Origin of the sequence: Mesorhizobium sp. B2-8-9 (genome assembly GCF_006439475.1) — a bacterium.
GTDB lineage: Bacteria > Pseudomonadota > Alphaproteobacteria > Rhizobiales > Rhizobiaceae > Mesorhizobium.
Genome location: NZ_VFTQ01000012.1, coordinates 1 through 179,221 on the forward strand (window position 1 = coordinate 1; position 179,221 = coordinate 179,221).

Genomic DNA, 179,221 nt, shown 5'->3' on the forward strand with positions numbered 1-179,221 from the left:
CCCAGCAGCAGCCGAGAATCCGGCGCCGGTCCCGCGCGCCGATGGCGCCCTGATGAGCAATATTATCGGCGAGTCCGTCTATAACGGCACGGGAGACGATGCACAGAATATCGGCAAGGTTGACGATGTCGTCTTCGATGCCAGCGGCAATGCCAAGTCGGCCATTATCGGGGTCGGCGGGTTCCTTGGCGTCGGCAAGAAGGACGTCGCTTTCGACTACGGTAAGCTGGAATGGGCAGAGAAGAACGGCGATCGCTGGCTGGTCGCCAAGTCGACCAAAGAGGAGCTGAGCGCTTTGCCGGCATTCGACCGCAAGCCGTATGATCCGGCGCCGACGCAGTCGACCGGCGCTACGCAGCCCGCCAATAACACGACGACAGCCCAGGCTCCCGCGGCCGCACCGGCCGAGCCGGTGAAGAAGGCGGAGGGCAACATCGCCACCAACATCATGGGCGAGTCGGTTTATAACGGCACTGCGGACGATGCTCAGAAGATCGGCGACGTGAAGGACATCGTGCTTGCCAAGGACGGTAAGGCCGAGTCGCTGGTGATCGGCGTCGGCGGCTTCCTCGGCATCGGCACGAAGAACGTCACTTTCGACTTCGACAAGGCGAAATGGGCGGAGAAGAACGGCGACCGCTGGCTGGTGGCCGAGACGACGAAGGAGCAGCTGCAGGCCCAGCCGGAGTTCGACCGCAAGCCCTATGATCCGGCGCCTGGCACGACGACGGCCGCGAACAACGCGCCGGCAACGACCACGCCTGCGGTGGTCGCTTCGGGCACGACGTCCGATAAGGGAGCCAAGCCGGCAGAGCCCGCCAAGCCGACGGCCGAGAACAAGCCTGCGACGCCGCCGGCCCAGAGCACGGCTGAGAACAAGCCTGCCGATAATAGCGGCGCTGCCACCGACCAGACCAAGACCGCTTCCATCGACAAGTCGACACTGACCGAGATGCCGATGGGCAACATGCGCGTCGACGATCTCAAGGGCACGACGGTCTATGGCGCCAACGACGAGAAGATCGGTTCAATCGGCGACGTCGTGCTGACGCCCGACAACAAGCCGGACGCGGTCATCGTCGATGTCGGCGGCTTCCTCGGCATCGGCGCCAAGGAAGTAGCGATCGGCATGGATAAGCTCAAATTCATGACCGACAAGAACGGCAAGAAGTATCTCTACACCAACTTCACCAAGGAGCAGCTGCAGGCGCAAACGGCCTATGACAAGAGCAGTTATGCCGCCAACCGCGACCAGCAGCGGATGATTCTGAAATAAGGGAATAGGAAGTAAGGGAATAGGCAGTAAGGAAATAGGCAGTAGGCGAAAGAAGGGTTGGCATACCACCCAGCGACACGAATGTTCTACTGCCTACTGCCTACTGCCTACTGCCTACTGCCTACTGCCTACTCACGTACCCCACCACTCCATCTTCCGTCAGTTCCGCCAAGGCAAGGGACCGATCGAGGTGAGCGGCACGCCAGGCAAGCATCTTCTCGGCGAACTCGAGCCGTACCGGGAGATAGGCCGGGTCGTTCGCTACATTGTTCAGCTCGCCTGGGTCCTTCGATAGGTCGAACAGAAGCGCCGGCAGACCGCCGCCGAAATGGACATATTTGAAGTCCGCCGCGCGGATGACGGCGAGGTTGCAGGCGTTCGATCCGACACCGAAATGGCGTTCGGCTTCCCCTTGGGCGACCGTGCGGAAATCAAACTCCCAATGCGCAGCGTCGCGCCAGGCTTCCGGTTCCGTTCCGTCCAGCCAAGGCGCGAGCGAGCGGCCATCGAGGTGGCGCTGCGGCGCGGCGCCGACCAGGTCGAGCATGGTCGGGAAGATATCGACGGCTTCAGTGAAGCGATCCACGGACGAACCGGCCGTGGCTTCCCGGCGCGGATCGCGGATGATCAACGGAATGTGGTAGCTGGCGTCGAAGAAGCCGCCTTTGCCGAGCATGAAATGATCGCCCATCATCTCGGCATGGTCGGAGGTGAGCACGACCAGGGTGTCGTCCCAGGCGCCCGCGGATTTGATGGCCTGCCAGATGCGGCCGAGCTGCGCGTCGACCTCGGAGATCATGCCGTAATAGATCGCGCGGATGCGGCGGAAGTTCTCCTCGCTCCAGTCCGCCACCTTGCCCTCGATGCCGGGGATGAATTTTGTCCGCTTCTGCCCGGCCAGATCGTAGGTGATATAGGGATGGCTGCCGGCCTCGGCCTGCCAACTTGCAGCGCGTTTGAACGCGGGACCTTCAGCCGGATCATACATGGTATTGTAGGGTTCGGGCACGATGAAGGGCGGGTGCGGGCTGATGAAGGAGATATGCGCGAACCACGGCGCGCGCTTCTCCTGCTCGCCAAGCCAGCGGATGAATTCGCCGGCCAGGAACGCGGTTGGCGTCTGGTCTTTCGAATAGACCGGCGGTGCGTTGGTCACGTCGCGTTCCGCCTGGCGCCGGGCCGGACGGTGGATGTCGGGGCTGCCTGCGCTGGTGTCGATGCCTTGCGCGCGCAGCCACGACAGCCATTGCTTCTGATGCTCGGGCAGGGCCTGGCGTACGGTGAAGCCCGGCAGCACGCCCTCATAGCTGCGCAGCCGCGGATCCCCGGCCGCCAGCTGGCGCGGATCGAGCGAGACATCGGTGTAGCCGAACAGGGTTGGATCATAGCCCGCCGCGCGCGCCGAAAGCGCGATGTTGCCATGGCGCGCGTCAAGCGGCGTGCCATTGCGGCAGACGCGATTGTTCATCTGGTAGAGGCCGGTGTAGAGGCACGCGCGGGCAGGCGAGCAGGGTGCCGCCCCGCCATAATGGCGGCGGAAAAGCACGCCTTCCGCGGCGAGAGCATCGACGTTCGGCGTCTTCACCACCGGATGGCCGGCCGCCGACAGGCAATCGCCACGCCACTGGTCGCAGGTGATGAGCAGGACGTTCGGGCGGTGCGTGCGATTGTCCAAGATCGTCTCCTTGTGGAAGCGTTCAGATGGAACGGAAATCACCCGCGTTGCAAGCCAAGCTTGGTGACAGATTGGTGAACATGTTTCGAGCAGTCGTTCACTTTCATGATACAGTCCATTCTATGTTTGCCCGCTTTGCCGCCGGCCCGCTCATCCTCATATTGGCGTGGACAGCGGCAAGGGCCGCACAAGGACAAAAGGAAGGAGCAGGATCATGCTCAAGCAGATACAGGGGCTGCATCACGTCACCTCGATGGCGAGCGATGCACGCCGCAACAATGAGTTCTTTACGAAAAAGCTTGGCCTGCGCCGGGTGAAGAAGACCGTCAATTTCGACGCGCCGGATGTCTACCATCTCTATTATGCCGACGAGGTCGGCACGCCGGGTTCGGTGATGACCTATTTCCCGTTCCCCGATATCGCCAAGGGCCGGCACGGCGTCGGCGAGGTGGGCACAACGGTATTCTCGGTGCCGAAAGGCGCGCTGGCCTATTGGGAAAAGCGCTTCGCCGATGAAGGCGTGGGCAACGTCGCCCGCACGGAAGCTTTTGGCGAGAAGCGGCTTACCTTCACCGGTCCCGACGGCGACAGTTTCGCGCTTGTCGAGGACAAGGCCGACAAACGCGCGCCGTGGGTCAAAGGCGGCGTTCCCGGCGACGAGGCGATCCGCGGCTTTCACTCGGTCTCGCTGCGGCTGAAGGACGGAGGCGCCACCGAGGAGCTTTTGAAATTCATGGGCTATGAGGAGGTCGACAAGTCCGGCAATATCCGCCGGCTGGCGATCAAGAACGGCAACGGCGCCGACGTCGTCGACATCGAATCGCTGCCGGGTGCCGGCTTTGCCAATCTCGGCGCCGGCTCGGTGCACCATGTCGCCTTCGCGGTCGAGGATCGCGCAAGACAGCTGGAAGTGCGCAAGGCGCTGGTCGACACGGGCTATGGCGTGACGCCGGTCATCGATCGCGACTATTTCTGGGCGATCTATTTCCGCACGCCGGGCGGCGTGCTGTTCGAGGTTTCGACCAACGAGCCGGGCTTCAACCGCGACGAGGACACCGCGCATCTGGGCGAGGCGCTGAGGCTGCCGGCGCAGCACCAGCATCTGCGGCCCTATCTCGAACAGCATCTGCATAAGCTGGAAGACTGAAGCCATGAGCAAGGACGCTTACATCCATAAGGTGCTGCCCGGTACGCCGGGCAGTCCGCTGCTCTTCGTCCTCCACGGCACGGGCGCCGACGAGAACCAGCTTCTCGGCTTCGGCCGCGAGCTTATGCCTTCGGCGACGATCGTCTCGCCGCGCGGCGATGTGTCGGAGCACGGTGCTCCCCGGTTCTTTCGCCGCACCGGCGAGGGCGTCTACGACATGGACGACCTGGCGCGCGCGACCTCGAAGATGGCGAGCTTCGTCAAGGCGCATGTCGGGACCGCAAAACCCTCGGCGGTGTTCGGCCTCGGCTACTCCAACGGCGCCAACATCCTGGCCTCGATGGTGTTCGCCGAGCCGGGCCTGTTCGATGGCGCGACGCTGATGCATCCGCTGATCCCGTTCGAGCCCCGCGTCCAGGGCAGCCTTGCCGGCCGCCGCATCCTGATCACGGCCGGCAGGCGCGACCCGATCTGTCCGCCCAATTTGACGTCGCGGCTCGAGGCCTATTTGCGCGCCGACGGCGCCGATGTCACAGTGGAATGGCACGACGGCGGGCATGAGGTTCGGCCGAATGAAATCGAAGCGGCGCGGCGGTTTTTCGCGCCGGCGCCGGTTGCCGAAGGAGGCAAGTAACATGGCCGACCAACTGCCCGAGATCGAGCTTGAAGACCGCGGCTCCAAGGGGCGTTACGTGCTGCGCGGCCCGGGCGGCGCCGAGGCCGAGATGACGTTCACCAAGATCGGCGAGCACCAGCTCATCATTGACCACACCGAGGTGCCGGACGTCTTTCGTGGCCAGGGCGCCGGGCTTCGGCTCGTCACCCGCGCGGTCGAGGATGCGCGTGCCGCCGGCAAGAAGATCATCCCGCTCTGCCCCTTCGCTAACGCCCAGTTCCGTCGCCACCCGGAATGGGCGGATGTGCTGAAGCGGTAGCACCGTCTTTCCCTTCTCCCCCTGTGGGAGAAGGTGGCCGCGCAGCGGCCGGATGAGGGGTGCTCCAGAGAAAGCCGGCGTCTCACTCCACTGGAACATCCCTCATCCGTCTCGGCGCTGTCGCGCCGATCCACCGCCCGGGGCGAGCCACGCGTCTCGCCCGTCCTTCGGACCCCACAAGGGGAGAAGGGGAAGCTCTTGGCATTTGCACCGTCCGGTCATCTTGCCTAAGTTGACGGTTCGCTCGGACGAAACCCGTCGTCCCGCCCGTCCCCGATTTGAATGGCTTCCCTGATGACCGATACCGACCTGATCCCCGTTTTCGACGGACATAACGACACGCTGCTTCGGCTCTACCAGTCGAAGGAAGCCGACGTCGAAAAGCTGTTCATCGAGGGGACGCCGGGCGGGCATATCGACCTGCCGCGCGCCAGGAAGGGCGGCTTTGCCGGCGGCATGTTCGCGATCTTTCCGCCTCCGGTCGAAAAGTCGAAACGCAGCGCCGTGCCGCCGGCACCGAGCGACAATGAACCGCTGCCGCCGGAACTGCCGCAGGCCGAGGCGATCACCTCGACCATCGGCATGGCTTCGATCCTGTTCCGGCTGGAGCGCGCCGGCGCATTGATCGTCTGCCGCAGCGCCGGCGATGTGCGGGACGCGATGGCCAAGGGCTCGATCGCGGCGGTGTTCCACATCGAAGGCGTCGAGGCGATCGATCCCGGGCTTGCCATGCTCGATGTGCTTTACGCCGCAGGGCTGCGCTCGCTGGGCATCGTCTGGAGCCGCCCCAACGCCTTCGGCAACGGCGTGCCGTTCCGCTTTCCGTCCTCGCCCGACACCGGGCCAGGTCTCACCGATGCCGGCAAGGCGCTGGTCAAGGCGTGCAACCAGCTCAGGATCATGATCGACCTCTCGCATCTCAACGAGAAGGGTTTTCGCGACGTGGCCGAGCTTAGCGATGCGCCGTTGGTCGCGACCCATTCCAATGTGCATGCCATCTGCGGCCATTCGCGCAACCTGACCGACTGGCAGCTCGGCGCGATCCGCGAATCCGGCGGCATGGTGGGCCTGAACTTCGCCACCGGCTTCCTGCGCGAGGACGGCCGCATGAACGCCGACACCAGCATTGATATCATGGTGCGCCACATCGATTCGCTGTTGCAGGCGCTGGGTGAAGACGGGGTCGGGCTGGGCTCGGATTTCGACGGCGCCATGATCCCGGCCCCCATCGGCGACGTCGCCGGTCTGCCGAAGCTCATCGACGCGCTCGCCGCGCGCGGTTTCGGGCGCGCGCTGATCGAGAAGATCGCTTACCGGAATTGGTTGAGCGTGCTTGAGCGCACCATAGGCTAAGGCGGGTCTATCCGTCGTAGCCGATACGCTTCAGCCATTCCTTGCCGACGCCACGGTCGCGGATGATCGCCAAGGGGTTTTCCGCGTCGAGCCGGGCGCAAATGCGGTAGACCTCGAGCGTCTCGGCGTTCATTTCGCCGCGCTTGAAGAAATACATCGCCGCCGCGTAGCGAGTGCGGCCGGACCACATCTCGCCGAGTGGCGTGTTGACCAGTTGCCACTGCTCGGCGGCTTCGGCCTCCAGGTCGTCCGCTTCGCTTGCCATAGTCAAAAGTCCGCGGGCGGGTTGGCGGTGCGGCGGTCGAGCTTGATGAAGGGCCGCGGCACCACCTTCGCCTTCTTCATCAGCTTCTGGTACTGCAGCTCGCGCATGGCGTAGATCTCGACCCAAAGGTCGTCTACGATGGTGTCGCCATAAGGCCGCTGCAGCGAAGCGATGGCGATGTTGCGCTTGGCCATGGGCGACCACATCGCCGCGCTGACTAGGCCGACCTCCTGGCTTTTCTTGTAGTAGACGATCGCATGCTCGGCCGGGATGTTGCCTTCGATCTCCAGGCCGACCAGCACATGGCGCAGCTTCTTCTTCGTCCGGGCTTCGAGGATAGCGCGGCGACCGTTGAAATGGCCTTTGTCCGGATCGACCATGAAGCCGAGGCCGATCTCGTCCGGCATGCGCAGGCGGTCGGCGCGGATGGCGTGCTCGGCAGCTGTGAAATCGGCATTGGCGACGATCAGCCCGGCTTCCAGCCGGGCCCGGTTCAGCGCCGTATAGCCGATGGCGCGGATGCCGCGCAGCTCGCCCGCCGCCATCAGCCGGTCCCAGAGGCTCAGCGCCTTGTCGGCCGGCACGAACAATTCGTAGCCGAGATCGCCGGTGAAGCCGGTGCGCGAGATGGTCACGGCAGCGCCGTCATGCGCGAACTCGGCGAGGTCGAAGATTTTCAACCGCTCGACGCCGGCAAAGCCCGCCTCGCGCAGGATGGCGAAGGAAGTCGGGCCCTGCAGCGCAAGTCCGGTGACCGCTTCGGTCTCTTCCTCGACACTGATCTCATAGCCGATCGCGCTGTCGAGCAGCCAGGGCAGATGGCGCTCTTGCGAGCAGAGACGGAAGCGTGTCGGCGAGAGCCGGAACAAAGTGCCATCATCAAGGACAAAGCCATCGTCGTCGCACCAGGCGGTGTAGTGGACGCGGTCGGGTTTCAGTTTGGCCACGTCTCGCAGCGTGACGCGGTCGAGATAGGCTTCGGCGTCCGGGCCCTCGATGCGGTACTTGGTCATCGGCGAGATGTCGAAGAGCGCCGCCTGGCTGCGGATGGCGAAATATTCGAGCTCCTCGTCCCACAGCGAATGCGGCGCGCGGTAGCCGGCCCAGTTGTACCAGTCGTTCGTCAGCGCCAGCGCGTCGATGCGCGGCTGGAAGGGGGTGCCGAGCCGCAGCGTGCGGAAGTGGGATTGGGCGAGGGTGCGGGCGGCGTCGGTTTTCACATGACGATTCATGACGGCGTTCCTTCGCGCCCCCCTCTGTCCTGCCGGACATCTCCCCCACAAGGGGGGAGATTGGACGTCACGCTGACTTTCGCCAATCTCCAACGTCGCAAGAAAAGCGCCGACAGATCGAGCTGCTGATCTCCCCCCTCGTGGGGGAGATGGCCGGCAGGCCAGAGGGGGGCGCCATGGAGCGCGACTTCAGCGATTTGCAAAAACATATTCACCCCTTCATCGCGATGATGCGGCGCGCGGCGTTGAGGCCGGGCGCGCCGGAGATGCCGCCGCCCGGATGCGAGCCGGCGCCGGCGAGGAACAGGCCTTCGAGCGGCGTGTCGTAGCCCGACCAGCCGGAGACCGGCCGCGACATCAGCATCTGGTCGGCCTGCAACTCGCCATGGTGCCAGTGGCCGCCAGGCATGCGGTAGCGCGCCTCGATGTCGGCGGGCGTCAAAAGCTCGGCGTGGCGGACCGTTGTGCCGATGCCGGGCGCATAAGTCTCGAGCTGCGGCATGATCGCCTTGAGGAAGCGCGGCTTGCCGGCGGCCCAGCCCTCTCTCAATGCATAGGGTGCATATTGCACCACGGCCGACAGCACGCAGGCGCCGGAAGGGGCGAGCGATGGATCGGCGAGACTGGGGAGCGTGATCTCCATCACGGGCTCAGGCGAGAACGCGCCATATTTCGATGGGTTGAAGGCGCGCTCGACATGGTCGGGCGAAGGCGCGATGACGAGGCGGCCCTTGTGGCCGGCGGCGTCGACGCCTGCAAATTGCGGCGGCCGGTCGAGCGCCAGATGGAGCTTGGCTGCATCGCCCTTCATGCGGATGTTCTTCATCTTGCGCACGAAGCCGGTGTCGACCTCGCGCGGGCCGACGAGATCGAGGATCGTCGTCGCCGGGTTGATGGCGGAGACCACGATTCTGGCCCGCAGCGTCGCGTCGCCCTGCGTGACGACGCCGACGGCGCGGCCCTTCTCGACGATCACCTTGGCGACCGGCGAAGCGTGGCGGATGGAAACGCCGGCTTTTTCCGCCGCCGCGCAGATGGCGGCGACGACGGCGCCCATGCCGCCTTTCGGCTGGATCTGCGCGCCGGCAAGGCCGCCAATTTCGCCGGCCAGCCTGTAGTAGAGGCCGAGCAGCGAAGTCGGCGAGCGCGGCCCAAGATGCGACCCCAGCGTCGCGTCGAAAGCAAGCAGGCCCTTCAACCGGTCGTCCGACAGCTGCTCGTCGAGCAGATCGTAGACATTCATCAGAAGCACGCGCAGGAAATCGCGCATGTCTTTCTTGCCGAGTCGCTTCAGCGCCAGCGCGGTCTGGCCGAGCCCGGTCACATCGGCGAGCGACATGCCGCCAAGATCAGGCGGTCGGCGCGACAGGAAAGGCTTCAGCACGCCGGCATAGCGCAGCAGTTGCGCGCGCAAATCTTTCCAGGCGGACTGTTCCGAAGCGCTGGCGCCCGTCAGCACCTCGCCATAGGCGCCGTGGAGCACCAGCGGGCCGTCCTTCGACAGCGCAACCGACAGCACGAAGTCGCCGCGCTCTACCGTCAGCCCGTGGCGTTCCAGCTCCAGCGTCTTCACGACATCGGGATGCAGGCGATTGAGCAGATGCGCGACCGTGGAGACGCGAAAGCCCGGCGCGAATTCCTCGGTGCGCGCGGCGCCGCCGACCTCGTTGCCGGCCTCGAGCAGCAGCACCTTGCGGCCCGACTTGGCCAGCGTGGCGGCGGCGACGAGGCCATTGTGACCGCCGCCGATGACGATAACGTCCCAGTTCAAATCAGATGACGTCATGGGCCGGGCTCATATGCAGGGTTGGCTTGGCCAGATCACGCAGGATTTCGGCGGCGGCATTGCGTCCGGGCGCGCCCATGACGCCGCCGCCCGGATGGGTGGAAGAGCCGCACATATAGAGCCCACTGAGCGGCGAGCGGTATTGTGCGTAGCCCGGCACCGGGCGGTTGAAGAGCAGCTGGTCGAAGGTGAGCTCGCCCTGAAAAATATTGCCTTCGGTGAGGCCGACCTCGGCCTCGATCTCGCGCGGCGTGCGCACCTCCATGTGGACGATGCGGTCGCGGAAGGCGGGCGAATATTCAGCGATCTGCGCAATCACGCTTTCGGCGAAGCCGTCGCGGTCGGCGTCGGTCCAGTCCGCCCCTTTTATCTTCGGCGGTGTGTATTGCACGAAGCAGCTCATGAAATGCTTGCCCGGCGGCGCCATGGTCGGATCGAGCGTGGTCGGGATCATCATGTCGAGGAAGGGATCGGCCGACCAGCGTCCGGCCTTCCAGTCGTCATAGGCGCGCTCCATGCGCTCGATGGAATCGATGAAATGCATGTCGGCGCGGTAGACCGGCGAGTCCTTGGGCAAAGCCGGGAATTCGGGCAGGGAATCGAGCGCGATGTTGACCTTGCCCGACGAGCCGCGGATCTTGAAGTTCCTGACGCGGCGCAGGAAGATGTCGGGCAGCTCCTTCTCCTCGACCAGCTTCAGGAAGGTGCGCTTGACGTCGGCATTGGAGATGACGAGCTTGCCGTCGATCTCCTCGCCGCCGGCAAGCACCACGCCCTTGGCCTTGCCGTTCCTGATCAGCACCTGGTCGACCTCGGCGCCGGTGCGGATGGTGCCGCCACTGGCCTTGAAGGAGGCGGCCAGCGCCCTGGTGACGGCGCCCATGCCGCCGCGCGCGTAGCCCCAGGCGCCGACCGAGCCGTCGACCTCGCCCATATAATGATGAAGCAGCACATAAGCCGTGCCGGGCGACATCGGGCCCAGCGCCGTGCCGATGATGCCGGACAGCGCGAAGTTCGCCTTGATGACGTCGGTCTCGAAATACTCGTCGAGGAAGTCCGAGATCGACATCGTCCAGAAGCGCAAGGTCAGCGCCATCTCCTCGGCCGAGAGGCCGGCGAATTTCTTGCCGAGATAAAGCAGCTCGCCCAGGTCGCGCGGCCTGAAGCTCGTCGGGTCGGGCGCGGTGCGCATCAAGAGCGGCTGGATGAAGCGGCACTGCCTCGTGACGTCGCGCGAATAGCGGTCATAGGCCTCGGCGTCGCGCTTCGAAAAGCGGGCGAACTCACGGCGATGCGCGTCATGATCGCGGTAGTTGGCGAGGTAGTCGCCGTCGCGCGTGAACACCGCGCCGCCTTCATAGGAGATCACCTGCAGGCCGAAGCGCGGCAGCTCCAGGTCGCGCATGATCTCGGGCCGAAACAGCGAGCAGACATAGGAACAGTTGGAATAGAGGAAGCCCGGCGTCAGCTCGCGGCTGGTGGCCGCGCCGCCGACCCAATCGTTCTTCTCGACCACCAGCACGTCCAGCCCGGCGCGCTGCAGATAGCAGGCGGTGACCAGCCCGTTATGGCCGCCGCCGATGACGATCGCGTCCCATGCCTTCATGCGCGCCGAACCTCCAGCCGGTTGCCCTTCTTTTCGGTGCGTCTTGTTCCCGATTGCCCGAATTTGGCACGGACCACAGTTTTTTGTCCAGCCATATTGAATGAATGTTCAACAAATGGTGTTGCGTTTTCCCATTGATGCGCTAGGCTTTGCCTTGATCTCTGGATTGATACGCATCGGCATTTGAGGTTGAGGATCCGATGATCGAGACGGCCGACGCCGAGCCGGAATACGACGAAACCGCCATCCGCTTCCTCGAAGTGCTGTGGGGCGAAGGTTACTTGTCGCCGGGCGGTCCGGACGAGGTCGACCGCGTCGTCGAAGGCCTCTCCCTCAAGGGCAAAACGATCCTCGATATCGGTTGCGGCGCCGGCGGCATCACGCTGCATCTGGCGGCAACGCACGGCACCGCTCGAGCCACCGGCTTCGACGTCGAAAAGCCGGTGATCGAGACGGCGAGGCGAGGCGCGATCAGTCAGGGCCTCGAAGACTGTGTCAGCTTCGTCCAGGCGCCGCCGGGGCCGCTGCCTTTCACGGACGCTTCCTTCGACGTCGTCTTCTCCAAGGATGCGCTTTTGCATGTGCCGGACAAGTACGCGCTGTTCGCCGAGATCTTTCGCGTGCTGAAGCCCGGCGGGGTGTTTGCGGCGTCGAACTGGATGATTTCGCATGACGGCGAGCCGTCGCCTCAGATGAAGGCCTATATCGCAGCCGAAGGGCTCTCCTTCGCCATGGCCTCACCGGCGCGCTATGCCGAGGCGATGCGGCGCGCCGGCTTTACCGACATTACGGTCCGCGACCGCAATCCATGGTACCGCGAGGTCGCGCGCGAAGAGCTTTCGCGGCTCAAGGGACCGCTCTACGCGCGGGCCGCGGCAGCGGTCGGCGCGGCCTATGTCGACAAGAACATCAAGACCTGGGAGGCGATGCAGAAGGTGCTTGACAGTGGCGAGCACCGCCCCACTCATCTGCGCGGTTGGAAGCCGGTCGGATAGCCGGCAATGCTGGAGACCGTCACACCCATGAAGACTGCAGAGGCGAGCGATGCTCTCCCCGAAACGGCGCGGAAAGGCGATGCCGAAAAGCGTGGCCGCAAGGCCTCGAAAGAGGTCCGGCGGCTGCAGCTGATCGAGGCGACGATCGATTCCCTGGCCAAGCGCGGCTATGCCGAAACGACGATGGCGGACGTGGCCGACGGCGCGGGCCTGTCGCGCGGCATCGTCAACTTCCATTTCGAGAGCAAGGAAAAGCTGCTGATCGCCACGCTGCAGCACATGTATGACGAATATTCGGCGCATTGGCGCACTTCCCTGCAGAAGGCGGGCGACGATCCGGCGAGACAGCTGCAGCATCTGGTATGGGCCGATTTCGACCGCTCGATCTGCAACAAGCGCAAGCTTGCCGCATGGCTCGCCTTCTGGGGCGAAGCCAAGTCGCGGCCGACCTACCAGGCGCTGAGCAGTTCGCGCGACGCCTATTACCAGCAGGTCTTCATCGACCTCTGCACGACGCTAAAAGCGAGCGGCAACTACACCTATGACCCCCAGGTCATCGCGCTGGCGCTCAGCGCCATGCTCGAGGGCTTGTGGCTGCGGCTGATGATGGGGACTGAGGACACCACGCGAGAGACCGCATTGCAGGCGGCGAATGCGTTTTTGGCCGCCGCCTTCCCGAAACACTTTGGCTAGCGAGAACTGGAGCTAGCGAAAGCCGGGTTAGCAACAGCCGGCCAACAAGACCGGCAAAAGAGGATGGAACAGCATGAAGAAACTCAGCCGACGCCTGACATTGACCCTGGCGCTTGGGAGCGTGCTCGCCGCTTCGGCGGCGGCGTTCGCGGTCGCCGCCGACAAGGATCTGATCGTCTTCGACTGGTCAGGCTATGAGGATCCGAGCTTCCACGGCAAGTATGTCGAGAAGAACGGCGATTCGCCGACCTTCGCCTTCTTCGGCGACGAGGACGAGGCCTTCGAAAAAATCCGCTCCGGCTTCAAGTCCGATCTCGGCCATCCCTGCTCGCAGAGCGTGGTGAAATGGCGCGAAGCGGGGCTGCTGCAGCCGCTCGACACGTCCAAGATCGCAGGCTGGAAGGATCTCAACCCCGGCATCATGGCGATGAAGGACCTTGCCACGACGTCCGACGGCAAGGCCTGGTTCATGCCGTGGGACTGGGGCAATACCCAGCTCACCTACAACTCCGACAAGATCGCCGAAAAGGACGTGCAGTCGCTGAAGGCGTTCGCCGATCCGAAATACAAGGGCAGGGTTTCGATCGGCGACAATGTCGACGACGCCTACGCGTTGGCCAGCCTCGCCATCGGGCTCAAGGACTGGACCAAGATGACGGACGACCAGTTCAAGCAGGCGTCGGACTTTCTGCGCCAGGTGCACAAGAATGTGCGCTCCTACTGGGCCGACACCACCGACATCGTGCAACTGCTTTCCGGCGGCGAGGTCGATCTCGCCTGGGCCTGGAACGACGCGACCGTGCAGTCGGTCAAGGCCGGCGTGCCGATCAAATCCAAGAAGGACACCAACGAAGGCATCTCGACCTGGGTCTGCGGCTACGTGCTGTTCAAGGACGCGCCCGGCAACATCGACAAAGCCTATGACTACCTCAACGCCGTCAACGATCCGGAAGTCGCCAAGGTGCTGGTCAAGGATTGGGGCTACGGCCAGGCCAATGCCAAGGGCATGGCCGGCGTCGATCCGGCGGTCCTGAAGGAGAAGGGCTACGACAACGTCGAAAAATGGGTCGACAAGACGCTGTTCCAGCAGCCGCTGCCCTCGGAGCTCAAGCTCAAGATGATCGCCGAATTCGAGAAGATCAAGGCCGGCTATTGAGTTTGGCCCAAGGGCCGCCTGCTTCCCTTCGAACCGAAGCAGGCGGGCTCGCCAAAGCTTTTGAATTCTCCTAACTTCCCCCAAACGCATCCGCGATGGGGGAGTTTCGCGCCATGACATCCATGCTTCGCCGTCTTGCCCTTGCCGCCGTCGTCGCTGTCGGCGCGGGCACCGCCTATGCGTTTGCCGAAGGCGGCGGCGACCTCGTCATCAAGGCCGGCTATTGAAGAGCAGCATCGAAAGGACCGACGTCCTCATCATCGGCGCCGGCTTCACCGGCCTGTCCGCCGCGCTCGAATTGAAGCGCGCCGGCATCGATTTTCTTGTGCTCGAGGCGCGCGACCGCGTCGGCGGCAGGGTAGAGGCTGTGCGCAATGGGCTCGGCGAATTGGTCGACAGCGGCGGCCAGTTCTTGTGCGTGGACATGCCCGAAGTGATGGCGTTGGCGAGGGCCTACGGCAAGAGCTTCGTCGAGACCTATGTCGAGGGCGAATTCATCACCTACCCGTCGATGACGCCGGCGCGGGCGGAGCGGACCTATCATGTCGCGATGGCAATCCGCGAGCGCATGAACGGGATCGAGCCGGACGATCCGTCGATCGCCGGGTTGACCGTGGCGACATGGCTCGAGCACCAGGCCGACACGGCCGACGCCAAGGCAGCCTTCCGTTCGATGATCGAGGGCCTGTGGTGCCTGCCGCTGGACAAGGTGCCGTTGTGGTACCTGATCGACAATGATCGCCGCATCACCAACGAAGTGTTCGAGCTGCAGTATTTTCTGGGCAACACCATGCAATCGCTGGCCGAGGATCTCGCCGCCGAGCTCGGCGACCGGCTGCGCCTGAACCAAGCAGTGGCCCGTGTCGAGCGCGCCCCGCAAGGCGTTCGCATCAGCACCGGCGCGGCCACGATCGAAGCGCGCGAGGTCCTGATCGCGCTGCCGCCGGCGACGGCCGCGAAGCTCGATTTCACGCCGGCTTTGCCGGCGGAGCTCGCAAGCGCGCTCGGCGTCTGGGAAAGCGGCGCGGTGATCAAGATCCTGGTGCGTTACGCAAAGCCTTTTTGGCGCGAGCGCGATCTGTGCGGCATGGTCATGTGGCGCGACCAGCCGGGGCTGTTTGCCTGCGACGCCAGCACGGATGCCGACCATGCCGCGCTTGTCGTCTTCGTGGGCGGGCCGCTGGCGCTGCGCTGGCACCCGCTCGGCGAGGCGGCGTTGCGTGCGGAAATCACCGCGAGGCTTGTCCAGGCGCTCGGCCCGAGGGCCGCCGACATCGTCGATTTCAGCTCGCGCGACTGGACGCATGACCGCTGGAGCGGCGGCGCCTATAGCGACCTCATCGTCGACGTCACCGCGCGGCATGCCGAGCGCGTCATCCTTGCCGGCGCGCCGCCCATCTATTTCGCCGCCTCGGAAGTGTCGCCGTCTTTCCCGGGCTATGTCGAAGGCGCGATCGTGGCGGGGCGCGTCGCGGCCGGCAAGATTCAGTCCGCCATCGCCACCAGCGCCTCGGGGTCGTAGGCGAGACGGATCGGCGCGCCGACCGGAATGTCATCGGCGCCGAAATCGTTGGTCTCGGTCACCGAAAGCGGCTTTTCCAGTCCGGGGATCTCGACGATCAGATGCGTGATCTCACCGAAATAGTGGCGCTCGACGACCTTGCCGGCGACCTCGAATTTTGCTGACGCGTTGTCCCACAAAACACGCAGGCGTTCGGGCCGGATGCCAAGCGTCGCCGCGCCGCCATTGCGCACGAAAGCCCTTGGCTTGTCGGTCCTGACGCGGCCGAAGCCCAGCGTGTCGAGCACCAGCGAAGCGCCGTTTTCCTCGACGATCTCTGCCTTGACGAAATTCATGCCGCCGAGGAAGTCGGCGACCTGGCGGTTGACCGGGCGCTGGTAGATTTCCTTCGGCGAAGCGACCTGCGCGATCTTGCCGCCGAACATCACGGCGATGCGGTCGGACATTGCCAGGGCCTCGTACTGGTCGTGCGTGACCAGCACGAAAGTGATGCCGACCGCCTGCTGCAAGCGGCGCAGTTCGACCTGCATCTGCTCGCGCAGCTTCTTGTCCAACGCCGAGAGCGGCTCGTCGAGCAGCAGCACCTTGGGCCGCATGACCAGTGCGCGGGCCAAAGCGACGCGCTGGCGCTGGCCGCCGGAAAGCTCGGTGGCGCGGCGCTTGCCGAGACCGGTAAGCGAGACCTGCGCCAGCGCTTCCTCGACGCGGCGCCTCTCCGCGCCGGCGTCGAGCTTCAGCCGCTTCAGGCCGTAGGCGACATTCTGCTCGACATTGAGATGCGGGAAAATCGCATAGCTCTGGAAGACCATATTGGTCGGCCGGCGGTTGGCGGGAATGCCGTCCATCGGATGGCCGTCGACGGCGATGGAGCCGCTGGTCGGCGTGTCGAAGCCGGCGATCATGCGCAACAGCGTGGTCTTGCCGCAGCCGGAAGGCCCGAGCAGCGAGAAGAACTCGCCCTCCCTGATCGCCAGCGAGGCGTTGTCCAGCGCCTTGAACGATCCGTAGCTGCGGGTAACGTCGCGGATCTCGATCATGGTGCGATCGGTTTGGGTGCGCTCGGACTGGACCCGCTCAAGCATAGAGGCCTCCCTCGTTCTGGGTGCGTCTCGCCGCGCGGCGGCGCAGGATTTCGGCAATCGTCATCAACAGGAAGGACGCGAAGAGCAGCAAGGTGCCGAGCGCCAGCACGCCGGGAAGCTTGGCCGCAAACCGCAACTGGCCCCAGATGTAGATCGGCAGCGTCGCCTCGGTGCCGGTGAGGAAGAAGGCGATGATGAATTCGTCGAGCGAGATGGTGAAGCAGACGAGCAGGCTGGAGATGATCGCCGGCGCGACCATCGGCAACGTCACGCGCCGGAAGGTGCCGAACGCGCTCTCGCCGAGATCGGCCGAGGCCTCCTCGAGGCTGCGATCGAAACCCTCGAAACCGGAGGTCAGCACGGTCATCGAATAGGGAATGCAGACCAGCACATGGCCAAGCACCACCGTGAACAGCGACAGGCTCAAGCCCAACTGCAGCATGACCAGCAGCATCGAGATGGCGACGATCACCTCCGGCAGCACCAGCGGCGCCATGATCAGCCCGTTGATGGCGCGGCGGCCCGGGTAACGGTAGCGGGTGATCGAGCGGGCGGCGAGGATGCCCAGCACCGTCGACAGGATCGAGGCGGAGATGCCGACGATGAGGCTGTTCCAGGTGGCGTCGATCAGCGCCGGCGTGCGCGGCAGGTCTTCGTACCAGTGCAGCGTGACGCCCGAGAGCGGGAATTTGGGCGTCGCCGCCGCGTTGACCGAGAAGATCGGCAGGAACACCACCGGCAGGTAAAGGAACAGCAGATAGAGGACGGCATAGCTCGACAGCCAGCCGGGCAGGTAACGTCTGATCGCCGTCATCGTGCCAGCCTCTGCAGGGCGCGGAAGACCAGCACAGTGGCGCCGGCCATCAGCGAGACGATAATCATCGTGGTGACGGAAAGTGCTGCACCCAGCGGCCAGTTCGACGCCTTGCCGAATTGCGCCTGGATGGCGTTGGCGATCATGACGCCGTCCTTGCCGCCGACGAGCTTCGGCGTGACGTAGTCGCCGACGGTCGGGATCATGACGATCAGCCCCGCCGAGATGATGCCGGGCGCCGACAGCGGCAGGGTGACGCGCAGGAAGGAGCGCAGCGGCCCGTCGCCGAGGTCGGTCGCCGCTTCGACCAGGGTTCGGTCGACCTTCTCCAGCGAAACGAAGATCGGCAGGATCGCGAAGGTTGCCCAGGCATGGGTCAGCGTGATGATGACGGCGGTGGAATTATAGAGCAGCGCCGTCGACGGCTCGTCGATGATGCCGAGGCCCATCAGGCCGGAGTTGAGCACGCCGTTATAGCCGAGGATCACCTTCCACGACATCACGCGCAGCAGGTAGCTGGTCCAGAACGGGATGGTGATGAGGAACAGCCACAGGCTCTTGTGGCGGCCGCCATGGAAGGAAATGAAATAGGCGATCGGATAGGCCAGAGCCACGGTCAACAGGCTGACGGTCAGCGAGATGTAGAGCGAGCGCCAGAGCAGGTCGCGGTAGATCGGCTCGGTCAGCGCGATCCGGTAGTTCTCCAGCCTGAATGTGTGATCGATGGTGAGATAGTTCTGCGTCCAGAAGGAATGGGCGATGACGACCAGGATCGGCAGGACGAGGAGAATGAGAGCGTAGACGAAGGTGGGACTGATCAGGCCAAAGCCCTGGACGGCTTCCGATTGCAGAAAGGGACTTCGTCTCGATCCCGCCATGCGCAACGGGGGCGACCCTTCCGCGGCAACCGTCATTGCAGCGCTCCGGGCGTGATTTCGGTAGCTGGCTCGGACTGTCCCGCCATGCGCCTTCCCATTCGTGGCGCCGGCTGCCTGTCCCCGAATTATGCTTGGAGCGCGATCGCTCCCTGGCTTGCCGGCTTTCTTTCATCATGAGCGCATCCGCCGATTGAAATCAAGCGCTATTTCTGAGATATTGATTGAACGGATATTCAAAATGAAGTGATGAAAAGCCGAATTTCCGTGGTTTTTCGCGCAATTTGATATCCGGTGGAAATTCAAAAACCTGACAATGCGAGGCGAAAATGGCGGCTCAAAGCAAGATCAAGGCAAGCGAACTCATCGAGCCCGGCGATGACGACGCGGTCGAGCTCGCCAAGCGCCATCTCTTGCAGCCCTGGCCCTATGCCGGCTCGGTCGGCAACGAGGCGCGCGCGCTGATCGGCGAGGGCCACAGCATCTACATCACCGACGCTTCCGGCAAGCGCCTCATTGACGGCCCGGCGGGCATGTGGTGCATCAATGTCGGCCATCGCCGCGAGGAGCTGGCCAAGGTCATGTACGACCAGGCGATGGCGCTCTCCTACAACACGCCTTGGTATACGATGAATGCGCCCTCGGCCGAGCTTGCCCGGCGCATCGCCGATGCGGCACCTGGCGATCTCAGCCACACCTTCTTCACCACCGGTGGCTCTTCGGCGGTGGAGACGGCGCTGCGCTTCATGCAGTTCTATAACAATGTGCGCGGACGGCCGGAGAAGAAGCTGATCCTCAGCCGCGGCGGCGCCTATCACGGCTCGACCTATCTGTCGGCCTCGCTCAACGGCCGGCCGCGTGACCGCGACTGGATGGACGGCGCCGACGATCTGGTGGTCAAATTGTCCTCGCCCGACCCGTTCCGGCGGCCGAAGGAGATGAGCATCGCCGCCTTCATCGATTTCCTGGTCGACCAGTTCCGCGACACCGTCGCGCGCGTCGGCGCGGAGCGCATCGGCGCCTTTGTCGGCGAACCGGTGCAGGCTTCCGGAGGCGTCATCGTGCCGCCGGACGGGTACCTGAAGCGTATCCGCGAGATCTGCCGCGAGAACGACATCCTCTATGTCTCGGACGAGGTGGTGACCGGCTTCGGACGGCTCGGCCATATCTTTGCCTCAGGCGACGTGTTCGGCATCGATCCGGACATGATCACGTTCGCCAAGGGCGTCACGTCGGGCTATTTCCCGCTCGGCGGCGTCATCATCTCGGAGCGGCTGCTCGAAGAGCTGCGCCGTTCCAACCACCCGGATGCGCTGTTCGGCCATGGGCTCACCTACACCAGCCATCCGATCGGCTGCGCCGTCGCGCTGAAGAATCTCGATCTTCTGGAAGAGGGCGTGCTCGCCCACACGCGCGAGATCGCGCCCTATTTCCAGGCGCGACTGAAGACGCTGGAAGAGCTGCCGCTGGTCGGCGAGGTGCGTGGCGTCGGGCTGATGGCTTGCGTCGAATGCGTCGCCGACCGCGACAGCAAGGATCCGCTGCAGCTCGACAAGAATGTGGGCAAACGCATCGATGCGCATTGCCACGAGCTAGGGCTTCTGGTGCGGCCGCTGATCAACATGTGCGTGATGTCGCCGCCGCTGATCATCAGCCGCGAGCAGGTCGACGACATGGTGGCGATCCTGCGCGAAGGCATTTCACGCACCATGGATGATTTAAGGAAGGAAGGGGTCTGGCGGGGATGATTGGCTCTTCCTTCTCCCCGTGGAACGGGGAGAAGGAGAGAGCTCATCCCCTCGACCTCAGCGCCTCGTTCAGCCCCCACATGTCCTTCTCCTCGGGCGCCGTCTCCAGGTTCAGAACCGGGATCTGCCTGCGTAGGTGGTCGTGGTGGGTGCGCACGCCGTATTCGAGGTCGGAGAGGTAAAAGCCCTCGAAGGCTTCCGACAGCATGGATTCGTTCGACCACACCGAGAGCTGCACGTCTTCGTTCATGGTGTCGCGGTCGATGCGATAGGCGAGGTAGCGTGCCGCCGCCTGTTCGCGCGTCTCGTCCTTGTAGCGGTAGATGGCGCCGCGCAGCAGCGTCTCGCCGGTCGACAGCGGGAACTCCTGATAGAACTGGACGGATTCCGGCATGATCGACAGCGCGTTGTTGGGGAAGATGCCGTAATAGATCCAGGCCTTGCGGAGATGTTCCGGCAGATGCGTGGCCTCGGGCGCGAGCTTGATGTACTCGCGCACGCTCCAGCGCCGGCCGGCATGCGGATTGTAGGTGGCGAAGGAGCGCGACAGGCCGTTGACGAAAGGCTCGTCGAAATAGGTGGCGCCATAGAGGTCCTGCAGCGCCGGATGCGCCATGGCGACGTGATAGCCCTCATTGTCGACGTCGCGTACCGACTTCCAGTTGACCGGCGATTTCTGTGTCCAGATGCCCCAGGACGGCACCATTTCGCCGACATTGTAATGCGCCATCTCGGCCTCGATCGGCTTCAGCAGCTCGGCCACCGAAGGCTGCGGGCCGCCCTTGCGGAAGCGGGTGAAAATAAAGCCCATCCAGATTTCGAGGTCGAGCGGCATCAGGCCGAACTCGGTCTTGTCGAGCTCGGGGAACGAGCCCGGACGGGCAGCGCCGCGCAGCGTGCCATCGAGATTGTAGACCCAGCCATGGAACGGGCACACCAGCGCGTTCTTGCAGGTGCCCTGGCTGTCGGCGACGACGCGGCTGCCGCGGTGGCGGCACATGTTGTTGAAGGCGCGCACGATGCCGTCCTTGCCGCGCACGATCAGGGCGCGCTCGCCGATGACATCCATGGTCAGATAGTCGCCCGGATTCGGCACGTCGGAAACGTGGCCGGCGATCTGCCAGTGGTTGCGGAAGACGTATTCCTTCTCGAGCTCGAGAAGGGCGTTGGAATGGTAGCTCCACCCCGGCAAACCCCGCCGGTCCCAATCGTTGGGGATCGCCACGTCACGAAGGTGCGGGTTCATGGATATATTCTGCTTTTTTGTTGAATACTCATTCAATATAAGCATATTTCGCGTTGAAATGCAATAGTTTGTGGAAATGTGAAAATTCCCTGGCGGCAAATCAGGCCCCGCCCGGGCTGGAAAAATCCCGGAAAATCCGGGTCTTAATTGAGGAAGCGGAACGGCAATTCAGAAGGCGGAGACCCCGTCTCAGAGAAGGCATGTTTCGACGGTCACGGGCGTGCGTAGACAGCGGCGGAGCGCTCGATTCAGGCGTTGCTGTGTGAGGCTGTTTACAGTCGGGCCGGCACGGCAGGCGCATATCTGCGCCGACCATTTCGATGGCCGCTCGAATGGCTGCCTCGGATTGGGAAGGCTGGCGCGTCCGGCATCTGTTTCAATCCTGTTACACAGGCAATCATCGCCGACCATCCGGCAGTTACCTGGTGCGATTATGTTCGTTTCATAACCAAAAAGAAAGATAACGAAGGGAACAACCCGATGTTTGCGAAAGTTCGCACCACCGATGCCAATCGCCGCCTGCATGGACCGCAACGCAATGACCGCCGGCCGAAGCTTGCGCTGCGGCAGCGCGCCAGCGACCATCCGATGGCGATGTTCATGCTGATCGGCGCCTGCGCCTTTGTCGCCATGCTGGCCGCGCCTGCCTCAGGGCCGGCTTTCGCCTCGATCGATCCGCCGGCCAATGTCGTCGAGGGCGCGCAGACCACGCTCAAGACCGCCCGCCTGCCGGAATCCACGATCGACTTTGCCTGCAAGGGTCAGAACTGGGGCGCCGAGAGCCTTGAGTGCCTGCGCGCCATCGCCGAGCAATCCGGCCAGCACAGGGAGCGCGCGGTGCGCATGATCGCCAACGCCGCGCCGCTCACGAACACGCCGAACGTTTTTTAAGACCTCCCCTGAGCGCGCCCTCCTGCGCTCCAGTCAGGCTCCCGCCGTGGAAATCGGTCGGGAGCCTCTTTTTTTGGTGCCGGTCGATATTCAGGTGAGGCCGGCCTGCGAAGGGCAGCTTCCTGCGCTTCCGGTGCTCACGTACTGAAAGTACGCTCCGCTCCGGTTCTCGGAATCCACCCTTCTCGGCTCGGCCTGACCTGAATCTCAACAGACCCCGCGGCGGCGCTCATGAGAGCTCGGCCGCGTAGTCGGCCCGCTTTAGATGTGGGCGCCGTTGTCGGCGGCGGCTTCGTCGGCAATGGTCGAGAGGATGCCGCGGACGTCGAGCGTCGAGAATGGCTTTTCCAGGATGTGCGGGCGCTGCTGCGGCGGCAGCGCTTCGATTTCCGCCTTGGCGCCGATCAGATCGCCGGTGACCAGCACGAAGCGCTGCGCCAGCGCGGGCCGCTGAGCAAGCAGTTCGCGGTAGATCGCAATGCCGCTGATGCCCGGCATGCGCAGATCGGAAAAAACGATGTCTGGCGGCATGTAGCCGTTCAACACGTCCGCCGCCGATGTCCAGCTTGCCACGACGCGCGACTTCACGCCCATCAATTCGAGTATGTCGGACAACGAGCCGGCGACGTCCGGCTCGTCGTCGATCACCAGCGCGTGGCGCAGCCCGCTCGAACGCGCCGGACCTTCGCCGGGCGCGGCGCTGCCGCCCGCGATCGCCGGCAACTGCACGACGAAGCGCGCACCTTGCGGCTCGACCTCCTCGAACCAGATGTTGCCCTTGTGGCGCTCGACGATCGATTTCGAGATCGACAGGCCGATGCCGGTGCCGACGCCGACCGGCTTGGTGGTGAAATAGGATTCGAAGATGCGCGAGCGGATCGCCGCGGGGATGCCCGGGCCGTTGTCCTCGACGGAGAAGCCCGGATTGCCGTGCTCGTTGCGGAACGTCCGCACCTTGACGCGCCGCTCGCCGGTGACGCCGGCCAGCGCATGCTGGCTGTTGATGAGGAAGTTGGCCGCCACTTGGGTGATATGGTCGGCATCGGCCATGGCAAGCAGCGGCCCGTTGGCAAAGTCGGTGTCGATGATGATGCCGCTGGAGCGCGCCCCATAGGCGGTGACTTCGAGCGCCGAGCGCATCACCTGGTTGAGATCCGTCTCGGCCTGCTCGGTCGGGTGCAGGCGCACCATCGACAGGAAGCTCTTGACGATGCGGCCGCATCGCTCGGCGGCGGCGCGCACCTTCTCGGCCCGCACCTTGGTTTGCGGGTCGCCGGCGAATTCATGCAGCAGCGTCGACTGCGCCACCACCACCGCCAGCGGATTGTTGAGCTCGTGCGAGACGCCGGCGAGCAGCGAGCCCATCGCCGCCATCTTCTCGTTCTGGTGCAGCTTCTCGCGTTGGCGGTTGATCTCCTCCTCGGCCTGCAGCTTTTCGCGCAGGTCGCGGATCGAGCCGAAGATCAGGCGGCGGTCGGCAACACGCATCTCGGTTGCGGTCAGCTCGATCGGGAAAATCTCGCCCGCGGCGTTCTGCGTGACGGTCTCCAGCCGCTGGCCGACCATCGGCGCGCCGCGGCCGGCCATGTATTCGGCGCCAGAGGCATAGCCTTTGCGGTAGTATACCGGAACGATGGTATCGAGCAGGTCCTTGCCGAGGATTGCGCTGCGCTGGAAGCCGAACATCTTCTCGGCAGCCGGATTGAATTCGATGATCGAACCCGTCTCGTCGATGACGATGATGGCGTCCAGTGAGGCCTGCAGCATGGTGCGGCGGATCACTTCACTGGCATGCGCTTCCGATGGCGAGCGCTCGATGGCGTCGCCGATGGCCAAAGCGATGATGTGCAGCGTCGCTTCTTCCTCATCCGTCCATTCGCGCTCAGCGATGCAGTCATTGATGGCCAGCGTGCCCCAAAGGTGGCCATGCGCGAACACGGAGACGGACAGGAACGACTTGATGTTCTGCTTCTCGAAATCGGCCCGCAGGAAACCCTCGAGGTCGCGCGTGTGGCCGGAGAAAATCTTGCCTTGCCGCTCGTCCTCCTGCAACTGCTCAAGCAGCGAGTCCGAGTTGATGATCGACTGCATGATCACCGTGGGCGAGGCCAGCTCGCCGCCGAAGTCAGGGTCGATCCAATAAGCGGCGACGGACTGGGCGAAGCCTTCGCCCGGCAATTCACGCAGGCGGAAAAGGATGCCGCGCTGGCAATCCATCTTGCGGCACATCGTCGCCAATATGTCGTCCATCTCGCGCTGCCAGTCGCCTGCCTCGCGCAGGCGGCGCACGACATGGACAGCCGCCATGGCGGCGCCGCCCGGACGCGAGCCATTCGTATCGGTGCGTGCTGCATCAGCAGTCATGGTCATCCAAGGCCCGGACGTCGGTCGTTCAGAGCGTCCCTCCGTTCCACGGAAACGGCGAACCGCTCTACCGCTTTGTTTTGACGCAATTCCGGACGGAAGGCTACGGCCAAGGCGCCGAGCCTAGCCGTTTCATGCCATTCCCGGAATGCTCTAGTTGGCGTCGCCGCTCGGCAGCGAGAAGATATAGCCTTCGCCGCGCACCGTGCGCAGGAATTTCGGATTGGCGGGGTCGGCCTCGATCTTCTTTCGCAACCGCATGATGCGGATGTCGACCGCGCGCGAGGATTCCGGATCCTCGACGAAGCCGATCGCTTCCGAAATCGCCGCTCGCGTCAGAAGCCGGTTGGCGCGGGTGAGAAAAACCTCGAGCACGTCGAACTCGCTTTTGGCCATCTCGATCACCGCGCCATTGGCGCCGATGACCAGACGGCCGTCGAAATCGGCCTGGAAGCCGCCGAAATTCACGAAACGGCGATTTGCGGTTTCGGCCTTCCCCGGCTGCGGCTCGGCCGGCTGCGGCACGCGGCGCAGCACGCTGCGCACCCGCGCCAGCACCTCGCGCAATTCGTACGGCTTGACGATATAATCGTCGGCGCCGAGCTCCAGTCCGACGATGCGGTCGAGCGCGGTGCCGGCGGCCGTGGCGTAGATGACGCCGATCTGCGTTTTCGAGCGCAGCCAGCGGCCGAGCGACAGCCCGTCCTCGCCGGGCATGGCGATGTCGAGAATGGCGAGGTGGAAGGACTGCGCCTCGAACAGCGAGCGCGCGGCGGCAGCATTCTCGGCCATGACGACGTCATAGCCGCTGGCGCCGAGATATTCGGCCACAGCCTCCCTCAGATCCGGTTCGTCCTCGACGACGATGATGCGTGCCTTCACGACGAGCTCGCTCCCGCTTTCAGCAGAAAGTAGATTGGGTATAAACATGATGTCCAGCACTCATCTCGAGTTGTCTGTGGCGGGGTGAAGAAAATGGCCGCACGATCCGTCATTGCGCTTGTGTCCGTCGCCGAGGTGGTGGCCAAAAATCTCGCCGACCATCTCGAACGGCGCGGGCACGATGTGCGCCAGGCGCGCCAGCCTTGGGAGGCGGAGACGCTGCTTTCGGCCGGCGGCATCGATGTCGTGGTCGTCGGCGACGACGTCACCCAGGCCGAGGGCCGCGAACTGCTCAGGCGTTACAGCAGCCAGGGCGGGGGTGGAGAGGGCGGTCCCGACTTCATCCTGATCTGCCGGCCGCGCGACCTTGTCGACAAGGTGCTGGCGCTCGAGCTGGGTGCCGCCGACGTCATCGAAAGCCCGCTCAACGTGCGCGAGCTTGCCGCGCGCATCGGCGGCCTGCTGATGAGACGCGGCAGGGCCGGCGGCGAGCTGATCGTGCTGGAAAACGCCACCGTCGACCTGCGGTCGGCCATGGTGATGCATCGCTCGGGCGCGGAGGAGCAGCTTTCCCCGGGCCAGGTGGCGCTGCTCAAGCTGTTCCTGGCCAGCCCGCGCAAGGTGCTGACGCGCGACGATATCATTGCCGCGGCGCCGGCGGAGAATGCCGACGCTTTCGACCGATCGATCGATTCGCGCATCGTGCGGCTGCGCCGCAAGCTCGACACCGAGACTATCACCACCATCAGGGGCGCCGGCTATCGTTTCGATCCGCCGGTTCCACGCAACGAGTAAGCTTTGATCAGTGAGGCTTTTGAGCATCGGATTCCCCAAAGCGGTGATCATTTGGGTCCGACAACGCCTGGCGTTCAGCGCACGACGATGACCGAGGGTCCAGTTGGAACGTTCGCGCTGACGGTTATCCCGGCCTGGGCGCGATCCTTTAGCAATACCGTCGCAAGAGCGGCAAAGCCCAGCAAACCCTGCGCGTAAAGCAGCGCGGAAAGCACCGAGGCGGCAAGTTTCGTCTTCATCTCTTCAAATCCTCGATCTCGAAATCGGGCTTCAGGAAACTCCCGAAGCGCCCGCGCCGCTGACGGAGCCCCCCGCTGCGGCGCGGGCCTTCGGTCCTCTCGGCAGCAAGTAGCCGGAGGGGCCGCGCGTCCTCATCAACCGGAGGCCGACCCGCCAGAAGGCCTTCAGCCGGTGGACGCGCAGGCTGGACAAAATCCAGACCGTGGCGATGAACAGAGCCATGTGCAGCGTCGAAACCTCGCCGGAAGTCATCGCCGCCAGCGTCGTCGCCGGCTTGCCGGCTACCGAGCCGGCGCCGCCGAGCACGATCGCCGCGACGCTGATCCTGAGAAACCAGGAGCGGAGTTTCGATTTCCTGCCCATTTTCGTTTGTGGATGTCTGTTCCCGTTGCGTCAAATTTGATGCCGGCCTGTATCCAAATCATGCCGCCGCAGATGCATTTTGTTGCAGATCGGTTTCGAAAGTGGGTCCTAGTCTTTCATATACATATAAAATGAACTTTCGTTTCTGGCCGAAGCCGATTGTGCGACGCCTGACCGCCACCTCTCGCAAAGGTCCGCGGTACTGCTCAACCGGCCTCGCTGTTAATTTGCAGAAACGAATTCGAAACAGAAACGAGTATTAAGCGAAATAGGTCTGAAACGGACGAGCACGATAAGGCCCCATCGAAATTGAAGCCGGACACAACGGCAAAAAACAGAGGGATCGTCATGCGCACCGCCATTTCGGCCAAGCTTATCCATATCACCGCCGCCGCGCTCACCGGCGCGGCGCTTCTGTTCGGCGCCGGCAATGCCGCCCACGCCAACCAGCTCGTCGCCAAGGTTTCGCTGTCGCAGCAGATCATGGAAGTCACGGTCGATGGCCGCCCGACCTACATCTGGAAGGTCTCGACCGGCAGCAGAGGGCACATCACGCCGACTGGCTCGTTCAAGCCGACCCGCTTGCACGAGATGTGGTATTCGAAAAAATACGACAACGCGCCGATGCCGCATTCGGTCTTCTTCAGAGGCGGCTATGCCGTCCACGCCACCTATGCCATCAGCCATCTCGGCCGTCCCGCTTCCCATGGCTGCGTGCGGCTGCATCCCGATGCGGCGGCCGATTTCTATCAATTCGTCGAGGCCTTCGGCCCCGGCAACACCAGCATCGTCATTGTCAAGTAACGCCCTGGCCAAGCAACCGGCTAGGTAAGAGTAGCAGGCAGGTTGCCGCCTTCCACCCATCGAGAAGCCGTGAGGCAGCCGCCAAAAAAAGAGGCCGGAATTTTCCGGCCTCTTTGTTTTTCGCTTCGGTTGCCGTCTCAGCTCGGCAGCGCCGGCATCAGCTTCGGATCGGGCTTCTCGGCGAGATGCGGCAGGTCCTTGCTGGCGATGAAAGTGTAGAACATCGGCACGACGAAGAGCGTGAACATCGTGCCGACCAGGATGCCGGTGAAGATGACCAGGCCCATCGAATAGCGCGCGGCAGCACCGGCGCCGCTGGAGACGATCAGCGGCACGACGCCGAGCGCCATGGCCGCCGTGGTCATCAGGATCGGCCGCAGGCGCACCTTGGCCGAAGCGATGATGGCGTCGCGGCGCCGCATGCCATGGATTTCACGCTGCTGATTGGCAAATTCCACCAGCAGAATGCCGTGCTTGGTGATCAGGCCGATGAGCGTGATCAGGCCGACCTGGGTGTAGATGTTGAGCGTCCCCAGGCCGATGTTGAGCGGCACGATCGCGCCGAAGATCGACAGCGGCACCGCCATCATGATGATAAGCGGATCGCGGAAGCTCTCGAACTGGGCCGCCAGCACCAGGTAGATGACGATCACCGCCGCCGCGAAGGCGATCAGGATGGTGTTGCCCTGCTCCTTCTCCTGCCGCGACTGGCCGGAATAGTCGACGAAGAAGGTGTCGGGCAGGGTCTCCTTAGCGAGGTCCTCCAGCACCTTCAGCCCGTCGCCGGTGGTCACGCCAGGCAGAGGCAAGGCCGAGATCGTTGAGGAGTTCAGCTGGTTGAACTGCTCGATGGCCGCCGGCGAGGCATTGGTCGAGATCTTCACGACCGCCGACAACGGCACCATCTTGCCGTCGACACTGCGCACGAAATACTCGCCGAGCTTGTCGGGATTGTCGCGGAATTCCTGCGGCACCTGCGGGATGATGTCGTAGCTGTTGGAGTCGCGGTCGAACTGCGCCACTTCGGAGCCGCCCACAAGCAGCGTCAGCGTATTGCCGATATCGGCGATCGGCAGGTTCAATGCTGCCGCGCGCTCACGGTCGATGGTCACGGTCACCTGCGGCGCGTCGTAAGACATCGAGTTCTGCACGACGATGAAGCGGCCGGAAGCCTGCGCCTTGCTCTTGATCTTCTCCGCCTGCTCGAAGACCTCAGAGGGAGCTCCGGTGGAGCGTACCACCATGGAAATCGGCAGGCCGCCGCCGGAGCCGGGCAGCGTCGGCGGCGCGAAGACGAAGGCTTCGACGCCGGCGACCTTGGCGAGGCGGCCTTGAATGTCGGCCTGGAGCTCCTTCGAACTGCGCTTGCGCTCTGCCCAGTCCTTGAAGGCGAAGCCGACGAAGGCGCCGTTGGTCGCGCCGCCGAAGGCGACGGCGGAGAATTGCGCCCTGGTCTCGGGAATGTCTTTCACCAGGCCAAGCATCTGATTGACGTAGGCCTCGGTGTAATCCGATGTCGCATAGCGCGGCGCGGTGACGATCGAGAGCAGGAAACCCTGATCTTCTTCCGGCGCCAGCTCAGTCGAAGTCTTGGTGAACATGAAGCCGGTCAGCGCCACGAGGGCGACGACGATGATCAGCGTCACCGGGCGGTTCCTGAGCGAAGCGGTGACCGCCCGTTCGTAGACGCGCTCGACGCGGCTGAAGGTTCCGTCGACGATCCGCTGGAAGCGGCCGTGCTGGCCCGGCTTCAGCAGGCGAGCGGACATCATCGGCGTGATTGTCATGGCGATCACGCCCGACAACACCACCGAGCCGGCCAGCGTCACCGCGAATTCGCGGAACAGCGCGCCGGTCAGGCCGCCGGTGAAGGCAAGCGGGGCGAACACGGCGGCCAGCGTGATGGTCATCGCCACGATGGCCGTCGCGATCTCGCGCATGCCGTTGAAGGCCGCCTGCATCGGCGACATGCCGTCTTCCTCCATGTGGCGGTGGATGTTCTCCACCACCACGATGGCGTCGTCCACGACAAGGCCGATCGCCAGCACCATGGCCAGCAGCGACAGAAGGTTGATCGAATAACCGACCGCAAACAGGATGAAGCAGACGCCGATCAGCGATAGCGGGATCGTCACGATCGGCATCATCACCGAGCGGAACGAGCCCAGGAACAGGAGGATGACCACGATGACGATGGCGACGGCTTCGCCGATGGTCTTGAACACTTCCTCGATCGAGGCGCTGATCTGGCCAGTGGCGTCGTAGACGACCTCGATCGTCATGCCTTTCGGCAGCGTCTCCTGGATCTGCGGCACGAGCCGGGTGACCGCGGCGGCGGTCGTCAGCGGGTTGGCCGCAGGCGTCGGGAAGATGGCCAGGAAGGTTCCCGGCTTGCCGTTGAAGCTCACCCTGGTGTCGGTGTTTTTCGCGCCGAGCTCGACATGCGCGACGTCGCGCAGGCGCACTACCTGGCCATCCGTCGAGCGTATCGGGAGCTGGGCGAAGGCCTCAGGCGTCTGCAGGGTCGAATGCACGGTGATCGAGGAGACCACATATTCGTTCTCGGTGTTGCCGGGCGCCGACAGGAAGTTCGAGTTGTTGATCGCGGTCAGCACGTCCACGGCGGTGGCGCCGCGGGCGGCAAGCCTGATCGGGTCGATCCAGACGCGCATGGAATATTCCTGGGCGCCGAAGATCTGGACGTCGGCGACACCTTCCACGGTCGAGATGCGAGGCCGGATGACGCGCTCGATATATTCGGTGAGCTGCTCCTTCGTCATGTTCGGGTTCTGCATCGAGATGTACATCATCGCGAACTGCTGGCCGGTGCCCTTGACGATGACCGGATCCTTGGAGGCGTCCGGCAAGGTGCCGCGCACGCCCTGGACCTTGGACAGCACCTCTGCCAGCGCGACGTCCGGATTGGAGCCGAGCTTCATCTGCACCGTGACCGTGCTCGAGGACGGACGGCTGGACGAGGTGACGTAATCGATGTTTTCGGTCGAGGCGACGGCGCGCGCGATCGGGGCCGATATGAAGCCCTGGATCAGGTCGGCACTGGCGCCGGGATAGGCCGTGGTGATGGTGATCGCCGTCTCGTCAACCTTAGGATATTGGCGGATCGACAGGCCGAAGATGCCCTGGAAACCGAGCAGCAGGATCAGGCAGGCCAGCACCGTCGACAGCACGGGCCGGCGGATGAAAAGGTCGGAAAAGGTCATTGCTGAACCTGTTTGTTCGCCGATTTGCTGGGATCGATGGTGTTGTCGACGGCAACCGACATGCCGTTGAAGAGCCGGTTCTGGCCGGCCGTGACGACCTGGTCGCCGTCCTTGAGGCCCTCGACGATCTCAACCATGCCGTTGTTGCGGCGGCCGAGCTTGACGAAGACCTGCGAGATGGTGAGCGCAGGCTGCTGCGCGGCCTCGGCCGGCTTGGCGGCGTCGCCGGCCGCTTTGTCGGCCGGCTTCGCGTCCGCCGGGTTTGCGGCGTTGTCGGCTGGCTTGGTGGCGTCCGCCTGCGGCTTGGCGGCATCGCCGGCCGCCTTATCGGCGCTAACCTTCTGCTCATCCGGCTTCGCCGGCGCGGCAGCGGCTGCGGGCTTCGCCGGCTCGACCACGAAGACATAATCGCCATAGAGGCTGGTCGTCACCGCCGTCTGCGGCACGGAAATGACATTGTTTTCCTGCGGCAGCTCGACACGGATCTGGACGAACTGGCCAGGCGTCAGCTTGCCTTCCGGATTGGCGACCTCGCCGCGAATCGAGACCAGCCGGCTGGCGGGATCGATCTTGGGGTCGATGCCGCGAATGGAGCCGGCAAATGACATATCGGCGAGATTGGTGCCGAGCTTGATGGTCTGGCCGATCTTGAGCAGCGGCAGCTGCTGTTCGGGTACCGTGAAGTCGACCCGCATCGTGCCCAGGTCCTGGATCGTCACCACCGCATTGCCTGGCGCCAGATACTGGCCGATGTCGATCTTCGGGATACCGACCGTGCCGCCGAAGGGTGCGGATAATTGCTTCTGATCGAGCACCGCCTGCAGCTTGTTGACCTGCGCGGCCGAGGCGTCAGCCGCGGCACGCGCAGCGTCAAGCGTCGCGTCGGTGCCGACGCCGCGCCGCTGTAATTCGATCGCGCGGGTCAGCGCCGCCTGGTCCGAGGCGGCCTGCGCCTTCTGCGCCACCAGATCGGCTTTCTCGACGGCATCGTCGAGCTGCACCAACACCGCGTCGGCGGCAACCTTCTGGTTGGCGTGGAAAAGGATGTCCCTAACGATGCCGCTCGTCTCGAGGGTGAGATCGACGCCGCGCACGGCGTTGACGGTGCCGATGGCCTCGATGCCGGGGGTCCATACCGAAGGCTTGACCGTCACTGTCGACACCGTCGCGGCCGGCGGCTTCATGGTGGCGAAATACTGCTTGATGCCGGCGTCGCGCATGAAGTTGAAACCAACGATGCCGACGCACACCAAGGCAAGCAGCAGCAAAAATCCGGCGATGATGAAAAAGCGCTTCACGGTGGTCCCCTGGGCCGGCAACCGGCAAATCAATCGATGCCGGGGCACATATCGACGATAAGTCCCGATTTCAAATCGGCGCGCTTTACTGTACCGGCTGGACGGTCTTGTCAATTCTGCCTAAGCTAATGTACGGGGAGGCGCGATGAGAGTACCCAGGGCGAACTCGCGCGAAAAGATACTTGCCGCCGCTGCCGACGTGGCGCGCGAGGCTGGTCCGGGAAGCCTGTCGCTCGAGGCGGTCGCAAGCCGCGCCGGCGTGTCGAAGGGCGGCCTGCTCTATAATTTTCCGACCAAAGCCAAGCTGATGCAGGGGCTCGTCGAAAGCTATCTCAACGACTTCCAGAAGGCGCTGGAAACACGCGCCACCGAGGCCGGCCACGAGAGCGTCCTCTCAGCCTATATCAAGCTGTCTGCCGACGACTGCGAGCGGCCGAAACCATCGGCGTCGTGGATGTTCTCGGCGATTGCGGAGGATCCCGATTTTCTGACACCGATCAAGGCCTTCAAGCGCCAGCTGTTCGAAAGGCTGAAGGGGGAGACGGACGACCTCGGCTCGCTGCTGGTCTGCTTTCTCGCCATCGAAGGGATGCGCAGCATGAATCTGTTCGATTCAGACGTGCTCTCAGAAGACGAGCGCAAGCTTCTGGTGTCCTCGCTCCTGAAGATAGCCGGATAGGTCACCAACGGTTTGGTGGTGACCAAACGGCTTGGTAGTGGTGGTGACCAAACGGTTAAGAGCGTCACACCAGCTTCATCCTAGGGACATAGCGTCCTCCCCGGTTCTTTGCTGCAATGCAAAAGGAGTGGGACAATGGTGGACGTAGTTTCGAGTGAAGCGGGGATCCCGAGACCGGATCATCCCCTGGAACAATCGGGCGGTGCCAAATGGTTCCTGCCGACTTTCGGCGTGCTGGTGCTCGTCGGCATCGTCTATGTCGGCTATGCGCTCAGCCAGGATCTGGCCATCGCCAAGACGGTGCCCTGGATCCTGCTTGGGATCGCGCTTCTGATCGCGCTGGGCTTCGAATTCGTCAACGGCTTCCACGATACCGCCAACGCGGTCGCCACCGTCATCTACACGCGCTCGCTGCCGGCCGAATTCGCCGTCATGTGGTCGGGCGTCTTCAATTTCCTCGGGGTGCTGACCTCGAGCGGCGCGGTGGCCTTCGGCATCCTGTCGCTGCTGCCGGTCGAGCTCATCCTGCAGGTCGGCTCGTCATCCGGCTTCGCCATGGTGTTCGCCCTTCTGGTCGCCGCCATCCTGTGGAACCTCGGCACCTGGTTCCTCGGCCTGCCGGCCTCGAGCTCGCATACGATGGTCGGCTCGATCATCGGCGTCGGCCTCGCCAACCAGTTCATGGCACCGGCCGGAAGCGCCACCAGCGGCGTCGACTGGGGGCAGGCGACCAATGTCGGCATCACCTTGCTGGTCTCGCCGATCGTCGGCTTCTTCGCCGCCGCCATCCTGCTCTATGCCATGAAGCTCCTGGTGCGCAATCCGGCGCTCTATGAAGCGCCGAAGGGCAATGCGCCGCCGCCATGGTGGATCCGCGCGCTGCTGATCTTCACCTGCACCGGCGTCAGCTTCGCGCACGGCTCCAATGACGGCCAGAAGGGCATGGGGCTGATCATGCTTATCCTGATCGGCGTGGTGCCGACAGCTTACGCGCTCAACCGCACGCCCGACATCAACTATCTCGACGCCTACAAGGCGGCCTCGGTGTCTGTCGAGCAGGCTCTGGGCAAGTACCTCAAGCCTGGCGTTGCTGTCGCCGATGCCAATGCTGCCAAGGCTGCCGTGCAGGAGGCCGTGCGCAGCAAGAGCTGGAACGATCAGACCACGATCGCGCTGCAGACCTATATCCACAACACCACCGCCGGGCTGCAGCCTTACGCCTCGGTCAATAACGTGCCGACCGACCTTGTCAGCAACGCGCGCAACGACATCTACCTGATCGGCGAAGCGCTGAAGCTGATCGACAAGAAGAAGCTGCTGCCGATGCAGGACGCCGATCTCAAGGCGGTGACCGACTACCACAAGGCGGTCGACAACGCGACGAAGTTCATTCCGCTCTGGGTGAAGATCGCCGTGGCGCTGGCGCTCGGCCTCGGCACCATGGTCGGCTGGAAGCGCATCGTCGTCACCGTCGGCGAGAAGATCGGCAAGAGCCACCTGACTTATGGTCAGGGCGCCGCCGCCGAGCTGGTCGCGATGATCACCATCGGCATGGCCGACCGTTTCGGCCTGCCGGTGTCGACGACGCACGTGCTGTCGTCCGGCGTCGCCGGCACCATGGCAGCCAACGGTTCCGGCCTGCAATGGTCGACCGTGCGCAACCTGCTGCTGGCCTGGGTGCTCACGCTGCCCTGCTCGATCGCGCTGGCCTTTGTGCTGTTCGTGATCCTCCGCCACGTGTTCTGAGCAGGAAGGTCCTCAAGGAAACGGCGCGGCTGGCGGCGCCGTTTCTTTCCACCGCCGCGCAACTTCTGCCCTGCGAGCTAGAGCGGTTCACCGTTTCACGGAAACGGCGAACCGCTCTATCTCTTTGTTTTGCGCAATTCCGGACGAAAAACCGCTCACACTTTTCCTGGAATTGCTCTAAGGCGGCGCAGCTGGCGCAGCGACAAAACATGCAGCAGGATTGAGCTTGGCACCACGAAAGCAGGGGTCAGCACACCCGGATAATCGCCAGCGCCGATGCTCAGCACATCCGGAACGATCAACTGCCACGGGCCGGGCGAGGTGATTATGCCCATGGTGATCGCGACAGCGAAATCGGCAAGGCCGAGGATATTCCAGAGAATTGCTGCCCTCCGGCCCCCGGCTGTGCCGGTAGCCACCGCGATCGCCGCAGGCAATGCGAACAGCCCTGTCAGCACGTCGCCGACGCCTGCCGGCACCGCGAATACGCCGGGCAGCGCACCATGCAGCCACGCCGCGAGCGCCCAACTGCCGAATACGCGGTAGAGCTGAACCGCGACGAGCCAGCTCGCCGGCATTGCATCGAGCACCTGCCCGACCCGCCTGGAGAACAGCAACAGCGGCGCACCGATGATCACCGGCAGGAAGATGGCCGATGGCAACGCCGGTAAAGCCGTGGCGTCCGGATGGAAGATGCCATTGATCGCGGCGCTCCAAGCGACGGCGAACCACAGCGTATCCGGGATCATGATTGCCAGCCAAGTCGCGCAACGTTGACCCGGTGTCAGGCTCGTATGTTCGAGGCCGAGCCACAATCCCAGGGCGATGAGCCCGTGGGCCGCGAGCTGGTGGAACGTGGTCGGAACGCCGCTCTCCGGGATCGCCGGCCAACGATAGATCAAGAGTAGCCACAGCGTTGTGAGCGGCACAAACCACAGCAAGCCTCGCCAGGCGTCACGCAATGGAACGACGGCAGGGGAAACAGCTTCGGCGGTCATCGGCGGTACTCCATTGAGCCCAGCGCATTTTGCTGACGCCCAGATGTAAGCCCGCTCTCCGCGAGGCGGCTATCCGCGACAATGTTGATGGCCTGTGAAGCAGAGCTTCACAGTTTGCGGGCTCCCAGGCGAGCGGCCGCTGTGACTTTTTCCCGAGATTGCTCCGCTTGTGGCGGATGCAAATATCAGGTCGGATCTTCGCGATGCAGGTCGTGGATGGTCACGCCGTCGGCGTTGTCGGGCAGCATCAGCCACTTCTTGTGACGCAGCGTGCGCTCGGTGTCTTCCAGGCCCATTTCCCAGTGCTCGCGCATCGAGGTGCCGGAGAACTCGTAGTCCTTCGCGTGGCCTTCATAGCCTTTGTGCTGATAGATCAGGTGGACGATGTTGACCACGCCTGCGTCGGAATAGTCGGCTATCAATTCCTTCTCGCCATCCTTGAGCTGGTCCGGCGGCACGCGCTTCAGCGCGTCGAGCAGCTTCATCTTGAGCGCATGGATGCGCTGGAAGTTGTCGGTGTTCTGGCGCGTGCGGCTGGAATACATGATGTCCTTATGGCGCGACAAGACGTCGGCCAAGCCGCGCGGCAACACGCCGCGGGCGCTGAACAGATCGACCTGGAACACCAGCGAGGAGCGGTCCTCCTCCTGGTCGAGCAGGTATTGCAGCGGCGTGTTGGAGACGATGCCGCCGTCCCAGTAATACTCGCCTTCGATGCGGATCGAGGGGAAGGCCGGCGGCAGCGCGCCGCTCGCCATGATGTGCTCCGGCCCGATGCGCACCTTGTCGGTGTCGAAATAGACGAAGTTGCCGGTCCTGACATTGACCGCGCCGACGCTCAAGCGCTTCTTGCCGTCGTTCAGCACGTCGAAGTCGATCAGGCTTTCCAGCGTGTCCTTGAGCTCGGCGGTGTCGTAGAAGCTGGTGGCGCCTTCGGCTCCCGCCAGCTGGAACCAGGGGTTCGGGCTGCGCGGCTTGAAGAAGCCCGGCTGGCCCATCGTCATGGTCATCAATGACGAGGTCTGGTTGCGGATATCGCGATAGATGTCGCCCTCGGGCGTATAGGCCCATATCTTGCGGCCCGAGATCGTCTGCCAGAACTGCTCCAGCCGCTGCAGGCGGCGGCTAGGCTCGTTGCCGGCGATGATCGAGGCGTTGATGGCGCCAATCGAGACGCCGGACAGCCAGGTCGGCTCGCAGCCGGCGTCGGCAAGCGCCTGATAGACCCCTGCCTGATAGGCGCCGAGCGCGCCGCCGCCCTGGAAGACCAGAGCGATGCGGTCATATTGCGCCGTGATTTCCTGGATGGTGGCGGCGGCCGCCTTGTTGCGGGTACGCTCAAGCACCGGCTTTCTCCAGTTCCTTCGCGCCGGCAGCCGATCGGCCGCGGTCCGCGAGATAATCATGCACGACTTCGCCGAGACCCAGCGTCAGATCGGCGGTGAAGTGAACGGCCGAGACGATGTCGAGCACAGGCAGCTTGGCGACATCGGCCATGACATGCGGCCGAAGGTCGAGCGCGGCGGGCGCCGTCCAGGCTTCCTTCAGTGTGATGTCGGTGAGGTAGTAGCGGACCAGCTCGCAGATGCGTGGGCTGCCGTCGACGTGCGGGATGATCTTGATAAGGAAGTTGGGCGCGGCGAGCGAGGCGAGCACCTGGTCGTGGTCGGCTTCGCGGTGCTTGTAGCCCATGGTGCCGGTGGCGCAGAGCACGCTGCCATAATGCAATGTGCCGACCACCACCTCGCCCTCATGCACGATCTTGGGGTTGGCGAGCTTTTTCGGGAAACCCCAGAGCTCGCGGCCGCCGGCGATCGGCGCGTCGTCGTCGAGATACATGGAATGCACGTAGCCGCCGTGCTGGCCCTTGTAGCGCACCGGGATGACCTGGCCGGTCTCGGTGTAGTCGCCGAAACCGGTCGAGTCCGGCATGCGGATGAATTCGTATTTGACCAGCGGCTCGTCGATCTCGAGCGGCGCCGGCACGACGGCTTCCAGCGCCTCGCGCGTCGTGCGGTAGGTGATGATGATGTATTCGCGGTCGAAGAAACGATAAGGGCCGGGCGGGAAGGACGGGTTGGTGAGCGGCATGGCATAGGCGCGCTTCACAACATCGGCGATTTCCATGGCTGGTGCCCCAGTAAGGTTTGAAATGACCCGCGCGAATGCGCTGGCAAATATGTTGCATGGCAGCATGACAGTGCCGTGTCAGCCCGGCGACACGCCGCCACGGAGCCGGCAAAATGGCGCTGCCGCGCTGTAATCGAGCCGACACATGGCCGTGCCATTGTCGTGCTGCATTGCACCAACTATCTGCTCTCCTGACTCGTTGCGTTGATAAGTCCCTCCCACCTCTTGCGAGATCTCCCATGGGTTCCCTGTCTTCGAAGAATGCGCTCGTCACCGGCTCGACCAGCGGCATCGGCCTTGCAATCGCGCGTGCCTTCGCCGCGGAGGGCGCAAACATCACCATCAACGGCTTGGGCGACGCGGCGGCGATCGAGCAGGAGCGGGCCGGCATCGAAAAGGATTTCGGCGTCAAGTGCCGCTATTCGGGCGCCAACATGATGGACGGCGCCGCCGTCACCGCCATGATCCACGAGGCCGAGGCGGCGTTCGGCAGCCTCGACATCCTGGTCAACAATGCCGGCATCCAGCATGTCGCGCCGATCGAGGAATTTCCCGACGACAAATGGGAAGCCATCATCCGCATCAATCTCCTGGCCGCCTTCTACGCCATCAAGGCGGCGGTGCCCGGCATGAAGAGCCGCAAATGGGGCCGCATCATCAACACGGCTTCGGCGCATGCGCTGGTCGCCTCGCCGTTCAAATCGGCCTATGTCTCGGCCAAGCACGGCATCGCCGGCCTGACCAAGACGGTGGCGCTGGAAGTGGCGCAGGACGGCATCACCGTGAACGCGATCGCGCCCGGCTATGTCTGGACGCCTTTGGTCGAAAAGCAGATTCCCGACACGATGAAGGCGCGCGGCATGACCGAGGAGCAGGTCAAGCACGACGTGCTGCTCGCGGCGCAGCCGACCAAGGAGTTCGTCACCGTCGAGGAGCTTGCCGCGCTGACGCTCTTCCTGTGCTCGGATGCCGCCAAGCAGATGACCGGCACGACCCTGCCGATGGATGGCGGCTGGACGGCGCAGTAAGCGCAACGGCGATCGCAAAACGAAGGCGGTCGGAGGCAACGCCTTCCTTGACAATCGGCGGTGATCGTTCCAGCATTCCGGCAAGGGGTTCCCCGCGACGACCCCGTGAGGCGTCAGCCCAACGATCGCGTCCAAACTCTCTTTGCTCAGGAGGTGGACGCTATGCCGTCAACAACCGCAATCACCGTTCCGCAGCTTTCCCGTCTCGTCGGCTTGCCCGATGCGCCTTGCCTGGTCGATGTGCGCATCGACGAGGACTATGAAGCCGATCCGCGCCTGTTGCCGACGTCATGCCGGCGCGATTTCAGGACTGTCTCAAGCTGGGCGTCGGAATTTTCGGGACGCAAAGTCGTCGTGATCTGCCAGAGGGGGCAGAAACTCTCGCAAGGCGTTGCCGCGTGGCTGCGCCACGAAGATATTCCGGCGGAATCGCTGGAAGGCGGCTTCGAGGCCTGGGTCGCCGCCAGGGCGCCGTTGGTCAGCGCCGGTGCGATCCCGCTCCGTGACGAGAAGGGCCGCACCGTATGGGTCACGCGTTCGCGGCCGAAGGTCGACCGCATCGCTTGTCCCTGGCTGATCCGCCGCTTCGTCGATCCCGAGGCGGTTTTCCTGTTCGTCGATCCAGCCGAGGTGCCTCTTGTGGCCGATCGCTTCGCAGCGGTTCCCTTCGACATAGAGGGCGTGTTCTGGAGCCATCGTGGGGATCGCTGCACTTTCGATACGATGATCGGGGAATTCGGCCTGCGCGTCGAAGCGCTCGATCGCCTGGCGCTGATCGTGCGCGGCGCCGATACGGCGCGCCTCGACCTCGTGCCGCAGGCGGCCGGGTTCCTCGCCGCCTCGCTCGGCCTCTCGCGCATGTTCCGCGACGACCTCGAGCAGCTCGAAGCCGGCATGCTCCTCTATGACGCCTTCTTTCGCTGGTGCCGCGATGCCGCGGACGAGACGCACAACTGGCCGGCAGGAGGCAAGGCGTAATGACCGTACTCGCCAAGAACGACGCCGCGCCGCTGGTCGATGTCCCGACCGTGCCGAGTTTTCGCGAGGCGACGCGGCTGTGGGCAAAGATCGGCCTGCTGTCCTTCGGCGGGCCGGCCGGGCAGATCGCGCTGATGCACAAGGAACTGGTCGAGGAGCGCCGCTGGATCGGCGAGGAGCGGTTCCTGCACGCGCTCAACTACTGCATGCTCCTGCCCGGGCCCGAGGCGCAGCAGCTTGCCGTCTATATCGGCTGGCTGCTGCATCGGACGGCAGGCGGCCTCGTCGCCGGCAGCCTGTTCGTGCTGCCGGGCGCGCTGGTCATGCTGGGCTTGAGCAGCTTCTACATGATCTACAACGATGCACCGGTCGTCGAGGCGCTGTTCTTCGGCGTCAAGGCGGCGGTGCTTGCCGTCGTCGTCGAAGCCGTGATCCGCATCGGCAAGCGGGCGCTGAAGAACCGGGCCATGATCGTGATCGCGGTGGCGGCCTTCCTCGCCATCTATGTCGCCAGAGTGCCGTTCCCGCTGATCGTGCTCGCGGCAGGCCTCATCGGCTGGATCGGCAATCGGTTTGCGCCACGGCTGTTTTCCGGCTCGGCACACGGCAAGGGCAGCGTCGCCGACATCAAAGGCGTGGTCGACCTGATGTTCGAGCGCGGTGAGCTCGGCCACACCGTGCCGACCAGATGGCATGCGGCCCGCACCATCGCCATCTGGCTGCCGCTCTGGCTGGGGCCTGTAGCATTGGTCGCCTTGCTGGCGGGGCCGGGTAGCGTGTGGACGCAGATCGGCGGCTTCTTCAGCCTGATGGCCGTGGTCACATTCGGTGGCGCCTATGCAGTTCTCGCCTATGTGGCACAGGCGGCGGTGACCTCGTTCGGCTGGCTTTCGCCTGGACAGATGGTCGACGGGCTGGGGCTTGCCGAAACGACGCCCGGGCCGCTGATCCTGGTGCTGCAATTCGTCGGCTTCGCCGCCGCCTATCGCCATGCCGGTGCAATCAATCCTTTGCTTGCCGGATCGCTCGGGTCGGCGCTGACGCTCTGGGCCACTTTCGTCCCGTGCTTCTTCTGGATATTTTTGGGCGCGCCCTACATCGAGCAGCTCAGGCAGAACAAGGCGCTGGCAGCGGCGCTGGGCGCGATCACAGCGGCAGTCGTCGGCGTGATCATGAACCTTGCATTGTGGTTCGCGCTGCATGTCGTCTTCGGCAAGGTCGCAAGCGTCGGCTGGGGTGTGGAGGTGCCGGTCCTGTCCTCGCTCGACTGGCGCGCCGCGCTGCTGTCGGCGGCGGCGATGGTCGCCATGTTCAGGCTGAAACTCGGCATGCTGCCGACGCTGGCGGGATCGGCGCTGGCGGGGCTTGCGCTGCAGGCGCTGTAGGCCCGCACGCCGTTCGATCAAGTTGGCGTTAACGAAAAAGCCGACCGGCCGGGAATAAACCGCGCGGTCTGCGGGTCTCCAGAGCATGCGCCATTTGTGCGCAACAGCAGGAGACCATCATGAAGCGGCGAGAAGACCAATACGCACGGGCTGAAGAGGGCGAAGGCGTCAGCCGCCGGCGTCCCCTGGAGCGGATGAGCCGGGCGCATCCGGTCCGGGCGATACCGCCCCGACGCCGGCCGTGATCCCTGCCGATCGCAACCATCGAGATCCACGACCATGACGGCGACCGCCCCGTTGCAGCCAGCGATGCGCCGTCCTCTTCCGAGGCACGCCTTGCTTCCGAGACACTTGACTCCGGTGACACCAATGCCTTCTCCTCCCTCGAAGCAGGCGCCATCGCCTGCGGTCGCGATCTTCACCCACACGAGCAGGGACAGATCGTCGCCTCCCGCTGAGGGCGGCAAACCCATGGCGGGAGCGCCCGACGGCGGAACGGTGTTGAGCGAAAAGATGCTGGCAGCGCGTTTTGCCGAAGTGGTGCTGCCGCATCTTAGCGATGCGCTGTCGCTTGCCCGCTGGCTGACCGGCAATCAAGCCGACGCCGAGGATGTGGTGCAGGAGGCCTGCCTCAAGGCGCATGCGGGCATTGCCGGGTTCGCTGGGGGAAACCCCCGCGCATGGCTGCTCACCATCGTGCGCAACGCTTCCTACACATGGATGGCGCGCAACCGCCCGCGCAGCGTGGTCGCCGTCGGCGACCTCGCCGATCTCGACGACGTGTCGCCGCCGCCCGACACTGACACCGACAGCCCGGAGGCGGCGCTGATCGCCAAGGCCAATTCGGCGGCGGTGGAAGCGGCGATCGCCAGGCTGCCGCAAGCCTTCCGCGAAACACTTGTGCTGCGCGACATCAACGGTCTCAGCTACCGCGAGATCGCCGCCATGCTGGGCGTGCCGCAGGGCACGGTGATGTCGCGGCTGGCGAGAGCCCGCGGCCTCTTGATGACGGAACTTGGAGGGCGCCACCATGAGCCCGCATGAAAATCGCCCGCGTGAGGACGGATTGCCGCAAGACCCGCAGGACATGAAGCTGATGATCCACGCCCTTGTCGATGGCGAGCTCGATGCCGCAGCCGCTTTGGCGGTCGAGCGGCGGATGGCCGCCGATCCGGAGCTTGCCGCCGAACATGCGCGCCTGGTGGCGCTGCGCGGCGCTGTCGCCAATGTGCCGCGTCCGACCGTCAGCGACGATTTCCTGGCCCGCATTGCGGCCATCGCCGAGGTGAGGGGGGCCGGCGAAGTCGTCCAATCCACGGCCGTGAAGGCGCAGTCACAGCCGCAACAGCAGCAAGGCAATGTCGTCGAGTTGCGGCCGCGCGCGGCACGCTGGTTCGACTCCTTCGACTGGCGCCAGATGGCGGCCTCGATCGTGCTGACGGCGTTTCTGGCCAGCGGCGCGACGCAGTGGCTGGCGACGGCGGACAATGGGTCCGACAGCTTTGCCGTGGCCGTCGCCAACGGCCATCGCCGCAGCCTGCTCGCGGCGACCCCGGTCGACATCGTCTCGTCCGACCGCCACACGGTGAAGCCATGGCTCGACGGCCGCATCGGCGTCTCGCCGGCGGCGCCCGACATGGCCAAGGATGGTTACGCCCTGCTTGGCGGACGCGTCGAGGTGATCGGCGACAGGCCGATGCCGGCTCTGGTCTATCGTCACCACGAGCATCTGATCACGCTGGTGGCCGAACCCCGGCAGAACGACGCCAAATCCGTGCCGGTGGCGGACGATCTGTCGGCAGGTGGCTTCCTGCTGGTCCACTGGACCGACGATGCCTTCTCCTACTGGGCGATCTCGGATGCCGAACGCCCGGCGCTGGACGATTTCGTCGCCCGCTTCCGGGCGGCGATCATCGCCAATCCGGCGGCCGGTAGCCCGGGTTAGTGAACAAAACTTCTTTCGCCGCTATTTTTTTGAGGCCGATAACCCGTTTGGCGGGATGAGCGAAGGCAGATGCCTGTCCGTGCGAGATAATCGCGCCAAAGCACTTGCCCAGTTGCGCCGGCCCTTTGGCGCGCACGTAGATAAATCAAAGTCGACTTTGGTATGTTATACACGCTGCATTCTCGGGCGGATACGAGTCGATGGATCAGGAAAGACTTTTAGCCGCGGTCCTCTTGGCTGATGTCGTGGGCAGCACGCCGCTCTATGAGCGCATCGGCGACGATGCCGCTTTGCGGCAGGTCTCGGATTGCCTCGACGCGATACGCGAGATCGTCGCCCAACACGGCGGCGACTTCATTTACTCGAAGGGTGATGATGTGCTCAGCCTGTTCGAGAGCTCGGAGGCGGCGCTGATGGCGGTCTGCCAAATCAGCCATCAACTGTCGAAAAAGCCCTTGATCGCCCGGATCGGATTGCATTTCGGGGCGGTCATTCGCGCGCGGGACGCGGTATTCGGCGACGTTGTCAATGTCACCGCAAGGTTGTCCGCCACGGCCAACCCCGGGGAGGTCCTGATCAGCCAGAACTTCTTCGAAGCCCTTTCCGCGGGCAGCCGCAGTACCTTGCGGCTCCTCGACAAGATGGCCTTCAAGGGCAAGCAAGAACTCTTCGATGTCTATACGCTGCGAAGCGACAATGAGGCCCTCAGCACGCACATCGCCAACCGAGGTACCTTTGTCGATAGGCGCTCTGCCCCGCCGCCGCAGGTCAATCTGATCATCCATTATGGAGATCAGTCGCGATCCTGCCGAAACAACGAACTGGTGACGATCGGCCGATCTCCGGAATGCGATATCGTCGTCCAGCGGCCCTGGGTTTCAAGGCACCACGCGACCTTCACCATTTCGAATGGTAAAGCGCGCCTTCTCGAGCGAAGCTCGTCGGGCACATTTGTGTCGATGGGACCCGGCCATGAAGTGTTCATACGCCGCGAAGATATTCTTCTCTTCGGCTCCGGCGTCATCTCGCCCGGACGCAGATCGTCCCTCGGCGACGCCCAGATCCTTCACTACGAAATTATCTCAGGCTGACCCGGCCGGGCATTTGGCCACGATCAGTCCGATCCATAGAAAATTGTTCGGGGAGGAGCCCTCGAAAGGCGGATCGTTCCTTCTAAGACAAGCCAGAATCTATAAAAATTATAGAAATTAGATCCGGCGCCGGCTTCCGAGGAACGCGCATGCCCGATCCAACCGTTGTCGGTTTCTCCGGAACATATGGTTGACGCCGACCAGGCCGGCGTCGTGCGCGAGCCTGTTCTTCTGCGCCTGCGCCATTTCGCGGGTTCTCACCTTTCAGAGCCGACAAGTTTTAACTTCCTTACGGCGATCTCTCGCTTGCGACCCGGATATGCCGTTTCGCGCGATCCATCGGATCACGGATTGGAGTAACTGGAGACAGCTGCAGGGAAACGACGCTCCATGACATCAGCCAATATTCTGATCTGCGATTTTGTCGGGCTGCGCTTTGGCGCGGATGGCAATCCCGACCACAGCGAGGTCAAGGCCTATATCGAAGCCAAGGGTGGCGTGTTCCACCAGACAGGCATCGCCAAGGCCGGCGCCCTTGACCGCGGCAAGCTGCATTTCTTCTACCAACCTCAATTGAGCACGCGCGACGAATTGTTGGCCGAAGCGGGCGACGGCCGCTACGACGCCGTCATCGCCGCCGCGACGTTCATCCCAGCGGAGACCAGGTTCCGCCTCGGCGGCGTGCGCATCGGCGCCGGCACCGGCAATATGGGCTCGGCATCATGGGGCGGAGGCAGCGGGGAAGGGGGCGAAGCGCCGTTGATGAACGCGCCCGGCATCAACAGCCGCGCCACCGCGCAAATGGCCATGAAGGCGCTGCTGAAAGTCAGGCCGGATCTTCCCGTGGACAGGCTCAACACCCTGGTCGCCGGCGGGCAGTTCGATACCGGAAAAGATCTGCGGCATTATCCGACCGAGAAGCTCGAAGGCAAAAGGCTGGCGGTGATCGGCTACGGCAATATCGGCCGGGAATTCGCCAGGCTCGGCCAGGCCTTCGGCATGCGGGTCGCCATCCATGCGCGGCCCCGTCACCAAAAATGGATCGAGGCGGAAGGCTTCGACTATGCCGAGACCATGGAAGACGCCGCGCGCGGCGCCGACGCGCTTTCGGTCCACCTAGGCCTCGGTCCCTTCGATGCCGGCCAGCAGCGATACGCCAATGCCGGACTGATCGGAGATGAAGTCCTCTCCCTCCTCAACCACGGCGCGGTGCTCATCAACTACGATCGCGGCGAGCTGGTCGATGTGGCAGCACTGGAGCGCGCGCTGGCGTCAGGGCGCGTTTCCCATGCGGCGATCGATGCGGACCTGTTCAAGGACGGCAGCACGCTTTCGGGACCAATGCTGCCCTATCTCAGACTGGTCGAGGCCTATGGCCAGCGTCTGGAACTCCTCCCTCACGCCGCGGCCGACACCGACCACCCCTCCCGTGTCGCCGGCGCCAAGCAGGCTGTCGACCAGATCTACGCCGCCATCGTCGAGCATCGCGTCCACAATCTGAAAGGATCGCTGCCTCCGGGCTTTCTCGACATGGGAGCGAAAGTGCCGCCCGGCATCGGCGGCATTACATCTCGGCATTTGGCGGCGCTGGCCGCCGATCAGGCCGTGGCCGCCGATCTCGCCCGGTCGAGCGCCGTCGTCGCCGCGTTCTGGGAACGCGTCCTGGCTGCGCCCGAACAGGAAAGACCGGCGCTGATCGCTTCCGGAGGCGAGACATTCGCCGAGGCCGCGAACCGTCTCTCCACACTTATGCGCAGGCACCATCTTTCGGGGCCGTTCACTTCGCTCTGATGCCCACCGTCGTATACGGCCGGCACGCTTGCCTTCGGCAATTCCTGGTGGCGGAGCGATCCGGGCCACGCCGTGGTGGAAACCGGCGCGTCGGATCAAATGGCCCCCCGAAAGCTCTCGACCAGCCCGCAGGCTTGGCCGATTTCAGGTCGCGTGCGCTCATGCCTTAGGGCGCTGGATCAGAAGCCCTACCACCAGTGAGCCGATCCAGCCAACGAACAGCGACACGTAGAGCGAGAATCCGCCGCCACCCCAATAGATCAGCAGCGCAATAGCTGCGGCCATCATGGTTGGGACGATTAACCCGATCACTCGTTCTCGAACCGAAACAGGTCGCGTGCGCTTGGCGAGCCACTTATCCAAGTACGCAGCCTCTACGGATGTCAGTCCTTCGGCTTCGCCAGCCGTCGGTTTTCTATGTCGCATAAGTTGCCACCAACATGGCGCGACATGAAATTGCGCCGATCTGATATCCCAACCCCTTGATTTCGTTGGTGATCCCGACAGGAATCGAACCTGTGACCTACAGATTAGGAATTTGTCAGACGGCCTTTCCTGTTGTTTGCCAATGCCGGTCGTTCTACGATTGCTCGGCCGCTAACGTATTAAAGTTGTTGTAATTTTCGCACTGCGCGGCTATGGTAGCGTAGACAGACCAGCAGATACATCCAGATGCAACACGACGCAATTGCCGTACTAATCCCGTACTAATTTCATGACAGACCTTCGAATCGCCCTTACAGACCGCGCCGTCGCAAGTCTCCAGCCGGCGTCTTCGGGCCAATATTTTGCTCGGGACACCGACCTTCCGGGCTTCATGGTGCTCGTGGGCAAACGGAAAAAAACGTTCGTCGTCCAGGGTGATCGAATGAAGGCGGGCAAGCGTCTTTCCGTCCGGATGAAGGTTGCCGAAGTTGGAGACCTCACAACGCGCGCGGCGCGGGCGAAGGCCAAGGACATTCTCGGGAAGATCGCCAACGGTGTTGACCCCCGCGCGTCGACGCGCAAGCGGGATGGCGATGCTGAAGCGGTTGATCTGCCATCGATTGCAAACCCTACGCTGCGCATCGCCTGGGAACGCTATCGCGACGGGCATATGAAGAACAAAGGTCGCGGTGATGGAACGATCAACAACTATCGCGATCACATCGAGCGGCTGTTGGCCGATTGGCTTGACGAGCCGCTTTCCAAGTTGGGCAACGATCCTTCGCTTGTGACCGTGCGGCATGAGAAACTCACCAAGGAAAACGGCGCCTATATCGCCAATGGGTGCATGCGAACGCTGCGCGCCGTCTACAACCATGCTCGCAAGGCCGCCCGCACGCTGCCTGCGGACAACCCAGTCTCAGCCGTAGACTGGAATGCCGAGCATCGGCGCAATTCCGCGCTGGGCCTTTCGGATTTAGAGGAGTGGTTCACTCAACTCACGGCGTTGAAGAACCCTGTTCGGCGCGAATTGCATTTGTTCATGCTGCTCTCAGGCCATCGCCCTGAAGCGATCAGGAAGGCGCGGGTCGAGCATGTCGATTTTCATGTCCGTGTCTTGCACATTCCCCGGCCGAAGGGTGGTGAGGTCAAAGCCTTCGACATCCCTCTTTCGAACGCCATGATCCGCTGTCTCGTTCGAGTGCTGCGCATCGGTCGGGCTCTCTATGGCGAGCAATCGCGTGAATGGCTTTTCCCGGCTGATAGCGAAAGCGGTCACATCATCGAACACAAAGAGAAACGCAGCGATCTGTCGAAATGGGGGAATGACCTGCGGCAGACTTTCCGCACGATCGCCCAGGCCGCCTGCGTCGCGGAACTCGACGTTCACCTTTTGATGAACCACTCGATCCCGGGCGTTAACGCAGGCTACATCACACGCAACAAGCTGATGAGCGACCATCTGCGTCAGCAGCAGGAAGCCATCTCACGTCAGATACTCGGAGCTGGTCGGTCGCGAGGGAAGCACATGAACCCCCTCGTTTGCTGCTGGCCCGCACTTCCAAGTAGGCGCCTACTTTCTGATCTAATAAGCGGCAACGATTAGGCCAAGCTGCGGTTTCAGTATTTCCGCATTTCACTTCACTAGGCAGTGACGACGGACGTAAGACCGAGCCGCCCTGCCACCGTTACCCCCCCCTCGGGTGGCGCCGGCGATGATCCCGCCGACCGCTCAGCCGCGGAATTTCTCATTTGGTCCTCCTTTGCTGGCGATCGACGTGACCACCGAGACCGGTCGACCCCCACCTGTTCAGGAGTTCACCTTACATGGTACCCGCAGGACGCCGAGCCACATTCGAGCGCCTGGCGATCCCACTTCGCTGTCTCCACCACCGCCTCTTAGGTCAATTGCATAAACGCCATGAGGTGGCCCTCGGGCCCTACGGTGGTCCGCAGGACCTCGTATGGGAGCAGAAGCTCGCCCAGGGATCGCTCGAAGCGGACCGTGCTCGGCGCGACGGGCCGGTCGGAGAATCCGTGCGGTACCGAATAGGCGTAGGAATAGAACATCGGCTCGCCGCGCTGGCTCCCCGAGCCAGAACCTAGCCAAGGATACCTCGTGGCTATACGCCTCCTGCTTGCCGCATCGCTTGCAACGGGTCCGCCATGAACCTTCGCATTGCCTGACCGATACTTCCGTTTGATGGTCGAGCAGGCCACGGCGGCGCAATCTCCTCTGCAGACGCCGGATGGCCGTCCATGGAGGCACGTGCCAATCCACGGGAAGCCAGCGTCGGAGGCGGCCGATACGGCCGTGGGAAAGACGATCAACAGGAGACAAACATGAGCCTGCAGGACATTTCACACTCCGGTCGACCGGGAACCGACGAACTCGTTCCGTCGCGCTACGCGCTGAAGGTCGGCGAGATTGACGTGCTGGTTGTCAGCGATGGGATCCTACCAATTCCATCCCCGACTATCGCATACAACGTTGACCCGGCGGTCCGGGCAGCCTGGCTGGAGGACGAGTTCCTGTCGCCGGAGATGCTCGAGTGGCCGCTGAACGTGGTCGTGGTGCGCAGCGGCGGTCAGACCATACTCGTCGACGCTGGGCTAGGGGCGGACCCGGAATTGCACTTGCCGCGGGCCGGGCAGTTGATCCATCGACTGGAGGCCGCCGGCATCGATCTCGCATCAGTGACCGACGTGGTGCTGACCCACATGCACATGGACCACATTGGCGGGCTGCTCATCGACGGAGTGAAGGACCAGCTGAGTCCGGACCTGCGGATTCACGTGGCAGCAGCTGAGCTCAAGTTTTGGGAGTCGCCAGATTTCTCCCGGGTCTCGATGCCGCAGGGGTTCCCGGACGCGCTTCGGCGGGCAGCCAAGCAGTTCGTGAACGAGTACCGCAGCCAGCTGCGTCCGTTCGAGGAGGAGCACGAAGTGGCGCCGGGGGTAGTCGCCCGTCGCACCGGCGGCCACACCCCCGGGCACAGCGTGGTCCGCCTAGCGTCCGGCGGCGACCGGTTGACGTTCGCCGGGGACCTCGTGTTCCAGGTCGGGTTCGACCATCCCGACTGGCACAACGGCTTCGAACACGACCCCGAGGAGGCGGCCCGCGTCCGTGTCAGTCTTATGCGGGAGCTCGCGGCGAACCGCGAGCCGCTGGTAGCCACTCACCTGCCGTTCCCGTCCGTCTGCCATGTGGCGATCGACGGCGATGCCTTTCGCTGCGTACCGGCCGTCTGGGACTACTGACCGCCCGCCGGGTGAGGTCCGAACCAGCCTAAATAAGGTCGCCGTCGAGAACCATCGCGCTATGATCATCTGTTCATGCAATGTGTTGAGCGATCAGGATGTCCGCTCCGCCGTCGACGCGAAGCGGACGCGCTCGATCAGTCAGGTCTATGGCTGTCTCGGCTGCAGGCCCAAGTGCGGCCATTGCGCGCGCGCCATCCGCCGCCTCATGGACGAGGCGCTCGGCAGCGCGTGTGCATCCTGTAACGGCTGCGCGCGGTCCTCCGAATCCTGACGCGGCCGCCGCCACCCGGCCTTCTGGGAATAACGCTGCCGAAATGGAGCAACCATGACAGACTCCGCCCCCGCATCGACTTCGCCAACCTGCCCGCGCCAGCCGAGGGCATTCTGGTGACGTTGTTCATCACCGTGCGCAGGGTCGCCCGGTCCCGGGACTTCTACTCGCGCGTCCTAGGGGGCACCGTCGTCCTGGACGAGAACCCGTGCATGGTCAAGCTGTCCAATTCGTGGATCATCATGAACCCCGGCGGGCCGCCTACCGGCGACAAGCCGGGCATCTCAGTGGTCGACTACCAGCCCGGTAACAACACCTCGATCTTCCTGAACTTGCGGGTCGCTGACATCCAAGCCTGCTATGAGGAATGGAAGGCAAAGGGGGCGGAGTTTGTCACGCCCCCCATCGATCGTGGAGCAGAGATCCGCTGCTACATGCGTGACCCGGACGGCTACCTCATCGAGGTCGGCCAGTCCACCGGACTGCCGCACGGCAAGCTCGCCGTGAAGCGCCCGGAGGACCTATCTGGCTGAACGCTGTCACCGGCCGGCAACTCCGGTCGGCAACCCACCATCCGCCAACCTGGCGCGCTTACGGGTTCGATCAGTCAGGTCTATGGCTGTCTCAGCTGCAGGCCCAAGTGTGGCCGTTGCGTGCGCACCATCCGCCGCCTCATGGACGAGGCGATCGACAGCGCGTGTGCGGCATCCTGCAGCGGCCGCGCGCGGTCCTCCAATCCTGACTCGGCCGCCGCCGGGCGGCTTTCTGGAAGTACGGAGCGCTTGTCAGGTCAGGGCCGAACAAGAACGACGACATAAGTTTGAACAACTGGTCGAGCGGCAGGGGTTCGCGGAATTGACGAAATGCACCACGGCGCTGTCGCACTGCAAAGTGCGCGGGGGTTCGATTCGATTGAGCGCCACCGTCTTCCCCGCACTCGTGAACCCTGCGATGTTTTCTATAGTGTTGGGCGTGATGACCTGTTTCGGTGCGGCAAAGCGCTGTGGGAACGGGAAAGTCTGACCCGAAGCGGACGCACGTATTCCACGACGCGAAAGGCAGCTTTGCGCCGCATCTTGGTGAGGAGTTCAATTTTGGCGTTGGCCGAAGCGGCCCTCTCTGCCGAACTCGCTGCTGAATGCGGCCTTCTAACCGCTCCCTGACGGCTTGTCGGTTGGCTAGCATGAGACACCGTCCCTTTGCTGACAAGTGTCCCCAATCTACGGGTGAATCTATCCTAGACCTTCGCATCAGATAACAGATGCTTCCGTTCGATAGTCTGGACCTGTAGCTCCGATGCATTGTCTGGAGCGAAGACAACTGAAGCGATGGGCCTTTGGCCGCTCGATCAGACAATCCTGAAACACGAACGAGGAGGTTCATTATGAAGATCGTGGTTATAGGTGGCACCGGGCTGATCGGCTCGAAAGCAGTCGAGAGGCTGCGTAGGAAGGGTCATGAAGTATTCGCAGCGTCACCGAACGGCGGCGTCAATACGATTACCGGCGAAGGCCTCGCCGAAGTGCTCACCGGAGCGCAGACCGTCATCGACCTGGCGAATTCGCCTTCCTTCGAGGACAAGGCCGTTCTGGAGTTCTTCGAGACCTCCGGCCGGAACTTGCTCGCGGCAGAAAAGGTGGCAGGCGTGAAGCACCACATCGCGCTTTCGATCGTGGGCGCCGAGCGTCTGCCTGACAGCGGCTATATGCGCGCCAAGATGGCTCAGGAAAAGCTCATCCGAGGTTCCGGCATTCCCTACACCATTGTCCACTCCACGCAGTTTTTCGAGTTTCTGGGCGGCATCGCCCAGTCAGGAACGGTCGGGGACACCACAACAATTTCGAGTGCCTATTTTCAGCCAATCGCATCCGACGACGTCGCGGACATCATGACCGATGTTGCGCTCTCGCCGCCGGTCAACGGCGTCATCGAGATCGCGGGCCCGGAGCCGGTCCGCATGAGCGATCTGGTCGCACGGTTCCTGAAGGCTGCGAACGATCCGCGCAAGGTAACCGCGGATCCCCACGCGCGATATTTTGGCACAGAGCTGGACGACCGCTCACTTGTGCCAAGCAGCAACCATCCGCGGCTCGGTACAACGCGCTTCGAAGACTGGTTCAGCCACTCTCGTCCCAGCGGGCATTGATACTCGGCCTGGGCGCCGCGCGGGCCAGGATCGAACGAGAGTGAACGGAAGACTAAGATGAACCGCTTTCTGTTCAGTTACGCAGGCCGGCGTGTGAGAAGTGTAGGAAAATGAAATGGTATACCATGTAAAAGAGCAAGCTGACAGCAACGGCTACTCTGGATTTTACGTCTACAATGACGAGAAATACGTAGCGGGCCCGTGGATCGAAGATTGGGAGGCTGAACGTTACATCGAAACGCTGACTATTGGCCGCTATATGGGAATGGCTGACAGAACAGCCGTCATGCGAGGTCGCAGAAGCAATGGCAAACTCGTTTTGCGCGATGAGCGCAAGCATCCCCGTGATGCCGGCGACGCCGAACACCGTGTGGATCATCGCGCATCGCACCGCGATGTCTCATTTAGTGCCGCAGTGGTTGTAGCCGGTCTAGTCCGAAGCACACCCGCAGGGCCGAAGCACCAAAACCTTCCAAGCAAAGGAGCAACAGGCATGGGCATGCTCACAACCACCGACGGCACGGGAATTTACTACAAGGATTGGGGTCCCAAGGATGCCCAACCGATCGTATTCCACCACGGGTGGCCTCTGAGCGCCGACGATTGGGATGCGCAGATGCTCTATTTTCTCGACAAGGGCTACCGTGTCATCGCCCATGATCGACGCGGCCACGGCCGCTCGGCGCAGGTGAGCGATGGTCACGACATGGATCACTATGCCGCCGATGCTGACGCCGTGGTCAAGCATCTCGACTTGAGCGAGGCGGTCCACATCGGTCACTCCACCGGCGGCGGCGAAGCTACCCACTATGTCGCGCGGCATGGTCAGCGTCGGGGCCGCGTCGCGAAGCTCGTGCTTATCAGCGCCGTGCCTCCGATCGTGGTGAAGACGCCTGCCAATCCAGGCGGCCTGCCCATCGAAGTTTTCGACGGCTTGCGCGAGGCGCTCTCCGGCAATCGCGCGGACTTCTATCTCGATTTCGCAAGCGGTCCTTTCTACGGGTTCAATCGGCCGGGCGCGAAGCCAATTCCTGGTGTCATCGAAAACTGGTGGCGGCAGGCGATGATGGGCGGCGCCAAGGCGCAGTATGACGGTATCAAGGCCTTTTCGGAGACCGACTTCACCGAAGATCTCAGGGCCATCGATGTGCCGACGCTCGTGATGCACGGCGATGACGATCAGATCGTTCCGATCGGAGACTCGGCACTGTTGTCCGCGAAGCTCCTGAAGAGCGGGACACTCAAGGTCTACGAGAAATTCCCGCACGGGATGTGCACGACCCATGCCGACACCGTGAATCCCGACCTGCTCGCTTTCATCAGGTCGTAGGCTCGCGCCGCGTCCCCCAGCGAGAGCCTGATCGCCGGCCGGCCCTCCCATCGGCCGGCGATCCCCCTTCACAAACAGGAGCCAAGACAATGATCAGAACGACCCTCTTCATCGCTGCCGTCGCAGCCATCTCCGCCACCGGCGCCCTGGCCGACGATTCGCACGGCCCCAAGGCCACGCTGGTCTACGACCAGCCTCTGCCCAACGTGCCAGGCAAGAGCATCAAGGGCGTGCTCGTCGAATATGGGCCTGGCGGAAGTTCCCAGGCGCATACTCACGCAAAATCGGCTTTCATCTATGCCACGGTCCTCGAGGGAACAATCAATACTCAGGTCAACTACGGTCCGGTGAAGACATATCGCGCCGGCGAAAATTTTTCTGAGTTTCCGGGTGATCACCACACCTTCGAGGAGAATGCCAGCAAGACGGAACCCGCGCGCATGCTTGCCGTATTCGTTGTCGATACGAACGACACCAACCTGACCACAGTCGAAAAGTGAGCTCGACATAAGCAAGGCGATCTTTCGGAGGACTTTGATGCAAATCGAACAACTCAACGCGATGACGAGGGCTCGCCTGATGGTGATCGACGGCAACGCGGCGGTGCAAGCCGCCGCCTTGCCGCTTTCGCAGCCCGGTATTGGCCTTGTCGTTGTGTGCGACGACAATGGAGCGGCGGCAGGCGTTCTAAGCAAATCTGACCTCATCCGCCATCTCACCAGCCCGGGATCGCCGGCGCCTCTGGCCTCGGCCCTCATGACCAGCCCAATCCTGTCATGCGGTCCGCAGGATGATCTCCACACCGTCTACCAGACGATGGCTTCGCGAAGCCTGCAAAACCTCCCCGTGCTCGACGCCGGTGCAAAGCCTCTCGGCATATTGGACATACGCGATGCGATGAGAGCTCTTTTCCGTGAAGAAGAGGTGGAGGAGCAAATGCTCTTCAATTACGTCACGGGTGTTGGATATCGCTAGCTGAGCTCCGTAACGGGAACTGCCGGCCACTGAAATATAGTCCATCACTTGCAGCTTTGCCGATCATCTCGCGCTGCTCAGGGCAGTGGTATCGTTCAGACCCGACAGTGTCGACCTGGAGAGGAAGCGAACGGCATCGTGAGCCGAAGCCAGAGTGAGATATCGCTATTCTCCGGGTCGGCCTTAGCGCAACATCCCTTGAAATGAACCCTCTCGCCGTATCAGGGGTTGCACGGCCGACCGGTTCGCCGCGCGGGGCGCGGTGCAACAAGGTGGCGGAGGCGTGAACTTTGACGCTCTCGGCCCAGAACGGCATCACGAACACATAAAAATCTGCCAGACTCGGTGCCGCGCCAGGGAAAAAACCCCTTCGGTGCAGCACGCAGATGCCCGGCCTGTCGCCTGTCATGACTGGCTGCTCAGGGGGCCATCTGCGTGCGATGCACAGAAGCGTCGACGGTCCGAGAATCTTGGCAGGCAGCGCCAGTCCTACGGCAGCTGTCGCTCCGTCGCTGCCTCGCCGCCGGCGAACTGTTCGCCATGCAGTACCGCTGCGCCGCGTCGTGGCCGCGACCTGCCGGGCTCGGCCTGGCGCGCGTGATGAACTCGTCCAAGTTCGCGATGTCAGAGCCCTTCTTTAGGATTGCGCTCCGCCGAGCTTCAAATTCACCGGCTCCTCCGACCGCCGCTCCGGCAATCATGTGTTCGTCCGGCACGTTATAGCGATCCGCACGAACGGTGGAATCAGGCGCCGCCAAGGCTGCGGTACTGGACCTGTCGCGACTCGATTCCAAGCTCAGGGGCGCATGCATCCTGCACCTTTGCATCGGGTCACAGATACTCTCGTAGAATAGGTTCGCAGGACGGGTCGGCGCATTCTGCTCTGTACTGGCTACACAGCCTTGATGGAGGAAAGCTATGCGTAGTCTCATTGGAATGCCGTCGCACCGCGCCTACCTTGCCGCGCCAGCCTTCATTGTCCGGACCGCCCTTGCGATGTCTGCATTCATGCAGCTGGCGTCTGCGGTCCGCGAATTCATTTCACCGCTCTACAGGCCCGAGCTTAACTACATGCGGGGCGCAGGACCGGCCTGTGCTCGCCGCGCCATCATGGTCGAATCGAAGCAGGTGCTACCAGTGCCCAGGGGCGAATGTAGGGCAGTCGGGCGCTGCTGCCGAGTATCGCCGGTCCAACGGCAGCCCTCGCGGAAAGCGCCATGAACGACAGGACGGATGAGATGTCAGAAATGCCCGCAACCACGAGCTTCGGCAACGTAACCGAGACAGCCGTGCCGGAGCAGCAGCCGGCGGCTTTCGTCGAACAACCGGCGCGGCCTTCGGCGAAACAGCCAGGCCCCTTGGCAGTTCACGTGGCGACTGCTGCCGATGGCATCACCGCGCCGGTATCCAGGCGCAGCCGCTTCAAGCGCATGGCGCTCGCGCTCGCGCTTCTGGCCGGCACAGCTGCGGGCGGTTATTGGGGGCACGGTTACTGGACCACGGGCCAGTACCTGGAGTCGACCGACGACGCCTATTTGAAGGCCGACTACACGACGGTAGCGCCGAAAATCTCGGGCTATATCGCCGCTGTGCTGGTGCATGACAACCAGACAGTCGAGACTGGGCAGGTTCTCGCCCGTATCGACGATCGCGACTTCCGTGCCGCACTTGCTCAGGCAGATGCCGAGGTCAAGGCCGCCGAGGCAGCCGTCCGTAACCTCGATGCGCAGATTGCGCTCCAGCATTCGCTGATCGAGCAGGCAAAGGCCACGGTCGCCGCAACGCAGGCCTCGCTGACGTTCGCCAGCGCCGACGCCGACCGCTATACGACGCTGGCAAAGAGCGGCACTGGCACTGCCCAGAAGGCCGAAGCAAGCCGCGCCCAAGCCGACCAGCTCGTCGCCGGGCTGCAACGCGATAAGGCTTCCGTGGCTGCCGCACAGGCCAAGATCGACGTGCTCGCCACCGAGCGCGACAGTGCCGTGGCCCAAAAGGACCGTGCCGAGGCAGCCGCTGAGCAGGCCCGGCTGAACCTTTCCTACGCTACGATCACGGCACCGGTCGACGGCACGGTCGGCGCGCGCACGCTTAGGGCAGGGCAGTATGTGGGATCAGGCACGCAGCTGATGGCTGTGGTGCCGATGGATGCCGTCTACGTCGTCGCCAACTTCAAAGAGACGCAGCTCGCTCATGTGCGCGACGGTCAGCCGGTGCGCATTACCGTCGACGGCTTCCCGGGCGTCGAACTGAAGGGGCACGTCGACAGCCTGTCGCCGGCGAGCGGGCTGGAATTCGCGCTGCTGCCGCCCGACAACGCAACCGGCAACTTCACCAAGATCGTGCAGCGTATCCCAGTGAGGATCGCAATCGACGATCACGAATTCATCGGGCTGCTCAGGTCCGGCATGTCCGTCGAGCCGACCATCGACACCAAGGCAACCGTGCTGGCTGAAGCAGTCAAGTTCGCCCAGACCAATACATTCGCCCGGAACTCGGAGGCTGCCGCGGACGACACCCGGTAGAAAAGCGCCGAGCTTCAGGTCAAGCCGAGCTTACCAGAAACGACAATCCGACGGTGCGTAATGACAGCCTTTCCACCGTGTACGCGATGATCGACACGGGCTGTCAGGCCCATTCTTCCCTGCGCTCGAGGAGCCGAAGCCATGACCACCGTCGTCTCCTCGCTGCCAACTTCGGCCCAGGCCCAGAACGCCGCCAGGACAGATGGTACCGCCAATTCGCCGCGGGTCTGGGTGGCGGTGGTCGGCTCTGCCCTCGGCGCATTCATGGCCGTGCTCAACATCCAGATCGTCAATGCCTCGCTTGCCGACATCCAGGGGGCGATTGGGGCCGGCATCGACGACGGCGGCTGGATCTCGACGTCCTACCTCATTGCGGAGATTGTGGTGATCCCGCTCACCGGCTGGCTGTCCCAGGTCTTCTCGCTGCGCACCTATCTGATCACCAATGCGGTATTGTTCCTCGCCTTCTCGGTCGCCTGCGCATTCGCCGCCAACTTAGGTCAGATGATCGTTCTAAGAGCGATCCAGGGTTTCACCGGCGGCGTGCTCATCCCGCTCGCCTTCACCATTGTCATAACACAGCTGCCGAAAGCCAAGCAGCCGATCGGCCTGGCGCTGTTCGCACTATCGGCCACGTTCGCGCCGGCAATAGGTCCGACCATCGGTGGCTATCTCACCGAGAACTGGGGCTGGCAGTACATTTTCTACGTCAACCTTGTGCCCGGCGCACTGATGGTCGGCATGCTGTGGTTCTCGCTCGACCGCCAGCCGATGCGGCTTGACCTGCTTAGTAAGGGCGATTGGTCGGGCATCGCCACCATGGCCCTCGGGCTCGCCGCGCTGCAGACCGTGCTCGAGGAAGGCAACAAGGACGACTGGTTCGGCTCGTCTTTTATCACGCGGCTGGCGATCGTCGCGGCCGCGTCGCTGACGCTGTTCGTCTGGATCGAGCTCACCTCGAGCCATCCGCTGCTGAATCTTAGGTTGCTGGTCCGCCGCAACTTCGGCTTCGGCGTCCTCGCCAATTTCCTGCTTGGCGTCGCGCTCTACGGCTCGGTCTTCATCGTACCCGTCTATCTCGCCCGTATTCAGGGCTACAATGCCGAGCAGATCGGCTTGGTGCTCGCCTGGACCGGCCTGCCGCAGCTCGTACTGATTCCGCTGGTGCCGGGCCTCATGCAGCGCTTCGACATCCGTCTCGTGATCGCGATCGGCTTTGCCCTGTTTGCCGCCTCCAATTTCATGAACATTCACATGACTGGAGCGTCTGCCAGCGACCAGCTGTTCTGGCCGAACATCGTGCGCGCCATCGGCCAGGCCCTTATATTGGCACCGCTCTCGGCGATCGCCACATCAGGCATCGAAACGGAGAATGCCGGCTCGGCCTCGGCCCTGTTCAACATGACCCGCAACCTCGGCGGCGCCGTCGGCATCGCGCTGCTGCAGACCTTCCTCACCAAGCGCGAGCAGTACCATTCGAACGTGCTGGTACAGTCGGTGTCGCTGTTCGAGGAAGCAACCCGCGCCCGCATCGAGCGGCTCACCGCCTACTTCCTTTCGCATGGCGCCAATGACCACGCGCTCGCGGCACATAAAGCGATTATCGCCATCGCGCTGAGGGTCCGCCAACAGGCCAGCATCATGGCCTTCAACGACACCTTCTTCCTGCTCGGCGTTAGCTTGACGATCGCGTTAGCGGCCGTGCTGCTGCTGAAGAAACCCGGCCACGTTACGGCCGGCGGCGCCCACTAAGTCGCTCCGATCGACGAGATGGAATGTAGCCGGAGGCCACCGAACGGAGAGGGAAAGTGTCTGGTCGCATCTTTTGGCAAGTTCTCCGATTATCGCGAGATGAGTATGGGAATTCGCGTTCCTGACAGCAGGAAGCGAGTGACGCCATCAAACAGCAATTCGCTGGTTCGTGCCCCCAGGGCCAGTAGCGCGCCATTCAGCCGCCGGCTCAACTGACTGCGTCGACATGCAATGCATGGTTTTCCATAAGATGCGGCTTTGGCATGGTGGCACTAGGATACGGTGTGAATTCGCCAGCCCAGATATTGAGGACAGGTGCTACACCAAGCGCTGACGGTCCTTACGCCGTCTTTGTCCGACAGGAGAAGCCGATGATGCGCGTCTGGTCGCACCGTCCCCAATTCTTGCACCTGGGGCTTTTTATCGCGGCCTATGTCTTGGGCTGCGGATTCGCCCAGTCGCTCGCAATCGTACCTGGAACAGGTATTTCCATTTGGCCGCCGAGCGGGCTTTTCATTGCTACGCTTGTCCTCACCTCCAGGTACAGTTGGCCGTGGTGGGTGCTGGGGGGCTGTCTGGCCGAACTGTTCAGCAATTTCTTGTGGTTCGACAGTCCGCTACCTGCGGCCTTCCTGATTTATACCGGCAACGCTCTTGAAGCGGCCACCGGCGCATGGCTCGTGAACCGGACTTGCAGGCGGCCGGTTCGGCTGGAAACCTTGCAGGAAGTTCTCGCATTCGTCGCACTGGCCGCTGGCATTGCGCCAGTCGTAAGCGCGACGGTGGGAAGTGCGACACTTCAGTGGTTTGGGATGCAATCGCAAACCTTTGTGGCGGCTTGGCCCCTATGGTGGATCGGAGACGCCACCGGGGTCCTGATCGTAGCGCCACTGGCGCTGGTCGTGTTCCAGAACTGGCGCGGCGAGGCCCAGCTCTCTGCCGCGCGATGGCTGGAAGCTTGCGTCCTTGGGTTGATCTTTCTTAGTGTCGCCGCGCTTTCCTTGAGCGGTTATCTGCCCTTTACATACATCATCATGCCACCTCTTCTTTGGGCCGCTGTGCGCTTTGAGTTCAAAGGCGCCGCCGTCGCCTTGACCCTCCTCGCCCTGATCACGGCGGTGTTCACAATTTCCGGCGCCAGCCAATTTGCCGGCGATCCTGAGGTCCAGAAGCACAATCAGTTCATGCTGCAGCTTTTTCTGGCCATTTCGGCATTTTCGGCGCTCATCGTGGCCGCCATATCCAGGCAGCACCAACTGGCGGTGCTCACATTGCGCCAAAGCGTGGAGGCATTGCGTGACCGAGAGCGAGAACTCTCGCAGCTCGTGGACATGATTCCTAGCCACGTTTGGCGCCTGACACCCGACGGCGCGCCGACTTTCTTTAACAAGCGCATGGTCGATTTCCTTGGCCTGGACGTAGCGGATACCGAAAAACCGGGCATGAGCCGGCTGGAGGGGGTCATCGAGACCGTCCATCCGGACGATGCAGCAGCGTTCGGCGACGCGCTCCGTCACTGCCTCGCCACCGGCGGGAGCTTTGCGATGCGACACCGCTTGCGTCGCGCCGACGGCGTCTATCGCTGGATGCTGAGCCGGGCGGACCCGATGCGGGATCAGGGCGGACGCATCGTCCAGTGGTACGGTCTCAGTCACGACATAGACGATCAGATGCACGCCGAAGAGGCGCTGCGACGGAGCGAGCGGCGGCTCCAAGAGATGATCGATGCCGTACCGGTCCGCATCTGGAGCGCAATGCCCACCGGCGGGCCAGTCTACTTCAACAAGCGATACCAGGACCATTTCCGCTCGGTTATCGCGAACTTCGAAGCTCTCGAGGCGCCGCGCATCGAAGAATTGCTGCAAGAGCTGGTCCACCCCGGGGATGCTCCCGAGGTGCAACGTACGTTGCGGAATTGTTTCGACACTGGCGGCGGCTCCGCGATGCGGTTTCGTTGGCGTGAAAAGGATGGCGCCTATCGCTGGGCGGAGTGCAGGGTGGAGCCTCGGCGTGATGAAAACGGAGCGATTGTGCAATGGTATGGAGTTTCTCTCGACATTGACGACGAGGTGCGCGCGCAAGAGGCGTTGCGCGATCGGGAGCGCGAACTCTCGCAGCTCGTCGACATGGTCCCGGTCCAGATCAGGCGTATGACACCCGACGGCGAGCCGATATTCTTTAACAAGCGCTTGCTGGACTTTTTCGGCCTGGACGACATAGCGGCTTTGGACAAGACGGGCATGAGCCGGCTGGCCGCAATCATAGGGACCCTCGTCCATCCCGATGATGCAGGTACTCTGCTGGAGACGGCCCGCCACTCCTTCGCCACGGGCGAGCCCTTCTCCGTGAAATATCGCATGCGCCGCGCCGACGGTGTGTATCGCTGGGTTGATGGCCGCGGGGAACCGCTGCGAGATCAAAGCGAAGCGATCGTGCAATGGTACGTAGTTTCCATCGACATCGATGATGAGATGCGTGCACAGGAAGCGCTGCGCGAGCGAGAGCGGGAACTCTCGCAACTCGTGGATATGGTTCCGAGCCTGCTCTGGCGGTTGAGTCCGGAGGGGGAGCCGACGTTCTTCAACAAGCGCCTGATAAATTTTCTCGGCCTGGACACAGCAGATGCAGACAAGCCGGGCATGAGCCGGCTAGCGGCCTTCATGGAAGCTGCGGTCCATCCCGATGATGCAGCCAGCCTTGAGGAAGCGCTCAACCATTCCTTCGTCACCGGGGAACGCTTCACCAAGAAGTATCGCCTGCGGCGTGCGGATGGCGTCTACCGCTGGGTCGAAGGAACGGCAGAGCCGTTGCGGGATGAGGGTGGGCGCATCGTCCAGTGGTACGGCCTCTCGCATGACATTGACGATCAGTTGCGCGTCGAGGAAGCGCTGCACGAGAGAGAACGCTCTCTCTGGCAGCTCGTTGAAACGCTACCGGCGATGATCGATTGCGCCGCGCCGGATGGCGAGCCGAGATATCGCAGCCAGCAGCTCCGTGAATTCCTCGGATACCATCTTGAAGAATTGGACGGAACTGGAAAGTCCCGGTTAGCCGGCACACTCGATGCGGGCGTTCATCCCGACGACCTGGCGGGTGTCAAAGACAGATATGCCCATTCGTTGTCCACCGGCGAGCCGTATGCGCGCAAGCACCGCCTGAGGCGTTTCGACGGCGAATATCGTTGGGTCGAGACGCGTGCCGCACCGATGCGCAACGCCGAAGGTGCTATTGTACAGTGGAACGTGATCTGCCTGGACATCGATAGCGAGGTTCGGGCGCAGGAAGAGTTGCGTCTGGCGCGAGAGAGCCTCGCCCGTGCGAGCCAGGCGGCGAGCCTCGCCGAGCTCTCGGCTTCGATCGCGCATGAGGTCAATCAACCCTTGGCGGCTGTGGTGGCCAACTCGCACGCGTGCCAGCGTTGGCTCATGGCGGAACCGCCAAACATCGAGCGGGCGCAGAAAACGGTCGAGCGCATCATCCGCGACGCAAATGCCGCCGCCGACGTCGTTAGCCGCATCCGAGCCCTGTTCAAGTCATCCGCAGAGACGAGGAGCTCCATGGCGCTCAACGGTGTGATAGCCGAAGCGCTGGATCTTATGGCCGAGGAGGCGGCGCGGCATCGTGTCCGCATCGATACGGATATCGAAAGGGATCTTCCGCTCGTGGCGCTCGATCGTATCCAGATTCAGCAGGTGCTGATCAATCTGATGCGCAACGGCACCGAAGCAATGGATTCCACTGGGCACGCCAGGGTTCTCGGCGTGCGCGTGCGCCGGATGGGGGATGCGATCCAAACCGAGATCAGCGATCGCGGGTGGGGCATCGAGTTCCCGGACAAGATCTTCGAGCCGTTTTTTACGACGAAACAACATGGGATGGGTATGGGCTTGGCGATCTGCAGATCGATCGTCGAGTCGCACGGCGGGCGCCTGTGGGTCGAGAAGAACGAGCCGCACGGCGCGAAATTCATCTTCACCTTGCCGGTTGAAGTGAAAGTGGCGGCATGACGACGGATGACCAAATCGTGTTCATCGTGGACGACGATGCGCGCATTCGGGAAGCTCTCGTAGAGTTGCTGGCTTCACACGGCATGCGCGCCGTCGCGTTCGGATCAGCCAGCGACTATGTGATCGCGGACAAGCCGAACGTCCCAGCCTGCCTCATCCTTGATGTCGAGTTGCCGGATATCAACGGCCTCGATCTGCAGGGGCAGATCGCGGAAGGAGATCATCCACCGATCGTTTTCATAACTGGACATGGTGACATCCCGTCCTCGGTGCGTGCGATCAAGCACGGCGCCGTGGACTTCCTGACGAAGCCTTTCAGTGATGCGGACCTGATGGCTGCAATCCATACGGCGATCACCCTCGATCGCAGAAAGAGATCAGAGCGCGCCGAATTCGGCCTGCTGAGGCAACGCTATCTCGACCTAACGCCGCGCGAACGCGAGGTGTTGCCGCTCGTGGTGAGCGGTCTTCTTAACAAGCAGGCAGCAGCTGAGCTGGGAATCAGCGAGGTCACACTACAAATCCACAGAAGGAATGTGATGCAGAAAATGGTGGCGGCGTCGCTGGCCGATCTCGTGCGTATCGCGGAGCGATTGGAAATACCAATCACTCACTCGCGCCGAGCGGGAGGGAGCTGAGTGTGAACAAGTGTAGACCTGTCGTGGCGATAGTCGATGACGATCCAAGGCTGCTTGAGTCGCTTGAGGATCTCCTGGAGTCCGCGGGCTATGTGGCCCGCAGCTTCTCGTCGGCAACGTCGCTGCTCATCACCGGGCTTTCGGGCCTAGATCTGCTTATTACGGACATCGGGATGCCTGGCACGGACGGCTTTGAACTACGTGACTTGGCTAAGAAGGCGCGCCCAGAACTACCAGTGTTCCTGATCACCGGCCGCCACGAGATAGCGGATCAGATTCGCGCCAAGGGCATCAACGAGTTTTTCCGCAAGCCTTTTGACGGCCAGGCCCTGCTTGCGGCCGTCGGCGACGCATTACGCAACAAAAAAACGGAGGATAGACATGAGAGTTGACCAGCCGTTCTTACGTAAATCGGTACCGCAGCAGCAGAGAAATGAAGGCGAGCAGCCGCTCGTCATGATTGTCGATGACGACGCGGCCGTTCGAGAGGCGCTATACGAATTGGTCCTGTCCGCGGGTCTTCTGCCGGTCTGTTTTACCTCGACCCGCGAATTGCTCGACGCCGACATATTGGACAGCCCCGGCTGCCTGATCCTCGACGTGCGTATGCCGGGGACGAGCGGTCTCGATCTGCAGCGTCATCTGGCGAAAAGCGGAAATCCTAAGCCCATCGTTTTTCTGACCGGGCATGGCGACATTCCAATGACTGTCCAAGCAATGAAGGCCGGCGCCGTGGACTTTCTCACCAAGCCGGTGCGCGACCAAACATTACTTGACGCTGTGATCGCAGGCATCGCGATGGATGCTGCGCGGCGGGCGCAAGCGGTGGTCGTCAAGCGCAACGTCGAGCACGTCGAGACTCTGACGCCACGCGAGCGCGAGGTATTGCGTGAAGTCGCGCGCGGGCGGCTCAATAAGCAGATCGCTTTCGACCTCGGCATCAGTGAAGTGACGGTCAAGCTGCATCGCGGCAATGTCATGCGCAAAATGGAGGCCGCGTCCATCGGCGAGTTGATCCGGGTATGGGAAACACTGCCCGCGCCGATGCGCGAAGATAGCGCCACCTAGACCCTGGCATTGGCCTACCCATGCCTCGGTCCAATAGGATTGCCCTGCGCTGCGGACCATTCTTCGTGAAAGAGCTTCGGGCATCGCCAGTTCAGCGATGCGTCGGCTCACGGTCTTCGCCAGGTCCCCAAAGTTTCAGAACGCAGCATACGATGATTACGTTGAGCCGAGCATGGGATCCCCTCTAGCGGCCCAACACCTGTCTCGCCCCAAGGCTGGGAAATCGGGCAATGGACTTCGATCCTGCATTCCTGTCGCGACTGGAATTCGCCTGGGTCATCGGCTGGCGCGTCCCGCTGCCGGCCATTACCGTGGGACTGGCCGCGTTCATCGCGATGCTGGAAGATCCCCGCTCAATCTGCTCCATGGTACGGCTATCGGGCTTGGTCCGCACGAACGGCAGGTTGTCCGATACCGAGTACTATAGGCCTAGTCTACTCACCGCGAAGGCCTTCGGACATCTTGGCATGCCTGTCCTGCACCTTGGCATTGCACGAGAGATGCTTCCGTAGAATAGGTTCGCGGCCCGGATCGGCGCATCCTCCTCGCAAGCCATCACGACTGTCGAGTTTCGATCGCTCCTTCGCCCGTCCTCCCGAATGCGACCGCGCAGGTCGATTCGACAGTCGTGATGGTGAGCCGGATGTTCAAGGCCACATCATGGATGGATACGATGAACAAGGATGGACTCTTCTCCGTTGGCGCATCCCGCCGCGATGTAATGCCGTCTAGTTGCGGCGAGGACGACCAGATCGTCCTGGTCAAGGACTCGCGAGTAAAGTTGGCGAGGCTGATCAAGGACGCCGCATGGCATCACAACCACGCACTGGGATCAGGTGAACGCAGACCCGCCGCCCACCTTAGTCTCAAATCAGGATCGCGTGTCGTCAGCAATTTCTGCGAACTCGCAATGACTATCCTTGGCGACCTTTCGCGTACATTGAATCGCATGTCGGGCGGACCGCGAGGCCAAACGTTGTGCGCTCGCATCGCTGAACGACAGCCCGATTGCTGGTTCTGTCGGCTTATGTCTCGGATTGTAGAACCTAACCACTGCGCCATCGAACTAGCGAGCTGGGTCAGGCGCGGGACGCCGACTGAGGCGGAATGGCGGATGGACGATCAATGGAGCCACGACCGCTAAGGCATCAAATTCCTGCCGAATGGCGGCCTGTGCATACGCGCAACCCGTCCGCGAACTAGCAGCCAATCCTCATTTGTGGGGCCACGGCGGCCCGGCGACGTGCCAGCATCCTATGCCTAGGCATAGGATGACCAGTGCCCAGGACTCTATAGACCCCGACCGACCGGCAGGAGTACCGTCTGAGCGGTACACCGCTTGGTTACACCGCGAGGATTGAGAAACCATTATGAGATCGGAGCCCTCCGGGTCCGCAATAACCCAGAGATGCCTCGTTGGCCCCTGCATTGATCGCGGTGGCCTTGCTGCCGTCGCTAAGAGACCGAGCCAACGGGAATGCTCATGCAGATGTACGCTTACCTAACCAAACGACCCGGCGAGCGCAGCTTCTGTCTGCGGATGCTGCTGCTCGCGTTTGGTTTGCTGCTTTCGGTAGCGCCAGTCTACGCCAACGGGGTGCTCCGCATCCCCTACGTGGCCGACATAGGCACGTTCGATCCGGACAACGGGTTTGAGACTGGCGCGATGAGCGCAATTGACAACGTCTACGAAGGTCTCGTCGAGTACGAGCCGGGTTCGATCAAGATCGTTGGGCTGCTCGCCAAGAGTTGGGAGATCTCGGATGACGGGCTGACATACACCTTCCACCTGGTCGACGGTGTCAAGTTCCATGACGGCACTCCCTTCAATGCGGCGGCAGTCATAAAGTCGTTCGAACGCCGTCGCGATCGTGGACTGATCCTGAGCTACTTTCTGTCCAATGTGAGGGACATGAGGGCGCCCGACGCTTCGACGGTGGTGCTTACTCTGGGCCATCCTCAGCCTTCGTTCCTCGATTCTCTTTCCAGTCCGTGGGGGCCAAAGGTTATCAGTCCGGCAGCGCTCGCCGATCATGGCAACGGCAACTTTGCGACGACCTGGCTCAACGAGCACGCAATGGGCACCGGCCCGTTCAAGCTGGCTGAATTCAAACGCGGTCAGCGCTATGTGCTCGAACGCAACGACGACTATTGGGGCGACAAACCGTTCTTCCAGCAGATCCAGATTTCGGTGGTGCCCGATATCAGCCAGCAGATACTTCAACTGCAGGCGGGTACGATCGATGCCGTACCGCTCAACTACCCATTCGCGCAACTCACCAGCCTGCCGGGTGGGCTGGAGGTGACCACCGCCCCGAGCATGATACCGTACTATCTCTTCGTTAAGCCGAAGTCGCCACTCGACGACGCGGACGTCCGCAAGGCCGTTTTGACAGCGATCAATCCGGCGCTGTGGATCAAGGACGCCTTTGGGCAGTTCGCGAGCCTGTCGAAGTCGGTTTATCCGAACGTGATGCTCGACCCAGTTAATCCGATTCGGTTTCCGACGGACTTAGAGGCAGCCAAAGCCGTAATCGCCAAACGTGGCGCGGTCAATTTGGTCATTGGTCTCCACAGCGCGGCCCCTAGTTACAGCCGCATCGCTGACCTCATGATAGCGCAACTGGCGTCGATCGGCGTGAAAGCGACGGCTTACGTGCTGCCTTCCGGTGCTGCCTACACCTTGAAGGATGACCCGAACCCTCCCGATTTGCTGCTCACAATTGCAGGCCCGGACGCCGCCCATCCGGAAAATCAGGCCAAGGTGTTCTTCGCAAAAGGCGGTGTTCTGAACTATTTTGGCCGGGTCGTGCCGGAAGCCGACGCCATCGTGGACCAGGCCGGACAGTTGACCGACGTCAAAGAACGCGACGCACTCTACGAGAGAGCGGGGCACATGTATTTCGATGCCGGCATCGTCATCCCGCTCGTCGACGTCAACGACGTTGTTGTCCACGCCAAGGGCCTGACGGACCTTGGACTCCGTCCCGTATACCCACCCGGCAACATCGACTTCGGCACCGTTCGCTGGAGCCCCTGAAGACCGGCCATCCGGTTCATTCCGAAGCAGGTAGGTCAGGCTCGCACCGCAGATGATCAAGCTCTCGCGCAGAATGTCCGATCCCGTCACCGGGTCCGTCCTCGCCGTCAAAGACCTCTCAGTCATTCTCAGCCGCGAAGGCCGTCCTTCACGCGTCCTGGATGGCATCGGTTTCGAGATTTTTCCTGGCGAGATCATCGCGCTGGTTGGCGAAAGCGGTTCCGGCAAGACAAGCATCGGGCTGACGCTTCAGGGGCTCCTGCCGTGCGAATACCGGCCGCGGGTTGCAGGCTCGATCCGGCTTGCGGGGACAGAGCTTGTCGGCGCGGGAAGGCGCACCTGGCAGTCGGCCCGTCGCCACCTCGTTCGTGCCATCTCGCAAGATCCGATGGGCGCGCTAAACCCCACCATGACGATCCGCCATCAGATGCGGGAATCCAATAGCGGGGCCGAAGGATCGGCCGAAGACTGGCTCAGCCGAACCGGCCTGCCTGACCCGGACCGCATCGCCGATGCGCTTCCGCATCGCCTGTCGGGAGGGCAGCGTCAGCGAGTGCTTATTGCCATGGCGATGATGGCAAGACCGAAGCTGCTTATCGCCGATGAACCAACCACCGCGCTCGACGTCACCGTGCAGGCGCAGATCCTCGACCTGTTGCGCGATCTCGCCCGCGAGCAGCAGACGGCAATTCTGTTCGTGACGCACGATCTGAGTGTGGCGGCCTCACTGGCTGACCGCGTGCTTGTTCTCTACGCTGGACGCATCGTTGAAATCGGCCGCATGCGGGACGTTGCCCGCAACGCCGCACACCCCTATTCCGCCGGTTTGCTCGCCGCTCGATACGATCTGGACTCTGATCGACGCCGCCCGCTTCCCACGCTCCCGTCAGAGCGCACGCCTTCCATAAACGTCGATAGAGCCTGTGCCTACGCGACGCGTTGCCCGATCGCCCAGCCAGACTGCATGGCGATCCGCCCGCCGCTGGAGCCTGCTTCGGTGCACGGTGGCGAAGTCGCCTGCTTTCACCACGAACAAACGCCATTTCTCTCAGCGCAGCGCGCTGGTGCGACACCATGGCCGGCCCATGCGATCCAGGAAACCGCCGCCTTGAGGCTGTCCAATATCCGAAAAACATTCCCAACAGGCGCCAGATCGTTTTGGGGGCGGCGCCAACCGCAGCCCGTTCTCAGGTCGGTCAGCCTCTCGATCAAGCTTGGCGAGTGCGTCGCCCTTGTCGGCGAAAGTGGCGCCGGCAAATCCACCCTTCTGAGGATTGCTGCCGGGCTTGTGGAACCCGAGAGCGGCACTGTTGCCCGCTTCGACAAGTTTCCTCCGCAAATCGTGTTTCAAGACCCCGTGGCGGCGCTGACGCCGTGGCTCACGATTGGCGAGCAGATCGGCGAGCGTCTGCGGGCTATTTCACCGGACAGTGACTATGGGCGCCGCCGCATCGGAGAGGCAATAAAGCTCGTCGGCCTCGATCCGGTCCTGATGGACGCGCTACCAGCCGAGATGTCGGTCGGACAGTGCCAGCGCGCCGTTTTGGCTCGCGCCGTAATCGTCCCTCCAAGACTTCTGCTTTGCGATGAGCCGATCAGTGCCATGGACGTGTCGCTGGCGGCCACCACCTTGAACCTTCTTGGTGACCTTCGGCGGCGACTGGACATGGCGATGCTGTTCGTGACCCACGATCTGGCGGCCGCCAGGATCATCGCCGACCGCGTCGCGGTGCTGAAGGACGGCGAGTTGGTCGAGGTTGCCGATCCAGATGCCATCATTGCCGCACCACAGGCCGCCTACACGCAGTCTCTCATTGCTGCGATGCCAAACCTTCAGGCGGGAGACGAAGGATGACTATACGACCGGACACGCTGCCTTTGAGGCCTCGGTTCAACTGGCGCGAGTTCCTCAGGCGTGCCGGTTGGCTTGAAAGCGTCGGGGTTGTCGGCATTCCTGTCGTTACCATTGTCGCCCTGCTGGCGCCCTGGATCACGCCGTTCGACCCACAATTGCGCGTCGCCGCAGCCTACCTGCCGCCATCGGCCCGACATTGGTTCGGCACCGACGAGATCGGCCGCGACCTGTTCTCACGCGTCATCCTCGGCATTCAATACACGTGGCTGCCAGGGCTTGCCGTCATCAGTTTCAGTCTTGTTGTGGGCTCCCTGGCCGGGCTGATTTCGGGCCTGATGGGCGACACGGTCGACCTAGTCATCGACCGCATCATCGACCTGTTCCTGGTCCTTCCGTCAACAATCATCGCGCTCGCCGTCGTGGCTTCGCTTGGCCCGGGGCTCGTCAACACGATGATCGCGATCGCCATTATCTGGTGGCCCTGGTATGCGCGCATATCGCGTGATGAAATTCGCCGCCTCAAGGCGCGTCCTCATGTCGAAGCGGCGCGGATAGCGGGGGTCCGCGGCCCGCGCCTGCTGTTGCGCTACCTGTTGCCGGGAGTGATCCCAGCCTTGCTCATCGGGGCGTCACTGGACGTCGCCAACATCATCATGACGATGTCGCTGATGTCTTTCCTCGGCCTTGGACTGCCTGCACCGGCGCCTGAACTAGGCGCGATGACATCGCGCACCCTCGACAGTCTCACCGTCCATTGGTGGCTGCCGATCTTGCCGGCCGCGATCATCTTTCTGCTTTGTCTCCTCGCCAACCTCGCGGGCGACGGCATTCGCGCCGCGCTGAGGGGGGCGTAGATGCTGGTTTACCTCGCCAAGAGCATCGTCGGCGCGGTAGTCGTTCTCTTGCTGATGAGCTTCATCGTTTTCGGTCTCCAGAGCGTTATCCCCGCCGATCCTGCGCGGGCCATCGCCGGGCCGAGCGCTCCGCCAGAAACTGTCGAAGCGATGCGCAAGCAGCTCGGGCTGGACGACCCGGCGGTCGTTCAATACGGGCGCTTTCTATTGCGCCTCGCGCATGCGGATCTGGGAACGTCGGTAAGAACACGGCAGCCGGTGTTCGACGACATACAGCAATATCTTCCCGCTACGCTTGAACTTGCGCTAGCATCGATCGTTTTGGGAGTGGCGCTAGCCGGCGTCATGGCCGCGCTTCAGTTCCTGATTCCAGGATCGGCCGGTATAAGGCTCGCTTTGATCGGGATTGGTTCAACACCGATCTTTCTGTCAGCCCTGCTTCTCGCCTATTTTTTCTGGTTCCGAATGGACTGGCTTCCCGGAGCGGGTCGACTCGGACCTGCCTACCGCGACTTCGCGGGTCCCACGGGATTTAATGTCATCGACGGAATACTGGTGGGCCAGCCCGAAATCAGCGTCGACGCGCTGCGGCATCTGATCTTGCCAGCGCTCGCACTGGCTTTGCCGGTAGGCATAGCGGTTGGGCGAAGCCTGAACGGAGCGCTGCACAATGTCATGGGCCAGGCATATGTGCGGACCGCACGCGGCAAGGGACTGAGCGAGACAAAGGTGCTGTTGCGCCACGGCTTGCGCAATGCCGCTACTGCCCCTTTGTCAATGCTCGGTCTCCAGGTCCGCCTTCTCCTTGGCAATCTGCTTGTTGTCGAGCGCGTTTTCGGGTGGCCAGGCCTGGGTCTTTACACGGTCCAAGCCTTTGCCAGCGCCGATCTCCCGGCAGTGCTGGGTGTCGCCATCGTGTTCGGGATCTTTTACATTCTGGTCAATACACTCATCGAAATCGGGCAGTCGATGGCCGATTCCCGGATAAACCTTTGAGAGCACCCAGTCAGGCGCTTGCTGTTGCGCTGGTGGGTGCCTTGGCTGTGTCGCCAGCGCGGATGGGGAGGCTGATGGTTATGGATGCCCCCCCCGCCTCGAGATTTTCCGCCCAAAGCCGTCCGTAGTGTGCCTCGACAATCGAGCGGCAGATTGCAAGGCCCATTCCCATTCCATCTGGCTTGGTTGTATAGAACGCCTCGAAAATCCGCTCCAGATCGGTAAGCCCACGGCCGCGGTCGCGAACTTCGATCTCAACTGTTCCGTCATTCTGACGCCGCGACACGATCCGCAGGTTTCGTTCGCTGATGCTGACGTCCTGCATCGCTTCTATGCTGTTGCGAACGAGGTTCAGGACGACCTGCTCCATCTGCACGTGATCGGCAGCCGTCTCGGGAAGGCGGGGGTCGAGGTGGAGGTCCAGCTTGACGCTATTCGATGTGAGCCTCTCACCAAGGAGATCACACACTTCGCGGATCACCGCGTTCAGATCGATCGCGCGCGGTTCGCCTTCGGTCTTGCTGAACAGCGCCCGGATGCGACTGATCACCTGCGCGGCCGCGTCAGCATTTCTGATGATTTTCTGGGCGACCCGGCTGGCGTGATCGAAGTTCGGCGGATCGGCGTCCAGCCATCTTTGAAACGCGCCGGCGTTGGCGACGACCGCCTGCAGGGGCTGGTTGAGTTCGTGCGCAATGGACACCGACAGTTCTGACAGGCTGGCGGCGCGCAAGGCGCGCGCGAGCCGTTCGTCAGCCAGGCGCAGGGACTCCTGGGCGCGGGCCTCGTCGTCGATGTCGAAGTTGACGCCGTACCATCGAAGGATAGTTCCGTCTTCGTCGCGTAGCGGTTCGAAGCGCGAATCGATCCAGCGATATTCGCCATCCTTCCGGCACAGCCGACCTTTGTGTTGGAGGGGCTCTCCACGCGCAAAGGACTTCTGGAACACGGCCTTGACGGCCGCCCGGTCGTCGGGATGGAACAACTCCACATGCGAGGCGAATTGCCGCGTGCCTCGCGGTTCCTCCTTGGCCGAGTCTATGCCTGCCCAGTCGACGAACCGTTTGTTGAAATAATATGGCAGTCCCGCCGGCGTCATCAGCCAGATCATGGTGGGAACCGTATCGACCAGCACCCTGAGCTCCCTTTCGCTCTGGTGCAGCGCAGCTTCCGCCTTGCGCCGGTCGTCGATGTCCTCGATATGGCCGTACCAGCCGACAATTCGCCCCCGCTCATCGCGCGAGGCAATACCCGTGTCGCGAAACCATCGATAGGTGCCATCGAACCGGCGCAAACGCTTCTCCACGATCATCGGCTCGCCCGTCTTTAGACTGTGGCGCCATTGCGCCATGCTTGGCTCAACATCGTCGGCATGAACAAATCTCCGCCACCAAGAAAAGTCGTCGGCATTCATGATCTCACGTATTTCTTCGGCCGTGACGCCAACGTACTCAAGAGCTGCGGGATTGAGGAACCGAAGGCGTCCGTCCGGATAGGCAGACCAACCGAGGCCCGGAATGTCGGTGAAATTCGGCCCGGGATCCTGGTATACCCGATCATAGAAGCTGATGGTCCTGAAGATTTTGACCACCAGCCATAGCCCAAACGCTCCGGCAACAAATGCCGTGAGTTGGACGGGACCGTTTTCTGCCCCATATGCCGGTGACAGCAGGATAACAGCTGCAAGCAAGCTGGCCGCTGCAACCGAGACCAATCCAGCCTTCCAGCCGACGCAGATGCACACGGCTGTGACCGCGACCAGCAAGCCGGAAGGCTCGCGTGCGAACCAAGCAAGCAAGACGCTCGCCGCTCCTATCGCCGCAGCCACGACGCGGCGCTGATGCGATGACGTCAGTTGCATTTGAGATCTCTCGAGACCGCCGCTCCGTTCGGCTCGCCGTCGCGGCCCCGTTAATGAGTTAAATGCGCCTCTGCCCCCGATTGTAAGACGGCCTTCCCTCCGGTGGAAGGAATCTTCAACTGGTACAGTATGTCGGGTGGAAGCGATTGACAGACGTTGAATAGATGAGAGACGGACCGCGCATCCATCTTCTTCATCATATTGCTGCGATGAAGCTTCACCGTGATTTCGCTAATACCAAGATCGAACGCGATCTGCTTGTTCATCGCACCGGAGATCACAAACCTCAGAACCTCCCGCTCGCGGGGTGTAAGTGTCTGGTACAGGGCCGAGTTCTTTTTAGCCACGGCTGACGCCGCCCTTCGAGCGACGTCGGTAGCGATGGCCGTCGACACGGCGTCTAGGAACGTCTGGTCACGTACCGGCTTGGTCAGGAAATCCACTGCACCCGCCTTCATAGCCTCGACGCTCATGGCAATGTCACCATGACCCGTCAAGAATACGATCGGAGTCAATATCTCTTTAGTCACAAGGAGCTGCTGGAGATCCATTCCGCTCATACCGGGCATTCGAACATCGAGAACAATGCAGCCAGGACGGTCTGGGAGCTTTGAGCCGAGCACTTCCTGAGCCGAGGAAAACGATATCGAATCGATGCCAACCGAACTTAGCAACTCCTCCAAGGAGTCGCGGACCTCCGCATCATCGTCGACCAGAATTGCTAAGGGACAGTCTGCGGTTTGCGAATTTGCTAAGCCCATGATCCTTACCTCGGGGCGATCTCTGCTGGACACGAATTGACCGCGTTCGCGCGGCTATTATCAACCCCGCGTCCTTTACACGTCAACCAAACTGCACTTGCTTCTGTCGTCGAAAAACTCGCGTGCGACCGATAGCCAGGAGATAGCGTGCTGATATTGCAACTTTCCCTCAGAGCCTTGACGTAGCGGAATGATGGAGATCCGCGCAACAGGACAAAGGGCGATCGGTGCCTGAAGATTTGATTGGCTAATCTAGACTTAGGTATAGGGGGTCTGCGGCGGTTCGGCCCGAGTGCGTTCGCCACACCAGGGATCTTCCTACGGAACGACACTCAACCAGATGCCATAATGCCGTCGCCGCAAGCCAATATGGACGATCAGCCTCACAGCGTTTGATGCAGAATAAGCGGGGGGCGGTCGGGGGCCCGATCACAGGATTCATCTCGGCCGCCGAGGAGCGTGGTTGAGTTGCGGCGGGAATACAATCAAGCCACGTCGATCAAAGCGAGCCCGGCGATCGAGCCTAAGGCGGCGTGTCCCCGGCGCCGGCACTGGAAGAGGCGCCGAGGTACAGGAGCAAGCCGATGACTTCCTCTTGTTGAACTGCACCACGGCGCCCCTGTATTCGAAGTTAATTGGTGCTCGAAGGCGCCTGCATCCTGCGACTTGCCGCAAGTTGCAAGGCAGCTAACGTTGCTACGCAAATCCCGATCAAGACATGCGTCCACATCGGACCCTGTGCCGATCCGAAGCCGAGCAGGAACGGAGCTACCACCGCCCAGCACCCTAAGGTGAGGTTGGACCATTCCGCCCAATCCCCATAGCGGTAGAGGGCCACGGCAGAGCTGCACACAATCAGCGTGCCCACCACTCCGGCGTTCCACACCGCAGCAGGCAGCCCGACGAACATGATTGCAGCGCAGGCCAAGCCTGCGCCGAGAATAAGGTTGGTCCATTCCAACCCCTTGCTTGGCACATCACTTCTCATCTTCATCTCCTTCTTCAGCCGTACCACGGAGGTGGCCGGTACGCAGAGAATGGGACAGTCGGGTGCACCAGCCTATTCTACGCAGGCACTTGTCGGTCGATGCTAAAGTCCAGGGCGGCCATGCGCGCTGATTGTAGAAGATATCGAAGCGCTCGGGTCACCGCCCGTCAGGACAGGGCAATGCCCGGGTCTACTTGCCATGTGGCAGTCCGCCGCTCCGAGGAGCAAAGACGTTGTCCGCCCAACAGGGTGCAGCCAGCTCGCCAGATCGTGTAAGTTGGCGGCTGTCTATGGCTTTCAAACCGCAATGCATTGGAGGGGCGGTGGATCAACCTCGTCACGAGCACCGAAGGACACGCTGCGGCCCTTTTTATTCGGGATAGCCGGCCTCAAGTTTCTCGAAGGTCAGGCTGCCATCGGCATTGTCGGCGAACTCGACGCGCTTTTCTTCGTCGATCTGCACATGGGCTTTATTCAACGCGATGCGAAAATCGGCAACACGCATCAGCGTGGCGCGCCAGTCGGCGATGCTGCCGATGTTGTTGATGAACCAGCGCAGCGACGAATGAACCTGATTGAACGCGCCCACCGCCATCATCATTCCGCCGAAGCTGATGTCGCCAGAGAAATAGACCGGCGAAGCCACCAGAATAGGCGCTACGACGGTGATCCAGCCATAGGTTTCGGTGACCCAGGATAGGTTGATCTGGGCGGAATAGATGCGCCGCATGGCGCCCAGCACCGTACCGAGGTCGAGTTCTAGCTGCCGAAGCGCATCGGCTTCGCCATGGTGGAGTGCAATGGCATCGACATTCTCGTTGACACGCACCATCGAGGAACGCAGTTCCGCTTCGCGTGTGTAGCGATCGCTGTCGAGGTTGATGAGCGGGCGCCCTGCCAGCCAGCTTAGCCACGATGCGATGCCGGCATAGATGAGTGCCGCCCATACCATGTAACCTGATATCGCCAGGGGATAACCGCCAAGGTGGAAAACGAAGCCGGAAGAAAGCTGCCAGAGCACGCTGACAAAGGATGCAAGCAGGATGAACGACTGCAGCAAGCCGACGCCGAGATCCGTCGACAGGTCCGACAGATGCGCGGCATCCTGCTGCATGCGCTGGTCCGGATTGATGCCGATGGCGCCGGCATTGGCCAGCCGAAGAGCGCGCGCCGGACGCATCCATTGATCGATCAGATCCAGCGTCAGCGCCTCGCGCAACCTCAAACGTATCATCTGGTTCAGCCAGGTCTGGCCAATATTGAGCACCAGAAGGCCGCTGGCGATGGCCGCAAAGACAAGGAGTTGGTGCAGGAAGTCCGCCATGTTACGCCGCGCCAGCGCATCGTAGAAAGGCTGGTTCCATCGGTTGAGCAGAACCTGTCCGATCGAGGTCGCAATGATAACCGCGACGATACCGATCGAGACCCAGCCAAGCTTCCGGCGGACCGGCGAGGACTTCAGCCCCTGCTTGATCGTCGCCAGTTGGTCGGCGAGGCTGCTTGCCTCGACCAAAACAGCGGCCTTCTCGGCACCCGACATGTCGTCCACTTGGTCAGCCATGCATGAAATCCATGCGTGCGAAGCGGTCGCATCAACGACGGAACTGCGATGCGAAACACTCAGCATTGCGAGCGCGTCAGCGTCTAGATTGGCGGTACGTCGTGGCTATCGTGCTGACAGTTGGGAACGACCTTCGCCGGTTGAGACGTCGGAAGGACCGGGGGTCTCCCGCCCCGGCCCTCGAAAATTTCTGCCATCAGGATTAGCGGCCCCAGATGCCCTGGCCATATTCCTCGTTAGGAACAATCGGCCTGCGAACGGTTTGCGGCACGCCGGCATGGTTGTCTGCCTTTTTGATCGATCCGGTATGCACGGTGTCGGTGCTGGCCGCGGGCAACTGCGGATCAGCGCCGGACCCATAATGGTCACTTCCGGCAATGGCGCCTGCCACTGAAGCGAGGAGGGCGGCGGTAACTAGGATCATTTTCATCTTGGTGACTCCGTGTTGATTTTGATGGCATTCACCGCCGCAAACATACGGGCGGAGCACCTGCCATACGATCAGACCAGCAGCCCAGATGACCCATACGAAGGCATTGTGCCGCGCAGGCCGAAAGCCAGGGGATGCTGGCTACATCGAGAGGCTTTGGGTGCTTGTGTGTCGGCTCCTTGCCTGGGAACCGAAGGCCATCGCCGCCAGCGCAAACCGAAATGCAAGAACACGGCCGCGTCGCTTGCGATCTTGAGTGTCCAGCCAACCGATCCTGCACTTTGGCATCGTATGGCAGACCCTTTCGCACAATAGCCTGGCGGGCCGGTTGGGCGCACTCTGCTCCGCACTGCCGACAGAGCAAACGGGGGAATGGAATGTCACGCTTGCAACCGAAAGAGGATGTCTTCGACCCTCCGGCTAGCCGCCCTTCAGGGGGCTGTGCCAGACAGATTTCGACCGCCGGCATCATCCATGACCTCGGCAATCTTATTCAAGTCGCGTCATCCGCTTTGAACCATTTGGCCCGTGACCCCAACGTATCGGCGGCTCCCGCTCTTGGGCCTGTTCTTGCCGGCGCCAAAACGGCTTTGGAACGAGCTGGCGGCCTTGTCAGGCAGACCATCGGCGCAGCCGGAGGGATCCCCTCGGAGATCCATCAGGCGAACCCAGGCGAATGCCTTACGGAAATCGAGGTCCTCCTTCGAAGCGCCTGGGGTGCCAGTATCCGTCTTGAGGTGAGAGCCGGGTCCAACCTGCCTTTGATAAGGTGCGATCGGGTTGGTTTGCAAAATGCGGTTCTGAACCTTCTGTTCAATGCGCGCGATGCGATGCCCGATGGCGGTCTGATCTCGGTTGACGTCAACTCGGTGTCTGAAAGATCCACAGCCAGTCAGGTCGACATACGTGTCGCGGACAACGGAATTGGAATGAACAGCGAGACCATGGTCCGCGCATTCGATCCCTTCTTCACCACAAAAGGCGAAGGCCTCGGCGGCGTCGGCTTGCCGATGGTGAAGCGCTTCGCCGAGGAGTGGGGCGGAAGCGTCGCTATGCAGAGCACGCTTGGGGTTGGCACAACAGTGACATTGCGACTGCCTGCGACGCGATAGGCAACGACGCCTCAGGCGATATCCCAATTCGGATGAGCCCGGCACACAAATCGAGAACCAGAAGATGCATACAAAGGTCGTGGAAAACATCCGGCTGCAACGTTTCGATCGGCCGATCACCGCCGATATAACTGGCCGTCTCGAGACGATGTTGGATGTCTGGTTCGACGGTTTGCTCGACGAGGACTCGATGAATGAACTCAATTTGTTCTAGTAGAGGCCGCGCCGGGTTCGCGGTTCCTTAGTCCTGGGGAAGCTGCCTAGCAGGCTGTTGAAAAAGTCGGGCTCAAGGGCCGATTTTCCCACTTTTTGGGTTCTCAGGCCCATTCGCTTCGATTGTTCTCGCTGAAAACATTGAGTTTTCTGGAACGCGCGAGAGCAATCTCGGTAGTCTTGGGAGGGACAAAAACCTATTTCAACAGCCTGCTAGGGCAAAATCTGCTGGTCCGTTGGGCTGTCAAATATGGTGCGTCTCGGCGAGCGGCTCGCCACCAATGAGCATCAGTCGCGCTGCGTGGAAGACAGGCGCCTGAAGCACAACCTCGACGCCTGGCGTCAGCACAATCAGTTCGGCCTCTCCGAATGTCCCAGACTGGCCGGCAACCCCAACCTCACCGGCGACCACATAGATCGCACGATCATGATGTTCGGGCTTCACCTGGTATTGCGCGCCGCCTGTGAGCACAATTTCCGCATAGATCATTTCGGAAAAGATTCTGACCGGGGAGATCAGCCCGTCGGAGGCGCCGGCGATCAAGGTGAACTCAACACCATCGTCGCAAATCCTGGGTATTTCGGCAGCGCCATAGTGCGCAAAGTCAGCTGCAATGTCTTTGTGCCGGGAGGGCAGGGCGACCCAAGCCTGAATGCCGAGAAGATTGCTTCCCGACGCTCGGAATTCCGGCGGCGTGTGCTCAGAATGGACGATGCCGGACCCAGCCGTCATCCAGTTGACCTTACCCGGACGGATGGTCCGCACTTCACCGAGTTTGTCCCGATGGATGATCTCTCCATCGATCAGATAGGTCACGGTCGCGAGTCCAACATGGGGGTGTGGCCGGATGTCGAACCCATGGTCTGCATCGAGCTCTTCGGGACCAAAATGGTCGAACAGGATGAAGGGTCCGATCATACGGCGATTCGAGTCAGGCAATGCGCGCCGTACTTTGAATCCATCCGCCGGGTCACGGACCACTGGAAGGATGACGGTGTCGATGCCAGCGATGTCGCCTTGCCGGTTAGTCATGATTGCCATCCCTTCACGGGTCATATTGACGAGCTGCTCGAACGCGTTGGACAGTGCGAAATGAACGTCTGAATGACCTGGAGCAGTGCAAAGCCTGGAACTCGCGTGCTACGGACCTGGCATGCTGCTCTCGCCAAAGGGCGACAGCACCTCAGTCATGATCAGGCCCAGATCGACCAGGGCTGCAATCCCTACTTTTCTGCCTTGGAGCGGGCCGCATTCTTTTCGAGGACCGCTTCGGTGATCGAGTGCGGCAAAGGGCGCGGCGTCTCGATCAGCCCGACCACGGGCATGACGACGATGAAGAATGCGAAATAGTAAAGCGTCGCCAACTGGGACATCGTGACGTAGGCGCCTTCCGCCGGCTGTGAGCCAAGCCAGCCGAGAAAGAGGGCGTCGGCTACGAATAGCCAGAAGAACGGCTTGTAAAAGGGCCGGTAAACCGCCGAGCGCACCTTCGACATGTCGAGCCACGGCACCAGGAATAGCACGGCGATTGAGCTGAACATCGCGATCACGCCGCCGAGTTTGGAATCGATCGGTCCGACATTGAAGGTGATGGCGCGTAGGATCGCGTAAAACGGGAGGAAGTACCATTCCGGCACGATATGCGCAGGCGTCTTCAGCGGGTTGGCGACTGTGTAGTTATCCGGATGGCCGAGAAAATTCGGCAGATAGAAAACGAAATAGGCAAAGATGAACAGGAACACGATCATGCCGAACGCGTCCTTGACGGTGGCGTAGGGCGTGAAATCGACGACATCGGCGCTCGATTTTACCTCGATGCCGGTTGGGTTGTTCTGGCCGACCACGTGAAGCGCCCAGATGTGCAGGGTCACCACTCCGACAAGCAAGAATGGCAGCAGGTAGTGCAGCGCAAAGAAGCGGTTCAGCGTCGGACTGTCGACGGCGAAGCCGCCGAGCAGCAAGTGCTGGATCCAGTCGCCGACCAGTGGAATGGCGCTGAAGAAGCTGGTGATGACAGTGGCGCCCCAGAAGCTCATCTGCCCCCAGGGTAAGACGTAGCCGATGAAGGCTGTCGCCATCATCAACAACAAGTTGGTGCAGCCAAGCACCCACAAAAGTTCTCGCGGTGACTTGTACGAACCGTAGTAAAGCCCGCGGCAGATGTGGATGTAGGCTGCGATGAAGAAGAATGAAGCGCCGTTCGAATGCAAGGAGCGCAGCAGCCAGCCCGAATTCACGTCGCGCATGATCTTCTCGACCGAATTGAAGGCCAGCCCCGTATCGGGTGCGTAGTGCATTGCCAGCACGACACCCGTTATGATCTGCGATGCCAGCATGAGCGTGAGAATGCCGCCGAACGTATATGCGTAGTTCAGGTTGCGAGGGACGGGATAGACGATGAAGGAATCATGCACCAGCCGCGGCAGCGGCAGGCGAGCGTCGAGCCAGCGCTCGACACCGGTCTTGGGCCTGTAGGTCGAATGTCCCTCATTCATCGAAATGTCTCCTGCCTCAGCCGATACGGATCTTGGTGTCGGAAATGAACTGGAACGCCGGCACCACCATGTTCTCTGACGCCGGACCTTTGCGGATGCGTCCTGCGGTGTCGTATTGCGAGCCGTGGCACGGGCAGAGCCAGCCGCCGAATTCGCCTTCCTGGCCAAGCGGGATGGAGCCAAGATGCGTGCAGACCTGAACCATCACCAGCCAGGCCTTCTTCCCCGGTATGGTGCGGTTGGCATCCGTGGCGGGCGCGTCGGCGGGCAGATTGGCGTTGCCGGCGATCGGATACTTGAGGACGGCAAGATTGACGGCCTCGCACTCCTTCATCTCCTGCCTTGTGCGGTGGCGCACGACGACCGGCTTACCGCGCCATTGCACAACCAGCGACATTCCTGGCGTCAGCGAGGATAAGTCGACGTCGACCGAGGCCAGCGCCTCGGCGGTGGGTGTGTGCTCAGCGGCGCCTGTTTCGAGTTCGGAAAGGTCGGCCATGGCGACGACTCCTATTGCCCGGAAAGTGCTCCGTCGCGTCGGTGGCAATCGAACAAGGCCGGGACCGATCGCTTGTTGAGTTTCCTCATGTCGGTCGAAATATGAAGGCCGTGAGAGATCCGAACCATCGTGCCAAGGGCACGTGCGTCCAATACGTTCGTTTATGATTTGCTGGACGAAGGACTGTCCCTGATCATTGAGGATGGCATGCATGGCGGCAGGGGGCTGGGTTCTTCCAGCCGCCATTCCTCATGTCCGGTATGGCGCTCGGCAATCGCAGGACATTGGCTCGGCTCGATCATACCTCGGCATAGGCACGCCTAGCTGTCGGCGTCGTAGCCGTTTTCCCTGCCAAGTGCGAGTTTTCTGGAGCGCCAGCAAGGATGGCCGGCGCGTGTTGGTGGGCGGGTTTCCGCCCCACGACAACCAATTTCCGGAACTTCAGCTCCGGTAGGAAAAGAGAAAACCGTGAAACTCTACTATAGTCCTTTCGCCTGCAGCCTGGCTGACCACATCGCGCTGGAGGAGGCGGGCGTTCCCTTCGAGCGCGAGGCGGTTGATCTCAAGACGAAACGAACGGCTTCGGGGAATGATTTCGCGGCCGTCACGGCAAAGGGCTACGTTCCAGCCCTGGTGCTGGATAGCGGCGAAACACTGACTGAGAACGTCGCCGTCCTTGATTGGATCGCATCGCAGCACCCGGAGCTAAGTGTGGCAGGGCCACTGGGACGCACTCGCGTCTTGGAGGTGCTGAGCTACATTTCGAGCGAGATTCACCGAAGCTTCAAGCCCATGTGGCACCCTGGCCATGATGCCGAGAAAGTCAAAGCCAGAGCGGCGCTAGCGGCACAATTCGGGCTCGTCGCTGACGGGCTGAAGACAGACTATCTGTTCGGTGATCGACCCAGCGTTGCCGACTGCTATTTGTTCGTAATGCTGCTTTGGGCGGCGCGCTTCCATGTTCCCGTTTCCGCCTCCTTGGAGGCTTTTCGCAACCGAATGGGTGCTCGGCCGGCCGTGCGCATCGCCATGACCGATGAGGGTCTCGTTAACATCGCGAGCGAGCCGGGAATCGAACAAGGAGGTTAGGCCATGATGGCATTCTTGCAGGCACTCCACCCTATCGCTGCCAAGCGCGGCGATGGATTGCGCCACGAATTTCTGCGGAGACAAATTGAGGACGTGCTCAACCTGAATTTGCCGGACAATCAACCGGCGCTGGCCGGCCTGGCCGAGGAGGAAGGCATAACAACCATGAAGGCGATGATTCCGAGATCGAATAGGCGGAGGTGACACATCGTCAATGACGGATGTTAACTCGGCGCACACCACGAAAGTGACCGTCACCGCTGCAATGTTGGCGCTGCGGCGATAGCACTCATCGAGGCCGGTTTGAATCGGCCTGCGATGGCAGCACCTCGGTGCCGGATTCTATCGGGGTTGAGCCGCTCGTCCTGTGCTCGGGAAAGGCCATGTTGTTCCCGACTGCCGGCCATCGATAGCGCATCGTCGTTCAACGATTCTCAGACTTAAATGGTCACAAGGAGACTCCATATGAAAATTGTAGTCATTGGTGGCACCGATTACATCAGAGCGAGCACCGTGAAGAAGTTGCAACGGAAGGGTCACGAAGTTGAAGCGGCGTCGACGCGTGCTCGTGTCGATGCCTTCAATACGGACTATCGTGATGCTGGGTACGCTGGACAACATCTGAGGCGTCGCCTCCTGCATTTGGCCTCCTTGATACATGAACTGTGGCGCCGAAGCCGCACGTGGCGTAGCAAACTGCGATTCTAACGGTCGCGGAAGGCAAGTCCGACCGCGGTCAGGCGAAAGAAAGTCAGCCGGTCCCAAAGCAGCCTGCCCAGGCGGCACGAGGGTCACGAAGCCGCCCGACAGCATCATAGCGCCACATCGTGAAATGAAGCGGCATCCCGCCCGAAGTCTGAAGGTCTACGATATTCGCCGTACTTATTTCGCGAAAATTTCGCAAAAAAGTACGGCGATCTAATCGCTAAACCATTGAAAACATTGGTGATCCCGACAGGAATCGAACCTGTGACCTACAGATTAGGAATTTGTCAGACGATCTTTCCCGTTGTTTCCCAATGCCGGTCATTATACGATTGTGCTGCCGCTAACATACTAAAGCTGTTGTGGTTTTCGTGCTGCGCGGCTATGATAGCGTAGACAAACCAACAGATCGAGTCAGATCGAATACCGCGCAAGTGCCGTACTAATCCCGTACTAATTTCTTGACAGACCTTCGCCTCGCCCTCACTGACCGTGTCATTGAAAATCTCCAGCCGGCGTCTTCCGGGCAATATTTTGCTCGAGACACGGATCTGCCGGGCTTCATGGTGCTGGTGGGCAAACGCAGGAAGACCTTCGTTGTCCAGGGTGAGCGAAGGAAGGCGGGCAAGCGCCTTTCCGTCCGAATGAAAGTTGCCGAGGTTGGAGAACTGACAACGCGCGCGGCGCGGGCGAAAGCCAAGGATATTCTGGGCAAGATTGCCAGTGGTGTTGATCCTCGCCCATCGCGTAAGCCGGACGGCGATGCTGTGGCGCCTGATTTGCCGTCGATTGCGAATCCGACGCTGCGCATTGCCTGGGAACGGTACCGTGACGGCCATATGAAGAACAAAGGCCGAAGCGATGGGACGATCAACAACTATCGTGACCATATCGAGCGGCTGTTGGCCGACTGGCTTGACGAGCCGCTTTCCAAGCTGGGCAATGATCCTTCCCTAGTGACCGTGCGGCACGAGAAGCTCACCAAGGAGAACGGCGCCTATATCGCCAACGGGTGCATGCGAACGCTGCGCGCTGTTTACAACCATGCTCGCAAAGCTGCCCGCACACTCCCGGCGGATAACCCGGTCTCAGCCATAGACTGGAATGCCGAACATCGGCGCAACTCCGCGCTCGGGCTTTCGGATATCGAGGAGTGGTTCACTCAACTCGCGGCATTGAAAAACCCTGTGCGTCGGGAGCTCCACCTGTTCATGCTGCTGTCAGGCCATCGCCCTGAAGCAATCAGGAAGGCGCGGGTCGAGCATGTCGATTTTCATGCCCGTGTCTTGCACATTCCCCGGCCGAAGGGTGGTGAGGTAAAAGCCTTCGACATTCCGCTTTCGAACGCCATGATCCGCTGCCTGGTTCGGGTGATGCGTATCGGTCGGGCTCTCTATGGAGGGCAATCACGTGAATGGCTGTTCCCGGCCGACAGCGAAAGCGGCCACATCATGGAACACAAAGAGAAGCGCAGCGATCTGTCGAAATGGGGTAATGACCTGCGGCAGACTTTCCGCACAATCGCCCAAGCCGCGGGGGTTGCGGAGCTTGATGTTCACCTTCTGATGAACCACTCGGTCCCGGGCGTTAACGCGGGCTACATCACACGTAATAAACTGCTGAGCGATCACCTGCGTCAGCAGCAGGAGGCCATCTCACGTCGGATACTCGAAGGCGATCGGTCGCGACAGAAAGAGGCGAAGCGTCAAACCCGTATTTGGCCCGAACTTCCAAGCAGGCGCGTGCTTTCTGTTCTAATCACGGGCATGGACTAGCTGCTTCATGATGGGGCCGCGTGTTGCCCTTCGAAGGCAGAGGTCACAGGCTCGAATCCTGCCGTCTGCTCAAACTTATTCATTAATATGAAATAGTTAGTTGAAGATGACTTTGGCGAGTGTCCTCGTGCTATTGCGCGGCCACGCCGGCTAGCTGCAGGACCGTCGCGGGCTATCATCCTGACATGAACGCGCGACCCGTTGTGTTACGGTCCGGGTCATGTTCACGGCATCCGATTTGGCTTGCCCGTGAAGTGAAGAGGAGGATTCACCACGTCCAGGATCAACCGCCGCGCCTTGCTCTTCCGCTCCGGCAGCGCATTCGTCGCCTCTACGGTTGCGGCAAATGCTCTCGGCACAGAGCCGCTGGGCCGGGACCGGGAGCCATCCAACGACCTGCGAGCGCTGATTGAGGCGAACAAGACAGCGTACGCAGCGTTCGGCAAGGCCGTCCACGAAAGGGCCAGCAGCAGCGACCAAGGAGGAGAGGGCGCTACTTGCCGTCTGCGCCTATCCCCCCGTCAACGCAGGTGATCGCTTGGCCAAGTCACGATATCTCTTGGAGATCGAGGCGCGGGGCGAGCTCGATCTCCCAGAGTACATTCAGGCTCTTCTCCGCTCAACGATGGGGAATGGATGAGACCTTCAGGCACGTAGACGGTCAGACCCTGAATGTCTGTAATGCGCCCCACGTTGGCCATTCCAACGATCCGGTCCGTGCACCAAAGCGGACACAGCTGGTGCCGGGGAACTGGCAACTTTTCATGCGAGGGGTTCTTGAGCGCCTGCAGTTCCGCCAGCGCGACCCTCCAGCTCGGCGACCCTCGTCGATCTTGGCGGAACGGAAGCGAGTCTTGCATCTTTCGAGAGGCCTTCAAAAAAAAGGGGCCACCCGAAGGCGACCCTGTGAGGGTGATGGTTAGGCTGAGCATTGCAAGCGGAGCCCATCTCCAGTGGGCATCCATTGGTCATGGCGCACGGCTTTCCGTTCTGCTCGAACATGTTCGGCCGCAGAACGCCGCGGTCATCGTCAGGGTTCTCCTGGACCACGCTAGTCGACGACGAGCGTCTGCCGAATGCGGTGAGGCGTGGCTGCGCTTCCCGGGACTGGTTCATGGGCGGCAGTGAGAGCGGCAGACAGCGCGACCACGCTCGCGCGTTCTCGGCGCTGGTCTCAGACCTTGCAGGCCCGAAACTCGTGACTGCGGGGTATGCAACTTTCCCTGTATCACAGACGTTGGCATGACGGTCTGCGAGGTCTGCCGATGCCCGACCGATATCAGAAGCGGCAGGATGCTGACGGTCTGTGGGAAGTTGTTGATGTCGTCACCGGCGAGATTGCGACGCTAGGCGGCATTCTGCTTGCGCGTCTCGATCATGAAGTTGCGAGTGGGGCGCTCGATATGCTTCTGCACGAGATTCTCAAAGCAAATGGCGGCAAGCCTCCTGACTCCACCCCCCAACCCCTGAATCAGTCCCCGCCGGCCGGTTTCTGATGCACCACACGCTCAATCGCTGGCAGGAACGTCCCACTCGCGATCGCGCTCTTCCTTTTCCTTAGACGCGTGCCATGCATCCTGGAGGACCGACGCCATCGCGGCATCGGTGATAGGCGCTTTCTTCGCGTCCAAGAAATACGAATCGTTCTCCCAAAGATTCCGGTCCGCCTATGTCGCCGAATGTCTGCCATATTTGGGGTAAAGGCTACGGCATTCGGGAGAAATCCAATGCCGGCACTCACCCTGGCGGTCGAGATTGCAGACACGGTAGCAGCGGCAAAGAAGCGGCAGCAATCTTCGTTTGACGTGAAATCCAAGGCACGGGAACTGGCGATGGCTCACCCCAATGCCGGGGCCAGTGTCGGTGATGTCACAGATATTCTCGAACAGGAGAGCTTGGCCGCTGGCATTGTTCTGATAGCAGAGTCGGACCCTTAAACCACCGCTTACGCCCAAGCCTAAGCCACCGCAACGGCACGGACCCGCGGGGGTCACGGTTTTGACGGTTGGGGCGGCCCGGACGCCATCGAGCCTCGCTTTACCTCATCGGAGCCACTTCCTTTTTTGCGGCCATTCCAACAGGTTCTCAGCGGCCACTTGCACGTTATTTATTTCATGCCGGACGCCCGGCTGGTGGGTATTCACCGAGAACGGCGGCGAGAACCAAACGAGCCGTGCGTGCGTGTCACTCATGCAGATCGAAGGCGACGAACCGGCCAAGGAAGATAGCTTCGAACATGACGCGTTCGGTGAGCTCGCAATCCGTTTCGGTGAGATCGGGACCGAGTTGACGCACTGCCGCGATGGTTGCTTTGATCGAGACCGTTTCGCCAAACGGCGCGCTTAGGAGAGGCGGGCGCGTGGCCCGCAGCATTAGAGATGCCGCCAAGTATCGCGATTGCACTCCCCCCGAATACTGGCGGCCGCGTGGCCATCCTTAGCGCGATGGACCAGGAGCGGGTCGGGATCCGCATTGACCGCGCGCTCCGAGAAATTTCCGAATCCCGGAGGCACAACGTCAGGCTTGCAGAGAACGGCTGCGGAGGGATGCGTTTGAGCGGATGCTCGGAGGGAGCGGTGGCCTTTGGACCCGCGCGGATATTGAGCGTAGGATCACCGAGCTAGACGTGACGCGGAGGGGTGAAAATGCCATCGACGTTCTCTCTACCAAGACTGCAGCAGGAGGGGCCCGGGCAAGACGAATTGTATACGTTCAACCGATCGGCGCTCTCGGAACTCGGGTTTTATGCACCCGGTGGCGTTGCTACGGTGAACGACCCGGTCTGGACCGGAACAAAATATCCGTTCGCAGTCGCCGTCCACGAACTAGCGCATCAGTATTTAATGATAAACACCACATATGGTGTTTTGACGCAATTGGTGTCGGGCCAAGCAGATAAGGGACTCATTAGCCGTTACGCCATGACTACTTGCTACCAGGCTCAATGGGCGGTCCAAGAACTGACTGCTCTATACGCCGAGTTTGCTGCTCTCGCCGACGACGCGCCCGACCAGTTCGAAGTCTTCATCGCGGACCTTCCGTCAGCGCGGCTCGGTCAACCTCCCTACCGCGAAATTTTCGACAGAATCAACTCATGGCTGCCACTTCAGTTGGACGGCGGCAAGGAATCCAACAATGCAAGGAAGTGGCTTGTCGTTTTGATCGCGTTTGCAGCCATGAACTCAGATTGCATTCGTCGAGCTTGCGAGCACACTGCTAGTGAGTCAGCTTTCATGGCCGCGATTAGCGACACTCCCAATGATCGATTCGAGAGACTTGTGCGTGCCATAGATGATGCTAAGGCCTTACCTGCATTGGTAGAAGAAGCCCGTCGGCTGTTTGCAGAAATGCCTAAGAAACGAGCCCCAGGAATGATCTTTCAGAGATTGCGCCAGTCATTTCCAGACACCATTGCTTGGGAAGACGAAAATATCGCCCCCCTTGTCCAGCGCCTTGTCGAGGCTTGGCCTGAGTGGTTCGAGGCACCTCCAATAATGGCTGATCATGCTGGTCATGATCCCTTGCCTGGAATTGCATTCGGAAATCAGCGGTCGGCACAGGGTCGGGAGGAGCATCCTCCCAAGCCGCTGGCGGATGGCCTGATCAATGATCGGTTTAGGAGCGCGGCATTGCAGAAGCATGGAGTTCTATTGGAGATTGCAGTGCCTGATGTGGGTCTCGTCTATGCAAGAATAGGGGCCTATCTTCCCGAGCGAGGCGATGAACCGTGGCCGTCAGCTGATTTCACGGACGCGGAGGCGGCGACCCTTCCACCGGATATAGGCGGATTAGTCTCTGCCCCGGCGCTAATGGAGCAACTGCGGGGCTTCCCGACGGTTCCCCGCATCATATCATTTGTGGAACGAGTGAGCTTTCAGCGTTTCTGCGAGATACCGAGGGCGCGCGAAGCGATTGAAAACGCTTTCCTCATCTGCCATCTCACCAATCTGTCAAAAGAAGCAGTCGAGCATGCCATAAAATTTGAAGGTCTGCCTGCGACTCATTTCTTTATCGTTCGATTAAACGAGAGCGTTAATTTAGGCTGTATCGTCAATCCAGACAACAACTATACTTCTGTTATGATTAGGGTTGAAAGCGACTTTGGAACTAAGCTATTCAGTAGCATTTGCGACGAACTTGGCCTTCAGTGCCATCCTTCTGGTTTCGAACGCCAAGCATCACTTCTTAAGATGATGGATGGACTGGTGTGGCACGCTGTCGACAACTAGGTACGAAGCGGGTCTCTTGGCGAGCCAAGGCCCGCACTGTGCCGCGGGTGCCGCCGTCAATCGATCTTGCAGAATGAATTGTAGTGGCGCGCCTTAACTTCTACGACGTGAGCCCGCTATGGATGGCACGGGCGATCCGCTCGTCCGCGAGATAGTCGATGATCATGTGCGCATCCTCTTTCCGATTGTGGATGTCCGTGATGTTCTCGATGCCGTCGCAAAATGTATAGGAATCAAGATTTGCGTACAGCGCCACAAAGTCGCGTTCGTCGACGCCGTTCAGCCAATGCCCAACCCGGATTGGAAGCGCGAGCTTGGGCGGGCGAATGCAATCCTTGACAGCATTGATGCCCAGAGGAGAACCCAGCGTCACAAACAGCGGTACATCAGAAGCGTTTAAATTTCGGAGCAAACAGTAGGAGACGATTGTACCCAACGAGTGGCTAACGATCACTGCTGGTCCAGGTTCAAAATGCGGGGCGACGATTTCATCGACGGCTTGCCTGATGTGCGGTCTGTTTAGATAGGCATCGACCTGAACGACTAGCGGAAGTCCGATCTCTCGAAATAGGGGAACGCGCTGCTCGAGAACTCTCCCAATGGCCTGAACCCACTCCCAATTTGCCGGCCCCCTCGCAACGACCTCGGTGCCAAGCTCGGCTCGTATGTCTACATCACGAATTCCATAAGCATCGGCGAACTCACGAATCATGGCCTCCTCGAGTTGCGATAGGGCGGCGCCTGCATCGCCGCGCCCGACCACCTGTCCCGGGGTGCGTAGGTCGCGTGTCAACCGATCGAGGGTGTCGCCGTAGAATGGCATTTCGGGCTTGATGTCCGGCCTTGCCAACCCCAGCTGCCTCCAACTCGAATAGAGCGAGTCCCGCCATGCGGCAAGCAATTCTGCGGCGGGTTTGCCCTCTTGGCGCATGCCGTGGACGAAGACGAGACGCTTTTTCAAATCACCCCCCGTTTGACCATGTCTGCGAATTGTCTTCCGACCTCGGCGTTGAATGTCGTCCAGACACTTCCTGTCAACCCGGCCCGCAGACGAACAAGCTCGGGCTTAGCCCCGCTATCGGGATCGAGCATTGCCCAACCCTGCGTGAGCATGGGGAAACCACCGGCGACAACGATCTCGGCGGGCGTGGGGCCTTGCTCATGGATCAGGGATTTTGCGTCGCCATAGGCAGTAAGCAGGGAAATAATGTCGAAAGGGATAAAGCCATTGTCCTTCATGAAGTGCCAGCCGACGTTGGCAATCTGATCAATTAGGCCACTACGCTCATAGGCATAAGCCGCCAGCACCCCCAAAGCCGGATTGATCCTTTTTGTTTGGCGTGTTTCGTCGGCAAATGCTTCCCAATCCCGGGGGGCAGCTCGGCGGCCTATACCAAGGAGCGCGTTCCATTCGGCCACAATTTTCTCGCCTCGGAGGCTCCAATTTCTCTCTTCGTGATAACTTCGCGGCGGTGCGTAATTTAGACTTTCGGTACCCTCATTGCCAACTACCAAAGTGCCGACGAAGTCGGGTAGCAAGGTGCCCGCGATCCAGAGGCCACTTTCGCAATGGAGCGCAACGGAGTGCGGGGTTCCATAGCCCCGCACGTGCCAGAGCCCAGCCTCTTCGAAAAGATCAATCCGCAGGCCAGGAGCAGCCGCTACATCGGTGACGCGGCTTCCGACAACGGTGAGTCCCTGGTGCGTCTCAAAACTCTCCCGACCGCGCGATGCTAAGAACGCTTGAGTGCGTTCCATCACCTGATTTTTCCGCTCAACCTCCGCTTGCGCCACGCGCGCTACGGCAGCTGATTCTATTTGCTGAACTTCAGGTGCGCCTTTGCGCGAGTATCGACGGAATATTTCCGTGAAGACTGGCCTGTTGCCAAAAAAGCCGGTTTGGAGTTCGGCATATTCATCATCCGGCTCACGCCAACTTGGCGTAATCGCCGGATATTGAACGACGCCGCCCGGAATCTTCCCGCTCTGGAGCGGCACGATCTTCTCAAGCCACTCTGCCAATCCAACGGAAGAGATAACCTTCCTGTCGGCGCGATCCTTTACCGCATCCGGTTCCAAGCCACGTAAGGCGGACAACAAGCACTGAGAAAAGATACCGTAGGATTTAGCCGGGTCCTCGCCCGGAATTTCTTGCGATTCGTCGCCGATGTCGGTCGACAAAAACTCGTCGTAGGGCGCGGTCGTTCGCGCGCTGCGCGAGGGCATCGGGAATATCACTCGACCACTAACAGACGCGCCCGTCCTCAGAGAAGAGCGACAGGCGTCACTAAAGACGGCAATCTGGCCAATTCCCAGACGCCTAGCGTTGCGCATTGATTGGAACAAATTGACCGCTTCGTCACTATCGCGATCATAGTCGGAAAGCAGCCAGTAATCGCCCGCCTGACTGCAAAATCCGTGCCCAGAGTAGAAAATAAGCAGCCGATCAACATCGTCACTAATTATCCCTTTTATTTCATTCTTCAACCTATCGACAGTAACCGGAGCATTTTCGTCTGTCACTAGCTTGACGCTATAGTTTTTTGAGGGTGCTGACGCCCATTCAGCGAATGCATGCGCGTCAGCTATTGCTCCGTCCAACAATGGAAGCCGGCCGCTCTTTCGCACGCCGATTACCAGCGCATAATTGTTTCCCATCGCTGTCCCCTACCGGCAGAACACTGTTTCCGCCACCCGAAGGATAACACATGGTCGCGCTCCCGAATTCGGGGCGGCGCAACATTGGCGCACTCCTACGCAAAATGCGCCGATGATTGCATCGCAGCGCTGAAGAAGTACCCTTTAAGTGAAGACTAGCGGATCGTCATAGACGCGGCAACGCGGCTCTTGGATCGCGGGCTCGGAAGGCCCGTCGCACTGAATGCCGGCGTGGCGGACCGCTTGAAGGCCGATCGCAAGGGCGCTTACCTCGCGTACCTAAGTTGCCGCCGGCCGGTCGCCGTGTCCTCCGCCACCTTCCTGACGTCCGAAGGCCTCCACGTCGTGTCGAAAAGTGCTTCGTCGGATCCGGATCAGTTGGCGCTCAGTTCGCCACCTTGCCCTAAGGTGCGTTCGCCCTAAAAAGCACGCCCGGCTCTGAGCCGAACGTCCGCTGTTTGGGTCTTGCTGCCGGAAAGCTGCCAGACCGCAATCGGCCCCTTTTCGGTCTTATGGCTGCCCGAGAGGCTTCGCCTCCTCCGCCTCGCATTCCGGCAGCCGCACAGGTTTGGCGAGCTCTGCCAGCGCATCTGCCTTGGCGCACGCCGGGAAGCCAGCGAGCGGCATTGTCTCGATGAAACGACCGCGCTCCGTCTTGCTCAAGCTGAATTCATTGACCATGCCCTCGACGGTCAGGTCCGGATACCGTTTGAGGGTTTCCCTGACCGAAGCATTCGCCTCATCGGTTCGGCCCAGTGTCGCTAGCGAGCTGCTACGCACCACCCAATCCCCTTTGCCGTAGTTATCGGGCGTCTTGCGCTCCAGCATCTTCACGGCGTCCTCATAGCGGCCATAAAATAGGCCGAGGAGTAAGTGTGAACACTATTTTGACACTGATCGGATGTCAGAGCCGAATGGAGCGTACGAGGAACGACCGGCTGGTTGATCTCAAGGGCCGCGGCAGAAACTTCCGCTAACTACCATGCCGTCGCGAGCCTTGAGCTGGCGACGTCAGGTCAATATTTTGCTCGCGACACCGATCTTCCGGGCTTCATGGTGCTTGTCGGCAAACGCCGAAAGACATTCGTCGTCCAGGGTGAGCGGAGGACAGCAGGGAAGCGCCTTTCCGTTCGAATGAAGGTTGCTGAAGTCGGAGAACTCACGACGCGAGCGGCTCGGGCAAAGGCAAAGGACATTCTCGGGAAGATCGCCAGCGGCGTGGATCCTCGCCCATCGCGGCAAGAGTCGGATCTCGATACCGTCGTGGTTGATCTGCCGTCGATCGGGAACCCCACTCTGCGCATAGCCTGGGAACGCTACCGCGACGGGCATATGAAGAAGAAGGGCCGGAGTGAAGGGACGATCAACAACTACCGTGATCACGTCGAGCGCTTACTGGCCGACTGGCTTGACGAGCCCCTTTCCAAGTTGGGCAATGATCCCGCCTTGGTAACGGCACGGCACGAGAAACTGACCAAGGAAAACGGCGCCTACATCGCCAATGGCTGCATGCGAACGCTGCGCGCCGTCTATAACCATGCTCGCAAGGCCGCCCGCTCTTTGCCTGCGGATAACCCGGTCTCAGCGATTGACTGGAATGCCGAACACCGGCGCAGCACCGCGCTTGGGCTGTCGGATCTGGAAGGATGGTTCACTGAGCTCGCTGCATTGAAGAACCCTGTCCGGCGAGAGTTCCATCTGTTCATGCTGCTTTCGGGCCATCGCCCTGAAGCGATCAGGAGGGCTCAGGTCAAGCAGGTCGATTTTCGCGCGCGAATCCTGCACATACCCAGGCCGAAGGGTGGAGAGGTCAAGGCGTTCGACATTCCGCTTTCGAACGACATGATCCGCTGTCTAGTGCGGGTGATGCGCATCGGTCGGGCCCTTTATGAAGATCAATCGCGTGACTGGCTCTTCCCGGCCGACAGTGGCACCGGTCACATGGCCGAACACAAGGAAAAACGCCACGATCTATCGAAATGGGGCAATGACCTTCGGCAGACTTTCCGCACCATCGCCCAAGCTGCGGGCGTTACCGAGCTCGACGTCCCATCTTCTTATGAACCACTCTATCCCGGGTGTTAATGCAGGCTACATCACGCGCTACAAGCTGCTGAGCGATCACCTGCGCCAGCAGCAAGAAGCGATCTCGCGCCGGATACTCGAGGCGACTCACTCGCGACAAAAAGATACAAAGTCTGCCCCACGTCTTTGGCTCGCACTTCCAAGTAGGCGCCTGCTCTCTCATCTGATGGCCGGGAAGGGTTAGTGGCGGTCGGCTTATGGTAACCTTGCCAAGGCTAGGTCGTTGGGCGATGCGGTGCCTGCCACCCAGCGCTCTTCGACGACATACCGAAGGTTCTCGATGCCGTATTCGGCAAGACCACGACGGCTCAGCTTAATTTATTTCCGATGAGGATAATCGTCGTAGACACTCAGGCAACCGTCTCAGAGAACAAGCGAGCAATTGCGCAAGAACTACCAGTCCTAATCGACCATCTCGGCGGCATATTTCAGGGTGTAGAGTGCAGAGCTCAAAACTCTTTGCAATCTTCTGGCTTCATTTCTTTTCCTTGTGCAAAGATGGCATTTGGATCTTTGCCAGACCCTAAGAGAAGTTTGTATCCTTCGCTCCGCTCAGGAGGCGGGGCCTCGGGAAGTAGGCCTTGCGACAGCCCCTTCTCTGTCAGAGCCTTATCACGCTTTTCAATTGCCTTCCGGTCTTCCTGCCAATAGCGCAGACGGAGCAAACTCTCGCATGCCAGCCGATTCGTTGAATTAGCAGCCTCACGATCGAGGGTGATCGAATATAATACGGACGCAGCAGAAGCGGCTGCGCTGGAAAGAACATATAGATCGTAATTTGAAACATACTTAGCTTCAACTGCGTCCTTATACTTGTTAAGATATAGTGCAAACGCACTCTTTGCCGACGTTTCCGACTTATTTAGTCTTGCATCCGTAAATAGCGATAAATTATATTCATCGGACCAGTCGTTTTTTACGGCCGAATCGCGATAGGTGCTGAGGAGTGTAGAAGCTTTCAGGAAGTAGTCGATAGACCTTTTTGCCTTCGGACCATTATTTGAAGATAAGGCGGCGGCCAACAGTACCCGGCCTGAAGCCGAATACATTTCAATCTTGTCTCGCTCCAGCCCTTTTTCACTCCAGTCGATTCTCTGCATAAACACATCGAGCTGATCGGCATACGATAGGATACTGGCAGGCGGTTCAGAGCCCGAAACCTCCCGCGCAGAGTCCTCGACCGCATGCAGAATATAGTCCTGCAATTGCTTGGGGACGAATTCCGAAATAGCAGTCGGAACCAGCACGATCCAGCCACCTGAGGTGAGCTGCTGACCACGCTGGCCTATCTGCAAGTGGATAGCCTCTGCCGTTGCCACCCGCCCCCCAATGACGAGGTCCGAATTGTAGTCCGAAAGAAGCCTTTCGACAGATGATCCGTCCTCGCTGTTTGCTGTCACCTGTAGGCAGGTTCGGATGACGTGAAAGCCGGACTGTTCCCTCACTGCTTTAGCGATCCGCTCACCTACACCCTCGGCGTCATTCTCCAAGCCCGCGACAAGTATGGTGAAACCGCCTTTTGGGCCCGGCTGTTCAAAATGGGCACGCACCGCGCACCAACTTGATGCGGCTCCGGACGGGGCATATGCCACCATAACGAGAATTGTATAAACGCTTGAGGTGACAGCAAATGCCGCGGCCGTCTGCCAGATCGAATTGCGTGAGCCTTGGTACGCCCCTGAAACAGCGGGCATCGCTTGTGAATTGACGCCGCCTGCGCAGACGCGGCTAATGTGAGTTACGATTGCATTGACCACGTTTGGATTGTTGTAAAGAAAATGACGCAGGGTGGCCCCGCTGTCTTCGGGATGTGCGAACCGGTTCACCTTGTAGAATTTCGGCCCGTCAGGGGTATCGCTGGCGTCAACGATCGTATTCAAGGAACCGTATAGCAGCTCTCTTCCAAAGAAGGATTTTGACGCGGCGGCCATCGATATCAAAAATGAACAAATAATAAATCCGATTGCCAGGTAGCCGAAAGCTTTTGAACTTATTAATACTGCGCCGAATATCAGAGCTAAAAAATACTCGCCAGGAACGAAGCAAATCATACCTTTGGAAATGCAATCCAAATAGTGGCGATACTCCGAGGCAGTTTCGAATAGAACGAATGAGGCCAGCAATATCGCGGCCACAACCGCGAGGATTGGCACTCCGAGTGCTATTGATCCAGCGGTGCGTGCCAAAAGACTCGACATCTTTCCAAAGAATAGTGCTAAGCTGGCCTCATCGCGGCTGCTCCTAAGGATAGTCAAATTCGGGACTATTTCCCGATTTAGGGAAATATGACATCGATTTCCATATAAAAATTTACCGATAACTGGCAATAAACGATATAGTAACATAACGGTGAATAATGCGACAAAAATTGCCTTACCATCAGATGATATTTCGATATAAGCCACCGAAAATATAACGAATATTGATGCTATTGCTGCGGCCCTAACTAGGTGGAGTTTACCTTCAGGGTTGCGTAAAATCGAAAAGTCGCCGGTTCGCGCAATAATAAATGCTAAAGCCGGAAGAAGAGATAAAAGAGAAACCGAGATTGGTGCGCTGATCGCCCATGGCACCCACTTGGTGCATAGCAGAACAATTAAGCTAAACGAAAGGAAAAAAACAAATATCTGATCGAGAAAGCTAGGTGGACTTCGGTAAAACGACAGAAACGGCGTCGCCATAGTAATAATGTGGACGTTTGACGCATTGCGCTGCATTGAGCGTCGCGCATCTAAGGCGACGTTCCCGCCATGGCTATGTGCAATGACGAAATGTGGCGTTTCGGGGTTCTCTGCAACACTTTTGTCGAGCGTCTGAGCGAGACGCGCTGCAGCGCTCCACCGTTCATCAATCGAATTGGCACCCGACCAGAGAAAAGCGCTTAAGTCGGCTGTCTGCTTGGCCGAGAAGCTGAAGCTGAGCGCATCGTAAAATCTTGAACCTGGTTCGAACCAACGAGGATTAACGGGTTCGGCTCTACCCTTCCTTCCGGCATCCTTATCAGGATCAAACCCCCGACCCCACGTGCCATGGACAAGGATAATTTTCGCGTGCGTACTCAAGCAGCCCTCCTATCACACCACTTCACATGCGGATTCTCGGGAAATTTTGGCAGCTAATATATCCTCGAACGGCAATTCTGACCAACTTCAAATTGCAACAGCTACATCGTCGAGCCAGCTGACAACTTGCGCAGGGTACATTAAGTCACCGAAAACCACCGGCGATCCGCCGAGCGGTGGGCCACCGCCAGGAGCAAGAAGCGATCTCGCGCCGGATACTCGAAGCCGGGCGAATCGCGGCAGAACGAGACAAAGCGGCGCGCACTGCTTGGCTGGCGCTCCCGAGCAAGCTCACTCTTGAGGAGCTCATGAATTGGAAGTCCTAGCGGCCGCAATGCTCTCAAGGCAACCGCTGGGTCTGCTTCTCCTGGAATGGGAATCTCAAAGCGGTCCGCTTGATCGGAAACAAATCGAATGCCTTTCAGCTGCCGAATGCCATCCTATACTGCTTAAAAAAGGTCTTCATTGGCCCCTAAGACGCCATTGCAAAAAGAAGCCGAAACATGGATTACTCGGACCTTGGGTGTTGGGTGAAGTGGAAGAAATCCGGATCCTCCAGTATCGCCTTCCGATTCTCTCGCGGAGCAGGTCGCCCGGATATGGGCAGCCTTGTAGAAACCAACTCCTCGTAGTAATCGCACGAGGCCAAGTTGTGGGCTTTGCGACAGAGCGGCCAGCGGTCTGCTATTTCGCCGCCAACTTCCTTCTCTATTGACTGGGGCGCTCGTCGTTCGTTCCTGCCCCCGCCGCGGCTGCAGGTCTTGGGTTCAGTTCGTCGTGCGCTATGAGACGAGTTAGCCCTACGATGCGGCGCCGGAAGTGAACATTCCCGAATGAGAAGATCATGCTGCAGAACGCAGAACATCCATCTTTCTCGTTCAAGGTTCGCTCGTTCCGCCACCAACTGTCGAACTTGTTCGTAAAGGCGTACGTCACCAGCACCACTACTCGATCTTGCATTCCTTTCCCTTTGGCCATTCTCCCACAAAGGCCCAGCTAGCTTGAACTTGCTCGATGCGATCCTGATCGACGAAAGACTGCATGTAGATTAGGTCGAACTCAGCTAGCGCGGCACGACGATTCCAAGCATTGAAATCAGGCCGTGATAGTGCCGTACGCATGTCCCAGCAGAAATCCGAGAATCTAATAGGCTGGGCGACCCAACGGGCTTTGTATTCCGGACTCCCTAGGCCGAGATAGCTAAGCTGTCCCTGCACGGTTGCCGGATATTTTCGTTGTCCCAGGTTCACGTTCGCCAGTTCCCCGGTTGCCTTCTGGAAGCACTGGTCAAACTGGTCCTTGTTCAGCCATTTTTCATAGCAGGGCGTGAAAGGCTGTTGCGATTGCAAGTAGGCCATCACCACTGTGACAACCGCGGCTAAGCTATACTTTATTGACACGACCCGGAGCATCCGAACGAGAAGCTTGGCCGCTCCGGTGTGTTGTCGCTTTCGACGACTGTGCCGTCAAGAAGGAAAGGGATCCAGAACCGCCGAGCAAATGCGGCCGTGAGAAATAAACCGTGCCCACCCTTGTGCCAGCGGTCGTAAACGTTCGGCTGGTTGAATCCCAGCGAGCCGGCAGCACCGTAGCCCCACGTCACCGAGGCAGCGACGCTTGGCCAAAGATCGCTGGACCCGACTTCGTTGAGCAGTGGCGATTCATAGCTGGAACGAAGCTGCGACAGCGGCCAGTCGTATTTTAGTACACTTCCGCAGAAGATTATTCGGTCCGCCTGAAACCAGGGGTCATCTAGCAGCATGTTGGCGACGACGTATCTTCCAAAACTATGGGCGATGTAGGAGAATTGGGCATTTGGAAATGCCCGCTGGGCCGAACGCACTTGTCGCGCCATTTTCGCAATCACTGCGCGTCGGAACAAAGCGAATGGGAAAAGGAAGCGCAGCAAGTCGAAGTACCATAGGTCACTTTAATAGGGACGATACCTTGCTTTTCCAGCTCCCTGCGCACCTCTTCCCGCCACTCTCCGAAATCGCGTATTCCGTGAACGGCTAACACCACCTTCGGAATTTTGGCCCTGTCTTCTGCGGAGGAGATACGCAGCGGTTTCTTTTCAGCAGGGCCGTTGGCACTTGGCAAGCATGCCTCCCGGAGCAACAAATAGTTCCGACCTGAGTTCATTCTCACGCGATGTTGTATCAAATGCGACTAAGTGTGTGCCATCGCGGCCCTGAAAAGAGGCTGACGATAGGCTGGCCAGCTTGCACTCGATATGCTTGGAGCAGAAGAACCCCAAAAAAAGGGCACGGCGAGACTTTAATTCGGAAGCGCGCAGGCTGGGTGAACGCACCCCTGCCTGGGCGCTTTCGATGGATCATTTCTGATCTGCCGGCGCCGCAGGCGCTTCCTTCCATTTGAACCCGACATACATGCTCTGCGCAACACCGACCAGCAGTAGGAGATTGGTGTCGAAGTTGACGAAGGTGAAGCTCCAGACGACGTTCCATAGGAACAGAATTCCCAGGATGCATGTCCACGCCACCGCCTGGATGCGATGCAGCACGGGTCCTTTGCCATCGCTTAGAATATCCAGGAAGAACGAGTTAGTGGTACTGGTCTCGTCGCTGCCGTCGCTAAGGCTGATGGCTGCCATTCCGGATGTCGCATTGATCCCCAGCAGCACGAGAATGCCGCCGGTGATCAGGCCGAGATAGATGCCCATGGTCAGCCAAATGAAGATGAAACCGGTTACCGTCAGGAACATCCAGAAGGCCATCTGCGTGCGGGCGAGGCTGTAAGGGCCAACCGGCCGTTCGACATTCCCTGTCTTCGCCGCCTCGACTGCCATGGCCTGAGCCGCCTTCAACGCGTTTGCCGCATCGCTCGCAGCGGTAGTTGCGGCAACTACAGCCGTTTGGGCGCGCCCGGACGAAGCGGCCGCATTTGCCGCAGCCTCCGTCGCGGTGGCTTTCGCGGCATCGTCAGCGGCCTTGGCGACGGCACTCTCTGCGTCATCGGCGCTGGTCTTTGCTGTCGTCGCCGCATCAACCGCCGCCCCTAACTTTGCTTTTGCCTCCTGATCCGCCGTCTGCGCCGCCGTCAACGCGTCAGCTGCAATCTGAGCGTCGTTTCGGGTCCGCTTGTTGTCGCGCAGCATCGTTGTTTGTCTGGCCAATCCGCAGAAGCTGACGGCAAAGCAGAGAAGGGAAAGGGTGCCGACAGCCAGCGTCATGAGATCGTAGAAAAAAACTGTAATCGTCGCGCTTGTCGTATCTGGCATCGTGGTCGCGCTTCTGGACAGCCCGATCGCAAGGGCCTTCTGGCCGACCTTTGCCGACCCCTGATCGGTAAGGTTCTGGTCCCCGCTCGTCAGCTGGCCGCTCAGCAGTTCGCGCCAGAAGGTTGCGCCACTTTCTCCTGCATCGTTAGGTACTTTCAACCAGAACAGAAGAGGCTGCTGGCCGGATGTGGCACGGGCTTGAACCGTCAGGCCGGGAGCGGTCTTGCCGTTCAGGAACACCGACAGCGCGACTGGCTGCGGCTGGGCGGCTGCGGCGGTGAGCGCCTTTTGCAGAGCCGCGTCGGCTGCCTGCAGCGTGTTCCACGCCGTATCGCGTGCCGAGCCGCTCGCGGCTTCGTAACTGGCTTGCGCACTATCGCGCGTCTTGCGCGCCCGGTTGATTCCGTCCGCCAGATTCACCTCGGCGGCTTGAGGGACGACACCGCCGACAACGATGCAGACGTGGTGATTTATGGCTACCTGCGTTGGCCAGACTGCCAGCAACTGCAAATTACCGTCAGTCATCAGCGCATCCTGATCCTTTGTTTGCGTCACAGGAGGAAGATGGCCGTCGCAGCTGGTAGCGTCGGGAGCAACGATATGCTCCAGGTAGGCAGTTCTTCCGAGGCACACGAGCAATAGCAGGCTACCGGCGATCGCCAACCATTTAGCCGCAAACCGCGACGTCATTTTGTCTCTCAGTCCCGTCAATCCTTCAAGCATATCCCGTCCCCCAAACCGGTGTCTGCAAAGGCCCTTTTTCAGGCGTGAATGCTCTTTACTGCTTCCCTGAACTTTGCAACCGTTGTCAGTGCGCTGTTGATGTTGTCGCCGGCATAGTAACTCTGGCCTGCCTTGACGTTCCTGAACCTGCCCCTGGTGTCTTGCGGCACGGGCATGGAGGCCCATTCCTTGGCCAGGTTCAGCATGAACCGATTGAGCTGATCGTCCGACAGCGGTTTGGCGAGAAAGGAGCCCAGCCCTCTTCCCTTCATCAGGGCGATGGCCAGCATGTCCTGGTTCTCAGGGCTGAACTTGTCGGTTTTCTTGATGACGCCATTGCTGATCAACCCCTTCAGCGTGTCCCTCACGATCTGGTATTTGCCGCAGGCCGACGAGGTCTTGTTGATGGCGACAATCTGGTTTTGGAAAACCAGGATGTCGCCTATGGTCTTGCTTGCCACGGCAGGATCGTTGGTGTTGCCGGCATGGCCGAAATAGGCGTCGTAATTGTTCCTGCTCTCGAACTGGCCGATGAAATCGAGCAGTCTACCGAACTGCCCGGCAGCGGCGGCGCCACCGATCGCGACGTCGCCGGCATTGTCATCCGCGACTTTCTCCGCGCTCTGCCAACGGATGGCGAGCATCTTGGCGCGGTCGAACTTGGTCAAGGTCACGCGATCGCTCTGGTTGCCGCCGAGCAACTCGACCTGCTGGTTGTCGGAGCCGAGATAGCGCGAGAAGAAGCCTACATGACTGGCGCTGGACGAACCCTTGTCCGGCGACATGACGACGACAGCGCCCCTAGGCGGGTTTGGATCGCCGAGCGGAACACTCTCGTTGCCGAAGGATCGCCAACTGCCCGAGCTCAGCGGGTTGCCGGTGATCGCTTTGAACAGCGCCGGATTGGCCTGATTGACGCAGAAGCCGGCAAAGGCGCCGCACCAGGGCGGTATCTCCGCCCCGGCGGCCCGTTCCTGGCCGATCGCCTGGAAATAGCCTCGAATGCGCGTCTGCGCGGCAGGCGTGGTCTCGTCGCCCAGCGGCGCCCATGCTGTTTGCTCGGCCTCGGCCACCGGCATCCATGCCGCCGCGCCATCGGCATTCGGCAGGTCTTCCGGCGCCTGATCCTTGATCAGGGCGTAGGCCTTGGCAAAGGCCGCCTGCAGAAGCTTCTCGACATTGACGATCGCTCCGTCGACGGTTTCGACGACACCGGAATCCCAATCCCTCAGGACATTCTTGCGCGTGTCGAGAAGGGTTTTGACGTCAGCGGTGCTGAATGGTCCGGACGGTGCCGTAAGCACCGCATCGACCGCGGTGCCGCCCTGGCCGGCGAGTTTCAAGGTGCGGAACTTGATTGCCATTTCGACGCCGAACATATGCGCGAGAAGGACATCGATATAGGCGGGAATGTAAGGGCCGGCCAAGCCTTGTGTGTCGGGGAGCCCCGCTGCGGCGTCGTTCGCGGTAATGGCGGCCGAAATGTCCGACATGGCCTTGCGGGCGAGGAAGGCGGCGCCAGCAATTTGGTCGAGACCGAGTTCCCGACTGGCGGCGGAGTAGTCCGCGCCAAGCGGGTCGTCCAGGAAGGTGTTCCATTCCGCCGCCGTCAACTGGAACGGCCCGGTTCCGTCGCCAGGCGGGGTCTTAGGGCCGATATTGCCGAGCTTGTTCTTCGTGTCGGCAAGGTTGCCGGTCTCGATCAGCGCCCAGGCGATCAGATAGTCCGCCAGCACGAAGAATGGGCCTTTGTTGTCCTGGCCATTGATCCAGAATTCGGCGTCCACACAGCCCTTGATGAACGACCATATTCCGAACTCGATGCGCGGCGGCTCGTCAACCTCGACCAGCCGAGCGTCTCCGTCGTCGCCGACCTTGCGGGCCCAGCCGGTGCCCGGATCCACCAACGCGTCATAAACGGTCAGTTGAACCCAGTTACCGTTCTCGGCGAGGACGAAACCGATCTCCCCTGCATTGACAAGCGCACCGTCCGCCGCGGTTGGGTCAGGGTTGAGTTTCAGAACCGTCGGTTTTTGAAATTGGTAATACACACCCAAGCCCCTCTCATTCCGTTGAAGCTAGAAGTCGTATATTTTTGCAGCTGCCACGAAATCGGGCGTTATTTGGTTTTTGAACATTCCATTAGGCCCGGAATCGATACTGTTGCTGTCTTTGTATTTCTGGACAAGTTCCCTCAATTGATCGAGCGTCGATTGATCATTGACGGCGTCCTTGTATTGCGACTTCAGGAAAGTCCTGAGCGAGCCCAGGAAACCCTCGTTCTCGAACAAGGCCCGTTCCAGGTAGTTCTTGGCACCGTGTTCACAGGTCTGGTTTTCACGCAATTTGCCGATGTCGGAGAGATCAAGCGTCACCGTGACCTTGCGCCAGCCCTTTAACTGATATTGCCTTGCCACGGCTACTTTGAAGAGCTTCAAGGCAGCTTCAGTCTGGGCGCCATACTCGCCATTTGCCAGCGTGTCGGAGAAGCAAAGGGCTTTCTGAATGGCCTTGGCCGTCGGGAGGTCGATCGGGATGCCGCTGGTATTGATGCTCGCCCATGACTTCACCACTGGACGCCGCCGATCCGGCTTCACAATGACCGTCGTGTTGCCGGGAAGAGGCGCGGCGGGCTGTTGTGCGAAAACGATCGGCGACACGCCGGGGCTATCCGTTCGCTGTGCCGTCGTCAGCACCGCGTTGGCTTCCATCTCGATCGCAAACGGCATGCACACGCGCAGATAGGTGCGCAAGGCGTGCAGCGCTTGCGGCTTGTTCCAGATCGTCGTGCTGTAGATCTGCTCCTTGATGTCCTGCTGCCGCCGGAAAACCAACGACTTCACCGTAGTCGCGTCCAGCGCCTCCAGTAAAGTCTTGTTGGTGTTGCGGAAAGTATCCTCCGCAAGACCAAACGCCGCGGCTACGATTTTTATGGAAGGTGTCGATGATGAAGTTGCATCAAGGATCTTGGCGGTAAAGCTACCTGTGTCGGAAATCTGAGCGAGAATCGAATCAGAAGTCTTAGCCTTGTAGTAAAGCCCATCTAGAAACGAGTCGCAGCGTTGATCGATATCGTATAGGCCCATATCGACGAAATTCTTCCAGTCAGTTGTCGTCCGAATGACGCATTGCCCGCCGGACGCCAGTCCCGCCTGAGCGCAGATGCTGCTGGTGTAAGCATTGAGCAGGCTGGTGTTGGCGATGGTCTGCCTTGAATAGAGATCGGGGCCGATAGCACCAGCATAATGGCGAAAACCGTCTTCAGGCATACATCCTACGCCACCCGTGCAAAGCAGGCCGATAAAAAGCAAGCGGCGCCATGCGGTTACAGGTGTTAAAGCCAGCGGCGAAATCCGAAGGAGGAGCCGTATCGAATTGCATATCGGATAGAACATGATTGCCTCACTTGGAGCTCAATCATGCTGGACAAACGAATTTTGCCTGCCAGTCAGCCTAGTAGCCAAAAAAAGCTTTTCCACTATATCAACAGGAGTTGTGCACAGAAGATATTTATTCGATTTCAAGATCCGTCTCTGCAGGTACGCGTATTGACAAGTTCCTTTTTTGCAAATTCGCCCTATTCTTTCGAGACGAGTCGCGTTTCGCCAGTCTGGCGGGCAGGACTCCATTTTGGCGCCACGAGAAACTCGATAGCGAGGTTTCCGGTCGCAGCACCGCGGGGGCTGCCCGGTGACCGGCCCGCCAGACGCTTAGCCTTGGTAGAAGCTTATTCCCGGCATTTGATGCTTGTTTTGGAGGAAGTTGGAGCGAGTGAAGCCACTAGAACGCTCGTCCAACCATCGCAATGTCAAGGCGTCGACGGCCCGTCAGGTGACCTTAGCCATGACGCACTCTCAGATTGGGCATCGCTCGCGTAAGCACCACGTAGGCACACGGGCGAAGTCGTGGCCCAGCTTCGGATACAAACGTGAGACGGACTTTGTAGAAAATCTGCTCATTTGGGAGAGGCACCATATAGCGGTGTACCTATCGCATTCTTCGGACGGGCAGTCTAAATTGCTCTCAAGCGAGGTGGGGATTGCAATGGCCGACAGTGCAGCAACTGTGAACGCGATGTATTCGTTTCTCGGTCTGTATCTGGCTGGGATCGGATCGGCACTTTGCATCGCGGTCATCACCTCGGGCATGGTTTATTTGGTGCGGCCCATTGTGGGCTACCTCGTACAATCCATGACTCTCGGGCAATGGGCCAGCCGGCGACTCTTCGACGATAGAATCACGGTCCCCGAGTGGCTGGTAAAAGCCGCCACATCCCATGAAATGAATGGAGAAAACGCAGCAAAAAGTGTGCTGGGTACGTATAAGCGCACCGTTGAGCAGGCCGAGGGGAGAGCTCGCTATCGCCCATTCTTTCGGATATTCGGGTTTGGACTCCTTTTAGATCACCGACTTATAGGGCTGAAGACAGGCCCCAGCCAACTACGCGACGAATTGTTCATGCATGCCGTTGAGGCTGAAGCCAAGTGCGCTATTGCGCGACCCTCAAGTAATCCACTCTTGTTTATGGCGGTGACCTCCGGAGCTCCTTCTGATGCGCGTGGGATCACCGCGCTCTTTGACTTCATAGCGCGCGAGCACCCTGACATCGCGGCGAAGATGTCAACATTCGAAGACACCGAGAGAAGTGACTACGCTGGAGCATTGGAGACGCACAGATTGAGGTCGACATCTGCCTCTATCCAGGCCGCACAGGCTGTATTGCTTGCTACCGCGGAGAGCGCACTCGACAAGTTACAGCTATCACTGCTCGCTGGCGCGATCTGGCCCTATCGTATTCTCTCCGTCGGCATCGGCATATGTATCGGTATGTTTGGTATGTCTGCACTAGAACTCAGAAACTCGGTGTTATTTCTCTCGGTCGGAGCGTCGGGGGGCGTACTTTCACTCTTTATCTCGGACGCCTTGGCATTCCTTACACGGCGAATCGCGCGATGAGCATTCTGGACTTCCCTCGCTGGGAGACACTGGGGAGTTTGTCAATCAACCGCTTTCCCAGAATATCCTATCGGACTTCGGCGCGCGGCGGCGCTCCCGCACCATCCGCCAGGCTGACACCGAGTGACGTCCTGTTGCGACGCGATGAACTTATCTTATTGGTGCACGGCTACAAGGTAACCGAGGAGCAGGCTTTCAATGCCTACAAATGTTTTCTCGACAAATTGGGTGACCCTTGGGTTGAGATGGCGACGGCTGTTTTTTGGCCCGGCGACTCGTGGGCACGCAAACCGAGGCGCGAGGAGGGATGGTCGTACTGGTTCACCAGCGTCGCCAGCTATCCGTTTCAGCCTAAGCGGGCGAGACAGGTAGGTGAGATGCTGGCGGAGTGCCTTTCCGATAGCGTTGATAACCGAAAGAGAGTTGCATTTGCAAAAGCCGAGCTACTCGCCCAAGCCGAGGGACTGGCGCGCCCCGACTTCAGAGATACCACCGCCCCAGTACTTACCTTGCATATCATTGCGCATTCCATGGGGTGTAGGCTCGCTATCGAGTTGCTTCACTATCTCCGGCATAACCTACGATCGCCAGGTTATCAGAGAGACGAAGTCAATTCGGCCGTTGCGAAGCCAATACAGGTTAAGTTGGTAGTGCTCATGGCTCCGGCTGTGCCCAACTATCTGGTTGGCGAAGTAGGTGAGCGCAAAGCTGCGCTCAAATTCGCGGAAAGGGTTCGCGTCCGCCGCTCCACCAGGGATCTCGTCCTAGCCGCGGCTTTTCCTGCCGGACAGATATTCGAGAGTGACGAACCTCGCATTCCTTTCAGTGGCCAAAGGTCGGCGCTTGGGCGAACCGGTCCCCTAACAGGAGATCTCACCGAGGACGAAGGACATGGGCACGGCAAATATTGGACGAGTGCAACCATCCCGGCTTCGGTTGCCAGAGACCTCGCCGATTTCCATCCGGAGCGGGTGGCGGGTGCGGCTCAAGAAAGAGCACTTCCGGCGCCACGCCGATCGCCCGAACGTGCCGTACAAACAAGAAGTCTGTGAGCAGACACTGGCCGGTACGATAGTTTGCGTAACCCCTTCCTCGTCGTTGGCGGCTGTTTCGTCATTTTCGAGATGGCACTGGCAGCAACCCATCCTCGCCGACAGACGCACTCGGCCAGCTGTTGGCGCGAATGCGGACTCTTAGTCCGACTACGGCACCAGCCGATTTTTAGAAAATAGCTGAACTTGCGAAGTCAATTTCAGCACAGTTGGGCTGTCCACCAGCAACCGCCCGCGGACGTGCTCAAAATTCTCGATCAATTTGCCAATCGATTACCCTGAAGTCGTCGTCAGCCATCTGGATCTGGAGAGGGTCCTGCAGGTGCTCGGACAGGTCACCAACCCCACGCCTTCGACAGGCACGACTGCCATATTCGATATCCTGCCGATGCTCTTTGCCAATGACCTGCTCCCCTGAAATGTCCTCGCTTTGAGGTTAGCCTGTCATCCGGGTGAGGAGACAGGGCAATGAAGCGATCGAGATTTTCCGACGAACAGATCATCGGCATTTTGAAGGAGCACCAGGCGGGGCTTTCGGCGACGGAGCTTTGCCGCAAATACGGTGTGAGCGATGCGACGTTCTACAAGTGGCGCTCGAAGTATGGCGGCATGGACGTATCGGAGGCGAAGCGGCTGAAGAGCCTCGAGGAGGAGAACGGCAAGCTGAAGCGCCTGCTGGCCGACGCCATGCTCGACGTCTCGACCTTGCGAGATGCTCGGAAAAAACTTCTGACGCCTGGGTCGAGGAGGACCGCCGTGACCTGGGCGATCGAGAACAAGGGCTATTCGCAGCGTCGTGCTTGCGGACTCGTCGGCATGGAGCCGCGGGTTTACCGGTATCGCTCGAGCCGACCGGACGACGTGGGCTTGCGAAAGCGGCTGCGGGAACTGGCCGCCGAGCGCCGACGCTTCGGCTATCGCCGACTGCACCTACTGCTGAAGCGCGAAGGCGAGGCGGTGAACTGGAAGAAGCTCTACCGGCTCTATCGCGAAGAGCGGCTGACGGTGCGCAGACGCGGTGGCCGCAAGCGGGCGCTCGGCACGAGAGCACCGATGGCGATACCGCAGGATCCCAACCAGCGCTGGAGCCTCGACTTCGTCTCCGACACGCTGACCGACGGCCGCCGCTTCCGGATCCTGTGCGTCATCGACGACTTCAGCCGGGAGTGCCTGGCGACCGTCGTCGACAACTCGATCTCGGGCGAACGTGTCGCCCGGGAACTCGACATCATCGCCGAGCATCGCGGCTACCCCTGCATGATCGTGTCGGACAATAGCACCGAGCTGACCTCGAATGCCATCCTGGCGTGGCAGGAGGATCGGCACGTCGAATGGCACTATATCGCGCCCGGCAAGCCCACGCAGAACGGCTTCGTGGAAAGCTTCAATGGTCGGTTGCGCGATGAGTGTCTCAACGAACGCCTCTTCACCAGCTATCGGCACGCCCGCAACAGCATCGAAGAATGGAGGATCGACTACAATGTGAACCGCCCCCACACGAGCCTCGACGGGCTCACACCGAACGAATTTGCAACCCGGTCCAAATCGGACCACAACGTGAACAGGGCTAACTTATAGGCGCGGACAAAACGGGGAGCAGGTCACCAATGATAGCGTGCTGCAAACCGTCATGAAGGGGGTTGCGGCCGTGGGCGAAAGCGTGCTGCCTGGCTTTGGCGGCTTGCTGGCGATTGGACTCGTCGCCGGCATCTTTCGAATGGATCGCGGCCGCACGCGTGGACGATCACCGGACCGCCGGAAATATCAATCCTTTGGAGCCCTCACCGCGCCGGGTCACCAGACCCTCGAGCGCATCGATGGCAATTCTACCCACTCTTATTCTAGCGCGAGCGAACCCACAGCTCGAGGTCAATGGAATCCACAGCGGCTAGGGCGGCGCTCGCTTTCCCAGCGCAGGCCACGGTGAGTTGAATAGAGATAGTGAGCGGCGCATATGAAGGTGCCTCGCCTTCAGCGGTGAGGGGCGAAATCTCTGCGGGGCTATAAAGCGTTCGGGTGAAATCGACGCTGTCAGTCCCTGCTTGAAGGGGAACCACCAGAGTTTGGCCATCGACGGCTCGTGCTAGTCCTAACTCAATTGTTGCTCGTGCCCCATCAGTCAATGCAATTTGGCCCCTGAAGTCTGCCCGTGTAGCCGTCCAATCTGTTGCGGTCGGGATGTTTGCTTCAATTGATCCCACGAGGATGGCAGTAGCAGAGTTTATTCCGTTTCCGTCACATCGCGCTTCAAGACCTTCGAGTAGAATCGAAAGAGCTCGCCCATCTGGAGATTTCGTTACAGAGGCAACCGTCGAAGTCGGAAAGGCGGCCAATTGCGAGAGATCTCCCCACTGGATAGTGGTCGTCTCTGCGATGTCCGTCATGCTCCCCTCCTATTTGCTTGAAAAAGCGGTCGAAGACGATAGGCGACAGAATAGCACCGTTGGCTCAAATGCAACAGAGGAGCCCATCACTTTGTTACTCGTCGACTACGCCGTTACGACTTCGTCTGATCGACTCCAAGACCCCTGCAAAATGTTGGGATTCGCGACAGGCGGAGGTCCCCCCATACATCAAAAATACCCAGCGATCCCTCGCCATGGGGATCAGTGCTGAGTTCCGGCATGCCAAACATCGAATCCATACGGCAGAGCGACCGCTCGCTATCAGCTGATCCGAACTATCGTCGGAACTCGAAGCTGTCCCCGGCGGTGCTTAAAGCAATCGCGCAGATAAGACTTATGAAAGCATAATGGTGGGGCGACAAGCTCAATCATTTGTAAGCGGGTTAGCTGATGGAGGTGGCCTACGCGTTTATAATCATTTGAGGAGACGTGCTTTGGTATCGAAGGCCTTGCCTGTAGCCGCCCAGACAGTTGTTGAGATGCGGCGGGCCATTGTCACCCAGTGTTCGTGGCTGCGGGCACCGTGGATGCGCGATGAGAAAGAATTCTACACCGCTTCCAGCAAAGACATTTCTTATTATTGTATTTTCCGACAAAAAAGAGTGAGGTGGCACGTGTCGATGAGTTCTCATTAGGTGGGTGGTACAGGACGACGGGAAGCGTGCTGATGGTGGCTTAGCGAATAGATGACCGATCCGAACTTGGTGTTGCAGCTGACTGGCCGCCATAGCAGGCGCGGGACAGTTTGGAATCGTGACGCGCTTGCTTGAGAAATGATGATCACGTAGTTGCTTTACGCATCGGACGAGTATGTTTTGCAGCAATGACGTCGAGAGGGAGGGGCGAGTGTGTCAACAGCGTCATGATCTTCTACAGCAATTCTCCGCGGTGCTTTTTATGGCCGCCGGTATCGTTTTGGATGGGGGATCTGTCGCCTTGGCTGAGGCGCCGCCGAAGTACGATCATATCGTTGTCGTTGTCATGGAGAACCATTCCTTCGAACAGATCATGCAGCCGGGTGCGGCTCCCTATCTGCAGAAACTCGCGAGGAACGGCGCCCTATTCGAAAATTCGCATGCTGTGGCGCATCCCAGCCAGCCCAACTACCTTGCACTGTTCAGTGGTTCTACGCACGGAATACGTGACGACGGCTACCATGAGATCGCCACGCCCAACCTTGCCGACCGCCTCCATGCAACCGGCAAGGCGTTCTCAGGTTATGCAGAGGCGGGATCGCCACGCAAGCATAATCCGTGGGAAACCTTCGTCGACGCCAGGATGGCCGGAAAATCGCTGACCAAATTTCCGCGTGAATATGCACGGCTGCCTGCGGTCGGCTTCGTCATTCCCAACCTAGCCAATGATATGCATGACGGCACTATCATGCAGGCCGATACCTGGCTGAAGGCCCATCTGCACGCCTATGCCAACTGGTCGCGCAGGCACAACAGCTTGTTGATTGTCACCTTTGATGAGGACGATTACCGTATTGAGAACCGCGTATTCACGGTGTTCTACGGCGCCGGCATTAAGCCCGGCCGTTATGCCCAGAGGATCGACCACTACACATTGCTGCGAACGATCGAGGAGATCGAGGGCATAGCGCCGCTCGGCACCACGGTCGTCAGGAAGGCGATCGGCAACATTTGGGATGAGCGGTAGGGCATCGAAAAACGAAACGAGCCATACCCAGCGCTGGATAGCCCGAGGAGTTTCACGTTTCCGAGCGCGCGCGGCCGCAAGAGAACATGGCGTCATGACTAGCCCGAACGCGGCTCGCAGCCGCTCGACCAGCGTGCGCATCCCGGTCGCCCTGGGCCCGGGTGTTGTGGAGCAGCCTTTGAAGGAACGTGCTATAGGTCAGGGGCAATTGATGCGCTCGCTTTGTCCTCAGCGATCATGCCGCTGTCGTGGCAATGGAATACGGGAGGAAGCGGGCTCTCAGGGGCGGGCAAACATCGCCGAGGCTGCAACGCGACCTGAGTTGGGCGAACGGCAGATAGGAATCAGTGGCTACTCGAGGTTGCTTATCAGAAGCGGCTGTCACGTGGCTGACGGTTCCGGGCGACAGTTTGCCTTTCGATCCCGATGAGGCTTCGATTTGGTCGCCCGGCCGATTCCGGGCCAGTCACTGCCCGCCGACTGCATGGCCCGCGCTCGCCGGTTTTTTCCATCGACAAAGTCACACCGGAGGAACTGAAAGGGCCGCGGCGAGCGTACGGTTGACCACCGGGGCATCGTCGTCAAACGTACGTGTCGCTGACCGACCTGGACCCCAGCAGTTGTCGTCGACGATCACGCTATATTCCCCGGATTTGCGTAGAAAAGAGATGCATGTACTACGCTGGCATGTTCGGTAGTTTGAACGGCCATATCGTCGGCACCTGATAGAGACCGGGCGGTCTACTGGATAGGCCAGTGTCGCGATCGTCGCCTGTAAGGAACAGGTGTTCGCAAATACTGATTAGGGTCTCGTATCGCACTGCCGGATCATCGATACTTGAGAGATATTCGAGCGCTCTGGGGTAATTTCCGAGGTCGGCGCCAAGGATTGCGAGGGCGTTTAGGTGAGCAGCCCTGCGTGCTGGATCCTGCTCACGCACGGCATATTGGTATGCATTCTGAATTGTTGCCGCGCGGAAGTTCCGGTCGTCAAACACCGCACTTTTGACTGCAATGGCCGTGGCCAGGCTTGCTCGTTCTTCAGCAATCGGAAAGTGATCGAGGAGGTCTCCTGCCTGGCGAAAACTCTCCAGCGCATTGGCATTGTCTCCTGATGTCACAAAGCCGATACCAGCAAATGCAAACGTTGCCGCAGCCATCGCGGGCCGTTCGGCAAAATCTTCGGATGCCTTCTCGTACCATTTCCCAGCCAATTCAGACAGCGCGCCCTCGTCCGGAAGGCCCTCAAGCAGTTCAAACAGATCCTGGATTTCACCGACAGAAAGGGTAACGGATGGTCCGCTGAGTACGACATTACTGTAGTCCTCCGTGAGCATCTCCATCATTTTTTTCTGGCTTGCCTCATCCCCATGCTGCCTGAAAGCCTCTGCAACCCGAGCCCAACTGACTGCTCGGCCTGCCGTAAGTTTCAACACGGCTCGCCATTCCACGTTCATCTCGATCTGATCCAGCAGCCTGGAGGCCGGGTGCCACTCATCCTGGGCTTGAAAGATGGCAAGCTGAAGTAACCGGTCAGTGGCGGCAGGAATGTCCACATCTGGATCGGAACCCTGAACTCCGTTGCCGCTCGCAGTCGCTTTCGCGGCATCGCCCGTTTGAACCGCGGCTAAGACAAGAGCCGACTCGGCCCCGGCATCGACGTCCCTGTGTCTGCCCTGCGTGCCCAAGAACAAGGCCGCTTGCGAGGTCAGCGTCGCGGTACACTTGATGGAGATGCTTGCAGCAAGTCCAGGATTGCCAGCGGCGACCAGAGCGGCCGCGATCCGGAGCCGGTTGGAGCATCCAAGCGGTGAACCCTCCTGCAGCTCGATATAGTCGCTAACGTCACCTGTCAGACCAAGCGCGTCCGCGACGAGTATGACGATCGAGCGCGTCGCCAGCGTTCTCCTGGCCGCGTCGCCCAAAATAGGGGAGGCAAGAAGCTTCCGGAAACGATCCTCCACCTCGGACTGCTCCAGATTGAAGTATCGCCCGCGTTGGACGAGGCCAAACACTCCATATAGTTCCAGCAATTGGCCGACAGCACTTTGATCAGCGCCGTCCCGTGTGCGGAACCGCCCGACGAGGTCGTCGAGGCTCTGGAATGAATCCAGACCTGCATTGCTGCCGTACCAATAAGCGAAAATCTCCGCAGATCGGAGCCGCGTGCGTTCGTCTGGCAGGTCAAGCAGGATACCAATCGGGTCGGTCCACGTCTTTGGCAGGTCTTTTTCGGGCAGTTGTGTAAGACGAAGTGCCAAGTGTCCGGGAAGGTCGGAATCCGCGACGTTTGAAAGAAGGGGATCGGACAGCTGGGCTACGATCCGCTCGCCAATGTTCTCGCGGCTAAATGGCTGAATGGAGAGCAGGTAGAGAAGGTTCGCCGTCACGATGATTCCGCCAAGCGCGCCAATGGAGACCAGCAGCTTCATCAAAATCAGGCCTGTTGGCTTGAATAGATTTCTTCGACGATGAACACTCATCTGATATGTGGATCCGGCTTCCTTGGGCCCATCCGCAGCGATTTGTTTCTCCACCTGGTTTGCAATGCGTTCGCATGTTGACGGTCTGTCGAAGTAGGATGTGTGAATTACGCCGGACCAATCGACGACGTGCGCGAGGTTCTGCAGTCGAACCGATCCGTCTTGAGTATGCGCAAGGTCGGCGAGGATATGCCGGGCATCGCGCATCATATCGGCAGAGCGCTCGTCAGCCGCTTGCTCGATTTCGAGGAGTTCCGCCGGCAGGAAAGCGCCCGAGGGCAAATTATTGCCAAGGGGAAGCGCACCAACATCAACAAGCCGCCCGATAGGCAGATCATTTCCCTGCAGGTGTTTGGCAATCGTGTCCCATGTGAGGTCATCAGCGGGACGAGACCAGAGCTCGGCAATGCATTTCCAGGCAAATGCGACCAGTCCGCGCCCCTTGGTAGCCGGGCGGGGAAGAATGTCGGACGGTCGCAAGCGGGTTATGCTTAGACCGTTGAGCGGCTCGTCCATGGGGTGAAAGAGGCAGCAATACCGGTCGAAGTAGAGCGAAGCAGCAAGCTTCTCCCTGCGCTCCCGCAGCAACGTCTTCAACACCCAGTAAAGATAGGCCAGTCCGGTAAGCGTCCCGGCAGCGAGTGCTCCCCCGACTATCAAGCCGAGGAGCGCAAGAGCCGCCAACGGCACCCAATGCTCGCTCCACTCCATTGACGCCCGCGTGCTTGCTAGCGCATCGGGATGCTGACCGTTCAACCAGATTATTGTCCCTGCTGCGAGAAGCGCAGGGGCGACTGCCCACAACGAAGCGATTGATGGTCGGAATCGAAGGAACGGCGTGCCCACGGTCGTCCAGCTCATCAACCCCTTTAGCCCGCCAGCCCTCGCCGACTCGGTAAGGCAATGCCAAATGACGGAACCGCCATGGCTGTGCCCGACGAGATGGTACTTTCGGTCGTCGGCGTCGAGCGCCCGCAACATGCGTGTCAGGTCCCGGCCGCCGTTTCGGCGTGCCGTCTCCGAATTGGCACCACCGTCGCCCCAGATGAACGAGTCATCAGGTGTGCAGGACCGGCCTCTTGAGGCGAGTTCCCGAATCAATCTGATGGCAAAAGTACTTCCGAGCTCCCACCAACGCCTTTCCGCACCATTGGCCGTGTCAGTGCGCCTGCCTGCACCGGTGCCATGGATCAACAGTATAAGCTCGGATGCGGACCCATTCTTAGGTGCCGGGACTTCCATTAAGGTCATTGGTGCCGCCGCCGAACTCCGAGGGGGTATTGGAAACCCTACCCTTTCTGCTCGCACTTCATTGCGATGACAGAATGGTAGTCAAGCATAAATCGTTAGATCGAGATCGATATTGAACTCGACAATACGCATTATTTGGAGTGAGCTTACCTCCTACGAATTGGGGGGAGAGATGGCAGTAGCTCGGGGCGACGGACACGGTGCGTCAAGTGATATTTCATTCGACGATGTCTTCAGAAGTGAGCTATATGCGATAAACGGGCGGCGAGCGAAAAATCGCAGCAAAAGTCACAGGCCGGAGATCCGTGCTGAGTCGCATGGTTTCACCGCGACCGCCGAGAACGACCTAACCGGACTTGCCCTGTCCGGCGGCGGCGTGCGGTCGGCAGCATTTTGCCTAGGCGCACTGCAAGGCCTCCATTCAAGACAAATCATCGAGTCCATGGACTATCTCTCCACGGTATCTGGTGGTGGCTACACCGGATCCACGCTGACGATCGGACTTTCGGGCGCCCCCGACGTCTTCCCGTTTGGAAGGGTGGATCAGGGCACTAGTGAATCCGTGATCGTCAAGCACCTTCGCGACAACTCGCGCTACCTTCTTCAGAACGGATTGCCCTCGCTCTTCACAGCCTTGGGAGTCTATGCGCGAGGACTTGCGTCGAATGCGGTGGTGGTGATCCCAATCCTGATGTTCCTCGGCGCACTGCTCGTCGCGCTCAACGCCGACACCGGCGAATTGGCCAGGACCCGCGTCTTGCTGGTCGATCTCACCGGCATGCTCGGCACGGGCGCGCTGCGCGTATCGCTGGCGGTGCTATGCGTGTGCGCGGCGGGGCTGCTGCTTTACGCGGTGCTGGTGTCGATCATTCCATACGCGGCTCTAAACCGGCGAAAGGAGGGGGCGGCGGTGGCTGGAACCATCCTGGCAATTGCCTCCGTCCTCGTGATCCTCGACCTCCATGCGGCCTTGACCGGTTTCCGCTTCCGGCTTCTGTCGCAAGGCATGGGCTCGACCACGTCCGATGGGTCGTTAAGCGGCTGGCTGGTCACACATTTGAAAGCCATCCTCTTATGGCTATCGCCCGTCGCGGCGCTGCTGTTGCCCTATGTGAACAACATCGCGGCCAAGGCGACCAGCGGGGACGCCGGGGGCTGGAGGGAGCTTCTGAAACGCGTGCTCAGCAGGGCGCTGTTGCTGGCGATCGCCTCGCTTGTGCCGCTCATCCTGTGGATCACGGTCCTGCAACTCGCATTCTGGGGAACCGGGTTGGTTCCGGGTGGCCAGCAGGTGGGTACAAGTGCGTCGTTTGCCCATGCGCCATATGTTTTCCAGTGGATCCTCGGCGTGGGTGACCACGGCACGTTGACGGACTATTCGCGCTGGCACGTGCCGCTTCGCTACGCATTGCTCGGCGTGGCGTTCCTGCTGCTATGGCCGTTCATCAATGTCAACGCCAACTCCCTACACCAGCTCTATCGCGATCGTCTCGGCAGCGCCTTCTTCGTCAGCTTGAAGGATCCGGCTGATCGGGACTGCCAGGAGGTCACCCCGGCGGACGATTTCAAGCTTTCTGGCGTCAAGACGGACGATGCGCCGTATCATCTGATCAATGCGGCGCTCAATGTTCCCGGCTCCAAGTTTGCCAATCGGCGGGGCCGAAATGCCGACTTCTTCCTTTTCAGTCCGCACTACGTCGGTAGCGAGGCGACGGGGTATGTTAAGACCAGCAAAATTGAAGACGCCATGACAGGGATGTCTCTGGGAACCGCCGCGGCTGTCTCGGGGGCGGCAGCCGCCCCCAATATGGGTATGGCGTCGGTTCGTCCTCTTTCGTTGTCGATTGCATTGTTGAACGTCCGGTTGGGCTACTGGCTACGACACCCACGTCAGGTCGCTCACGGTACTCGGATCTTAAAGAGCTATCCGGGGCCGGTTTTCCTTCTATCCGAAGCGTTTTCGAAGTCAGGTCTGCGCCTGACGAAGCGCGATGTGACATCGAGGGAAACAGGCTTCGTTTTCCTGACCGACGGCGGTCACATCGAGAATTTGGGTGTCTACGGCCTGCTACGCCGCCGCTGCAAACTCATCATTGCGATCGATGCGGAGGCGGACCCCACGATGAGCTTTCCGTCACTCGTGCAGCTGGAGCGATTTGCGCGAATTGACCTGAATGTGAGGATAGATTTGGGGTGGGATCGCTTAGCAAAGTACGCGCGCGATGCGCGGGGGACACAGGCGAGCGGTCCGCATGTGGCGATCGGGATCATTCATTACCCATCGGTTGTAGCGGGGGGCAAGCCCGAAACGGGTGTGCTTGTCTATCTGAAAGCCTCGCTCAGCGGAGACGAGAATGACTACATCCTTTCCTATGCGGCCGCGCACAGGCAGTTCCCGCATGAGACGACAGCCGATCAATTGTTCAGCGAGGAACAGTTCGAAGTTTACCGCGCCCTTGGGGAGCATGTGGCTGCTCGTTTCGTGAGCGGCCAGGATGCCGTGTCCTTACCTGATGACGCCAGTGTTCTCGACACCGTGAAACGGATCTTGCCCATGATCTCGCTCTAGGCCTCGCGAAGAGCGACCGATATGTTAGTCGCCAAATCTTCCCGGCAATCTGATGTGAGGTGCAATAGTAGGAGGCCTGCCTGAGCAGCCACGCAAAAGCGATGCAACTCGCGGGAACGAGAATGACTGCACACCGAAGCGTTGGAAGATATCGGGTGTATTGAGTGGGGCGGTTTCCGGTTAGCGGCCGGTCAATCCATCACTAAACCGTGCTAGTTATGCGCCTATCTCCACACCCCGAACCTGCCCGCAGAGGCAAGACACCGTGAAATCGTCGTAAAAGTGAGGTATCAGAAACGTCCTGGGAGACATCGCTTATGATCGCAATCATAGGTGTGCATGGTGTAGGGACGCAGCAGAAGGGCAGGCTGTTTGCGTCTCTTTCGCGAGCCGTCGCACGCAGCGGATACCAATCAGTGCCGGAAGAGGTTTTCTGGAGCGACGAGACCGACCTAGACAATGATCATGACGCATTCCTTTTCGGAGACCCAAAACGCCTTTTTTATTCGATCGGCGCGGTTGCCTCCGAAGGGTTTATGCTCAGTGTGGACCGTAAGTGTCTCCAGTCGCCTACGCAAGTCGCCGCTCAGACCTTTGATATCGTGGCTTTTGGCCTCTTCATTGTATTCGTGCTGCTATTCCCAATCACCCTCGGCTTGGAAAGCTTTAATGCTTGGTTCGCGGCTAGAGCGTCTGGATCGGCTACCTTTTTGCATCCGTCTCGGGTGCTCGAAGCGCTGCTTTTCGCCGCGACGCTTGTCAGTTCTTGCGCTGCTCTTGTCTCGGGCGTGGCCGTACAATATCTTATCAACGCGCATCGCAGGCCATCAGTGTTCACAGTCATGGGAATCGCGCTAAAGCTTGCATTGCGAAGGCTGATCTTTTTCGTAGCACACGCCGTCTTAAGCCCACCGATTTGGACGTTGAGCCATTTCTGGCCACGCATCATCCTCGCTTTTCTTATTTTGCTATCGGTATCCTTTGCGGTTCTGATATACCCAATCCATTGGTATGTATTGCCACTGTTCTTTCCAAAGGAAATCCTTGCGCGCGATCCGCTGACGATATCGCCGCTCAAAATCCTGTTCGGAACCGGTTTAGGATTGCTTGGGTTTCTATTTCTGATCCTTGCGTTCTATATTTTCAAACCGGTCGCAAAAGTGCTTGCAGATTTGACATTTTACATTGGCGACGCTTCTCACCGTCGCTCTCTGCTTCACCATTTGGACAGCAAATTGCAGCCCAACGGACCTTTCGCGGGCCATCTGGTCTTGGTCGGGCACAGCCTTGGAAGTGTCATTGCGGTTGACTATCTACGCTCGAATGTCGAGGCGCTCCGTCACGCAAAGAGCGTCACGCTTATCACAATGGGCTCGCCCTTGCGACGGCTGATGCACCGGTTCTTCCCTGCGAGCTATCCAGAACCGGTAGAGTTGTTGTCAGCTTTGTCAGGTTGTCTTCAGAATTTCTTCTGGTTGAATGTCTATCGTCCGCTCGACCCGATCGGGGGGGCGCTGTTTGCGCGCACCCACGCTGCGGGCAAGGATTGCTGTACGCGTCAGATCTTTCGGGATAAACTCCTTCGAGGCAACATCTTCGCTCAACACACGCGCTATTTCGACGATCGGTTGGTTCAGGATATTTGTTTTGCCGAATTGAAATGGCCGCGGGCATCCATAGCACCATCGGTACCGAGTGGGCGAGAAGACCAATTTCTTTCAGGACGAACATATGTTCCACAGGGTCGCGGCTTTCGCCGAACCACTGCGATAATCGCCGCTGTTACCGGTGTGTCAATCCTGTCTTGGTTGGTATTCCACCAGTGGCCTCGCTCGGTTGTAGGCCTTACGCAAGAAAGGATCGCCGCTTTCGATAGAAACTCCGATGTCGCCACCGGCACCCTCGAGGTCGGGCAAGTGGCGAATTTGTGGATCTTTGGTCATCCTTACTGGCCTGACTATGTTGCAAAGGGAATGTTTGTCCCCAAGGGATGGACCGGCGAGTTGCGAGTCGCTCCTCTGGATATTGATGCTAGAGAAGCGTTCCGCTGGGCTTCGCAAGGCGAGGTCAAAGGATACAAACTTTTGAACCTTGCGGTTAGGTCGGACGTCACTTTCCGCTATAACAGAAATAATCCTAAAGAAGCGGTCGTGGAGCAGTTTCGATCTGGCCGCTGGCTCGACAGGAACGGCAATTGGTTCAATCGGGCTTTCGTCTTTTTAGCACTTGTCGCGATGTTTCTGAGTCTTGTGCATGCACAATCGGGAGCCGCGTACCGCCCCGCGCGGAGAGCGGGCGGCGCGCCCAACGACGCGAGCGCGAGCTGGGATTGAGACGGTTACCCAAGCTGTTTGGCGACTGCTGGCCCATACACATTTCAGCCAGATCGCATCGGAAAAGATCTAGAATTGGCCTGAACTTGATATCATATGATTGTGAAATCTCTGGATGAGTGAGGATACCTCCGAAGCCCGGGCGTCGCGCCACTACGACATCACACTCATCCACGGGACGTGGGGGCGTGGGATTTTCCCGAGCGATCATGCCTCCAAGCTACGCTGGTTTGAGGAAGGCTCGCCGTTTTGGAACAAACTCGTAGGTGAACTTCAGGTAGCGGGATTGGAACACACCGTCTCTGCTTTCAAGTGGAGCGGTGATAATTCGATAGTGCAGCGCAATATCGCGGCTGGCAAACTTGCCGATTATTTGAATCAACGGCGAATGGCATTGCCAGAGTCAACCTCTCTCTGCATAGCACACAGTCACGGCGGTAACGTTGCGCTCAGGGCGTTCCACATCCTCGCTTCCCCTCAGAATGACAATCTTCTCGTTGCTCTTTCTGTTCCATTCTTGAGCGTCAAGTTATCTACAAATAAAACGATAGACATAATATATCTGCTGGTTGCATTCACAATCGTAGCGTTATTTTTTAACGTTGTCTATTTTTCAATTGGCAATTTGGAGCGTGCTTTTGACGTTGACCTTCCACTGTACAAGGGGGATAGCTTTTTTCTTGAGGTCGCAATTTCCGGCGTTACCTTGATACCGGCTGCGCTCGCCATGTTTTTCTTGTCGCGTTATTTTGTACAGCATCTGTTTTCATACACCAAAAGCGGCGACGTGCTTGATGATCGAGTGCAAAGGCTGGTGGATGCATCGCACTACGATCTGACTAGTGGTCAATCGACGCGGATGTTGATAATAAGAGGTGAGGACGATGAAGCGGACGGAGTACTTAAGATCGGTGGATTTGGAATTTATCTTGCCAACAAAATCGTCAGCGCATATATCGTTACCCCTATATATTTTTCTGTATTTGTTGCGGACGTGTATTTCGTATTGCACGATTTGTCCGAAAAAGGTGTGATTGGAGATATGTATTTTAAGGCTACGCGCGGCATATGGTTGTGGACTATTTACCTGATGGGTGCCTATCTTGTATTAATGCTATCGACATTAATACTGCGCAGTTTTTTTGGAAGGGAGCTTATTTTGGGCTCATCGCGTTGCGAAGTTAGCGCTGGTTCAACTCCTGACTTCCACGATGGTGTTAGCGTGTTGACGCTTGCCAAAAGTGACTGGGGGGGCCTCCGCCATTCAATCTATGAACATCCCCGTTGCGTTTCCGCGGTCGTTACATGGCTCGCGACTAGTCGCTATTCAGACAGGTGCACTCGGTGAGCGAGTAGTGATTGTTTGCCTTTGGTGTGCCTTTTGAGCGCCGGCTACCCCATCCGAATGTCAGCCACAAGGCAAGTTTGAACGCGCCTCGGCAACGGTCTTCATGGAGATGCAAAAGCCAACTGGCGAGTGCTCCGTTCTACGCCGTGCCTGTGCCCACTATCTATATCTTCATAGACTTCGGCCATCGTCGTCAGCACCGTCACGATTTGCGTCATCTGCTCCTCGCCCTCCTGACATTGCGACCAAGTTCGGCGGCGTCACGCAAGGGCGCAGCGGATACCCGACCAGGCAACGGTTTTAGAAAATCTGGTACATCGAAGAGGCGCTGCTTTGCTATCGGAAGCACGCGGCTTACTCCAAATTTTCCAAAGGGAAAGGGGTCAGCCGATGCCCTCCGGGTGCGCCAATTTCAGCATATAATCAGATAGGTAGAGGATGGTGATTTTTGTGGTGTCTTCGAGGTTTTCGCGCGAAAGCACTACGGAAGCACAACAGATCGGACCAATTTTCGACGCAACCCTCTTGTGGAAAAATGCCATCGACGTTGGCTCGATGATGGGTCGCCTATTTTCGGGGCTAATAGGTAAGCGGTGTTCTCAGGCCACGGCCTTGAGCTCCGGCTTGGCGACGTAGGCCCAGGGCAGGAGATCGTCGATCTGGCTGTTTGGGTGGCCGTTGACGATCCTGGCGAGCACGTCCGCCAGGTATCCGAGCGGCTCGACGTCGTTCAGCTTGCACGTCTCGATCAGCGAGGCGACGACGGCCCAGTGCTCGGCGCCGCCGTCAGAGCCCGCGAAGAGGGCGTTCTTGCGGTTGAGTGCGATCGGGCGGATTGACCGCTCGACGGTATTGGAGTCGATCTCGATACGGCCATCATCGAGGACGCGCGAGAGTCCCTCCCAGCGTGACAGCGTATAACGGATCGCCTCGGCGAGCTTCGTCTTCTGGCTGATCAGGCTGAGCTTCTCGCGCAGCCACGGCTCGAGCTCGGCCAAGATCGGTCGGCTCCTTTCCTGGCGCACGGCAAGACGTGCGTCTGCCGGTTGCCGCGGATGTCGTCCTCGACGCGATAGAGCTCTGCAATGCGCCGGAGCGCCTCGCTCGCGATCGGCGCCGGACCGGCTGCGGCGAGTTCGTAGAAGCGCCGGCGCACGTGCGCCCAGCAGAAGGCGAGCGTTGCGCCGCTCTTGTCGGCGAGCACCCGATAGCCACCATATCCGTCGACCTGCAGGATTCCGGCAAAGCCCGCCAGATGAGCGATCGGTCGCTCCGCCTTTCGGTCCGGCGCATAGACATAGGCGACGCCCGGTGGGTCGCTTCCGTTCCATGGACGGTCATCGCGGGCGTAGGCCCAGAGCTGCCCGGTCTTGGTCTTGCCGCGGCCGGGATCGAGCACCGGTGCCGTAGTCTCGTCGGCAAAGAGTTTTGGCGAGGCTTTCAGCTTCTCCAGTAGCCGTTCGTGGACCGGACGCAGATGCCAGGCGGCGCGGCCGACCCAGTCGGCGAGCGTGGAACGGTCGAGGTTGATACCTTGCCGGGCGTAGATCTGCGCCTGACGATAGAGCGGCAAGTGATCGGCATATTTGGAGACCAGAACCTGCGCGACGGTGGCCTCGGTTGGCAGACCGCCTTCAATCAGCCGGGCGGGCGCCGGGGCCTGCACGACAACGTCCTCGCAGGCACGACAGGCATATTTGGGTCGGCGCACGACGATCACGCGCAGTTGCGCCGGCACGATGTCGAGCCGCTCGCTGACGTCTTCGCCGATCCGATGAAGTCCGTCGCGGCAGCATGGGCAGGCATAGTCCTCGATGTCGACGACCATCTCGATGCGCGGCAGATGCGGCGGCAGCGCACCGCGGTTCGCCCGCCGTTTTGCGGTGCGCTCCTTGCGTGCGGCAGGATCGGCACGTTCGGCCTCTTCCTCGCCTGCCGCCTCGATCTGCTCGGCCTCCTCAAGGCCAAGAAGCAATTGATCTTCGGGCAGGCTCTCGGCGCGGCGGCCGAAGCGGTGGCGCTGCAATTCCTTGATGATCTGGGTCAGGCGAGCATTCTCGACATCGCGCGCCAGGACCATCGCCTTCAGCACATCCGGATCGTCGGGAAGCTGGTCCGCCGTCATAGCCATGATCGGATCAGACCATATTCGCCAGTTCCGGGCGACAGCGGATTCCAGGCTGATTCACTTGGTCGCGGATCAACCCGCCTGCGCCGGAGCCAGCGTCCGGCGGGCTTCATGAACCCGCCGCCAATCAAGCCCCTCAAGCAGCGCCGACAACTGAGCGGCCGTCAGCCGCATCACGCCATCCTGCACTTTCGGCCAGCGGAACTCGCCATCCTCCAGCCGCTTCGCATAGAGGCAGATGCCGGTGCCGTCCCAGAAGATCAGCTTGATCCGATCCGTTCGTTTCGCCCGGAAGACATAGACTGCGCCACTGAACGGATCGGCGCCCATCGTCTCGCGCACCAACGCAGCCAGCCCCTCCGCCCCCTTGCGGAAGTCCACCGGCTTTGTCGCCACCATGACCTTGACGGCCCCGTCGGCCCGATCACGACGTTGCCTTCAGCGCACGAATGACAGCAGCAACCGTTCTGGCATCCGCGCCACGGCCAACGCGCATGGCGATGCCGTCGATCTCAAGCTCGATCACGCCAGCGTCGCGGGTCGTCTTCCCCTTCCGCGGCCGTGCTGGACGCGTCGGTGCGGGTTCCGGAGGCGGCGCCGTCACCACCGCCGGCACGAAGGCCGGGGATTCCTGCTGCGCCGAAGCGGCCTGTTTGCGCGCTTCGCGGCGCCAGGCGAACACCTGCTGTGGTCTGACGCCGGGCGACTTCGGAAATGATTGCGTTCGGCTCCAGCGTCTCCGCGACGATCCGCGCCTTGTCATCCATCGACCAGTGACGCCGGCCGCCAGCGCCGTTGATCACCTCGAAACGCCGAGGCTGCCACTCCGGGTCAAGCGTAAGGTCAAGTCTAGACACAAGCCTACCTCCGATCCCAATACAGGATCGGCAACCTCACAGATCGCGATCACTCCCGAAAGGTGGCCCGGAAACACCGCTTACGCTAATAGAATGCAACGGCTCATTGGTGGCCGTGATGGACCTGACTCACTGCTGCAAGGATCGGTGGGAATGGAACGTCTAACTCAAAGTCGACGCGCGTTGCCAGAACGCGAGCGGCAGCTTTGCGCTGCAATGTGGTCGTTCAGCGGCGCTCCCGACTCTCCAGAAGCGGTCAACGCGTGGCAGGACCTCACCGGCGCAGTTGGGGTCTGGCAGGCGCCCGGGAGTCATGACGAAATGCGATGACGCAAACGTCAGTGCGCGATCTCACCACCTGCCGCCCTATCCGAATGCTATCGTCTTTCGGGACCGCTATCCATGGCAGGCGCTTTGGAAGTGACACTAAACGCGGCGAGAGTGGCTTCGATGGACCGAATTCTTCTTGAGTACCCCGGACACCCGAAGCCGCTCGATGATGGCTGAATGTCCGCTGCTTCCACGCGCGAAAGGAGCCGCCGGAACAGGGCTTGCGGTCAATCGACAGAGGTTTCGACATGTCTGCTGGCCTCCATCCCGGCAGCCGGCTTGAAATCATCTCAATGCTGATCCGAAAATCCCGATAAAGCAACCGGGCTACGCTCTAGCTAGCGTTAGTATTGCCCCCGGCTTTAAGGTGTCCGTGAGAGATGAGGATATCGCGGTGCTTTCTCGCCAGCTCTGTATCGCTTAGCCGTGAGTACGCCTCAATCGCCAGCACGCGAGCTTCCACGTGTCGCGGAGCAAGTCTCAGCGCTTCTTCAGCTCTTTTCGCAGCTAGTCGGTGATCACCTAAGTGGTTCGCAACTGCAGCCTGAGCAGTCAAAGTTTCAACGCCGTTCGGATCCAGAATTTCCAGCCCAGCTAAGCGTCGCTTAGCAGCGTCGATTTGGCCCGCCTGGATTGCAGCTTGAATTAAAGCAAGCTCAAGCTGGGGATCGTGGGCAGTCTGGCTCTGCGATTTAAGCCTTTCTAGTAAGTCATCCATTGTTCCTAGAAAGATATCTTGCCAATTCCCTTCAGGGACAGTTATCGTCATTGAGCGAAAGTTACCGTGTTCTCGACGCAAATCGCGCAGAATCTTCTCTACGAAAAGAGGGGTATCCTTCCCGGGGTTTGGTTCATCAGACGGCATCAGACATGCCCACACTTGGGTAGGACTCCCCAGTTCAAGAGTTGTCCGCTCCTGATGCTTCTGGCGAAAGACCTCGTAGGCGGCGGTCTTGCTTCCCAATTGCTTACAGCCAGCTTCACTAAGGTACGAGGAAACACCGGGATCGACCCCGTCAGAAAACCAAAGGCCTAAAAACGTGGTATATGGCTCGGTGGCTGTCTCGGAGACGGTCAGTCCGACCCCCTCCAGGCAACCGGCAAGAAGTCGATCTAAGATCGGCGATCGAAACGTCACGACCTTGCCTCGGTGCTCGCAGACCTGGCATGAGATTGTTTCGAACTCGTCGCGGGCGGTTAGAATAGAGAACCCGCATCTCTCGCAATTTGCGAACCGATAGCCACCCTTTCTCGCGATAAACGTAGGGAACTGTCCTTCAAATTTTCTGACTAGATGTCGGTAGCCATCGCAAAATTCAACCACGAACTCTTCTCTTTCGGGGCGCGAATAGAAATCGACCGTATATGCACCTTCAACCATCGAAATTCGCGCTTGAATTTGGGACGTTAGCCCCTCCGCCAACTTTTTGCGATGTTGCTCTACAGAACGAGTTTCGCGAAGCGTTGAAACGGTCTCCGCTTCCCGAGTGTTTGACGACTCAGACTCAGATTTGGCACTCCCATCCTCCGGTTCCTTCTCTGGAGTTTCGCTGGGATCGCTGACAGCGATTCCCAAAATGCTGCGAACGATACCCAATATTTTCTTTGTGGAACTATCTGCTAGCTCCTTTGGCGCTTCACCAAGCTTAGCAAGCAATACTCCAACATGCCCTTGGTTTCCCAACACCATGTTCGCGGCTGTGAGATTCACAAGCAGTTCAATGGACTGAAAGCCCAACTCAAACGCCCGGTCGAGCGCTTCGATGGCCGCATCCGGATCCTTACGATCGACGAGAAGGATCTCGCCTAGGATTGCGCGATATTGACCCGAGTTCGGTTTTAGCCGGATTGCCCTGAGAATGGCTGTTTCGGCCTCGTCGGTCTTGCCCAACCGCCGCTTGACCTCCGCCATCATCGCGTTGGCAATCGCATTTTCAGGTCGATTCAGGGTCAACCAATGAAGTTCGCCTTCCGCGCGTTCTACTTCACCTAGATCGATTAGCGTGCCGGCTAGGTTCCCCCTGATCAATCCGGTTTGGTCGCCGTCAGCTTCAGTCAGCAGCTTTTCGAAGATATCGCGGGCCTCCGCCAGACGACCCAACCGGCGCAAAGAAAGGCCGTACTCGCTAAGGCAGCGAATGCGATCCGGGCTGGCTGGATCAGTTGCCAAGTACTGCTCGAACAGAGAGATCGCGTGCTCGTCATCTTCGTTCAATGAGTAAGTGGTCCCCGCAATTAGCAGCAGATCTTTGCTCAGTTCCGACTCGCTGATCGACTGGAGTAGTTCCAAGGCAGCTCTGTGGTGACCTTGTTCAAGTAGAGGGGGAATCCTGAGTTCCAGCAGCTCAAGCTTGCTCTCAACCGCAAACTTCCTTAGTCCAGACGCTACATCCATTAGGTGGGTGGTTGCGGCCGGTTCGAAAGTCAAGCCAAGCGCCAAGAGTCGCGCGAAGACCTCTCCAAAGTCGGTAGGACGATCCTCTGCTTTTCGCGAAATGCACCCTAGGGCGACAGTCTCGAGTTCAGATGCCAGGGATCCAAGCGGACCGAGCGCCGAAAAATGGGGAGCATCCTGACCATGTAAACTAAGCCATGCGTTCGGATCAGTAGTTTGCAACGAGAATGGCGGTTTTCCATTGAGCGCAGCGAAAACCGTGGCGCCGAACGCATACAAGTCTGACTTGGTCGAGCGCGGCGAACCGGCCCAGAGTTCCGGCGCCATGTACGAGGGAGTACCAGCGGGACCGGCTTGATTGTCAATTGCGGAAAGCCCAAAATCAGCAAGGTAGAAGATCTCGCCTAGCAGCAACAGGTTAGCTGGCTTTATGTCCCCGTGGACAATGTTTGGAATGACCTGACTGCAACCGACAAGCGCAAGCGCAGTCGACAGGGCCGCCAAAAGGCAGTCCTTTGGAGAGAGCCCTGCCCGCGCTATTCGGATGCGGTCTTCCAAAGAGCTACTTCCGTCTGGCAGACGAGTAGCCTCCGGCATCATAATTGCAGGCTTCTGGTCGATTTCAATGATCGACATTACAGGGAAAACGAAAGGGACCTCAGCAAGCCTCGTCCAAATCGCTATTTCTTGCCGCAAAGCCGTGCTTATCTGCAGATCGAAAAAGAAGCGCTCTGCGAAAGATTTCAGCGCAACCCGACCGTGGCCGATCGGATGACCTTCGGAATCAACCATAGTGCCTATTTGCACAATGGCCATTCCGCCTTCCTTCACCTCATCTACTCTAAACGACAGGCCGTTAGGCAGCTCGATGTGCCGACTTGTGCTCCTGTCTCGACGATCTTCCGACTTGCGGAATAGTCCGGCTAGTGACTGAATCAAACTCGGCATTGACGCGGCACCGCCTATTGATCAGTTGATCTCCGGCACTTCGCTCTGTTCTGTTTCCTCATCCGGCCCGAAGTGAATTGCCGACTCTTGGAGAGCTTTGAATTGAGACGCCCCCAACGTGCGTCTGATTTCGGCGACTGCCCCTGAAGACTGATCATTGAGAATCGCAATAAGAAAATGGCGTGCGGTGACCTCGCGTGCCGTTTCGCCGTGAGCAATTTCAGTAGCGTTTAGGACCGTTGGATCATTTGCCACCGAGGCCACGAAAGATGCGTGCCCGGCCTCTTTTTCGACCAATGCCACGACTGCATCGTTTATCCAACGGCGGATTCGGTTCGACTTTTCAGGCCCGACAGCTGAGTCAAAACAGCGCTCAATTAGAGAAGGGGCGACCTCGAACAGTACATGCAGTCGCAAAACCATCCGAATCGGGACACCCGCACGATTGCAGGCGTCGATTCGGTGCTCGAGGGCGTTCCACAACGCTTGGGCGATTGGAAGCCTTCCGGCGGCATTCAAGACAAACTCGCGCAGAAGTCGGTGCTGCACAGTGTCCGCGTCCGCAACTTTGGGGATTGAGAAGTGATCGGAGTTTGGGACTTTATACGGCCGTCCGAAGTATCTCGCACCGGCCATCGGCTCGACGATTTGCTTTCGCAAGAGACCGGAGAGTACGATCGAGCGATCCTCAATCAACTCCTTGCCGGCGAGGTGCAACCTCCCGGACTCTTTCAAATCTAGGAATTCGCGGTCTAGGTCCATTAGCCATGCGTTGCCTTGTCCAAATCGCAATGCATCTGCCTGCGCATGCCCAACGAACTTAGCGATTGGCGAAAGCCAGTTGGCATAGTCGGATCCGAGGGACGGCGATGCGATCAAGAACAGCGAAATCTCAATTCCGCGATCAATCAGAGATGCGCTTTCCCTTACGATGAACTTACGCGCGACGATCCCGCCCATGCTATGACAAACAAAAATGAGCTTTTGGCTCGGTCCGACGACCTTGTCCAATCTCATGTGCTCATCGAGAGCGTCAACAATGTCGCCAAGCCGATAGTTTCCGGACGAGAAGCCGGTCTTATAAGAGAAGACGTAAACTCCGATCCCTGCGAGAGTGGGCTCTGAAGCAAGTATTTGCGGCCAGTAGGCGCCTGACCCATGAGTCCAGCATGACTCGCTACTCGAGAGGATCCCGTGAATGAAGACGACGGTAGCAGCCCCGTTGCCCCTAGAGATCCAATCACCCCTCAATACAGGTTACTCCCTTCCTGCTCGCGTGAATCTAACCGAGTTGAGCGAGATTGCAACCGCGAGGGCGGGCGAGGCAGCGCCAGTTGCGGTACTAAAGGCGGCGCTTAGGGAACGGATTGTATGTCATATCTTCCACATTCTTCCCCAGACCCTGCCTGATTTCATCACCGACACGACCTCGCGGTAATTGTGAACGCGAGGTCGAAAAGCCTGCCTGGAAAAGGCCGTCTGAATGGCGAGGCCAGGAGTTCGTCCTGTCGTGGGCCGTGGTAATCCTAGCGCTTATGACGGTCAAAGCATTTCGCGATGGACGATGCGGTGACAGTTCGCACAGAGGCACTGCAAATCGGCAAGCCTCGTCCGCGTTGGACCACTCATCTTACCTACAGCAACGGTCCTGTGATGCACTTCGATGCAGGCATCGCCGAACAGTCCAAGACTTTGAGACGGAATGACCTCGCAGCGCTCGCAGAATAGGTAGCCGTGCTGCTTGACGAACCATTGCTTCTTCATCGGTGCAAGGCCCCTGGCGCGCTCCTTTTGAAGGTGTCCAACGAGTTTCTGCGAGCCTTCGGTCGCCGCACGCTCGTCATCATAATGTGACGGATGCAGTTCTTCTTCCTTCGGGACAATGGGATAGCCAGCACGTTCGATGATGTCGAAACAGGGCTCCCCCCAGCCGGCCGTGAAATCTGACGGCCTGGCAGGTCTGCCGATGACCGTCGCCAACGCGATACCGAAGATTGCTTTCGGGGGGAGTCTTTCGCCTGACGGCAGGAGAAGATCATAGTCTGTCGGTTGTCCAAAACTGTGCGCCATACCTGCCATGAACGAGTCGATAGCCTCCTCGATCATCCGCGGCTCAACACGCCTCAAAACGGCTGCTGGAAGTCGCTGGGCCTTATGTCCGACCTGGATAGTGTTAGGTACTTCCAGTTCAGTCGAATCCCAGTCCGAAACGGGGCCCGCCGCCCGAAATTCTCCAGTCGCCTCGTCTAGGTAGGTCAGCGTCATCCAAAGATTGGGCTGGACATAGTTCTCTGGCCGCGCATTTCGGGGTTGCTGCTTGAGATCTTTGGCAATCCTGATGATGACCCGGAAGCGGCCACTGTTGTGATCGCGTGCCCACTGGAGGTTCTCCAACCGCTCTTTGTTTCCCAGTCTCGGACTCCAGACTTTCGTGTCGATTGCAACATCATCATAGATGAGTTGATCGCCCTGGCGAAAAAGACGATCCTCCCAGAGGGTGACTACGACAGCACTTCCATCTGGAGTGCGTGCGGACCAACTCCATCTCGGGTTGGCCGGGATGGCCCCGTAGTATGCAAAACATTCGCGCAATCCCTGCGGCATTGTTCCCCTCCCTACCGGCTATTTGCCTGTGCCGATGATACGGCCGATGGCTCGAGGCTGAATAGAGGAAGGTCATAGGAATTCATCTTGCGTGCGGACGTTTGGCCAGGTTGATGCCGTGGTCGCAACTGATGTCAGGATCTATCGCCTTGCCGGGACGTGAAATAGGTAGCGCAACGATGCGAGGGCCTACAATATCGCGCCGACTGATGCCGTGACGTTCGCTAGTGGTAGCGGAAAGACGGCAAAAAACACCGTTCGGGATGAAGGCGCGCTATCGGCCGAATTGCCGGGCTCTCACCAACCTGCGTAGACTTGCCTATGCTGAGAATCGGCTCCGAATTGCAGTTGAGCGCCTCCGACTTGGTCGGCCACTTGAACTGCGGCCACCTGACGGCGCTTGACCTCCAGGTGGCGGACGGCGCACTTGCGAAGCCGAAGATCTGGGACCCGTTGCTCGAGATCCTGCAGCTACGCGGTGCCGCGCACGAGGCTGCCTATGCCGATCATCTGCGGACGTCCGGCTTTACGGTAGCGGTCATCGACGGCAAGGGCATCGATGACCGCTCAGTGGCCGCCACGATCGAGGCGATGCGCGCCGGCGCGCAGATCATTGTGCAGGCCGCTCTACACGCGCCACCCTTCACGGGCCGGGCCGACATCCTCCGGCGAGTCGAGACTCCAAGCGATCTTGGCGCCTGGTCCTATGAAGTCATCGACACCAAGCTCGCCCGCGAAACCAAGGGCGGGACGGTGCTGCAGCTCTGCGTCTATTACGACCTCGTCGGGCAGGTGCAGGGCCTCGTGCCAGAATACGCCTACGTTGTCGCGCCCCTTACCGGCTTTGCGCCGGAGGCCTTTCGGGTCAGCGACTATGCCGCCTACTACCGCAATGTCCGGCAACGCTTCACCGCGTCCTTGGACGGAAACGGCGGCACCTATCCGGAGCCGGTCGCTCATTGCGATATCTGCCGCTGGCGCGGCCGATGCGACGAACAGCGCCACCAGGACGACCACCTCTCCCTTGTGGCCGGGATCACGGCCGTGCAGCGCGGCGAGCTCGCCGGCCACGACGTCGCCACCATGACCGCGCTGGCCGAGCTCCCCCTGCCGCTGCCGTGGAAGCCGGAGCGCGGCGCCGCCTCGTCCTACAATCGGATCCGGGAGCAGGCCCGGGTCCAGGTCGCGGGGCGCGCGGCCGGGCAGGTGCTCCATGAAGCGCTGCCGATAGAACCGGGCTTTGGCCTGAGCCGCCTGCCGGTGCCGGCCGACGGCGACATTTTCTTCGATCTCGAAGGCGACCCCTTCGTCGGCGAAGGCGGCCTCGAATATCTTTTCGGCTATGCCTTCAAGGACGCAGGGGGCGCGCTCACCTACGTCGCCGACTGGTGTCTCACACCGGCCGATGAAAAGGCAGCCTTTGAGCGCTTCGTCGATTTCGTGATCGAGCGGCGAGCGCACCATCCCGGCATGCACATTTATCATTACGCGGCCTATGAGGTGGGCGCGCTCAAACGCCTGATGGGGCGCTACGCCACGCGCGAGGAAGAGATCGACACGCTGCTGCGCGGGCAGGTCCTGGTCGATCTCTACGCGGTGGTCCGCCACGCCATCCGCGCCAGCGTCGAGAGCTATTCCATCAAGAGGCTGGAGCCGCTTTACGAATTCGAACGCGCGGTGTCGCTGGCCGATGCCAACTATGCTTTGAGCAAGGTCCAGGCCCGCGTAGAGCTCGGGGACGCAGGTGGCATCAAGGCGGACGATCGGGCCGTCGTTACGGACTACAACCAAGATGACTGCGTCTCGACGGCGCGGCTTCGGGACTGGCTGGAAGGCCTGCGGACTGACGCGGTCGCCTCAGGCGTGGAGATTCCCAGGCCGGCTCCGCCTGGAGAGGAGGCTCCGCCGGATGTTACAGCTTGGCAGGCGAGGATCGATGCAGTCGTGGCCAAGTTGACGGATGGCATTCCGGTGGACCCCGCGGAGCGTAGCGCCGAGCAGCAGGCGCTCTACGTGCTGGCGAACGTGCTCGACTGGCATCGCCGGGAAGAGAAGGCGACCTGGTGGGAATATTTCCGGCTGGCGGCGCTGTCGGCGGACGAGCTGGAGGACGAGCGTGCAGGCATCGCCGGCCTCGAATTCGTGGATACCGTGGGCGGAACCGCCAAGGCCCCTATCCACCGCTATCGATTTCCCCCGCAGGACGCGGAGTTTCGCGGCGGGGAGGATTTGCGCAGCGTCGGTGGCGAGCGGTTCGGCAAGGTCGAGGGCGTCGACCTGGAACATCGCTTCATCGACATCAAGAAGCGGGGCGACACTGCCGGTCTTCACCCCGAAGCTGTCTTCGACCATACCTACATCGACACGGCTGTCCTGGCCGAGTCCCTGGTGCAGATCGGCGAGTACGTGGCCGATAATGGCATCGGCGGTCCCGGTGCCTACAAGGCGGCGCGCGACTTGCTGCTGCAGCGGCCGCCCGATGCCGGCGGTGCGGCGCTGCGCCAGCCGGGCGAGAGCCCGGTCGATGCGGCCTGCCGCCTCGTCCCGGCCTTGCAGGGCGTGCTCGCCATCCAGGGACCGCCTGGCGCGGGCAAGACCCATACCGGCGCCTACGCGATCCTTGCGCTGGTCAGGGCCGGCCTTCGCGTCGGGGTGACCGCCAACAGCCACAAGGTCATTCGCAACCTGCTCGCGAAGGCCGCCGAGGAAGCAGCGAAGGAAGACTTCGACCTGCAGTGCCTGCACAAGGTCACGGATCCCGAAGACAATGTCCCGCACCTCAACTTCACCACGAAGAACCCCGAGGCCCTCGGTGCCTTTGCAAGCGGCTACCACGTCCTCGGCGGCACGGGGTTCCTGTGGGCCCGGCCCGATGCGGCTGGCCTCGTCGACGTGCTGTTCGTGGATGAGGCCGCGCAGATGTCGCTCGCCAATGTGCTTGCCATATCGCCGGCCGCAGCCAGCCTTGTCCTGCTTGGCGATCCGCAGCAGCTTGAGCAGCCGATGCAGGGCTCACATCCCGAGGGCACGGAGGTCTCGGCCCTCGACCACCTTCTCGGCGGACGGCAGACCATCGCCGAGGACGAGGGCCTGTTCCTCGACCAGACCTGGCGCCTCCACCCCGACATCTGCCGTTTCACCTCCGAGCTGTTCTACGAAAGCCGACTCCTTCCCCGTCCCGGTCTCGAGAACCAGTCCATCCTGATGGACGGCCCGCTTGGCGGGAGCGGCCTACGCTATGTCGCGGTGCAGCACAGCGGCAACCAGAACTCCAGCCCGGAGGAAGCCGACCGTATCCGCGATATTGTGCTGGGGATCCTTGCTTCAGGTGCACGTTGGCGCGACCGCGAGGGCAACGAGGCGTCGCTCACGCTGAACGACATCCTGGTCATCGCGCCCTACAACGCGCAGGTCTTTGAAATCCAGGCGCGCCTCCCCGGCGCGCGGGTAGGGACGGTTGACAAGTTCCAGGGGCAGGAGGCGCCCATCGTGATCTATTCCATCACGACCTCCAGTCATGCCGACGCCCCGCGTGGCATGGAGTTCCTCTACAGCGCGAACCGCCTCAACGTGGCCACCTCCCGCGCCAAGGCACTGTGCATCCTCGTGGCCAATCCGGACGTGTTCGAGCCGGAATGCCGGACGCCGCGCCAGATGCAGCTCGCCAACGGCTTCTGCCGCTACCTGGAAATGGCCGATGTGGTCGATCCATAGCCGGTCCGCAGGGGCGCAGCCACGGCCGTTGAAAGCCGGCGATGAGAAAGAGTGCTCAGGTGTTCGACACCGCACACGTCGGCCGCCGGGATGGCGATCATGGCCGGGACGCTGCTGCCGCACCCGGCCATCGCCGAGACGGATGCAATGGGGGCGGAGCCGGCGCGCTAGGTCGTCATGGTTCCCATGCCCCAGCTGCGCACAGGCCAGGAACCCTCGCTTGCCTCCTCCACGGTGAAATAAAAGTCCTTGAACCGCCGCGCTTCGATGCGTGGCAGCATGTCCGAAAACTGGGCCCTGGTGACTTGGAGGGAGAGGCTCAGCGACGGCAGGCGATCGGCCGGGAAGAGCGTGCCCGCGTCAGGGAAATCCGTCTTCAAGGGCGTGGGCGCCATGACCATGACAATGCCGGGCCAACGGAACGCCGCGTCCGGCATGATGAGGGTGGCGGGGAGAATGATATAGGTGAACTCGACCGACTGGCGGGGTGGGCCTGGCTGGACCACCTGGCCGAAGTTGACGCTGGCCGGGGCTACGATCTCGCCGCGCCACTCGCCCGCCACGATCGGCGGCAGCTTCAAACGGTCGCCCTTCTTGCGGACCGTCATTCGGCAGGCGTGGCGCCAGGAAGCGTGGCGATATCGATATCCGCCGCCTCAAGCCTGCGCCTGGCTGCCGCGACGACCTCTGCGCCAAAGTGCGGCGCGTGCCGCAGGACGATCGCCTCGCCGGTCAGCTCCGGCATGTTCCGCTCCAGCAGCATGTCAAAGCCGTCGGTGCTCTTGGCGCTCATGGCCCAGTCGTGAAGCGTCTGGACCACTCCCGCCCGTGCGACTTTCTGCCTTGTGCGCGCGAGCCGGGTCGTCTTTCCCCGCTCCTCGGACAGGACATGCTCGAAGGCATGTATCGTCTGCCAGAAATCATGCTCCACGGTCCCCGGCTTCTCCTTGGGCAGGACCGAAACCAGCTTGCGGAATGCGGCGTCGGCGACGCCCGGCTCACCCTTGTCCCGGGCGTTCCTGATCCACGATCTCAGCTTGTCGGGATCATTGCAGTTCTCGATCAGTGCCAGGATCTTCGCGATGTCGCTCATGCGGTCCTCCCTTTAGCCCCTGACCAGCAGGCCTTTCTTGCCCACCACAGTGACTGCGAGGGACCTGAGGTAGCATCCAAGGCGCGGCCCAGCAAAATAAAGTGGCCCGGCTTGTAATATGCCCATTTCCAAATCACTTTGATCGACTTGCATTTGGTCATATATGCTTACCAGAAAGCATGGGAATGCGGTATGCGCAAAGCAAGCCTGGCACTCGAAGCGTTCATTGACGAAACGATCCAAAAAGGGCGCGAGAAACGATACATCCCAACTGTCTTCATAGGGATGCGTCAACAGCTAGGCACTATCCCCGCCATATCGAAGCTCGTTTGAAGCGGCGACATCCAGAGCGGCTTCAAACGCCTTCACAAGCTCAACCTGCTTGATTGGACGATTGAGGCAGCCGTCGAGAAATTCCCTGATGAGTTTACTGGCGACGATCTCGAATGCGCCGCGTTCCGACTGCGTGAGGCGCGAAAGAAAGATCGTTGAATGCCAGCCGGGCGGCCTACAGGTCAGAGGCGTCCGCCTGAAGCGTCTCCGGACCCGCGACCTTCCTTGTGTCTTCACAGCCGGGGTGTCGTCGCACACCAGCTTGTCTAACCGGCAACAGCGATGGTCCTTGTGGCAGCGAAACGGGTCCGCTCCTAGCCGCCGCCGCGCACAACCCGAGCACAACCAACACAGCTGTCGTGACTTTCCAAGGCCTGAGATGACAAGCGCAGCTGTTGCCGTACGCAAGCGCGACCGTGTGGCGGCAACCCAATGCAGGACGACCCAAGGTCAGTGACCGTTTCAGCCCATATACCCGTCGGTCGGCTATTCCCCTCCTGTAGGTTCTAGATGGTCGCTTTAGGTTTCCCGAGCCGGCCGTTGGTTCCAATGCACTTAAGGTTTCGAATGTCGTCCCACGGCCAACAGCTGCGGTCAGCGAATCTGAGCAGATACACGATCACTTCATGAGCACGCTTAGGTGGCCCTTGTAGCGCCTTTCAGCCGCCGCCCCTTCGGTCCCCCAGTTGCCGCGATTTCGCGTCCGCGTAAGCTGGTTTCCCTGTCGGCTCTGTTCATGGCGCGCCACCTATCGAAGTTATCCTTCGCCCTATCGCTAAGGAGCGAAGCGAAAAAGTCTTTGTCCCCTGCGTAGAGGCAGTGCCGCATGACAGTGAAGGGATTGAGCGTCCCACCATCTGGTCGTTCCTCGAAGTCGGCTTTGTAACGGCGGACCTCGCCGATGGTCTCGCGCAAATAGAAGTTGAACTCGCCGCGACTGATATCGGGCTTCAGCTTGATGACCTGTTGCGTGAAGCCGTCGACTTTGTGCGCCTCGAAATCGACCCCGGGAAAGAAGTGCTTCGCGATGCGCAGCAGGCTGAAGGCGTTCAACGGGGCATAGTTGCGTGGTGGCGCCGCCGCGGTGGTTTCGATTTCGATTCGCGGACTCGCTGATTCCTCCTCAATTTCCGCATAAGGCGTATCGGCGCGTGCGATCTCCTTGGCCGTTTCGTCGCGAATGGCGCGAAATTCGCGATCCGCGAGTTCGAACAGGGCTGCGAGCGTGTTGATACGCCGCTTTAGTCCATTCGGAATCGACTTCTTGTACTTGATCTTGTGGTCCAGAACGCTCCAAGAGTCCTGCACCACGGTCCGGATCTGTAGCTCGAACGGATACTGCGCGTATCCCGCATATTCCTTGAGAGTTCTTCGCCCCTCACTAAGGCGCAAGTCGAGATGCAGGCCCTTGTAGCCGAAGGCGTCGGCGGTCTCCTCCATCTGGGCTGTCTTGTCGGTAACGCCGAGTACCTCAAACTCTTCCTCAACTAGCGCCTTCACGCGCTCGACGTCGTCCTCGTAGAAGCAGATCACACGCAGGCCGATAAGGTCTGAGACGTGGTCGCGGATGGCGTAGGGCGTTTCAGAACTCTCAAGCGCGGTTAGATATTTCAAGCGGAACTTGCTCAGGCATTCGTCACGGTCCTTGATCCGGCGTTCGACCTTGGCGCCGGCGATCACCGCGTCGGTGGCGAGCAGGGATCGTATCAAGGTATGAAAGGCGCTGGCGGCCGCCTCCATCGCGTCCCACGACGAGTCATAGAACTCATGAAAAGCCGCCTTCTCAATCTCGTAGTCCAGCGACGCCATTGGATCCCCCAAACTTCCCAGAACGACCATATAGAGTCGTGATGGCCCCGCGGCTGACACTAAATCAACGCGGGATCTTCGCCAACACTAGGCTCGACCCGTTCCATGCCGTTGCAAGACTCCCCCACGTTTCCTAGATCATAGCGGACCGTGTGGCGTGCGGTCCGCGGGAGGGGCTTTCAAGTGACTGATTTGGAGGAAATCGCCGGTGTCGCGCCGGCTACTGCCACCGCGCGGCCAGCCGCGGTAGGGGTGTCGCCGCGTAGCGCGCTTTCGCTGATCGACGAACCGGAATATGTGCCCCCGGATTTTAGCGCTACTCGGCAAATCCGGATCGGCTCGAGCTTTATCGAGCAATTCGTAGCGGGCCACGACGCCGGCGACGTCTTGCGCGAACTGGTACAGAACGAATTCGACGGCGGCGGACGCGCATTGACGCTCACCTTCGGCAGCCGTTCGCTCGAGGTCGTCGGAACCGGCAGGATCATAGATGCCAAGGGCTGGGAGCGGCTCTCAGTCATCGTCGGCACAGGCAATGTCATGGGCGGCGGGCACGGCGAGGTCGTGGCTCCCAAGGAGAATGGGATTGGCTCGAAGAATTTTGGACTGCGTTCGCTCTTCCGCTTCGGCGAAGCCATCCATGTACGATCCGGCGGCAAGGTCGCATTGCTGGATGTCCAGACGCAGGAAACCGCGCAAGCGGCGGACCCCGCCTGGCGTGGCGAGAAGGGTGTGCGGATCCATGTACCCTATCGGCGGACTTCGACCGACAGGCTCGAGGCTTTCACTGTCGAGCGCGAGGAGCATTCCCTCAGCTTGATGGCGGCGGGTATGTCCGACACGCTGGTCAAGTTGGCGCTCACGGGCCAGAAGCGGGGCCTACGCGAGGTCCAAGTCCACTCGATCCGCACCGGACGGACGCTGCTGTGGAAACAAGATGCAACTACTGGCCGCTGCCGCGCACCCGGCACGACGATGGTCGCTCGCAAAGGCCGGCTCGTCGATGGCATCGATAGGGCCACGGCGTTTCAAGAGGAAGAATTCTCGCGGTCGGTCGCGATCCCACCCGAATATGCCGGCCGCTCGTTCCCTGCGTATTACCGACTTCCAAAAGGCCGCCTAAAGATCGCCGTGTCCGTTCCGATCGCCAGGCGGCGGGTCGATCTTGGCGCGGATGGCCATTTCTACTATCCGCTGAAGGCGCCGTCCTCGCGGACCGGCTGCGCCATCAGTGTCAGCGCTCCTTTCGAGCTCAATACCGACCGCAGCGGTATCATCGATCATGCCTGGAACGATTGGCTCGTCGACCAGGTGGTCGAGCTGACCATCGACTTGCTCAAGGCCGACTGGTTCGCCCGCTATGGCGCGGACGCATTCAAGGCTCTTATAGCGAGCGGGCTCGCGAGCCCAAACCGTTTCGCTACCAAGATCGCCGAGCGGCTTGGGAAGGACGCCTGCTGGCCGACCCAAGGGAGGGGCGACGACCGGTTCGCGTCGGCTGGAGCGATCGTCTTGCCTAGCGATGAGGAGTTCGGCGGATTCCTTGCCGCCAATCGGTATCTCGATCCGGCCCTCGCCGCTGACGAGCGGCTGTGCGACCTCATCGAGACCTACGGAGCGAAGCGATTCACCGTCGCTTCCCTCGTCCGGCTCAGATGCGCGGGCAAGGAGGGCAAAGGGCTCGCCACCCCGCTCGGCAAGGATGCCCAGTTCTACTACAGCGACTATCCGGCAGGGATCGCCAGCATCGATGTGCAGAAGCGTCAGGCCGCCGCGCTTTCCGCCTTTCCCCGTCGATTGACCAAGCCGCTCAAAGCCGACCTGGGCAGCACGCCGTCGACACTCAGCTATACCGGCTCGCTGCGGCCGGCCATCGAACTGATGATTGTCGATCCCGAGCTTTGGGACGATTGTCCCGAGCCCGTTGCCAACCGTCTTCATCCGGAGCTCGCGCCGTTTAAGGCGATTTCGGGACATTGCAAGCTCTTCGACGAGGAGCGCTGGCTGATCGATGCGGCGCGACGCGCCGCAACCGCCGCCCCCGACGATCGCGAGCGCGAAACTCTCTATCGAAAACTGCTGACACGCGAGACACCCATCAGTCGGGCTGCCCTCAGTGCGCTGCGCGCCAATCCGGTGGTCAAGAACCAGCGGGGCGAGTGGGTCTCGCCCAACGCAATGGCTAATCTGAAGCCGTCGCTCGCTCGTCTGCTCGATCCGGCGATCGACACGCCGTCTAAGGAGTTGCTGAACGCACCCGCGCTGATTGCGCGGCTCCGCCTTCGCGAGACGCTTAACGGCGCGGACCTCCTGCGCTATGCGAAAGGGCTCGCCGATAGGCCGGCGATGGCCGACAAGTTTGAGAAGCTGCTCAGCGAAAACCTTAGTCTGTTGACCGGCGCGACGATTGAAGCGTTGCGTGCGATCCCCTGTCTCAAGGCGCGATCGGGCGCACTCGTCGCGCCAGCGACGTTGCACCTCGACACCGCGACCAACCGCCTCTGCGTCGGCGACAACAGTCTCATCGTCGGTGGCGCCAACGAGCTTCTCTATCGCAAGCTTAAGCTCAAGCAGGCGCCGGAGTCGAAGACGCTGCTTGATATGATCAAACTTTCCCGGGAGCAAGGCAGCGCTCCGGTCCGCCCGGACCTCCTTTACCCCGCGCTTGTCGACGCCATCAGCCGCGAGCGACGTGCCAGGGCCGAGATCGCCGATCTGCCGATCTGCTGGGTGCGCAATGGATACGAGGCGCCTTCGGACATCCTCGTTAGCGCTCGAATCCCAGTCCCGCTCACAGAGGCGATTCCGGTCTACCGTCATAGCGACGAGACAAGCCGTGCCTACCAGGACCTCGGGGCGCCATCGATCCCGAACGAAAGCCATTGGCAACGCTTCTTCCGGCATGTCGGAACGACCTGGGCGCAAGAGGCGCCGCTCAATCAAAATCGCCGGCGCATTCTGCTCGAGGCCTATCGGTTGCGCGGCCCTTTGGCGTTGCCGGCTGGGCTTGAGGATGCCCGCTGCCTTATCGACGATCGGTCGCGCCTTTTTACGCTGACCGAACTGCGCGCCGGCCAGCTTGTCGAACCAGATTTCCCTGCGCTTCAGCAAGCGTTGCGCGACGCCGACAGCAAGATCGGCGTCATCGAAACGACCGACCGTTCCCGCTCCTTCTATACCGCGCTGGGCATCCGTCCGCTGTCGGCGATCGCCGGCGCCAGCGAGCCGGTGATCGGGCCTTCCGGCCGCCCACCCTTCTGGTTCAAACCCAAGCAGGGTGATCGCGTCCTGGCCATGCTCCACCGGCCGCTCTTCGCGCGCGCGCTGGCCGAGGTGGCCTATCGCAATCGACACGGGCATCAGGGCTTTGTCCCGTCGGACCTGACGACGATCCAAGCACGCCTCACCAGCATTCGTTCGATCGCCTTCTACCAGACGCTCGGTCGTCGCTACGGCGTGGGGGGTGCCAGTGTACTAGTTCCCGTCCAACTTGCCCTCAGCGGTGACCAACTCGCGCTCATCCCGCCCAAGAACAAGTCGGCCGTCCAGCTGATGCTCGCGGAAGCGCTCGCGGAAATCGCCGGAGCGACCAGCGTCGCGACCATGCGCGGAATCGCGAACGCATTCCTGCCCCTGCTGCTGTGTGGGACACATGAGGAACTCACCGACTATCTCGATATGATGGGTATCTCGCATCGGCGGTCGGACGAGAATGATGATGGTCTCGACCTCGGTTTCGAAGAAGAGGACGACGATGTCGCGGACGATGCCGAGGAGCTGGCAGTGCGGCAAGTCTTTGACAATCTTGCCACTAACGCTCCGAGCGACGCCGGGCCAGTCGCGCCAGTCGACCCGCAACCCGCTCCGGCGGCCAATCCTCCGTCGCCGACACCGCCTCAGCCGGTTGCGACTTTCGATCTGCCGGATCTCGACGAGGTCTCGCTGACAGTCGCCGATACCCGGGGTGCGCAGATCGAGCCGCGCGAGCAATCAAACCGCCCTGGCGGCGGGTCGTCGGGCGTTTGGCTGCCGCCCACGCCCGAGGAGATCGCACGCGCCGGGCGTGTCGGCGAGCGCGGCGAGGCACTTGTCTACCGCATGGAAATCGAGAAGGTCCGGGCTATGGGCTTCGACGAGCCCGAACGCTATGTCGTCTGGACGTCGCGCAACCAGCCCGGCGCCGATCATGACATTCGTTCGATCGACGCTGAGGGCCGTCCGCGCTGGCTCGAGGTTAAGTCGACGACCGGTAGTGACGGGCGCTTCGACTGGCCTCGGCAGGAATTCGAGAAGGCGCTTCGCGAGCGAGAGCGCTATGAGCTCTGGAGAGTCTACCGGGTCGCCGACCGCGCGCCCATCGCCAAATGCTTCTCGAACCCGGCCAAGATGCTTGGAACGCGTCAGATCGCGCTCGAACTCGCTGGGCTTCGCGCTAACATCGAGGATATGGGCTGAACCAGTGGAACACCGTCTAACCGTGGACCGGGTAGCTCAGGCAGCGGATCAAAGAGACCGCGCCGCTCGGAAGGCCATTGTTGCGGCTGCAAAGGAGGCGGATATTCTGGTTGAGCGAGACCCGTGCGGTTGATCACCGGCCGCTTTCCATGGCGCCTTCGCTTGCCCTAATATCAACAGAGGTCGCCCAAGTCTGGAGCCGTCCATGTGCAACGATTACGAGCAGCATGTTGCTTGGGCTGAGTATTGCCGGATGATGGCGTCGCTGGCGCTCAAAGTCCCCACCCACCAAACCGAACTCGATTTGCCACAGGCAGACGATGTCCGCATCAACGATCCAGCGCCAATCATGCGCGCCGCCGGGGATACTGTCGAACTAGCATCGATGACGTTCGGATTCGAGCCGGCCGGACCAAAAGGCGGGCCTGTGTTCAACTTCCGCTCCGAAGGCCGGCAATTCGGGAACAGCAGACGCTGCCTCGTTCCGGCGTCCGCGTTCTTCGAATTCACAGGCACGAAATATCCGAAGGCGAAACATCGCTTCACGCTGAATGGCTCTCCATTCATGGCCGTCGCCGGGCTTTGGCGCGAAGCTGTCGGCAACAAGCCGCCCACCTTCACCATGCTGACGACCGATCCCGGGCCGGATGTTGCGCCGTATCACAATCGGCAGGTTGTGATCCTTCAACCGGAAAATTGGGCGGCATGGATCAACCTGACGACGTCCGAGGCTGAGCTTTTGCGGCCGCTTCCAGCCGGGTCCCTATCGGTGGAGACAGTTCGCCGCGAAAGCACCTGACTCAGCTGCGCAGTATCTCCGGCATGCTGAGGGGGCCAAGATTGAGAACCGGCGTGTAGTCGCCCGTCCGACGCCAGACGCCCCGCACCTTTCCATTCTCCCGATCCCGCCTCGGATCGAACATCATCCCATCGAAGTGCTCACGGAACGTCTGTGCAGATGTAGCATCGTCGAAGCAATGGAGCCGATAGGTTTCATATTTGCCGTTCGGCCATATCGCCTGCACGTGCCGCGTATGGTGCTTAAGCCCTCGTTCCTCGCAGAACTTCGCGATCATGGTGAAATTCCGCTCGGTGCAGAGGTCATCCGGCAGCGCAACCTGGTGTGGCCAGTCGCGGTCGATGACTGATGGCGTTAGTAAGCCCCGACTGCGTTTGACCACTATTCGAAATGCATTGACTGGCCGCGCATCATCGCCAGCGTCAGGGCAATTGCAGGGTTTGCCGGCGGCTTCTCCATATGGAATGAGCCATCAAAATCGCGCCATGCCGCCATGCGCAATTCATCACCGTCATCGCCGGCCGCCGGGTCGAACACATGGGCATCACAGGGATCTCGGTCAATCTCGATTGTCCAGTCCTTAAGCGCCTTGCGAGCCATCTCTTCCACTTGTGCAAGGTCGCTGGTGAAGAAGGGGATACGGTCGCCGTCCTCAGAGAGCGGCTCAACCCGATCCAGCGTCGGCCGCTCGGGAACCCAACCGAGAACGAAGGCAATATCGAAATCGATCTGGCGGTCCGGTTCGGTCGTGATCTCCAGCCGCTTGACGACATCAGGATAGAGTTGCTTCCGCTCCGGCCAGGTGTCCGGAATTGCTTCGGCTTGCAACTTCGTGCGGGGAACGTCGATCAACTCCATGATCTGGTGGTGCGGAACTTTTTCCTCCGGCCAGCCCGCGCGACATGCCGCCGCAGCAGCCTCATCGGCCTCCAGCCAAACTGTGGCGGCTCGGTCCTCCTCCTCGGTAGGCCTATCGTCCTCCGGAAAGCCCTTGATATCCCAGCCTTCCAACGCGAACAGGCCTTCCGCGCCTTGCAAAGCCGTAATGCCGGCGCGTGCAAACACTGCTTCGGCTGCCGCGATGCCGCGTGCAAGCTCTTGAGCCGTCGCGCCCTCGATATTCAAGCGAAGTTCCATGGTTCGCCTCCTATGGCCCAGTCCGCCAAGAGTGAACAAAATAGGAACAAAGAGTCAAGCCTGCCCTTGACGAGGGAGGAATTTGTTCCTTATTTCAGCATGATCTTGAGCAGCAAAGGACCATGGCACGGCGCCAATCGCGCTGGCCGGCGAAGCTATGGCGAAAACGGCGGAAGACAATTTTCGGATCGAGGTTTGGGATCGCGAGGAGCAGGCATTGTCAGAAACCATTTCGCGTTCCCCCGATTCCACGGTGAGCCAGGCGGCTTGGCAAGCCGCCATCCGGCGCCGGCCGGGCATGTTGCTGGTCCACTACAACAGTCGGCATGTCATGGAGAAGATCTTGACCCCAGGCGAGGTGAGGATCCCACCGGAGGTCATCATCGACGGCAGCGTTCACGCCGGGCTCGATGTGGCGCTGGGAGATCTTCGCGAATGGCATGTGTTGCGAGCCTGGTGCAAATCGTGCTCGCATCATGCGACGGTGAAGCCTGCCGGGCTCATCAAGCGCTATGGAAAAGGCGCTCTGTTCACTTCAGTCGAGCGCGCGCTTTTTTGCACGAGTTGTGACAGGGGCGGGCCTGTCAGGCTGGAAATTCACAAGTTGCCACGCAATTGAGGGGGCGAAAGGGTGCGGTACCTGGCGGACCGCCGCGGGCGGGGACAGTCGGTCCCGCGTCCCATCCTGGGGGCGGCGCTATGCTGACGCTCCTACGGCTGTCCAGTTAATCGCCCGCGACGGGGGCGAATTTCCTCCGTCCTACCCGTCTCACACACCAAGCTGATCGAGCCAGCGCAGCCTGACCTTCTGCCGCTCCTCCGCGGCCGGTACGGCGACATTGACGCTGAGTGCGCGTCGCACAGACCGCACCGCATCAGGCATGGCACATTCCGCTCGGGCAAGTCCGCCCCCCCTGCGCGCAGTCAGCGTTATCCAGTTCCGATGATGCGCGTCGCGCGCGACAACGCTACGCAGCGACTGGCAACGTCGCGATCCGCGACCCTACCCATGCGCGCATCCGGTCCCGAAGGCCGTCGGAGATCCAATCTCGATTCGCTTGGCCCGGTGTGAGTAGCCGATCGCGATCGAGCAGCAGCCCGTTCACAACGTTCGCATGATAGCGAAAATCGTCGTGATTGAGCGCAAACGGCATCGCTAGCGCCTTCTGGGGTTCGATCGTGAAGGAGACGATCTTCGTCCAGACGCGAATCTCTGGCTGGTGAAGCTTTGACCGCCAGTCCTTGCCGCTCGCGCATTGGAACAGCATAGTCGGAAGACCGGCCCGACCATCGGCGAAGGGGCGGAAGCAAAGAAGATCAAGCCCGGCCTCCTTGGCACGCTTCGCTGACCAGCGCCGGACCTCGCCAGTTGCCTCTCCAATCCGCTCGGCTACGTTCCGAACGATCCCGGCGATTAAGTTCGGCTCCGTCGCACTCCACCCGGTTTGATGGACCTCCCAGCCGCTAAAGGTTGCCGCAACAGCCTCGGCAGTCAGATCCTCGAAGAGCTTCCCTTGGGGGCCGAAGTCGACGCCAAATGCGTGCGACCAGTTCGGGTATGCCTTTGAGAGCGAGAGGGCGAGGCAGAATGCGTAGGGCGCGAAGTCCTGCCACGTCGCGTCCGAGACGACCCGGGTCCCAGCTTGGACCCGGAGTGGATAGCCGTCGCCAAGGACGCGTTTTCGCTCCCGTATGGCGAGGAAGGCGTCGTTCACGAGCTCCCAGGCAAAGCCCTGAGTCTCGTATATCTCATTCTCGCGGAGGATGTCGACGACGTCGGAACCAGATGCCTCGCCTTCACCGAAAAGGGCGCAGGCTTCGATCCAATCGCAGCAGATCGACGCATCGACATTATGCTTATTGACGGAGCGTGCGAAGCCCTTAGGCGGAAGGGTAAGCATCAATCGTCCTCGCCGACGCAGAGCTCTTCACGAAGGCCCGCGAAAAGCGAGGCAAGCTGAACCACATCCTCGCCAAGTCGCTGCGCCGCCTTCCTCAGCTTCTTGGACTTGGCATAGCGATGCGCTCGGCTGAGGGCTGCCTCGACATTATCCGCTGCTTCCTCAATGAGCCGGACGATCTCAGGCTCGTCGCCGCCCGCCAGTTGGAAGGCCACGTCGAAGCTCGGCCGAGGGCTGCGCTCGAGATACTCGACCGCCTTCGTGCTGAGTAGGACGCGGCCGAACTGATCGACTTGACGCGAGTCCCGCACGATCGGCGGCCGCTTGTCGTCGCCGAACAACCAGAGCGCAAAGTTCGCGAGTTCCTTGAGCTTATCAGCAGGAACAGGCTTGCGCGCCTCCTCCGGGTCAGCCTGAATGTCGATGTCGAGGTAGTGCTGCACGCCATCGGTTCTTAGCGACAGGAAGAGGACGCTGAACTTGTCCTCGACATGCTCGATGGAGATCTTTTCCTGATCCTCCATCTGCAGCAGCAGCCGATACGAGATATAGTTTTGACGCACGGTTGGAGTCTTGCTCCCGATCTTGCGCATCACTTGTGCGTAGGTGAGCTTGCTGCTCTCGATGAGCTTTGCGATATACTCAGCCTTTTCCGCCGGCTTCCATTCCTTGATACCGGTGACGTGGCGAAAGCCAAGAAAGGCTTCGACGTCCTTCCGCGAATCGACCTCGATATAGGGCACATGCTCGAAGAGGTCGGTTGGTGGTGGCGTCTCCTCGACGATCTCGCGCCAGCGCCGATCAATCTTCTCACCATCGGCCGCACGCTTAAGGAATTTCAGGGCTGCCAGGCGCCGGTTGCCCTCGATCACGACGAGCGCGTCCTTGCCGTATAGCTTCTCGCGTACGACGATGAGTGCTTCGTGGGGCCAGAACCCGCTTTCGACGAAGGAAACGGCGAGTTCGTCCAGCGTCCAGTCTCGCATCAGACTAAGGATCGTTGACTGCTTGACTGCCGGGCCGGTATTCCCTCGTCCCAGTCGAGGGTTCAGCGGATCAAGCATGAGTTGATCCACTGAAGTATAGGAAATCTCGTTTTTTACGGCCATGTCCCCTCGCTTCGCCTGGAGGTTTAACAAAACGTTGCGGAAAAATCACCCGTCGTGAAACATGCTAACGCCCCCTTCCCGGACGTGCCAGATGTGGTGCGCCGAAGGATGTCCCGCATTCTTAGCTCGGCGACCCGGCCAGAGTTGATCGTGCGCCAGGCAGTACGATCGCTCGGCATCGGGTATCGGCTCAATCGCCGCGACCTGCCGGGCTCGCCGGACCTCGTCTTTATCGGGCGCAGAAAGGCGATCTTCGTACACGGATGCTTCTGGCATCAGCATGGCTGTGCCCTGATGGGTAGGGCGCCGCGCAAGCGAGTCGAATATTGGCAGCCTAAGCTCCGGCGCAACGTCGAGAGAGATGCGGAGGCGGTGCAACGGCTTGAGGCATTAGGCTATACGGTCCTTACGATCTGGGAATGCAAAGTGCGCAACGCGGACCTGACGATGCGACTCCGGGCATTCTTCGGCGAATAATCCGCGTGCATCGAGATGCAATTTGGTGCATCTAGGTTCAGGGAGGCGGTTTGAACATGACTCGGCTGACGCATCAGAAGCGGTTTACCGTGTCGATCGATCGGGCGGACTACGACGCGTTACAGGAACTTGGCCGCTCGGCGAACCCTCCGGTCAACCTGCAGTACCTCATTCGGCTCGCTGTGCGAAACTTGCTGGAGCAGCACGCTGTCAAGCAACTCGCCTTTCCGCTGGAGCGTCGACCGTGAGGTTCATCGACCTCTTTGCCGGGCTCGGCGGCTTCCATCAGGCGCTTAGTCGGCTTGGGCACGAGTGCGTGTTTGCCTCTGAGCTAAACGGCGACCTTGCCGAACTTTACGAGCGTAACTTTGGGATCAAGCCGCACGGCGATATTCGCGAGGCGCATGGGCTAGTCCCGGCGCATGAGGTCCTATGCGCGGGCTTCCCCTGTCAGCCATTTTCCAAGGCTGGTGGTCAACTCGGCTTCGACTGCCCGCAATGGGGCGACCTTTTCGACTATATGATTCAGATTATCGAGCGGCATGAGCCACGCTTCCTGATCATCGAGAACGTGCCAAATATCATGCGGCACGACGGCGGCAACACATGGAAGCGGGTGCGCAAGCGGCTGCGCGACGTTGGCTACGACATCGACTCCTCCTTGATTTCGCCGCATATGTTCGGTGTTCCCCAGCTTCGTGAACGGGCGATCATCGTTGGCGCGCGCGACAGCCTCGGCACTTTCGAATGGCCCGAGCCGACACATACTGCCGAGGACGTCAATATCCGTTCGATCCTCGACGAACGGCCTACCGATGCTAAACCGCTTCCACCAGCCTTCGTCACTTACCTTGAGGCTTGGCAACGGCTGCTTGATGCTCTACCCGCGGATGCAGAGCTTCCCTCGTTCCCGATCTGGGCGATGGAGTTCGGCGCCACCTACCCGGCACGGACCGGGACGCCGATCGGACACGGCCTTTCGGAGATACGGTCATTCCGTGGCTCCTTCGGGCAGGCATTGCGCGACCTTACGGACGCTGAGGTGCTCGACGCGCTGCCGCCTTACGCACGCGACGGGAACGCCTACTTCCCTGAGTGGAAAATCCAGTTCATCGAGCAGAACCGCCGGTTCTACCAGCGGCATAAGGTGGCCATCAACCCCTGGCTGCCCACGATCCAGGGGTTCTCCCCGAGTTTCCAGAAACTTGAGTGGAACTGGAAGAACGGCCCGCGCGACCTCAACCAGTGCATCATCCAGTTCCGCGCATCAGGCATTCGAGCAAAGCGGCCCACCGCTGCGCCGTCGCTGGTGGCATTGACGACGAGCCAGGTGCCGGTCATTCCGTGGGAGCAGCGCTACATGACGATGCGTGAGTGCGCCCGTCTTCAGAGCATGGGCAAGCTCGAGCATCTTCCAAGCACGCAGACGTCTGCCTTCAAAGCACTGGGCAACGCTGTAAACGTCGATGTCATCGGCGCGGTCGCGTCAGCCCTGCTCGGCGATGAGGAGCCGAAGTTAAGGACCCTCAGGCTTCCGCTCGCCGGGCGCCTGGGGGCGGCCGCCTGAACGCCCAAACGGGAGGAGTATGAAGCTTGGAGGGGAACGGCGTTGGAAGACTTAGACTTTGACCAAGTTGCGACGCTCCTATCGGAGTTGTCGCAGCCAAGCATGATGCCCAAGCTCGATGGGCGACGGCAGGCGCCGAGTTCGTTCGACGCGACCGAGATTGACTTTGCGTCGAGCGCCTGGCTTGCGCGGGTGCTCGAGGTCGCGACTTGGCTTAACCTCGACTCGACCTTCGAGGAGCAGGACCCTCCGAAGTCCGTCGCGCTCCGGATGTTCGATGAGTTGTCACCGGGCAAGGCTGAGGCAAGCTTCCTCGTTGAGGATGGTCATATTGTCCTCACCGAGATGGGGGCACAGGCGCTTGAGGAGCGGTTGAGCCGGGCCGTCAGCAATCGAGCCTCCTTCCTGCAAATGCTTGAGGATGAACTCTCAGTCGCTGCGGCCACTGAGGCGTGGATTGACGCCTGGAACGAGGCGCCTGCTACAGAGCCGCTCTCAATTAACGCGACCGTCGACAAGTGGCGCATCTACGACCTCGCCGGTCGCGCTCAGCAGCACCAGTTGGACCTCAATCCGACATATCAGCGCGACTTCGTCTGGTCGAACGCGGATTCGCAGATGCTGATCGAGTCGATTCTGCGCGGCATCCCGCTGCCGTCGATCATCCTAGCTCGCGTCTCGAGCAGCCAGCGCTTCCAGATCGTGGATGGTAAGCAGCGGCTCACTGCCATCTTGCGCTTCATGGGGGCGCATCCGGAGGGCCGCGAGAACGCGAAGAAGATGAAGGACTACGCGCTCTTCGACGGCAATTTCGCTCAGTTCGCCCGTCGAAACAACCTGCGAGCGACCGACATCCGGGAGAAGTACCTCCCGTTCAAGACGAAGAAGTACACCGATGATAACGATCCGCTCAAACCGTTGGGCGGCCGATACTATTGCGAGATCAAGGACAAGCAGGTGCGTATCGCGGGCGAGACGATCACGGTCACCGACCTGTTCGAGCGCGCCTGCGACTATTTCATCCCCGTGCTGATCTACCGAGACACGCAGGTTCGCGACATTCATAAGGTGTTCAGGCTCTACAACCAGCAGGGCATGAAGCTTAATGCGGAGGAGATCCGCAACGCTGTCTTCAACCACCTAATGATCTCGCGCCTCATGCTGTTCGTGGGTGGCGATCGCCCAGAGCCCGAGATTGCGCCGGAACTTGTTAAGGCTGGAATCGATCCGACCACAGCACATGAGAACATTAGGGCGCTGGGCTTCGGGATCACGCGCTTCCGGCGCACGAAGGTACTCCTCTGGACAGTCGCAACGCTAATCCTGAAACCTGCGCAGGGGCCAGATAAGGCCTACCGGACCCCCTCCACGGCAAGCCATATCGATGAGTTCCTGCGCTCGATCGATAGCGATCGCCTCGCGCAGTTCCGCTCGAAGGCGACGCTTGAGGCCCTCGCCAACGACCTCATCGCCGCGCTGGAACTCCATCAGGTCGTCTCGGATGCTTGGCACCCGAAGTTCCGGCGAAAGGGCAAGAGTGAGATGGCCTCGCGGTGGGAGGAGTTACCCGTCATCGCAAGCCTGCTCGCCTGCCTCGTCCTCGTTATCTCCAGCCACGAGGAGAAGCTTGAGAATGGCATCGATGCGGTGCGCGATCTCACCTCGAAGATGGTAGGGCCAACGAGCACACAGAATAAGACGCAGTGGGCGCATATCGCCAACGCCTCGACCAGCATTCTTGAGACGCTGGGCCTCAGCCTTGCCGACATGGCCGAGGCTGTGAGGGATCGCTACGGGGACAGCGCGATCGACGCCCTGCTTGAGATCCGCAAGATTCCGATGATCTGATATGAGCAAGAGTGAGCCCAGCCTCGGCCCGGCCGCGATCGTCCCGGTCGATGAGGCAAGCAACGTACCAAGTGGCAAGGACGGTTCCCAGATTGGTGGCGGAGCGTGGTGGGCACGGTATCGCGCGAGCGTCGAGGGGCGCCTGTCGCCTGCCGCGCTCTCCGTGCTAGAGTTTGACGCCCGATACATCGTCGAGAAGTCGCTTCCTCGCGAAGCCGGCGCGCTCGACGCCTCCGCGTGGCCCGAGTCGCGGGTCCGCACTGGGATGGTGGTTGGCTCAGTCCAGTCCGGTAAAACGGCGAGCATGCTAGGCGTCGCCGCGATGGCGTTGGATGCGGGCGTAGACCTCCTCGTGCTCCTTGCTGGTACGCGTGTCAGCCTTTGGCTCCAAACCTACGAGCGGCTCCTGTCTCAACTGGATGGCTCGACAGTGGAGAATGCCTACCGTCGGCGATCCGAGCGCCTGATTTTGCCGCAGCCGGCGGACATCCTACATGAGCAGCGCGCGGATCCGGCGCGCTATCTCCAGCGGCCACTTGCACGCCAAGCGTTGCGCGCCGGGCGGCCGATAATCTGCGTCATCCCAAAGGAGGATGACCATCTGCTGATGTTGCGTCGTTTCCTTAGCGACATTGTCACCGCAGAGTATCTCTCGGGGCGCGACCGGCCCTACTCGATCCTGCTGCTCGACGATGAGGCGGATGACGCAAGCGTTCTCGACAGTGAGCGTTCCCAAAAGATCACGCCGCGTCTCATCTCGGCGTTGTGGAGCGGCGACCCTGACGACGCGGCGACGCGCCACCCGGCAATGCTTGCGACATACGTTGCGTACACGGCGACGCCGCAGGCAAACTTCCTGCAGGCCACCCACAACCCGCTGAGTCCGCGAGATTTCAATGCGGCGCTGCGGACGCCCGGTCCGACCGGAACGGTGCTGCCGCGGACGATCACCTATGCCGAACCGGCCGGCGTCCGTTCCTACTACTGCGGCGGAGAGATCTTCTACGAGCGACTCCGCAAAGCGGGAGACGGCGCGCTGTGCTGCACATCGCTGTTCCCTGACCTTCGTCCCGGAGAGACCGAGCGCGAGCTTGCGGGGAGGCGCGAGGCGCTTCGCTGGTCAATGCTCGCCGATGCTTTACGGTGCTATCTCGTCGGCGCCGCAGTGCGCTTCCTAGCCACCGGCTGGACGGAGGCATTCGACCATGAGCGCCTGTACGCGTCGGTGGAGGAGGCGCATGCCGCCGGGGGCGGCCCGCACACTATGCTGATCCACCCTTCCGCTCGGAAGGAGGACCATTTCAGAACAGCGATCGATGTCGTACGCTGGGCGTACGCGTACCCCGGTCGCGAGGCTGAGGTTGAGTTGGATGAGGAGGCCGAGGAAAGGCTTGAAATCCCAGCTGAAGGACTTGCCCGCCGGCTTGAACTCGAGGAGGCGGAATGGTCGGCATGGCTAGCCCGGTTCGAGGCATCCCGGATGGCGCTCGCGACGCTTCCGCAGGCGCCATACGTCTCGATCTCGTCCGCCAGTTGGCTGGAGGTGCGCAAGATCTTGGTTGAGCGGATCTTCCCGAACGTAAGATTGCGCGTACTAAACAGCGACCCGGCATCCGACGACAGGCCACATTTCGACATCCTCAAGGATGGGGACGGCTTTCGGATCCCCGCCGACAGCCTTTCGATTTTTGTTGCCGGCAACGTGCTCTCGCGCGGCCTGACGCTGGAGGGGCTGACGACCAGCTTGTTCCTGCGGGGCGCCGCAGAGCCAGCTGCTGACACGCAGATGCAGATGCAGCGCTGGTTCGGGTATCGCGGCGGATTCCTGCCTCTCTGCCGGGTCTTTACGTATGAGGATCAACTGCAACTTTTTCGACGCTATCATGTAAACGACAACGCGCTGAAGACCGAGATCATGTCATCGATGGACGAGGGTGGGGAGGCGAATGGGCCGGCGCTAGTGCTGCAGGGCGCATCGTTCGTGGCTACGAGCAAGGTCGAGGCGCGCAAGGTCCCCCTCTCACCAGGGCCGCGGCCATCGATCAGGCTGGTCGAGGCGGATGACGACACTCTGGCTAGACACAACATAGATGTTGCGGTCGGCCTGCTGCGGGACGGCAGGTGGCTGCCACTGAAGGATGACAACGGGCTTGAGCGTGGGCTAATCCGATCGGAGCCTGTCAGCCTGAGGCGGCTGGCCGAGACGCTCGATACGCTGCGTTACTCGCACCATGATCCGGACCTAGGCAACGAGTTGAGCCAGCGCTGGGAGCATTACGCGCGGCTGCTGGGAATCGACGATCCGCTCTTCGCGCCTCCGATGCACAATCCTCAGGACTATGGCGCCGAGCCGCAGTCGTGCCCCTACTCGATCGCCGCCTACCTAAGGCTGTGGTCGTACCTAGTCGGTGATCACTCCGCGCCCGGCTTTTACCCGACCGATCGACCTGAGGTCCCGTGGAACTATGCAGATACCCTGCGTGCGAGCATGCCGGAGTTCTACCTCGCCTTCCGCCACGGGCAGAGTCCTGCGCGCGATCCCCGCCTTGCGGCGAAGGGGATCAAGGCTGTGACGCGTGAGCGCACCGCGAACGGGCGAGCGCTGCAGACGCTTTGGGGTACGCGCGGATATGGCGGGACCTACTTTGGCGACGAGTTGGTCGATTACTATTTTCATCGAACCTCGCCCGTGCCGAGTATTCAAGGCGGCGCTACTTGGCGGCCACGCGGTCATCCCGGGCTCGCCTTACTGCACGTCGTGAGCGCGCCGGAACTGCCAACCGACTTCCTGGCCATCGGCCTTGGCCTGCCACATGGAGGCCCTGACCACATCGCGGCGCTTCGGCAATGAGCGAACTGCACTTCGAGGCGCTTCGCGCGGACCTTGCGGCGCTGACGGTCCCTCAAGGACAGGCGCGCAACCTCCGCTGGCTTGCGATGACGCTTGCGATCGGGCGCACGGCGACGGGAGACTACGAGGTATTCATCCGCGGACCCGACCTAAAGGCGGGCTCATCGCTGGTCAGGCGGCATGTCCAGTATGGCGACTGGCGGCCTGAGGAAGGCGGCGCCCCCTTCTCCGCGAGCCGGATCGTGTTGCCGTCGGCGCCGCATTTCGCCTCGATCGCGGTCTTGATCGCGATCGAGTTGCTGCGAGCCGGCATCGCCGGGCCGGCAGGGGTTCAACCCGCCTTCACCGACGTCGAGCCGATCATTGAAATGGCGATCCGGCGTGGCGCCCTCTCGGAGACCGTTGTATTAGGGCTGGTCGGCGAACTGACAGTACTGCGGCAACTGATCCTTGCCCGAAGCGACCGGCCAGCGAGTATGATGCGCTGCCTCGACTTCTGGCAGGGCTGGCAGGAGGGCGGCAGGGACTTCCGAATCGGAGATCATGCGATTGAGGTGAAGACAACCCAGATGGGTGCGTCGATCCATGAGTTCAGCGGGCTACATCAGCTTGAGCCTAAATCGCTTCCATCCGGGTCCAAAGAGCATCTTCACCTGATGAGCATTGGCTTGGCTGCCTCGACAACGATGGGCGAGACGCTGCCGTCGCTGGTGAGCAGCATCGTCGCATTACTATCGACCGCCGTTGGCGGCGCAGAAGTGGCGGACGAGTTTGTGCGCCGGGTGTCGCAATACGGGACCCTCTCAGGAACCGGGTACGTACACGCTACGATGCTGGATTGGAGCGTCTATGGGACGCGTTTTGCGCATACGTTCCTACCGCGTCTCTATCGTGTGGATGATTCGGCGATGCGCTTGCTTGGTCGAGAAAAGCTCGCTGAGACCTTCGTTCAGGCGCATGGGCTTTCGTTTACAATGCACATTCCGGATCAAGTCTCAGCCTTCAATCCCGCGCCGAACTGGGAGGCAGAACTGGAAGCGATGGACAGTATCTGAGGCGGGAACGGGATCTCGACCCACTAGTGTAACGGTCAGCTGCGATAGCGCCAAATTGAGATCGTATACATTTCCTAGTTTGACCTCGGGGTTGCAGGCAGCACCTCGCGTATTTCGAACCGCACTCCTCGCCGGGGGTAGTCGGCCCCGCGTCCCGCCTGCGGCGGCGCTATGCTGACGCTCCTTCGGCTACCCTCTTAACCGGTCTCGTCATTGCAGTCGGTCCCGCGTCGCGCCTGCGGCGCCGCTATGCTGACGCTCCTACGGCTGCGTTTTTTCCTTAAGGAAAGCCGGGCATTCCGCCGTCGCTGCACAAATGAAATCCGATACGGCAGAGCCATTGGCAACAGAGGGCGACAGCCTCATACGAGGGCAGAGATGGTCTTGGCCATCTCTCCCCCGCGATTGCCACCTGCACAGAGCGGGGCCGCTTACTCGCAAGGCGCATGTTCATCGCCAAGTGAACTGATCCGATCCGCCCCGCTCGACGCGCAGCCCAGCTCCGCTCGCCGGCATTCGCCCCCCTCTCTGCCGCGCGCTCACGCGCCCCCGGAAGGCATGCCGAAGGGCATGCCTTCGGCATGTAACGGGAAAGGACCAGAACCATGACGACTAATGAAACGAATGCGACCATCGAAACTGCCAGTGAGAGCGGCACGGAGGTTTTCATTCCGTTGAACAAGTTGAAAAAGTCCCCTCGCAATGCGCGCAAGACACCGCACAGCGAAGCGATCATCGAAGCCTATGCGGCGAGCATCGCCGCCAAGGGCATCCTACAAAACCTTGTGGTGGAGCCGGAGCTTGACAGGGAGGGCGGAGAAACCGGCTTCTACTTCGTCAGCATCGGCGAAGGCCGCAGGCTGGCGCAGTTGCTGCGCGTGAAGCGCAAGCAGATCAAGAAAACAGAGCCGATCCGCTGTGTCATCGATACGATCAACGATGCGCACGAGATCAGCTTGGACGAGAATATCACCCGCGAGGCGATGCACCCTGCCGATCAATTCGAAGCGTTCCGCGATCTTCACGAGAAGAAGGGATGGGGTGCGGAGGAAATCGCCGCCCGCTTCGGCATTACCGCGCATGTCGTGCGGCAGCTTCTGCGGCTTGGCGCGGTCAGCCCCAAGCTGATGCAGGTTTATCGAGGAGAGGGGCTAACGCTCGATCAATTGATGGCCTTTGCCATCACCGAGGATCACACGCGGCAGGAGCGGGTTTTTGAAAACCTCACCTACAATCGTGATCCCTACATCATCCGCCGCGAGCTGACACGCACACATATTGCAGCGAACGATCGCCGCGCCATCTTCATCGGCGCGCAAGCCTACATGGGCGCTGGCGGCGCTATCCTGCGTGACCTGTTCACCGAGGATCGCGGCGGCTTCTATGAAGACGCCGCTTTGCTCGACCGCTTGGTAATCGAGAAGTTGCAGGGCATTGCTGAAGCCGTCAGACAGTCCGAAGGCTGGAAGTGGGCGGATGTCCATATTGACTATCCACATGCCAACGGCCTGCGCCGCACGTACCCACAGCCGGTGGATTTGTCGGAGGAAGATAAAGCCGCCTATGCGACGGCATCCGACGCGTTCAACAGGCTCGCCGAGGAATGGGATAGCGCCGAGGAACTGCCGGACGATGTCAATCAGCGTTTCGGCGAGCTTGAGGCCGAGATCGAGCGCATCGACGCTCGGCGTCACGCCTACGATCCTGATGTTGTTTCGCGCGGCGGCGTATTCGTCGTGCTTTCCCATGACGGAACGGCTCGCATCGAACGTGGCTTCATCCGCGCCGAGGACGAGCAAGCGGAGCCAGAAGCGGAAACGCAAGCGGATGGTGAAGGCTATACAGTCAACGATGATGGCGAGATCATCGAAGCCGGCAACGGTTCGGACGCCGATGGTGGGAGCGACGAAGAAGCGGACGAGGAAGGCAAGTCGCTGTCGGACCTTCTCGTGCGTGATCTGACAGCCCATCGCACGCTTGGGCTTCGCCTTGCGCTTGGCGAACAGCCAGACATCGCCCTTTTCGCGGTGACCCATACGCTTGCAGCGCAGACCTTCTATCAGGGTGCTGAGGCCCTCTGCCTCGAAATCCGCCCGACGAGCGCCTATCTCGCCGGTCACGCGGACGGCATCGAGGACACTGCCGCAGGCAAGGCGCTGGCGGATCGTCATACGGCATGGGCGGCGGACATGCCGCGCGATTTGGCCGACCTGTGGGGCTTCATCGCCTCGCTCGACCATGCCTGCGTCATGGCGCTGTTCGCGCATTGCGCTTCGCTGACTGTCAACGCCGTAAAGCAGCCTTGGGAGCGCAAGCCCCGTGCCCACGAAACGGTGGACAGGCTGGCGACGGCAATCAGTCTCGACATGACGGCGCATTGGGCCCCGACCGTACGCACCTATCTCGGTCGCGTGACCAAGGCGCATATCCTCGATGCCGTGCGCGAAGCTGTCAGTGAAGAAGCGGTCGAGAGGCTGTCGGCGTTGAAGAAACAAGCCATGGCCGAAGCCGCCGAGCAGTTGCTCGCCGGAACGGGATGGCTGCCTGCGGTCCTGCGGACCCAGGAACCTGCGGTGTTCGCCGAACGGCCGGATGAGGGAGGCTCAGCCGTCAGATGGGCGGACGTTGCCGTACTGGAGCCGGAAGCCGCTCCGCCGGGCACGGCGAACTCGACGCTCGCTCAAAGCAGCGCCCTGGCCGAGGAAGGCGAACCCTTCAACGTCGCGGCCGAATGAGCCGCAACAGCCGGAGCCGCCAAGCGGCTCCGGCCTCCGTTCCGTCAGAGAATTTTCCGGCCGCGCCAAGGCGCGACCGGGGACCTCGACTGCAAGACACCACGAATCGCAGCAATCAGATTTGAGTACCGTCAGCAACATCATCGTAAGCAGGCGACGACAACGCTAACCGGGCACTAAGTGGCCAGTTGAATGCAACAGTTATTAGGTCGATAGCTACGCCTGCTATCATCACGCTCTCGGTCCCACCCACGAGCGCCGCCGCGATAAAGTCGTCGAATCCGAGGGAGAAGGTGATGGTGACGCCCCAATGACGCGCCGGGAGCGAGCCACAGCTGTGGTCGCCGTGGCTGTCGATAGCGACCGGCGAAGTGACATTGGTCTGTGTGGCTTACCCCACACGTGGTTGAGGGCGAGGCGAAGACCTTCAATCCACACTGAGACAGGCCCCGTGGGCGCGCTCGTTGATGGCGCGAGCTCGCCCACGATGGCTGCCTTCATCGCTCTCGTCTAGTCGTCAATCGAGAAGTTTGACACTTGCTCTCCTGGTCCGCGCGCGAAACTCACTTTGATGGTACGTGCACCAAAGGTCGCCGCGTAGGAAAAGACCGTGTCATCGCCGGCCTCGCGACGGTCGGTGAGTTCGAGCTTGGTCAAGGGGCCAAGCCTCTTCAGCAACGGCATGAAATACTGGTTCGACTCCTCAAGCGCTGCCGGGCTGGCAAGAGGGACGTCCTGATGGCGCAGCGTACCGGCGCGTGCGGCTTCGATCAGGGCGGTCACGCTACGATCTGCTTCGGGGTCTGGTGAGGGGCGCGGTCCCGGCGCGGTGAGGGTGGGATCCCACAGCGCCGCGATTCCATCGACAAGGGCGTAGGTGTTGGCATCCGCCGAATTGGCTAGCAGGATTACCGAGAGGTCATCGCCGAGGTAGCGCGAGTAGAAGGTTCTGAAACCTTGCCAGCTGCCACTATGGTAATACCGTGGATGGCCGCCAGCCTCGTCGAGAAACCAGCCAAACCCATAGGGATAAGGCTTTCCACTATTAAGTCGCACAGGGGTGTAGATCTGCTTCCAGCTGTTGCTGCTCAGCGCCGCCCGTTTCTCCACGCCGCGAGCCCATGCGATCATGTCGTCGAGCGACAAATACAGCGAGCCGTCCCCGTAGGATTGAACATCGAAACCCAGTCCTGGTTCTTCAGCTCCCCATCGACGAGCTGATACCCGGCCGAGCGATTGGGCACGATGTCGGCGTCGTTGACGGCGCGCGCGGTCTTCATGCCCAGCGGCTTGAACACTTGCGTGTTGAGGATGTCGAGATAGGACTGGCCGGTTGCTTTCTTCACAAGAATGCCCAGTAACTGATAGCCGGTGTTGCTATAGCTCCAGCGTGCGCCTGGCTGGAAATCAAGCGTCATGGGATAGAACGTCTTAACAAGCTCGTCGTCGGTGTAGTCACGCCTTAGATCGAAATCCGCGCCCGCATTGGGGAGGCCTGACGTGTGGGTGAGCAATTGCCGAATGGTGATCGGGCGCCAACTGGCGGGCGCGTCAGGCAGATATTTGCTTACCGAATCGTTGAGGTCCATCTTGCCCTGCTCGACCGCCGTCATGACGGCCGCAGCGGTGAACATCTTGCCGACCGAGCCCGACTGGAACATGGTTTCGGTCGTCACTGGGACGTCAAGCTCGACATTCGCCCAGCCATAACCTTTCGCGACGACAGTCTTGCCGTTGCGCAGCACGGCGATCGCGACCCCAGGTACCTTCTGGGTGTGCATTTGAGTTTCCACGAACGTGTCGAGCTCTTTTCTGAACGTGTCGAGATTGGGGGCAGAAATCGCCGGGGCGGTGGCGCAAAGCATCGCGAATGCGCATATTGATGCGGTCAGCTTAAACATTTTCCTCGTACCTCATTCTCGCTGGTTGTGTTTCAATAAGGAGAGAGAACAGTCGATGACCGCCCTTTGATGCTCCGCTCATTTTTCAAAAATCACTCGTGCCTGCGCAATAGGCGGCGCGCAGCACTCGATTGCATCTCAAAAGCACGGATCTTCCTCGCAGACAATATAGCGTGAAAGCTAGACTGGATCCGATCACCCAATACAGCTGTCCCTGTTCATGGGTTCTCCTCGCGGCCGGCTGGAATTCTCCCTATTCTTTGCGGTCTCTAATCGTTGCCGCAGATTTTGCCCGCATCAACAAGACAGGATTATGTCACATGATGACTGTTTGTCAATTAAGTAGCATTATGCCGCAGGCGCGTTCGCAAAGGACGGAAATGGCCGTGCTGGCATCGACGGGCGCGCTATCCTAGTGTGGCGGCCGTCGAAAACTGCGGAGAACCAATTCGTGCAAGGTGGAGGTGATATGTCCCATGATCTGTTGCGGCGGCTTGAGGACAATCTTGAAGGCTTCACGCAGGCCGAACGGATGATTGCCAATTTCATCCTGACCAATCGCGGCGGAATTGCATTCGAGACCGCAAATTCGATCGCGGCCAAGCTGCAGGTAAGCTCAATCACCGTTGGCCGCTTCTCGCGCAAGATGGGATATCGCCACTTCAAGGATCTCAAGGCGGGGTTGCAAACGACAATGTCAGGTGTGCCTTGGCTGGTCGGCGATCAGGTGACCGAATTCGTGGAGACGAAAGGGGAGGGCAAGGGCAATCGCACTAAGCGCAGCCTCGAACTGGAACTGGCCGGAATTATTGAGGTCTATGCGATGGCGGAGAGCGAAAACTGGAAGCAGATCGTCGCGTTGCTGGCGCATAGCCACCGCGTGCATGTCGTTGGCTTTCAAACGGAACGAGGCGTCGCGGCGATGCTGGCAAATCTGTTGCAATACGCGCGTGACGGCGTCAGCCTCGTCGACACATCGGCAGGTAACTACCACGAGATATTCGCGACCGAATCCGAAAGCCACTGCCTCGTACTCTTCGATGTGCGACGATACTCAGAGCAGACCTACGATTTGGCCGCACGGGCAAGCCGCGAAGGTATCCCCCTAGTTATGATCACAGACAAGTTCTGCGACTGGATTCGCAAGTTTACCAGCCACGTCATCGCGGTATCCACGGAGGTCGAGTTGTTCTGGAGTTCGCCGGTATCCCTGAGCTGTGCAGTCAATCTTCTTGTCAACGACGTGATCGGGAGCCTCGGCCAGACGGTGGAAAAACGGCTGGAGCGCCTATCCGAGCTCTATCAGTCTTATACTGGACATGTCGGCAGCCCGGCCATGCGCAAGGCTGGCAAGCCTTAGATTCGTAGGTGCGTTCTCCTCGACTCTTTTACCCGTTGCAGACGATAGGGCGGGCATATCACGCCGCAGAGCGCAAAGCCTGATGCTTGTACCTCGCGATGGCGACACCTGAGGTTATAGCGTGGCCACCGAAACCGGCAAAAGAGCCCGGCTTGGCGCTTGCTGTGCCATTCTCTTCGTATCGAATCGCATGCGGGCAGTTACTTGGTTGAACTGCTTGACAGCCCACCAGTTGCGACTCTCTCAAATGGCGGAAGGCTTTCTTCGCGCCGCTCCGAGCGCAATAACGCAAAGAAGCCGATGGAAGTCTCGCCTTCCGGTTCGCCCGGGGTTGGTGATCCGTCGCGCCTTCACGTTGAAGCCAGGCTCATCGACCAAAGAGGCAGCCCACGGCGTGCGTCAAAATGCGGATGGTCGCTGCGAGTATGCCCGCTCCGGTCTTTTATCCGTTCGACAGCGCCCGCTGCGTCCTCGAATGGATTTGGTCTGACCGAAGACCACCTTCGCTGCGCTCAGTCTCGATCGTCTTCCCGCAACGACGTCGCTGCGTTTTTTTCCCCTGGTCGCTGCGCGTCCATTCCTCGCGGTCCAAGAAAGCCTCGCGCCGCCGTCTTTCACTTCGTTTCAGCCCCTTCGGGATGCAGACCGATCGTCTCCGGCCTCACGACCACCATCGAGGCCGCGATGGGCGCGGCCCGAGAAAACAGAAGGAACCACCACAATGGCAACGATCGGCACATTCTCCCGCACCGCTAACGGCTTCTCCGGCTCGGTCAAGACCCTCAACCTCAACGTCAAGACGGTAACGTTCTCTCCGGCCGACGGCGACAATGAAAAGGGGCCCGACTTCCGCATCTTCGCCGGCGCCACCGAGTTCGGGGCAGCATGGAAGAAGACCTCGCGCGAGGGACGCGACTACCACTCCGTCAAGCTCGACGATCCCAGCTTCCCCGCTCCGATCTATGCGAGCCTGGTCGAGACCGAAACGCAGGGCGAGTTCTCCCTCATCTGGTCTCGCCGCGCCGCCGAGTAAAATCGGCACGAAGCAAAAGAGAAGCCCCGTCCGGCGGACGGGGCTTCGCCATGTTCAGATCCGCCACCGCCCAAAGGATAGTTAGTTCGATTGAGCAGGCTAGGCCTTGGCAGCAATTTTGCGCGGTTTCTTGGCCGGCGACTTCGCGGCCAACGGTTTGGTCGCCGCGGCGGCCACACGAGCAGTCCGTTTCGCTTTGGGCGTCACCGCCGGCGCGGGCTCTGCTGCCTTGCGGCCGAGCCCGATCGCCTTCGCCAGCGCCGAACGGGTGGCAGTGTAGTTCGGCGCCACCATCGGATAGTCGGCAGGCAGGCTCCACTTCTGCCGGTATTCTTCAGGGCTGAGCTTGTAGTGCACGTTGAGGTGTCGCTTGAGGGATTTGAACTTTTTTCCGTCCTCCAGACAGATGATGTAGTCCGGCGTCACCGACTTCCGGATCGATACGGCTGGTTCTGGTTTCACCACGGGTTCGGTCGCAGGCGTTCCGATCCCCTGCAACGCAGCATGAATGTCGCCGATCAGCTTTGGCAGTTCCGCGACCGGCACCGGGTTGTTCGACACATAGGCAGCGACGATATCAGCAGCGATGGAGACGAAATCAGCTTTGTCCTGCTGCTCGTTTGAAACGGTCATGAATCTTTTCCTCTTGGTCATCCGATAGGCAAACGTATTAGCGAAAAGGTCTTCTTCGGCAAACAAGAAAACAAATCGTTAGTCTCGCAACATTGATCGCCGCACTGTGAGATTTCAAGGCCGTGCGCTTCGCTTCCCTTGTTCGGATCGGCAGCGGACGAACCTTGCCCATAGCCTTCAGGGAAGCGTGGGGACTTTCCCTCGCTTCCCCGCCAATGACGTATGTTGCAGAGCAGGACCGCCGGCTCGCAAAGCGGCTGACTGATCACACAACTCTTAAATCAATCCATCCGCTTCGCTCGACCGCGCAGCCCGGCTCCGCGCGACCGCATTGGCCCCCATCACTCCCGCGCGCTCACGCGCCCCCGGAAGGCATGCCGGGGGACATGCCTTCGGCTTTGACGAAAAAGGAGTGAGATCAATGAACATCATCACGAACACCAGCGGCACCAACAACGGCCAACTGCAGTCTGTTGCCAGCGGCTTTCGCGTTGACATCTCGCGCGGCGAGCGCGTCGGTCGCGTTTCGTCGGAATGGTTTTCGCGCCCCGACGATGAGCGCTATCTGTCCCTTACCGACCTCTACGACGCCGTGCGGAAGCGTGCCGACCGCGCCACCGCCCGGACCGTCGAGAGCCGGGCAGTAAGGGTTGAGGCAAGGCGCGAAAATGCGGAAAGGCTTTCGCTCATTGTTCCCGGACAGGACCAGCCGATTGCGCCCACACATTGGAGCTTCGGCCAGTTGTGCAGCCTTGTCGGTGCACCCGCAACCTACATGCGCCAGCTTCCAGCGCCGCTGGCTGGCATCAATCTGCAGCACGGCCTGCTTTCCCATCGCGCCGAGCTTGTAAAAACCCTGGAGGCAGAGGACGGACGCGTCGAGCTTCGCGCCGTCACCGGCCCGGACTATGGCCGCATATGGGATCATGAACTTGTCGCAGCGGTCATGAAAATCGCAGGCAACGGCACCGGCGACACCATGTGGAAGGTGCCGGGAACGCTGGACTGGGCAACCATGATGCATAATCCCCTTGTCGACATCACAAAGGACACCACCACGCTTTACGCCAGCGACCGCGACGTGTTCCTGTTTCTGGTGGACGACACCCGCCCCATCGAAGCGGGGCGCCTGCCGAACGGAGAGCCGGATTTGTATTTTCGCGGGTTCTACTGCTGGAATTCGGAAGTCGGATCAAAAACCCTCGGCATCGCGTCTTTCTACCTTCGCGCGGTCTGCATGAACCGTAACCTTTGGGGTGTTGAAGGTTTTGAAGAAATCAGCATCCGGCATTCGAAGTTTGCCGCCCAGCGTTTTGCCCATGAGGCGGCCCCTGCGTTGACGACTTTCGCCAACTCCTCACCGGCGCCATTCATCACCGGCATCAAAGCCGCACGCGAGAAGATCGTCGCCCGTAGCGATGACGACCGCGAAAGCTTTTTGCGCAGGCGCGGTTTCTCCAAGGCCGAAACCGGCAAGATCATCGAAGCAGTCTTACAAGAGGAAGGCAGGCCACCCGAAAGCATCTTCGATTTCGTGCAGGGCATGACTGCGCATGCCCGCACCAAGTCTCATCAGGACAGTCGCCTTGAACTTGAAGGAAAGGCGAAGGCGTTGCTGGAAAAGGCGATCTGACCGTTCGACATTGCGCGGCCGAAATTCGGCCGCGCAGCTTCATGCCGGAATTTTCAGCCCATCCGCCATCCGGTTCGACGGCGGCGGCCGCGCCTGGTGGGCGGCCGCCGCTCGCCGGGCTGTGCCCGGCTCGCGATACGACTGCGCTCAAATTGGCGGCACGCGACTTTCGATCGTCAGCCGCGACAATTCGATATGTTAGCGATGCTTTGACTTCGCGTTTCGAACCGCGACGACCTCACTCAATATCTCGTGCGGATCGAAGCCGATCGTTTCAGCCAGATCGAGGAATTCGACAACGTCTATTCGTCGACCACCGGATTCGATAGCCGCCACAACCGATTGATATCTGTTAATCGCTTTCGCCAAATCAGCCTGGCTCATGCCGGCTTCCTTTCGCTTATCGACGATCAGTTGGACAAGACGCACATGTCTTGGCGATCGAAGCGTCTTTTGCATGTTGCCGGTCCTTGACGAAGCCGGCAGATCAATTAAATGGAAATCCGGATAACCAGAAAATCTGATAATCTGATCCGAGCATGGATCAGTTGTGAGTTCTTTGAGGTGAATGTCCGTGTCGCCAGCAGATGTCCAAATCAAGATTTGGCAGCACACCGAAGAATGTGTCGGCATACCAGGTTGCCATGCTTAAACCTCTGCTCGATCCCGATGTCGCCGACGTTGCGCCAGACGCCTCCATCCTGACCGGCTACGACGAGGAGCGTCTCCTCACGTACATCCGCCTTCTCGATGCCGCAGCCGACGATGCCGACTGGCGGGAAGTTGCCAGGATAGTTCTACATATCGATCCCGCTAAAGAGCCCGAACGGGCGTTTCGGGCATGGGAAACGCATCTCGCTCGCGCTCGATGGATGACCACCAACGGCTATAGGTATCTCCTGGCAGGCGGTGCACCACACTAGGCACTGTCGAACCTCCAGCTGTGCTGATTCAGCAAAGCGGTTTGCCGACTCTCTGACTACCCAAGCGAACTGTCGTCTCGGAAGCTGATTGCGAAGCTTGCGACCCTGCGCGGGCCTGAGGACCGTTGTCATGTCGCGCAGCGATTGGACTGATCCGGCGGAATACGAGCACATGCGCGGTTATGAAGCCGACGAATTCGCCGCCGAGTATCTGATCCGGAACGATGATTTCGTTGCCGAATGCGACCAGCTGGCGTCATCGGCAATGACGTCGGGAAGCCTCGCCGGCTCACCCGACTTCGCCGCTCGTTGGGGTGCGCGATTTCACAATCTCTGCTGACGAGCGTCTATCACCCAAACACATCGTCTGGACAGAACAGGCCTCGCCCCGGGTTCTTCGCGCGACGAAGTTGGCAGTTTCCGGGGGCTCGTCGCGGCCGGCCGTTCGACTTACTGAACTCAGCACGGCCCATACCTGGGCCGAGACGGAGCAACGTCACGTCATGTGGCCAAGCGCGTCCGAAAAGCACCCCATCCTTGTCGATACGCCAGACAGCGCACACGGCATCGATGCCATTGTGCTGCCGCTCGACGAGAATTTCGAAACGCGGCTCGACGCAGCCCGTAGGTTCTGGCGCGCGCTGAACGGCCGACCGCCCGGCGTCCTCTATGGTGCCCTGCCGCAACAGACGAAGCTGAGGCACATCCTCAATCTGCGCGCCCATGATGCGAGGCGAGCGAAGGCGGCCTACCGTCGGATCGCGGAAGAGTTGCTGTCCCGCGATCCCATAGCTGCGCGCGACTGGCGCGACCATCATCTTCGCCACAAGGTGCGAGCGATCCTGCGACGCGCGGATCGTCTGGTCGCGGGCGGGTATCGCGACCTTCTCCTCTATCCCCAAAGTCGCAACCGAAAACCCGACTGCCGATATTTCGGCAAGGGGTAGCAAAAACGATTCCCCGATCTTTGCCCTCCCTCCCTTTTTCTCAATTCGGCCATCGTCCGTTTCGCGCGTCCCGGCAGGCCAGGACGACAGCAGAACCGAATGGAGATCGAACAATGTCGAAGGGTCCCGCGGACGCGCCCCAAAAATACCTACGGACCAAGGAGGCCGCACCCGTCGTCGGTCTCTGCGCCCGTACACTGGAAAAGCACCGGACCTACGGCACCGGTCCCAAATATCGCAAAGTCGGCGGCCGCGTCCTTTACGACATCGATGACCTGCACGCCTGGATCGAGCTCGGCGCGCGCACGTCGACCAGCGACACCAACGTCACGTACGTTCCACCGGCCAAGCCGCATGCGGCACGCGCGCCGGCCTATGCCGGCAAGTCGCGCTGAGACTTCCAGCTGCGGATATGGACATGCGGCCACCACCCACAAACCTGGAGCCGATCGCGCTGTTTCATGCGCGCTCCGGCACAATGGCACTGCGCGATGCCCAGGACCTGATGGCCTGGCCATTCTTCTCGCTGGCCAAATCGCGCCGCATCAGACCGATCGATTTCCGCATGGGTGAAATTGCCATTCGTGTCGAGGCGACCGTCGAGCACGGAATGGCGACGATATGGGATGCCGACATCCTTATCTGGGCCTCCTCCCAGATCGTCGATGCCCGTGACAAGGGACTGCGGACCTCGCGTATGATGGCAGCGACGCCACACGAAATCCTGACTTTCATCGGTCGCGGCACGTCCGCCCGTGAGTACCTGCTGCTGAAGGGGGCGCTCGACCGACTCCAGTCGACCACAGTCGCTACCTCGATCCGCCAGCCCACCGAGCGGCGCATGCACCGCTTCTCATGGATCAACGAATGGAAGGAACGGGCCGACCATCGCGCTCGACCGCTTGGGATCGAGCTTGTCCTGCCTGACTGGTTCTATGCCGGCATCATGGTCGACGCCTTCGTGCTCACCATCGACCGTGCCTATTTCGACCTGACCGGCGGCATCGAGCGTTGGCTCTATCGCCTAGTCCGCAAGCATGGCGGCCGACAGGCGCATGGCTGGTCGTTCGACCTGCGCCATCTCCACGTAAAATCCGGCAGCCTGTCTGCCTATAAGCGCTTCGCATTCGAGGTTCGCGGCATCGTTCGCCGGCAATCCTTGCCGGGCTATCGGCTCGCGCTTGGTGTGACACAGGCCGGCGAACCTCTGCTCACCTTCAAGGCCTGCCATCCCGACCCTTTCAACCGCTTCGGCAAGGCCAGGGCGGCGGAGGACAAGCTGTGAATCAACTCGTCATTTCAGGAACCCGGCGACACGGGATTTCGGGAACCCGATCCTCGTCATTTCAGGAACCCGATCAGTGCCCAACCCACGGAACCGAAAGACCAATCCGCGCCTCTAACTTATCTAACGTCGAATCCTTCGGATTCTTTCTAACGGGACGCGCGGTTCTGGAAGACTGTGGAAGACTCCTGCAATGGCGTCGTCTGTGCGCATGCAGTGAGATCGATTGCCGGCTCGTCGGCATACCGCATCACTTCAAGACATCAGCCGCCAATTCGCCCGGCTACTTACTGGGACGGAGGGCAGCATGAGCGACCTCACGCATGTCGAACTGCTCTGGCTGAAGAACCGGATAGAGAACTACATCCGCTTCGGCAAGACCGTCGAGAACAGGATCATCGACAAAAGCCGCCGCGTCGTCGCATTCGCGCCTGGCGGCATCTTCGCGTTCGTCCGCTGGACAGCCAACGATTTCGGCACCATCGCCTCGCGCATTGACATTCTGCGCGCCGTCGGTGCCGGCAAGCGGTGCTCGACCGTCGCTTATGTGCGGCCTGGCGCCGATATCCTGCTGACCGTCGTCGGATGGCCGAACGTCGAGCGGGTGCTGCAGGTCATCGACGCTATTGAGGCAATTGGAATCGATCCCGTCGACGCCTCGCCGGAGTACTGGCGTCACGTCCACAGCCGCTTCTCCGCACGTGAGAATCCTCGGCCGTACACACGGCGGCGGCATGAAGCGTGGCTGCTGCGTCGCAGGATCGAACCATGAATGCGCGCGACAAGATCTTTGTGGGAATGCTCGCCGGCGCGACGCTTGCCGTCGCCCCGGCCTTAAGCAGACATCCTCCATGGTTGATCTGGAACGCGTCGGCCAGCGCTCCGATTGGGCTCTATCGCACCGAGCCAGGTCGCGCGCTAGGTGTCGGCGATCTTGCAGTCGTGGTGCCGCCCGAACCGCTGGCCGGCTTCCTTGCAGACCGCGGATATCTGCCGCGCGGCATACCGCTCCTGAAGCACGTTCTGGCACTTGGTGGTGAGTCCGTCTGCGGCCAAGGGACGGCTATCGTCGCGCATGGCAGGACCTATGGATATGCGCGTGAGCGCGACAGTAGAGGTCGACCGCTACCCATCTGGAAGGGCTGCCGTATGCTTGTCGACGGCGAAGTGTTCCTCATGAACTGGGGTGCCGCCGACAGTTTTGACAGCCGCTATTTCGGCCCGCTTCCAGACACCACCGTCGTCGGCCGCGCGGTCCCCATATTGACCACGGATCGCACATCTCCGGCACCGGATGCCTTCGGCGAACCGGTTCCCCACGGTTTCTGACAGCTCACTCACTTGCAACGAGAGGACAATGGCATGGCACAAATCGGCATCTTCACCCGCAACGATGACGGCTACTTCGGCAACATCTGCACGCTCACGATCGATGCCAAGCTTTGCATCCTGCCCGCGGAGAAATCGGACGCCGAGAACGCGCCGGAACACCGCATCTACTGCGACGGCGTCGAAATCGGCGCGGCGTGGGATCGCACCAGTGAGAAGGCTGGCGCCTACCTCTCGGTGCTCATCGACGATCCGGCCTTCACCGGGCCAATCCGCGCCAACCTGTTCCAGGTTGCCACCGAAAAGGACGTCTGGAACCTGCATTGGACCCGGTCCTCCAAGCGCGAAGAACGAGCCTGAGTTTGATGCGTCGATCGCGCGTCACCGATCTTGCCCAGGCAAACCCTTTGATCGATCGGGCGCCGGTCAAACCCTTCGACCCGATCGCCGATCAGGCGGCCGTCGCGTGCAGCGGAGGTCAAGGGCGGCCGGGCGCTTCTCCATCGATCCATGCGCTGCTTGCGCTGCCACCTATGGGGAGTAGGTCCGGCCGGCGAAGCCTTGCCCTTGACGGAAGCGAGCACGGCGGCAGGCTGTCGGCGTGTTGGGACGGTGGTGCGCGCGTTACCGTTCGCCGGTGCATTGCGATGCTCTCGGTATGCACGTTGCTTATGCTTGGCTCTGCCGTCGACGCAGCGGAATTACCGCCGCGAGCGATGCTAAAACCTTGCGCCTGGGCAGCGATCGTGACGAACGGCGACTGGTCCGGTTACGTCTGCGAGGCTGCCAAACGTTTTGACCTTCCCGAGCGCTTGATCCGCGCCGTGATGCATGTCGAGAGCGGCGGGGATGTCCGCGCCGTCTCGTCCGAAGGCGCAATGGGCTTGATGCAGGTCATGCCCACCACGTGGGAAGAGCTGCGCATCAAACACAATCTCGGCAAAGATCCATTCGCGCCCCGTGACAACATCCTGGCCGGAGCGGCCTATCTCCGCGAGATGCTTGATCGGTTCGGTTCGAAGGGGTTTCTCGCCGCCTATAATGCCGGCCCACAACGCTTTGAGAAGCATCTTTCCAAGGGGCGGCCGCTACCCCGGGAGACGATCGACTACGTCTCGAAGATTATGCCGCTGATCAACGGAGCCGTCGAGATTCGGCCCCACTCGCGGGGACTGAGAAGCAAGTCGAGCGCAGATCGGCCGCAGCTTTTTGACCGCGGCGCTACTGCGATGAATGAAGCCGTTTCGCGCGGCAGCGGAGGCGTCGATCGCATCGACCAGACTGTATTCGCGGAAATTCGTTCAGCCGACATGCCGTCTCGGATCGACACTGCGGTGAACGATCTGACGGCGCTTGAACCGACTCCGGCTACTGCGTCCGAGGGTTCTTATCCCATGCCAAAGCCGGCTGCGAACAACCTCTTCATCCCCCGACCTCTCGGTGCATCGCGATGATCACCGGATTTGTCGCAAATCGCACGCTGGCCTGTTCCGTCGCGGGTTTGGCGGCGGGAGGGCAGGTCACCGGGGAAGTCGGGGAGGGATGGCGAGATAAAAGGCCGCGAGGTGCGGCTGATGGCGGTCGTGGTTTTTCAGCGGCTTACAAGCCGATTGCGCGATGTGCGCAACATCGGCGCACATCGCGGCTTCGTGGCTTCGACAATGATTTCCATAGCTTGATGCGATGTGCGGCGGTGCTGCGATGAAAAGCGGGGACGATTTACGCATCCGGCCGGGCCGCATCCGCTCGACTAGCGCCCAGCAGTCCAGGCCCTTCATCGTCCAGGCGCTCGCCGTGGCCCAGAAGGCCGGCGGCCACGTTTCCCGATCCGGCAGGATTACATCCGGCAACCACTCGCGCTTCGGCCGAGGCCAGCGCGCCAGCGTGCAAGCCAACCGCCTGCTGACCAGTCACTCCCGGATTACCATCATCAAGTCTCGCGTGGTCCGGCAGTCGGCTCGATCGGCACCGCTATCCGCGCACCTCAATTATCTCCGCCGCGAGGGCGTGACCCATGACGGGGAGAAGGCGCGACTGTTCGGGCCTGAGGCCGACAATGCCGATCGCAAAGACTTTGCCGAGCGCTGCAAGGATGACCGGCATCACTTCCGCTTCATCGTCTCGCCCGAGGACGCGGTGGAGATGGGCGACCTCAAGACATTCACCCGCGAGCTGATGGGCCAGGTAGAGAAGGACCTCGGCACCAGGCTTGACTGGGTCGGCGTCGCTCACTGGAACACGGACAACCCGCATGTCCATATCATCCTGCGCGGACGGACCGACGACGGCCAGGACCTCGTCATCTCTCGCGACTATATCAGGCAAGGAATGCGCGACCGGGCGCAGGATCTCATCACGCAGGAACTGGGGCCGCGCACCGATCACGAGATCCGTCGCAATCTCGAACGGCAGATCGAAGCGGAACGCTGGACCACTCTCGACCGCCAGCTTGCGCGCGACGGCTATCGCACCGGCGTCATCGACATGGCGCCGCGTCCCGATCGCCAGCCAGACCAGTTCCATGCGATGAAAGTCGGGCGGCTCCACAAACTAGAAACCCTCGGCCTCGCCGATCAGGTCGGCCCCGGCCAATGGGTCATTTCGGAGAATGCCGAAGCGACGCTGCGCGAACTCGGCGAGCGCGGCGATATCATCAAGCGCATCCATCGCGGCCTGACAGAACGCGGAATCGAGCGCGGGGCAGCGAACTATGTGTTGGCTGGCGAAAGTCTGGATGAGACCATCGTCGGCCGCCTGGTCGATCGCGGCCTCGACGATGAGTTGAAGGGTACGGCCTATGCCGTCGTCGACGGCACGGACGGACGCACCCATCACATCAGGCTGCCCGACCTCGAAGCCGCCGGCGACAGCGCACCAGGCTCGCTTGTCGAGCTTCGCAAATTCGACGATGCGCAGGGTCGCCGCCGGGTGGCACTTGCGATCCGCTCCGACCTCGACATCGAACGGCAGGTCACCGCGACCGGGGCCACCTGGCTCGACCGTCAGGCGATCGCGCGCGAGCCGGTGGCTCTCGGCGGAGGCGGCTTCGGCACCGAGGTGCGCGCGGCCATGAACCGCCGCGCCGAGCACCTGGTCGAACAAGGTTTTGCCGAACGGCAGGGCGGCAGCGTGATTTTCACCCGAAACCTGATCGACACCCTGCGCAGGCGCGAGATCGAGGCGCTGGGCGAAAAGCTCGCCGGCGAGACCGGACGATCCTTCAACCAATACGCGAGCGGCGAACATGTGGCCGGGAACTACCGCCAGCGTTTCGCGCTCGCCTCAGGTCGCTTCGCCATGATCGACGACGGGCTCGGCTTCCAGCTCGTGCCCTGGTCGCCGTCACTGGAAAAGCAGCTCGGCCAGCATGTCTCCGGCGTGACGCGCAAGGATGGTGGCATCGACTGGAGTTTTGGCCGCAAACGCGGGCTCGGCTTGTGATCCCGTCCTCGTTATGAAGAAAGGAGCGCGGCCATGTCTAACAAGGCTTTGGCGCGGCTGATCTTCATTGATGAGACGTCGACCAACACCAAGCTGACCAAACGCACCGGCTGGGCGCCGAAGGGCGAGCGCTTCAGGACGCATGCGCCATTCGGCAAATGGCAGACGCAGACCTTCATTGCCGGGCTGCGATGCCATGGTTTGGTCGCGCCGTGGATCGTCAACGCACCGATGAATGCCGCCATCTTCGAACACTACGTCGAGACCCAACTTGCCCCCGAACTGTCACCCGGCGATGTCGTCATTCTCGACAATGGCGGCTTCCACAAGAACGAACGCGCCGCGCAACTGGTTCGCCAAAGGGGCGCCTGGATGCTGTTCCTGCCGCCATACTCACCTGATCTCAACCCGATCGAGATGGCCTACTCAAAACTCAAGGCGCGGCTGCGAAAGAAGGCAGCCAGAACCTTCGACGCGCTCTGCCAGGCTCTCGGCGATATCTGCAATTTGTTCGAGCCAGCCGAATGCAGAAACTTCTTCAAAGCTGCCGGATATGAGGCCAATTAATCGCGACACGCTTTATCATCTCGCCTGGGAGCCGCCGTTCTGCTGTCGGCCCCACTCACGGCATCAGCACGGTCGACGTAAATGTCCGTCTCTGGCGCTAGCGCCACCTTCACGCAAAACACTGCAGGCGCTTCCCGCCCCGCCATGCGGGACGCCTTCAGCGAGGCGCATTTGGTCGCCCCGGCGAATCAATCGTTTTGAGTGGGACAACAATTGAAAAGCATCGGAACAGATTTGAATGCTGCGTGGTCCCACCGCGTTCTAACTGGTTGATCAAGCTCGTTTTCCATACATCCTCGGGCCCACCATGTTTTTCTGCGGAACGCGGCTCGGTGTTCGCAATCGCCATGATTAGTGAATGTCGGTTTCGGTGGTTCACCTGCCCCCCCAAGACAATGCGACATCCCACGAATACACATCAGCGCTGCGGACTGCCCATCAAAAACGCCGTACTAATTGCCGTACTAATTCACTAAAAAGTACGGCGGCAATTTGCTAAACTCCTGAAAACGTTGGTGATCCCGACAGGAATCGAACCTGTGACCTACAGATTAGGAATCTGCCGCTCTATCCTACTGAGCTACGGGACCACGCGGCCCGACACATAAACGCTTCGGGCCGGTTCGCCAAGAGGCATGCTGTCCTCCCCTTGGGCTGTAACTCATCTCGGCGGGCCGGGCGGGCCAAGCCGTTTTGGCAGGACGCTCGCCGCCTTCGCCTGCGTGCGCTCAGGTGGCGAGCGCGGTCTCGGCCAGCTTCACCCAATAGCTCATGCCGTGCGGGATGACCTCGTCGTTGAAGTCGTAGGCCGGGTGATGCAGGCCGGCGGAGTCGCCGTTGCCGATGAAGATGAAGGCGCCGGGGCGGGCTTCCAGCATATAGGAAAAATCCTCGCCGCCCATCACCGGCTGGATGGCGCGGTGAACGTGGCTGTCGCCGGCGATGTCGGCGGCGATGTCGCCCGCAAACACGGTTTCCTCGGCATGGTTGAAGGTGACAGGGTAATTGGCGTCGTAATCGACCTCGATGGTGGCGCCGAAGGCGGAGGCGAGCCCGGCGCAGAGTGCGCGAATGCGCTCTTCCGATTTCTTGGCCACTTCTTTCTTCAGCGTGCGCACGGTGCCGGCGATCTCGGCGCTTTCGGGGATGACGTTATAGGCGTCGCCGGCGTGGAACTTCGTCACCGACACCACCACGGATTCGACCGGATCGGTGTTGCGCGAGGCAATGGTTTGCAGCGCGCCGACCAACTGGCTGGCGATGACGATCGGGTCGATCGTGCCGTGCGGCATCGCGGCATGGCCGCCGCGGCCCTTGACGGTGATGGTGAATTCGGCGGTCGCGGCCATGATCGGGCCCGGCTTGATGGCGAACTGGCCGACCGGCAGGCCCGGCATATTGTGCATGCCGAACACTTTTTCGATGTCGAAGCGCTCCATCATGCCGTCCTTGACCATTTCGTTGCCGCCGCCGCCGCCTTCCTCTGCTGGCTGGAAGATCACCGCCACGGTGCCGGCGAAATTGCGCGTCTCGGCCAGATATTTGGCGGCGCCCAAGAGCATGGCGGTGTGGCCGTCATGGCCGCAGGCATGCATCTTGCCGCGCACGGTCGAGGCCCACGGCTTGCCGGTGATCTCGTCGATCGGCAGCGCGTCCATGTCGGCGCGCAGCCCGATGGTCGGGCCATCGCCCTTGCGGCCGCGGATGATGCCGACGACGCCGGTCTTGCCCAGTCCCGTCACCACTTCGTCGCAGCCGAAGGCCGTCAGCTTCTCGGTGACGAAACCGGCAGTCTGGAAAACGTCGAAATTCAGCTCCGGTGTCTGGTGCAGATGTCGTCGCCAGCCGGCAACTTCTTCCTGCATTTGCGCGGCGCGGTTCAGAATCGGCATGGTCGGTCCATCTCTTGGTTGACTGGCGGCAGTCGGGTTCAGAGCCACTGCTCAGCAATTGTGAATATATGGCACTTTGCCATTTTGGCGTCACATAGGGTAAATAGCACCGCAACAATGCGGCCCGGGGTCGAGGGCCGGGTCGCATTATGCTGGCGATGGGTAACGAAATCTTACGGAGCCAGCGGCAATCACGGCAAGAGGCGATTTCGGATTTGATCATGCGGCAAAGGCATTTCCTCAACCTGTTGCTGGCAGGCGCGCTGGCGCTTCCGGTGCTTGCCGGCACGGCGCGCGCCAATCCGGTCGTGCTTTTCGACCTCAAGAGCGGCACTGTGCTGGAGCACCAGGACGCGTTCAAGCGTTGGTATCCGGCCTCGCTCAGCAAGCTGATGACGGCCTATGTCGCCTTCCGCGCGATCCAGGCCGGCGAGGTGGCGCTCGATTCGCCGATCAAGGTGACGAAGCACTCGGCCGGCGAGCCGCCGAGCAAGATGGGCTTCAAGCCGGGTTCGGTGATGCGGCTCGACAATGCGCTGAAGATGATGCTGGTCAAGTCGGCCAACGACATAGCCATGGCAGTCGGCGAGAATATCGGCGGGTCGCAGGCCGCGTTCGCCGATCGCATGAACGCCGAGGCGGCCCGGCTCGGCATGGTGGGCACGCATTTCGTCAACCCGAACGGGCTCTATTCGCCGGAACAGTATACGACCGCGCGCGACCTTGCCGTGCTGGTGACGGCGTTGCGCAATGATTTTCCGCAATATGCCCCGTGGTTCTCGATCGAAGGCCTTGCCGTCGGCAAGAAGGCGCTCCCGAACTACAATCTCCTGATCGGCCGCTATCCGGGCGCCGACGGTATGAAGACCGGCTTCGTCTGCCCGTCCGGCTTCAACATGATCGGCTCGGCGACGCGCAACGGGCGCACGCTGGTCGCCGTGGTGCTTGGCGAGAAATCGGCGATCAGCCGCGCCGAAGCGGCGGCAAAGCTGCTCGACCAGGGTTTTGATAAACCGGCGGCGGGTTCGACCACGCTGGCCGCTCTCAAGCCCTATGGCGACACGCTGTCACCCAACGACATGCATGACGAGATCTGCGCGAAAAAGCCGAAGGCGGAGCAATCGGAGGCGGCGCCCGAGGTTGCCGCCAAGAATAAACCGAAATCGCCCTATCAGGTGAAGCTCGCCCATCCCACGCTCATCGCAGTCGGCCTCGGCGGCGCAACGGGACCCGCGCCGAAGGCCTTCGTCGACCAGACCGATCAGAACTATGCCGATGTGCCGCTGCCGGTCTGGCGGCCGGACAGGCCGGCGCCGCCCGGCGCCGAGCCGCTGGCGACCGCCGCTGCCGGAGCGCAGGGCGACCAGCCCGTCAAAGCTGCCAACTAGGCAAACCAATGAGCGGCTTTCCCATCCCTGTTTCGGTGCTCACCGGCTTTCTCGGCGCCGGCAAGACGACGTTGCTCAATCGGCTGCTCAAGGATCCGGCGCTTGCCGATACGGCGGTGATCATCAACGAGTTCGGCGAGGTGGCGATCGACCATCTGCTGGTGGAGCAGGCTTCTGACGGCATCATCCAGCTTTCCGACGGCTGCCTCTGCTGCACGGTACGCGGCGACCTGGTCGATACGCTCGCCGATCTGGTCGACCGGCTGCAGACCGGCCGTATCGCGAAATTGGCCCGTGTCGTCGTCGAGACGACGGGCTTGGCCGATCCGGCACCGGTGCTGCAGTCGATCATGGCGCATCCGGCGCTGGTGCAGGCGTTCCGGCTTGACGGCGTCATCACGCTGGTCGACGCCGTCAACGGCGAGGCGACGCTGGACGCCCATGTCGAGGCGGTGAAACAGGCCGCGGTGGCCGACCGCGTCGTGCTGACCAAGACCGACCTTGTGGACGCGGCCGCAGTCGAGGCGTTGCGGGCAAGGCTCAAACAGATCAATCCGGGCGCCGTCGTGCTCGATGTCGAGGAGGCCGGCGCAGCGGCGCTGTTCAATTGTGGCCTCTATGATCCTGAAACCAAGTCCGCCGACGTGCGGCGCTGGCTTGGCGAAGAGGCGGCGCACGACCATGATCACGACCATCACCACCATGACGGCGACCATGATCGCCACCACCATCATGAGCATCGCCACGACACGCGCGTGCGCTCGCACTCGCTTGTCCATGACGGCCCGGTGCCGTTCTCGGCGATCGAGATGTTCCTCGACCTCCTGCGCTCGACGCATGGCGAGAAACTCCTGCGCATGAAGGGCGTCATCGAACTCGCGGAGGATCCCTCGCGGCCGCTGGTCATCCACGGCGTGCAGAAGATCCTGCATCCGCCGGCGAGACTGCCAGCCTGGCCCGACGGCCAGCGCGGAACCAGGCTGGTGCTGATCACGCTCGACATGCCTCAGGACTATATCCAGCGGCTGTTCGCGGCCTTCACCAACAAGCCGTCGATCGACACGCCGGACCGCGCAGCGCTGGAAGCCAATCCGCTCGCGATTGCCGGGCTTTAAGCTGAAGCAAGCAGGTCAGCCGCGTTGCCGCGCTCGACCAGGAAACGGTGGCCGCCAGTGACGGCCGTCGTCTCGAGCAGCTGGTGGCCGGCATCGGCGCAGAAGGCCGGGATGTCGATCACCGCCAGCGGATCGGTGGTTTCGAGCCACAGCCGGGCGCCGGGTCGCATCGCGGCCAGCCGCTTGCGGGCCTTCAGCACCGGCAACGGACAGTTCAGTCCCTTGAGATCGTAGATGGCGGGCGGCTTTGCCAAGCGGAAGTCTCAGCCGCCGAACATGCCGAGAAGCTTCTTCTTCAGCTTCGACACGGTGCCCTGGTCGGCGTCGGCGGCGGCCTGCGTTTCCTGCGCCGGCTGGGCGGGCGCGTCTTCGACGCCAGCGGTGACGACCGGCTGCTGCGCCGCCTGCTTGGCGGCCTCCTTCTCGGCCAGCGCCTGCGCCCTTGCCTGTGCCTTGGCGGCCTTGGCCGCCTCGATCGCGGCCAGGCGCTGCTCTTCGGCCTTGCGCTTGGCTTCCTTTTCCGCGTCGGCTGCCGCCATCTTGCGGCCGAGCGGGGAATCGATGCGGCCCATGCGGGTCGTTTCCGTCACCGAGCCGTCGGCGTTCATCGACGGCGGGTCGATCGGCACGCGCTCGCCGCGGGCGCGGCGCTTCGACCAGTCGGAAACGATGCTCGCTTCCTTGATGCCGGCAATCGTCGGCTTCGGCGGCGGCGTGCTGGAATTGACGGCTGCTTTGAAGGCCACGTCATAACGCTTCTCGTAGTCGGCGTAGGCCGTTTTCAACGAGTCAGGCTGCATGGTCGCGGGGCAGGGGCCGGTCGGGTCGAAGGTCGTGCCTTCCGGCGCCACCTGGTTGAAGACGTAGCGCTTCTCGCAGACGTCGACCTTCGGCGGCACCTTGGTGATCTCGAAGTTGTCGTAGCCGACCTTCAGCATCTTCCAGAACTCGTAGTTCGGGTCGTTGCGGTAGCGCGCCATGTTGGCGGCGGTCATGCGGAACGGAAAGGCCTGGATCTGGAACTCGGTCTGGCCGCCCTGGAAGGCGTCGCGGCCGAAGGCATAGATCTGCTCAATCTGGGCATCGGTCATCGAATAGCAGCCGGACGACGAGCAGGCGCCATGAACCATCAGGTTCTGGCCGGTGCGGCCATTAGCGCGGTCATAGGCGTTGGGAAAGCCAATGTTGAAGGACAGATGGTAGCTTGAGCGCGGATTCATCTGCGAGGGACGCACCGTGTAGAAACCTTCCGGCGCCTGGCGGTCGCCCTCGGTGTATTTGGGGCCGAGCTTTCCCGACCATTTGCAGATGTCGTAGGTGGCGACAAGATCGTAACGGCCATTGGTCTTGGCCTTCCAGATCTCGAGCTTGCCCTCCTCCTTGAAGATGCGCGCCATCACCGAGGAGGTGCGTACCATGCCCTTGGCCCTCATGTCGGCGAGGATCTTATCGGGCAACGGCTTGTTGGCCTCGGGCGCGAAGTCCTTCATCGACGAATCATTGCAGCCGGCGATGCCGATAGCGGCGATCAGGATTCCGGTGCGGGCAAGCTTGGCAAACATCGATACGGCTACGTCTCTTCTCTCGGGCCAACGGCTGTCGGCATGGCCAGGCCCAAAGGCTGAACACCAGTGGACCGTAAGCCCGTTAACCTTGAAAATTCCTTACCGCAAGCTTTGGCAAACCCCTCACGGCGATTTCCATTGAGCCGAATCCGGAGGCATTTTTGTGGCGGAATTGCTTATTCCGGCCACAGTTGAACGTCTTGCCGGACTTGAGAGGTCAGAGGCTGCGGCCCATCGCCAGGTATTTCTCGCGGCGCTGCTCGCGGAAATCGGTGTTGGCGCCGGCGAAATCCTTCATCGTCCTGGCGATGAGGTCGCCGGTCGAGGCAATCACCGTTTCCGGCGCGCGCTGGGCGCCGCCCATCGGCTCGGGAATGATGGCGTCGATGATCTTCATCTCGAGAAGATCCTGCGCGGTGATCTTCATGTTGGTCGCCGCGTCCTTCGAGCGCGTGGTGTCGCGCCACAGGATCGAGGCCGCGCCTTCGGGCGAGATCACCGAGTAGATGGCATGCTCCAGCATATAGACGCGATTGGCGGTGGCGATCGCGATGGCGCCGCCGGAGCCGCCTTCGCCGATGACCACCGAGATCGACGGCACCTTCAGCGAAAGACAGGCCGAGGTCGAACGCGCGATCGCTTCGGCCTGGCCGCGCTCCTCGGCGCCGACGCCGGGATAGGCGCCGGCGGTGTCTACCAGCGTCAAAAGCGGGATCTGGAAGCGGTCGGCCAATTCCATCAGGCGCACCGCCTTGCGATAGCCTTCCGGCCGGACCGAGCCGAAATTGTGCTTGATACGGCTTGCGGTGTCCGAGCCCTTTTCCTGGCCGATGATCGCTACCGGCTCGCCGCGAAAACGCGCGAAGCCGCCGACGATCGCCTGGTCGTCACCGAAATTGCGGTCGCCGGCCAAAGGCGTGAAATCGGTGAACAGCCCTTTGATGTAGTCGACACAATGCGGGCGGTCGGGATGGCGCGCGACCTGCACCTTCTGCCAAGGCGTGAGCGCCTTGTAGAGGTCGCGCAAAGCGTCGCGCGAGCGCTTTTCCAGCCTGCTGATCTCTTCGCCGACATCGACCGCCTCGCCGTTCTCGGCAAGCTTCTTCAGCTCAAGGATCTTGAGCTCCAGATCCTGCACCGGCTTTTCAAAGTCGAGGTAGTTGTACATGCTTGAGCGGACCGATCCGTCGGAAGGCAAATGGCTGGCGGAACCGCTGAAATGCCGGCTCCGGGCGGTGGAACGTCGCCCTCACATAGCGATATGAGGCCTAGTCGGCAAGCGGGTGATGATCGTTGACCAGCCGCACCAGCCGCTCCTCCAGCACATGGGTGTAGATC

General features: G+C 60.8%; 140 protein-coding genes, 1 tRNA gene and 4 pseudogenes. 84 read left to right on the forward strand and 61 right to left on the reverse strand.

Annotated elements, in window-relative coordinates:
* Positions 1 to 1,276, forward strand: a 1,276-nt coding sequence (locus FJ423_RS15960) for a PRC-barrel domain-containing protein (protein WP_140842920.1), incomplete at its 5' end; no start/stop codon positions are given.
* 121 nt (positions 1,277 to 1,397) lie between these two features.
* On the opposite strand, the gene FJ423_RS15965 is transcribed toward FJ423_RS15960, so the two are convergent.
* On the reverse strand, positions 1,398 to 2,951 hold the full coding sequence (locus FJ423_RS15965) for an alkaline phosphatase family protein (protein WP_140842922.1): 1,554 nt from the start codon (positions 2,949 to 2,951) through the stop codon (positions 1,398 to 1,400).
* Between the two features lie 214 nt (positions 2,952 to 3,165).
* On the opposite strand from FJ423_RS15965, the gene FJ423_RS15970 reads away from it, so the two are divergent.
* The 4 genes from FJ423_RS15970 (at position 3,166) to FJ423_RS15985 (ending at position 6,386) form a co-directional block, all read left to right on the forward strand.
* Positions 3,166 to 4,098 (forward strand): VOC family protein, encoded by a 933-nt coding sequence (locus tag FJ423_RS15970; RefSeq protein WP_140842924.1) that lies wholly within the window; start codon positions 3,166 to 3,168, stop codon positions 4,096 to 4,098.
* Between the two features lie 4 nt (positions 4,099 to 4,102).
* Entirely contained in the window at positions 4,103 to 4,732 is a 630-nt protein-coding gene (locus tag FJ423_RS15975) for an alpha/beta hydrolase (protein WP_140842926.1), read from the forward strand.
* Between the two features lies 1 nt (position 4,733).
* Positions 4,734 to 5,033 carry a GNAT family N-acetyltransferase gene (locus FJ423_RS15980; protein WP_095767389.1) on the forward strand — a complete coding sequence of 100 codons (300 nt, stop codon included), beginning with the start codon at positions 4,734 to 4,736 and terminating at the stop codon, positions 5,031 to 5,033.
* A gap of 294 nt (positions 5,034 to 5,327) precedes the next feature.
* Positions 5,328 to 6,386, forward strand: coding sequence for a dipeptidase (locus FJ423_RS15985; protein ID WP_140842928.1), 1,059 nt, complete (start codon positions 5,328 to 5,330; stop codon positions 6,384 to 6,386).
* A gap of 7 nt (positions 6,387 to 6,393) precedes the next feature.
* On the opposite strand, the gene FJ423_RS15990 is transcribed toward FJ423_RS15985, so the two are convergent.
* The 4 genes from FJ423_RS15990 to FJ423_RS16005 form a co-directional block, all read right to left on the reverse strand.
* Positions 6,394 to 6,651, reverse strand: a complete 258-nt coding sequence (locus tag FJ423_RS15990) for a hypothetical protein (protein ID WP_140842930.1) — start codon at positions 6,649 to 6,651, stop codon at positions 6,394 to 6,396.
* Positions 6,652 to 6,653: 2 nt separating this feature from the next.
* Positions 6,654 to 7,883 (reverse strand): aminomethyltransferase family protein, encoded by a 1,230-nt coding sequence (locus FJ423_RS15995; RefSeq protein WP_140842932.1) that lies wholly within the window; start codon positions 7,881 to 7,883, stop codon positions 6,654 to 6,656.
* Between the two features lie 211 nt (positions 7,884 to 8,094).
* On the reverse strand, positions 8,095 to 9,669 hold the full coding sequence (locus FJ423_RS16000) for an NAD(P)/FAD-dependent oxidoreductase (RefSeq protein WP_140842934.1): 1,575 nt from the start codon (positions 9,667 to 9,669) through the stop codon (positions 8,095 to 8,097).
* Positions 9,656 to 11,275: an NAD(P)/FAD-dependent oxidoreductase gene (locus tag FJ423_RS16005; RefSeq protein WP_140842936.1), complete on the reverse strand. Its 1,620-nt coding sequence runs from the start codon at positions 11,273 to 11,275 to the stop codon at positions 9,656 to 9,658. The genes FJ423_RS16000 and FJ423_RS16005 overlap by 14 nt, the downstream gene beginning before the upstream one ends.
* A gap of 200 nt (positions 11,276 to 11,475) precedes the next feature.
* Between FJ423_RS16005 and FJ423_RS16010 the strand changes: the two genes are divergently transcribed.
* The 4 genes from FJ423_RS16010 (at position 11,476) to FJ423_RS16025 (ending at position 15,641) form a co-directional block, all read left to right on the forward strand.
* Complete coding sequence (locus FJ423_RS16010; RefSeq protein WP_140842938.1) at positions 11,476 to 12,270, forward strand: methyltransferase domain-containing protein; 795 nt, start codon at positions 11,476 to 11,478, stop codon at positions 12,268 to 12,270.
* A 6-nt stretch (positions 12,271 to 12,276) separates the two neighbouring features.
* Complete coding sequence (betI, locus tag FJ423_RS16015) at positions 12,277 to 12,963, forward strand: transcriptional regulator BetI (protein ID WP_140842940.1); 687 nt, start codon at positions 12,277 to 12,279, stop codon at positions 12,961 to 12,963.
* A gap of 73 nt (positions 12,964 to 13,036) precedes the next feature.
* The gene (locus tag FJ423_RS16020) at positions 13,037 to 14,119 is read left to right on the forward strand and encodes an ABC transporter substrate-binding protein (RefSeq protein ID WP_140842942.1); all 1,083 of its coding nucleotides are present in this window, start codon (positions 13,037 to 13,039) and stop codon (positions 14,117 to 14,119) included.
* 223 nt (positions 14,120 to 14,342) lie between these two features.
* Entirely contained in the window at positions 14,343 to 15,641 is a 1,299-nt protein-coding gene (locus FJ423_RS16025; RefSeq protein ID WP_140842944.1) for a flavin monoamine oxidase family protein, read from the forward strand.
* Here FJ423_RS16025 and FJ423_RS16030 read toward each other — a convergent pair.
* From FJ423_RS16030 to FJ423_RS16040, 3 genes are read right to left on the reverse strand one after another with little or no spacing between them, the layout of a single operon-like run.
* Complete coding sequence (locus FJ423_RS16030; RefSeq protein ID WP_095767398.1) at positions 15,605 to 16,678, reverse strand: ABC transporter ATP-binding protein; 1,074 nt, start codon at positions 16,676 to 16,678, stop codon at positions 15,605 to 15,607. The two genes, FJ423_RS16025 and FJ423_RS16030, sit on opposite strands and share 37 nt — an antisense overlap.
* A gap of 37 nt (positions 16,679 to 16,715) precedes the next feature.
* Positions 16,716 to 17,537 carry an ABC transporter permease gene (locus FJ423_RS16035; protein ID WP_140842946.1) on the reverse strand — a complete coding sequence of 274 codons (822 nt, stop codon included), beginning with the start codon at positions 17,535 to 17,537 and terminating at the stop codon, positions 16,716 to 16,718.
* Positions 17,534 to 18,451 carry an ABC transporter permease gene (locus FJ423_RS16040; protein WP_140842948.1) on the reverse strand — a complete coding sequence of 306 codons (918 nt, stop codon included), beginning with the start codon at positions 18,449 to 18,451 and terminating at the stop codon, positions 17,534 to 17,536. The genes FJ423_RS16035 and FJ423_RS16040 overlap by 4 nt, the downstream gene beginning before the upstream one ends.
* 290 nt (positions 18,452 to 18,741) lie before the next feature.
* On the opposite strand from FJ423_RS16040, the gene FJ423_RS16045 reads away from it, so the two are divergent.
* A complete protein-coding gene (locus FJ423_RS16045) occupies positions 18,742 to 20,160 on the forward strand; it encodes an aminotransferase (RefSeq protein ID WP_140842951.1) in 1,419 nt (472 codons plus the stop codon).
* A 43-nt stretch (positions 20,161 to 20,203) separates the two neighbouring features.
* Here the strand turns inward: FJ423_RS16045 and FJ423_RS16050 are convergent, their stop codons facing one another.
* Positions 20,204 to 21,406 (reverse strand): aromatic ring-hydroxylating dioxygenase subunit alpha, encoded by a 1,203-nt coding sequence (locus FJ423_RS16050; RefSeq protein WP_140842953.1) that lies wholly within the window; start codon positions 21,404 to 21,406, stop codon positions 20,204 to 20,206.
* A gap of 480 nt (positions 21,407 to 21,886) precedes the next feature.
* On the opposite strand from FJ423_RS16050, the gene FJ423_RS16055 reads away from it, so the two are divergent.
* Positions 21,887 to 22,297, forward strand: coding sequence for a hypothetical protein (locus FJ423_RS16055; RefSeq protein ID WP_140842955.1), 411 nt, complete (start codon positions 21,887 to 21,889; stop codon positions 22,295 to 22,297).
* Between the two features lie 261 nt (positions 22,298 to 22,558).
* Here FJ423_RS16055 and FJ423_RS16060 read toward each other — a convergent pair whose 3' ends face one another.
* A complete protein-coding gene (locus FJ423_RS16060; RefSeq protein ID WP_181174804.1) occupies positions 22,559 to 24,661 on the reverse strand; it encodes an ATP-binding protein in 2,103 nt (700 codons plus the stop codon).
* Between the two features lie 153 nt (positions 24,662 to 24,814).
* Positions 24,815 to 25,543 (reverse strand): response regulator transcription factor, encoded by a 729-nt coding sequence (locus FJ423_RS16065; RefSeq protein WP_246680171.1) that lies wholly within the window; start codon positions 25,541 to 25,543, stop codon positions 24,815 to 24,817.
* Between the two features lie 93 nt (positions 25,544 to 25,636).
* Between FJ423_RS16065 and FJ423_RS16070 the strand changes: the two genes are divergently transcribed.
* Positions 25,637 to 26,338, forward strand: a complete 702-nt coding sequence (locus tag FJ423_RS16070; protein WP_140692892.1) for a response regulator transcription factor — start codon at positions 25,637 to 25,639, stop codon at positions 26,336 to 26,338.
* A 74-nt stretch (positions 26,339 to 26,412) separates the two neighbouring features.
* Here FJ423_RS16070 and FJ423_RS33565 read toward each other — a convergent pair whose 3' ends face one another.
* Both FJ423_RS33565 and FJ423_RS16075 read right to left on the reverse strand, forming a co-directional pair.
* A complete protein-coding gene (locus FJ423_RS33565; RefSeq protein ID WP_181174806.1) occupies positions 26,413 to 26,577 on the reverse strand; it encodes a hypothetical protein in 165 nt (54 codons plus the stop codon).
* Positions 26,578 to 26,608: 31 nt separating this feature from the next.
* Complete coding sequence (locus tag FJ423_RS16075; protein WP_140842958.1) at positions 26,609 to 26,941, reverse strand: hypothetical protein; 333 nt, start codon at positions 26,939 to 26,941, stop codon at positions 26,609 to 26,611.
* 348 nt (positions 26,942 to 27,289) lie between these two features.
* Here FJ423_RS16075 and FJ423_RS16080 point away from each other — a divergent pair, with 348 nt between their 5' ends.
* Complete coding sequence (locus tag FJ423_RS16080) at positions 27,290 to 27,745, forward strand: L,D-transpeptidase (protein ID WP_140842960.1); 456 nt, start codon at positions 27,290 to 27,292, stop codon at positions 27,743 to 27,745.
* A 137-nt stretch (positions 27,746 to 27,882) separates the two neighbouring features.
* Here FJ423_RS16080 and FJ423_RS16085 read toward each other — a convergent pair whose 3' ends face one another.
* Together FJ423_RS16085 and FJ423_RS16090 are read right to left on the reverse strand one after the other, a co-directional pair.
* Positions 27,883 to 30,966, reverse strand: a complete 3,084-nt coding sequence (locus FJ423_RS16085) for an efflux RND transporter permease subunit (protein WP_140842962.1) — start codon at positions 30,964 to 30,966, stop codon at positions 27,883 to 27,885.
* Positions 30,963 to 32,264 (reverse strand): efflux RND transporter periplasmic adaptor subunit, encoded by a 1,302-nt coding sequence (locus tag FJ423_RS16090; protein WP_246680172.1) that lies wholly within the window; start codon positions 32,262 to 32,264, stop codon positions 30,963 to 30,965. Before FJ423_RS16090 ends, FJ423_RS16085 begins: the two co-directional genes overlap by 4 nt.
* A gap of 145 nt (positions 32,265 to 32,409) precedes the next feature.
* On the opposite strand from FJ423_RS16090, the gene FJ423_RS16095 reads away from it, so the two are divergent.
* Together FJ423_RS16095 and FJ423_RS16100 are read left to right on the forward strand one after the other, a co-directional pair.
* Complete coding sequence (locus FJ423_RS16095; protein WP_095767408.1) at positions 32,410 to 32,943, forward strand: TetR family transcriptional regulator; 534 nt, start codon at positions 32,410 to 32,412, stop codon at positions 32,941 to 32,943.
* A gap of 135 nt (positions 32,944 to 33,078) precedes the next feature.
* Positions 33,079 to 34,689, forward strand: a complete 1,611-nt coding sequence (locus FJ423_RS16100) for an inorganic phosphate transporter (protein ID WP_140842964.1) — start codon at positions 33,079 to 33,081, stop codon at positions 34,687 to 34,689.
* Positions 34,690 to 34,844: 155 nt separating this feature from the next.
* Here the strand turns inward: FJ423_RS16100 and FJ423_RS16105 are convergent, their stop codons facing one another.
* From FJ423_RS16105 to FJ423_RS16115, 3 genes are all read right to left on the reverse strand, one after another.
* A complete protein-coding gene (locus FJ423_RS16105; RefSeq protein WP_140842966.1) occupies positions 34,845 to 35,687 on the reverse strand; it encodes an MFS transporter in 843 nt (280 codons plus the stop codon).
* Positions 35,688 to 35,872: 185 nt separating this feature from the next.
* Positions 35,873 to 37,033, reverse strand: coding sequence for a patatin-like phospholipase family protein (locus FJ423_RS16110; RefSeq protein WP_140842969.1), 1,161 nt, complete (start codon positions 37,031 to 37,033; stop codon positions 35,873 to 35,875).
* Entirely contained in the window at positions 37,026 to 37,814 is a 789-nt protein-coding gene (locus FJ423_RS16115) for an acetoacetate decarboxylase (RefSeq protein WP_140633071.1), read from the reverse strand. Before FJ423_RS16115 ends, FJ423_RS16110 begins: the two co-directional genes overlap by 8 nt.
* A gap of 242 nt (positions 37,815 to 38,056) precedes the next feature.
* Here FJ423_RS16115 and FJ423_RS16120 point away from each other — a divergent pair, with 242 nt between their 5' ends.
* The 7 genes from FJ423_RS16120 (at position 38,057) to FJ423_RS16150 (ending at position 46,035) form a co-directional block, all read left to right on the forward strand.
* Complete coding sequence (locus FJ423_RS16120) at positions 38,057 to 38,845, forward strand: 3-hydroxybutyrate dehydrogenase (protein ID WP_140842971.1); 789 nt, start codon at positions 38,057 to 38,059, stop codon at positions 38,843 to 38,845.
* A gap of 162 nt (positions 38,846 to 39,007) precedes the next feature.
* Positions 39,008 to 39,823, forward strand: coding sequence for a sulfurtransferase/chromate resistance protein (locus tag FJ423_RS16125; protein ID WP_140842973.1), 816 nt, complete (start codon positions 39,008 to 39,010; stop codon positions 39,821 to 39,823).
* Positions 39,823 to 41,208, forward strand: a complete 1,386-nt coding sequence (chrA, locus tag FJ423_RS16130) for a chromate efflux transporter (protein ID WP_140842975.1) — start codon at positions 39,823 to 39,825, stop codon at positions 41,206 to 41,208. Before FJ423_RS16125 ends, chrA begins: the two co-directional genes overlap by 1 nt.
* Positions 41,209 to 41,679: 471 nt before the next feature.
* Positions 41,680 to 42,252, forward strand: coding sequence for a sigma-70 family RNA polymerase sigma factor (locus FJ423_RS16135; RefSeq protein ID WP_140842977.1), 573 nt, complete (start codon positions 41,680 to 41,682; stop codon positions 42,250 to 42,252).
* Entirely contained in the window at positions 42,239 to 43,153 is a 915-nt protein-coding gene (locus FJ423_RS16140) for an anti-sigma factor (protein ID WP_140842979.1), read from the forward strand. The genes FJ423_RS16135 and FJ423_RS16140 overlap by 14 nt, the downstream gene beginning before the upstream one ends.
* A 200-nt stretch (positions 43,154 to 43,353) precedes the next feature.
* Entirely contained in the window at positions 43,354 to 44,244 is an 891-nt protein-coding gene (locus tag FJ423_RS16145; RefSeq protein WP_140842981.1) for an adenylate/guanylate cyclase domain-containing protein, read from the forward strand.
* Between the two features lie 390 nt (positions 44,245 to 44,634).
* The gene (locus FJ423_RS16150) at positions 44,635 to 46,035 is read left to right on the forward strand and encodes an NAD(P)-dependent oxidoreductase (RefSeq protein WP_140842983.1); all 1,401 of its coding nucleotides are present in this window, start codon (positions 44,635 to 44,637) and stop codon (positions 46,033 to 46,035) included.
* Between the two features lie 159 nt (positions 46,036 to 46,194).
* Here FJ423_RS16150 and FJ423_RS16155 read toward each other — a convergent pair whose 3' ends face one another.
* The gene (locus FJ423_RS16155) at positions 46,195 to 46,398 is read right to left on the reverse strand and encodes a hypothetical protein (RefSeq protein WP_140842985.1); all 204 of its coding nucleotides are present in this window, start codon (positions 46,396 to 46,398) and stop codon (positions 46,195 to 46,197) included.
* Between the two features lie 352 nt (positions 46,399 to 46,750).
* Between FJ423_RS16155 and FJ423_RS16160 the strand changes: the two genes are divergently transcribed.
* The 19 genes from FJ423_RS16160 to FJ423_RS16260 all read left to right on the forward strand — a co-directional run bounded on the left by FJ423_RS16160 (position 46,751) and on the right by FJ423_RS16260 (position 71,179).
* Positions 46,751 to 48,067 carry an integrase family protein gene (locus FJ423_RS16160; RefSeq protein WP_140842987.1) on the forward strand — a complete coding sequence of 439 codons (1,317 nt, stop codon included), beginning with the start codon at positions 46,751 to 46,753 and terminating at the stop codon, positions 48,065 to 48,067.
* A gap of 737 nt (positions 48,068 to 48,804) precedes the next feature.
* Entirely contained in the window at positions 48,805 to 49,722 is a 918-nt protein-coding gene (locus FJ423_RS16165) for an MBL fold metallo-hydrolase (RefSeq protein WP_181174807.1), read from the forward strand.
* A 61-nt stretch (positions 49,723 to 49,783) separates the two neighbouring features.
* Positions 49,784 to 49,996: a (2Fe-2S)-binding protein gene (locus FJ423_RS16170; RefSeq protein ID WP_140842992.1), complete on the forward strand. Its 213-nt coding sequence runs from the start codon at positions 49,784 to 49,786 to the stop codon at positions 49,994 to 49,996.
* 116 nt (positions 49,997 to 50,112) lie between these two features.
* A complete protein-coding gene (locus tag FJ423_RS16175) occupies positions 50,113 to 50,529 on the forward strand; it encodes a VOC family protein (protein ID WP_210239562.1) in 417 nt (138 codons plus the stop codon).
* Positions 50,530 to 51,380: 851 nt separating this feature from the next.
* Positions 51,381 to 52,142, forward strand: a complete 762-nt coding sequence (locus tag FJ423_RS16185) for an SDR family oxidoreductase (protein ID WP_140842996.1) — start codon at positions 51,381 to 51,383, stop codon at positions 52,140 to 52,142.
* 493 nt (positions 52,143 to 52,635) lie between these two features.
* The gene (locus tag FJ423_RS16190) at positions 52,636 to 53,472 is read left to right on the forward strand and encodes an alpha/beta hydrolase (RefSeq protein WP_140843178.1); all 837 of its coding nucleotides are present in this window, start codon (positions 52,636 to 52,638) and stop codon (positions 53,470 to 53,472) included.
* Positions 53,473 to 53,561: 89 nt separating this feature from the next.
* Positions 53,562 to 53,972: a cupin domain-containing protein gene (locus FJ423_RS16195; RefSeq protein WP_140842998.1), complete on the forward strand. Its 411-nt coding sequence runs from the start codon at positions 53,562 to 53,564 to the stop codon at positions 53,970 to 53,972.
* Positions 53,973 to 54,009: 37 nt separating this feature from the next.
* The gene (locus tag FJ423_RS16200; RefSeq protein ID WP_140843000.1) at positions 54,010 to 54,447 is read left to right on the forward strand and encodes a CBS domain-containing protein; all 438 of its coding nucleotides are present in this window, start codon (positions 54,010 to 54,012) and stop codon (positions 54,445 to 54,447) included.
* A 1,217-nt stretch (positions 54,448 to 55,664) separates the two neighbouring features.
* Complete coding sequence (locus FJ423_RS16210) at positions 55,665 to 56,969, forward strand: HlyD family secretion protein (protein WP_246680173.1); 1,305 nt, start codon at positions 55,665 to 55,667, stop codon at positions 56,967 to 56,969.
* Between the two features lie 141 nt (positions 56,970 to 57,110).
* Positions 57,111 to 58,721, forward strand: coding sequence for an MDR family MFS transporter (locus FJ423_RS16215; RefSeq protein WP_140843004.1), 1,611 nt, complete (start codon positions 57,111 to 57,113; stop codon positions 58,719 to 58,721).
* 371 nt (positions 58,722 to 59,092) lie between these two features.
* Positions 59,093 to 62,728 (forward strand): PAS domain-containing protein, encoded by a 3,636-nt coding sequence (locus FJ423_RS16220; protein ID WP_140843006.1) that lies wholly within the window; start codon positions 59,093 to 59,095, stop codon positions 62,726 to 62,728.
* Entirely contained in the window at positions 62,725 to 63,366 is a 642-nt protein-coding gene (locus FJ423_RS16225; RefSeq protein WP_140843008.1) for a response regulator, read from the forward strand. The genes FJ423_RS16220 and FJ423_RS16225 overlap by 4 nt, the downstream gene beginning before the upstream one ends.
* A gap of 2 nt (positions 63,367 to 63,368) precedes the next feature.
* Positions 63,369 to 63,758: a response regulator gene (locus FJ423_RS16230; protein WP_140843010.1), complete on the forward strand. Its 390-nt coding sequence runs from the start codon at positions 63,369 to 63,371 to the stop codon at positions 63,756 to 63,758.
* Positions 63,748 to 64,434 (forward strand): response regulator transcription factor, encoded by a 687-nt coding sequence (locus FJ423_RS16235; RefSeq protein ID WP_140843012.1) that lies wholly within the window; start codon positions 63,748 to 63,750, stop codon positions 64,432 to 64,434. The genes FJ423_RS16230 and FJ423_RS16235 overlap by 11 nt, the downstream gene beginning before the upstream one ends.
* A gap of 230 nt (positions 64,435 to 64,664) precedes the next feature.
* The gene (locus FJ423_RS16240; protein ID WP_140843014.1) at positions 64,665 to 64,946 is read left to right on the forward strand and encodes a hypothetical protein; all 282 of its coding nucleotides are present in this window, start codon (positions 64,665 to 64,667) and stop codon (positions 64,944 to 64,946) included.
* A gap of 971 nt (positions 64,947 to 65,917) precedes the next feature.
* Entirely contained in the window at positions 65,918 to 67,474 is a 1,557-nt protein-coding gene (locus tag FJ423_RS16245) for an ABC transporter substrate-binding protein (RefSeq protein ID WP_140843016.1), read from the forward strand.
* Between the two features lie 52 nt (positions 67,475 to 67,526).
* Positions 67,527 to 69,329, forward strand: coding sequence for an ABC transporter ATP-binding protein (locus tag FJ423_RS16250; RefSeq protein WP_140843018.1), 1,803 nt, complete (start codon positions 67,527 to 67,529; stop codon positions 69,327 to 69,329).
* Positions 69,326 to 70,183: an ABC transporter permease gene (locus FJ423_RS16255; RefSeq protein ID WP_140843020.1), complete on the forward strand. Its 858-nt coding sequence runs from the start codon at positions 69,326 to 69,328 to the stop codon at positions 70,181 to 70,183. Before FJ423_RS16250 ends, FJ423_RS16255 begins: the two co-directional genes overlap by 4 nt.
* Positions 70,184 to 71,179, forward strand: coding sequence for an ABC transporter permease (locus FJ423_RS16260; protein WP_140843022.1), 996 nt, complete (start codon positions 70,184 to 70,186; stop codon positions 71,177 to 71,179). It begins immediately after the preceding gene.
* A gap of 10 nt (positions 71,180 to 71,189) precedes the next feature.
* On the opposite strand, the gene FJ423_RS16265 is transcribed toward FJ423_RS16260, so the two are convergent.
* The 5 genes and pseudogenes from FJ423_RS16265 to FJ423_RS16285 all read right to left on the reverse strand — a co-directional run bounded on the left by FJ423_RS16265 (position 71,190) and on the right by FJ423_RS16285 (position 76,780).
* A complete protein-coding gene (locus FJ423_RS16265) occupies positions 71,190 to 73,040 on the reverse strand; it encodes a PAS domain-containing sensor histidine kinase (protein WP_140843024.1) in 1,851 nt (616 codons plus the stop codon).
* Positions 73,041 to 73,090: 50 nt separating this feature from the next.
* Positions 73,091 to 73,801 (reverse strand): response regulator transcription factor, encoded by a 711-nt coding sequence (locus tag FJ423_RS16270; protein WP_140843026.1) that lies wholly within the window; start codon positions 73,799 to 73,801, stop codon positions 73,091 to 73,093.
* Positions 73,802 to 74,432: 631 nt separating this feature from the next.
* Positions 74,433 to 74,789: an SPW repeat protein gene (locus tag FJ423_RS16275; RefSeq protein ID WP_140843028.1), complete on the reverse strand. Its 357-nt coding sequence runs from the start codon at positions 74,787 to 74,789 to the stop codon at positions 74,433 to 74,435.
* A 388-nt stretch (positions 74,790 to 75,177) separates the two neighbouring features.
* A pseudogene (locus FJ423_RS16280) lies at positions 75,178 to 76,350 on the reverse strand (SbmA/BacA-like family transporter); the annotation flags it as partial.
* Between the two features lie 202 nt (positions 76,351 to 76,552).
* A complete protein-coding gene (locus FJ423_RS16285; protein ID WP_140843030.1) occupies positions 76,553 to 76,780 on the reverse strand; it encodes a DUF680 domain-containing protein in 228 nt (75 codons plus the stop codon).
* A gap of 377 nt (positions 76,781 to 77,157) precedes the next feature.
* Between FJ423_RS16285 and FJ423_RS16290 the strand changes: the two genes are divergently transcribed.
* Both FJ423_RS16290 and FJ423_RS33570 read left to right on the forward strand, forming a co-directional pair.
* Positions 77,158 to 77,892: an ATP-binding protein gene (locus tag FJ423_RS16290; RefSeq protein ID WP_140843032.1), complete on the forward strand. Its 735-nt coding sequence runs from the start codon at positions 77,158 to 77,160 to the stop codon at positions 77,890 to 77,892.
* A gap of 64 nt (positions 77,893 to 77,956) precedes the next feature.
* Positions 77,957 to 78,106 carry a hypothetical protein gene (locus FJ423_RS33570; RefSeq protein WP_181174808.1) on the forward strand — a complete coding sequence of 50 codons (150 nt, stop codon included), beginning with the start codon at positions 77,957 to 77,959 and terminating at the stop codon, positions 78,104 to 78,106.
* A gap of 243 nt (positions 78,107 to 78,349) precedes the next feature.
* Here the strand turns inward: FJ423_RS33570 and FJ423_RS16295 are convergent, their stop codons facing one another.
* The 3 genes from FJ423_RS16295 to petA all read right to left on the reverse strand — a co-directional run bounded on the left by FJ423_RS16295 (position 78,350) and on the right by petA (position 81,100).
* Positions 78,350 to 79,138, reverse strand: a complete 789-nt coding sequence (locus tag FJ423_RS16295; protein WP_140843034.1) for a pirin family protein — start codon at positions 79,136 to 79,138, stop codon at positions 78,350 to 78,352.
* Between the two features lie 191 nt (positions 79,139 to 79,329).
* Complete coding sequence (locus FJ423_RS16300; RefSeq protein ID WP_140843036.1) at positions 79,330 to 80,601, reverse strand: cytochrome b N-terminal domain-containing protein; 1,272 nt, start codon at positions 80,599 to 80,601, stop codon at positions 79,330 to 79,332.
* A gap of 16 nt (positions 80,602 to 80,617) precedes the next feature.
* Entirely contained in the window at positions 80,618 to 81,100 is a 483-nt protein-coding gene (gene petA / locus FJ423_RS16305; RefSeq protein WP_140843038.1) for a ubiquinol-cytochrome c reductase iron-sulfur subunit, read from the reverse strand.
* A gap of 468 nt (positions 81,101 to 81,568) precedes the next feature.
* Here petA and FJ423_RS16310 point away from each other — a divergent pair, with 468 nt between their 5' ends.
* The 5 genes from FJ423_RS16310 to FJ423_RS16335 all read left to right on the forward strand — a co-directional run bounded on the left by FJ423_RS16310 (position 81,569) and on the right by FJ423_RS16335 (position 86,606).
* Positions 81,569 to 82,189, forward strand: a complete 621-nt coding sequence (locus FJ423_RS16310) for a glutathione binding-like protein (protein WP_140843040.1) — start codon at positions 81,569 to 81,571, stop codon at positions 82,187 to 82,189.
* 3 nt (positions 82,190 to 82,192) lie between these two features.
* Positions 82,193 to 82,393 carry a hypothetical protein gene (locus FJ423_RS16315; protein ID WP_140843042.1) on the forward strand — a complete coding sequence of 67 codons (201 nt, stop codon included), beginning with the start codon at positions 82,193 to 82,195 and terminating at the stop codon, positions 82,391 to 82,393.
* A gap of 962 nt (positions 82,394 to 83,355) precedes the next feature.
* A complete protein-coding gene (locus FJ423_RS16320) occupies positions 83,356 to 84,669 on the forward strand; it encodes an integrase family protein (protein ID WP_140843044.1) in 1,314 nt (437 codons plus the stop codon).
* A gap of 1,265 nt (positions 84,670 to 85,934) precedes the next feature.
* Positions 85,935 to 86,165 (forward strand): hypothetical protein, encoded by a 231-nt coding sequence (locus tag FJ423_RS16330; protein WP_140843046.1) that lies wholly within the window; start codon positions 85,935 to 85,937, stop codon positions 86,163 to 86,165.
* A 231-nt stretch (positions 86,166 to 86,396) separates the two neighbouring features.
* Positions 86,397 to 86,606 (forward strand): hypothetical protein, encoded by a 210-nt coding sequence (locus FJ423_RS16335; protein ID WP_140843048.1) that lies wholly within the window; start codon positions 86,397 to 86,399, stop codon positions 86,604 to 86,606.
* A 247-nt stretch (positions 86,607 to 86,853) separates the two neighbouring features.
* Here the strand turns inward: FJ423_RS16335 and FJ423_RS16340 are convergent, their stop codons facing one another.
* Positions 86,854 to 87,042: a hypothetical protein gene (locus FJ423_RS16340; protein ID WP_140843050.1), complete on the reverse strand. Its 189-nt coding sequence runs from the start codon at positions 87,040 to 87,042 to the stop codon at positions 86,854 to 86,856.
* A gap of 272 nt (positions 87,043 to 87,314) precedes the next feature.
* Between FJ423_RS16340 and FJ423_RS16345 the strand changes: the two genes are divergently transcribed.
* Positions 87,315 to 88,898 (forward strand): hypothetical protein, encoded by a 1,584-nt coding sequence (locus FJ423_RS16345; protein WP_140843052.1) that lies wholly within the window; start codon positions 87,315 to 87,317, stop codon positions 88,896 to 88,898.
* Between the two features lie 100 nt (positions 88,899 to 88,998).
* Here the strand turns inward: FJ423_RS16345 and FJ423_RS16350 are convergent, their stop codons facing one another.
* From FJ423_RS16350 to FJ423_RS16360, 3 genes are all read right to left on the reverse strand, one after another.
* Complete coding sequence (locus FJ423_RS16350; RefSeq protein WP_140843054.1) at positions 88,999 to 89,859, reverse strand: hypothetical protein; 861 nt, start codon at positions 89,857 to 89,859, stop codon at positions 88,999 to 89,001.
* Positions 89,856 to 91,556 carry a caspase family protein gene (locus tag FJ423_RS16355; RefSeq protein ID WP_140843056.1) on the reverse strand — a complete coding sequence of 567 codons (1,701 nt, stop codon included), beginning with the start codon at positions 91,554 to 91,556 and terminating at the stop codon, positions 89,856 to 89,858. Before FJ423_RS16355 ends, FJ423_RS16350 begins: the two co-directional genes overlap by 4 nt.
* Before the next feature lie 510 nt (positions 91,557 to 92,066).
* Positions 92,067 to 92,390, reverse strand: a complete 324-nt coding sequence (locus FJ423_RS16360) for a hypothetical protein (protein ID WP_246680174.1) — start codon at positions 92,388 to 92,390, stop codon at positions 92,067 to 92,069.
* Positions 92,391 to 92,498: 108 nt separating this feature from the next.
* On the opposite strand from FJ423_RS16360, the gene FJ423_RS16365 reads away from it, so the two are divergent.
* Positions 92,499 to 93,641: an integrase arm-type DNA-binding domain-containing protein gene (locus tag FJ423_RS16365; protein ID WP_246680175.1), complete on the forward strand. Its 1,143-nt coding sequence runs from the start codon at positions 92,499 to 92,501 to the stop codon at positions 93,639 to 93,641.
* A gap of 449 nt (positions 93,642 to 94,090) precedes the next feature.
* On the opposite strand, the gene FJ423_RS16370 is transcribed toward FJ423_RS16365, so the two are convergent.
* From FJ423_RS16370 to FJ423_RS16395, 6 genes are all read right to left on the reverse strand, one after another.
* Positions 94,091 to 96,703, reverse strand: a complete 2,613-nt coding sequence (locus FJ423_RS16370) for a lysophospholipase (RefSeq protein WP_140843058.1) — start codon at positions 96,701 to 96,703, stop codon at positions 94,091 to 94,093.
* A gap of 944 nt (positions 96,704 to 97,647) precedes the next feature.
* On the reverse strand, positions 97,648 to 98,067 hold the full coding sequence (locus FJ423_RS16375) for a hypothetical protein (protein WP_140843060.1): 420 nt from the start codon (positions 98,065 to 98,067) through the stop codon (positions 97,648 to 97,650).
* A 26-nt stretch (positions 98,068 to 98,093) separates the two neighbouring features.
* Positions 98,094 to 98,612, reverse strand: coding sequence for a hypothetical protein (locus FJ423_RS16380; RefSeq protein ID WP_140843062.1), 519 nt, complete (start codon positions 98,610 to 98,612; stop codon positions 98,094 to 98,096).
* A 426-nt stretch (positions 98,613 to 99,038) separates the two neighbouring features.
* Complete coding sequence (locus FJ423_RS16385; RefSeq protein ID WP_140843064.1) at positions 99,039 to 100,667, reverse strand: hypothetical protein; 1,629 nt, start codon at positions 100,665 to 100,667, stop codon at positions 99,039 to 99,041.
* Between the two features lie 38 nt (positions 100,668 to 100,705).
* Complete coding sequence (locus FJ423_RS16390; RefSeq protein WP_140843066.1) at positions 100,706 to 102,718, reverse strand: hypothetical protein; 2,013 nt, start codon at positions 102,716 to 102,718, stop codon at positions 100,706 to 100,708.
* Between the two features lie 27 nt (positions 102,719 to 102,745).
* Positions 102,746 to 104,062, reverse strand: a complete 1,317-nt coding sequence (locus FJ423_RS16395; RefSeq protein WP_140843068.1) for a hypothetical protein — start codon at positions 104,060 to 104,062, stop codon at positions 102,746 to 102,748.
* Between the two features lie 649 nt (positions 104,063 to 104,711).
* On the opposite strand from FJ423_RS16395, the gene FJ423_RS33575 reads away from it, so the two are divergent.
* From FJ423_RS33575 to FJ423_RS16405, 3 genes are all read left to right on the forward strand, one after another.
* Positions 104,712 to 105,623 carry a hypothetical protein gene (locus FJ423_RS33575; protein WP_181174809.1) on the forward strand — a complete coding sequence of 304 codons (912 nt, stop codon included), beginning with the start codon at positions 104,712 to 104,714 and terminating at the stop codon, positions 105,621 to 105,623.
* On the forward strand, positions 105,620 to 106,675 hold the full coding sequence (locus tag FJ423_RS16400; protein ID WP_181174810.1) for an alpha/beta hydrolase: 1,056 nt from the start codon (positions 105,620 to 105,622) through the stop codon (positions 106,673 to 106,675). The genes FJ423_RS33575 and FJ423_RS16400 overlap by 4 nt, the downstream gene beginning before the upstream one ends.
* A gap of 468 nt (positions 106,676 to 107,143) precedes the next feature.
* Positions 107,144 to 108,253: an IS3 family transposase gene (locus FJ423_RS16405; RefSeq protein WP_140843072.1), complete on the forward strand. Its 1,110-nt coding sequence runs from the start codon at positions 107,144 to 107,146 to the stop codon at positions 108,251 to 108,253.
* A gap of 263 nt (positions 108,254 to 108,516) precedes the next feature.
* On the opposite strand, the gene FJ423_RS16410 is transcribed toward FJ423_RS16405, so the two are convergent.
* Complete coding sequence (locus FJ423_RS16410; RefSeq protein WP_140843074.1) at positions 108,517 to 109,059, reverse strand: hypothetical protein; 543 nt, start codon at positions 109,057 to 109,059, stop codon at positions 108,517 to 108,519.
* A 918-nt stretch (positions 109,060 to 109,977) separates the two neighbouring features.
* Between FJ423_RS16410 and FJ423_RS16415 the strand changes: the two genes are divergently transcribed.
* Positions 109,978 to 110,742: an alkaline phosphatase family protein gene (locus FJ423_RS16415; RefSeq protein ID WP_246680176.1), complete on the forward strand. Its 765-nt coding sequence runs from the start codon at positions 109,978 to 109,980 to the stop codon at positions 110,740 to 110,742.
* Positions 110,743 to 111,419: 677 nt separating this feature from the next.
* Here FJ423_RS16415 and FJ423_RS16420 read toward each other — a convergent pair.
* Positions 111,420 to 114,419 (reverse strand): alpha/beta hydrolase, encoded by a 3,000-nt coding sequence (locus FJ423_RS16420; protein WP_140843078.1) that lies wholly within the window; start codon positions 114,417 to 114,419, stop codon positions 111,420 to 111,422.
* Between the two features lie 229 nt (positions 114,420 to 114,648).
* Between FJ423_RS16420 and FJ423_RS33580 the strand changes: the two genes are divergently transcribed.
* The 3 genes from FJ423_RS33580 to FJ423_RS16435 all read left to right on the forward strand — a co-directional run bounded on the left by FJ423_RS33580 (position 114,649) and on the right by FJ423_RS16435 (position 120,726).
* Complete coding sequence (locus tag FJ423_RS33580; RefSeq protein ID WP_181174811.1) at positions 114,649 to 117,045, forward strand: patatin-like phospholipase family protein; 2,397 nt, start codon at positions 114,649 to 114,651, stop codon at positions 117,043 to 117,045.
* A gap of 317 nt (positions 117,046 to 117,362) precedes the next feature.
* The gene (locus tag FJ423_RS16430) at positions 117,363 to 119,378 is read left to right on the forward strand and encodes a lipase family protein (protein WP_140843080.1); all 2,016 of its coding nucleotides are present in this window, start codon (positions 117,363 to 117,365) and stop codon (positions 119,376 to 119,378) included.
* 115 nt (positions 119,379 to 119,493) lie between these two features.
* Positions 119,494 to 120,726 carry a hypothetical protein gene (locus tag FJ423_RS16435; protein WP_140843082.1) on the forward strand — a complete coding sequence of 411 codons (1,233 nt, stop codon included), beginning with the start codon at positions 119,494 to 119,496 and terminating at the stop codon, positions 120,724 to 120,726.
* Between the two features lie 599 nt (positions 120,727 to 121,325).
* Here FJ423_RS16435 and FJ423_RS16440 read toward each other — a convergent pair.
* The 6 genes and pseudogenes from FJ423_RS16440 to FJ423_RS16465 all read right to left on the reverse strand — a co-directional run bounded on the left by FJ423_RS16440 (position 121,326) and on the right by FJ423_RS16465 (position 129,988).
* Positions 121,326 to 122,857 (reverse strand): annotated as a pseudogene (locus FJ423_RS16440) (IS66 family transposase).
* Positions 122,858 to 122,926: 69 nt separating this feature from the next.
* Positions 122,927 to 123,253, reverse strand: a complete 327-nt coding sequence (gene tnpB, locus FJ423_RS16445; RefSeq protein WP_140843084.1) for an IS66 family insertion sequence element accessory protein TnpB — start codon at positions 123,251 to 123,253, stop codon at positions 122,927 to 122,929.
* A gap of 113 nt (positions 123,254 to 123,366) precedes the next feature.
* On the reverse strand, positions 123,367 to 123,621 hold the full coding sequence (locus FJ423_RS16450; RefSeq protein ID WP_246680177.1) for a hypothetical protein: 255 nt from the start codon (positions 123,619 to 123,621) through the stop codon (positions 123,367 to 123,369).
* A 754-nt stretch (positions 123,622 to 124,375) separates the two neighbouring features.
* Complete coding sequence (locus FJ423_RS16455; RefSeq protein WP_181174812.1) at positions 124,376 to 127,252, reverse strand: protein kinase family protein; 2,877 nt, start codon at positions 127,250 to 127,252, stop codon at positions 124,376 to 124,378.
* A gap of 153 nt (positions 127,253 to 127,405) precedes the next feature.
* The gene (locus FJ423_RS16460; RefSeq protein WP_140843090.1) at positions 127,406 to 128,635 is read right to left on the reverse strand and encodes an alpha/beta fold hydrolase; all 1,230 of its coding nucleotides are present in this window, start codon (positions 128,633 to 128,635) and stop codon (positions 127,406 to 127,408) included.
* A gap of 291 nt (positions 128,636 to 128,926) precedes the next feature.
* Positions 128,927 to 129,988 carry a hypothetical protein gene (locus FJ423_RS16465; RefSeq protein WP_140843092.1) on the reverse strand — a complete coding sequence of 354 codons (1,062 nt, stop codon included), beginning with the start codon at positions 129,986 to 129,988 and terminating at the stop codon, positions 128,927 to 128,929.
* 321 nt (positions 129,989 to 130,309) lie between these two features.
* On the opposite strand from FJ423_RS16465, the gene FJ423_RS16470 reads away from it, so the two are divergent.
* Positions 130,310 to 133,702 (forward strand): TM0106 family RecB-like putative nuclease, encoded by a 3,393-nt coding sequence (locus FJ423_RS16470; protein WP_140843094.1) that lies wholly within the window; start codon positions 130,310 to 130,312, stop codon positions 133,700 to 133,702.
* A 167-nt stretch (positions 133,703 to 133,869) separates the two neighbouring features.
* On the opposite strand, the gene FJ423_RS16475 is transcribed toward FJ423_RS16470, so the two are convergent.
* The 3 genes from FJ423_RS16475 to FJ423_RS16485 all read right to left on the reverse strand — a co-directional run bounded on the left by FJ423_RS16475 (position 133,870) and on the right by FJ423_RS16485 (position 136,937).
* On the reverse strand, positions 133,870 to 134,310 hold the full coding sequence (locus FJ423_RS16475; RefSeq protein ID WP_140843096.1) for a hypothetical protein: 441 nt from the start codon (positions 134,308 to 134,310) through the stop codon (positions 133,870 to 133,872).
* Positions 134,307 to 134,795, reverse strand: coding sequence for a hypothetical protein (locus FJ423_RS16480; RefSeq protein WP_140843098.1), 489 nt, complete (start codon positions 134,793 to 134,795; stop codon positions 134,307 to 134,309). The genes FJ423_RS16475 and FJ423_RS16480 overlap by 4 nt, the downstream gene beginning before the upstream one ends.
* Before the next feature lie 969 nt (positions 134,796 to 135,764).
* Positions 135,765 to 136,937, reverse strand: coding sequence for a (p)ppGpp synthetase (locus FJ423_RS16485; protein WP_140843100.1), 1,173 nt, complete (start codon positions 136,935 to 136,937; stop codon positions 135,765 to 135,767).
* 192 nt (positions 136,938 to 137,129) lie between these two features.
* Here FJ423_RS16485 and FJ423_RS16490 point away from each other — a divergent pair, with 192 nt between their 5' ends.
* Positions 137,130 to 141,392, forward strand: coding sequence for a DUF3883 domain-containing protein (locus FJ423_RS16490; RefSeq protein ID WP_140843102.1), 4,263 nt, complete (start codon positions 137,130 to 137,132; stop codon positions 141,390 to 141,392).
* A 205-nt stretch (positions 141,393 to 141,597) separates the two neighbouring features.
* Positions 141,598 to 142,191, forward strand: a complete 594-nt coding sequence (locus FJ423_RS16495) for an SOS response-associated peptidase (protein WP_140843104.1) — start codon at positions 141,598 to 141,600, stop codon at positions 142,189 to 142,191.
* 1 nt (position 142,192) lies between these two features.
* Here FJ423_RS16495 and FJ423_RS16500 read toward each other — a convergent pair whose 3' ends face one another.
* Positions 142,193 to 142,468 (reverse strand): hypothetical protein, encoded by a 276-nt coding sequence (locus tag FJ423_RS16500; protein ID WP_140843106.1) that lies wholly within the window; start codon positions 142,466 to 142,468, stop codon positions 142,193 to 142,195.
* Between the two features lie 104 nt (positions 142,469 to 142,572).
* The gene (locus tag FJ423_RS16505; RefSeq protein ID WP_140843108.1) at positions 142,573 to 143,328 is read right to left on the reverse strand and encodes a hypothetical protein; all 756 of its coding nucleotides are present in this window, start codon (positions 143,326 to 143,328) and stop codon (positions 142,573 to 142,575) included.
* Between the two features lie 157 nt (positions 143,329 to 143,485).
* Here FJ423_RS16505 and FJ423_RS16510 point away from each other — a divergent pair, with 157 nt between their 5' ends.
* A complete protein-coding gene (locus tag FJ423_RS16510) occupies positions 143,486 to 143,947 on the forward strand; it encodes a hypothetical protein (RefSeq protein WP_140843110.1) in 462 nt (153 codons plus the stop codon).
* Between the two features lie 349 nt (positions 143,948 to 144,296).
* Here the strand turns inward: FJ423_RS16510 and FJ423_RS16515 are convergent, their stop codons facing one another.
* Both FJ423_RS16515 and FJ423_RS16520 read right to left on the reverse strand, forming a co-directional pair.
* Entirely contained in the window at positions 144,297 to 145,229 is a 933-nt protein-coding gene (locus tag FJ423_RS16515; RefSeq protein ID WP_140843112.1) for a hypothetical protein, read from the reverse strand.
* Positions 145,229 to 146,293 (reverse strand): hypothetical protein, encoded by a 1,065-nt coding sequence (locus tag FJ423_RS16520; protein ID WP_210239563.1) that lies wholly within the window; start codon positions 146,291 to 146,293, stop codon positions 145,229 to 145,231. Before FJ423_RS16520 ends, FJ423_RS16515 begins: the two co-directional genes overlap by 1 nt.
* A 141-nt stretch (positions 146,294 to 146,434) precedes the next feature.
* Between FJ423_RS16520 and FJ423_RS16525 the strand changes: the two genes are divergently transcribed.
* The 7 genes from FJ423_RS16525 to FJ423_RS16555 all read left to right on the forward strand — a co-directional run bounded on the left by FJ423_RS16525 (position 146,435) and on the right by FJ423_RS16555 (position 156,871).
* A complete protein-coding gene (locus FJ423_RS16525) occupies positions 146,435 to 146,815 on the forward strand; it encodes a very short patch repair endonuclease (RefSeq protein WP_348642903.1) in 381 nt (126 codons plus the stop codon).
* A 56-nt stretch (positions 146,816 to 146,871) separates the two neighbouring features.
* The gene (locus FJ423_RS16530; protein ID WP_140843118.1) at positions 146,872 to 147,063 is read left to right on the forward strand and encodes a ribbon-helix-helix protein, CopG family; all 192 of its coding nucleotides are present in this window, start codon (positions 146,872 to 146,874) and stop codon (positions 147,061 to 147,063) included.
* Entirely contained in the window at positions 147,060 to 148,382 is a 1,323-nt protein-coding gene (dcm, locus tag FJ423_RS16535) for a DNA (cytosine-5-)-methyltransferase (protein WP_140843121.1), read from the forward strand. Before FJ423_RS16530 ends, dcm begins: the two co-directional genes overlap by 4 nt.
* 102 nt (positions 148,383 to 148,484) lie before the next feature.
* Complete coding sequence (locus tag FJ423_RS16540) at positions 148,485 to 150,230, forward strand: DUF262 domain-containing protein (protein WP_140843123.1); 1,746 nt, start codon at positions 148,485 to 148,487, stop codon at positions 150,228 to 150,230.
* A 1-nt stretch (position 150,231) separates the two neighbouring features.
* A complete protein-coding gene (locus FJ423_RS16545; protein WP_140843125.1) occupies positions 150,232 to 153,081 on the forward strand; it encodes a Z1 domain-containing protein in 2,850 nt (949 codons plus the stop codon).
* Positions 153,078 to 154,136, forward strand: a complete 1,059-nt coding sequence (locus FJ423_RS16550) for a PD-(D/E)XK motif protein (RefSeq protein WP_140843126.1) — start codon at positions 153,078 to 153,080, stop codon at positions 154,134 to 154,136. Before FJ423_RS16545 ends, FJ423_RS16550 begins: the two co-directional genes overlap by 4 nt.
* Before the next feature lie 605 nt (positions 154,137 to 154,741).
* On the forward strand, positions 154,742 to 156,871 hold the full coding sequence (locus tag FJ423_RS16555) for a ParB/RepB/Spo0J family partition protein (protein ID WP_140843128.1): 2,130 nt from the start codon (positions 154,742 to 154,744) through the stop codon (positions 156,869 to 156,871).
* Positions 156,872 to 157,381: 510 nt separating this feature from the next.
* On the opposite strand, the pseudogene FJ423_RS34800 reads toward FJ423_RS16555, so the two are convergent.
* Both FJ423_RS34800 and FJ423_RS34805 read right to left on the reverse strand, forming a co-directional pair.
* Positions 157,382 to 158,083: pseudogene (locus tag FJ423_RS34800) on the reverse strand (serine hydrolase); the annotation flags it as partial.
* Positions 157,999 to 158,772, reverse strand: a complete 774-nt coding sequence (locus FJ423_RS34805) for a serine hydrolase domain-containing protein (protein WP_140843132.1) — start codon at positions 158,770 to 158,772, stop codon at positions 157,999 to 158,001. The gene FJ423_RS34805 and the pseudogene FJ423_RS34800, both read right to left, overlap by 85 nt.
* Before the next feature lie 469 nt (positions 158,773 to 159,241).
* On the opposite strand from FJ423_RS34805, the gene FJ423_RS16570 reads away from it, so the two are divergent.
* Together FJ423_RS16570 and FJ423_RS16575 are read left to right on the forward strand one after the other, a co-directional pair.
* The gene (locus tag FJ423_RS16570) at positions 159,242 to 160,132 is read left to right on the forward strand and encodes a MurR/RpiR family transcriptional regulator (RefSeq protein ID WP_140843134.1); all 891 of its coding nucleotides are present in this window, start codon (positions 159,242 to 159,244) and stop codon (positions 160,130 to 160,132) included.
* Positions 160,133 to 160,853: 721 nt separating this feature from the next.
* Positions 160,854 to 161,165 (forward strand): DUF736 domain-containing protein, encoded by a 312-nt coding sequence (locus tag FJ423_RS16575; RefSeq protein ID WP_140843136.1) that lies wholly within the window; start codon positions 160,854 to 160,856, stop codon positions 161,163 to 161,165.
* A gap of 99 nt (positions 161,166 to 161,264) precedes the next feature.
* Here the strand turns inward: FJ423_RS16575 and FJ423_RS16580 are convergent, their stop codons facing one another.
* Positions 161,265 to 161,798 carry a MucR family transcriptional regulator gene (locus tag FJ423_RS16580; protein ID WP_140843138.1) on the reverse strand — a complete coding sequence of 178 codons (534 nt, stop codon included), beginning with the start codon at positions 161,796 to 161,798 and terminating at the stop codon, positions 161,265 to 161,267.
* 421 nt (positions 161,799 to 162,219) lie between these two features.
* On the opposite strand from FJ423_RS16580, the gene FJ423_RS16585 reads away from it, so the two are divergent.
* Positions 162,220 to 163,431 carry a DUF932 domain-containing protein gene (locus tag FJ423_RS16585; protein ID WP_140843140.1) on the forward strand — a complete coding sequence of 404 codons (1,212 nt, stop codon included), beginning with the start codon at positions 162,220 to 162,222 and terminating at the stop codon, positions 163,429 to 163,431.
* A 198-nt stretch (positions 163,432 to 163,629) separates the two neighbouring features.
* Here FJ423_RS16585 and FJ423_RS16590 read toward each other — a convergent pair whose 3' ends face one another.
* Positions 163,630 to 163,890 (reverse strand): helix-turn-helix transcriptional regulator, encoded by a 261-nt coding sequence (locus tag FJ423_RS16590; RefSeq protein WP_140843142.1) that lies wholly within the window; start codon positions 163,888 to 163,890, stop codon positions 163,630 to 163,632.
* Between the two features lie 185 nt (positions 163,891 to 164,075).
* On the opposite strand from FJ423_RS16590, the gene FJ423_RS16595 reads away from it, so the two are divergent.
* The 11 genes and pseudogenes from FJ423_RS16595 to FJ423_RS16645 form a co-directional block, all read left to right on the forward strand.
* Positions 164,076 to 164,354, forward strand: a complete 279-nt coding sequence (locus FJ423_RS16595) for a DUF2285 domain-containing protein (RefSeq protein ID WP_140843182.1) — start codon at positions 164,076 to 164,078, stop codon at positions 164,352 to 164,354.
* A gap of 130 nt (positions 164,355 to 164,484) precedes the next feature.
* Positions 164,485 to 164,694 (forward strand): DUF6499 domain-containing protein, encoded by a 210-nt coding sequence (locus FJ423_RS16600; RefSeq protein WP_140843144.1) that lies wholly within the window; start codon positions 164,485 to 164,487, stop codon positions 164,692 to 164,694.
* 70 nt (positions 164,695 to 164,764) lie between these two features.
* Positions 164,765 to 165,301: a DUF2285 domain-containing protein gene (locus FJ423_RS16605; protein WP_140843146.1), complete on the forward strand. Its 537-nt coding sequence runs from the start codon at positions 164,765 to 164,767 to the stop codon at positions 165,299 to 165,301.
* A gap of 113 nt (positions 165,302 to 165,414) precedes the next feature.
* Positions 165,415 to 165,696, forward strand: coding sequence for a helix-turn-helix domain-containing protein (locus FJ423_RS16610; RefSeq protein ID WP_140843148.1), 282 nt, complete (start codon positions 165,415 to 165,417; stop codon positions 165,694 to 165,696).
* Positions 165,697 to 165,719: 23 nt separating this feature from the next.
* Positions 165,720 to 166,586, forward strand: a complete 867-nt coding sequence (locus FJ423_RS16615; RefSeq protein WP_246680178.1) for a replication initiator protein A — start codon at positions 165,720 to 165,722, stop codon at positions 166,584 to 166,586.
* Positions 166,587 to 166,893: 307 nt separating this feature from the next.
* Positions 166,894 to 167,358, forward strand: a complete 465-nt coding sequence (locus tag FJ423_RS16620) for a DUF2840 domain-containing protein (protein ID WP_140843152.1) — start codon at positions 166,894 to 166,896, stop codon at positions 167,356 to 167,358.
* A complete protein-coding gene (locus tag FJ423_RS16625; RefSeq protein WP_140843154.1) occupies positions 167,355 to 167,915 on the forward strand; it encodes a S26 family signal peptidase in 561 nt (186 codons plus the stop codon). The genes FJ423_RS16620 and FJ423_RS16625 overlap by 4 nt, the downstream gene beginning before the upstream one ends.
* 33 nt (positions 167,916 to 167,948) lie before the next feature.
* Positions 167,949 to 168,275, forward strand: coding sequence for a DUF736 domain-containing protein (locus FJ423_RS16630; RefSeq protein ID WP_140843156.1), 327 nt, complete (start codon positions 167,949 to 167,951; stop codon positions 168,273 to 168,275).
* Between the two features lie 386 nt (positions 168,276 to 168,661).
* Entirely contained in the window at positions 168,662 to 169,369 is a 708-nt protein-coding gene (locus FJ423_RS16635; RefSeq protein ID WP_246680179.1) for a lytic transglycosylase domain-containing protein, read from the forward strand.
* Between the two features lie 247 nt (positions 169,370 to 169,616).
* The gene (locus FJ423_RS16640; protein WP_140843158.1) at positions 169,617 to 171,356 is read left to right on the forward strand and encodes a VirD2 family relaxase/mobilization nuclease; all 1,740 of its coding nucleotides are present in this window, start codon (positions 169,617 to 169,619) and stop codon (positions 171,354 to 171,356) included.
* A gap of 39 nt (positions 171,357 to 171,395) precedes the next feature.
* A pseudogene (locus FJ423_RS16645) lies at positions 171,396 to 171,923 on the forward strand (IS630 family transposase); the annotation flags it as partial.
* Positions 171,924 to 172,436: 513 nt separating this feature from the next.
* Here FJ423_RS16645 and FJ423_RS16650 read toward each other — a convergent pair.
* Positions 172,437 to 172,513: transfer RNA gene (locus FJ423_RS16650), tRNA-Arg, on the reverse strand.
* 138 nt (positions 172,514 to 172,651) lie between these two features.
* On the reverse strand, positions 172,652 to 173,815 hold the full coding sequence (locus FJ423_RS16655; protein WP_140843160.1) for a M20 aminoacylase family protein: 1,164 nt from the start codon (positions 173,813 to 173,815) through the stop codon (positions 172,652 to 172,654).
* Positions 173,816 to 174,036: 221 nt separating this feature from the next.
* On the opposite strand from FJ423_RS16655, the gene FJ423_RS16660 reads away from it, so the two are divergent.
* Both FJ423_RS16660 and FJ423_RS16665 read left to right on the forward strand, forming a co-directional pair.
* A complete protein-coding gene (locus FJ423_RS16660; protein ID WP_140843162.1) occupies positions 174,037 to 175,203 on the forward strand; it encodes a D-alanyl-D-alanine carboxypeptidase family protein in 1,167 nt (388 codons plus the stop codon).
* Between the two features lie 8 nt (positions 175,204 to 175,211).
* Complete coding sequence (locus FJ423_RS16665) at positions 175,212 to 176,318, forward strand: GTP-binding protein (RefSeq protein WP_140843164.1); 1,107 nt, start codon at positions 175,212 to 175,214, stop codon at positions 176,316 to 176,318.
* Here the strand turns inward: FJ423_RS16665 and FJ423_RS16670 are convergent.
* The 3 genes from FJ423_RS16670 to FJ423_RS16680 form a co-directional block, all read right to left on the reverse strand.
* Complete coding sequence (locus FJ423_RS16670; protein WP_140843167.1) at positions 176,315 to 176,572, reverse strand: sulfurtransferase TusA family protein; 258 nt, start codon at positions 176,570 to 176,572, stop codon at positions 176,315 to 176,317. The genes FJ423_RS16665 and FJ423_RS16670 overlap by 4 nt on opposite strands.
* Before the next feature lie 9 nt (positions 176,573 to 176,581).
* The gene (locus tag FJ423_RS16675; RefSeq protein ID WP_140843169.1) at positions 176,582 to 177,880 is read right to left on the reverse strand and encodes a murein L,D-transpeptidase family protein; all 1,299 of its coding nucleotides are present in this window, start codon (positions 177,878 to 177,880) and stop codon (positions 176,582 to 176,584) included.
* Positions 177,881 to 178,100: 220 nt separating this feature from the next.
* Positions 178,101 to 179,051, reverse strand: coding sequence for an acetyl-CoA carboxylase carboxyltransferase subunit alpha (locus FJ423_RS16680; protein WP_140843171.1), 951 nt, complete (start codon positions 179,049 to 179,051; stop codon positions 178,101 to 178,103).
* Between the last annotated feature and the right edge of the window lie 170 nt (positions 179,052 to 179,221).

Coding starts and splice junctions, on each gene's coding strand:
- FJ423_RS15980 (WP_095767389.1), top strand. CDS start 4,734: ATGGCCGACCAACTGCCCGAGATCGAGCTTGAAGACCGCGGCTCCAAG.
- FJ423_RS16455 (WP_181174812.1), bottom strand. CDS start 127,252: ATGGCCATTGTGCAAATAGGCACTATGGTTGATTCCGAAGGTCATCCG.
- FJ423_RS15995 (WP_140842932.1), bottom strand. CDS start 7,883: ATGAATCGTCATGTGAAAACCGACGCCGCCCGCACCCTCGCCCAATCC.
- FJ423_RS16275 (WP_140843028.1), bottom strand. CDS start 74,789: ATGAGAAGTGATGTGCCAAGCAAGGGGTTGGAATGGACCAACCTTATT.
- FJ423_RS16395 (WP_140843068.1), bottom strand. CDS start 104,062: ATGTTCTATCCGATATGCAATTCGATACGGCTCCTCCTTCGGATTTCG.
- FJ423_RS33575 (WP_181174809.1), top strand. CDS start 104,712: ATGGCCGACAGTGCAGCAACTGTGAACGCGATGTATTCGTTTCTCGGT.
- FJ423_RS16590 (WP_140843142.1), bottom strand. CDS start 163,890: ATGCAAAAGACGCTTCGATCGCCAAGACATGTGCGTCTTGTCCAACTG.
- FJ423_RS16480 (WP_140843098.1), bottom strand. CDS start 134,795: ATGAGCGACATCGCGAAGATCCTGGCACTGATCGAGAACTGCAATGAT.
- FJ423_RS16450 (WP_246680177.1), bottom strand. CDS start 123,621: ATGGATGACAAGGCGCGGATCGTCGCGGAGACGCTGGAGCCGAACGCA.
- FJ423_RS16515 (WP_140843112.1), bottom strand. CDS start 145,229: ATGCTTACCCTTCCGCCTAAGGGCTTCGCACGCTCCGTCAATAAGCAT.
- FJ423_RS16030 (WP_095767398.1), bottom strand. CDS start 16,678: ATGATCGAGATCCGCGACGTTACCCGCAGCTACGGATCGTTCAAGGCG.
- FJ423_RS16415 (WP_246680176.1), top strand. CDS start 109,978: ATGGCCGCCGGTATCGTTTTGGATGGGGGATCTGTCGCCTTGGCTGAG.
- FJ423_RS16465 (WP_140843092.1), bottom strand. CDS start 129,988: ATGCCGCAGGGATTGCGCGAATGTTTTGCATACTACGGGGCCATCCCG.
- FJ423_RS16105 (WP_140842966.1), bottom strand. CDS start 35,687: ATGACCGCCGAAGCTGTTTCCCCTGCCGTCGTTCCATTGCGTGACGCC.
- FJ423_RS16210 (WP_246680173.1), top strand. CDS start 55,665: ATGAACGACAGGACGGATGAGATGTCAGAAATGCCCGCAACCACGAGC.
- FJ423_RS16035 (WP_140842946.1), bottom strand. CDS start 17,537: ATGACGGCGATCAGACGTTACCTGCCCGGCTGGCTGTCGAGCTATGCC.
- FJ423_RS16655 (WP_140843160.1), bottom strand. CDS start 173,815: ATGCCGATTCTGAACCGCGCCGCGCAAATGCAGGAAGAAGTTGCCGGC.
- FJ423_RS16520 (WP_210239563.1), bottom strand. CDS start 146,293: ATGCTTGATCCGCTGAACCCTCGACTGGGACGAGGGAATACCGGCCCG.
- FJ423_RS16070 (WP_140692892.1), top strand. CDS start 25,637: ATGGCCGCACGATCCGTCATTGCGCTTGTGTCCGTCGCCGAGGTGGTG.
- FJ423_RS16020 (WP_140842942.1), top strand. CDS start 13,037: ATGAAGAAACTCAGCCGACGCCTGACATTGACCCTGGCGCTTGGGAGC.
- chrA (WP_140842975.1), top strand. CDS start 39,823: ATGACCGTACTCGCCAAGAACGACGCCGCGCCGCTGGTCGATGTCCCG.
- FJ423_RS16270 (WP_140843026.1), bottom strand. CDS start 73,801: ATGGGCTTAGCAAATTCGCAAACCGCAGACTGTCCCTTAGCAATTCTG.
- FJ423_RS16340 (WP_140843050.1), bottom strand. CDS start 87,042: ATGCTGCGGGCCACGCGCCCGCCTCTCCTAAGCGCGCCGTTTGGCGAA.
- FJ423_RS16095 (WP_095767408.1), top strand. CDS start 32,410: ATGAGAGTACCCAGGGCGAACTCGCGCGAAAAGATACTTGCCGCCGCT.
- FJ423_RS16100 (WP_140842964.1), top strand. CDS start 33,079: ATGGTGGACGTAGTTTCGAGTGAAGCGGGGATCCCGAGACCGGATCAT.
- FJ423_RS15990 (WP_140842930.1), bottom strand. CDS start 6,651: ATGGCAAGCGAAGCGGACGACCTGGAGGCCGAAGCCGCCGAGCAGTGG.
- FJ423_RS16285 (WP_140843030.1), bottom strand. CDS start 76,780: ATGAAAATGATCCTAGTTACCGCCGCCCTCCTCGCTTCAGTGGCAGGC.
- FJ423_RS16045 (WP_140842951.1), top strand. CDS start 18,742: ATGGCGGCTCAAAGCAAGATCAAGGCAAGCGAACTCATCGAGCCCGGC.
- FJ423_RS16250 (WP_140843018.1), top strand. CDS start 67,527: ATGATCAAGCTCTCGCGCAGAATGTCCGATCCCGTCACCGGGTCCGTC.
- FJ423_RS16500 (WP_140843106.1), bottom strand. CDS start 142,468: ATGATCGCGAAGTTCTGCGAGGAACGAGGGCTTAAGCACCATACGCGG.
- FJ423_RS16290 (WP_140843032.1), top strand. CDS start 77,158: ATGTCACGCTTGCAACCGAAAGAGGATGTCTTCGACCCTCCGGCTAGC.
- FJ423_RS16630 (WP_140843156.1), top strand. CDS start 167,949: ATGGCACAAATCGGCATCTTCACCCGCAACGATGACGGCTACTTCGGC.
- FJ423_RS16010 (WP_140842938.1), top strand. CDS start 11,476: ATGATCGAGACGGCCGACGCCGAGCCGGAATACGACGAAACCGCCATC.
- FJ423_RS16485 (WP_140843100.1), bottom strand. CDS start 136,937: ATGGCGTCGCTGGACTACGAGATTGAGAAGGCGGCTTTTCATGAGTTC.
- FJ423_RS16405 (WP_140843072.1), top strand. CDS start 107,144: ATGAAGCGATCGAGATTTTCCGACGAACAGATCATCGGCATTTTGAAG.
- FJ423_RS16060 (WP_181174804.1), bottom strand. CDS start 24,661: ATGACTGCTGATGCAGCACGCACCGATACGAATGGCTCGCGTCCGGGC.
- betI (WP_140842940.1), top strand. CDS start 12,277: ATGCTGGAGACCGTCACACCCATGAAGACTGCAGAGGCGAGCGATGCT.
- FJ423_RS16580 (WP_140843138.1), bottom strand. CDS start 161,798: ATGACCGTTTCAAACGAGCAGCAGGACAAAGCTGATTTCGTCTCCATC.
- FJ423_RS16085 (WP_140842962.1), bottom strand. CDS start 30,966: ATGACCTTTTCCGACCTTTTCATCCGCCGGCCCGTGCTGTCGACGGTG.
- FJ423_RS16620 (WP_140843152.1), top strand. CDS start 166,894: ATGAGCGACCTCACGCATGTCGAACTGCTCTGGCTGAAGAACCGGATA.
- FJ423_RS16225 (WP_140843008.1), top strand. CDS start 62,725: ATGACGACGGATGACCAAATCGTGTTCATCGTGGACGACGATGCGCGC.
- FJ423_RS16615 (WP_246680178.1), top strand. CDS start 165,720: ATGCGGCCACCACCCACAAACCTGGAGCCGATCGCGCTGTTTCATGCG.
- FJ423_RS16235 (WP_140843012.1), top strand. CDS start 63,748: ATGAGAGTTGACCAGCCGTTCTTACGTAAATCGGTACCGCAGCAGCAG.
- FJ423_RS16600 (WP_140843144.1), top strand. CDS start 164,485: ATGTCGCGCAGCGATTGGACTGATCCGGCGGAATACGAGCACATGCGC.
- FJ423_RS16150 (WP_140842983.1), top strand. CDS start 44,635: ATGACATCAGCCAATATTCTGATCTGCGATTTTGTCGGGCTGCGCTTT.
- FJ423_RS33565 (WP_181174806.1), bottom strand. CDS start 26,577: ATGAAGACGAAACTTGCCGCCTCGGTGCTTTCCGCGCTGCTTTACGCG.
- FJ423_RS16140 (WP_140842979.1), top strand. CDS start 42,239: ATGAGCCCGCATGAAAATCGCCCGCGTGAGGACGGATTGCCGCAAGAC.
- FJ423_RS15970 (WP_140842924.1), top strand. CDS start 3,166: ATGCTCAAGCAGATACAGGGGCTGCATCACGTCACCTCGATGGCGAGC.
- FJ423_RS16040 (WP_140842948.1), bottom strand. CDS start 18,451: ATGACGGTTGCCGCGGAAGGGTCGCCCCCGTTGCGCATGGCGGGATCG.
- tnpB (WP_140843084.1), bottom strand. CDS start 123,253: ATGGTGGCGACAAAGCCGGTGGACTTCCGCAAGGGGGCGGAGGGGCTG.
- FJ423_RS16170 (WP_140842992.1), top strand. CDS start 49,784: ATGATCATCTGTTCATGCAATGTGTTGAGCGATCAGGATGTCCGCTCC.
- FJ423_RS16660 (WP_140843162.1), top strand. CDS start 174,037: ATGCGGCAAAGGCATTTCCTCAACCTGTTGCTGGCAGGCGCGCTGGCG.
- FJ423_RS15975 (WP_140842926.1), top strand. CDS start 4,103: ATGAGCAAGGACGCTTACATCCATAAGGTGCTGCCCGGTACGCCGGGC.
- FJ423_RS16585 (WP_140843140.1), top strand. CDS start 162,220: ATGAACATCATCACGAACACCAGCGGCACCAACAACGGCCAACTGCAG.
- FJ423_RS16255 (WP_140843020.1), top strand. CDS start 69,326: ATGACTATACGACCGGACACGCTGCCTTTGAGGCCTCGGTTCAACTGG.
- FJ423_RS16265 (WP_140843024.1), bottom strand. CDS start 73,040: ATGCAACTGACGTCATCGCATCAGCGCCGCGTCGTGGCTGCGGCGATA.
- FJ423_RS16475 (WP_140843096.1), bottom strand. CDS start 134,310: ATGACGGTCCGCAAGAAGGGCGACCGTTTGAAGCTGCCGCCGATCGTG.
- FJ423_RS16540 (WP_140843123.1), top strand. CDS start 148,485: ATGATGCCCAAGCTCGATGGGCGACGGCAGGCGCCGAGTTCGTTCGAC.
- FJ423_RS16195 (WP_140842998.1), top strand. CDS start 53,562: ATGATCAGAACGACCCTCTTCATCGCTGCCGTCGCAGCCATCTCCGCC.
- FJ423_RS16295 (WP_140843034.1), bottom strand. CDS start 79,138: ATGACTAACCGGCAAGGCGACATCGCTGGCATCGACACCGTCATCCTT.
- FJ423_RS16240 (WP_140843014.1), top strand. CDS start 64,665: ATGGACTTCGATCCTGCATTCCTGTCGCGACTGGAATTCGCCTGGGTC.
- FJ423_RS16625 (WP_140843154.1), top strand. CDS start 167,355: ATGAATGCGCGCGACAAGATCTTTGTGGGAATGCTCGCCGGCGCGACG.
- FJ423_RS16335 (WP_140843048.1), top strand. CDS start 86,397: ATGCCGGCACTCACCCTGGCGGTCGAGATTGCAGACACGGTAGCAGCG.
- FJ423_RS15985 (WP_140842928.1), top strand. CDS start 5,328: ATGACCGATACCGACCTGATCCCCGTTTTCGACGGACATAACGACACG.
- FJ423_RS16545 (WP_140843125.1), top strand. CDS start 150,232: ATGAGCAAGAGTGAGCCCAGCCTCGGCCCGGCCGCGATCGTCCCGGTC.
- FJ423_RS16300 (WP_140843036.1), bottom strand. CDS start 80,601: ATGAATGAGGGACATTCGACCTACAGGCCCAAGACCGGTGTCGAGCGC.
- FJ423_RS16055 (WP_140842955.1), top strand. CDS start 21,887: ATGTTTGCGAAAGTTCGCACCACCGATGCCAATCGCCGCCTGCATGGA.
- FJ423_RS16570 (WP_140843134.1), top strand. CDS start 159,242: ATGTCCCATGATCTGTTGCGGCGGCTTGAGGACAATCTTGAAGGCTTC.
- FJ423_RS16215 (WP_140843004.1), top strand. CDS start 57,111: ATGACCACCGTCGTCTCCTCGCTGCCAACTTCGGCCCAGGCCCAGAAC.
- FJ423_RS16680 (WP_140843171.1), bottom strand. CDS start 179,051: ATGTACAACTACCTCGACTTTGAAAAGCCGGTGCAGGATCTGGAGCTC.
- FJ423_RS16505 (WP_140843108.1), bottom strand. CDS start 143,328: ATGGAACTTCGCTTGAATATCGAGGGCGCGACGGCTCAAGAGCTTGCA.
- FJ423_RS16135 (WP_140842977.1), top strand. CDS start 41,680: ATGGCGGGAGCGCCCGACGGCGGAACGGTGTTGAGCGAAAAGATGCTG.
- FJ423_RS16000 (WP_140842934.1), bottom strand. CDS start 9,669: ATGACGTCATCTGATTTGAACTGGGACGTTATCGTCATCGGCGGCGGT.
- FJ423_RS33580 (WP_181174811.1), top strand. CDS start 114,649: ATGGCAGTAGCTCGGGGCGACGGACACGGTGCGTCAAGTGATATTTCA.
- FJ423_RS16555 (WP_140843128.1), top strand. CDS start 154,742: ATGACGACTAATGAAACGAATGCGACCATCGAAACTGCCAGTGAGAGC.
- FJ423_RS16470 (WP_140843094.1), top strand. CDS start 130,310: ATGCTGAGAATCGGCTCCGAATTGCAGTTGAGCGCCTCCGACTTGGTC.
- FJ423_RS16530 (WP_140843118.1), top strand. CDS start 146,872: ATGACTCGGCTGACGCATCAGAAGCGGTTTACCGTGTCGATCGATCGG.
- FJ423_RS16430 (WP_140843080.1), top strand. CDS start 117,363: ATGATCGCAATCATAGGTGTGCATGGTGTAGGGACGCAGCAGAAGGGC.
- FJ423_RS16575 (WP_140843136.1), top strand. CDS start 160,854: ATGGCAACGATCGGCACATTCTCCCGCACCGCTAACGGCTTCTCCGGC.
- FJ423_RS16595 (WP_140843182.1), top strand. CDS start 164,076: ATGCTTAAACCTCTGCTCGATCCCGATGTCGCCGACGTTGCGCCAGAC.
- FJ423_RS16355 (WP_140843056.1), bottom strand. CDS start 91,556: ATGGGAAACAATTATGCGCTGGTAATCGGCGTGCGAAAGAGCGGCCGG.
- FJ423_RS16510 (WP_140843110.1), top strand. CDS start 143,486: ATGGCGAAAACGGCGGAAGACAATTTTCGGATCGAGGTTTGGGATCGC.
- FJ423_RS16410 (WP_140843074.1), bottom strand. CDS start 109,059: ATGACGGACATCGCAGAGACGACCACTATCCAGTGGGGAGATCTCTCG.
- FJ423_RS16550 (WP_140843126.1), top strand. CDS start 153,078: ATGAGCGAACTGCACTTCGAGGCGCTTCGCGCGGACCTTGCGGCGCTG.
- FJ423_RS16115 (WP_140633071.1), bottom strand. CDS start 37,814: ATGGAAATCGCCGATGTTGTGAAGCGCGCCTATGCCATGCCGCTCACC.
- FJ423_RS16075 (WP_140842958.1), bottom strand. CDS start 26,941: ATGGGCAGGAAATCGAAACTCCGCTCCTGGTTTCTCAGGATCAGCGTC.
- FJ423_RS16160 (WP_140842987.1), top strand. CDS start 46,751: ATGACAGACCTTCGAATCGCCCTTACAGACCGCGCCGTCGCAAGTCTC.
- FJ423_RS34805 (WP_140843132.1), bottom strand. CDS start 158,772: ATGTTTAAGCTGACCGCATCAATATGCGCATTCGCGATGCTTTGCGCC.
- FJ423_RS16640 (WP_140843158.1), top strand. CDS start 169,617: ATGAAAAGCGGGGACGATTTACGCATCCGGCCGGGCCGCATCCGCTCG.
- FJ423_RS16190 (WP_140843178.1), top strand. CDS start 52,636: ATGGGCATGCTCACAACCACCGACGGCACGGGAATTTACTACAAGGAT.
- FJ423_RS16495 (WP_140843104.1), top strand. CDS start 141,598: ATGTGCAACGATTACGAGCAGCATGTTGCTTGGGCTGAGTATTGCCGG.
- FJ423_RS16675 (WP_140843169.1), bottom strand. CDS start 177,880: ATGTTTGCCAAGCTTGCCCGCACCGGAATCCTGATCGCCGCTATCGGC.
- FJ423_RS16385 (WP_140843064.1), bottom strand. CDS start 100,667: ATGCTTGAAGGATTGACGGGACTGAGAGACAAAATGACGTCGCGGTTT.
- FJ423_RS16220 (WP_140843006.1), top strand. CDS start 59,093: ATGATGCGCGTCTGGTCGCACCGTCCCCAATTCTTGCACCTGGGGCTT.
- FJ423_RS16200 (WP_140843000.1), top strand. CDS start 54,010: ATGCAAATCGAACAACTCAACGCGATGACGAGGGCTCGCCTGATGGTG.
- FJ423_RS16185 (WP_140842996.1), top strand. CDS start 51,381: ATGAAGATCGTGGTTATAGGTGGCACCGGGCTGATCGGCTCGAAAGCA.
- FJ423_RS16125 (WP_140842973.1), top strand. CDS start 39,008: ATGCCGTCAACAACCGCAATCACCGTTCCGCAGCTTTCCCGTCTCGTC.
- FJ423_RS16245 (WP_140843016.1), top strand. CDS start 65,918: ATGCAGATGTACGCTTACCTAACCAAACGACCCGGCGAGCGCAGCTTC.
- FJ423_RS16005 (WP_140842936.1), bottom strand. CDS start 11,275: ATGAAGGCATGGGACGCGATCGTCATCGGCGGCGGCCATAACGGGCTG.
- FJ423_RS16080 (WP_140842960.1), top strand. CDS start 27,290: ATGCGCACCGCCATTTCGGCCAAGCTTATCCATATCACCGCCGCCGCG.
- FJ423_RS16120 (WP_140842971.1), top strand. CDS start 38,057: ATGGGTTCCCTGTCTTCGAAGAATGCGCTCGTCACCGGCTCGACCAGC.
- petA (WP_140843038.1), bottom strand. CDS start 81,100: ATGGCCGACCTTTCCGAACTCGAAACAGGCGCCGCTGAGCACACACCC.
- FJ423_RS16330 (WP_140843046.1), top strand. CDS start 85,935: ATGCCCGACCGATATCAGAAGCGGCAGGATGCTGACGGTCTGTGGGAA.
- FJ423_RS16315 (WP_140843042.1), top strand. CDS start 82,193: ATGATGGCATTCTTGCAGGCACTCCACCCTATCGCTGCCAAGCGCGGC.
- FJ423_RS16610 (WP_140843148.1), top strand. CDS start 165,415: ATGTCGAAGGGTCCCGCGGACGCGCCCCAAAAATACCTACGGACCAAG.
- FJ423_RS16050 (WP_140842953.1), bottom strand. CDS start 21,406: ATGAACCCGCACCTTCGTGACGTGGCGATCCCCAACGATTGGGACCGG.
- FJ423_RS16260 (WP_140843022.1), top strand. CDS start 70,184: ATGCTGGTTTACCTCGCCAAGAGCATCGTCGGCGCGGTAGTCGTTCTC.
- FJ423_RS16145 (WP_140842981.1), top strand. CDS start 43,354: ATGGATCAGGAAAGACTTTTAGCCGCGGTCCTCTTGGCTGATGTCGTG.
- FJ423_RS16165 (WP_181174807.1), top strand. CDS start 48,805: ATGAGCCTGCAGGACATTTCACACTCCGGTCGACCGGGAACCGACGAA.
- FJ423_RS16345 (WP_140843052.1), top strand. CDS start 87,315: ATGCCATCGACGTTCTCTCTACCAAGACTGCAGCAGGAGGGGCCCGGG.
- FJ423_RS16400 (WP_181174810.1), top strand. CDS start 105,620: ATGAGCATTCTGGACTTCCCTCGCTGGGAGACACTGGGGAGTTTGTCA.
- FJ423_RS16665 (WP_140843164.1), top strand. CDS start 175,212: ATGAGCGGCTTTCCCATCCCTGTTTCGGTGCTCACCGGCTTTCTCGGC.
- FJ423_RS16435 (WP_140843082.1), top strand. CDS start 119,494: ATGAGTGAGGATACCTCCGAAGCCCGGGCGTCGCGCCACTACGACATC.
- FJ423_RS33570 (WP_181174808.1), top strand. CDS start 77,957: ATGCATACAAAGGTCGTGGAAAACATCCGGCTGCAACGTTTCGATCGG.